This window comes from Kocuria sp. LUK (assembly GCF_021012935.1).
Lineage (GTDB): Bacteria > Actinomycetota > Actinomycetes > Actinomycetales > Micrococcaceae > Kocuria > Kocuria flava.
This window is the reverse complement of record NZ_JAJMZI010000001.1, coordinates 113963-337437: the sequence shown is the minus strand read 5'-3', so window position 1 is coordinate 337437 and position 223475 is coordinate 113963. Positions and strand designations below refer to the sequence as shown.

General features: G+C 74.0%; 211 protein-coding genes, 1 tRNA gene, 3 pseudogenes and 1 riboswitch (2 of these 216 running past the window's edge). Of the genes and pseudogenes, 101 read left to right on the top strand and 114 right to left on the bottom strand.

Annotated features, from left to right (window positions below):
- The 3 genes in view from LQU92_RS01595 to LQU92_RS01585 are tightly spaced (each overlapping or abutting the next) and all read left to right on the top strand, a layout consistent with a single transcriptional unit that may run on beyond the window.
- Positions 1 to 1383: the 3' portion of a circularly permuted type 2 ATP-grasp protein gene (locus tag LQU92_RS01595; RefSeq protein WP_101852387.1), read on the top strand. The gene continues 228 nt to the left of window position 1, outside the view; 1383 of the gene's 1611 nt are visible here — the last part of the coding sequence; its start codon lies beyond the left edge, outside the window; the stop codon is at positions 1381 to 1383.
- On the top strand, positions 1377 to 2306 hold the full coding sequence (locus LQU92_RS01590) for an alpha-E domain-containing protein (RefSeq protein ID WP_101852386.1): 930 nt from the start codon (positions 1377 to 1379) through the stop codon (positions 2304 to 2306). The genes LQU92_RS01595 and LQU92_RS01590 overlap by 7 nt, the downstream gene beginning before the upstream one ends.
- Entirely contained in the window at positions 2303 to 3157 is an 855-nt protein-coding gene (locus LQU92_RS01585; RefSeq protein WP_230660164.1) for a transglutaminase family protein, read from the top strand. Before LQU92_RS01590 ends, LQU92_RS01585 begins: the two co-directional genes overlap by 4 nt.
- A 107-nt stretch (positions 3158 to 3264) precedes the next feature.
- Here LQU92_RS01585 and glgC read toward each other — a convergent pair whose 3' ends face one another.
- Positions 3265 to 4509, bottom strand: a complete 1245-nt coding sequence (gene glgC, locus LQU92_RS01580) for a glucose-1-phosphate adenylyltransferase (protein WP_230660160.1) — start codon at positions 4507 to 4509, stop codon at positions 3265 to 3267.
- A gap of 184 nt (positions 4510 to 4693) precedes the next feature.
- Here glgC and glgA point away from each other — a divergent pair, with 184 nt between their 5' ends.
- The 7 genes from glgA (at position 4694) to LQU92_RS01545 (ending at position 9844) form a co-directional block, all read left to right on the top strand.
- Positions 4694 to 5887 (top strand): glycogen synthase, encoded by a 1194-nt coding sequence (gene glgA / locus LQU92_RS01575; RefSeq protein ID WP_101852384.1) that lies wholly within the window; start codon positions 4694 to 4696, stop codon positions 5885 to 5887.
- A gap of 106 nt (positions 5888 to 5993) precedes the next feature.
- Positions 5994 to 6079 (top strand) — tRNA-Leu (locus tag LQU92_RS01570).
- Positions 6080 to 6547: 468 nt separating this feature from the next.
- The gene (locus LQU92_RS01565) at positions 6548 to 7054 is read left to right on the top strand and encodes a hypothetical protein (RefSeq protein ID WP_230660157.1); all 507 of its coding nucleotides are present in this window, start codon (positions 6548 to 6550) and stop codon (positions 7052 to 7054) included.
- A 247-nt stretch (positions 7055 to 7301) separates the two neighbouring features.
- Positions 7302 to 7532: a hypothetical protein gene (locus tag LQU92_RS01560; RefSeq protein WP_230660155.1), complete on the top strand. Its 231-nt coding sequence runs from the start codon at positions 7302 to 7304 to the stop codon at positions 7530 to 7532.
- 72 nt (positions 7533 to 7604) lie between these two features.
- Entirely contained in the window at positions 7605 to 7826 is a 222-nt protein-coding gene (locus LQU92_RS01555) for a hypothetical protein (protein ID WP_230660153.1), read from the top strand.
- 825 nt (positions 7827 to 8651) lie between these two features.
- Positions 8652 to 9308, top strand: coding sequence for a hypothetical protein (locus tag LQU92_RS01550; protein WP_230660150.1), 657 nt, complete (start codon positions 8652 to 8654; stop codon positions 9306 to 9308).
- 65 nt (positions 9309 to 9373) lie between these two features.
- Entirely contained in the window at positions 9374 to 9844 is a 471-nt protein-coding gene (locus LQU92_RS01545) for an ester cyclase (protein WP_230660147.1), read from the top strand.
- Between the two features lie 480 nt (positions 9845 to 10324).
- Here LQU92_RS01545 and LQU92_RS01540 read toward each other — a convergent pair.
- A pseudogene (locus LQU92_RS01540) lies at positions 10325 to 11129 on the bottom strand (IS5 family transposase).
- A 92-nt stretch (positions 11130 to 11221) separates the two neighbouring features.
- Here LQU92_RS01540 and LQU92_RS01535 point away from each other — a divergent pair.
- Complete coding sequence (locus tag LQU92_RS01535) at positions 11222 to 11389, top strand: hypothetical protein (protein ID WP_230660144.1); 168 nt, start codon at positions 11222 to 11224, stop codon at positions 11387 to 11389.
- A 157-nt stretch (positions 11390 to 11546) separates the two neighbouring features.
- A complete protein-coding gene (locus LQU92_RS01530) occupies positions 11547 to 12020 on the top strand; it encodes a hypothetical protein (protein WP_230660141.1) in 474 nt (157 codons plus the stop codon).
- A gap of 43 nt (positions 12021 to 12063) precedes the next feature.
- On the opposite strand, the gene LQU92_RS01525 is transcribed toward LQU92_RS01530, so the two are convergent.
- The gene (locus LQU92_RS01525) at positions 12064 to 12735 is read right to left on the bottom strand and encodes a hypothetical protein (RefSeq protein ID WP_230660138.1); all 672 of its coding nucleotides are present in this window, start codon (positions 12733 to 12735) and stop codon (positions 12064 to 12066) included.
- A 94-nt stretch (positions 12736 to 12829) separates the two neighbouring features.
- Complete coding sequence (locus LQU92_RS01520; RefSeq protein ID WP_230660135.1) at positions 12830 to 13459, bottom strand: LysE/ArgO family amino acid transporter; 630 nt, start codon at positions 13457 to 13459, stop codon at positions 12830 to 12832.
- Positions 13460 to 13734: 275 nt separating this feature from the next.
- On the opposite strand from LQU92_RS01520, the gene LQU92_RS01515 reads away from it, so the two are divergent.
- Positions 13735 to 14343, top strand: coding sequence for a PadR family transcriptional regulator (locus LQU92_RS01515; protein WP_230660132.1), 609 nt, complete (start codon positions 13735 to 13737; stop codon positions 14341 to 14343).
- Positions 14344 to 14472: 129 nt separating this feature from the next.
- Here the strand turns inward: LQU92_RS01515 and LQU92_RS01510 are convergent, their stop codons facing one another.
- The 3 genes from LQU92_RS01510 to LQU92_RS01500 form a co-directional block, all read right to left on the bottom strand.
- Positions 14473 to 14868, bottom strand: coding sequence for a hypothetical protein (locus LQU92_RS01510; RefSeq protein ID WP_230660129.1), 396 nt, complete (start codon positions 14866 to 14868; stop codon positions 14473 to 14475).
- An 89-nt stretch (positions 14869 to 14957) separates the two neighbouring features.
- The gene (locus LQU92_RS01505; RefSeq protein ID WP_230660126.1) at positions 14958 to 15425 is read right to left on the bottom strand and encodes a hypothetical protein; all 468 of its coding nucleotides are present in this window, start codon (positions 15423 to 15425) and stop codon (positions 14958 to 14960) included.
- A 209-nt stretch (positions 15426 to 15634) separates the two neighbouring features.
- Positions 15635 to 16861 (bottom strand): polysaccharide pyruvyl transferase family protein, encoded by a 1227-nt coding sequence (locus LQU92_RS01500; RefSeq protein ID WP_230660123.1) that lies wholly within the window; start codon positions 16859 to 16861, stop codon positions 15635 to 15637.
- A gap of 459 nt (positions 16862 to 17320) precedes the next feature.
- Here LQU92_RS01500 and LQU92_RS01495 point away from each other — a divergent pair, with 459 nt between their 5' ends.
- Both LQU92_RS01495 and LQU92_RS01490 read left to right on the top strand, forming a co-directional pair.
- On the top strand, positions 17321 to 17551 hold the full coding sequence (locus LQU92_RS01495) for a hypothetical protein (protein WP_230660120.1): 231 nt from the start codon (positions 17321 to 17323) through the stop codon (positions 17549 to 17551).
- A 116-nt stretch (positions 17552 to 17667) separates the two neighbouring features.
- A complete protein-coding gene (locus LQU92_RS01490) occupies positions 17668 to 18273 on the top strand; it encodes a potassium channel family protein (RefSeq protein ID WP_230660117.1) in 606 nt (201 codons plus the stop codon).
- A gap of 165 nt (positions 18274 to 18438) precedes the next feature.
- Here the strand turns inward: LQU92_RS01490 and LQU92_RS01485 are convergent, their stop codons facing one another.
- Positions 18439 to 19236 (bottom strand): DUF4175 domain-containing protein, encoded by a 798-nt coding sequence (locus LQU92_RS01485; protein WP_230660115.1) that lies wholly within the window; start codon positions 19234 to 19236, stop codon positions 18439 to 18441.
- A 187-nt stretch (positions 19237 to 19423) separates the two neighbouring features.
- Here LQU92_RS01485 and LQU92_RS01480 point away from each other — a divergent pair, with 187 nt between their 5' ends.
- From LQU92_RS01480 to LQU92_RS01465, 4 genes are all read left to right on the top strand, one after another.
- A complete protein-coding gene (locus LQU92_RS01480; protein WP_230660112.1) occupies positions 19424 to 19627 on the top strand; it encodes a hypothetical protein in 204 nt (67 codons plus the stop codon).
- 87 nt (positions 19628 to 19714) lie between these two features.
- Positions 19715 to 19966 (top strand): DUF6458 family protein, encoded by a 252-nt coding sequence (locus tag LQU92_RS01475; RefSeq protein WP_230660109.1) that lies wholly within the window; start codon positions 19715 to 19717, stop codon positions 19964 to 19966.
- Positions 19967 to 20346: 380 nt separating this feature from the next.
- Positions 20347 to 20544 carry a hypothetical protein gene (locus tag LQU92_RS01470; protein ID WP_230660106.1) on the top strand — a complete coding sequence of 66 codons (198 nt, stop codon included), beginning with the start codon at positions 20347 to 20349 and terminating at the stop codon, positions 20542 to 20544.
- Positions 20545 to 20721: 177 nt separating this feature from the next.
- Positions 20722 to 22290 (top strand): MFS transporter, encoded by a 1569-nt coding sequence (locus tag LQU92_RS01465; protein WP_230660103.1) that lies wholly within the window; start codon positions 20722 to 20724, stop codon positions 22288 to 22290.
- Between the two features lie 110 nt (positions 22291 to 22400).
- Here LQU92_RS01465 and LQU92_RS01460 read toward each other — a convergent pair whose 3' ends face one another.
- The gene (locus tag LQU92_RS01460; RefSeq protein ID WP_101852365.1) at positions 22401 to 22715 is read right to left on the bottom strand and encodes an EthD family reductase; all 315 of its coding nucleotides are present in this window, start codon (positions 22713 to 22715) and stop codon (positions 22401 to 22403) included.
- A 144-nt stretch (positions 22716 to 22859) separates the two neighbouring features.
- Positions 22860 to 23531 (bottom strand): pentapeptide repeat-containing protein, encoded by a 672-nt coding sequence (locus LQU92_RS01455; protein ID WP_230660099.1) that lies wholly within the window; start codon positions 23529 to 23531, stop codon positions 22860 to 22862.
- Between the two features lie 142 nt (positions 23532 to 23673).
- Here LQU92_RS01455 and LQU92_RS01450 point away from each other — a divergent pair, with 142 nt between their 5' ends.
- Positions 23674 to 23892 carry a hypothetical protein gene (locus LQU92_RS01450; RefSeq protein ID WP_230660096.1) on the top strand — a complete coding sequence of 73 codons (219 nt, stop codon included), beginning with the start codon at positions 23674 to 23676 and terminating at the stop codon, positions 23890 to 23892.
- A gap of 39 nt (positions 23893 to 23931) precedes the next feature.
- Here the strand turns inward: LQU92_RS01450 and LQU92_RS01445 are convergent, their stop codons facing one another.
- The 4 genes from LQU92_RS01445 to LQU92_RS01430 form a co-directional block, all read right to left on the bottom strand.
- A complete protein-coding gene (locus tag LQU92_RS01445) occupies positions 23932 to 24159 on the bottom strand; it encodes a hypothetical protein (RefSeq protein ID WP_230660093.1) in 228 nt (75 codons plus the stop codon).
- Between the two features lie 64 nt (positions 24160 to 24223).
- Positions 24224 to 25054: a hypothetical protein gene (locus LQU92_RS01440; protein WP_230660090.1), complete on the bottom strand. Its 831-nt coding sequence runs from the start codon at positions 25052 to 25054 to the stop codon at positions 24224 to 24226.
- Positions 25055 to 25384: 330 nt separating this feature from the next.
- A complete protein-coding gene (locus LQU92_RS01435; RefSeq protein WP_230660087.1) occupies positions 25385 to 25666 on the bottom strand; it encodes a hypothetical protein in 282 nt (93 codons plus the stop codon).
- Between the two features lie 235 nt (positions 25667 to 25901).
- Entirely contained in the window at positions 25902 to 26321 is a 420-nt protein-coding gene (locus tag LQU92_RS01430) for a hypothetical protein (protein WP_230660084.1), read from the bottom strand.
- A 302-nt stretch (positions 26322 to 26623) separates the two neighbouring features.
- Here LQU92_RS01430 and LQU92_RS01425 point away from each other — a divergent pair, with 302 nt between their 5' ends.
- The 3 genes from LQU92_RS01425 to LQU92_RS01415 all read left to right on the top strand — a co-directional run bounded on the left by LQU92_RS01425 (position 26624) and on the right by LQU92_RS01415 (position 28514).
- The gene (locus LQU92_RS01425) at positions 26624 to 27217 is read left to right on the top strand and encodes a recombinase family protein (RefSeq protein ID WP_230660081.1); all 594 of its coding nucleotides are present in this window, start codon (positions 26624 to 26626) and stop codon (positions 27215 to 27217) included.
- A gap of 238 nt (positions 27218 to 27455) precedes the next feature.
- The gene (locus tag LQU92_RS15180; RefSeq protein WP_230660078.1) at positions 27456 to 28196 is read left to right on the top strand and encodes an abortive infection family protein; all 741 of its coding nucleotides are present in this window, start codon (positions 27456 to 27458) and stop codon (positions 28194 to 28196) included.
- A 126-nt stretch (positions 28197 to 28322) separates the two neighbouring features.
- A complete protein-coding gene (locus LQU92_RS01415) occupies positions 28323 to 28514 on the top strand; it encodes a hypothetical protein (RefSeq protein ID WP_230660076.1) in 192 nt (63 codons plus the stop codon).
- A gap of 111 nt (positions 28515 to 28625) precedes the next feature.
- Here the strand turns inward: LQU92_RS01415 and LQU92_RS01410 are convergent, their stop codons facing one another.
- From LQU92_RS01410 to LQU92_RS01395, 4 genes are all read right to left on the bottom strand, one after another.
- Positions 28626 to 29267, bottom strand: coding sequence for an isoprenylcysteine carboxylmethyltransferase family protein (locus LQU92_RS01410; RefSeq protein WP_230660072.1), 642 nt, complete (start codon positions 29265 to 29267; stop codon positions 28626 to 28628).
- A gap of 85 nt (positions 29268 to 29352) precedes the next feature.
- A complete protein-coding gene (locus LQU92_RS01405) occupies positions 29353 to 30102 on the bottom strand; it encodes a cytochrome c biogenesis CcdA family protein (protein WP_230660069.1) in 750 nt (249 codons plus the stop codon).
- A 201-nt stretch (positions 30103 to 30303) separates the two neighbouring features.
- Positions 30304 to 30693 carry a helix-turn-helix transcriptional regulator gene (locus LQU92_RS01400; protein WP_230660066.1) on the bottom strand — a complete coding sequence of 130 codons (390 nt, stop codon included), beginning with the start codon at positions 30691 to 30693 and terminating at the stop codon, positions 30304 to 30306.
- Positions 30657 to 32132 carry a phenylacetate--CoA ligase family protein gene (locus LQU92_RS01395; RefSeq protein ID WP_230660063.1) on the bottom strand — a complete coding sequence of 492 codons (1476 nt, stop codon included), beginning with the start codon at positions 32130 to 32132 and terminating at the stop codon, positions 30657 to 30659. Before LQU92_RS01395 ends, LQU92_RS01400 begins: the two co-directional genes overlap by 37 nt.
- Before the next feature lie 320 nt (positions 32133 to 32452).
- Between LQU92_RS01395 and lspA the strand changes: the two genes are divergently transcribed.
- The 9 genes from lspA (at position 32453) to LQU92_RS01350 (ending at position 39137) form a co-directional block, all read left to right on the top strand.
- Positions 32453 to 33004, top strand: a complete 552-nt coding sequence (gene lspA, locus LQU92_RS01390; protein ID WP_255666936.1) for a signal peptidase II — start codon at positions 32453 to 32455, stop codon at positions 33002 to 33004.
- An 81-nt stretch (positions 33005 to 33085) separates the two neighbouring features.
- The gene (locus LQU92_RS01385) at positions 33086 to 33778 is read left to right on the top strand and encodes a thioredoxin domain-containing protein (protein ID WP_230660060.1); all 693 of its coding nucleotides are present in this window, start codon (positions 33086 to 33088) and stop codon (positions 33776 to 33778) included.
- Between the two features lie 49 nt (positions 33779 to 33827).
- On the top strand, positions 33828 to 34472 hold the full coding sequence (locus LQU92_RS01380) for a vitamin K epoxide reductase family protein (protein WP_230660057.1): 645 nt from the start codon (positions 33828 to 33830) through the stop codon (positions 34470 to 34472).
- Between the two features lie 150 nt (positions 34473 to 34622).
- Positions 34623 to 34973, top strand: a complete 351-nt coding sequence (locus tag LQU92_RS01375) for a helix-turn-helix transcriptional regulator (RefSeq protein WP_230660054.1) — start codon at positions 34623 to 34625, stop codon at positions 34971 to 34973.
- The gene (locus LQU92_RS01370; protein WP_230660051.1) at positions 34970 to 35623 is read left to right on the top strand and encodes a cation diffusion facilitator family transporter; all 654 of its coding nucleotides are present in this window, start codon (positions 34970 to 34972) and stop codon (positions 35621 to 35623) included. Before LQU92_RS01375 ends, LQU92_RS01370 begins: the two co-directional genes overlap by 4 nt.
- A gap of 239 nt (positions 35624 to 35862) precedes the next feature.
- On the top strand, positions 35863 to 36465 hold the full coding sequence (locus LQU92_RS01365) for a cadmium resistance transporter (RefSeq protein WP_230660049.1): 603 nt from the start codon (positions 35863 to 35865) through the stop codon (positions 36463 to 36465).
- A gap of 176 nt (positions 36466 to 36641) precedes the next feature.
- A complete protein-coding gene (locus LQU92_RS01360; RefSeq protein WP_230660046.1) occupies positions 36642 to 37274 on the top strand; it encodes a class I SAM-dependent methyltransferase in 633 nt (210 codons plus the stop codon).
- Positions 37271 to 37807: a DinB family protein gene (locus LQU92_RS01355; RefSeq protein WP_230660043.1), complete on the top strand. Its 537-nt coding sequence runs from the start codon at positions 37271 to 37273 to the stop codon at positions 37805 to 37807. The genes LQU92_RS01360 and LQU92_RS01355 overlap by 4 nt, the downstream gene beginning before the upstream one ends.
- Positions 37797 to 39137 (top strand): PD-(D/E)XK nuclease family protein, encoded by a 1341-nt coding sequence (locus LQU92_RS01350; protein ID WP_230660040.1) that lies wholly within the window; start codon positions 37797 to 37799, stop codon positions 39135 to 39137. Before LQU92_RS01355 ends, LQU92_RS01350 begins: the two co-directional genes overlap by 11 nt.
- Positions 39138 to 39384: 247 nt before the next feature.
- Here LQU92_RS01350 and pyk read toward each other — a convergent pair whose 3' ends face one another.
- From pyk to LQU92_RS01325, 5 genes are all read right to left on the bottom strand, one after another.
- Positions 39385 to 40875 carry a pyruvate kinase gene (gene pyk, locus LQU92_RS01345; protein WP_230660036.1) on the bottom strand — a complete coding sequence of 497 codons (1491 nt, stop codon included), beginning with the start codon at positions 40873 to 40875 and terminating at the stop codon, positions 39385 to 39387.
- A gap of 231 nt (positions 40876 to 41106) precedes the next feature.
- The gene (locus LQU92_RS01340) at positions 41107 to 42279 is read right to left on the bottom strand and encodes a glycerate kinase (RefSeq protein ID WP_230660033.1); all 1173 of its coding nucleotides are present in this window, start codon (positions 42277 to 42279) and stop codon (positions 41107 to 41109) included.
- Complete coding sequence (gene dctA / locus LQU92_RS01335; RefSeq protein WP_101852348.1) at positions 42276 to 43799, bottom strand: C4-dicarboxylate transporter DctA; 1524 nt, start codon at positions 43797 to 43799, stop codon at positions 42276 to 42278. The genes LQU92_RS01340 and dctA overlap by 4 nt, the downstream gene beginning before the upstream one ends.
- Positions 43800 to 43956: 157 nt before the next feature.
- Positions 43957 to 45054 (bottom strand): tartrate dehydrogenase, encoded by a 1098-nt coding sequence (locus tag LQU92_RS01330; protein ID WP_101852347.1) that lies wholly within the window; start codon positions 45052 to 45054, stop codon positions 43957 to 43959.
- 127 nt (positions 45055 to 45181) lie between these two features.
- Positions 45182 to 46084: a LysR family transcriptional regulator gene (locus LQU92_RS01325; RefSeq protein WP_230660030.1), complete on the bottom strand. Its 903-nt coding sequence runs from the start codon at positions 46082 to 46084 to the stop codon at positions 45182 to 45184.
- Between the two features lie 317 nt (positions 46085 to 46401).
- Between LQU92_RS01325 and LQU92_RS01320 the strand changes: the two genes are divergently transcribed.
- The 5 genes from LQU92_RS01320 to LQU92_RS01300 all read left to right on the top strand — a co-directional run bounded on the left by LQU92_RS01320 (position 46402) and on the right by LQU92_RS01300 (position 51325).
- A complete protein-coding gene (locus tag LQU92_RS01320; protein WP_230660027.1) occupies positions 46402 to 48030 on the top strand; it encodes a DASS family sodium-coupled anion symporter in 1629 nt (542 codons plus the stop codon).
- A 417-nt stretch (positions 48031 to 48447) separates the two neighbouring features.
- The gene (locus LQU92_RS01315) at positions 48448 to 49449 is read left to right on the top strand and encodes an intradiol ring-cleavage dioxygenase (RefSeq protein WP_230660024.1); all 1002 of its coding nucleotides are present in this window, start codon (positions 48448 to 48450) and stop codon (positions 49447 to 49449) included.
- Positions 49450 to 49542: 93 nt separating this feature from the next.
- The gene (locus LQU92_RS01310) at positions 49543 to 49773 is read left to right on the top strand and encodes a twin-arginine translocase TatA/TatE family subunit (RefSeq protein ID WP_230660022.1); all 231 of its coding nucleotides are present in this window, start codon (positions 49543 to 49545) and stop codon (positions 49771 to 49773) included.
- 178 nt (positions 49774 to 49951) lie between these two features.
- The gene (locus tag LQU92_RS01305; protein WP_230660020.1) at positions 49952 to 50389 is read left to right on the top strand and encodes a VOC family protein; all 438 of its coding nucleotides are present in this window, start codon (positions 49952 to 49954) and stop codon (positions 50387 to 50389) included.
- 393 nt (positions 50390 to 50782) lie between these two features.
- Positions 50783 to 51325 (top strand): ferritin, encoded by a 543-nt coding sequence (locus tag LQU92_RS01300; RefSeq protein ID WP_230660017.1) that lies wholly within the window; start codon positions 50783 to 50785, stop codon positions 51323 to 51325.
- Positions 51326 to 51483: 158 nt separating this feature from the next.
- Here the strand turns inward: LQU92_RS01300 and LQU92_RS01295 are convergent, their stop codons facing one another.
- Together LQU92_RS01295 and LQU92_RS01290 are read right to left on the bottom strand one after the other, a co-directional pair.
- Positions 51484 to 52050 carry a dihydrofolate reductase family protein gene (locus tag LQU92_RS01295; protein ID WP_101852337.1) on the bottom strand — a complete coding sequence of 189 codons (567 nt, stop codon included), beginning with the start codon at positions 52048 to 52050 and terminating at the stop codon, positions 51484 to 51486.
- Positions 52051 to 52274: 224 nt separating this feature from the next.
- Positions 52275 to 52517, bottom strand: a complete 243-nt coding sequence (locus LQU92_RS01290; RefSeq protein WP_230660014.1) for a hypothetical protein — start codon at positions 52515 to 52517, stop codon at positions 52275 to 52277.
- Between the two features lie 636 nt (positions 52518 to 53153).
- Positions 53154 to 53266, top strand: a riboswitch (SAM riboswitch).
- A gap of 5 nt (positions 53267 to 53271) precedes the next feature.
- Between LQU92_RS01290 and LQU92_RS01285 the strand changes: the two genes are divergently transcribed.
- The 3 genes from LQU92_RS01285 (at position 53272) to LQU92_RS01275 (ending at position 55857) form a co-directional block, all read left to right on the top strand.
- Positions 53272 to 53709, top strand: coding sequence for a PLP-dependent transferase (locus tag LQU92_RS01285; protein ID WP_230660011.1), 438 nt, complete (start codon positions 53272 to 53274; stop codon positions 53707 to 53709).
- 97 nt (positions 53710 to 53806) lie between these two features.
- Positions 53807 to 54817: a DUF1852 domain-containing protein gene (locus tag LQU92_RS01280; protein ID WP_230660008.1), complete on the top strand. Its 1011-nt coding sequence runs from the start codon at positions 53807 to 53809 to the stop codon at positions 54815 to 54817.
- Positions 54814 to 55857: a methionine synthase gene (locus LQU92_RS01275; protein WP_230660005.1), complete on the top strand. Its 1044-nt coding sequence runs from the start codon at positions 54814 to 54816 to the stop codon at positions 55855 to 55857. The genes LQU92_RS01280 and LQU92_RS01275 overlap by 4 nt, the downstream gene beginning before the upstream one ends.
- Positions 55858 to 56305: 448 nt before the next feature.
- Here LQU92_RS01275 and LQU92_RS01270 read toward each other — a convergent pair.
- From LQU92_RS01270 to LQU92_RS01260, 3 genes and pseudogenes are all read right to left on the bottom strand, one after another.
- Positions 56306 to 56806 (bottom strand): annotated as a pseudogene (locus LQU92_RS01270) (endonuclease/exonuclease/phosphatase family protein); the annotation flags it as partial.
- Complete coding sequence (locus LQU92_RS01265) at positions 56761 to 57348, bottom strand: hypothetical protein (RefSeq protein ID WP_230659999.1); 588 nt, start codon at positions 57346 to 57348, stop codon at positions 56761 to 56763. The gene LQU92_RS01265 and the pseudogene LQU92_RS01270, both read right to left, overlap by 46 nt.
- A gap of 244 nt (positions 57349 to 57592) precedes the next feature.
- Positions 57593 to 59236 (bottom strand): alkaline phosphatase, encoded by a 1644-nt coding sequence (locus tag LQU92_RS01260; RefSeq protein WP_230659996.1) that lies wholly within the window; start codon positions 59234 to 59236, stop codon positions 57593 to 57595.
- Positions 59237 to 59700: 464 nt separating this feature from the next.
- On the opposite strand from LQU92_RS01260, the gene LQU92_RS01255 reads away from it, so the two are divergent.
- On the top strand, positions 59701 to 62283 hold the full coding sequence (locus LQU92_RS01255) for an excinuclease ABC subunit UvrA (RefSeq protein ID WP_230659993.1): 2583 nt from the start codon (positions 59701 to 59703) through the stop codon (positions 62281 to 62283).
- Positions 62284 to 62427: 144 nt separating this feature from the next.
- Here the strand turns inward: LQU92_RS01255 and LQU92_RS15370 are convergent.
- Positions 62428 to 62754, bottom strand: a pseudogene (locus LQU92_RS15370) (STAS/SEC14 domain-containing protein); the annotation flags it as partial.
- A 227-nt stretch (positions 62755 to 62981) separates the two neighbouring features.
- Here LQU92_RS15370 and LQU92_RS01250 point away from each other — a divergent pair.
- Positions 62982 to 63680, top strand: a complete 699-nt coding sequence (locus LQU92_RS01250; protein ID WP_230659990.1) for a D-alanyl-D-alanine carboxypeptidase family protein — start codon at positions 62982 to 62984, stop codon at positions 63678 to 63680.
- Positions 63681 to 63770: 90 nt separating this feature from the next.
- Here the strand turns inward: LQU92_RS01250 and LQU92_RS01245 are convergent, their stop codons facing one another.
- Positions 63771 to 64253, bottom strand: a complete 483-nt coding sequence (locus LQU92_RS01245; RefSeq protein WP_101852332.1) for a hypothetical protein — start codon at positions 64251 to 64253, stop codon at positions 63771 to 63773.
- Positions 64250 to 66712, bottom strand: coding sequence for a molybdopterin oxidoreductase family protein (locus tag LQU92_RS01240; RefSeq protein ID WP_230659987.1), 2463 nt, complete (start codon positions 66710 to 66712; stop codon positions 64250 to 64252). The genes LQU92_RS01245 and LQU92_RS01240 overlap by 4 nt, the downstream gene beginning before the upstream one ends.
- 394 nt (positions 66713 to 67106) lie before the next feature.
- Here LQU92_RS01240 and LQU92_RS01235 point away from each other — a divergent pair, with 394 nt between their 5' ends.
- From LQU92_RS01235 to LQU92_RS01210, 6 genes are all read left to right on the top strand, one after another.
- Complete coding sequence (locus LQU92_RS01235; RefSeq protein ID WP_230659984.1) at positions 67107 to 67586, top strand: transporter substrate-binding domain-containing protein; 480 nt, start codon at positions 67107 to 67109, stop codon at positions 67584 to 67586.
- Entirely contained in the window at positions 67583 to 68578 is a 996-nt protein-coding gene (locus LQU92_RS01230; RefSeq protein ID WP_230659981.1) for a cation diffusion facilitator family transporter, read from the top strand. The genes LQU92_RS01235 and LQU92_RS01230 overlap by 4 nt, the downstream gene beginning before the upstream one ends.
- Before the next feature lie 81 nt (positions 68579 to 68659).
- A complete protein-coding gene (gnd, locus tag LQU92_RS01225; protein WP_230659978.1) occupies positions 68660 to 69598 on the top strand; it encodes a phosphogluconate dehydrogenase (NAD(+)-dependent, decarboxylating) in 939 nt (312 codons plus the stop codon).
- 98 nt (positions 69599 to 69696) lie between these two features.
- A complete protein-coding gene (locus tag LQU92_RS01220) occupies positions 69697 to 71160 on the top strand; it encodes an L-lactate permease (RefSeq protein WP_230659976.1) in 1464 nt (487 codons plus the stop codon).
- 160 nt (positions 71161 to 71320) lie between these two features.
- Positions 71321 to 71857, top strand: a complete 537-nt coding sequence (locus LQU92_RS01215) for an SRPBCC domain-containing protein (protein ID WP_230659973.1) — start codon at positions 71321 to 71323, stop codon at positions 71855 to 71857.
- The gene (locus LQU92_RS01210) at positions 71854 to 73029 is read left to right on the top strand and encodes a glycosyltransferase family 4 protein (protein WP_230659970.1); all 1176 of its coding nucleotides are present in this window, start codon (positions 71854 to 71856) and stop codon (positions 73027 to 73029) included. Before LQU92_RS01215 ends, LQU92_RS01210 begins: the two co-directional genes overlap by 4 nt.
- 67 nt (positions 73030 to 73096) lie before the next feature.
- Here LQU92_RS01210 and LQU92_RS01205 read toward each other — a convergent pair whose 3' ends face one another.
- Together LQU92_RS01205 and LQU92_RS01200 are read right to left on the bottom strand one after the other, a co-directional pair.
- On the bottom strand, positions 73097 to 73735 hold the full coding sequence (locus tag LQU92_RS01205; protein WP_230659967.1) for an alpha/beta hydrolase: 639 nt from the start codon (positions 73733 to 73735) through the stop codon (positions 73097 to 73099).
- Entirely contained in the window at positions 73732 to 74256 is a 525-nt protein-coding gene (locus tag LQU92_RS01200) for a VOC family protein (protein ID WP_230659964.1), read from the bottom strand. The genes LQU92_RS01205 and LQU92_RS01200 overlap by 4 nt, the downstream gene beginning before the upstream one ends.
- 517 nt (positions 74257 to 74773) lie before the next feature.
- Here LQU92_RS01200 and LQU92_RS01195 point away from each other — a divergent pair.
- The gene (locus LQU92_RS01195; RefSeq protein WP_230659961.1) at positions 74774 to 76324 is read left to right on the top strand and encodes an LTA synthase family protein; all 1551 of its coding nucleotides are present in this window, start codon (positions 74774 to 74776) and stop codon (positions 76322 to 76324) included.
- 41 nt (positions 76325 to 76365) lie between these two features.
- Here the strand turns inward: LQU92_RS01195 and LQU92_RS01190 are convergent, their stop codons facing one another.
- The 10 genes from LQU92_RS01190 to LQU92_RS01145 all read right to left on the bottom strand — a co-directional run bounded on the left by LQU92_RS01190 (position 76366) and on the right by LQU92_RS01145 (position 85253).
- Entirely contained in the window at positions 76366 to 76932 is a 567-nt protein-coding gene (locus LQU92_RS01190; RefSeq protein ID WP_230659958.1) for a GNAT family N-acetyltransferase, read from the bottom strand.
- An 80-nt stretch (positions 76933 to 77012) separates the two neighbouring features.
- Positions 77013 to 79451: a S8 family serine peptidase gene (locus LQU92_RS01185; RefSeq protein WP_230659956.1), complete on the bottom strand. Its 2439-nt coding sequence runs from the start codon at positions 79449 to 79451 to the stop codon at positions 77013 to 77015.
- A gap of 238 nt (positions 79452 to 79689) precedes the next feature.
- Positions 79690 to 81885 carry a S8 family serine peptidase gene (locus LQU92_RS01180; protein WP_230659953.1) on the bottom strand — a complete coding sequence of 732 codons (2196 nt, stop codon included), beginning with the start codon at positions 81883 to 81885 and terminating at the stop codon, positions 79690 to 79692.
- Between the two features lie 286 nt (positions 81886 to 82171).
- Positions 82172 to 82492 (bottom strand): hypothetical protein, encoded by a 321-nt coding sequence (locus tag LQU92_RS01175; RefSeq protein ID WP_230659950.1) that lies wholly within the window; start codon positions 82490 to 82492, stop codon positions 82172 to 82174.
- 153 nt (positions 82493 to 82645) lie between these two features.
- Positions 82646 to 82921, bottom strand: a complete 276-nt coding sequence (locus LQU92_RS01170) for a helix-turn-helix transcriptional regulator (RefSeq protein WP_230659947.1) — start codon at positions 82919 to 82921, stop codon at positions 82646 to 82648.
- A gap of 98 nt (positions 82922 to 83019) precedes the next feature.
- A complete protein-coding gene (locus LQU92_RS01165; protein WP_230659943.1) occupies positions 83020 to 83367 on the bottom strand; it encodes a hypothetical protein in 348 nt (115 codons plus the stop codon).
- A gap of 97 nt (positions 83368 to 83464) precedes the next feature.
- A complete protein-coding gene (locus tag LQU92_RS01160) occupies positions 83465 to 83749 on the bottom strand; it encodes a hypothetical protein (RefSeq protein WP_101852308.1) in 285 nt (94 codons plus the stop codon).
- Between the two features lie 323 nt (positions 83750 to 84072).
- Positions 84073 to 84489 (bottom strand): hypothetical protein, encoded by a 417-nt coding sequence (locus LQU92_RS01155; RefSeq protein ID WP_230659940.1) that lies wholly within the window; start codon positions 84487 to 84489, stop codon positions 84073 to 84075.
- 60 nt (positions 84490 to 84549) lie between these two features.
- Positions 84550 to 84963, bottom strand: coding sequence for a hypothetical protein (locus tag LQU92_RS01150; protein WP_230660682.1), 414 nt, complete (start codon positions 84961 to 84963; stop codon positions 84550 to 84552).
- Positions 84964 to 85064: 101 nt separating this feature from the next.
- Positions 85065 to 85253, bottom strand: a complete 189-nt coding sequence (locus tag LQU92_RS01145) for a hypothetical protein (protein ID WP_112255984.1) — start codon at positions 85251 to 85253, stop codon at positions 85065 to 85067.
- 139 nt (positions 85254 to 85392) lie between these two features.
- Between LQU92_RS01145 and LQU92_RS01140 the strand changes: the two genes are divergently transcribed.
- The 3 genes from LQU92_RS01140 to LQU92_RS01130 all read left to right on the top strand — a co-directional run bounded on the left by LQU92_RS01140 (position 85393) and on the right by LQU92_RS01130 (position 86939).
- Positions 85393 to 85818 carry a hypothetical protein gene (locus LQU92_RS01140; RefSeq protein WP_230659937.1) on the top strand — a complete coding sequence of 142 codons (426 nt, stop codon included), beginning with the start codon at positions 85393 to 85395 and terminating at the stop codon, positions 85816 to 85818.
- Between the two features lie 96 nt (positions 85819 to 85914).
- Entirely contained in the window at positions 85915 to 86211 is a 297-nt protein-coding gene (locus LQU92_RS01135; RefSeq protein ID WP_230659934.1) for a hypothetical protein, read from the top strand.
- A 107-nt stretch (positions 86212 to 86318) separates the two neighbouring features.
- Complete coding sequence (locus LQU92_RS01130; RefSeq protein ID WP_230659932.1) at positions 86319 to 86939, top strand: thymidine kinase; 621 nt, start codon at positions 86319 to 86321, stop codon at positions 86937 to 86939.
- On the opposite strand, the gene LQU92_RS01125 is transcribed toward LQU92_RS01130, so the two are convergent.
- Positions 86876 to 87628, bottom strand: a complete 753-nt coding sequence (locus tag LQU92_RS01125; RefSeq protein ID WP_230659930.1) for a hypothetical protein — start codon at positions 87626 to 87628, stop codon at positions 86876 to 86878. The genes LQU92_RS01130 and LQU92_RS01125 overlap by 64 nt on opposite strands.
- A 299-nt stretch (positions 87629 to 87927) precedes the next feature.
- On the opposite strand from LQU92_RS01125, the gene LQU92_RS01120 reads away from it, so the two are divergent.
- On the top strand, positions 87928 to 89145 hold the full coding sequence (locus tag LQU92_RS01120; RefSeq protein WP_101852300.1) for a CynX/NimT family MFS transporter: 1218 nt from the start codon (positions 87928 to 87930) through the stop codon (positions 89143 to 89145).
- Between the two features lie 53 nt (positions 89146 to 89198).
- Here LQU92_RS01120 and LQU92_RS01115 read toward each other — a convergent pair whose 3' ends face one another.
- Positions 89199 to 90554 (bottom strand): hypothetical protein, encoded by a 1356-nt coding sequence (locus LQU92_RS01115; protein WP_230659927.1) that lies wholly within the window; start codon positions 90552 to 90554, stop codon positions 89199 to 89201.
- A 221-nt stretch (positions 90555 to 90775) separates the two neighbouring features.
- Here LQU92_RS01115 and LQU92_RS01110 point away from each other — a divergent pair, with 221 nt between their 5' ends.
- The 4 genes from LQU92_RS01110 to LQU92_RS01095 all read left to right on the top strand — a co-directional run bounded on the left by LQU92_RS01110 (position 90776) and on the right by LQU92_RS01095 (position 94337).
- The gene (locus tag LQU92_RS01110) at positions 90776 to 91405 is read left to right on the top strand and encodes a hypothetical protein (protein ID WP_101852298.1); all 630 of its coding nucleotides are present in this window, start codon (positions 90776 to 90778) and stop codon (positions 91403 to 91405) included.
- Between the two features lie 136 nt (positions 91406 to 91541).
- Positions 91542 to 92240, top strand: a complete 699-nt coding sequence (locus LQU92_RS01105; RefSeq protein ID WP_230659924.1) for a type 1 glutamine amidotransferase domain-containing protein — start codon at positions 91542 to 91544, stop codon at positions 92238 to 92240.
- Positions 92241 to 92323: 83 nt separating this feature from the next.
- Positions 92324 to 93067 (top strand): MBL fold metallo-hydrolase, encoded by a 744-nt coding sequence (locus LQU92_RS01100; RefSeq protein WP_101852297.1) that lies wholly within the window; start codon positions 92324 to 92326, stop codon positions 93065 to 93067.
- 154 nt (positions 93068 to 93221) lie between these two features.
- Positions 93222 to 94337 (top strand): glycosyltransferase family 2 protein, encoded by a 1116-nt coding sequence (locus LQU92_RS01095; protein ID WP_230659921.1) that lies wholly within the window; start codon positions 93222 to 93224, stop codon positions 94335 to 94337.
- A gap of 83 nt (positions 94338 to 94420) precedes the next feature.
- On the opposite strand, the gene LQU92_RS01090 is transcribed toward LQU92_RS01095, so the two are convergent.
- On the bottom strand, positions 94421 to 95302 hold the full coding sequence (locus LQU92_RS01090; RefSeq protein ID WP_230659920.1) for a manganese catalase family protein: 882 nt from the start codon (positions 95300 to 95302) through the stop codon (positions 94421 to 94423).
- Between the two features lie 207 nt (positions 95303 to 95509).
- Here LQU92_RS01090 and LQU92_RS01085 point away from each other — a divergent pair, with 207 nt between their 5' ends.
- Positions 95510 to 96517 (top strand): NAD(P)-dependent alcohol dehydrogenase, encoded by a 1008-nt coding sequence (locus LQU92_RS01085; protein ID WP_058858838.1) that lies wholly within the window; start codon positions 95510 to 95512, stop codon positions 96515 to 96517.
- A gap of 34 nt (positions 96518 to 96551) precedes the next feature.
- On the opposite strand, the gene LQU92_RS01080 is transcribed toward LQU92_RS01085, so the two are convergent.
- Positions 96552 to 97535 carry a CAP domain-containing protein gene (locus LQU92_RS01080; protein WP_230659916.1) on the bottom strand — a complete coding sequence of 328 codons (984 nt, stop codon included), beginning with the start codon at positions 97533 to 97535 and terminating at the stop codon, positions 96552 to 96554.
- 337 nt (positions 97536 to 97872) lie between these two features.
- On the opposite strand from LQU92_RS01080, the gene LQU92_RS01075 reads away from it, so the two are divergent.
- Together LQU92_RS01075 and LQU92_RS01070 are read left to right on the top strand one after the other, a co-directional pair.
- Positions 97873 to 99195, top strand: coding sequence for a M20/M25/M40 family metallo-hydrolase (locus LQU92_RS01075; RefSeq protein ID WP_230659913.1), 1323 nt, complete (start codon positions 97873 to 97875; stop codon positions 99193 to 99195).
- A gap of 20 nt (positions 99196 to 99215) precedes the next feature.
- Positions 99216 to 100394 carry an acyl-CoA dehydrogenase family protein gene (locus LQU92_RS01070; protein ID WP_230659910.1) on the top strand — a complete coding sequence of 393 codons (1179 nt, stop codon included), beginning with the start codon at positions 99216 to 99218 and terminating at the stop codon, positions 100392 to 100394.
- 15 nt (positions 100395 to 100409) lie between these two features.
- On the opposite strand, the gene LQU92_RS01065 is transcribed toward LQU92_RS01070, so the two are convergent.
- Positions 100410 to 100643 (bottom strand): DUF5703 family protein, encoded by a 234-nt coding sequence (locus tag LQU92_RS01065; protein ID WP_058858841.1) that lies wholly within the window; start codon positions 100641 to 100643, stop codon positions 100410 to 100412.
- A 40-nt stretch (positions 100644 to 100683) separates the two neighbouring features.
- On the opposite strand from LQU92_RS01065, the gene LQU92_RS01060 reads away from it, so the two are divergent.
- From LQU92_RS01060 to mshC, 3 genes are all read left to right on the top strand, one after another.
- On the top strand, positions 100684 to 101034 hold the full coding sequence (locus LQU92_RS01060) for a hypothetical protein (protein WP_058858842.1): 351 nt from the start codon (positions 100684 to 100686) through the stop codon (positions 101032 to 101034).
- A 94-nt stretch (positions 101035 to 101128) separates the two neighbouring features.
- A complete protein-coding gene (locus LQU92_RS01055; protein WP_101852294.1) occupies positions 101129 to 101959 on the top strand; it encodes an undecaprenyl-diphosphate phosphatase in 831 nt (276 codons plus the stop codon).
- 86 nt (positions 101960 to 102045) lie between these two features.
- A complete protein-coding gene (gene mshC / locus LQU92_RS01050; RefSeq protein ID WP_230659908.1) occupies positions 102046 to 103308 on the top strand; it encodes a cysteine--1-D-myo-inosityl 2-amino-2-deoxy-alpha-D-glucopyranoside ligase in 1263 nt (420 codons plus the stop codon).
- A gap of 36 nt (positions 103309 to 103344) precedes the next feature.
- Here the strand turns inward: mshC and LQU92_RS01045 are convergent, their stop codons facing one another.
- Positions 103345 to 104241, bottom strand: a complete 897-nt coding sequence (locus tag LQU92_RS01045; RefSeq protein ID WP_101852292.1) for a PAC2 family protein — start codon at positions 104239 to 104241, stop codon at positions 103345 to 103347.
- An 84-nt stretch (positions 104242 to 104325) separates the two neighbouring features.
- Here LQU92_RS01045 and LQU92_RS01040 point away from each other — a divergent pair, with 84 nt between their 5' ends.
- From LQU92_RS01040 to LQU92_RS00965, 16 genes are all read left to right on the top strand, one after another.
- On the top strand, positions 104326 to 105054 hold the full coding sequence (locus LQU92_RS01040) for an HAD family phosphatase (protein WP_101853137.1): 729 nt from the start codon (positions 104326 to 104328) through the stop codon (positions 105052 to 105054).
- Entirely contained in the window at positions 105051 to 106196 is a 1146-nt protein-coding gene (locus tag LQU92_RS15080) for a site-2 protease family protein (protein ID WP_308071565.1), read from the top strand. Before LQU92_RS01040 ends, LQU92_RS15080 begins: the two co-directional genes overlap by 4 nt.
- 93 nt (positions 106197 to 106289) lie before the next feature.
- Positions 106290 to 107459 carry a tRNA (adenine-N1)-methyltransferase gene (locus LQU92_RS01030; RefSeq protein ID WP_230659904.1) on the top strand — a complete coding sequence of 390 codons (1170 nt, stop codon included), beginning with the start codon at positions 106290 to 106292 and terminating at the stop codon, positions 107457 to 107459.
- Positions 107456 to 109189 carry a proteasome ATPase gene (gene arc / locus LQU92_RS01025; RefSeq protein ID WP_374229600.1) on the top strand — a complete coding sequence of 578 codons (1734 nt, stop codon included), beginning with the start codon at positions 107456 to 107458 and terminating at the stop codon, positions 109187 to 109189. Before LQU92_RS01030 ends, arc begins: the two co-directional genes overlap by 4 nt.
- Complete coding sequence (gene dop / locus LQU92_RS01020) at positions 109186 to 110832, top strand: depupylase/deamidase Dop (protein ID WP_230659901.1); 1647 nt, start codon at positions 109186 to 109188, stop codon at positions 110830 to 110832. The genes arc and dop overlap by 4 nt, the downstream gene beginning before the upstream one ends.
- Before the next feature lie 33 nt (positions 110833 to 110865).
- Positions 110866 to 111072 (top strand): ubiquitin-like protein Pup, encoded by a 207-nt coding sequence (locus tag LQU92_RS01015; protein ID WP_058858850.1) that lies wholly within the window; start codon positions 110866 to 110868, stop codon positions 111070 to 111072.
- A 5-nt stretch (positions 111073 to 111077) separates the two neighbouring features.
- Positions 111078 to 112523, top strand: a complete 1446-nt coding sequence (pafA, locus tag LQU92_RS01010; RefSeq protein WP_230659898.1) for a Pup--protein ligase — start codon at positions 111078 to 111080, stop codon at positions 112521 to 112523.
- Between the two features lie 102 nt (positions 112524 to 112625).
- Positions 112626 to 113600: an FKBP-type peptidyl-prolyl cis-trans isomerase gene (locus tag LQU92_RS01005; RefSeq protein ID WP_058858852.1), complete on the top strand. Its 975-nt coding sequence runs from the start codon at positions 112626 to 112628 to the stop codon at positions 113598 to 113600.
- Positions 113601 to 113711: 111 nt separating this feature from the next.
- On the top strand, positions 113712 to 114107 hold the full coding sequence (locus tag LQU92_RS01000; RefSeq protein ID WP_058858853.1) for an FKBP-type peptidyl-prolyl cis-trans isomerase: 396 nt from the start codon (positions 113712 to 113714) through the stop codon (positions 114105 to 114107).
- Positions 114108 to 114118: 11 nt separating this feature from the next.
- On the top strand, positions 114119 to 116185 hold the full coding sequence (locus tag LQU92_RS00995) for a WYL domain-containing protein (protein ID WP_230659895.1): 2067 nt from the start codon (positions 114119 to 114121) through the stop codon (positions 116183 to 116185).
- A 23-nt stretch (positions 116186 to 116208) separates the two neighbouring features.
- On the top strand, positions 116209 to 116571 hold the full coding sequence (locus tag LQU92_RS00990; protein ID WP_058858855.1) for a hypothetical protein: 363 nt from the start codon (positions 116209 to 116211) through the stop codon (positions 116569 to 116571).
- Complete coding sequence (gene tatA / locus LQU92_RS00985; RefSeq protein ID WP_101852286.1) at positions 116564 to 116857, top strand: Sec-independent protein translocase subunit TatA; 294 nt, start codon at positions 116564 to 116566, stop codon at positions 116855 to 116857. The genes LQU92_RS00990 and tatA overlap by 8 nt, the downstream gene beginning before the upstream one ends.
- Before the next feature lie 91 nt (positions 116858 to 116948).
- Positions 116949 to 117842, top strand: coding sequence for a twin-arginine translocase subunit TatC (tatC, locus tag LQU92_RS00980; RefSeq protein WP_230659892.1), 894 nt, complete (start codon positions 116949 to 116951; stop codon positions 117840 to 117842).
- Between the two features lie 238 nt (positions 117843 to 118080).
- A complete protein-coding gene (locus LQU92_RS00975; RefSeq protein ID WP_230659889.1) occupies positions 118081 to 120918 on the top strand; it encodes an RNA helicase in 2838 nt (945 codons plus the stop codon).
- A gap of 43 nt (positions 120919 to 120961) precedes the next feature.
- Positions 120962 to 122656 (top strand): amidohydrolase, encoded by a 1695-nt coding sequence (locus LQU92_RS00970; RefSeq protein WP_230659886.1) that lies wholly within the window; start codon positions 120962 to 120964, stop codon positions 122654 to 122656.
- Positions 122657 to 122840: 184 nt separating this feature from the next.
- On the top strand, positions 122841 to 123581 hold the full coding sequence (locus LQU92_RS00965; RefSeq protein WP_101852284.1) for a polyprenol monophosphomannose synthase: 741 nt from the start codon (positions 122841 to 122843) through the stop codon (positions 123579 to 123581).
- Between the two features lie 102 nt (positions 123582 to 123683).
- On the opposite strand, the gene LQU92_RS00960 is transcribed toward LQU92_RS00965, so the two are convergent.
- From LQU92_RS00960 to LQU92_RS00950, 3 genes are all read right to left on the bottom strand, one after another.
- Positions 123684 to 124019: an RNA polymerase-binding protein RbpA gene (locus LQU92_RS00960; RefSeq protein WP_101852283.1), complete on the bottom strand. Its 336-nt coding sequence runs from the start codon at positions 124017 to 124019 to the stop codon at positions 123684 to 123686.
- 318 nt (positions 124020 to 124337) lie between these two features.
- Positions 124338 to 125519 (bottom strand): SPFH domain-containing protein, encoded by a 1182-nt coding sequence (locus LQU92_RS00955; protein WP_230659883.1) that lies wholly within the window; start codon positions 125517 to 125519, stop codon positions 124338 to 124340.
- 144 nt (positions 125520 to 125663) lie between these two features.
- A complete protein-coding gene (locus LQU92_RS00950) occupies positions 125664 to 126155 on the bottom strand; it encodes an NfeD family protein (protein WP_101852281.1) in 492 nt (163 codons plus the stop codon).
- Between the two features lie 200 nt (positions 126156 to 126355).
- Between LQU92_RS00950 and LQU92_RS00945 the strand changes: the two genes are divergently transcribed.
- Entirely contained in the window at positions 126356 to 126745 is a 390-nt protein-coding gene (locus LQU92_RS00945; RefSeq protein ID WP_058858864.1) for a hypothetical protein, read from the top strand.
- 54 nt (positions 126746 to 126799) lie between these two features.
- Here LQU92_RS00945 and LQU92_RS00940 read toward each other — a convergent pair whose 3' ends face one another.
- The gene (locus tag LQU92_RS00940; RefSeq protein ID WP_230659880.1) at positions 126800 to 128200 is read right to left on the bottom strand and encodes an alanine racemase; all 1401 of its coding nucleotides are present in this window, start codon (positions 128198 to 128200) and stop codon (positions 126800 to 126802) included.
- A 1201-nt stretch (positions 128201 to 129401) separates the two neighbouring features.
- On the opposite strand from LQU92_RS00940, the gene LQU92_RS00935 reads away from it, so the two are divergent.
- A complete protein-coding gene (locus LQU92_RS00935) occupies positions 129402 to 129818 on the top strand; it encodes a DUF3054 domain-containing protein (protein WP_230659877.1) in 417 nt (138 codons plus the stop codon).
- A gap of 62 nt (positions 129819 to 129880) precedes the next feature.
- Positions 129881 to 130159: an Lrp/AsnC family transcriptional regulator gene (locus LQU92_RS00930; protein ID WP_058858870.1), complete on the top strand. Its 279-nt coding sequence runs from the start codon at positions 129881 to 129883 to the stop codon at positions 130157 to 130159.
- A 92-nt stretch (positions 130160 to 130251) separates the two neighbouring features.
- Here the strand turns inward: LQU92_RS00930 and trpD are convergent, their stop codons facing one another.
- On the bottom strand, positions 130252 to 131310 hold the full coding sequence (gene trpD, locus LQU92_RS00925) for an anthranilate phosphoribosyltransferase (protein ID WP_230659874.1): 1059 nt from the start codon (positions 131308 to 131310) through the stop codon (positions 130252 to 130254).
- Positions 131311 to 131542: 232 nt separating this feature from the next.
- Here trpD and LQU92_RS00920 point away from each other — a divergent pair, with 232 nt between their 5' ends.
- From LQU92_RS00920 to LQU92_RS00905, 4 genes are all read left to right on the top strand, one after another.
- Complete coding sequence (locus tag LQU92_RS00920) at positions 131543 to 132181, top strand: heme-copper oxidase subunit III (RefSeq protein WP_230659871.1); 639 nt, start codon at positions 131543 to 131545, stop codon at positions 132179 to 132181.
- Positions 132182 to 132244: 63 nt separating this feature from the next.
- A complete protein-coding gene (locus LQU92_RS00915; protein ID WP_058858872.1) occupies positions 132245 to 133036 on the top strand; it encodes a c-type cytochrome in 792 nt (263 codons plus the stop codon).
- Positions 133037 to 133111: 75 nt separating this feature from the next.
- Complete coding sequence (locus tag LQU92_RS00910; RefSeq protein WP_230659868.1) at positions 133112 to 134209, top strand: ubiquinol-cytochrome c reductase iron-sulfur subunit; 1098 nt, start codon at positions 133112 to 133114, stop codon at positions 134207 to 134209.
- Positions 134209 to 135864, top strand: coding sequence for a ubiquinol-cytochrome c reductase cytochrome b subunit (locus tag LQU92_RS00905; RefSeq protein ID WP_101852274.1), 1656 nt, complete (start codon positions 134209 to 134211; stop codon positions 135862 to 135864). Before LQU92_RS00910 ends, LQU92_RS00905 begins: the two co-directional genes overlap by 1 nt.
- Before the next feature lie 742 nt (positions 135865 to 136606).
- Here the strand turns inward: LQU92_RS00905 and LQU92_RS00900 are convergent.
- From LQU92_RS00900 to LQU92_RS00870, 7 genes are all read right to left on the bottom strand, one after another.
- Complete coding sequence (locus LQU92_RS00900) at positions 136607 to 138175, bottom strand: MDR family MFS transporter (RefSeq protein ID WP_230660643.1); 1569 nt, start codon at positions 138173 to 138175, stop codon at positions 136607 to 136609.
- 71 nt (positions 138176 to 138246) lie between these two features.
- Positions 138247 to 138891, bottom strand: a complete 645-nt coding sequence (locus tag LQU92_RS00895; RefSeq protein ID WP_230659865.1) for a TetR/AcrR family transcriptional regulator — start codon at positions 138889 to 138891, stop codon at positions 138247 to 138249.
- A gap of 156 nt (positions 138892 to 139047) precedes the next feature.
- Positions 139048 to 139452 (bottom strand): cytochrome c oxidase subunit 4, encoded by a 405-nt coding sequence (locus LQU92_RS00890; RefSeq protein ID WP_058858877.1) that lies wholly within the window; start codon positions 139450 to 139452, stop codon positions 139048 to 139050.
- 4 nt (positions 139453 to 139456) lie between these two features.
- Positions 139457 to 141169: a cytochrome c oxidase subunit I gene (gene ctaD / locus LQU92_RS00885; RefSeq protein ID WP_058858878.1), complete on the bottom strand. Its 1713-nt coding sequence runs from the start codon at positions 141167 to 141169 to the stop codon at positions 139457 to 139459.
- A gap of 9 nt (positions 141170 to 141178) precedes the next feature.
- A complete protein-coding gene (coxB, locus tag LQU92_RS00880; RefSeq protein WP_083529405.1) occupies positions 141179 to 141943 on the bottom strand; it encodes a cytochrome c oxidase subunit II in 765 nt (254 codons plus the stop codon).
- A 408-nt stretch (positions 141944 to 142351) separates the two neighbouring features.
- Positions 142352 to 142723, bottom strand: coding sequence for an iron-sulfur cluster assembly accessory protein (locus LQU92_RS00875; protein WP_058858880.1), 372 nt, complete (start codon positions 142721 to 142723; stop codon positions 142352 to 142354).
- An 85-nt stretch (positions 142724 to 142808) separates the two neighbouring features.
- Positions 142809 to 144224, bottom strand: coding sequence for a dipeptidase (locus tag LQU92_RS00870; RefSeq protein ID WP_230659862.1), 1416 nt, complete (start codon positions 144222 to 144224; stop codon positions 142809 to 142811).
- Positions 144225 to 144345: 121 nt separating this feature from the next.
- On the opposite strand from LQU92_RS00870, the gene LQU92_RS00865 reads away from it, so the two are divergent.
- Positions 144346 to 144906 carry a DUF3043 domain-containing protein gene (locus LQU92_RS00865; RefSeq protein WP_230659860.1) on the top strand — a complete coding sequence of 187 codons (561 nt, stop codon included), beginning with the start codon at positions 144346 to 144348 and terminating at the stop codon, positions 144904 to 144906.
- A gap of 80 nt (positions 144907 to 144986) precedes the next feature.
- Here the strand turns inward: LQU92_RS00865 and LQU92_RS00860 are convergent, their stop codons facing one another.
- Entirely contained in the window at positions 144987 to 146057 is a 1071-nt protein-coding gene (locus LQU92_RS00860; RefSeq protein WP_230659857.1) for a quinone-dependent dihydroorotate dehydrogenase, read from the bottom strand.
- A 75-nt stretch (positions 146058 to 146132) separates the two neighbouring features.
- Here LQU92_RS00860 and LQU92_RS00855 point away from each other — a divergent pair, with 75 nt between their 5' ends.
- The gene (locus LQU92_RS00855; RefSeq protein ID WP_230659854.1) at positions 146133 to 147206 is read left to right on the top strand and encodes an alpha/beta hydrolase; all 1074 of its coding nucleotides are present in this window, start codon (positions 146133 to 146135) and stop codon (positions 147204 to 147206) included.
- Here LQU92_RS00855 and LQU92_RS00850 read toward each other — a convergent pair.
- From LQU92_RS00850 to LQU92_RS00815, 8 genes are all read right to left on the bottom strand, one after another.
- Positions 147152 to 147931: an isoprenyl transferase gene (locus LQU92_RS00850; protein WP_101852270.1), complete on the bottom strand. Its 780-nt coding sequence runs from the start codon at positions 147929 to 147931 to the stop codon at positions 147152 to 147154. The genes LQU92_RS00855 and LQU92_RS00850 overlap by 55 nt on opposite strands.
- 3 nt (positions 147932 to 147934) lie before the next feature.
- Complete coding sequence (recO, locus tag LQU92_RS00845; RefSeq protein WP_230659851.1) at positions 147935 to 148687, bottom strand: DNA repair protein RecO; 753 nt, start codon at positions 148685 to 148687, stop codon at positions 147935 to 147937.
- 108 nt (positions 148688 to 148795) lie between these two features.
- Positions 148796 to 150544 (bottom strand): 2-isopropylmalate synthase, encoded by a 1749-nt coding sequence (gene leuA / locus LQU92_RS00840; RefSeq protein ID WP_230659848.1) that lies wholly within the window; start codon positions 150542 to 150544, stop codon positions 148796 to 148798.
- A gap of 166 nt (positions 150545 to 150710) precedes the next feature.
- On the bottom strand, positions 150711 to 152396 hold the full coding sequence (locus tag LQU92_RS00835; protein ID WP_230659845.1) for an LCP family protein: 1686 nt from the start codon (positions 152394 to 152396) through the stop codon (positions 150711 to 150713).
- A 92-nt stretch (positions 152397 to 152488) separates the two neighbouring features.
- On the bottom strand, positions 152489 to 153568 hold the full coding sequence (locus LQU92_RS00830) for a GTPase Era (RefSeq protein WP_101852268.1): 1080 nt from the start codon (positions 153566 to 153568) through the stop codon (positions 152489 to 152491).
- Positions 153561 to 154901 carry a hemolysin family protein gene (locus LQU92_RS00825; protein ID WP_230659842.1) on the bottom strand — a complete coding sequence of 447 codons (1341 nt, stop codon included), beginning with the start codon at positions 154899 to 154901 and terminating at the stop codon, positions 153561 to 153563. The genes LQU92_RS00830 and LQU92_RS00825 overlap by 8 nt, the downstream gene beginning before the upstream one ends.
- An 8-nt stretch (positions 154902 to 154909) precedes the next feature.
- Entirely contained in the window at positions 154910 to 155416 is a 507-nt protein-coding gene (ybeY, locus tag LQU92_RS00820) for an rRNA maturation RNase YbeY (protein ID WP_230659839.1), read from the bottom strand.
- Positions 155416 to 156486, bottom strand: a complete 1071-nt coding sequence (locus LQU92_RS00815; protein ID WP_230659836.1) for a PhoH family protein — start codon at positions 156484 to 156486, stop codon at positions 155416 to 155418. Before LQU92_RS00815 ends, ybeY begins: the two co-directional genes overlap by 1 nt.
- A 326-nt stretch (positions 156487 to 156812) precedes the next feature.
- On the opposite strand from LQU92_RS00815, the gene LQU92_RS00810 reads away from it, so the two are divergent.
- Positions 156813 to 157787 carry a GerMN domain-containing protein gene (locus LQU92_RS00810; RefSeq protein WP_255666934.1) on the top strand — a complete coding sequence of 325 codons (975 nt, stop codon included), beginning with the start codon at positions 156813 to 156815 and terminating at the stop codon, positions 157785 to 157787.
- Positions 157788 to 157810: 23 nt separating this feature from the next.
- Here the strand turns inward: LQU92_RS00810 and LQU92_RS00805 are convergent, their stop codons facing one another.
- The 3 genes from LQU92_RS00805 to hrcA form a co-directional block, all read right to left on the bottom strand.
- Entirely contained in the window at positions 157811 to 158602 is a 792-nt protein-coding gene (locus tag LQU92_RS00805; protein WP_230659833.1) for a 16S rRNA (uracil(1498)-N(3))-methyltransferase, read from the bottom strand.
- Positions 158599 to 159750 carry a molecular chaperone DnaJ gene (gene dnaJ / locus LQU92_RS00800; protein ID WP_230659829.1) on the bottom strand — a complete coding sequence of 384 codons (1152 nt, stop codon included), beginning with the start codon at positions 159748 to 159750 and terminating at the stop codon, positions 158599 to 158601. Before dnaJ ends, LQU92_RS00805 begins: the two co-directional genes overlap by 4 nt.
- Before the next feature lie 79 nt (positions 159751 to 159829).
- A complete protein-coding gene (hrcA, locus tag LQU92_RS00795; RefSeq protein ID WP_230659825.1) occupies positions 159830 to 160843 on the bottom strand; it encodes a heat-inducible transcriptional repressor HrcA in 1014 nt (337 codons plus the stop codon).
- A 210-nt stretch (positions 160844 to 161053) separates the two neighbouring features.
- Here hrcA and LQU92_RS00790 point away from each other — a divergent pair, with 210 nt between their 5' ends.
- A complete protein-coding gene (locus LQU92_RS00790) occupies positions 161054 to 161917 on the top strand; it encodes a DUF3097 domain-containing protein (protein WP_101852260.1) in 864 nt (287 codons plus the stop codon).
- A gap of 142 nt (positions 161918 to 162059) precedes the next feature.
- On the top strand, positions 162060 to 162518 hold the full coding sequence (locus LQU92_RS00785) for a DUF4870 domain-containing protein (protein WP_308071563.1): 459 nt from the start codon (positions 162060 to 162062) through the stop codon (positions 162516 to 162518).
- A gap of 20 nt (positions 162519 to 162538) precedes the next feature.
- Here LQU92_RS00785 and hemW read toward each other — a convergent pair whose 3' ends face one another.
- On the bottom strand, positions 162539 to 163780 hold the full coding sequence (gene hemW / locus LQU92_RS00780) for a radical SAM family heme chaperone HemW (RefSeq protein WP_230659819.1): 1242 nt from the start codon (positions 163778 to 163780) through the stop codon (positions 162539 to 162541).
- Positions 163780 to 165639 (bottom strand): translation elongation factor 4, encoded by a 1860-nt coding sequence (lepA, locus tag LQU92_RS00775; RefSeq protein ID WP_101852257.1) that lies wholly within the window; start codon positions 165637 to 165639, stop codon positions 163780 to 163782. Before lepA ends, hemW begins: the two co-directional genes overlap by 1 nt.
- Positions 165640 to 165855: 216 nt before the next feature.
- Here lepA and LQU92_RS00770 point away from each other — a divergent pair, with 216 nt between their 5' ends.
- From LQU92_RS00770 to rpsT, 3 genes are all read left to right on the top strand, one after another.
- The gene (locus LQU92_RS00770; protein WP_058858899.1) at positions 165856 to 166185 is read left to right on the top strand and encodes a hypothetical protein; all 330 of its coding nucleotides are present in this window, start codon (positions 165856 to 165858) and stop codon (positions 166183 to 166185) included.
- 270 nt (positions 166186 to 166455) lie between these two features.
- Positions 166456 to 167004 carry a type II toxin-antitoxin system PemK/MazF family toxin gene (locus LQU92_RS00765; protein WP_230659815.1) on the top strand — a complete coding sequence of 183 codons (549 nt, stop codon included), beginning with the start codon at positions 166456 to 166458 and terminating at the stop codon, positions 167002 to 167004.
- Positions 167005 to 167282: 278 nt separating this feature from the next.
- Complete coding sequence (gene rpsT / locus LQU92_RS00760) at positions 167283 to 167543, top strand: 30S ribosomal protein S20 (RefSeq protein ID WP_058858901.1); 261 nt, start codon at positions 167283 to 167285, stop codon at positions 167541 to 167543.
- 153 nt (positions 167544 to 167696) lie between these two features.
- On the opposite strand, the gene holA is transcribed toward rpsT, so the two are convergent.
- Positions 167697 to 168698: a DNA polymerase III subunit delta gene (gene holA / locus LQU92_RS00755; protein WP_101853132.1), complete on the bottom strand. Its 1002-nt coding sequence runs from the start codon at positions 168696 to 168698 to the stop codon at positions 167697 to 167699.
- A 121-nt stretch (positions 168699 to 168819) separates the two neighbouring features.
- Between holA and LQU92_RS00750 the strand changes: the two genes are divergently transcribed.
- Positions 168820 to 169500: a potassium channel family protein gene (locus LQU92_RS00750; RefSeq protein ID WP_230659812.1), complete on the top strand. Its 681-nt coding sequence runs from the start codon at positions 168820 to 168822 to the stop codon at positions 169498 to 169500.
- A gap of 23 nt (positions 169501 to 169523) precedes the next feature.
- Here the strand turns inward: LQU92_RS00750 and LQU92_RS00745 are convergent, their stop codons facing one another.
- The 4 genes from LQU92_RS00745 to leuS form a co-directional block, all read right to left on the bottom strand.
- A complete protein-coding gene (locus LQU92_RS00745; RefSeq protein WP_308071561.1) occupies positions 169524 to 172181 on the bottom strand; it encodes a ComEC/Rec2 family competence protein in 2658 nt (885 codons plus the stop codon).
- Entirely contained in the window at positions 172178 to 172978 is an 801-nt protein-coding gene (locus tag LQU92_RS00740) for a ComEA family DNA-binding protein (protein ID WP_230659808.1), read from the bottom strand. Before LQU92_RS00740 ends, LQU92_RS00745 begins: the two co-directional genes overlap by 4 nt.
- Before the next feature lie 195 nt (positions 172979 to 173173).
- Positions 173174 to 174118, bottom strand: coding sequence for a DegV family protein (locus LQU92_RS00735; RefSeq protein WP_230659803.1), 945 nt, complete (start codon positions 174116 to 174118; stop codon positions 173174 to 173176).
- Positions 174119 to 174128: 10 nt separating this feature from the next.
- Entirely contained in the window at positions 174129 to 176621 is a 2493-nt protein-coding gene (leuS, locus tag LQU92_RS00730) for a leucine--tRNA ligase (protein WP_230659800.1), read from the bottom strand.
- Between the two features lie 209 nt (positions 176622 to 176830).
- Between leuS and LQU92_RS00725 the strand changes: the two genes are divergently transcribed.
- The 4 genes from LQU92_RS00725 (at position 176831) to betT (ending at position 182572) form a co-directional block, all read left to right on the top strand.
- Complete coding sequence (locus LQU92_RS00725) at positions 176831 to 177730, top strand: alpha/beta fold hydrolase (RefSeq protein ID WP_230659797.1); 900 nt, start codon at positions 176831 to 176833, stop codon at positions 177728 to 177730.
- Positions 177727 to 178845: a glycosyltransferase gene (locus tag LQU92_RS00720; protein WP_230659794.1), complete on the top strand. Its 1119-nt coding sequence runs from the start codon at positions 177727 to 177729 to the stop codon at positions 178843 to 178845. Before LQU92_RS00725 ends, LQU92_RS00720 begins: the two co-directional genes overlap by 4 nt.
- Before the next feature lie 80 nt (positions 178846 to 178925).
- Positions 178926 to 180197: an FAD-dependent oxidoreductase gene (locus LQU92_RS00715; protein WP_230659791.1), complete on the top strand. Its 1272-nt coding sequence runs from the start codon at positions 178926 to 178928 to the stop codon at positions 180195 to 180197.
- 119 nt (positions 180198 to 180316) lie between these two features.
- Positions 180317 to 182572 (top strand): choline BCCT transporter BetT, encoded by a 2256-nt coding sequence (gene betT, locus LQU92_RS00710; protein ID WP_230659787.1) that lies wholly within the window; start codon positions 180317 to 180319, stop codon positions 182570 to 182572.
- Between the two features lie 27 nt (positions 182573 to 182599).
- On the opposite strand, the gene LQU92_RS00705 is transcribed toward betT, so the two are convergent.
- The 29 genes from LQU92_RS00705 to LQU92_RS00565 form a co-directional block, all read right to left on the bottom strand.
- Positions 182600 to 184081 carry a glutamate--cysteine ligase gene (locus LQU92_RS00705; protein ID WP_230659784.1) on the bottom strand — a complete coding sequence of 494 codons (1482 nt, stop codon included), beginning with the start codon at positions 184079 to 184081 and terminating at the stop codon, positions 182600 to 182602.
- 93 nt (positions 184082 to 184174) lie between these two features.
- Positions 184175 to 186274 carry a primosomal protein N' gene (locus LQU92_RS00700; RefSeq protein ID WP_230659781.1) on the bottom strand — a complete coding sequence of 700 codons (2100 nt, stop codon included), beginning with the start codon at positions 186272 to 186274 and terminating at the stop codon, positions 184175 to 184177.
- 2 nt (positions 186275 to 186276) lie between these two features.
- Positions 186277 to 187482 (bottom strand): methionine adenosyltransferase, encoded by a 1206-nt coding sequence (metK, locus tag LQU92_RS00695; RefSeq protein ID WP_230659778.1) that lies wholly within the window; start codon positions 187480 to 187482, stop codon positions 186277 to 186279.
- Positions 187483 to 187536: 54 nt separating this feature from the next.
- On the bottom strand, positions 187537 to 188766 hold the full coding sequence (coaBC, locus tag LQU92_RS00690) for a bifunctional phosphopantothenoylcysteine decarboxylase/phosphopantothenate--cysteine ligase CoaBC (protein ID WP_230659775.1): 1230 nt from the start codon (positions 188764 to 188766) through the stop codon (positions 187537 to 187539).
- Positions 188767 to 188794: 28 nt separating this feature from the next.
- Positions 188795 to 189322, bottom strand: coding sequence for a DNA-directed RNA polymerase subunit omega (rpoZ, locus tag LQU92_RS00685; protein WP_230659772.1), 528 nt, complete (start codon positions 189320 to 189322; stop codon positions 188795 to 188797).
- 28 nt (positions 189323 to 189350) lie between these two features.
- The gene (gmk, locus tag LQU92_RS00680) at positions 189351 to 189944 is read right to left on the bottom strand and encodes a guanylate kinase (RefSeq protein ID WP_101852245.1); all 594 of its coding nucleotides are present in this window, start codon (positions 189942 to 189944) and stop codon (positions 189351 to 189353) included.
- A 117-nt stretch (positions 189945 to 190061) separates the two neighbouring features.
- Entirely contained in the window at positions 190062 to 190376 is a 315-nt protein-coding gene (mihF, locus tag LQU92_RS00675) for an integration host factor, actinobacterial type (RefSeq protein WP_058858913.1), read from the bottom strand.
- A gap of 143 nt (positions 190377 to 190519) precedes the next feature.
- Positions 190520 to 191422, bottom strand: coding sequence for an orotidine-5'-phosphate decarboxylase (gene pyrF / locus LQU92_RS00670; RefSeq protein WP_308071559.1), 903 nt, complete (start codon positions 191420 to 191422; stop codon positions 190520 to 190522).
- Complete coding sequence (gene carB, locus LQU92_RS00665) at positions 191415 to 194732, bottom strand: carbamoyl-phosphate synthase large subunit (RefSeq protein WP_230659769.1); 3318 nt, start codon at positions 194730 to 194732, stop codon at positions 191415 to 191417. The genes pyrF and carB overlap by 8 nt, the downstream gene beginning before the upstream one ends.
- Position 194733: 1 nt before the next feature.
- Positions 194734 to 195978, bottom strand: coding sequence for a glutamine-hydrolyzing carbamoyl-phosphate synthase small subunit (carA, locus tag LQU92_RS00660; RefSeq protein WP_101852242.1), 1245 nt, complete (start codon positions 195976 to 195978; stop codon positions 194734 to 194736).
- Between the two features lie 49 nt (positions 195979 to 196027).
- A complete protein-coding gene (locus LQU92_RS00655; protein WP_230659767.1) occupies positions 196028 to 196534 on the bottom strand; it encodes an ABC transporter permease in 507 nt (168 codons plus the stop codon).
- Positions 196535 to 196574: 40 nt separating this feature from the next.
- Positions 196575 to 197885 carry a dihydroorotase gene (locus LQU92_RS00650; protein WP_230659764.1) on the bottom strand — a complete coding sequence of 437 codons (1311 nt, stop codon included), beginning with the start codon at positions 197883 to 197885 and terminating at the stop codon, positions 196575 to 196577.
- A 6-nt stretch (positions 197886 to 197891) separates the two neighbouring features.
- Positions 197892 to 198893, bottom strand: coding sequence for an aspartate carbamoyltransferase catalytic subunit (locus LQU92_RS00645; protein ID WP_101852240.1), 1002 nt, complete (start codon positions 198891 to 198893; stop codon positions 197892 to 197894).
- Positions 198890 to 199513 carry a bifunctional pyr operon transcriptional regulator/uracil phosphoribosyltransferase PyrR gene (gene pyrR, locus LQU92_RS00640; protein WP_255666931.1) on the bottom strand — a complete coding sequence of 208 codons (624 nt, stop codon included), beginning with the start codon at positions 199511 to 199513 and terminating at the stop codon, positions 198890 to 198892. Before pyrR ends, LQU92_RS00645 begins: the two co-directional genes overlap by 4 nt.
- A gap of 200 nt (positions 199514 to 199713) precedes the next feature.
- Positions 199714 to 200124: a transcription antitermination factor NusB gene (nusB, locus tag LQU92_RS00635; protein ID WP_101852239.1), complete on the bottom strand. Its 411-nt coding sequence runs from the start codon at positions 200122 to 200124 to the stop codon at positions 199714 to 199716.
- Positions 200121 to 200684 (bottom strand): elongation factor P, encoded by a 564-nt coding sequence (gene efp / locus LQU92_RS00630; protein ID WP_058858921.1) that lies wholly within the window; start codon positions 200682 to 200684, stop codon positions 200121 to 200123. The genes nusB and efp overlap by 4 nt, the downstream gene beginning before the upstream one ends.
- A gap of 115 nt (positions 200685 to 200799) precedes the next feature.
- On the bottom strand, positions 200800 to 201912 hold the full coding sequence (gene aroB / locus LQU92_RS00625) for a 3-dehydroquinate synthase (RefSeq protein WP_230659760.1): 1113 nt from the start codon (positions 201910 to 201912) through the stop codon (positions 200800 to 200802).
- Positions 201909 to 202502 (bottom strand): shikimate kinase, encoded by a 594-nt coding sequence (locus tag LQU92_RS00620; RefSeq protein ID WP_101852237.1) that lies wholly within the window; start codon positions 202500 to 202502, stop codon positions 201909 to 201911. The genes aroB and LQU92_RS00620 overlap by 4 nt, the downstream gene beginning before the upstream one ends.
- Positions 202499 to 203791 carry a chorismate synthase gene (gene aroC, locus LQU92_RS00615; protein ID WP_230659757.1) on the bottom strand — a complete coding sequence of 431 codons (1293 nt, stop codon included), beginning with the start codon at positions 203789 to 203791 and terminating at the stop codon, positions 202499 to 202501. The genes LQU92_RS00620 and aroC overlap by 4 nt, the downstream gene beginning before the upstream one ends.
- Before the next feature lie 56 nt (positions 203792 to 203847).
- Positions 203848 to 204747 carry a shikimate dehydrogenase gene (locus tag LQU92_RS00610; RefSeq protein WP_101852235.1) on the bottom strand — a complete coding sequence of 300 codons (900 nt, stop codon included), beginning with the start codon at positions 204745 to 204747 and terminating at the stop codon, positions 203848 to 203850.
- On the bottom strand, positions 204738 to 205973 hold the full coding sequence (gene mltG / locus LQU92_RS00605; RefSeq protein ID WP_230659754.1) for an endolytic transglycosylase MltG: 1236 nt from the start codon (positions 205971 to 205973) through the stop codon (positions 204738 to 204740). The genes LQU92_RS00610 and mltG overlap by 10 nt, the downstream gene beginning before the upstream one ends.
- Positions 205970 to 206617, bottom strand: a complete 648-nt coding sequence (ruvX, locus tag LQU92_RS00600) for a Holliday junction resolvase RuvX (protein ID WP_230659751.1) — start codon at positions 206615 to 206617, stop codon at positions 205970 to 205972. The genes mltG and ruvX overlap by 4 nt, the downstream gene beginning before the upstream one ends.
- A complete protein-coding gene (gene alaS, locus LQU92_RS00595) occupies positions 206614 to 209310 on the bottom strand; it encodes an alanine--tRNA ligase (RefSeq protein WP_230659747.1) in 2697 nt (898 codons plus the stop codon). Before alaS ends, ruvX begins: the two co-directional genes overlap by 4 nt.
- Positions 209310 to 209672, bottom strand: coding sequence for a hypothetical protein (locus LQU92_RS00590; protein ID WP_230659744.1), 363 nt, complete (start codon positions 209670 to 209672; stop codon positions 209310 to 209312). The genes alaS and LQU92_RS00590 overlap by 1 nt, the downstream gene beginning before the upstream one ends.
- Positions 209669 to 210073 (bottom strand): DUF948 domain-containing protein, encoded by a 405-nt coding sequence (locus LQU92_RS00585; RefSeq protein ID WP_101852230.1) that lies wholly within the window; start codon positions 210071 to 210073, stop codon positions 209669 to 209671. The genes LQU92_RS00590 and LQU92_RS00585 overlap by 4 nt, the downstream gene beginning before the upstream one ends.
- A 175-nt stretch (positions 210074 to 210248) precedes the next feature.
- Positions 210249 to 210881, bottom strand: a complete 633-nt coding sequence (gene rpsD / locus LQU92_RS00580) for a 30S ribosomal protein S4 (protein WP_101852229.1) — start codon at positions 210879 to 210881, stop codon at positions 210249 to 210251.
- 320 nt (positions 210882 to 211201) lie between these two features.
- The gene (gene glpK / locus LQU92_RS00575) at positions 211202 to 212725 is read right to left on the bottom strand and encodes a glycerol kinase GlpK (RefSeq protein ID WP_230659741.1); all 1524 of its coding nucleotides are present in this window, start codon (positions 212723 to 212725) and stop codon (positions 211202 to 211204) included.
- Positions 212726 to 212766: 41 nt separating this feature from the next.
- Positions 212767 to 213474 (bottom strand): MIP/aquaporin family protein, encoded by a 708-nt coding sequence (locus LQU92_RS00570; RefSeq protein ID WP_058859893.1) that lies wholly within the window; start codon positions 213472 to 213474, stop codon positions 212767 to 212769.
- Between the two features lie 184 nt (positions 213475 to 213658).
- Positions 213659 to 215407 (bottom strand): glycerol-3-phosphate dehydrogenase/oxidase, encoded by a 1749-nt coding sequence (locus LQU92_RS00565; RefSeq protein ID WP_230659737.1) that lies wholly within the window; start codon positions 215405 to 215407, stop codon positions 213659 to 213661.
- 119 nt (positions 215408 to 215526) lie between these two features.
- Between LQU92_RS00565 and LQU92_RS00560 the strand changes: the two genes are divergently transcribed.
- Complete coding sequence (locus LQU92_RS00560) at positions 215527 to 216483, top strand: sugar-binding transcriptional regulator (protein WP_083529411.1); 957 nt, start codon at positions 215527 to 215529, stop codon at positions 216481 to 216483.
- Positions 216484 to 216502: 19 nt separating this feature from the next.
- On the opposite strand, the gene LQU92_RS00555 is transcribed toward LQU92_RS00560, so the two are convergent.
- The 4 genes from LQU92_RS00555 to aspS all read right to left on the bottom strand — a co-directional run bounded on the left by LQU92_RS00555 (position 216503) and on the right by aspS (position 221050).
- Positions 216503 to 217924 carry a replication-associated recombination protein A gene (locus LQU92_RS00555; RefSeq protein WP_230659735.1) on the bottom strand — a complete coding sequence of 474 codons (1422 nt, stop codon included), beginning with the start codon at positions 217922 to 217924 and terminating at the stop codon, positions 216503 to 216505.
- A 26-nt stretch (positions 217925 to 217950) separates the two neighbouring features.
- A complete protein-coding gene (gene dtd, locus LQU92_RS00550; protein ID WP_230659732.1) occupies positions 217951 to 218445 on the bottom strand; it encodes a D-aminoacyl-tRNA deacylase in 495 nt (164 codons plus the stop codon).
- 45 nt (positions 218446 to 218490) lie between these two features.
- Positions 218491 to 219135, bottom strand: a complete 645-nt coding sequence (locus tag LQU92_RS00545; protein WP_230659729.1) for a maleylpyruvate isomerase N-terminal domain-containing protein — start codon at positions 219133 to 219135, stop codon at positions 218491 to 218493.
- An 82-nt stretch (positions 219136 to 219217) separates the two neighbouring features.
- Complete coding sequence (gene aspS / locus LQU92_RS00540; protein WP_230659726.1) at positions 219218 to 221050, bottom strand: aspartate--tRNA ligase; 1833 nt, start codon at positions 221048 to 221050, stop codon at positions 219218 to 219220.
- Positions 221051 to 221196: 146 nt separating this feature from the next.
- Here aspS and LQU92_RS00535 point away from each other — a divergent pair, with 146 nt between their 5' ends.
- On the top strand, positions 221197 to 222507 hold the full coding sequence (locus LQU92_RS00535; protein ID WP_230659723.1) for an APC family permease: 1311 nt from the start codon (positions 221197 to 221199) through the stop codon (positions 222505 to 222507).
- Positions 222508 to 222786: 279 nt separating this feature from the next.
- Here the strand turns inward: LQU92_RS00535 and hisS are convergent, their stop codons facing one another.
- Positions 222787 to 223475 carry the 3' portion of a histidine--tRNA ligase gene (gene hisS / locus LQU92_RS00530; RefSeq protein ID WP_230659720.1) on the bottom strand. It continues 670 nt past the right edge of the window, so the window shows 689 of its 1359 coding nt (coding positions 671-1359); its start codon lies beyond the right edge, outside the window; it ends in the stop codon at positions 222787 to 222789.

Here is a 223475-nt window from a genome sequence, read left to right as displayed (position 1 = left end):
GACATCGTTCCCCGGGTGATCCCCGCCGAGGAGTGGGCGGTGATCGAGCGCGGGGTCGTCCAGCGGGTGCGCGCCCTCGAGTGCTTCCTCGACGACGTCCACGGCGACCAGCGCGTCGTGGCCGACGGGATCGTCCCGCGCTCGCTGATCACCTCCTCCGCCCACTTCCACCGTGCGGTCTGGGGCTTCCGGCCCGCCGGCGGGGTGCGCATCCACGTGGCCGGCATCGACGTGATCCGCGACCAGCAGGGCGTGTTCCGGGTCCTCGAGGACAACGTGCGGGTGCCCTCCGGGGTCTCCTACGTCATCGAGAACCGCCGGGCGATGACCAAGGGCCTGCCGGAGGCGTTCATGTCCCGGTCCATCCGCGCCGTCGAGGCCTATCCCCGCCACCTGTACCGGGCGCTGCGCGCCACCGCCCCCGAGGCCGCCGAGGACCCCGTGGTCGTGGTCCTCACCCCCGGGGTGTTCAACTCCGCCTACTTCGAGCACGCCCTGCTCGCGGGCCTGATGGGCGTGGAGCTCGTGGAGGGCCGCGACCTCGTGGTGCGCGGGGACAGGGTCTACATGCGCACCACCGACGGCGAGCAGCGGGTGGACGTGATCTACAAGCGCATCGACGACGAGTTCCTGGACCCGCTGCACTTCCGCCCCGACTCCGTGCTGGGCTGCTCCGGGCTGGTCAACGCCGCCCGCGCCGGCAACGTGACGATCGCCAACGCGGTGGGCAACGGCGTGGCCGACGACAAGCTCACCTACTCCTACGTGCCCGACCTCATCCGCTACTACCTCGACGAGGAGCCGGTGCTGCCCAACGTGGACACCTACCGGCTCGAGGAGCCCGAGGCCCGCGCCTGGGTGCTCGAGCACCTCGAGGAGCTCGTGGTCAAGCCGGTCGACGGCTCCGGCGGCAAGGGCCTGGTCATCGGCTCCACGGCCACGGCCGCGGAGCTGGAGGAGCTGCGGGCGAAGGTGCTGGCCGACCCGCGCGGGTGGATCGCCCAGCCGGTGCTGCAGCTGTCGACCGTGCCCACGTTCGCCGACGGCGGCTTCGGCCCGAGGCACGTGGACCTGCGCCCCTTCGCGGTCAACAGCGGCGACGGGGTCTACGTCCTGCCCGGCGGGCTGACCCGCGTGGCCATGCAGAAGGGCTCGCTGATCGTCAACTCCTCCCAGGGCGGGGGGTCGAAGGACACGTGGGTGCTCGGCCAGCCGCAGACCCAGGACCTCGACCCCGGCCGGGAGCCGCCGGCCGACGTCGACGGCACCGTGCACACCTGGCCGGTCTCCGCGTCCTGGCAGGACGAGGGGGACACCGGGCAGGAGCAGCAACAGCAGCAGCAGGCCCCCGCCGCGGGGCCGGGGAAGGGGGCGCCGTGCTGAGCCGGATCGCGGAGTCGCTGTTCTGGATCGGGCGCTACGTGGAGCGCGCCGACGGCGTGGCCCGCATCCTCGACGTCCACCTGGAGCGGATCACCCAGCTGCCCGCGGCGGAGCAGGAGGCGGAGGTCCGCCGGATCATGGCCGTCATGGGCGTGGCGCCCGAGCACGGGGACTACGGCGTGGACTCGCTCGTCCACGAGCTGGCCTGGAACCGGGACTCGCCCACCTCCATCTCGGGGTCGCTGCACGCGGCCCGCGAGAACGCCCGCCGGGCCCGGGAGACCGTCTCCTCGGCCATGTGGGAGGCCCTGAACTCGACCCACTACGGGCTGGGCGGGCACCGCCGCGACGTCGTGGGCACCTTCCGCGTCTGCCACTGGGCGATCGAGCGGATGGCGACCGTGCGCGGGCAGATCCAGATGACGATGTCCCACGACGAGTCGTGGCTGTTCCTGGGTCTGGGCGCGGCCCTGGAGCGGGCCGACATGACCTCCCGGCTGCTGTGGACCCGCTCCACGACCGCGACCGAGGGCATGTCCTGGGTCTCGATCCTGCACTGCGCCGGGGCCTACGAGGCGTTCCTGCGCACCCGCTACGGGACCTTCAGCGACGAGTCGGCCACCCAGTTCCTGCTCCTGGACCGGCTCTTCCCCCGCTCGATCCTGCACGCGCTGACCACCGCCGAGGAGATCCTCGTGCAGATGGAGCCGGGGCTGCAGCGGGTCGGCTTCAAGGACGACGCCCGGCGGATCGTCGGCGAGGCCCGCACCGCCCTGGAGTTCCACCACGCCGAGGACCTCATGGCGGTGCTGCCCGGGCACCTCAACAACGTGCAGGCCGCCTGCGCCCGCGCCTCGGAGGCGGTGGGCGCGAAGTACTTCTCCCACGCCGTCGAGGACTCATGGTTCGGAGGGATCCTGTGACCCGCCTCACGATCGACCACGTCACCCGCTACGACTACGGGCGCTCCGTCTCGGCGTCCTACAACGAGGCGCGGATGACGCCGGTGACCGACGACGAGCAGGTGGTGCTCGAGGCGGAGCTGACGCTGAGCCCCGGCACGGCCACGGTCAGCCACTACCGCGACTACTGGGGCACCCGGGTGACGGCCTTCGACGTCCAGGGCCGCCACCACCACCTGGAGGTCCGCTCCGCGGCGACCGTCGAGGTGCACCGCCCGCCCCCCGGGCGCGCCCCGGACGGGCTCTCGTGGGAGGAGCTCGCCGTGCCGGAGGTCCTCGACGCGGTCTCCGACCACGTGCCGCAGACCGCGCTCACCCGGCTGGGCCCGGAGCTGGAGGCCGTCGCCGAGCACGTGCGCGCGGGCGCGGCCGACCCGGCGGCGGCGGTCGCGGCCGTCTACGCCCGGATCGCCGGGCACATGCGCTACGCCCCCGGGGTGACCGGGGTGCACACCGACGCCGAGGCCGCCTGGCGCGAGGGCAGGGGGGTCTGCCAGGACCTCGCCCACGTGGCGATCGGGATGCTGCGCCACCTCGGGGTGCCGGCCCGCTACGTCTCCGGCTACCTCCACCCCGACGCCGGGGCCGAGGTGGGGGCCACGGTGCAGGGGGAGTCCCACGCCTGGGTCGAGTCGTGGAACGACGGCTGGTGGGCCTACGACCCGACCAACCACACGGCGCTGACCGACTTCCACGTCACCGTGGCGCGCGGGCGCGACTACACCGACGTGACCCCGCTCAAGGGCATGCTCACCGGCGGCGGCGGGGCCACGGAGCTGGCCGTGACCGTCGCGGTCACGCGCCGGGCCTGACCGGTCCCCTCGCACGCCGACGGCGGGCCGTCCTCCCGGGAGGGGGTGCGGCCCGCCGTCGTCCTCCCGCCCCGGCGGGGCGGGACCGGTGCCGAGGGGTCAGGGGCTCAGCGGTCGAAGCGGTGGTTCTTCGGGGCGACCGTCAGCCCGGAGGGGGTGACGGTCAGCCCGCGGGCCCGGTCCTCCTCGTGGTCCACCCCGACGCGCACGCCCGGGGGCACCACGACGTTCTTGTCGAGGATGCAGCGCTCGACGACGGCGCCCTCGCCGATGCGCACGTTGTCCATGAGCACCGACTGGGCCACGGTGGCGTCGTTCTCGACGTAGACCTTGGGGGAGAGCACCGACTCGCGCACCCGCCCGCCGGTGATGAGCACCCCCGCGGAGAGCATCGAGTCGGTCGCGACCCCGCCCTCGCCGTGCGGGCCGCGCACGAGCTTCGCCGGCGGGGCCTGGATGCCGTAGGTGTAGATCGGCCAGGAGTAGTTGTAGAGGTTGAACACCGGCAGCGGCCGGATCAGGTCCATGTGCGAGTCGTAGTAGGAGTCCAGGGTCCCGACGTCGCGCCAGTACTGGCGGTCCCGCTCCGTGGAGCCGGGCACGTCGTTGTGCGTGAAGTCGTAGACGGCCGCCTCGCCCCGGTCGGCGAACCAGGGCATGATGTCCCCGCCCATGTCGTGGGCCGTGTCCTCGCGGGCCTCGTCGGCGCGCAGGGCCTCCACGAGGGCGTCGGTGTCGAAGACGTAGTTGCCCATCGAGGCGAGGAACGCGTCGGGGTCGTCCGGCAGCGGCGCGGTCGAGGACGGCTTCTCCACGAAGCGGGTGATGCGGGTGACGTCCTCGGGGTCCGTCTCGATGACGCCGAAGGAGGTGACCATCTCCATCGGCTGGCGCACCCCGGCCACGGTCGCCCGCGCCCCGGAGGAGACGTGGAAGTCGACCATCGCCGAGAAGTCCATCCGGTAGACGTGGTCCGCGCCCACCACGACGACGATGTCCGGCTTGGCGTCGTCGATGAGGTTCATCGACTGGTAGATGGCGTTGGCCGAGCCCAGGAACCAGTCCTTGCCGCGACGCTGCTGGGCCGGGACCGTGGTGACGTAGTTGCCCAGCTGGGTGGACAGCCGCCAGGTCTCCGAGACGTGGCGGTCCAGGGAGTGGGACTTGTACTGGGTGAGGACCACGACCTGCAGGTAGCCGGAGTTCACGATGTTCGACAGGGCGAAGTCGATCAGCCGGTAGCTGCCGCCGAACGGGACGGCCGGCTTGGCGCGGTCCTCGGTCAGCGGCATGAGGCGCTTGCCCTCCCCTCCGGCCAGGACGATCGCGAGTACCTTCTTACGGTGGGGCATGGGAACCTCTCTGACGTCGTCGGCAACGGGTCCGGCCGGACCGGTCGGTGCTGGCCTCATTGTGTCTTAAGGGACGCCCGCGCGGGCGAGCGGCGGCACACGGGTTTCGTCGTGGGGCGTCACTCCCGCGCCGCGCCCGCCCGCCCGCCCCTGCGGGCGGGGCCCCTGCAGTACGCTCGGGAGCGTGCGAGTCGATATCTTGTCCAAGGAGTTCCCGCCCGAGATCTACGGCGGCGCCGGAGTCCACGTGTCCGAGCTCTCGCGGGTGCTGGCCCCGCTGGTCGACCTGCGGGTGCGCTGCTTCGGCGCACCCCGCGAGCCCGAGGTCGCCGGCGCGAAGGTGCAGGCCTACCCGGTCCCGGCGGAGCTGTCCGGGGCCAACGCGGCGATCCAGACCCTCGGCGTGGACCTCGCCATGGTCGGGGACGTCGCCGGGGCCGACCTCGTGCACTCCCACACCTGGTACGCCAACATGGCCGGGCACCTCTCCGCGCTGATGCACGGGATTCCGCACGTGCTCTCCGCCCACTCCCTCGAGCCGCTGCGGCCGTGGAAGGCCGAGCAGCTCGGCGGCGGCTACGCCGTCTCCTCGTTCGTGGAGCGCACCGCCTACGAGTCGGCGGCCGCGATCATCGCCGTCTCCGACGGGATGCGCGAGGACATCCTGCGCTCCTACCCGGCGGTGGACCCGGCGCGGGTGCGCACCGTGCACAACGGCATCGACGTCGCCCAGTGGTCCCCGGACCGGGACACCGACGTCCTGGAGTCCTACGGCATCGACCCGCAGCGGCCCTCCGTGGTCTTCGTCGGCCGGGTGACCCGTCAGAAGGGGGTGCCCTTCCTTCTGCGCGCCGCCGCGCGCCTGCCCGAGGACGTCCAGCTCGTGCTGTGCGCCGGGGCCGCCGACACCCCCGAGCTCGGTGCCGAGGTCAACGCCCTGATCGCCGACCTGCAGGCCACCCGGTCCGGGGTGGTGCTCATCGAGAAGATGCTGCCGCGCCGGGAGATCGCCCAGATCCTCTCCCACGCCACGGTCTTCGCCTGCCCCTCGGTCTACGAGCCGCTGGGCATCGTCAACCTCGAGGCGATGGCCTGCGGCACCGCCGTGGTCGCCTCCGCGACCGGCGGGATCCCCGAGGTCGTCGACGACGGCGTCACGGGCCGGCTCGTGCCCCTCGAGCAGGTCCAGGACGGCACGGGCACGCCGCTGGACCCCGAGCGGTTCGTCGCCGACTTCGCCGCCGCCCTCACCGAGGTCGCCGCCGACCCGGCCCGCGCCGCCGCGATGGGCGAGGCCGGGCGCCGCCGGGCCGAGGAGCACTTCGCGTGGGAGTCGATCGCCGAGCGCACCCTGGAGGTCTACCGCTCGGTGCTGTGAGCGTCCCCGCCCGGATGAAACCGCCCGCACGGTGTGGTAGATTATTCCTCGTTGCGTTCAGGACGGACGGCCCCGGAAGGGTCCGGACGAGGTCCTGGATCCACTCGCGCGGGTGGCGGAATAGGCAGACGCGCTAGCTTGAGGTGCTAGTCCTCGTATTAGAGGGTGGGGGTTCAAGTCCCCCCTCGCGCACGATGCGATGTCCCAGGACATCGGAGAACACCCCGGACCCACGGTCCGGGGTGTTTTTCCGTCCCCGGGTGCTGGTCGAGGGATCGTGGCCGGTAGTCGCGGGCTGGGTCGAGGACGACGTTCCGGAGGACGAGTCCGGTGGCCGGGTCGACGGTCAGCTCGTGCCGGCCGTGGAGGAACATCGTGACGGGGGTCCGGGCGTAGGCCCGCCCGATGCCGATGTGGTGCCGCCTCGAGTGCAGGCGCACGCTGACGCGGCCGGTCCTGTCGACGCGGTCGGTGCGGATCCGCCACCCGGTCGGCGCACCGGTGGGCGTGGCCCTGGGCAGGGCGCGGTGGGCGGTGTCGGAGGTGGTCCGGTCCAGGGCGCGGTGGGGGCGGAACGGCCCTCCCCTCATGTGTGCGGACGGACACAGGGCGCGGCCCGTGCCTACGCTGAAGCCCACGGAGCGAGGGCAGGGGGGACGAGTGGAGTCCGAGGAGAACGGTGTCGAGCCTGCCGGTGCGCCGAGGCACCGCTTCAGGTGGCTGTGGTGGGTCGCCGCGTGGTTCCTGTGGACCTTCCTCGGCGACGAGCTCCTCGAGGCGGTGTGGAGCTGGCTGATCGCCGTCGGCGGGTACGGACTGACGAACGCCGTGTCCGGTCTGCTCGCCTTGTCGATCTGCTTCGTGGTCCTCATCCGCACCCGGGTCCGGCACCGGCAGCTGGAGACGCAAGGGGATCCGGAGCCGCTGCCGGCGACCACCGACTACGTCACCACGGCCCTGCCCATGGTGGTGCTGTGCTGGCTGGTCGGGGTGGGGGCCTGGGGGGTGACCGTGCTGCTGGTCGCCCTCGCCGGGTTCGGCTCGGCCTGGGTGCTCGGGCCGATCATCGGCACGGCCTTCATCCTGGGCGCCCGGATGGAGAGCGCCCACGCCCGGACGATGGATGCCCGGCGTGGGATGCCGCCAGCCGCTGCGGCCCGCACGTGAGGGGCCGGCCGGGCGTCATCGCTGATGTCCAGGACGTGCCGGCGGTGGCTGTCTCGGGCGGGGCTCAGAAGATCGTGGGACGGGCCGGGTCGACGTCGTGGACCGGCTGGCAGCGGTGGTTCCCGGGCCTGTGGTTCGTCGCCCTGGCCGTCGTCGGCGTGACCGGCGCCCGTACCCGCGCGCGCTCCGGGCCACGGACATCCGCCGCGGACGACCCCCGGCGCCGCTGAACGGTCGAGGAGACGCCATGCAGGACGAGACCGACCCGGTCCGGTTCACCGTGCAGGGCCAGGAGTTCACCGTCCGGGCCCGGGCCGGCGAGCCGGGGGTCCACGACTACTCCTGGACCGACCACCCCGAGGGCTACGGCTTCACCTCCGCCGGCAACCCCTCCCACCCAGTGAGTCGCGAGGAGATGGAGCGCGACATCATCTCCTTCCTGGCCGAGATCAACCCGGAGACCGGGTTCCTCGACTGACTCGCCGACCACGGCGCCGCCGATGAGATGACGCCGCTCGGCACCGGCTCGTGTCACGATGCGGGCAGCAGCATGACCGTGCAGGAGGGGGGCATCGTGCGTGGCGAGGTGCTCGGGGTCTGCGCCGGTGTGGTGGTGGTAACCCTGGGCATGTGGATCATCTGGATGTTCCGCGGGGTGTTCCCGATCTGGATCCTGTTGCTGGGGCTCGCGTTCCTCATCGGTCGTCCGGTGCTGGACTGGCTGGAGTGGCGGATCCGGACCCACGAGCGAGACCGCCGCGACGAGGAGTAGCGCTCAGTGCCAGCCGGTTCCGGCCTGTCGAACGCCCGGGGTCCGTCATGAAGCGCCGGGGAGTCGTCGTCGTGGGCGGGTGGTCAGGCGTCCTGGGCCTCGAACTCGGCGATCTCGTCCTCGGAGTAGTAGGTGCAGGCGGCCTCGCGCAGATCGAACGTGGCCCGCATCAGCAGGCCGTGGCCCTTGCGGTGCGGGGGACCGGTCGGACGTCATTGCTGATGTGCAAGACCTGCTGGCGGCAGTCGTTGCGGGCGCCCGGGTCAGAACAGCGTGCACGCACAGCGGCACGTCGCACCAGTACAGGGCAGTCTGGTCGGCGATCGCCTCCAGTCCGCCGTGGACGGTGGCCAGGGCGAAACCGTGGGCGGAGACGACCTTCTGGTCGGTACCCGTGGTGAACCGGAAGCGCCCGTACCCGTCGTCGCTGAACGCTCCTCTCCAATGACCAGCATGCCTGCTCGGTCGGGCCCCCGGGCACGTGAGAGCAGAATCTCTCGACGTCGGCCGGTTCACCGCATCCTCCGTTGCGCCACATCGGCTCCGCGGCCGGTTCTGGTGCCGAGTGTGGCAAGACCACCAGGCCGCAGGGTGCAGGCGTTCGCCATGGCACCGACTCGGGCCCGAGTGTGACGGGTCCGCCGGGGGTGACGATAACGATCACGCGGCCAGCCGCCTGCTGTCCGCGTCCTTGACCGGGCGGGCCGGTCACACTGGAGCCCCGGGCGCCGTCCGGTGACGCCCGCGGCACCGCTTCCATCCGCTGCACCCGCCGGAGGTCCGCAGCCCGGCTTTCTCCTCGGCGCCCGACTCCCAGGACTGATCATGGACACGACCCACCGCGTCATCGCCGCGACCGCCTCACTTCTGCTGGCCGTGGTCGCACCGGCCAGCGCCGCCGAGCTCACGCCGCCACCCGAGCCACCGGCCGAGAATGAGTTCCCGCCGGCGAGCACGCACGGGAAGTTCGTGCCGCTGCCCGCGGAGTTCTTCGCGACCGACACCGTTCCGCTGTGCGGCTCGGAGCTCACCATCGCCGCTGATGACGGCGGCACCGGCCAGTACCGCGCCCTGGTGACGGACGAGGGGGACACCGTGGTCGAGTACCGCGGGGATCTCACCGTGGACATCACCCGGGCATCCGACGGGGCGACGCTGGAGGACGTGCTCCTGGACGGGCGGGCGATCGAGACCTACGACGCCGACGGTGTGACCGCCACCTTCGACTACACCGGGCCGTCGATGGTGGTCGCCGTGGACGAGATGGACGTGCAGGCGATGGAGGAGGCCGGGCTGCCGCAGGCGTTCATCTACCTCTCCGGACGCCTCTCGAGCACCATCACCCTGGAGTCGGCACCGGTGCCCGGCCAGCAGCCACCGCCTGCGGTCTCGGTGGAGATCACCGAGAACACCGCGGAGTACGTCTTCGACCTCTGCGACCTGCTCGACCAAGCGACCCCAGAGGCCATCCCCGCCCCGTAGCCGACCACCAGCATCTGGCCTCGCCATCAAGGGCGGGGCCACCCCGACCGGGAGAGGAACCCGTCATGAGCGACACCCACACCAGCAGCAGTGGCACCGGCCCCGTCAGCGCAGCGACCGGAGATCGCCGGCGGCTGGTCGAGCGGGCCATCGCAGCGCTCAACGCCCACGACACCGCGGCGTTCGCCGCGACCTACAGCCCGGATGCTGTCGTCCACACCTCCGCCAATCCGGAGCCGGTGCGCGGGACGGAGGCCATCGCGCAGGACACCGAGCACTGGATCACCGCAATGCCGGACATGGCGATCGAGATCGAAGAACTGGTCGTGGACGGGGCCACCGTGGCGATGCGGCTGCTGTTCACCGGCACCCACACCGGACCTCTCACTTCCTCTGCCGGCGAGGTGCCGCCCACCGGGAGGACGGTGTCGGTCCCCATGGCCGTCTTCAACCGGAACGACGAGAACGGGCTGACCGAGGTGGAACACCGCTACCTGGACCTGGCCGACATGGCCCGGCAGCTCGGACTCGCGTGACCGGAAGAACCAGCGGTCACCCCGTTCTCCGTGCTGGACTACCGGGGTGTCCGTCGGCTCGGCTGGGCGATCGGGCCTTCTGGGCTTCGAGCCCGGCGAGCTCCACCTCGGTCCTCCGGCACCCGTCACAGGAGCGAGTTCTCGGCGCTGATCACGCCGTCGGGGGACTGGGCCCGGATCAGGGTCGAGGTGCAAGCGGTCATCGGTCGTCTCCTCGGTGGTGACGGGTATGGCAGCGAACACCGCATCGGCCGGTGCCCAATCGTGGGGGTAGGTCCGCTGCGTGCAGGGGCCTTGCCGCACGAGGCCGCCTGCCGGCGCCCGAGTGCCGTGCCGGTAGACCGGTCCTGGGCAATTGCGCGGTGGAAGTGCTCGTGGTCCAGAGCGGACTCCCCGGGCGGACCGCCTGGCTCCTGGCAACAAGATCTGTCGATTCTTGTGCTCCGGGTCGATGTCCGCCGAATGGTCTGAGAAGTCATTTCATAGTGCGGTGAGCCGTCGATGGCAGATCAGTCTGCAGGCCAGTTCCAGGAGCCCGAGGTGGAGGTCGGCCCGACGCTCCCACGAGTCCGGAGTCGCTCGCAGGAGAGCAGCCAGGCGAAGCCGCGCTGGACCACCCAGCGGCGCTGGCCCTGCCCGGAGCCGTGAGCGACTCCGCGGCGGGCGATGCGCGGGGTGATCTCGTGGGCGTGCAGCAGTCGCCGGTACTTGCCGTGGCCGTAGCCACGGTCGGTCACCAGTTCCCGGGGTTGTCGCCGGGGTCGGCCGCTGAGTCCGCGGATCGGCGGGTTGGAGCCGACCAGGGGCAGCTCGTGGGCGACGTCGTTGCGGTTGCCGCCAGAGAGGCGGACCTGCAGCGGGATGCCGTTCGCCTCGACAGTCAGGTGGTGCTTGGAGCCGGGCCGGCCGCGATCGACGGGGCCGGGGCCGATGTGGTCCCTCTCTTGAGGGCCCGCACGTGCGAGTTGTCCACCGCGCACCGGTCCAGGTCCAGTGCCCCGGCTGCGTGCAGCTCGGCCAACGGCATCTCGTGCGCCGCCGGCCACACTCCAGCCTCCGTCCAGTCCCTCCTGTGCCGCCAGCACGTCACCCCAGAGACCCGGGACTGATTCTGGGGCAGCTGGTTCCAGCCGAGCCCGGTCTCGGGCACGAACACAATCCCGTTCAGGACGGCCCAGTCGTGGGCCGGCTCGCGCCCGGGGTGCTGGTCGCGCCGAGGTGATCGTACTGGCAGCAGGGGTTCGACTCGCTCCCACAACGAGTCCGGCACGAGATCCCCCATCATGCCCACCAGGGTCGCCGGGGACCCCGTCAGCGTTCAACTGCGACGTGGCACTCATTCTGGAATGATCTCCAAGCCTTCTGACCGGGCTGGGCGTGACGATCACCGAGGAGCTCTTCGAAGCGGCCTGGGAACGCGGGGTGAGGACGGTCATCACCGCCCCGCGCGTCCCGGACGCCGCGCTGACCGACTGGCTGGACGTCACGCACACCGGCCGGCTGGTGGAGCTGACCTTCGTCGAGGCGAGCCGCACGAGCGGCTGAGGGCCGTCACGAAGCGACGGACGGTCACGGTTGCGTCGCTTCTCCCACCCTTTCGTTGCGAGTGCGAACGCCGGGTCGCATGCTGATTGCGTCTGCACAACGCAGGAGGCGGTCGTGAGGACGACAGACCCGCACTACGGCGCCACGGGAGGCTGACATGGGTGGACGAGGACGAGCGGTCTGGGGCGTTGCCGCAGCAGGACTTCTGGTCCTGGCCGGAGGGACGCCCGCGCAGGCGGCGGGGCAGGGAGCGGTCACCGCAGGGAACCAGCCGTACGAGGTGGAGACCTGCTACGACGACATGCTGGGCAACAAGCTGTGCACCACGCTGGAGGGCCGGGCCCTGCAAGTGGTGCTGCCCAACGGCCGGCAACTGAACCGGGACAAGGGCACGCACACCTCCGAGGGGTACACCTGGGACGGGTTGTACTACCGTGAGGCTGGCACCCATCACTCCTTCACGGTCTACGAGCAGTACATCTCGCCGTGGGAGTGGGACGACCAGGTCACCCGGGTGGATGCGACCACCACGCTGAGCTTCGAGAACGGGGACGTTTGCGTCATCAGCCAGACGTTCGTGCAGGTCGACGGGCAGGCGCGCAACGGCAGCTCCGAGGTCGTGTGCAACTGAGCGGGCCGCGGCACCCGGACCGACGGGCGCCGAGACGGGCCGGTCAGCCGGCGGCCAGCTGGTGCGTCCGCGACTCGACCGTGGCGGCGATGGTGTCCGGGGCCGCCGCGGACCGGTCGTGGATCCGCGGGCCGGGAGTGTCCTGGTCGTAGTTGCGGTCGAAGACGATGTGCTGCCACATCGGGGTCGTCCGCCCGGTGCTCTTGTCCTTGTCGTCCACCAGTACGGCCCCGCGCAGCGTGGTGTTGTCGTGGGCGAGCACGAGCTTGTCGTGCCAGTCGTAGCCGTAGTGCTCGGCCACCCAGTGCACCTTGGCGGAGTGGGCCGTCGTGTTGGCGAGCATGGCGGTGGAGGCGGAGAGGACTTCCCCGACCGCGGCATGCAGCTGCTGCACCGCCTCGATGCACCCGTCCTCGGGGCCCAGTAGGCGGTAGAGGTCCGGGTGGTTCGTCGCCGTGGCCACCAGCTCGTCGCGCACCGGGTCCCCGGTCATCATCTCCCGGGCGGCGTGCTCCGGGGCCAGCGGGCTGGCCAGACCGGCCTCGGAGGGCGAGCAACCGGTGAGCGCGAGAGCGGTCAGCGTCGCGGCGGCGACACGGCGAACGGGGCGGATGGAACTCTTCACAGCGCCGTCTGTTCCGGGGTCGCGGACGGGCGCGGGGACGGTGGCGCAGGCGCCTCCGGTGAGGACGGCGTACTCGGTGCTTGCCTTCATGGCGGGGCTCCTTCTCGGAGGAGCTGGGCTCGGCGTGCTCGCCGGGCGGGTGCACCTCATGTGTGCGGAGTCGCACCCTCATCGTTCACCCGGCTCAGAGGGCGGTGAGGAGCACGCTGGTGGCCAGCGCCAGCATCATCAGCGCGGTGGCCCCGTCCAGGACCTGCCAGGTGATCGGGCGGGTGAAAGCCGGCCGCAGCACCCCGATGCCGAACCCCACTGCCAGGAACCACAGCGCGCTGGCGGTGATGGCTCCGGCGCCGAACCACCACTGGTTCCCCGCCCCGCAGGAGGTCGCGGCAGTACCGAGCACCAGCACGGTCTCCAGGAGCACGTGCGGGTTCAGCCAGGTGATCGCGGTGATCGCCAGCGCGGTCCGTCCTGCCCCGCTGAGACATCGACCGGTGGTGGCGGCCAGGGCGGCAGAAGGATGCACGGCCCGGCGGGCCGACAGGCCTGCGTATCCGTAGAGGAACCCGGCGCCACCGACGGCCAGGGCGGTGGGAACCCAGGGGTGGGTGGTGAGGATCTGGCTCATCCCGGTGATCCCGGAGCCGATCAGCAGCGCGTCGGAGACGATGCAGATGCCGACGACGAGTCCGACGTGACGGTGGGCCAGGCCCTGGCGGATGAGGAAGGTGTTCTGCGCTCCCAGGGAGGTCAGCAGCGCGAGGTTGGCCCCGAAGCCGAGCAGCGCCGCGGCGGTGACGGTGGTGGCAGGCATGGCAGGGACCTTCCGCAGGCGCACAGGACGCAGCGACGACCGAGAGGGGAGCCGTCACCTGCGATGTGGGCTGGACCCGCGCAGCACGGGACGGACCCGGGGGGTCCCCGGCCGTGCCGACTGTGGCGACGACTGGTGCGGCGACGGTGGCGCCGGCCGACCTTGACCGGCAGCAGCACCTCCGCCGAGACTTGGCTCGTGCAATACTCCCCTGGGGAGCATGAGGGCTTCATGGTGCTCCCACTAGGAGGAATGGGTCAATGGATGCGCCGAAGATGACGACGACCTCGTACGCGATCCTGGGTCTGCTGGCGATCAAGCCGTGGTCCACCTACGAGCTGGCCCAGCAGGTGCACGTGCGGATGCGCCGGTTCTGGCCCCGGGCCGAGAGCAAGCTCTACGAGGAGCCGAAGAGGCTGCTGGCCCGCGGGCTGGCTGCCGCCGAGAGCGGCCGGGTCGGCAAGCGGAAGCGGACCCTGTACTCGGTCACCACTGCGGGCCGGGCCCAGCTGGGCCGGTGGCTGGCCGAGCCGGGTGGGGCGCCGGTGCTGGAGTTCGAGGCGCTGCTGAAGGTCTTCTTCGCCGAGCACGGCACGAAGGCCGACCTGCTGGCCACTCTCGCCGCCGTGCAGGACTGGGCCGCTCAGCAGCTGGCGGAGGACGCACGGACCGCGGACCGCTACCTCACCGGCGACGGCCCGTTCCCCGCGCGGGGCGCCCATCTGGTGCTGGTGGGGAGGTTCCTGTCCGACTTCGCCGACATGACGGGGCGGTGGGCTCAATGGGCGGCCGAGGAGGTGCGGCAGTGGCCGCCGGACCTCGGGAAGGCAACCGCGAACCAGGAGGCCTTGACCGAGATCGCTCGGCGCAAGCCGCACTGGTGACCGCAGCGCCGCAGCTGCCCGGGGTGGCCTACCGGTCAGCGGCGGCCGGGAGCATCACCGGGTGGGCGTTCAACGGCGCAGGCTCGAGGACGCGGTGGGTGACGGTCGAGGACCTGCGTCCGGCGCGCCTCAGCTGGCGGCGGGGAGCCGTCGGACCATGGCCACGCTGCTGCCGGGGACGATGCCGTACAGGAACGCCCCGACCGTCTCGAAGCCGTGCTCCTGAACAGCCTGGGCGATCTCCACCTGCCCCTCGTCGGCGCCGGTGAAGCCGGTGACGGTGCCCGCGGCGAAGACCGGCCCGGAGCCCGTCTCGGACTCCACGACCTTCCACCGGGTCGGGCCGGTGAACCCGGGTCCGGCGTCCTCGCCCCACTCCACCACCAGCGCGTAGAGCGTGTCGGTGCCCTCCTCCAGCTCCTCGATCGCGCGCCGCACGCTGCTGCGCAGCACATGGATGTCCCCGCCGCACTCCTGCTCCAGGTGCTCGCGCAGGAAGACCAGCAGGGCGTCGTGGTCAGGCATGGGCTCCTCCTTCGGTTCCACCACGGGGTCTATGGCACCCGATGGTAGATCGGCTCCGCACCGAGCAGAACAGGCCCGGCCGGAGAGACTCAGCCGGTGGGGGCGCGGTAGCGCCGTCGCCACAGCGTGAGCCCGGCGACGGCCCCCTGCCCGGCCAGGACGATGAAACCGTGGAGCCCGTCGGTGACCTCGATCTCGGCCACGGCCCCCTCTCGCCGGGCCGACACGAGACGGAGGTCCGGGTCGGTATGGGAGAGGTCCGGCAGGCAGGCGTCGAGGTCGTCGAGGATCTCGACCCACACCTGGTGCCCGTCCGGGGCGTCGGGGTAGGTCTGCGGGTCCGACCCGGCCGGCGGTGCGAGACGACCGGCCGAGAGCAGCTGCGCGGTGCAGGCCCGGTCGGCGTCGTATGGGATCGTCACCGTGGCCCCGGAGGTGCACCGGACCGCGGCCGTGTCCGGGTCCGGGGCGACGACCGCGGTGCGGGGGCGCGACCGGGCCTGCTCCACCGCCGCCGGCTGGTGGAGAAAGGTCCAGGCGACGGGACGGGTGTTCATGGGCACCTCGGATGTGCAGGGCGTTCTGCACGAAGTCCGGGCGCTTGGCCGGGAACCCCTGACAGTACGTCGTCGTCACCCCGACAGGGCGCCTGTCCGACGTGTTCGTGCGGACGTCGACGCCGGTGATCGAGGCGCCCGCCGCAGTTCCGACGGACGCGCACACCCGACCGCGAGCTGTGTGATCCCCCGCGGTCGCCGAGCCGGCCTCAGCGGCGGTGGAACCAGCCGCGGTGCCGGCTCTCCGGTGCGGCCCGGTGCGTGCCGTCGCCGTGGTGCCGGCCGCCGGGATAGAGGGTCCGCGCCTCGGCCAGCTTCTCCTCCCGCAGCGCTGCCGCGATCGCCGGGAACGACACCGCGGCGGACGAGGTGCTCAGCCGGTGCTCGCCCGCGGCGGTGACCGTCCACCCGGTGCCGGCCTCCAGCAGCGACCGGTGCTTGGTCCGGTAGTAGTCGTCGCTGACCTCCAGGGCGGTGCCGGCGGCCCCGCAGGCGGCGGCGAGCAGGTGGAAGTGGAACCGGGTCGTCAGCCACGTCTGCCCGGGGCGCGCCGGGAAGCCCTCGAGCCACACCTGGGTGAACGGCACGAAGTGCTCGGCGGGGATCAGGTCGGCCAGCTGCTCGAAGCCGGTCCGGTCCGCCCCGGGGATGGCCTCCAGGTAGCGCACCGTCCGCCCGGCCAGCGGGCCCTCCAGGGCGGCGCGCACCGCGGCGACCGCGGCCTCGGCGGCGCCGGGGGAGGAGGTGTCGGACTGCAGGCACACCCACACGTCCCTGTCCGGCTCCCCGTCCTGCACCGGGTGCCCGGTGAAGCCGGGGACGGCCTCCAGGCCCAGGAAGGCGTCGTCGGGGCCCTGGGCCACCCCGGCCAGCTCGGCGCTGGGGGCGTCGCGGACGGTCGCGTGGTCGAAGGCCGCCAGCGCTTCGCGCACCGCGGTCCCGTCGGCGGCGGGGAACAGGCCCAGGCCGGTGGCGTACAGCTCGGCGCCGGTGAGCTCCTTGAGCCGGCGCGCCGCGCGCAGCAGCCCGGCGTGGTGGGGCCAGATCGCGTTGATGTAGCCGCCGCCGAGCAGGTGCACGGAGCCCGCCCGGCGCAGGGCCAGCAGCCCGAGGTCGTAGCGCGGGGAGCCGAGGTCGGTGATCACCCGGTCGATGTGGGCGCCGGCGGTCACCGGGTCCATGGCGGTCGTGTCGACGATCAGGCGCCACAGCGTGTCGGTGAACCGCACCCGCGGGTGCAGCGAGCCGACGAGGTGGGCGGCCTGGCCGGGGTTGGTGCAGTCCAGCCACACCTCGGCCTCGGGGTGGACGGCGGCCAGGTGGCGCAGCCAGGCGGCGGCGATGAACTCGTCCCCGAAGTTCGGGTGGCCGGTCGGGGCGACGAGGTAGAGGACCGGGGCGGACGGGGGCTGCTCGTGGTGGGATGTGCGCGGCATCAGCCCAGGCTATCGGCCGGTCGAGCCCGGAGCCGTGGGGATGGTCAGCCGGCCTCGAGCAGGGCGACGTGCACCTGGCTCCTGCGCTCCGCGCACCCGTGCGAGGCGATGTCCGCCCAGAGGCCACCGGTCAGCCCCGTTCCCCACACGTCGTCGGCGCCCGCGGCAACGACGGTGTGGGAGTCGGCACGGCAGTGGCCGTGCGGGGCCGGCGGAGCCCGACGGTCGTCGACGCCGTGGATCCCTTGCCGGACGCCGTGGCGCAGCCGGTCGGTGTGAGTGCGGCCCGGGACGGGAGGACGAGGGCGCGGCGGACAACAGGACCCATGGGCAGGTGCGAAGGCCGACGACGCGGCGCCGTGCCGGTCTGCCCGCACTTGCGAGCCCTCCCGATCGTGCCTGTGTACGGTGACGAACAGGGGCCGCGCCCTCAGCGGCCCACGACGAGAGGAACCCAGGATGTCCCCCCGCACCCTGATCACCCGCGGCCTGGCCGCCACCGCGCTGGCCACCACCATGGCGATCGCCGGGATCGCCCCGGCCTCGGCCTACAGCGCCACCGTGTACTACTTCGCCACGAAAGCTCGTTGCGAGGCGCAGCAGCCGGCCTACAAATCCAGCTGGACCAGCGTCTCCACGTGCCAGCCCAACGGCGGCGGATGGTCGTTCCGGGTGGTGTACTACAGCTGATGTCCGCTCAGGAGACGGTGCGCAGCTGGGTCCAGTCGGTGGTGCAGCGCGGGGAGAGGTCTTCCTGCTGATTGCGCCACGGCGTCGGCGCCGCACGAGCAGAGAGGGACTCGCCGATGAGCGCACCCCGCGTTCCCCCGCGCCCGAAACCGACCACCCGGTTGAGCCGGACGGGGGAGACGCTGCTGACCCACGCCCGCCGCGCCTGGCCGGGGATCCGCCGGGAGGTGCTGCCGGCGCTGCTCGTCTTCTGGGTCAACCTCGTCGCCTGCGGCCTGGTGTTCGCCGCCCTGGAGCCCGACGACGACTGGTTCCTGGGCCTGTACTGGTCGGCGGTCACCGGCTCCACCACCGGCTACGGCGACGTGCTGCCGCAGAGCACGGCCGCGACCGTGCTGACGATCTACGCGATCGCCTCCTCCTGGTTGCTGAACCTCGTCGTGGCCACGCTGCTGATCAAGAACGGCATCCCCGAACCCCACCTGTTCACCGACGCCGAGCAGCGCCACGGCCAGGCCCACGACGCCGTGCAGACCGCCCACGCCCACTACCAGACCGCCATGCTCGAGCGGCTCTGCCGGCAACGGACGGACGCCGATCCGCACACGGACCCGGCCTACCGGCAGCTGCGGGACGCCGAGGAGCGGCTGCACGAGGCCGAGGCGGCTCTGCACGACGAGCAGCACGAGCGCGGTGAGGCCTGGGCGCCCGGCGTGCACTGACCGGCAGGGCGGTTTCCCCTCCTTCCCGTCCTCGGCCTGCGCCGTCGTCCGTGGAGCTCCGCGCCGCCGAGAAAGTGGATCACCTGTCCCGCGTGCCGCAACGCCGGGACGCAGCACGGCCTGTGCGCAGGTGTGCGCCAGGGCGGCGGCGTCGATGCCGGCGGGCTATCTCGGGAGGTCGGTGCCGGCCTGTTCCTGGAGCCTCCCGGTGTGCCGGTGCCAGCGGTTCTCCAGCCGGACCGCATTCTCCAGCCAGCCGCCGGTGGCGGGGAAGGGGATGACCTCCTCGGTGGTCGCGAAGTACCCGAGCTGGGCCTCGGTGCTGAGGTAGGTCTCGCCCTTCCAGGACAGTGCGCGGGCGGTGTAGCCCAGCTCGACGCCGTGCTTGCGCAGCTCGGTGATCCAGGTGTCGACCGCGGGGTCCTGGTGCGAGGAGAAGGGCACGCTGGTGATCTGCCGGCGCCCGTCCTGGTCGAACAGCACGTGCAGGACCGGGGCCGACTCGGTGAGCGCCCCGCCGCCGTTCTGGGCTAGGATGATGCGGCGCACGGTCCGGTAGGAGGCTACGACGGAGGCCACGTCCGCCCAGGGGATGCTCCGGCGGACCGGGGCGTCGGCACCGACGGTGCTCCACTCGGTGGTCTCGATGCCGGCCTCGCGCAGGGTGCAGGTCGAGCGGTGGCGGGCGTGCCAGGCTCCACGCCGCACCAGGCCCACCGTCTTGACCAGGAGTAGGACTCCGGCCGCGACGAAGACCAGTGTGAACAGCAGCCACGGGCTCCGGAACGCGATCATAAGGTACACCGGAACGCCGACGAAGAGTCCGGCGAGAACCGCCAGGAAGAACAGGCCGACCACCGCGGCGCCGCGCCAGAACAGGTTCTCCCGCTGCTCCCCGAGGACGTGGACGACCGGGCTCCCGGTCAGGGAGGTCTCGGGCGCGGGGCGAGGGTCCGGGGTCACGTCGGTGTGCTCGCTCTCGTCACGTGGTGGCTGCGGCCGGGCGGGGTGCTCCGGGGCTCTCGGAGCCTATCGGCAAGCATGTCCGAGGAGCCGGAGACGGCCCGCGCCCGGGCGATGGACGCACGCCGGGGCGGCCCGCCGGCGCGTGGGACGATGCGGTGAGCACGACGGTCGAAGAGGAGGGGGCATGGTGAACCCGAGGACGCAGTGGGCGACGCCGGGACTGGCGGTGGTGCTGACGGCGGTGCTGTGGGGGGCACTGGGCGGCTGGCAGTGGTGGTTCCCGGGGCTGTGGTTCGCGGCCCTCGTCGTCGTCGGCCTGACCGGCACCCGGAACGGATCGCGGGGCAGGCCCCGGGAGCCCTCCGCGGACACTGCTCGGCCGTACTGAACGAGCGAGCAGGCGCCGGGCGGCGTGCCACAATGGAGGAGTTACGAAAGCAAACGACCTGCTCCACCCTCACCCCTGGAGGTCACCGTGAACCGCTCCTTCTCCGCCGGCGCCGCCGTCACCCTCGTCCTCGGCCTGATCCTGCTGTTCGCCGTCTCCGCGCAGAGCCTGTCGCTGGGGAGCTTCTCCATCGACCTGGGCGTCCTGGGGTGGATCCTCACGGTCTCCGGCGCCGTGCTGCTGGTGCTCTCGATGATCCCGCGGCGCACCCGCGCCCAGACCCGCCACGTGGACGCGGCCGGCCACGAGTCGGTCACCGACCGGGAGGCCCAGATCTGAGGCCGGTCGTCCGTGCCGGTTCCGCGCCGCCACCCGTCGTGACGGCCCCCGCGCCCCCGGGTGCGGGGGCCGTCACGGTCTTCCGCGGCTCCCGTGCGCCCGGAGGTCGTTCCCGACGGCCCGAACCGCTCGTGCGGGACCGCCCGGGGACGGTCGGCACCCCGGTCCGCTCCGTCGCGCCGCTCGGGCTCCGCATGCCGGCCGGGTCCGCGGAGCTGCAAGACTGGCGGGCATGACCGCAAGCGCTCTGCCGTACTGGCTGGAGGTCGTCCGCGCCCTGGGCGCCGGGACCGGGCCTACGACGGCACCACGAACCAGGATGCTCCGGCCGCGCCCCGGGCGCGCCGGCTGACCTGGATCGGACGAGGGGAGTGAACCCGATGGCGCAGAAGACCCCGCGGTACAAGGTCGGCCTCGACCACGCCTTCGAGGAGCTGGCCAGCCCGAACCCGGACGGCACCTACAGCGTGCGCATCCCGTCCGAGGGCGACCGCGTGATCGTGGTCCCCACCGAGTCCAGGGCGAAGGTCGTCGCCGAGGCCGAGGCGCTGCGGATCAAGCTCAGCCCGGCCGCCTGAGACCGGTCCTCCGCACGGGCGCACCGTCAGGCACGCCCGGGTCCGTGCCGGCGCCGCTGCCCCGCCGGCCCCGTCCCGCCGCTGCAGGACGGGCTGCGGCCGCCGTGCCCGGGCCGCAGGTCTACCCTGGTCGTGCCCCTGATCAGTGGACTGCCCCGGAAGGACGGTGGTTGCGGCATGGACTCCCCGTGGCCCGGCACGGACGCTGCGGCCGACGCACGCCGGGACGCCGACGAGAGGCCACCGGCGACGACGACCGGTGGCACAGCCGCTCAGCACGTCCCCCCGGGACGGGAGCCGCGGACGGCGGCCGAGCCCGACGCCGACCGGTGGCGGATCCTGGCGGTGCTGCTCGTGGCGATCTTCATGTCGCTGGTGGGGGTGAGCATCGTCAACGTCGGTCTCCCGTCGATCCAGGAGGGGCTGGGGGCCAGCCGGACCCAGATCCAGTGGGTGCTCTCCGGGTACGCGCTGACCTTCGGCGTGGTGCTGGTGGCGGCCGGGCGGGCGGGGGACATCTTCGGCCGCGGCTTCCTGTTCGTGCTCGGGGCCGCCGTCTTCACCCTCGCCTCGCTGGCAGCGGGCTTCGCCTCCGACCCGGCGGTGCTCACCGCCGCCCGGTTCGTCCAGGGCCTGGGCTCGGGACTGCTCAACCCGCAGGGGGTGGGCATGATCCAGCAGTACTTCCGCGGGGCGGAACGGGGCCGGGCCTTCGGGCTGTTCGGCAGCGTGGTGGGCATCTCCGTGGGCGTCGGCCCGCTGCTCGGCGGGCTGCTCATCCACCTGGGCGGTGCCGCCGAGGGGTGGCGCTGGATGTTCTTCGTCAACGTGCCGGTGGGTGTGCTCGCCCTGGCGCTGGCGTTCGCCTGGTTCCCGCGGCCGCTGCTGAGACGCGGGCACGGGCGGACCGCGGGGAAGGTCTTGTCCGAGCTGGACCCCGTCGGCGCCCTCCTGCTGGGGACGGCGGTCCTGGCCCTGCTGCTGCCGTTCATCGAGGCCAGGGCCGCGACCTCGGCCTGGTGGTGGGCGCTGCTGCCCGCCGGGGCGGCACTGCTGTCGGCCTGGCTGCTGTGGGAGCGCCGGTACAGGGCCGCCGGCCGCAGCCCGATGGTCGACCTGGCGATCTTCCGGGTCCGCAGCTTCTCCTACGGCTCGGCCCTCATCGGTCTCTACTTCCTCGGCGTCACCAGTGTGTGGGTGCTGCTCGCCCTCTACATGCAGCAGGGCCTCGGGCACACCGCGCTGGAGAGCGGACTGATCGGCCTGCCCAACGCCCTGGCCAGCGCCCTCGCCGCGAACTGGGCCGGGCGCCACGTGCTGCGCCTCGGCAGGGCGGTCGTGGTGGGCGGGATGCTCAGCGTGCTGCTCGGCCTGGCCCTCAGCGTGCTCGTCATCCAGCTCGAGGGCCGCGGGATCGGCAGCGAGTGGTGGCTGCTGGCCACCCTCGTCCTCGTCGGGCTGGGACAGGGTGCGGTGGTCAGCCCCAACCAGACCCTGTCCCTGGCGGAGGTCCCGCTGGAGTACGCCGGCAGCACCGGGGGGATCATGCAGACCGGTCAGCGCATCGGGACCTCGATCGGCATCGCCGTCGTCACCGCGGTGTCCTTCACCGTCCTGCCCACCGCGGGCTGGGCCCATGCGATCACCGCCGGCTTCGCGATGATCGCCGCCGTCATCCTCTGCGCCCTGGCCGTGGGCGTCGCCGACCTGCGCCACCGGCGCAGGGCCGGCGGCCACCCCGCCTGAGGCGGCTCCCGCGGGGGAACGGGCCCCGTCGTCGTCGGCACACCGGGTGCTGACGACGACGGGTCCCGTCGCCCCCGGGCCCTCGCCCCGTGGGCGCCGCGCATGTCCGGTCAGGCCCGCGCGGGCTCGACCACGGGGTAGTGCAGGGCCACCGCCCCGCCGGTGGCGTAGTTGGGCATGTCCGCCTGCAGGGCCGCCCCGGCGGCCGACGACAGGGCCCTGCCCATGGCCTCGGCGTCGGGGAAGTCGGCCTCGAAGACCGCGAAGTACGGGGAGTCGCCCTCGGCCGCGGCGACGTCGAGGCTGTAGCGCCAGGCCAGCACCTCCGGCAGGTCCTCCACCATGGGCAGGTGGACGGAGGTGTAGTGGTCCGCGAACGCCGCGCGGTCCGTCGGCTCCGGGTAGAACACCATGAGTCTGTGCATCTCGATCCTTCCCGCGGGTCCACCGCGTGCGTGCCGTCCGGCTGCCGCGGCGCCGCTGCGCCACGGGGGCCCCAGTCTAGGGACCCGAGGCGCGCGGACCCCGGAGGACCCGGCCGCCGTGACGGGGCGCTCGCCGGCCGGCGCTCAGGCCTCGACGTCGATGCCCAGGTGCGCGGCGAGCTGCGGAGCGAGCAGCTGCAGCTGGAGGGCGTCGACGGTCGTGCCGCGCAGGTCGCCCGGGCCGGTGATCTCGGGCAGAGCGACCCCGCGCAGGTCGACGTCGGCCAGTGCGGCCCCGGTGACGTCCAGGGCGCCCACCTCCGAGCCGGGGAACGCCATCCGCTCGACGCGGGCCCCGGCGAGGTCGAGCTCCCCGATGACGCAGTCCTCGAACGACACGTCCCGCGCGTCGGCCCCCCGAAGGCTCAGGTAGCCGACCTTGCACCCGCGCACGTGCACGGCGTCCCACGTGCCCTCGACGCACTGCAGCACGCCGAGCCGGGAGCGCTCGAGCAGGCTGTGGCGCAGCGCGGCGTAGGCGGCGGTGACCGTGGGGACGTCGAGGCGCGAGAGCCGGCAGTCGGTGAGCCGGGTGCCCGTCAGCTCGAGCTCGTGGGCGTTCAGCTCGGCGAAGGAGCACGCGCTGAAGCCGACGTCCGTGAGCTCCGTGCCGGTGAGGTCGTCGCCCGTGAACGCCAGGGCCTCGTACGTGGCGAAGGGGCGCAGCGGCGTGCCGGAGCCGGCTCCGAGATCGGGCAGCTCGAGGGCGCGGATCCGTGGGGGAGCGGGGGTGGTGCGGCGGGCCATGCGCTCCACGGTAGTTCCTCCGGGCCGTCCACCGGTCCCCGGGCCGGCCCCGGGACTCCCGCAGAACGGCGGACGGCGTCCCCGGGGTGCCGAGGGGACTCCGTGGCGCATGTCAGGCCGGGCACAGGAACCGGTGGCAGGCTCGGGCACCATGAGCACCCCGCCGACCGGCCGCCACCACGAGAGCACCCCGACCGCGCGCACGGCCTTCCGCGCCCTGACGGCGCTGCTGACCGCCGCGCTCGTCGCCGGCGCCGTGCACTTCGCCGAGCTCGAGCTGCTCACCGCCGCGATGCTCACGGCCGTGGCCGGGATCGCGGTCGACGTGCGGCAGACCGCCCGGCTCGCGCGGGTGCGGGTCCGCCCGTAGCGGACCGGGCGCCGTGGTCGGCGCCCGGGACTCGGGGGTTCAGCGGACGAACGGGCCGTGGGCCGTCATCCAGTCGTCCAGCCACCGCTCCAGTGCGTCGGCGTCCCCCGCCGGGGCGTGGACCAGCAGCGCGTCGGCGGCGCGCCGCTGCACCGTGTCGACGCCGGGCCGGCGGGCGGGCCCGAGCGCCGTGAGATCCACCACGGTGGCCCCGCGCGCGGCGACGGCGGCGTGCGCGCCGACGTCGAAGCCCTCCGGCTCGGCCACGACGACGACGGCGGGGGACCCGCCCGGCGCCGGCAGCGGCGGCCGGCCCGTGCGCAGGTCGGGGCTACCGCGGCAGGTGCCGCTGCAGCCACAGGGTCAGCCACAGCTTCAGGCGCAGCTCGTCCCAGTCGGGGACGTCCACGACCAGGGCGGCGGGGCCGTAGCGGTGCACCGACGCGACGCCGTCCCGGTCGGCGAGCTCGGCGATCAGCTCCTCCACGACCTGCGGGTGGGCCGCGGGGATGTCCTCGCGCAGGCCGACGTCGAAGCAGTCGACCTCGGCCACCACCGTCACCAGCGGCTCCTCGATCGCCGCGGCCTCCGGACCGTGCCCGTGCAGGGCGTCGACGGTGCGGCCGACGTGGACGCGCATCTCGTCCCCGGTCATCGGCGTGCGGCCGTGGGCGGACTGGTAGGCGCTGAACAGCGGGATGCCGGGGAGGAAGATCTGGTGGTGGTCCGAGGCCAGCACGGGATAGTTCAGCAGCGGGTGGTCGGCGATCCGGTGCTCCCCGACCCGCCACCGCGCCTGCGGCGCGAGGTCGGTGATCACCTCGGCGAGGTAGGAGACGAAGCCGTCGACGAGCGCCAGCGACTCCGCCGGCGGGTGCGGGTCGACCAGCCGGCCGTGGCGGGCCCAGCTGGGCCAGGACGACCGCGTCGGGTCCTCCTCCAGTGCGGCCGCCGTCACGCCGAGCTCCGACACCCGGTCGGTGATCCACGCCCACAGCGGGCCCACCGAGTCCGGTGTCCCGTCGAGGACGACGACGTCGTCCGCCGCGGCGGAGACCGTCGCCCGCAGCGCACCGAGCGCGGTGGCCCGCTCGCGGAGGAACGCGTCCAGGGCGTCGGCGGCCTGGGCGGCGGTCATCAGCTCGTACGGCACGTCCCTCATGGCACCGACCCTAACCCCGCCCGCCCCCGTCGTCGGGCGCTCGGCGCGTCGTCGGCACCGGTGCGTTCCGCGGACGGCCCGGTCCCGGCCCTCCCGCGCCGGTGTCGGTGTCCGCAGGAGCCCCGCCACAGTCTTCCCTGAAGGCCGCTCCTCGAGCAGGTCCCCGCGGACCCACGCCCTGAGCACCTCCAGGACCACGCCGACGAGCAGGCCGAGCTCGAGCGAGGAGGCGCGGTGGGTGAAGGCAATCAGCACCGCGCCGGCGCACGCGCCCAGCACCGCGCCGCGCACGATGTGCCGTCCGGCGGGCACCCCGGGGACCACCACGGCTCAGGCCGGGCGGGAGCGGGCGTGCAGCAGGGTCGTGGTGGCCACCACGACGACGGCGGCCAGCGCGATGAAGCCGTGGAGCCCCGGGACGAAGCCGGCGACCGCCACGGCCGCCACCGCGGCCAGGCAGCACCACGAGCCGAGAACGGCACGCCGTCGTCGGCGGACGCCCACGGACTCGCCGACCAGCAGCGGCCACGTGGTGGCGGTGAGCGCGACGAGACAGGCGATGAGGCCGACGGGCACGGCGATCGAGCCGTCGGTGAGGATCGGGTCAGGCACCGCGGGGTGCTCCGTTCTGGAGTCGTCGGTCCGCCGGCCTCGGCGGACCGTGGATTCTCTTTCGCGAACGTACCAGAGCATGTGGCGACGAACTCTCCCACGGCCCCGGTGCCCTGGGCGTGGAGCCTCCTCTCGTGCAGCCACCACGCCACGGCGTCACCGTCCTGAGGTCAGCGGGGCCGGACCCCAGGAGGTCTCGCCCCCGCAGACGGTCGCACGTCCTCCGGGGCGGGGCTCACCGCTCTGCGTCCTGGAGATCGTCGAGCAACCACTCCGCCAGCTGTCCGGGGGGCACCACGACCGTGGCTTCCTGCACCTGCCTGGCCTCTTCAGGACTGAGACCGACCTCGGCGTCGCCGGCCGTCCCGACGATGTGCACGAGGCGCGCAACGGCGTATCCGGTGGCCAGGGTCGCACTCCAGGCCGGGCAGTGGTCGTACCAGGGGTGGTGCGGATCGGCGCTGCACGCCTCCAGCCACCGCGCCGAAGCCAACGGGTACGGAGCGGGCGGCAGAAGGCACCGGTGCAGCACCCACGTGACATCGGCCCACCGGCCGGCAGGAGTGCTGACCATGGGATAGAAGGTCGCGACCCAGTGGGTCGCGGAGTGCGGGAACAATTCCACAGCGAGGATCCTGGGGGCGGAGGCGTCCATGCCGACTTCCTGTTTGCTGACGAACAATCACGTCGCAAGGAGGCGGCGGGGGACTGGGCCCCACAGCGGGCGAGAACACGGCCCGAGGGTGATGGTCAATGGTAGTCCCGGCATCGGGACAAGCAGAACCTCGACGATCAATGTGACTGCGGGGTTCTCGCAAACCATGGGATGCGAGACGTCTCATCGAAATTTTTTGCGGCCGCGAGATCCTGCGGCGAGAAATGTCTCGTAGCTATGTGCTTTATCCTGAGGTCTGGAATCGGTTACTCACCGTAGGTTGCGAGACAGATGGGGTTGACGTGGGCAAGTTGATCGGGTACGCGCGTGTGTCGACACGTCAGCAGGATGCGGACCGTCAAGGGCATGACCTGCTCGCAGCGGGTGTGCGGCGCGATGATCTGTACGTTGACCATGGAGTGTCTGGAGGACGCGCCTCTCGTCCCGCCTTCGATAAGGCCGTTGCGGCACTGGAGGAGGGTGACACGCTGGTGATCACCACGCTGGACCGCTTGGGTCGGTCGACGCAGAACATGCTGGCCTTCGCCGAGGCGCTGCGTGGGAAGGGTGCGGGGTTGCGGGTGTTGAACCTCGGTGGGGGAGACGTGGACACGCACACTCCGATGGGGTCGATGGTCTTCACTGTCATGGCCGCTCTGGCGCAGATGGAGTTGGAAATCAAGCGGGAGAGGATCACCGACTCGGTGGCCAAGCGCCGGGCCGCGGGCAAGGATTTGGGCGGGCGGCGTCCCACTTTCACCGACTCCCAGATCCGCAATGCGGTACGGCTGATCGAGGGCGGGGAGCCGGCTACCCAGGTGGCCCGGGATCTCGGGATGTCGCGGGCCACCCTCTACCGGCGCATCCGCGAGCTGCCGCTGCCGACGACCATCTGAGAATGTCGGTGCCTGTGGACATCGTGATGCGTATGACGCACCTGTGCGGGCTTTTCATCGCACAGGGTAATCGGGCACGACAACCACCCCCGGTTGCCTGAGCTCCTCGTGGGCGCATCCGGGCCCTCATGAGGCTCCCGACGTGCATCGGTACCTTCAGCCAGAGCAATGATTCGCTTTCGGATACTCTCACCTCATGCCGGGAGAAGATGGCCTCAGCAAAGGCGAGGCGATGAAGGTGGCGCATCAGTTCATCGGAGTGTCGGGCGGCTACCTCGGTGACTTCAGCTACCGGACGCATGCGGAGTTTTACCCCGAATTTTGTGACCTCCCGCAGATCGATCCCGACTCCCCGGAATACTCAGGCACCACCCGAGAGCGGTTCATTCAGATACTTTCGTCCCGATCACAGCGGGAGCAGGCAGCGATTCTGCGTGGGTTGCTCGACAGATTCGCCGAGGACGCCGACGAGAACGAGGACCGGGCTCGGATGCGCCTGACCATGACCGAATGGATTTGGAAGCTCGAAAGCACCTCTCCCGTCCGCGTTGACCTCCCGTCCGAGACTCGAGCAGTCGTGATTCGGGCGCTCAACGACGCAGACGCGCTCCTTTCTCAGTTCGGAGCCACAAGCGTGGTTGATCGTGTGCACACCGCTCTTCACGGACATTTGCACGCCATGTGCGAAGCGGCTGGCCTGTCAGTGGCAAAGGACGCAACCCTCGCTGCTCTGCTCAAGTCGCTTCGCACATCGCATCCTGCGCTTGTCCCCAGCGGACCGCGTGCGGCTGACATCACGCGCATGCTACAGGCGATGGGAACGGTGCTGGACGCGTTGAATCCGCTCAGGAACCACGCCAGTGTGGCGCATCCGAATCGTGAGCTACTGGGCGAGCACGAAGCAATGCTGGCGGTGAACGCCGCACGAACCATTTTTGTGTACCTGGAATCCAAGATCAGCATCCAGAATCACTCGTAACGCAGTCGGGCCTGCTGCAGCTTCAAGCGGCTACAAGGCCTGCGGGGTTGCGCATGGGGTTCACCTACGGGCGTCGAGACCGGCACCGTTGCTCAGGATCTCCAGACCGCCGCGCAGGTGGTGGAGATGCTGCTCATCCGCGATCACACTCGGATGAAGCGGGAAGCAGTCACCCCGTATGACAGCACTCACGAACAGCAGTTCCGCCTGTTGCCGGTGTCTCACCCTAAGGACTGGGTTGCGGTCTCCGAGAACTTCAAGGACGGGCGGTCCCTCGACCACTCAGGCGAGTACCAGGAACACGAACCCGACACCTGAACGGGTATGGCCTCAGGAACACCGGTGTCGTGGCACCACCGGGCCCCTTGCTAGGGTCCGCTTCCGCCATGCTTTTGTTGGTGCAGCCCTTGTGTCGTGGCGGTCCCCATCTCAGGACGCCCCCTCGCTATGGGGTGTGCGATGGAGCCGGCCGAGGCCGGGCAGGAACCGGCCGACCCTGGCGGCGTAGGAGGCGTAGTCCTGACGGTGGGTGGCCAGCAGGTAGGGCTCCTCCACGAGGCGGACCTGGAGCTCGACGGCCACCAGCAGGCACAGCCACGCCGTTGCGCTGACCACGGTGGGCACCATGAGCATCAGGCCGGCCAGGGTGGTGAGCATCGCGGTGAAGATCGGGTTGCGGACCACCGCGAAGGCCCCGGTGGTGACCAGCTCGGTGCGTTCGGTGGCGTCCACCCCGATCCGCCAGGAGGAGCCCATGCCGGCCTGGGAGGCCAGCACGCCGAGGAACCCGAGGACGGTGATGACCAGACCGGCCCAGGGAACAGCCTCCGGCAGGCGGGGTGCGGTCACGGTGCCGGTAAGGGCCAGCACGGGCCCGGCCGCACCGAGCACCAGGGCCACGGCGAAGAGGACCCCGCCCCACCACTCGGCCGTCCCGGGTGCTCCGCTCAAGCCCCGGAAGCCGGTGGAGCCGGTGCGGGCCCGGTGGATCCAGGTCCGCACACCGAAGGCGGCCACCAGACCGGTCAGATACAGGCCCAGTGCGAGGGTGGGGGCCATCTCCGTCATCATCGTCGTCCTCCTTGGAGTGGTGGGTCAGCCCGTGCTTGGGCGGCCTACATGGGATTGGGCGCCCATGAGGGGCATCCTGTGGGGCTCAGACGGGGGTGATGAAGGTGCCGGCGAGGCTTTGGAGCTGGTAGATCCACTGCATCCAGATTCCGGTCACCATCAGTAGCCCGACGGCGATGAGCACGCAGCCGCCGGCGAGGTTAAAGGTGCGGATATTGCGGCGGATGTAGGTCAGGGTCGTGGTGACCCAGTTGAGCCCGGCGGCGACCAGGACGAAGGGGATGCCCAGTCCCAGGCAGTAGAGGAAGCCCAGTAGCGCCCCGCGCCAGGCCCCGCCGGTGGTGGTGCTCAGCGCCAGCACGGCGCTGAGTGTCGGGCCCATGCAGGGGGTCCAACCCAGGCCGAAGACCACCCCCAGCAGCGGTGCCCCGGCGATGCCGGTCCGCGGGGCGAAGGAGGGTTTGAGAGTGCGCTGGAAGAGGGAGAACTTGCCCACCATGACCAGTCCCATGAGGATGACCAGCAGGCCCAGGGTGCGGATCATGGGGTCTTGCCAGCGCACCAGCCACCCGCCCAGGGTGCCGAAGGCCGCCCCGTAGAGAGTGAAGACCGCAGCAAAGCCGAGGATGAACAGGCCCACCCCGGCCAGCACCTGTCGGCGATTGTCCGGGCTGGTGGGATTGGTCAGTCCGGAGACGTAGCCGAGGTAGCCCGGCACCAGCGGCAGGATGCACGGGGAGACGAAGGAGACGAACCCGGCGATCATCGCCAGGGGCGCTGCGATGAGCAGGGCCCCGGAGTTCACGGTCTCGGCGAAGTAGCCTCCGATGCTCATGCCCGCCCCTCCCCGCTCCTGCGGGACGACGAGGCATCAGATGCGCCGCCGAGACGTTCGAGGTGGACGCCTGGGGCGGTCAGGCGGACGGCAGGGTAAGACACGGCTGGGAGATTCTCCTGAGATTGGGGCGAGGGCCCACCGGTCTGACCGGCGCCCCAACACCTGGGTTTCACCGCGACGGGCGCAGCGCAGCAGGGTCTATGGCAGGGGGGCGACCGTGGCGGTGTGGTTCTGGCGGTTCTGCTGGGCGGCCGTGCCGTAGGTCGGACACAGGTCCACCGCGTTGCCGGTGGCGGCCAGCAGACCCTCGGCGGCAGCAAGCAGGTCCATCAGCTCGGGACGAGTCAGGGAGTAGTAGATGCTGCGCCCTTGGGTGCGGCCCTGCACGAGCCCGCACTCGCGCAGACAGGCCACGTGGGCGGAGACGGTGGACTGGGCCAGGCCCAGTTCGGCGGTCAGATCCCCGACGCGGACCTCGCCGTGGGCCATCCGCTGCACGATGGCCAGCCGCTTGGGGTCTCCCAGGGAGTGGAACAGGGCCGCGGCCGGGTTCAGGCCGGCATCTGCACAGTCAGACATGATCGCCATACGTCGATCATAGCAACGAGGGGTTCCCCCTCCTGCCGGAGCGGAATCGGTGCTGGTGTCTCTGCGATCAGGACGGCTTCCACGGGATGACCACGCGCAGTTTCCCCCCCGGCGGTCAGGTGCGGGGGCTCGGGGTCGAGGGTAAGACGCACGTGCCCCAAGCCGTGGTCGGTCAGCACGCGGGTGATCTGCTCGTGGGCGGCGTGCCCGGCACTGGCCGGGTCCGTGCCGGGGGCCGGGCGCAGCCGCAGGGTGAGGCTGGTGGGTCCGGTCTGGACGATCTGGGACTGCTGTATCTCGGGGATTCGGTCCAGGACCGAGCTCAGCGTCAGTGGGGTGAGCATGACGGCAGTGCCGTCGGGACGGACGAAGGTGAGCAGCTCGCCGGTACGGCCCTGGACGCGGATGGCCGGCAGTGGGTTGCCGCATGGGCAGGGGTCGGGGCGGACGAGCACACTGTCGCCGAGGTCGTAGCGCAGGATCGGCTGGATACGGTTGGCCAGGTTGGACACCAGCACGGTGTGTGAGGGCTGCCCGTCGGCCACGGGCTGGTAATCGGCGTCGACCGGCTCGAGGAGCACCCAGTCGCTGTTGACGTGCGACCAGTTGTACTGGCAGCTGTAGCTGAGGAACGGGCACTCGGTGGCGGCGTAGCTGTGGCGCACCTTGGCTCCGAAGGCCTGCGCGATCCGGGGGTGCTCCTCCTCGGGCAGCCCCTCGGCTGAGAGCACGACCAGGGCCGGGTGGATATGCAGTCGCCCGGCCTCCTGTTCTGCTGCCAGCAACCGCCCGGTGGAGGCGTAGGGGGCCAGTACGACCGGGTCGAAGGCGTTGAGCTGGGCCACCAGCTGCGGCAGGGGGTCTTGGACCGAGAAGGCGCCGACACGGGAAGCGGTTCGGCCCCGGCGCAGGCTCGCGGCGGCCGCCCCGGAGGCGAAATGCCCGCCGGTGGCGGCCACGATGGCCAGGCGCCCGCCCCGGGTGAGGAGGCGGGCCAGGTCGGCTGCGGTAAGCCAGTCAGTGAGCATCCGCACGGCCATCGCGGAGGTCACCGCCATGGAGTCGCTGTCGACCAGGAACAGCCCGCGGACACCAGTGGTGCCGGAGGTGGTGGCCACGGTGTAGCGGCCGGCCAGTTGGTGGCCGATCAGGGCAGGATCGGCCACGAACGCCTCGACGTCAGCGAGGGTGACGGCCGGGTCGGTCACCCATTCGTCGAAGTGGGCCATCAGCTGGGCCTTGGTGGTGATCGGTAGCAGCTGCGGGTCGGTGATGGTGGCCGGCAGACCTTGGTAGTGGCGGCGGTAGTACGGGGAGCCGGTCCGGGCGTGCACCACCATGTCCGCCAGGCGGCCCCGTTGCCGACGGGCGAGGCCCTCGGCGTCACCTCTTCGGGCCGCGCGGGCATCGAGCAACAGGCGGAGAGTGTGTGGTGGCATGCCGTGTCCTGGGTCTGCGTGGAGGTTCCATGGCCGCGGGCTCGCCCGAAGCCATGGTCTGGGCGGGCGCCGGCCCGGACAGCGAGCCAGAGGCCGTGATCGATTATTGCGCTAATATCGCCTCAAGGCGATGACCGGGGCAGGGCGGGCACCGTCTCTGCTGGGCAGGTCTCGCCTGGGCGCCCGCCCCGCCGCAACACCCTGGCGACGCCGGTGCACTCCCGGGTGCGCCCCAGCTGCGGTGTCTACGATGCCCTGGGCCCCGAGCCTGCCCGATCCACCTCTGCACCCCTGGCCCCACCGATGGAGGAGACCCACTGATGCGCCATACCCGCGGGGGCCCCTCGGGCCCTTCCCTGGCCGGCACACCGGCGGCCTCGAAGCAGCACCGCCCCGGGTCGACCCTCCGCCCTCGGATCGTGTTGATGGTGGGGGCGCTTCTTCTGGCCGGAGCGGATCTGGGAGTGAAGGCCGCCGCTGTGGCCGGGCTGTCGGGGGGAGCGACAGTGGATTTGGGACTGCTCAATCTGCGGCTGTACTACAACCCTGGGGTGGCCTTCAGCCTGGGTGCCGCCTTCCCGTCATGGGTCATCATCGTCGCCACCGGGGTCATCATCGCCGGCTTGACCTGGTATCTGCTGTCCACAGCTGCCACCATGACCCGGCTCGTGCGGTCCGGAGCGGTCCTGATGCTCGGGGGTGCGGCCGGGAACTTCCTCGACCGCCTCGACGGCAACGGGGTGGTGGACTATTTGCACACCAGCTGGTTCCCGACGTTCAACTTGGCCGACGTCTTCGTCACCACCGGGGTGGCCCTGCTGATGGTGGGCACGTTCGTGCACTCGGATCCTCCTCCCACCTCCGAGGAATAGCCCCGGGGCCGCCGACCCCTCCCCGTTCCGCGTCCGCCCCAGCGCCATCGGCGCACTCACCTGCCACCGAAGGGATCCTGCGTGAGCACCCCCACCGATATTCCAGTGACCACCTCGCCGAAGAGGTCCTCGACAAGGTCCAAGCTCGTCGTCTGGGCGATCTTGGCTGCTGTGGTAACAGCCGGGATCATCGCCTTCTTGGTCGCCCGCGGGTCCTCCACCGCCGCCGCCCCGGAAGATGCCGGGCAGGTGGTGCGGGAGAACAGCCGGGTGCTCTCGAAGGCCCCGGATGAGCAGGCGGTGTTGGTGGAGTTCCTGGATTATGAGTGCGAGTCCTGCCGGGCCGCATACCCCTTCATCGAGGACCTGCGGACCGAGTACGCCGACACGGTGACCTTCGTCCACCGCTACTTCCCCCTGCCCGGGCACCGCAACTCCGTCAACGCCGCCGTGGCCGTGGAGGCCGCCGCCCAGCAGGGGCACTACGAGGCGATGTACCAGCGGATGTACGAGACCCAGACCCAGTGGGGGGAATCGGCCGAGGACAAGAGCGCGGTCTTCCGCGGCTTCGCCCAAGACCTCGGGCTGGACATGGCCGCTTTCGATGCCGCGGTGGCCGACCCCGCCACGACCGAACGGATCCAGCTGGATGTGGCCGACGGCCAGGCCCTCGGAGTGCAGGGCACCCCGACGTTCTACCTCGATGGGGAAGTCCTCAACCCGGAGTCCCTGGAGCAGTTCCGCGCCGAGGTCGAGGCCGCCGCCACCGACTGACCCCGCCCACCACGATTACCGCCCGTCCCACTCGACGAGGGAAACCGACATGACCGACCAGCCCACCATTGCTCGCCCCCAGAGCCCCGACCCGGCGGCCGAGCCGCAGGTGCCCGGCTTCGCCCGTCACCGCCCCTTCGCCCTGCTCCTGCTGGCCACCGGGGTCATCGGATGGATCGCCTCGGCGATCCTGGTGCTCGAGCGCCTGGCCCTCTACCGCGACCCCGACCACGTCACCAGCTGCGACATCAACCCCTGGGTGTCCTGCGGGCAGGTCATGGGCACCTGGCAGTCGGAGCTGTTGGGCTTCCCCAACCCGCTGATCGGCATCGTCGCCTTCTCCGTGGTCATCACCACCGCCATGGCGGCCCTGTCCGGGGCGCGGTTCAGCCGCTGGTACTGGGCCGGGCTGCAGATCGGGGTCACACTCGGTGCGGTGTTCGTGATCTGGCTGTGGTCCCAGGCACTGTTCTCCATCTACATCCTGTGCCTGTACTGCATGATCGTGTGGGCTGCGATGATCCCCCTGACCATCCTGCTCACCATCCGCAACCTCGCCCACGGCATCATCCCCTCCCCACCCGGGCTGGTGCGCTTTGCCACCGAGTGGGCCTGGACCCTGGTCGCCATCACCTACGTCGCGGTGGCCGCTTCGGTGTTCTTCCGCTTCTTCACCGCCTTCACCGGCCTCTAACCAGCCACTGAGCGACCTCGGCCCCGGCGCCCCTCAGCGAGGGGCCTGGGGCCGTGACTTGTGCCGATTCAGGGGTGCGGGGCACCGGCAAGCGAGCAACATCACATCGCCATGAGGCGATCAATCGTTGTTAAGCGATAGCATCGGATCATGACGAACAGCAGTTGTGCGACCACGCTGTCTCCGGCCGTGGTCCTGTTCCACTCCCTGTCCGACCCCACCCGACTGACCATCGTGCGTCGTTTTGCCGAAGGCGAGGCCCGGGTACGGGATCTGGTGGAAGAAACCGGCCTGGCCCAGTCCACCGTCTCCGCGCACGTGGGATGCCTGCGCGAGTGCGGGCTGGTGGTCGGGCGCACCGAGGGGCGCCAGACCTTCTACGCCCTGGCCCGCCCGGAGCTGCTGGACCTGCTGTCTGCCGCCGAGACCCTGCTGGCGGCCACCGGCGCCCAGGTCGCCCTCTGCCCCACCTACGGCACCACCACGGAAGAAGACCGATGAGCAACCCCACCACCACTCTGTCTCCCACGGAGACTGAAGCCCTTACTCGCCGCGGGCTGCGCCTGGCCCAGTTCACTGTCGGCTACAACGTCATCGAAGGCATCGTCGCCGTCACCGCCGGCTTGATGGCCGGGCTGGTCTCGGTGGTCGGCTTCGGCATCGACTCGGGCATCGAGTCCATCGCCGCCGTACTGGTGGCCCTGCGCCTCTCTGCCCGACTGCGCCACGGCGAGACCGATGAGCACAAGGAGAAGATCACCCTGCGCCTGGTGGCGGTGACCTTCTTCATCCTCGCCGCCTACGTCACCTACGAAGGCATCCAGTCCCTGATCGAAGGGGAGACCCCGGAGTCCTCCCCGGTGAGCATCATCATCCTGGTGGCCTCCCTGATCATCATGCCGGTCCTGGCCGCGGCCAAGAAGAAGGTGGGCACCGCCCTGGGTGACCAGCTCATCCTGGCTGATGCTGCCGAGACGAAGATCTGTGTGCTGTTGTCGATCTCCACCCTGGCCGGGCTGATCATCTTCGCGCTGACCGGCGCGGCCTGGGTGGATCCGGTGGCCGGGTTCGTCATCGCCGCCTTCGCCCTCATGGAGGGCAAGGAGGCCTGGGAGGGCGAGCTCGTCGAGGACGACGACGATGACGACTGACCGGCACCTCGCCCCGACCGGGACAGTGATCGACGGACACGAACCCGGCGGACGCGATCACCGCGATTGCCCGCTCGAGGACCTCGACACCGCCAGCCACTGATCCCGAGCCAGCCAATCCGGGAGGGGCCTTGCCGCCGGCAGGGCCCCTTCCCCCCTTTTCACCGGCGCCCCCTGAGGCCGCGGTGACCACTTCGCGGCACCACTCGGTGCGCCCCCATCCGAAGGAAAGAGACGCCATGGATTTGCTCGCTCCCGTGCTGCAGGCAATTGGCCTGTTCGCGGCCACCAACATCGACGACATCATCGTGCTGTCCCTGTTCTTCTCCCGCGGGGCCGGGGCCCGCGGCACCACCGCCAAGATCGGCATCGGCCAGTATGTGGGCTTCGGCGGCATCCTGATGGCCTCCGTGCTGGTGACCCTCGGAGCCAGCAGCTTCCTGCCCCCGGAGGCGATCCCCTACTTCGGGCTCATTCCTCTGGTGCTGGGCCTGCACGCGGCGTGGAAGGTCTGGCGCAGCGACGACGACGATGATGACGAGGCGAAGGTCGCCGGCAAACAGGTCAGCATCTGGACCGTCGCGGCAGTGACCTTCGCCAACGGCGGGGACAACATCGGGGTCTACGTGCCCGTGTTCGTCACCGTGGGCCCGGAGGCCATGGTGGCCTACTGCATCGCCTTCCTGGCCATGGTGGCGGTGCTGGTGGCCATCGCCAAGTACGTCGCCACCCGCAAGCCCATCGCCGAGGTCCTGGAGCGGTGGGAACACATTCTGTTCCCCATCGTGCTGATCGGCCTGGGTCTGGTCATCCTCGTCGAGGGCGGCGCTTTCGGCCTGTAGGTCACCCATCGGCGGACCTCAGCCGCGTGGTGGGCCCCTGTGATTCCCTGAACCAGCGTCCGGGCAGGGCGACCGGTGAGGGAGGGTGCGTGGGCTCCCGCTCGGACGGTTCACTGCCGTCGATCGGGGGGCTAGGCTCGGCGGAAACCCCGCAGGGGCCCCGAGAGGTGGAGACCATGCCGAAGATGTCGGCCCTGGAGGCCTCCTTTTGCTGCAGCGCGCCGTGGGGTCTGGTGGCCCGACGGATGATTCCCTGGGCGACCCAGGGGTTCCCCGTCACCGGGGACGTGCTAGAGATCGGCGGGGGCAGCGCCGCCATGGCTGCCGCCCTCGCCCGGTCCCATCCCCGGGTGCGACTCACCACTACCGACGCCGACCCAGTGATGGTCGAGGCCGCCCAGCAACGCCTGGCCGAAGTCCCCTTGGCGCAGGCGCGTCAGGCCGACGCCACCCGGTTGCCCTTCGAGGACGCGTCGTTCGACACGGTCTTGAGTTTCCTGATGCTTCACCACGTCATCGAGTGGGAACGCACGGTAACTGAGGTCGCCCGGGTCCTGCGACCGGGTGGGGCCTTCGTGGGATACGACCTGCTCGCCTCCCGCGCCGCTACCTGGGTGCACCGGGCCGACCGATCCCCTCACCGGCTCATCGAGCCGGGAGCCTTCGAGCCTGCCCTCAGACAAGCAAGCCTGGAGCCGGTGCACCTGCGCGATTCCTTCGGGGGTCGTGTGTTGCGCTTTATCGCCCAGAAGCCGACCAACACGCAGGGCCCTCCCGACAACGACAACGCGTCGAGGAGGACTCGGTGAACAGCGCACCCCTCACCCGCCAGGCGATCCACGAGGAGCTGGACCGGGTCCGGACAGACTTCCACACCTTGGTGACCGCAGCGAGCCCGGAGGATCTGCGCCGCCCCTCGTCCGGCACCCGCTGGACCAACGGCCAACTGCTGTTCCACATGTTCTTCGGCTACCTGGTCGTCCTCCGCCTGCTGCCCCTGGTGCGCCTGATGGGCCGGCTCCCCGATCCGGTCAGCCGCACCTTCGCCCGCCTCCTGGAGGCCGGCACCAGGCCCTTCCACATGATCAACTACCTCAGCGACCGCGGTGCCGCCGGTGTGATCCATGGCCCGCGGCTGCTCCGGTGGTTCGACCGCACCCTGGACACCCTGCAGACCCGACTTCAGGCGGAACCAGAGGACGTGCTGGCCCGGGGAATGCACATGCCCGTCCACTGGGACCCCTACTTCCGCGACTGGATGAGCCTGGCCGAGATCTACCACTACGGCACCCAGCACTACAACCACCACCGCCAGCAACTCAGCCTCAACCGTGCAGCGTGAAGCCGTCAGGTTTCACGGCATCGATGAGGCGTTTGAGGTTCCTGCCCTGGGACAGCATTTACGTGGGGGCGGCCTGGTCTGGCGCTGTCCGCACCGGCCGCTCCGTCTGGTCACCGTTGATGTAGCGTCGCGCTATGACCCCCGATCGACGGACATGAGCGGCTTCGTCACGGCACTCGTGCCCACGCTCTCGCGCAGCCTGGCCGAGAAGTTCAATGTCTTCCGGGTGATGCACCACGGCACCCACGAGAAGCAACTCTCCAACGTCTTCGCCTGGCTGCTGGCAGCCGATGCGACTCACGGACTCGGCGATGCCTTCCAGCGCATCTTCCTCGAAAGGATCAACGCCGGGCTGCCGATCGACAAGCAGCAGCTGCCTTCCACCGGCTACCGCGTGGCCCAGGAAGTCGACACCAGAGGGGACGAGGAAGCCGCGGGCGGTGTGGTCGGCATGGATATCGCCGACATCGTCCTCTCGCGAGAGGATGCCGCCGTCGTCATCGAGAACTACTGGACCGCCGATGGACACGGCCACGACTACCACCGGTACCTCGCCCACGGTGTTGGACCCGGGAGAGCGGCCGCAGTCGTTCTGCTCTGCCACCGCCGGGAGACCCACCGCCAGCGAGATGGATGGGACCAGGCTGTTGTCGTCACCTACGCAGAGGTTCTGGGGGATCTTCAAGCACACGTCGATCGCGATCCGTCGTGGCGCCGGCGGCATCCTGATCAGCGCTTCTTCATCCAGCAGATGATTGACCACTTCGTGGAAGGCCCGGCCGCAGTGAACCTCGACGACCAGATCTCCTTCATCCAGGCCATGTGCGAGACCGGAGAGTCCGCCCGATACGGGTACCGGGATCATGATCGTGCGACCCAGGAGTTCGCCGACCTCGTCGCCGAGCACGCGCGGCGGCAGCTGGAGGACAGCCGCAAGACCCTCACCGCGGTGAAGGCCGGGCTGCGGAGCTTTGCGCAGACGACGCTGACGGAGCAGGTGAACGAGACGGTCCAGAGCGGGCAGGTGGAGAAGGTCGAGGCGAGGCTCGCCGGAAAATGGGAGTGGTGCGTCGCTCTGTACCGCGCTGATGCGCAGCCGACGATCCTCCTCGTGTTCGGGCCCACTGCCGTCGTGGAGAACGAGAGAGCGCCAGAGGTGGTGTCCGACCCTGACTACTCGCGAGTGTTCGTGACGCTTAAAACCGCGGGTCAGCAGAGCCTTAAGCGGATCATGCAGACAGACGTCAGCCTCGGTGAGGTCATCAACGGGCTGTCTCAGGACGATGACCGTCTGCGAGAGGCCGTGCTGGCGGCGGCATCCGGAGGCTGACGGGAACCGGGGTGTTCTCGCCTGAGATGCGGCCCGTTGTCGAGTTGCTCGTGTGAGCAGTCCTGATCCGATCGGCGTGTGTGTCCAACTACTCGCCCAACCCAGAGAAGTTGGCATGTGTCGGAACCGGGACTGCTCGATAAACGGATCTGTGATCGTCTGGTTTACGTAAGGCCCAGTTAGCGGCGGGCCGTGCTCCGGGTGGGGTTCCCTCCGCGGGCATTCCTTTCACGTTTCGTGGTGGGTGTTACCGGATTGGTTCGGCTTCCCGCCACGGTCCCACGCGCTCCCGCTTGCGCTGGCCGCCCAGCAGTTCCCCGGCGTCGGCGACGTCGCCCACCCGGTGGACCTTGACGAGGTTGGTGGTGCCGGCGACCCCGGGGGGCGAGCCGGCGCAGATCACCACGAGGTCGTCCTCTCCGGCCAGGCCCTGCTCCTGCAGGTGCAGGTCCACCTGGCGGGTCATGTCGTCGGTGTGGTCGACCTTCGCGACCTGGATCGGCTGCACGCCCCACAGCAGGGACATCAGCGCGGTCACCAGCGGCTCGGGGGTGAAGGCCAGGATCGGGTGGGCCGGGCGCAGCCGGGAGAGCCGGCGGGCGGAGTCCCCGGACTGGGTGAAGGTGCAGATGTAGCTGACGTCGAGCTGCCGGGCGATGGTGACCGCCGCCCGGGTCACCGCACCGCCGCGGGTGCGCGGCTCGGTGCCCAGCGCCGGGACGCGCTCGAGCGCCTGGGACTCGGTGGCCTCGATGATGCGGGCCATGGTCTCGATGGTCTCGATCGGGTACTTGCCCACCGAGGTCTCCCCGGAGAGCATCACGGCGTCCGCGCCGTCGAGCACCGCGTTGGCGCAGTCGGAGGCCTCGGCGCGGGTGGGGCGCGGGCTGTCGATCATCGACTCGAGCACCTGGGTGGCGACGATCACCGGCTTGGCCCAGCGGCGGGCCAGCTCGATGGCGCGCTTCTGCACGATCGGCACCTGCTCCAGCGGCAGCTCCACGCCGAGGTCGCCGCGGGCGACCATGATGCCGTCGAACGCGTCGATGATCTCGTGCAGGGAGTCCACCGCCTGGGGCTTCTCGATCTTGGCGATCACGGGCAGCCGGCGGCCCTCCTCGTCCATGATCTCGTGCACCCGCACGATGTCCTTGGCGTCGCGCACGAAGGACAGGGCGATCAGGTCCACGCCGCGGCGCAGGGCCCAGCGCAGGTCGTCCTCGTCCTTGTCCGACAGCGCCGGGACGTTCACGGCGACCCCGGGCAGGTTGATGCCCTTGTTGTTGGACACCGGCCCGCCCACGACCACCTCGGCGGTCACGGTGGTGTCCGAGACGGCGGTGGCGCGCAGGGCGACCCGGCCGTCGTCGATGAGCAGCGGGTCGCCGACGTTCACGTCCCCGGGCAGGCCCTTGTGGGTGGTGGAGCACAGCTGCGCGGTGCCCTCGACGTCCTCGACCGTGATGGAGAACTCGTCGCCGGGCAGCAGCTCGTGGGGCCCGTCGGCGAAGCGGCCGAGCCGGATCTTGGGCCCCTGCAGGTCCGCGAGGATCGCCACCGTCTGCCCGAGGTCCGCGGAGGCCCGGCGCAGGTTCTCGTAGGAGGCGTCGTGGACGGAGTGGTCGCCGTGGCTCATGTTGAGCCGGGCCACGTTCATGCCCGACCGGATCGCCTGGGAGAGGTTCTCGTAGGAGGAGATGGCCGGGCCGATCGTGGCCACGATCTTTGCTCGTCGCATAGGGGGACGTCCTGTCGTCGGTTCAAGGGGGGAGGGGGGTCAGGCACTGATGTGGCCGGAGCATCGGCGTGATGCATCCTTGATGCTCCGGTGACGGTGTGCGGTGTTTTGGGGTTGGAGGCATCAGCGTGGGGTGAGGCGATCTCCAGCGCTGGACCCAGGGGCGCTGGAACGCGGCGGTGTCAGGCGGCCTGACACCGTTGGTGTCAGGCCGCCTGGTCGCCGGTGTGTCTAGAGGGCGTCTGCGGTGTGGGTGGTGTGTGAGGCCAGTGTCAGGGCGCGGGCGATGTGCTGGCCGGTCTGACGCAGCAGTGCCGCGGAGAGGCAGGCATCGGTGGCGCTGTCCTGGTCGGTCATGGTGCTGAGTGCGTAGACCTTCTCGATGCCGTGGGCGGGCAGTCGGTCCGTGTCCAGGGCGTTGTGCCCCACGACGGCGATCACCGGCACCGGGTTCGCGCGGCGGGTCACGACCAGAGGCAGCTTGCCCGACAGCGTTTGGGTGTCCAGCTTTCCCTCCCCGGTGATCACCAGGTCGCAGCCGGCAGCGTGGTCGTGGAAGTCGAGCAGGTCCAGGAAGAAGTCGGCTCCGGAGACCATCCTCGCGCCCAGCAGCATCGCGGCCCAGCCGAGGCCGCCGGCGGCGCCGGCCCCGGGAACGCCGGCGGCCTCTTCGGCGGGCCAGCCGGCCTCCCACAGGCGCCGGAGCAGGCACCCCAGCCCGGCCTCCAGCGCCTCGACGTCGTCGGGAGTGGCGCCTTTCTGCGGGCCGTAGACGGCTGCTGCCCCGTGGCGGCCCAGCAGGGGATTCGTGACGTCGTTGGCGGCGATCAACTCCACCCCGTCCAGGGCCACGAGGTCGGTGAGCTCGACCTCGGCGATCTGGCCCAGGGTGGCGCCGGTGGGCACGAAGGCTTGGCCGGCCCGGTCGGTGAAGACCACGCCGAGAGCGGCCAGCATCCCGGCCCCGCCGTCGGTGGTGGCGCTGCCGCCCAGGGCCAGCACGATCTGGGCCGGGCGGTGGGCCAGGACGGCCCGGATGGCTTGACCGAAGCCCACACTGTTGGACTCCTGCGGGGCGAGGCGGCCTGCGGGCAGCATTTGCAGGCCGGCGGTGGTGGCTACCTCCACCACCGCGGTGGTGCCGTCGAAGGCCACCGTGGTGGTGGTCGGCTCGCCGGTGGGGCCGGTGATCGGGATGGTCAGCGCCTGGAATCCCGCACCCAGGGCAGCGGCCACGCTGCCGTCCCCGCCGTCGGCCAGGGGCAGGGTGTGCACCTGGGCCAGTGGGTTCTCCTGGAGCAGGCCGGCGGCCAGGGAATCGGCGACCTGGGCGGCGGTCAACGATCCTTTGAATTTGTCCGGGGCGATCAGGATCCGCGGTGTCGTCAGAGGATTCGTGCTCATCGGGCGCCCTCGTTCACGAGCTCGTCGTCGCGGTGCCGGGTGACCTCATCCGTCTCGGTGGACTCGAGGTCGGTGGCGGGGCCGTCGACCACCCGGTGGAGCGCGGTGGCGGGCACGGCCGGGACGGTGGAGGATTCGATCTCGGCCAGCGGGTCCTCCACGGCCGCGGTGGTGTGGCCCACGGCAGGGGCCTCGGTGGCGGTGGGCTCCTCCAGGGGCTCGACGTCCTCGCCGTTGAAGACCCGGCGGGCGCGGTCCACGTCCAAGCTCTTGTCCCACCAGGCGATGAACAGGGTGGCCACGGCGTTGCCGCAGAAGTTGACCAGCGCCCGGCACTCGGACATGAACTTGTCGATGCCGAAGATCAGCATGATGCCCGCGGCCGGGATGGTGCCCAGGGTGCTTAGGGTGGCGGTGAGGGCGATGAACCCGCCTCCGGCCACCCCGGCGGCTCCCTTGGAGGTGAGGAGCATGACGGCGAGCATGCCCAGCTGCTGGCCGATGGTCAGATCGGTGTTGGTGGCCTGGGCGATGTAGACGGCGGCCAGGGACAGGTAGATTGCCGCCCCGTCCAGGTTGAAGCTGTAGCCGGTGGGCACGACCAGGCCCACGGTCTCCTTCTTGACCCCGGCGTGCTGGAGCTTGCGCATGAGCCCGGGCAGGGCCGGCTCGGCGGTGGAGGTGCCCAGGATCAGCAGCAACTCCTCCTTGAAGTGCTTGAGCATCGTGAACAGGTTCAGCTTCAGGAAGGCCATCACCGAACCCAGGACCACCACGACGAAGACCAGGGAGGTGCCGTAGAAGAGCAGGATCAGCCAGCCGAGGCTGGAGAGGGTCTCCACCCCGTACTTGCCCACGGCGAAGGCCATCGCCCCGAAGGCGCCCAGCGGGGCGGCCTTCATGATGTAGTTCAGGACCTTGAAGATCACCGCGGTCAGGCGCTGGATCCCGTCCAGGACCGGGGCGCCGATAGGGCCTGCGGCGTTGAGGGCGATGCCGAAGATCACGGCCATGAAGATGATCTGCAGGATGTCGCCCTCCACGAAGGGGGCGGCCACACTGCCGGGGATGATGTGGGTGAGGAACTCCCACCACTGCTGGTTCTCGCCCTTGTCGATCAGCTCGGCGGCGGTGCCGGTGGTCTCGATGGCCGACGCGTCGGCGTTGACGCCCTCGCCCAGGCGGAAGATGTTGATGGCGACCAGGCCGGTGAGCATGGCCAGGATGGTGCCGATCTGGAAGTAGCCCAGGGCCTTCAGCCCGGTGACCCCGACCTTCTTCAGGTCCGCCACGCTGGCGATACCGCCGACGATGGTGAGGAAGACGATGGGGCCGATGAGCATCTTCATCGCTTCCACGAACGTGGTGCCGATCGGCTGCATGGCCTCCCCAGTGTCGGGGGCGAGCCAGCCGACGAGGATGCCGAGCACGATCGCCACGAGCACCCAGACGTAGAGCTGGCGGTACCAGGGCTTACGAGCGGCCGTCTGGTAGGTGTCACTGACCATGGTGTGGTCCATGAGTGTTGTCCTCGGTGTCGAGAAGGGAATGCTCCGCGGCGGTGCGCTGAGCCCTCAGGAGAAGAGAGTGGTGGCTGTCCCGAGGCACGGGACAGGCAGGGGCCGGCCGGCACGGTGCCGGCCGGCCCCTGGAAGCGCCTCGAAGCGGCGGTGGGTCTCAGGCGGTGGCCAGGGACTTGGCCAGGGCCTCGACGATCGCCTCGGTGATCTCGTTCGTGTCGGCGGTGCCGCCGATGTCGCGGGTGAGGTGACCGGCGGCGGTGGTGGCCTCGATCGCGGCCTCGACCCGGCGGGCCTCGGCGTGGAGTCCGAAGTGGTCGAGCATCAGGGCCGCGCTGGCAACGGTGCCGATGGGGTTGGAGATTCCCTTCCCGGCGATGTCCGGGGCGGAACCGTGGACGGGCTCGAACATCGACGGGAAGCGCCGCTCCGGGTTGAGGTTCGCGCTGGCGGCTAGGCCGAGGCTGCCGGCCAGGGCGGAGCCGAGGTCGGAGAGGATGTCGGCGTTGAGGTTGGAGGCCACCACGACCGAGAGCTCCTCGGGGTGGAGGATGAACTTGGCGCTCATCGCGTCCACCAGCACCGACTCGGTGGCCACATCGGGATAGTCGGCGGCCACGCGGGCGAAGACCTCGTCCCACAGCACCATGCCGTACTGCTGGGCGTTGGACTTGGTGACGCTGGAGACCTTCTTCACCGTGCGGGTGCGGGCCAGATCGAAGGCAAAGCGGATGATCCGCTCACAGCCCTTCTCGGTGAACAGGGAGGACTGAATCGCGACCTCATTGCCGGGGCCCCGGCCGGAGAGATTGCGCCCGCCCAGCCCGGCGTACTCGCCCTCGCTGTTCTCACGGACCACGACCCAGTCCAGCTCGGTGTCATCGGCCGTGCGCAGCGGGGAGACCACACCAGGGAGGAAGCGCACGGGACGGATGTTGGCCCACTGGTCGAAGTTCTGGGTGATGTTCAGCCGCAGCCCCCACAGGGACACGTGGTCGGGGACGTTCTCCCACCCGACGGCCCCGAAGAGGATCGCGTCGAAGTTCTTCAGTTCCTCCAGACCGTTGGGGTCCATCATCACCCCGTGCTCGGCGTAGTACTCGCTGCCCCAGGGGAACTCGGTCCACTCGAAGGAGAACTTCCCGTTGGACTGCTCGGCGAGGGCGTCGAGGACCTTGCGGCCGGCGGCGACGACCTCCTTGCCCACCCCGTCGGCGGGGATCGAGGCGATCTTGAAAACCTGGTGCTCAGCCATGGTGGTGCTCTCCTTGTCGAGGTCTATCTGATGTTGCCCGCATCACATCGCGGTGTCAGATACCAGTAGAGCGCCCCGGAGCACATAAGGTCCAAGACTCAATTCGCATCCCCTACATAGGGAAGTTCTATGATGCGGAGGAGTGGGCTGCCGTGTGCCGGGCGGCGACCTCCAGGAAGGCTCGGGCGGCCGGCGTCAGGTCTGACGGGCGACTGAGCACGGCCACGTGCAGGACCGTGGTCGGCTCGATTCCCAGTACCCGCAGCCCCGCCTGGCGTGCCAATGGGGTCCAGGACGAGGGCATCACCGCGTGCCCGACGCCAGCCAGCACCATCGGCAGCACCGAAGTGCGGTGGGCGACCTCGGCGGCGATCTGCACCTGCACACCCCCGGCCAGGGCGTCGTCGACGAGCCAGCGCATCAGCGAGCCCCGCTGGGAGGCGACCACCCGGTGGCCGGCCAGGTCCTGCCGGCCGATGGCCTCACCCTCGCCGAAGTCGTCGGCGTTGGGGTTGACGATCAGCACCAGCGGCTGCTGCTCCAGGTGCATCACCTCGACCTCCGCGGAACGGAAGGGCCGGTCCGAGCCCAGGATCCCGATCTCCGCGCTGCCGGTGCGCACCGCCTCGGTCACCTCGTCGGGGGTGAAGGCGGCGGCGACATTGAGGGTCACCGCTGGGTGGGACTGCGCGTAGGCGGCGATCATCGACGTCAGCGGCTCGATGCCCGGGGAAGGCATGGCGATCACGTCTAGGCGGCCGCTGCGCACCCCGCGCAGATCATCGATGGCCGCCCGGGCCGCGTCGAGATCACGGACCACCACCCGGGCCGGACCCACCAACTCCTGACCGGCCTCACTGAGCACCACCCGCCGCCCGATCCGGTGGAACAGCGAAACCCCCAGCTCCCGCTCCAGGCCCTTGATCGTCTGCGACAACGAGGGTTGAGCGATGATCAAATGCTCCGCCGCCCGGGTGAACCCACCGTGGTCCACCACGGCCAAGAAGTACTTCAGCTGCCGAACATCCATCTCTGCCTTCCCTTCTCATGCCCCCCAGGACACCGGGGCCGGTGCCGCCCCGGACGATGACACGGGCCAATCACCGCCATCGTCGCCACCGCAGCTGCGCCCGGTATGCGCATCGACTGCGCTCCACGAGAACCCATCCGGCGGTGATGTCACAGTTCGCAAGCTCCGAGAATCTCACGACCCCTCGGGTGCCGGGTGGGCCCGCCACCCATGAACCTATTGGTTCTTCCTATTGGCGTAGTAGACAACAGGCCTTGGACGTGATGCAAGTCACGGACGCATGGTGAGTCCATCCCATCTATGGAAGGACCTGGACCGTGCAAACCCAGCAACCCGTCTCCGCCGGCCCCACGAGTGCTCCACCCCGCACGGACGTCCGTGCTGCCCTGCTGGGCGGCAAGACCTTCCGCAGCCTCAGCGAGCAGACCCTCTCCCCGCGGGAGGAGAAGTTCGAACGCGCCCGCCAGACCACCGGACTGTTCCTGGCCCCGGCAGTGGCGATCATCTTCGCCCTGCTGCCGCTGAACCTCGATCCCACCCAGCACCTGCTGGCCGCGGTCCTGCTCGGCGTGATCATCCTGTGGATCTGCGAGCCGGTGCCCATCCCCATCGGCGGGCTCATCGGCGTGGCCGCCGTGGTGATCCTCGGCGTCGCCCCGGCCTCCGACGTGCTCCAACCGTTCGGGTCGACCACGATCTTTACCTTCATCGGCGCGTTCATCCTCGCCGCGGCGATGCTCAAGCACGGCATCGCCCAGCGCTTGGCCTTCTTCGTGCTCTCTCTGCCCGGGGTCGGCAAGTCCACCTACCGCATCATCATCGCCTTCGGCGTGATCACCTGCATGCTCTCGGCCTTCGTCTCCAACACGGCCACGGTGGCCATGCTCATGCCCACCGCCCTGGGCATCCTGGCCGTCATCGCCCAGCTCATGCAGGACCGCGGGGTGGTCAAGGCAGACTTCGACCCCCTGCGCCTGCGCGTGGGCGCGGCCCTGCTGCTGATGCTCGCCTACGGAGCCTCCGTGGGCGGGCTGCTCACCCCGGTGGGTTCCCCGCCGAACCTCATCGGCCGCGGCCTGATCGAGGAGGCCACCGGCACCCGGATCTCCTTCGCCCAGTGGATGGCTGTTGCCTTCCCGGTGTGCCTGGCCATGTTCGTGGTCCTGGCGGTCATCATGTTCCTGCTCAACAAGCCCGAGATCCGCCGGATCGAGGGCGTGGAGGAGTACATCCGCGAGCACCGCGCCGCCCAGGGGAGGATGTCCCGAGCCGAGAAGAACACCCTGCTGGCCTTCGGCATCACCGTCACCCTGTGGCTACTGCCGGCCGTCGTCAGCCTCATCAGTGGCACCGAGTCGGCCGCCTACATCTTCCTCGACGACCGCCTCGACGAGGGCATCGTCGCCGTCCTGGGTGCGGCCCTGCTGTTCATCCTTCCCACGAACTGGAAGAAGCGCGAGGCCACCCTCACCTGGTCGGACGCGGCCAAGATCGACTGGGGCACCATCGTCCTGTTCGGCACCGGCATCATCTTCGGCTCCCTGCTGGCCGCCACCGGTCTGGCCGAGACCATCGGCACCGGCGCGGCCGAGAATCTGCCCATCACCAACGTCGTGGCCATCACCATCTTCTCCGCCGTGCTGGCCGTGCTGATCTCCGAGACCACCTCCAACACGGCCTCGGCCGCGGTGATCGTCCCGATCGTCATCCCGCTGTGCCAGGCCATGGGCGTCGACCCCTTCGTCCCGGCCATGGCCGCCACGTTCGCTGCCTCCTTCGGGTTCATGCTGCCGGTCTCTACCCCGCAGAACGCCATCGTCTACGGCACCGGCGCGGTCCCCATCACCCGCATGATCCGCACCGGCCTCTTCTTCGACATCCTCGGCGTGGCCCTGATCGTCGCCATCGTCCCGGTGATGATCGCCGTCGTCGGCATCGGCGGCTGAGGCACCCCAGCAACACCCAAGACCAACGATCTCCACAGCAACACCAGTCGTCGAGGCCCCACCACCTGCGGTGGGGCCTCGACCTATGCCGCGCAAGACCAGATTCACCACCGAAGCGCACCCCAGGGGAGCCTTCGACCGGCCTCGGAGTCACCAGGAACCGATCTGCCCCAGCCCCATACATGGCCGGCCAGTCGCCACCTCCCAGCAAGTCACCGGCGCACCGCGTCATGTATGCCTCTGCCATCGTGCGTTCCCTATGCACCGACGGCCGAGGAAACCTGTCCCTACCCGGCGACAGTCCGGTCTCCGGAGTTTTCCACGACCCGCATAGCACCCGACAAGGCATGGCTCAGCCCCGGCATAGCCTGCCTGCCTACCGTTCTCACCAGTCACCCCCTTACGGACGGAGAACCCATGCACCCGCATGCCCAGCACGAGACGACGCCCCACTACGAAGGCCGCCGCCTGCCCCGCCCGGAGGAGGAGGTGGTGGACCAAGGGCTCGGTTTCGACCTCGGCACGCTGGTGAGCCGGCGGCGGGTGCTGGGGTTCTTCGGGATGGGTGCCGCCACGGTCGGTCTGGCCGCGTGTGGGGCCACCGGCGCCTCCACCGGCTCGAGTGCATCCACCTCGGCCTCGGCCACCGCGACGGCCTCGCCCTCGCCGTCGCCCACCGCCCTGGCGACCCAGGAGATCCCGGACGAGACCGCCGGCCCCTATCCCGGGGACGGCTCCAACGGCCCGGACGTGCTGGAGCAGAGCGGGATCGTGCGCAGCGACCTGCGCTCCAGCTTCGGGGACGCCACCGGGACCGCCGAGGGCGTGCCCATGACCCTGGAGCTGACCATCGCCGACCTCGCCGGCGGCGGGGTGCCCTTCGCCGGGGTGGCCGTCTACGTCTGGCACTGCGACCGGGAGGGCCGCTACTCCCTGTACTCCGAGGGCGTCACCGAGGAGAACTATCTGCGCGGGGTGCAGATCGCCGACGAGGACGGGAAGGTGCGCTTCACCAGCATCTTCCCCGCCTGCTACACCGGGCGGTGGCCGCACATCCACTTCGAGGTCTACCCCGACCAGGCCTCCATCACCGACTCCACCACCGCGATCGCCACCTCCCAGGTCGCGTTGCCGAAGAACGCCTGCGACGCCGTCTACGCCACTTCCGGCTACGAGTCCTCCGTCAGCAATTTGGCCCAGCTCACCCTGGCCACCGACAACGTCTTCGGCGACGACGGCGGGGCCAGCCAGCTCGGGGCGACCACCGGCAACGTCACCGACGGCTATGCCGTCACCCTCACCGCGGGGGTGGACACCACCACCACCCCCACCGGAGGTCAGCTCACCGGAGACGGCGCTCCGGCCGGGGCGCCCCCCGGCGGTGCCGGCGGCACCCCGCCGGCACCGCCGGCCGGCTGAGCACCGGTCCCGGCAGCCGCCCTGGGAGGTTGCCGGGACCCGTGGCCGGGTGGAACCGGTCCGTTCCCATTCCCCGCAGACAAGGAGTTCCCGATGGCCAGACTGCTCGACAACCCTATGAGCATGCTGCTGATCCTGCTGGCGGTCATGCTGCTGTTCGGCGCACCGAAACTACCCGGTATGGCCCGCAGCCTCGGCCAGTCGATGCGCATCCTCAAATCCGAGGTCACGGAACTGAAGGACGACCACCCCGCCCAGACCCAAGAGAGCATCAAGGGGTGCTCTGCACACGAGAACCAAGGGGGCACCAGGCCGCGCAGCTAGCTCGAAGGTACGAGCCGGAACAGGCCCGCGAATCATTCACGCGCTGAATAGGGGCCGAATCCCGGGTTTACATATGGCCCGGTTGGCGGCGGACCGTGCTGGGGTAAAGGGTCCGCTTTCCGGGACTGGATGAAGCGTCGGCCTGGACAGTGAGCCTCGGCTCAGTAGCATGCATCGCATGTCCATCAAGTTCGAGAACGTCGGCATCGCCGTCCGTGATCTCGACGCGGCGATCGCCTTCTTCACCGACCTCGGCCTGACCCTCGTGGGCCGGGACACGGTCAGCGGGCAGTGGGCGGACAGGGCTGTAGGTCTCGACGGCAACCACGTGAACATCGCGATGCTCCGGACGCCCGACGGCGGCGGTCGCCTCGAGCTCTTCGAGTACCTCCACCCCGCAGCGATCGAGACGGAGCCCACCCGACCCAATGCGATCGGCATGCACCGCGTCGCCTTCTCGGTCGACGACCTCGACGTGGCCCTCGAGGTCGCCGCCAGGCACGGCTGCCGCCCGCTGCGCGGCGTGGCGGTCTACGAGGACGCCTACAAGCTCACCTATGTCCGAGGCCCCAGCGGCATCATCGTGATGCTCGCCGAGGACTTGAGAAGACGCTGACGACACGTCGGCGGTCGCGTGACCCTCGACCCACGGGACGCCACCGGCCACAGCCGCCGGCACCCCTGCGGGAGGCGGCCGTCGAGGAGAGTCGACGGATGCCCGCCGTCCTCTTTGCATACGGCCGATTGCCTCGGGTGTCGGGGCGGCACCCTGAGAAGGGCGACTCGGGGGGGTGTGTCCTTGGGCATGCTCACCGCCTGCAGCGGCGTTCTCCGCGCCCAGATGCCATGGTTCATGGCACAGGAGCGAGTGGTACCGCAGGATGAGGCGCCTCGCTAGGGTGGGCCCATGGTCAAGATCTTCAGCACGGGGACCGGGCGGTTGCGGCGCGGAGAGCCGGCGCCCGGTCCTTCCGATGCTCCGTCTTCGTCCCGTCCCGAGGAGAAACCGATGGCCTCCGAAACTTTCAACGAGTTGCTGACCCGGCAGGTGGGCCACGAGTTCGCCGCCTCCCACCAGTACGTTGCGGTGGCGGTGTGGTTCGACAGTCAGGATCTGCCGCAGCTGGCGAGGCACTTCTACCGGCAGTCGCTGGAGGAGCGCAATCACGCGATGATGATCGTCCAGTACATCCTGGACCGGGACCTGCCCCTGTCCATTCCTGGGGTCGGGGAGGTGCGCAACGACTTCACCGATGTTCGTGAGCCCCTCGCCCTGGCACTGTCCCAGGAGCAGGAGGTCACCGAGCAGATCAAGGCCCTGTTCGCAGCCGCCCGGGCCGAAGGTGACGCGCTGGGGGAGCAGTTCATGCTCTGGTTCCTCAAGGAGCAGGTCGAGGAGGTCGCCTCGATGACCACCCTGGTGAACGTGGCCGCCCGTGCGGAGAACCTTTTCGACCTCGAGAACTTCGTGGCTCGCGAGCACATCGGTGACGGTGGCCACCACGGCGGCCGCGACTCGGGGATGCCGGAGGTTGCCGGGGGAGCCGTCTGACCCTGCGGGAAGGTGGTGCGGTGGCCGGAAGGCTGGGGGCGGATCGAGCCGACCCTTCGGCGCCCTGCTCCACACAGAACGGTCAGGGGGCATCAGTCCAGCTCCCATGGCACGCGGTCGTGCGGCAGCCCTGATGCACGCGATGGCCGCCACTGGTGTCAGGCGGTGTGCCGTACCGCGTGGCGCACACAGATCACGCCGTTGTCGAAGCGGCGGTGGTCCAGCAGTTCGAGGTCGAGCCGCAGGCCCCGGGGCAGCGCCGGTCTGCCGCCGCCCACGGTCACGGGGCACAGCAGCAGCACGCATTCGTCGACCAGTCCGTGCCGGAACGCCTCGGCGGCGAGGGTGGCGCCGCCGATGCTCAGGTCGATGCTGGAGGTCTCCTTGAGCTGTCGTACCGCCTCGGGCTGGAACTGCCGCTCGATGCTCGTCCGCGCCGTCGACGTTTCGTCGAGGGTGGAGGAGTAGACGATCTTGTCGGTGTCACGCCAGATCCGCGCGTACTCGCGCACGACGGCCGGTTCGGTGTCCAGCCACTCGTCGCTCTCCCAGACGCGCATCGTCTCGTACATGCGGCGGCCGTAGAGGGAGGTGCCGATGTGCCGCTCGTGCTCGTTCCAGAAGGCATGCACTTGTTCGTCGGGCACGGACCAGTCGAAGGAGCCGGTCTCGTCCTCCAGGTAGCCGTCGAGTGAGGTGTTGGCTGCGTAGATCAGCTTGCCCATGGGTGTCTCCGGTCGGACGGGGACCTCAGGTTGCGCCGTCTGGTGGGCACCGTCAAGAGCGCCCACGGTGAACGGGTCGCTCTTCCGAACGCCGCGGATGCATGACCATCGGCGATTCCTCGCCCCAGCACAACGATCTACGGTCACCGGGTCCGGCAAATCGGAAAGCCGGCAGCACCGGGAACATCTCGCGGTCGCGCTCTTGCCGGCTGATGCCGCCGGCTTCACCACCCCACGGTCGTGTTCGGCCGATGGCGGGTGAACTCCTCCAGGGCGATCTCGTCCCACCGCACTTCATCAGTCAGGTGCGGTTCCGGATCAGCCAGGTAGTGGGCCAGAACGCAGCGCTGGGCGTGTTCCTCCGCGCGGCCGGCATCCCACAGGGCGCGCAGCCGCGGGGTCCCCTCGCCCGGATCCGCACCGAGCACGGTGGTCGAGGCGGCGGTGATGTCGTTCCGGTCGGTCATGGTTCGACCCCAGGACCAGGCCCGGGACGGCGGCTTGTACGGATCGGACGACATCCCGGCGCGGAGCTGGGCGCCTGGCCGGCCACGGCGTGGAAGTCACGGACCACGTGCGGCTGGTCGCTGCAGTGCGCCGCGGCGGCGAGTCCGGCGAGGCTCCTGCCCGAGGCGGGGCGCCACGAGGCGGCAGCCCGGTGCAGACGCAGGATGCGTCGTACCAGCACTGCAGCTGAGCGGGCCGGTGCGGACGAGCTCGGTCACACGCCGCAGGTTGCCACGGTTGAGGAGCGCGGCCGGGGAGAGCCCTCCTGCGGTGCCGGCGGACGAATCCGATGGCTCCGTGCACAGCTCCCGGGGTCCGGTTGACGCCGTTCACCACGCCGTCGATGACGCCACCCCCGGCCGGGCGTCGTCTTCGCCGCGCACGACGCCGTCGACGTCGCCCTGGTCCTCCGCCGGAACATCACCGAGCCCACGATGAGGGCCGGGCGGCCGGCCGTCACAACCTGTCACAAACACGGCCCGACATCGGCCGAGCGCGACCGCCCGGCCCGAAGATTTCGCGACGTGTGGTTTTGTGACAGCCGCCCCACCGTCCGTTGGACTGCAGAGCCGTCCATCGAGTGGGATGAGCGGACCACACCATCCAGAGCGGCCGAGAGATCTGGCTCGACGACGCCGCAGCAACCAGCCAGCCGACCCCGGGACACCGGGACCGGCGGGCACGGTGCTACCGCCAGGACCGATGGAGGATCGCATGACTCACCACGCCACCCAACAGGTCCACGCCGGCCACGAGCCCGAGGCCCCCTGCCGGCCGGTGGCCGTGCCCATCCACCAGACGGCGTCCTACCGATTTCCCGATCACGCCACGGCCGCCTCGATGTTCCGGCTGGAGACCCCCGGGTTCACCCACAGCCGCACGGGCAACCCCACGGTTGCCGTGTTCGAGCACCGGCTGGCGGCCCCGGAGGGCGGCACCGGGGCCATCGGCGCCGCCACGGGACAAACCGCGCGAACGGTCGCCGAGCACCTGGCCCGGCACCCCACCGTCGGGCGCGTCCACCACCCGGCGATCCCCGCGCGCCCCGGAGCAGTCAGCACCGCGTCACCGCCGCGGCCGGAGGAACCGGCGTCCCGGAGGCCCGGACCGACGTCGTCCGGGCAGCGCCGGGGGTGCCAGGAGCATGACTGAGGCGGCCTTCGGGAGGGCAGTGCACGAGCAGCAGGCAGAGACGTTCGGGACGAGTGCGGACCCGGAAGGCAGGCCCCCGGTCCACAGTGAGGAATCGATGCAGCAGACCACCAGGACGAACGACTTCACGTTCGATATCAGCACGACCCGCTTCGACGAGGACTACTGCCCGTCGTCCAGTTCCCGGGGTACGACGAACTTCGCGAACCTGGCCCGCGGCGAGAACCGTCGCCAGAACCTCCGCAACACCCTGACCATGATCAACAATCGCTTCAACGACCTGGCCCACTGGGACAATCCCAGCCGGGATCGCTATGCCGTGGAGATCGAGATCGTCTCCGTGGACGTGCACGTCGCCGACGCCGCGGTGTTCCCCCTGATCGAGGTCCTCGACGTGCAGATCCTCGACACGCTGTCCGGTGTGCGCATCGACGGGATCGTGGGGAACAACTTCTCGTCCTACCTCCGGGACTACGACTTCAGCGTGGTGCTGCCGGAACACCACGCGAAGGTGTCCCGGTCCAGCATCCCCGATGACTTCGGCGCCTTGCACGGGAAGCTCTTCACGCACTTCCTGGACTCCGCTGCCTACCGCGAGCGGTTCGCCCAGCCGCCCGTGATCTGCATCAGCGTCTCGAGCACCAAGACGTATCGTCGGCTCGAGAACCACCATCCGATCCTCGGGGTCGAGTACCGGCAGGACGAATCCTCCTTGACCGATCGATACTTCGAGAAGATGGGACTGCGGGTCCGCTACTTCATGCCCCGCGGCGCGGTGGCACCCCTGGCGTTCTATTTCCGGGGCGATCTCCTCAATGACTACTCCAGCCTGGCACTCATCGGTCTCATCAGCACGATGGAAACGTTCCAGAAGATCTATCGCCCGGAGATCTACAACGCCAATGCGGCGGCCGGCCGCATCTACCGGCCGAGCCTGGGAAGTCGGGACCACTCGGTGACGCAGATCGGCTACGACCGCGAGGAGCGCAGTCAGCTGGCCCTCATGCAGGGGAAGTTCGCGGAGGAGCACTTCGTGAAGCCGCACCGGACCCTCCTGGAGCAGTGGGCCGCGGCCCACTCCGGACGAGAGAAGGAGACGCACCGATGAACACCCTGTTGCCCACCACCGTCGTCGGCAGCCTGCCCAAGCCCTCCTGGCTCGCGGAAAGCGAGACGCTGTGGTCCCCCTGGAAGCTGGACGGCGAGGAACTGCGCGAGGGCAAGCGGGATGCGCTGAGCCTGGCCGTGGACGAGCAGCGCCGGGCGGGCATCGACATCATCAGCGACGGCGAACAGACCCGTCAGCACTTCGTCACCACGTTCATCGAACACCTCAGCGGCGTCGACTTCGAACACCGGAGGACCGTGCGGATCCGTGACCGCTACGACGCGAGCGTCCCGACGGTCGTCGGCGCGGTGGGCCGTGAGCGGTCGGTCTTCCTCGACGACGCGAGGGCCCTCCGTGCGCGGACCAGCCAGCCCATCAAGTGGACGCTCCCCGGTCCCATGACCATGATCGACACCCTCTACGACGAGCACTACAGGAGTCGCGAAGAGCTCGCCTGGGAGTTCGCGAAGATCCTCAACCAGGAGGCCAAGGAGCTGGAGGCGGCGGGCGTCGACATCATCCAGTTCGACGAGCCTGCCTTCAACGTGTTCTTCGACGACCTCAAGGAGTGGGGCGTGGCCGCACTGGAGCGAGCGGCCGAGGGACTGCGCAGCACGACGGCCGTGCACATCTGCTACGGCTACGGCATCAAGGCCAATACCGAGTGGAAGGCGACGCTCGGGTCGGAGTGGCGCCAGTACGAGATGTCGTTCCCGCTGCTCCAGCAGTCGACGATCGACATGGTCTCCCTGGAATGCCACAACTCCCGCGTCCCGGTCGAGCTCATCGAGCTGCTCCGAGGCAAGAAGGTGATGGTCGGGGCCATCGACGTCGCCGGCGGCGCGATCGAGACCCCGGAGGACGTGGCCGGCACCCTCCGGCAGGTGCTCCGCTTCGTCGATGCGGACAAGCTGTATCCGAGCACCAACTGCGGCATGGCGCCACTGGATCGCCAGATTGCGCGGGACAAGATGACCGCTCTCGCCGCGGGAGCGGAGATCATCCGAGCGGAACTCTCCGGAGCGGCGCCCTCGACGTGACGGCCAGGGCGACGACAGTGGTGCCCTGCCCGGCGGGGTCGGCGGCGGCGGTCGAGCGGGCATCTGCCGGGACGCCGGGGCGGGTGGAGGCGGCCATGGGCACACCTCGGCAGACGTCCGGTCGGGGCAGCGCGCCATCGCCTTGGACCTGGCCCGCTATGGGTCCCGGGCTCGTCGGGTGAGGACCGTGCGCTGGAGCGACCCGTCGAAGGGGTGCAATCCTGCACGGATTGCACCCCTTCTGGGCTGTTCTCGATGGTCTCACGCCGGGTCGACACCGCGTGCTGTCACTTCGTGCACCGCGCGGGGGAGCGAGAAGATCCGGTCCGGACGGTCCGACCGGGACCAGGGACGGGAACCGCTCGCCATGTTCACACGTGTCCGTTCAGCCGGTTCACGGTCCGTCGGGCAGTCGACCCGGTGCCGGCGTGGCGACCGGTCCGCACGGTCAGCCGAAGAGCCGCTCCAGGACGTCGTGGGCGCGGTCGCTGCCGCGTTGCCGGACACCCCGGCCGGGCTCGGCCTGGACCGGGTGCTGCGCCGCACTGCCCCGGCCGGGCTTTTGCGCACGGCTGGGGACGGTGTCCTCAGCGGCGTCGAGGCGCAGGCCCCCGATCTCCGGGTTGTGGTCGGAGGCGCGGTAGGGGTCGGCCGTGTAGAGGCCGGTCACGTTGTGGTTGTGCCGGCTGCACTCCAGGCCTGCGGACTCGTGGGCGTTGATCTCCCAGACGTCCGAGCCGGTCACGGTCCCGGCCGCGGCGGGCGAGGCGAGGACGTGGTCCAGGGAGCCGACCATGCCGCCGAAGGCGTAGGAGTGCTCGCCCGCCGGAGCCAGGTTCACGTAGCGGGCCTCGTGCAGGTCTCGCATCAGGTCCTCCTGGTCGTAGGAGTTGAAGTCGCCGGTCAGGACGATCCGGTCGGTGCCCTGGGCAACGGGATCGCGGCGTTGGCGACGTTGCCGTAGTCGGTCGTCGCCCCGTCGTCGAGCAGCACCCCACGAGCCTCGTTCTCGGCGGCCTGCGCGGCCGCCTCGGCGGAGCCGGGGGCGCCGACGGCGGTGGGCTGGACCAGGGGCGTGGCGCCTGCGGCCAGCCCGATCTCCCCGTAGCGGTTGAGGTCGTCGTTGTCGGTGATCACGAACTCACCGGCCGGGTCCAGGAGCATGCCTTCGAGGTCCTCACGCTCGGCCTCCTCGGCGGGCCACCCGACGACGGTGGGCTTGACGGCCTCCGCGGGCTCGTCCAGGACCCGCAGGCCGTCGGCGCGCACGCTGATCCGGGTCCGGCCGTGGTACTCCGCGACCGCGCCGGTGACCTCCACGTACTGTCCCGGCCGGACGGTGCCCGCGGTGTCGGGGGAGTGCACGAAGATCGCCTCGGAGGCGTCATGGGCGCCCGGGTCGGGCTGCCCGCCGGTCCCCGGGGTCTGGACGCAGTAGCCGTCGAGCCCGCCGGTGGCGTAGACGGCGGTGACGACGCCGCGGGTGGTCACCGTATGCCCCACCATCGGGGAGGTGTCCCCGGCGTCACGTTCCGCGCCGCAACGACCGGTCCGTCCCATGACCGGAGGAAGCGCGGCGTGGCAGCAGCCGCCGTCATCGGCTGGTGGGCGTGCATGATGTCCTCCTCCTCGATCCGTCCGCCCGGACCGACCGCAGGCCCACTGGGCGAGCATCAGCCGACCGCTGCCTCGCCCGGGACCTCCACCCGCTGGACGAGCACCGGCCCGCACCGGCTCAGCGGTGGGGGACGAGCTCCTTGGTGAAGACCGTGCCGCCGTGGCCGTCGCGCAGGCTCACGGTCAGCACGTCGTCCTCGTCCAGCTGCACGTGGCCGAAGAACTGGAAGCGGCCGTCGCGGGGGGAGCCGGCGGTGGGGCCGGCCTTGGCGAAGACCTGCTCCGGGCCGAAAGTGCCGTCCAGCTCGTTGGGGCCGAAGGTGCCGGCGTTGATGGGGCCGGCCACGAACTCCCAGAACTCGTCGAAGTCGGTGAACGCCGCCCGCTCGGGCGAGTAGTGGTGCGCCGCACAGTAGTGGACGTCCGCGGTCACCCACACGACGTTGCGCACCCCGGCGTCCTTGAAGGCCTTGAGCACCCGGGCCAGCTCGAGCTCCCGGCCCAGCGGGGCCCCGTCGTCGGCGTTGCTGATCGACTCCTGGGCCTTCCCGTCCGGGACGATCACCCCCAGAGGGAGGTCCGCGGCGATCACTTTCCAGGTGGCCCGCGAAGAGCGCACGCCGTCGATGAGCCACTGCACCTGCTCCTCGCCGAGCAGGGGCGTGGCGTGGGGCTGCAGACCGGCCGTGTTCTTGCCCTTGAAGGTGCGCATGTCGAGGCAGAAGACGTCCAGCTGCGGGCCGCGCTCGATCCGGCGGTGGATCCGCCGGCCCTCGAACCCGGTGGTGCCCGGACGCAGGGCACGTGCTTCGCCGATGGGCTGGTACTCCTGCCAGGCCCGCCGTCCGCGGGCGGCCAGGGTGTTGACGTCGCGCACGGTGTAGCGCTCGTCCTCGAGGATCTCCCCGGGCCACCAGTTGTTGGTGGTCTCGTGGTCGTCCCACTGGGCCACGACGGGTACGTCGGCGTACATCGCCCGCACGTTGGTGTCCATGAGATTGTACCGGTGACGGGCCCGGTACTCCTCCTGGGTCTCGGCGACCTTGGTGACGCCTTCGGTGACCAGGTTGCGCCAGATGCGGCCGTCCGCCTCGACGACCTCCGCCTGGAGGGGGCCGTCGGCGTAGATCGTGTCCCCGGAGTGGATGAAGAAGTCCGGGTCCAGGTCGTGCATCGCCCGGTAGGTGTACATCCCGCCCAGATCCGGGTTGATGCCCCAGCCCTGTCCGGCCGTGTCACCCGTCCACACGAAGGACTGGCTGCGGCGGCCGTGCCCGTGTCCGCCGGAACGGCCCCGTCCGCGGACGCCCGGGGCGGTCCGGAAGGTGCCGTGGTGGACGTCGGAGAGCGCGCCCTCCTCGTCCTCGAAGCGCACCTCCAGGGCGAAGCGCGTGCCGGCGGGCAAATCCGTGGCCCCGATCTTGACGGTGTGGTCGGTCGCCTCGCTCACCCACCCGGAGGTCAGGGTCCGCTCGAAGCCGCCGCGGCCGCGGAGGGGCGCGCCGCCGGCGTCCACGGCCCGCAGGTGCGCCACCATGCGACCGGTGCCGTCCGTCCGCGACCACAGGACCGCCGAGGAAGACGTCACGTCGCCGGTGGCGATACCGCTGGGCAGGTGCAGGCGCCGCCGCACCAGAGCCGGGGACGACGGGCCGGCCGGCATCACAGGGCGGGCGGCGGCGGCCGGGGCCGCGCCGGCCACGGTCAGAGCGGAGGCCGCGAGGGAGCCCTGGAGCAGGCCGCGGCGGGAGAAGGTAGCCATGGCCCGATCCTCCGCCCCCCGGCTGACCCGGAAATGAACATCCGTCGACGACCCGCCGACCGGCCGGTGAGCGATCTGCCGCCGGAGGCCGGTCACGGGATCAGCCGTGTGGTCCCCGTGCCGGATGCCACCGTTCCTCGCATCGACCGCACCGGGGCTGCCGCGCGATCGGGTGCCGTCCTGATCCGGCGTGCCCTCAGGGCGGTCGAGCCCAGGTCCGAGGATGCGGCTGCGCAGCCGGCCTCCGCTCCGGGCCCACGCTCGGCCGTCTTCACGGCCGCGCTGCCGCGGCCGTGGGCTCGCCGGCCGGCGCCCGGAAGTCGAGGCTGTCTTCGCGGGGTCGTGCCGAGGCTGTGGGTGAGCGTGCCAGCGGACAGCGGCCGGTCCCGTGTCCGGGCACCTCGCACCCCGGCCCCGCTCCCGGTGCCGGACCCGGGTTTGCGGGCATCGATAGAGTCGGACCGATGCGACATGAACACGATGTTCTCGATCGAACGGCGTCGACGCTGTCCGCGCCGACCCCCGAGCACTCCACGGACGGTCTTGTCCGGGTCCGTGGCGCCCGGGAGAACAACCTGCACCATGTGGATGTCGATGTGCCGCGCGATGCGATCGTGGCGTTCACCGGTGTCTCCGGCTCCGGCAAGTCGTCCTTGGCCTTCGGCACCATCTACGCCGAGGCCCAGCGTCGGTACCTCGAGTCCGTCGCCCCGTACGCCCGCCGGCTCATCCAGCAGGGACACCATCCCGAGGTGGAGCAGATCACGGGTCTGCCTCCGGCCGTGGCGCTGCAGCAGCGCCGCGGCACGGCCACGGCCCGTTCCACCGTCGGCACCGTCACCACGCTGTCGAACTCGCTGCGCATGCTCTTCTCGCGTGCCGGCACCTATCCGGACGGCGCCGCTCAGCTGGACTCGGATGCTTTCTCCCCGAACACCGCTGCAGGGGCCTGTCCGGAATGCCACGGCTTGGGCACTGCGCACACCGTCAGCGAGACGTCCCTGGTCCCCGATCCGTCGCTCAGCATCCGCGACGGGGCCATTGCCGCCTGGCCGGGCGGCTGGCAGGGCAAGAACCTGCGTGACATCCTCACCCACCTCGGGCACGACATCGACACCCCCTGGCAGGAGCTGCCCCGGAAGGACCGGGACTGGATCCTCTTCACCGAGGAGCAACCGGTGGTGGAGGTCACGCCGCAGCGTGATCGCATCGCCAAGCCGTACAGGGGCCGGTTCTGGAGCGCCCGCAGCCATGTGCTGCACACCCTGGCCGAGTCCAGGAGTGCCACCGTGCGCGGGCGTGTCCTGGGCTTCATGCAGACCGGGCCGTGTCCGCGGTGCGGCGGCAGCGGACTCAGGGCAGAGGCTCTGGCGGTGACCTTCGCCGGAAAGACCATCGCCGAGCTCAACACCATGCCGATGACCGAACTGGCCGAGGTGATCCGCCCCACCGCAGAACTCACAGCAGCCGGAACCGCCTCGCGCACGCAGACCTCGGGTGAGGACAACGAGGTGGCCGTGGCCATTGCCCGAGACCTGCTGGTGCGGATCACCGTGCTGCTGGATCTGGGGCTGGGCTACCTCGCTCTGGGCCGTTCCACTCCCACCTTGTCCCCTGGGGAGATGCAGCGCCTGCGGATCGCCACGCAGCTCCGCTCCGGGCTGTTCGGGGTGATCTACGTGCTCGACGAGCCCTCAGCCGGGCTGCATCCTGCCGATGCCGAGCCGCTGCTCGCGCTGCTGGAGCAGCTCAGGTCCTCCGGCAACTCGGTGTTCGTGGTGGAGCACAACATGGACGTGGTGCGCCGCGCGGACTGGCTGGTGGACGTGGGCCCGGGAGCTGGTGCCGGAGGAGGTGAGGTGCTCTACAGCGGACCGGTGGCCGGCCTCGCGGAGGTCCACGAGTCCGTGACCCGGCCGTTCTTGTTCACGCACGGTTCCGACGGAACGACCGCCTCCGGCGCCCGCCGGAACGCGACGGGCTGGCTGGGGCTGCAGGACATCAGCCGGCACAACCTGCGCGGGCTCGACGCCGACTTCCCGCTGGGGGTGCTGACAGCGGTCACCGGTGTGTCCGGTTCGGGCAAGTCGACCCTGGTCAGTCAGGTGCTCGCCGAGGCGGTCGGCGCCGGGCTGCACCCGGGCGCCGAGGCTGCGGAAGAACCGGACCCGGGGGATCGGGGCGTCGGCGCCGATGACTCCGTCAGGGCCCCGGGCTGGGGATCCGTCTGCGGACTGGAGCAGCTGGACCGGCTGGTGACGGTTGACCAGAAGCCCATCGGCCGCACCCCACGCTCCAACCTGGCGACCTACACGGGGCTCTTCGATGCCGTCCGGAAGACGTTCGCCGCCACGGACGCGGCCCGTGCTCGGGGCTTCGGCGCTGGACGGTTCTCCTTCAACGTGGCCGGAGGTCGCTGCGAGACCTGCGAGGGGGAGGGATTCGTGGCCGTGGAGCTGCTGTTCCTGCCCGGCAGCTACGGGCCCTGCCCCCAGTGCCACGGCGCACGGTACAACCCCGAGACGCTGGAGGTCACCTACCGCGGCCGGAACATCGCCGAGGTCCTGGCCATGACCGTGGACACCGCCGCCGAGTTCCTGGCCGACGTTCCCGCCGCCGCACGCAGCCTCCAGGCCCTGCGGGAGGTGGGTCTCGGCTACCTGGGACTGGGCCAGCCGGCCACCGAGCTCTCCGGCGGAGAGGCCCAGCGCATCAAGCTCGCCACCGAACTGCAGCGCGCTGCGCGAGGCCACACCCTCTACCTGCTGGATGAACCCACCACAGGACTGCACCCCGCCGACGTCCAGCTCCTGATGGCCCAGCTGCACCGGCTCGTCGACGCCGGCAACACGGTGATCGTCGTCGAGCACGCGATGGACGTGGTGGCCGGCGCCGACTGGGTGATCGACCTGGGACCCGCCGGTGGCGACGCCGGGGGCCGGATCATCGCCGCCGGAACACCCGCCGTGGTTGCCGGTTCCGACAGGAGCCGGACAGCGCCGTACCTGGCTGCCGCATGCCAGAAGCGACCTTCCACAGAACGGTGACTCGAGGTCGATCGCCGGCACCTGGACGGTCGTAGCGGCCCCCGGCGCCGAGCACGGTCGAGCTGTTCCCGGCCGCCCGCGGCCGGCCTCCGCTGAGGGGTGGGCTGGCGGCGGCGGGAGCAGCTGCGGCCGGCTGATCCAGGCCCGGGCCGCGGCGCGTTCGTCGAGACGGAGCCGGCGGGTGGGGATGTGCAGGAGCTCGGAGGTCCACTCGGAGGCCTTCGCCTCCCGGTCCACGTCGGTGACCACGGTCAGCCGGGCGAGCTTCTTGACGCAGCCGGCGGACGTCCGGGCCGGCCACGGCGCCGTCGGGGAGACGTCGCCGACATCGAGCTCACCGCGGGTCGCGACCATCCGCACGCTGTCGTGGTCGCGGAGCGCCTCGTCGAGGACCGCGCGCACGTGCAGCATCTCCTCGGCGGTGATCCCTCCGTGGGCGTCGAGCGTGACGATGTCGGTGCCGGGCTGCACCGTGGTCTCCAGCACGGTCTCCTCCTGCTCCGCCGCGGCGCCGACGGCGTGGAAGCAACGGCAGGACCGCGCACGGCAGCGCTCAACGCGAAGACGCGTGCACGGCACGGTTGAGGCAGTGGGGAAGCGACGGACCACTCCTCGTTCACAGTGTCACACAGCACGTCTTGCGGGGGCCGTGCCGTTACGCTGAGGCGGATCTCTCCCGGACACGTGGGGGCGTGAACATGATGAAGACCATCGGTGGAGTTCTCGGCGGTGCGGCAGCACTGAGCCTGGCGACGGGGCTCGTGGCGCCCTCGGCGGCGGTCGCGACAGGAACGACCTACGACATCGACTCGGCCTCCAGTCCGACGGTGGTGGTGAACAAGCACCGCCCACTGGACCCCCGGACCTACGTGCCGAAGCCGCTCAGCCGCATCCAGGCCGAACGGATGCGCTCCGATGCGGCGGCGGCGTACCAGAAGATGGCCCGGGCCGCCAAGGCCGACGGGGTGAACATCGTGGCCGTGAGCGGGTACCGCTCCTACGACACGCAGGCCGGCCTCTACGACAGCTACGTGCGGCAGTACGGCCAGGAGACCGCCGACACCATCGCGGCCCGGCCGGGGCACAGCGAGCACCAGACCGGGCTGGCCATGGACGTCGGCAACGCCTCCGGAGTGTGCGCGCTGCAGGACTGCTTCGCGGACACCCCGGTCGGGGCGTGGGTCGCCGAGCACGCCGGAGAGTACGGGTTCATCATCCGCTACCCCGACGGCGAGGACAATCAGGCCGTCACCGGCTACGCCTACGAGCCCTGGCACATCCGCTACGTCGGTCACGACCTGGTCCGGGACATGCAGGAAGCGGCCCTGGTGGACCCGGAGGTCGACACCATGGAGGAGTTCTTCGGCCTGGAGCCGGCCCCGGACTACCGTCCGTGAGCGGAGTCGACCCGGCGGTGTCCGACGCCGGGGGCGGGGCCCGGCAGGGGGCCCGGTGGGGTGCGTCCGCCGGGTCCGCCCGGGCCGGGCTCAGCTGACGAGGATCTGGGTGGAGGTCTCCTTCAGCTTCGCATTGGCCCAGCGCATCTGGCGCAGGGTCTCGGGGTGGCAGCGCTGGGCGACGTCGAGCAGGTCGTGGTGCTTGATGCCCTGGGCGGCCTGGGCGAGCATCTCCCAGTCGGCCGAGACCCCGGAGGCCATCGTGTAGACCTCGCGCAGGTCGAGGAGCATGAGCAGCTCCGCCTTGCCGCGGCGGCCGATGAGCTCGCTGCTCTTCTCCCGCACCGTCTCCAGCAGACCGGACTCGTCGGCGGGCTCCGGGTCGAGGTCCTGGCCGTAGGTGGTGCCGATCCCGGCGATCGCCCGGACGTGGTGCTGGGACCAGCGGGCGAGGTCGCGGGCCAGGTGGTAGATCTCGTGGTCGACCTTGTGGCGTTCGGAGACGTGCAGCAGCTTCCGCGCCAGGTCGTTCTCGGAGCGGTGCAGCTCGTGCAGGACCAGGCCGATCTTCATCGTTGCCCCTCCGTGGTGGCGTGGACGTCCTCGTCCACCGCGGCCGTGGCGTCTCCGCGGGTGGGCCGGCCGGTGTCGGTCACGGGTGCCGAGGCCGTGGTGGTCGGTGCGGGTGCGGCCCCGGGGCCGGCGCCGAGGCATTCCAGGCGTGCGGCGGCGGTCTTGAAGATCGGCTGCTTGGAGGCGGCGTCCCAGTCGGTGATGGTCAGCTCGTTGGCCGCCCGTCCCGCGGTGTCGGGCTCGTGCCCGCCCGGGGTGTCCCAGTACCCGTAGTGGAAGGGCAGGAACACCACCCCGTCACGGATGCCGGTGAGGCGCGCCTGGGCCTGCACCGAACCCCTGGGGGTGGTGACCCGCACGAGGTCGCCCTCGCTGACGCCCTGGGCGGCGGCCTCGGCGGGGGAGACCTCCACCCACACCTCCGGGGCCGCCTCCTGCAGCTGCGGGGCGCGGGCGGTCTTGGTGCGGGTGTGGAAGTGGTACAGGGTCCGCCCGGTGATCAGCTGCAGCGGGAACTGCTCGCTGGGGACCTCGTGCGGGGGCAGGTACTCGGCGGCCTTGATGACGGCCTTGCCGGAGGGGTTCAGCGCCTTGTACTCGGCCGGCTCGAGCGGGGCGCCCGTGACGAGGTCCCGGCCGTAGCTCTCGCAGTAGGCGGGATCGGACCAGAACGCGCCGTCGACGTAGATGCGCTCGGTGCCGTCGGGGTGCTCCTCGTTGCACGGCCACTGGATCCCGGAGCCCCCGCGCAGCTTCTCGTAGCTCAGGCCCGTGTAGTCGCAGGGGCGGCCGGCGGTGCACTCCTTCCACCCCTCGAACGCCGACTCGGCGTCGTGCCACTTGACCAGCGGGTTCCCGTCCTTGTCGCGCAGGTCCAGCCGGCGGGCGTAGTCGATGAAGATGTCCAGGTCCGGCTTCGCCTCCCCGGGCGGGTCGACGGCCTTCTCGGACAGGTGCACGGTGCGGTCCACGTTGGTGAACGTGCCCGTCTTCTCCCCCCAGGTGGCCGCCGGCAGCACGACGTCGGCCAGCTGGGCGGTCTCGGAGAGGAAGATGTCCTGGACCACCAGGAAGAGCCGGTCCTGATCGAGGATCGAGCGGATCCGGGCCAGCTCCGGCAGGGACACGGCCGGGTTGGTGCCGCTGACCCACAGCAGGCGGATGGAGCCGTCCTCGACGTAGCGCATCATCTGCATCACGTGGGTGGGCGGGGAGTAGTGCGGGATCTGGAACGGGTCGATGTTCCACACCCTCGCCAGGTCCTTCACGTGCTCCTCGTTGGACCAGTTCCGGAAGCCCGGCAGGTCGCCGTCGCCGCCGCACTCCCGGGTGTTCTGGGCCGTGGGCTGACCGTTCATCTGCAGGATCCCGCGCCCGGGGGCCCCCAGCATCCCGCGAATGATGTGGATGTTGTTCACCTGCACGGCCGCGGCGGTGGCCTGGTTGGACTGGTAGAAGCCCTGCAGCACCGTGGACAGCAGCCGTTGCGCACCGCCGATGATCCGCGCGGCCTCCCGGATCTGCTCGGCGGGCACGTCGCAGATCGTGGAGACGGCCTCCGGGGTGTACTCCTGCACCCGTTTCTCCAGCTCGGCGTAACCGACCGCGTGGGCGCTGACGTAGTCGTGGTCGACCCGGTCGTGGGCGATGATCTCGTGCAGCAGCCCGTTCATCAGCGCCACGTTGGTGCCCGGGCGCGGGGCCAGGTGCACGGTCGCGTGCCGGGCGACCGGGGTGGGGCGGGGATCCACGCAGATGATCTGCGGCGGGTCCTCCCCGGCCAGCCGGTCCAGGATCCGGGTCCACAGCACGGTCTGGGTCTCGGCCATGTTGTGCCCGTACAGGGCGATCACGTCGGCGTGGTCGATGTCCGTGTAGGAGCCCGGCTGCCCGTCGCAGGCGAAGGACTCCTTGAGCGCCGCGGCGGCGGTGGCGGTGCACAGCCGGGTGTTGCCGTCCACGTGGTTGGTGCCCAGCCCTCCGTGGGCGATCAGTCCCAGGGTGTAGTACTCCTCGGCGAAGAGCTGGCCGGTGGTGTAGAAGCCGATCGCGCTGGGCCCCTGCTCCGCCATCAGTTCCTGCGTGCGGGCGACGATCCGGTCCATGGCGGTGTCCCAGTCCGTTTCCACCAGCTGCCCGTTCTCGCGGACCAGAGGTGTCGTGAGCCGGTCCGGGGAGGCGTTGGCCTGCCACCCGTAGAGGTCCTTCGGGCCCAGCCGGCCGCGGTTGACGCGGTCCACCGCCCGGCCCCGGACCCCGGCGATCCGCCCGTCCTTGACCGCGATGTCCAGCGCATCGCCGTTGGAGTGCAGGATCGAGGCGGTCTGCACCCACCGGTCCACGTCCTCGGGGCCCAGCCCCTCGGCCAGGTGGGTGTCCACCCGCACCGGCCAGTCCTGCCCGGCGGCGTAGGGGGTGCGGGTGCCCCACGGTTCGGCGATCCGGTCCTTGCTCGTCATCGAGACCCCTCCGGTGTTCCCTCGGCCGGCTGCGGCCTGCGTCGGCACAGTGTCCGCGCCCGGACTGTCCCGCACTCTACGCACGGCACCCACCGACGACAAGGGTGCTGACGAGGGCGGCGGGGGTGGCGCGACCGTCGTCGGCAGTCGCGGGGAAGGCGACCGGGGACCGGCCGCCGGCGACGGAGGACCGGTCCGGTCCTCCGTCGCCGGACGGCTCAGCCCGGCCACGTCCTCTCCCGGCCTCCCGGAGTCTTCCCGCGGTGGTCGCGGCCGGACCGGCGGTGCCGGCCGGATCCATGCGCTCGGGCCGGGCCGTCCGCGGGTCCGGCCGCGCGCACCGCCGGTCCTGCGGAGCGGTGACGGCGGGGCGGAGGAGGGCTATGGTCGGGGCATGAAGAGACTGGTCAGCACACTGCTCATCGGGGCGGGGGCACTCCTTGCGCTGGTCGGGTGCGCAGGACAGTACCCGGCCGACCCGCACGGGACCCTGTCCGAGGTCACGGGCGGGGTGCTGCGGGTGGGGGTCTCGCACAACGAGCCCTTCGTCTCCGTCCGGGGACCCGTCCCGTCCGGGCGCGAGGTGGAGCTGGTGGAGGACTACGCGCGGACCCTCGACGCGGAGATCACCTGGACCGCCGACGGGGAGGAGGAGCTGGTGGACCGGCTCGAGCACGGTCGGCTGGACCTGATGATCGGGGGCCTGACGGACAGGACCCCCTGGAAGCAGAAGGTCGGGCTCACCCGCCCGTACGTCGAGACGACCGACGAGTTCGGGCAGCAGGAGAAGCACGTGATGGCGGTGCGCAAGGGCGAGAACGCGTTCCTGCTCGACCTCGACGAGTTCCTGCAGTCGTCGGGAGGGCAGTCGTGACGGCCGTGCACCACAACATCGACAACGAACCGCTGCCCGAGGAGGTGGCAGGTGGTCTCCGCCGGGCCGTGCGGCTGGAGTGGGCCACCATCGTCTGCCTCGTGCTCATCGTCGGGCTGGTCTATGCCGTGATGGGCAACTCCCAGGCGATGAAGACGGCCTGGATCGAGGACATGCTCTCCTTCGTGCCGCCGATCGCCTTCCTGATCGGGGTGCACATGACCCGCAGGCCGGCCACTGCGGAGCGTCCCTACGGCTATCACCGGGCCATCGGCATCGCCCACGTCGTGGCGGCCACCGCGCTGCTGGTGATGGGCGGCTACCTCGTCGTGGACTCGGCGCTGAAACTGATCACCGTGGACCACCCCACGATCGGCGGCATCCAGCTGTTCGGCACCACGCTCTGGCTGGGCTGGCTGATGATGGCCGCCATGGTGGTCACCGCGATCCCGCCGGTGATCCTGGGGCGGATGAAGCTGAAGCTGGCCCCGCCGCTGCACAACAAGGTCCTCTACGCGGACGCGGACATGAACAAGGCCGACTGGATGACCTCCCTGGCCGCCACCGTGGGGGTCGCGGGCATCGGACTGGGCTGGTGGTGGGCCGACTCGGCCGCCGCGATCGTCATCGCGATCTCCATCCTCAAGGACGGGATCACGAACCTGAAGGCGGCCGTGGCCGGGCTCATCGACGCCCGCCCCACCAGCGTGGACAACAAGGACCCGCACCCGCTGCTGGGGGACATCGACGCCTACCTGCGCGGCCTGGACTGGGTGCACACCGCCGGGGCCCGGGTCCGCGACGAGGGACAGGTCTTCCACGTCGAGGGTTTCGTCGTCCCCCGGGCGGCGGAGCTCCCCACCCCCGACCGCATCCAGGCCGCCCAGCGGGGGCTGTTCGACCTGGACTGGAAGGTCCGCGACGTGACCATCACCCCCGTGCGCAGACTGCCGTCCGTGCTCGAGGCCCACGGCAGCCCCTCGCGGCACTGACGCGCCCGGCCGGTCCGCAGGTCCCGTGGGATCCTCGAGGAACGACCGCACCGCACCACGACCGACGAGCAAGGAGACATCATGCAGATGGGACTGGTAGGCCTGGGGAAGATGGGCGGGAACATGCGCGAGCGCCTGCGCCGGGCCGGGCACACCGTCATCGGCTACGACACCGACCCGCAGCTGTCCGACGCCGACAGCCTGGCGGCGATGGTCGAGCGCATCGACAGTGAGCTGCAGGTGGTGTGGGTGATGGTCCCGGACACCGTCGTCGACCCGGTGATCGAGGAGCTGGCCGGGCTGCTCGGGGAGGGTGACGTCATCATCGACGGCGGCAACTCCCGGTGGGTCCACGACGCCCCGCGGGCGCGGCGGCTGGCCGAGCGGGGCATCGAGTACCTGGACTGCGGCGTCTCCGGTGGTGTCTGGGGCATCACCCAGGGCTACGCCCTGATGGTCGGCGGCAACGGGACGACCGTGGCGAAGGTGCAGCCGATCTTCGACTCGCTCAAGCCCGCCGGCGAGTTCGGATTCGTCCACGCCGGGGAGCACGGCGCCGGCCACTTCGCGAAGATGGTGCACAACGGCATCGAGTACGCGATCATGCAGGCCTACGCCGAGGGCTGGGAGCTGATGGAGGCGGCCGGGCACGTGACCTCCGTGCGGGAGACCTTCAACTCCTGGCGCGAGGGCTCGGTGATCAAGTCGTGGCTGCTGGACCTGGCCGTGAACGCTCTCGACGAGGACGAGCACCTGGAGCGGCTGGCCGGCTACGCCGAGGACTCCGGGGAGGGCCGGTGGACGGTGGAGTCCGCCCTCGACCTGGCGGTGCCCGTCCCGGCCATCGCCAACGCCCTGTTCGCCCGCTTCACCTCCCGCCAGGACGACTCCCCGGCGATGAAGATGATCGCGGCGATGCGCAACCAGTTCGGCGGCCACGCCGTCAAGGACGTCGCCGCCGGCCCCGAGCACCTCGAGGCCGAGCCCGGGAAGGAACCGGCGCACCCGTCCGAGCAGTGAGACCCCGCCACCGCGTCGAGGGGAGCCCCGGCACCGCCGGGGCGTAGCATTCCCCGGGAACGGGAGAATGACAGGACAAACACGGAGGTGGGTCGCCGGTGGACGTGGTCATGGCGGCCCTGCCCATCGTGCTGACCCTGGGCCTGCTGCTCGTGCCCGCGCCGGCGTGGGTGGCCCCCGGCGCCGGACTGCTCGCGGCCGTGACGGTCGGCCTGGCCTGGTTCGGCACCCCCGCCGCCGACGTGGTCGCAGCGTTCGGCGACAGCGCCTGGACGCTGGTCGAGGTGCTGGCGATCATCGCCGGGGGGATCCTGCTCGCCCGCGTCATGGACCGCAGCGGCGCCCAGCGGGGACTGGCCCGGTGGCTCTCGGCCGGCGGCGGGCCCACGGTGGCCTCGGCGCTGCTGATGGCCCACGGCGTCGTGCCGTTCATGGAGACGGTCACCGGCTTCGGGGTCTCGGTGATCATCGGGCTGCCGCTGCTGCTGTCCCTGGGGTTCACGCCGCTGCGGGCCGCCACGCTGTCGCTGATCGCCCTGATGGTGGGGCCGTGGGGCTCGATGGGCCCGGGCACGCTGCTGGGCGCCCAGATCGCCGGGGTCCCCCTGGACGAGCTCGGGGTGGCCTCGGGGGTCCTCAACGTCCTCGCCTTCCTCGGCTCCGGCGCCGTGGCCGCGGTCGTCGCCGGCCGCGGCCTGCCCGCCCCCGAGGCCCGGTTCCGGGCCGCCGTCCACGCCCGCTGGATCGGCGCGGGGCTGGCCTCGGGCGCGGTGCTCTCCGTCCTGGTCCTGGCCGCCAACCTCGCCCTCGGCACGGCCGTGGCCGGCGCGGTGGCGACCCTGGTGATGTCCGCGGGCTGGGCCGCCGTGATCAGCCGGGGCCGGCTGGGCCCCGTCCCGGTCCGCGCGCTGGTGCCGTACGCGGTCCTGCTGGCGGGCACCACCGCCGGGCAGCTCCTCGAGCGGGCGCTGCCGCTGGGCGGGTTCGGTGCGGTGCTGGGCTCCCCGGCCCTGTGGTCGAGCACCGGTGCCCTGGCCGGCGTCGTCGTGCTCGGCCTCGACAGGAGCCACCGGCGGCGGCTCCCCCGGGAGACCCTGCGGATGTGGCTGCAGGTGGCGGTGCCGACGGGCCTGTACCTGGTCCTGGGCACCGCGGTCTCCGGGGGCGGGCTGGCCGAGGCGCTGGCCGCCGCCCTGACGGGGCTGGGGCCGGCCTACCTGTTCCTCGTGCCGCTGCTCGGCGGCCTGGGCGGCTACATCACCGCATCGGGCACCGGGGCCAACGCCATGTTCGGCGGCACCCAGGACGCCGCCGCGCAGGCCCTCGGGATCGACCCCCTGTGGATGATGGCCTCCCAGAACGTGGCCGCCGGGCTGGCCTGCCTGGCCAGCCCGGCGCGCATCGAGCTCGCCTACCGCATGGCCGGCCCGCACCAGCGCCGGGACACCCCCGGGCCCGCCCTCACCCGCGGGGCCCTGGTCGCCAGGACGCTGCCGTTCGTGCTCGTGTGCCTGGTGCTGTGGGGCCTCGGCAACCTGCTCTGGCTGCCGACCGCCGGCTGAGCCCCGCCGCCGGCCACACCGGCAGCGACCGCCGGCGCCGCGCCCTCCTCGTCCCGCGCCGAAGGCGCGAGCCCGCACCGCGGACATCTTGGGACATCGGCCGCCCCGGTCGCCCACAATGGTCCCGTCGGCACCTGCCGGCCCGGAGGAAGGACGCACGATGACACCACCACGGGCCACCGGCCGGCCCGAGATCCGCCGGGACGGGACGTGGATCGTGTTCGTCCGCCACCTCGACGCCCCCGTCGAGCAGGCGTGGGCGGCCGTCACGGACCCCCGGCGCCTGGAGCGCTGGATCGGCACCTGGACCGGGGACCCTGCCTCCGGCAGCGTCGCCTTCCGGATGACCGCCGAGGAGGGCATGCCGGAGGAGGTGCACCGCATCGAGGCCTGCGAGCCCCCGCGGCTGCTGCGCACGCGCGCCCGCGGCGAGGGCCTCGACGGGCAGGACCACGACTGGCGGCTGGAGATCCGGCTGGCCGAGGACGGTGGCGGGACGGCGCTGCACCTCGCCCAGTTCCTGCCGGAGGCGGCGTGGGCGCACAGCATCGGACCCGGCTGGGACTACTACCTGGACCGGCTCGTGGCGGCCGAGACGGGCGGGGACGTCGCGGCCGTCGACTTCGGGCGCGACTACTACCCGGCCCTCGTGCCCGCCTACGAGCAGCGCTTCCCGCTCGCGCCCCGGCAGCCGTGACGGTCTCCGGCGACGACGGGCCCGGCGCGCACCGCCGGTCGCTGTGCCTGTACACCCGCTCCGCCGACCCCTCCGGGATGGGGGCGCACCTGCTGGAGCTGGCCCGCGGGCTGGCCGGCCGCATGGACGTCACGGTGCTGTGCCGCACCGGCGAGCGCGTGCGCTGGCTCCTGGAGGCGGCCTCCGCGTGCGGGGCGCGCGCGGTGGCGCTGCCGGGGCCGCACGACCCGGCCTACCCGGAGGTCATCCGCGCGCACCTCGCCTCGCACCCGGCGGACGTCTTCCACTGCCACGCCGGGTGGGGATGGGAGGACCCGCACGGCCTGCGCCTGGCCGCGGCCGCCGGCGTGCCGGCGGTGGTCATCACCCACCACCTGCCCTACCTGCTGCACCATCCCGGCAAGGCCCAGCGGCTGATCCGCAACACCTCCTGGGCCCACTGGCGGATCGCTGTGTCCGACACGCTCCGGGAGTCCTATCTCGCCCGCGGCGTCGGCCCGGAGCGCTTCGTCACGGTCCCCAACGGCATCGGCCCGCGCCGGCAGGCCCCCGGGAGGGCGGCCGCCCGGGCGGCGCTGCAGCTGCCCGCGCGGGCTCCGGTCGTGCTCTCGACCGGGCGGCTGACCGCGGTCAAGGACCAGCGGTCCCTGGTCGAGGCCGCCGCGCTGCTCGCCCCGGAGCACCCGGACCTGCAGGTGGTGGTCCTGGGGGAGGGCGAGCTGCGGGCGGAGCTGGAGGGCCTCGTGGCCGCGCTGGGCCTGGGCGGCGTCGTGCACCTGCCGGGCCACCGCGCGGACGCGCGGGCGCTGCTGGACGCCGCGGACGTCTTCGCGCTGCCGTCGCGGGCCGAAGGCATGCCGCTGACCGTGCTCGAGGCGATGGAGGCCGGACTGCCGGTCGTCGCCACCCGGGGCACGGGCTCGGAGGAGGCCGTGCTCCACGGCCGGACCGGCCTGCTCGTGCCGCCCGGCGAGCCCGGGGAGCTGGCCGCGGCACTGGGGGCGCTGCTCGACGACGGCTCCGTCCGCGGCCGGTACGGCACCGCCGGGCACCAGCGGTACCTGGAGCACTTCACCGTCGAGGCCATGCTGGCCGGCACGCTGGCCGTCTACGACGCGGCGCTGGCGCCGCGGGGCGCGGGGGCACGGGCGTCCGGCGGGCCGGGCGGCTGAGCCGTTCCGCCCGGGGTGCGGCGGACGCGCCCGGCACGGAGGCCGCCGAGCACGTCCGTGCCGGGACTCAGCCGGAGCTCACCAGCTCCTGGACCCAGTGCCGCAGCTCGGCCACGGTGCGGGGGCCGAGGCCGTGACCGCCGGGATCGCGGCGGCCCCGGACCGCGGCGCCGGAGCCGGTGTGCAGGTAGGACCAGGTGCGCTCCAGCAGCTCCCGGGGGATGACGGTGTCCGCCTCGCCCTGGGCGACGAACACCGGGGTGCCGGTCAGCCGGGCGGGCTCGACGGGGATCCCCGCGTCGAAGGGCAGCGTTCCGTGGAGGATCGCCGCCCCGGCGAAGCGGGCCGGTTCGTTCAGCAGCAGGGCCCCGGCGAAGGCCGCGCCGCCACTGAAGCCGATGAGGACCACCGGACGGCCCGCCGGGGCCGCCTCGTCCAGCCAGGAGCGGAACCAGGCCGTGGTGGCGGCCAGGGACGCGGCCACGGGCCGGCCGATGCCGCGGTTGGCGAACCAGGCGAAGCCCCCGCCCTCGGGGATCGGGGCGCGCACGGCGGCGTAGGCGGGCCCGGTGGGCAGGTGGTCGGCCACGCCGAGGATCTCGCGCTCGTGCGAGCCGCGCCCGTGCAGCAGCACCACCAGGGGGGCGCCCGGGTCGGTGCTGCCGGCCGTGGCCACCACGGGGTCGGGGAGGGTGGCGGCGCTCATGCCCGCTCCGCCGGTGCGCTGTCCTGCACGAGGGTCCCGGCGGTGCGGGTGCCCGACCAGCGGTGCAGCTCGGCCGCCAGGTCGAGGGCCTCGACCGGGGCCTCGTGCTCCCAGCGGCCCCAGTCCTGCCGGGGCAGCATCCACATGATCTCGAACTCGTGGCCGTCGGGGTCCGCGCCGTAGACGCTCTTGGTGGCGCCGTGGCTGGACTCCCCGGCGTAGGCCCCGGCCGTCAGGAGGAGCTCCCGGGCGGCGGCGAGCTCCTCGACGGTGTCGACCTGCCAGGCGAGGTGGTAGAGCCCGATGCCCCCGCGGGCACGGGGCGGGGCGTCGGAGCCGACCCCGAAGAGGCCGAGGTCGTGGTGGTTTCCCGAGCGCGGCAGGCGCAGGAACGCCGCGTGGGCACGGGGTTCGCGGGCGACGACGGTCATGCCGAAGACCTCGGTGTAGAAGTCCAGGGCGCGGTCGAGGTCGGCGACGAAGAGCACGGCGTGGTTGAGCCGGACCGGGTCGATGGGCATGGGTCCTCCAAAGGGTCGGGGTGGGCAGCGGGGCGCGGCGCCGCCGGGCGGACCGCCGGCAACGGGGCCGCCCCGCCCGGCGCGGGCGGGTCAGGGAACGAGGTCGAAGCCGGCCGTCCAGGAGATCCTCCCGGCGGCGGCCGCGGCGAGGACGGCACGGCCCGTGGAGCCGGTGGCGAGGACGCCGATGCGGACCGTGGACCTGCTCCGCGCTGCGGGGACCGACTGCTTGACGCTACAAGTACAACGTACCGAGAGGTGTTTGAAGCGTCAAGTACTTTTCCGGGGGGTGCGCCGTGGATGAGCACGGCGGCCCAGGAGGTGCGGGTGCTCGCACGCGGTGCCGTGCCGTCCCGGCGGGAGGGGACGTTCGCGCCCGGTCCGGGGCGCCTGTCCGGCGGGTGAACCGCGGGTGAACGGGTAATGTATCGGTACGCGGTTCCCACGGGCCCGAGAGCGGGTCGGCCGTCGAGGATGTCCGGTGCATGCGCGCGCATCCGGAACGCGAGGTGTTGCCATGTCCGACCGAGTCCTGCCCGTGCTGCGGCGGGTCGGCGTCGTCGTCGGCCGCCTCGGGGTCCTCGTGCTGATCTGGGCGGGACTGGCCCTGCTCGTCGCCGCCGCCGGGATCCGGTACTTCTGGGGCGAGATCTCGGTGGGGCAGATGATGCTCAACCTCGTCTCCGTCGAGCTCGACGGCGGGGGCGGGCCCATCGTGTGGATGGGCATCCTGGGGGTCGGCGTCGTGCCCCTGCTCCTGACCGTCGGGATCGGGCTGTGGCTGCGCGCCCGGCGCCGCGGGCGGACCCGCCCCGGCGGGGACGGGCGTGCGCACGGCCGGCGCCGGATCGCCCGTGTCGTCCCCACCGCCCTGGTGGCCGCGGTCGTCCTGGGCGGCACCACGGCCTTCGCCACCACCGTGGGCGTGGGGGACTACCTGCGGGCCGGCAACTCCTCCTACCTCCTCGGCGACTACTACGTCGAGCCGGTCGTCACCGGCGACGCCGGGCGGCGCAACCTCGTGCTGATCTACCTCGAGTCCGGGGAGGCCACCCTCGCCGACGACGAGCTCTTCGAGAAGGACGCGTTCGTCCCGCTCAAGGAGGCCACCCGGGCCGAGGACGGCTGGCAGAGCGTGGAGGGCCTCCAGCAGTACAGCGGCGGGGGCTGGACCATGGCCGGCATCGCCTCCACCCAGTGCGGCGTGCCCCTGAAGGGCATCGGCTCCGCCGCGGGCAGCGGCGCCCTCAACTCGCTCGGCGGCAGCGTCGACACCTACCTGGGCGGGATCACCTGCCTGGGGGACGTCCTGGGGGAGCACGGCTACACCAACGTCTTCATGGGCGGGGCCAACGCCTCCTTCGCCGCGAAGGACGCGTTCCTGCGCACCCACGGCTACGACGAGGTCAAGGACCTCGCCGACTGGCGCGCCGCCGGTGAGCCGGAGAAGAACTTCCGCCCGGACTGGGGGCTCAGCGACGGCCGGCTCATGGCCCACGCCGAGGAGGAGGTCGACGCGCTGCACGCCGAGTCCCGGCGCACCGGCCGGCCGTTCAGCCTCACCGTGCTGACCCTCGACACCCACGAGCCGGTCCACGTCTACGACTACTGCGACGTGGACACGGACAGCGAGGTCACCTCCGTCTTCGAGTGCTCCATGGCCCAGGTCGCCGGGTTCGTGGAGCACCTGGAGCAGCAGGGCTACCTCGAGGACACCGCCGTGGTGATCATGGGCGACCACCTCAAGCACATGAGCGCCGGCGACGCCTTCCACGAGCAGCTCGACGACCACGAGGACCGGACCGTCTTCAACCGGATCCGGGTCCCGGGCGAGGACGGCGCGCTGCGCCCGCGCGTGGACCAGCTGAGCATGTACCCCACGCTCCTGGAGGCCGCCGGCCTGAGCCTGCAGGACGGCGCGGCCGGGCTCGGCATCTCGGCCCGGGCCGGGCAGGTCCCGCCGGGCTCGGCCCAGGCCCTGGAGCCGGGCGCCTACGAGGAGCTGCTGGCCTCGCGCTCGCCGCTGTTCTACGCCCGGGCCTGGGCCGGCGAGGACGCCGCCGGGTAGCACCGCCGCGCCCGCACGCTGTGGCCGGCGGGACGCCGCGCTCAGTCCGCGCGCCGGCCGCCGGGGCGGGGCGGGGTCACCTGCAGCGGCTGCAGCACGTGCTCGGGGTGGGCGACCAGCGGCCGACCCAGCACCAGGGCGTTCGAGAGCCCGTGCGCCAGCCGGTGCTGCAGCGGGACGAACCCGGCCCCGCCGTAGAAGGCCAGCAGCTCCTCGGCGCCCTGCCGCGGGGTCGCCGGTTCCGGGCGCAGCACGGCCCAGGTGCTGCCGGCGGCGCGGGCGGCGTCCAGGAACCGCTCCAGCAGGTCCACCCCGATGCCGCGGCCGCGGTGGGCGCGGGCGACGACGAGGGTGTCGAGGTAGCTGCAGCGCCACTGCGGGTCCGGCTCCGGCTCCACCACGAAGCTCTGCCACGTCGCGGAGGCGTGGTTGCCGTGGCACAGCCCGACGACCTCTCCGCCGACCGTGGCCACGGTGGTGGTCCCCAGCCACGCGGTGAAGCGCTCGCGGGTCAGCTCCCGCCCGGGCACGACCTGGGCGAGGAGCGCGGCGGCGGCGGCGTGGTCGCCCGCCCGTGCGGGGCGGATCCCGTGGCCGGCGCTGCTCATGCCCCGATCGTAGCGGCGACAACGGCCGCGGCCCCGCCCCCGCGGTGCGGGAACGGGGCCGCGGCCGTCGCCGATAGGGCTCAGCGGTAGTCGATGCGCACCCCGCGCCCCGAGGCCCAGCTGATCTTCCCGCCCTGGAAGTTCTGGACGGTGGTGGTCCCGGAGCGGTACTCCTCGGAGGTGGGGTAGCCCAGGCGCCCGGCCGGGCCGCCGAGGTCGGCGTAGGCGACGCCGATCGCCCCGAAGGTGGCGCGGGTGCCGGCGCCGGGGGCCCAGTAGACGTTGCCGCGCTGGAAGCCCTGGACCACGCCGCCGTTGACGGAGGGGGTCTCGTCGGTGGCCGGGTAGCCGAGCTTGCCGGTCACCCCGCCCAGGGAGGTGAAGCGGGCGCCGACGGCGCCCAGCAGCGGGTGGGCGGCGGTGGCGGCGGACCAGACGATCTGCCCGCCCTGGAAGGGCTGGACCGCACCGCCGTGGCCGTCGGGCCCCTCGGCGGCCGTCGGGTAGCCGAGCTTGCCCGTGGTGGCCCCGGCGCGGTCGTAGGCGGCGTCGATCGCGTTGCGCACGGCGATCGAGCCGGTGCCCGCCGACCACACGATCCGGCCGCGCTGGAAGAGCTGGTAGGCCCCGCCCTTCCCGTCGGAGCGCTCGTCGGAGGTCGGGTAGCCCAGGGCGCCCTTCTCGGAGCCGGCGCGGGTGTAGGCGGAGTTGATGCCGTTGACCACGGCGTAGCCGCCGGTGGACGGGCCCCAGATCACCTTGCCGCGCTGGAAGAGCTGGTAGGCCCCGCCGATGCCGTTGGAGCGCTCCGGGGAGGTGGGGAAGCCGAGGGCGCCGGTGGCGCGGCCGGTGCGGTGGAAGGCGGAGCGCACGCCGCCGGCGACCATCTGCGTGCCCGAGGCCGAGGACCAGTACACGGTGCCCTTCTGGAACTCCTGGTACACCCCGGCGCCGTGCCGGACCTCGTGCGAGGTCGGGGTGCCGAGGGCGCTCCGGTGGCTGCGGTAGAAGGTGTCGATCGCGCCCTTGGTGGTGTAGGCCGGCGTGCTCGGCGTCGGGGTGGCCGGGGCGATCGTCGAGCCGGGGGTGATCCACAGGGCGTCGTGGGAGTTGAGCGTCTTGGCCCCGGAGAGCTGGGTGCGCGGGTCGCCGGAGTCGAGGATCTTCGCCTTGTACTGTTCGGCGCTGAGCGTCGGGTTCTTCTGCTTGAGCAGCGCCACGGTGCCGGCCACGTGCGGGGCGGCCATGGAGGTGCCGTAGTCGAACTTCGTCGACGGCGCCACGGGGCCGCGGGTGCCGGTGTTGGCGGAGGAGAGGATGTGGTGGCCCGGGGCGTAGATGTCCACGGCCCACCCGTGGTTGGAGTAGGGGGCCTTGTAGTGGTCCGAACCGGTGGCCCCGACGGTGATGACGTTGTAGCAGTTGCCCGGGGCCCAGTCGATCGCCGGCTCGTTCCAGTTGCCCGCGGCCACGACCACGGGGATGTTGCGGGACCAGGCCGTGTTGATGGCGCTCTGCAGCAGCGGCGGGCAGCCGCCGGGCATCGACAGGGACATGTTGATCACGTCGGCGCGCTTGCCGGGGGCGCGGGCGGCCCCGACGGTGTCCCCGGCCAGCCAGCGCACGGCGTCGGCCATGTCGGAGACGTAGCCGGTGCCGCAGGCGCCCAGGGCGCGGGCGTTGAGGATCGTGGCGTCGGGGGCGACGCCCACGGTGCCGTAGGCGTCGCGCCTGGCGGCGGCCGAGCCGGCCACGTGGGTGCCGTGCCAGATGGAGTTCGACGCCGGGGACCCGCTGTAGCACTGCCCCGCGGTGGACCAGGTGCCGGGGTCGCGGGCGTCGGCGTCGCGGCCGTTGCCGTCGTTGGACAGGGCGGTGGAGGAGACGAAGTCGTAGCCGCCGATGATCTGGGAGTCCAGGTCGGGGTGGGCGGCGATCCCGGTGTCGACGACGCCGATCGTGGCGCCCTTGCCGGTGGCGGTGTCCCAGGCCTCGAAGGCCCGCAGGTTGGTCAGCGCCCACAGGGACGGCACCCCGGGGTCGTGGGCGGCGGCCGCGGTGGTCGCGAGCCGGTCCTCCTCCTCGTCGTCCATCCCGGGGATCTCGGCGACGGCGACCATCCGGTCGGGCTCGGCCCAGGCCACGGCCGGGTCCTCGGCGAGCTCGGCGGCGAGCTTCTCGACGTCGGCCACGGGGGCGTCCTCGGCGAGCTCGAGGACCTCGGCGCCGTCGGTGGTGGTGCGCACCGGCGTGGTCTCCTCGGCCTCGTCGAGACCGCTCTCGGCGGCGGCCTCGTGCAGCAGCCGCTGCTTGGCGGCGTCGTCGACGGGGGTCTCGTACTTCACGACGATGCGGTCGGTGGCCTCGGGCAGGTCGGTGGTGCGGGCCGAGCCGGCGCCGGAGGAGGCGGCCGCGGCGGCCTCGGCCCCGGGGGAGGTCTCGGTGGCGAGCGCAGGTGGTGTGGTGGTCAGCAGGACGGTGGCCGCGGTGAGCGCGGACAGGAAGGCGGTAGGACGCACGGATCAGGCTCCTGGCAAGGGGGGTGGGGGGAGCCGTGGAACGCCCAGGTGTCCCACGGCCGGCGGAACGAGCACAGGTGCGCGGTGCGCCGGGGGCGACCGCACCAGGGGGAAGGAGCCCGCTGTCCACGCCGGACAATAGCATTCGCAAATAGCGGGGCGGCAAGGCGGCACGCCGACTGTTACGCCGTGGTACGGACGAGGGCCCGTCCGGTCGGTCCGCGGGGCCGGGGTCCGGTCAGGACAGGCGCACGCGGGTGCCGGCGCCGGGGGTCCAGGTGATCGTGCCGCCCTCGAAGGCCTGGACGGTGCCGCCGGCTGCGCGCTGCTCGCCGGTAACGGGCCGGCCCAGGACGCCGTGCTCGCCGCCGAGCCGGGCGTGGCGGGCGGCGATCGCCCCCTGCACGGGGTGGGCCCCGGTGGCCGCGGACCACAGGATCCGGCCGTGCTCGAAGCGCTGGGCGACCCCGCCGGCGCCGTCGGGCCGCTCGCCGGTGCGGGGGTAGCCGAGCGCGCCGTGCTCGTCGCCGAGCTCCGCGTAGCGGGCGGCGACCGCCCCGCGCAGGACCTGGGCGCCGGTGGCGGGCGACCAGAGGAGCTTGCCGCGCTGGAAGACCTGGTAGGCCCCGCCGAGGCCGTTGGGGCGCTCGGCGCCCACGGGATAGCCCAGGACCCCGGCCTGGTGGCCGGTGCGGGCCCAGGCGGCCCCGATCGCCCCGCGCAGGATCCGGGCGCCGGTCGGGGGCGACCACACGACCCGCCCGTGCTGGAAGGACTGGACGACCCCGCCGGTCCCGTCGGCACGCTCCTCGGTGGTCGGGAAGCCGAGGGCGGCCGGGCCGCCGGCCGCGCCCCGGTGGGCGGCCCGGACGGCGCCGCGGGTCGTGCGCGCCCCCGTGGCCGGGGACCAGTGGACGGTGCCGCGCTCGAACTCCTGGCGGGCGCCGCCGGGTACGGGCGCCTCCTCGCCCAGCGGCTGGCCCAGGGCCGGGCGCGCCGAGAGCCAGTAGCGCCCGATCGCGCCGGCCACGGGGAAGTCGGGCTCCGCGGCCGGGGCCAGCCCGAGGGCGGCGGCGGCGTCGGCGACCGGCACGGACCCGGCGGCGGTGGCCCTCAGCCGGGCCTCGAGCTGGGCCGGGGTCGCGGCCGGGTCCTGCTGCTCGAGCAGCGCCACGAGGCCCGCCACGTGCGGGGCGGCCTGGGAGGTGCCGGAGAGCTCGCCGTAGGACTCGCCGGCCGGGGCGGTCCGGCCGGCGTCGAGCGTGGAGCGGATCGCCGTGCCGGGGGCCCAGACGTCGACCGTGGGCCCGTGGTTGCTGAACCAGGCCGGCTCGTGCCGCTGGTCGACCGCGCCCACGGCGATCACGCCCCGGCAGTTCGCCGGCATGGAGGCGGAGGCGTCCAGGCCGTCGTTGCCCGCGGCGACCACCACGGGCACGCCGCGGCCCACGGCCTCGTCCACGGCCGACTGCAGCACCGGGTCGCAGGTGCTCAGCGCCCCCAGGGAGATGCTGATGACGTCGGCCGCCCGTGGCGGGGCCGGGGCGCCGGCCACCGGCCCCCCGGCCAGCCAGCGGATGGCGTCGGCGACGTCGGAGGTGTAGCCGAGGTCGCAGGCCCCGATCGCCCGGGCGACCAGCAGCCGCGCGCCGGGGGCGACCCCCGCGATGCCCCGGCCGTTGCCGGTCACGGCCGCCGCGACCCCGGCCACGTGGGTGCCGTGCCAGCTCGAGCCCGCGGCCGCGTTGCCGGCCCCGGTGGCCGGGTCGACCCAGCACTGACCGGCGGCGGCGTGGCTGCCCGGGTCGGCCCAGCGGCCGTCGCGGGGGTCGCCGTCGTTGGCCAGCGACAGCGAGGAGACGAAGTCGTAGCCGCCGATCGCCTTCGGGCTCACGTCGCTGTGGGCGGCCAGCCCCGAGTCCACCACGCCGATGACCGTCCCGGCGCCCGTCGCGGCGTCCCAGGCCCGCGGCAGTCCCAGGGCCCCGGCGGCCCACTGGGCGCCCGGGTCGAGGTCGTCGGGCCGCCACTGGCCGGCGAGCAGCCGGTCCGGGGCGGCGCTCTCGACCGCCGGTGAGCCGGTGAGCTCGGCGGCCAGCTCCGCGACCTCGCCGACCGGCACCGCCTCCGGCAGCTCGAGGACCTGCGCCGCGTCCCCGGCCACGACCGCGGCCGAGGCGGCCCCGGCGAGCCCCGTCGCGACCGCGGCCTCGCCCAGCGCCCGGCGCCGCTCGGCGGCGGAGGCCTCCGGGGTGAACCGCACGACCAGGCGGTCGGTGACCTGCGGCGCGGCGCTCGCCGGCCGCGGCGCCGCCGACCCGGCGGAGGACGTGGACCCGGCGGGCGGGGCGGGGTCCGTGGCCGCGGCCGGGGCCGCGGGGGCGAGCAGCAGGGACAGGCAGGTCAGCAGCGGGAGCAGGCGGTGGGTGCGCACGGGCGGTCTTCCTTCGGATCATCGGCCTCGCCCCGGGGCCGGCGCCGGTGGCAGCGGCGGGCGCACCCCCTGTGCGCCGCCGGACTGTGATCATGCACGATCATCGGCTTCGGGGTGCCATCGGCGCGGTGCCCGCCGGTCGCGCGGGGTCCCGGCGGCGGGCCCACCTGCGGCGACGCCCGCGGACCCGGGACCGGGCCGGGCGGCCGCATCCCGCCGTCGTCCCGGGGGCGGGGGACGCCGGACCGGTCGCGGGCCCGGGCGTCCGCTCCGCGGGCGGTGCGGGTCAGCCCGCCCGCGGAGCGCCGTCCACGGGCGGGCCGCTCCGGCGCAGGCGCACGAGGGTCGGGACCGCCGGCACCGCGAGCCCGGTCAGCAGGATCAGCCCGAACAGGCCCAGGGCCCAGACGGTGAGCAGCAGCGGGGCGGCGGCGAGCAGGCTGAGGACCGCCAGCACGACGGCGGCGGTCCGCCGGGCCTCGGTCACGGCGTCGCGGCGCAGCACGGGCAGGACCACGACCAGCTGGACGACGATCAGCGCCGGGTAGCCCAGCAGCGGCAGGGCGAGGATCAGGGCTTCGAGGGCGAGGACGCTGTCGTCGGCCACGGGATCCTCCGTCCGGTGCGGCGGGGGCGCCGGAGGGCGCCGCGAACAGGTGTTCTCCGCCGTGAACCTACCCGTGGGTCCCCGCTCCGGGGGTGTGGCGAGCGCGTCCGGCGGACGGCAGTGCGCGCTGCGGCGCCGTGCCGGGCCGGGGGCTCAGCCCGTCCAGGCGGGCCACAGGCTGCGCTCGAGCCGGACCTCGAGGCGCGCGATCGTGTAGCCGTCGGGCCAGACGTGGCCGTCGAGGATGCGCGAGAGGGTGGTGTGGTCGACCCCGGTCGCCGCGGCGGCCTCGCGCAGCGTGGTGCCGGCCAGGGCCCGCCGGAGGTTGAGCACGAACAGCCGTGCCCGCTCGGAGACGGGGTCACGGCAGATCTCCTGCGGCCACGAGGAGGTCGCCGCCCGCGGTTCCGGTCTCGCCCTGCTGGTCATGGCGGGCAGTGTAGGGACGCAGGCTGAGCATGTGCTTGGTCCGGGCGTCCCGGTCCGCGTGCGGGACGGCATCGCCCCGGACCGTTCCGGGGCGGGGCTCAGGCGGTGGCCTGCTCGTCCCCGGCCGCCCAGCGTGCCGCGGCGGTGTTGAGCTCCTGGACCTGGCGCTCGACCAGGCGCACGGGGCGGGCCCCGCGGGAGACGAGGCGGTAGCCGGCGATCCCCGACAGCGTGCGGGTCGGGCCCTCGGCCATGACGGCCTCCACGGTCAGCGGCAGCACCTGGGTGCCCGGCCGGGCCGCGGCGCCCAGGGCGTCGCGCAGCTCGCGGGCGGCGGACGCCGTGGGCACGACGGTGGTGGAGACCACGCCCGCGCGCGGGCGCCCGTCGGGGGCCGGGAGCATGGGGACGACGACGAACGCCGGTGCGGCCTGCGGTGATGTCACGGGCGCAGACGATAGACGCTCGGGCGGCGGACCGGAAGTCCCTGTCCGCCGAGCGCATCCCGGTGCGCGGGCGGGGCGGGTCGCGGCCCGGTCGTGCTCAGCCGGCCTCGGGGGTCTCCACGGCGATCACCTCGCCGGGGGCCGGGGTCGTGGGCGGGCCGCCGGTGAGCCCGCCGAACACCTGCGCGGTCGCGGCCACCGCGGTGCGCGCCGTCGCGGAGGCGGTGGACGGGGAGACGGTGACGACCCCGGCGAGCAGCACGAGCACGCCCAGGGCGGTGTAGGACCGGCGGCGGTGCCCGGCGACGATCAGCAGCCCGGCGGCGGCGAGGATGCTCCCGGCCACGGCCAGCAGCACGGGGGCCAGCTGCTCGGGGGTCACCGGGCACCGCCGGGGCGGACGGGGGTGCGGGGGAGCGCAGCGTGCACGAGGACCTCCGGGGGAAGAAGCGAAGCATGCGGTGCGGCGGCCGGGGGAGCCGCCTGCGCTCATTATGGCCGGGCGGCGGGGCGCCGGCGGTGCGGCGCGCGCGGTGCCCCACCGGGATCGCGCCGCGCAGCCGTGCCACCGGGTGGCGCGGTGTCCGGGCGGGGGGGGGAGGAGCCCGCGGCGCCCTCCGGGGGCCCGACCGCGGGGAGTGGTCACCCGGCCGTGGCGGGCACCGCCGGCGCGGGCGCCCCGGCGGGTGCGGCGCCGCGTCCCGGTCAGGCCCGGACCCCGGGCACCGACCACGCCCCGGGGCGGGCCGGGTGGTCGGTGTGCTCGAGCAGCTCGAGGTCGCGCGCCGGCAGCAGCGCGCCCGGGGCGTGGCCGTCGGCCTCGCAGCGCACGAGGACGACCAGCCCGAGCGCGGCGGGCTCGTAGACGGCGGCCAGCACCGTCTCCCCGGCGCGCAGGGCCAGTCCGGGCCGGTCGCAGCGCAGCCGGTAGCGGGCCAGCGGGGTCGCCGGGACGGCCGGCTGCGCCCGCGGGGCGGGGGCCGCGTCGCGGCCCGGCGGGCGGCCGGGCTCCGCGGCCCCAGGCCGGGGCGCGGCGGGGCCGCCGGCGGGGCGGAGCACGGGCGGAGGGGCGGGGGAGACGGGGGCGTCCGCGGTGTGGGGCGCGTCACAGTGCCGGGGCATGGCCCGAGCCTGACAGCCGTTCCTGGACGCCGCCCGGACCCGGGCTGGGCGTTCGGCGCCTCAGCGGGAGGTCGAGGTGATCTCCCCGCCGAGATCCTCCCGGATCTCCTCGAGGCGGGCCCGGTCCTGGGAGGCGGCGACCCAGTTGCCCTGGACCAGGTAGTGGATGCCGTCGATCCCCTCCAGCCCCTCGGTCATCTGCTGCTCCATCCGCTCGCTGTCGGCCACCCCGAGCAGCAGGTCCTGGTCGCAGGCCAGCACGGTGCTGTCCGTGCCCCCGCCGGTGTCGCGCACGACCTGCTCGCCGGGACAGCGCGCCCCGGCCTCGACGACGGCCCGGCGCAGCGCCCCGGCGTCGTCGAAGCGCACGCCCCCGGCGGGGATCATGCTCTCGACCGCCGGGGTGGACGGACCGCAGCCGGTCAGGGCCAGGGCGGTGAGGCTCAGCAGGGCGGTGGTGGTCGTGCGGCGCATGGGCGCTCCTGTCGTTCGGGGAGGAGGGGGTGCACGGCCCGGGGGCGGTCCCCGTCCCCGGGCGCCGCACGGACCCGGGCAGGGGGGCGGGACGCCCCGGGTCAGGCGCCGCCGGGACCGCGGTCCGGCTCCCGGCCGGGCGGGTCCTGGCGGCGGGTGCGCCGGGTGCGCACCCAGACGGTCAGGACCGCCCCGACCACGGCGAGGGCGACGAGCACGAGCAGGGCCACGGCGGCCGGGGAGCCCGGCTCCACGGGCTGCGCGGCGGTCAGGACAGCGGTGGGGCTCATGCACGGCAACCTAGCAGCGGGCGCCACCCCGGCACGAGTCCCGGGCGGCTCCGGGAGCGCGTCCCCGGGCGCGGACGACGACGCCCGTCCCGGCACGCCTGCGCCGGGACGGGCGCGCGGGCGCATAGGATCCGTGCCGATGAGCTCCGCGACCCCCCGTTCCCGCACCGCCGACGCCGGGACCGCCCTGCACGCCGCCGAGGAGGCCCTGCGCCGGGCCCGGCGCACCTACGCGCGCCGGCTGCTGGGCCTGGTCGCCGACGCCCTGGTCGAGCGCCACCCCGAGGCCGTGCGCCTGGACGTGCGCACGGTCGTGGACGGGCGCGAGCACGTCGCCGACGCCCTGCGCGACGCCCGGGGCGAGTACGTGTGGGGCGACCCCGGCCGCGTCGTCGTCGTGCGCGAGACCGCCGACGACGCCCTCGGAGGCCCCGTGACCGTCGCCGTCCACGACGCCCGCGATCTGGTGCTGCGGGCGCTCGAGGTCCACGACGGGCCGCTGGAGGAGCTGCTGCGCCACGACCCCGCCGACGGGACCCACTGGATGCCGCTGCGCCGCGGCTGAGCCCGGCGCCGCGGTCCGGGCCGGGCACGGGGCGGGCCCGCGATGTGGGCCGAAGGGCTCACGCGCCCGGCCCCCGCGACGGGACCATACTGGCCCATGGACACCGCCGCGCACCTCGGCACCGCGCTCGCCGGCGGGGCGCCCGCCCACGCCGCCGCGCTCCTGCACCTGCTCCTCCCGGCGCTGCTGACCGTGCTGGGGCTCCTGGCGGCGGCCGCCGCCGGCCTGGTGCTGCGGGCGCTGCTGCGCCGGGCCCGGCCCGGCGCAGCAGCGCCGGGGGCACCGGTGCTCGAGCTGGGGCTGGTCGTCGCCGCGGCCGAGGACGAGCTCGACGCCGACCCCTGGCCGCTGTACTGCCCGCCGCCCGCGCGCCCCCGGCACCGGCCCGCGTAGGATGCTCCGGGCGGAGCCCACCGGTCGGTGGCCCGCCCCCTGCCGCCCCGGAGGAAGGAGCCCCTCATGACCGCGTCCGCTGCCGGCCGCCCCCACGCGGTGCGCTGATGGCCAAGCTCTACTTCCGCCACGGGGCGATGAACTCGGGCAAGTCCACGGTCCTCATCCAGGCCGCCCACAACTACGAGGAGCGCGACCAGCGGGTGCTCGTGGCCAAGCCCGCCGTCGACGCCAAGGGCGCGGGGACCGTCGTCTCCCGGCTCGGGGAGTCCCGGCCCGTGGACCTGCTGCTGGCCCCGCAGGACGGGGTCCGCACCCGGTTCCGGGACGCGGCCCGGGCCCGGGGCCCGATGCACTGCCTGCTCGTGGACGAGGCCCAGTTCCTGGCCCCGGCCCAGGTCGACGACCTGCTGCGCATCGCGGTGCTCGACGACGTCCCCGTGCTCGCCTACGGGCTGCGCACCGACTTCCGGACCCGGCCGTTCCCGGGCGCGGCCCGGCTGCTGGCCGTGGCGCACACGGTCGAGGAGCTGCGCACGATCTGCCGCTGCGGGTCCAAGGCGATGTTCAACGCGCGCACGGCCGGGGGCGAGTTCGTCTTCGAGGGCGAGCAGGTGGCCATCGACGGCGTCGACGCCGGCTACGAGTCGCTGTGCGCCCGCTGCTACCTCGAGCGCTCCGGCGGGCGGCTGGGCGAGGACGCGGCGCCCGCGTCCCCGGCCGGCTGAGCCCGCCGGGCCCCGCGCAGCGCGGCCAGTGCCGACCAGGCCGCGCCCGCGGCCAGCAGCGCCGAGGCCAGGTGCGCCGTCCACGGGGTGCGCGCGGCGGTCTCCGCCCCGGCCCACGGGTCGCCGGGGACGTAGAGGACCGTGCCGGGCGGCACGGGCGCACGCCCGGGGATGAAGACGGGCTCGCCGGCGGCCGGCGCCGCGAGGACGGGCGCGGAGTGCTGCGGGGACGTCCGCCCGGCCGCGGGGGCGGGTTCCTGCCCGGTGGGCGGGGCGGGGGTCGCCGCGGCCCGGGCGGCCGCGGCGTCCTCCGGGTTCTCCCGCCGCTGCTCCGGCGCGCCGGCGGCCGCGGGCGGTGGGCTCGTGCCCCGGTGCCCGGTGCCGGCCGCGGGCTGCGGGTCGGCGGCGGCGGGGTCCCGGGGCTCGGCGGGGGCCTGCGGGTGCTCGGGGGCGGCGGTGGACCCGTCCCCGGGGACCGGCTCGTCCTCCGGCAGCGGCTCCGGGACGGGTGCGGGGTCCTCGTCCGTCCCCGGGGAGGGGGCGGGCTCCGGGGCGGGGGCCTCGCCCGTCGGTGCGGTCGCGGGGCCGGCGGTCTCGGCGGCCGGGGCGGGGGAGGGGGCGAGCAGGAGCAGGCCGGCCAGCGCCAGGGCGGCGGCGGGAGGCGGGGCGGTCAGCGGGCGAGCGGGCATGGCGGACTTTCTGCGCGACGCGGGGGGAGAGTCGGAGAAGACGGGGGCGGCCGCACCGGCGGCCACCGACGATCCTACGCAGGGCCGCGCCCGTCCGGGCGCGGCCGGGACACCGACCTGCCCGGATGACCTCGTGTGACCTGACCGGCCGGGCCCCGTCCCGAGGACGCCTCTCCGGGCCCGGGTGCGGGGCGCGGGCCACCGCCGGCCGCGGGATGGGCGAGGATGGACGGCGGGCCGGTGCCCGGCCCGCCGGCCGGACCGGGCACCGGCCCGCCCGCCTCCCGGAAGGTCCCCGCATGCCCGACGTCCCGCCCCCCGCTCCGCGCCCCCGGCGCCCGGTCCCGCGCGCCGGGCTGCTGCTGGTGTGCATCGGCCTGGTCGCCCTCGTGCTGCGCACCCCCATCGTCGCCGTGGCGCCGGTGCTGGGGCAGCTGCGGGACGAGCTCGGGATCACGGCCGCGCAGGCCGGGCTGCTGACGACCGTCCCCGTGCTGTGCTTCGCCGTGGCCTCCCCGCTGGCCTCCCTGGCGATCCGACGCCTGGGCGTGGAGTTCGCGATCACCGCCACGCTCGTGGGCGTGCTCGCCGGCGTGCTCGTGCGCTCCGCGGGCGGGGTGGGCGCGGCGCTGGCCGGGACCGTGGTGATCGGCCTGGCGATCACCGTCGGCAACATCGCCGTGCCGCTGCTCATCCGCCGCGACTTCCCGCCGCACCGGCACAGCGCGGCCACCGGGCTCTACACCGCGGCGCTGAACATCGGCTCGACGCTCGCGGCCGTGCTCACCGCGCCGCTGGCCGAGGCCGCCGGGTGGCGGCTCGCCCTGGCGGCCTCGGCCTCGGCCGTGCTCGCCGGGGTCGTGGTGTGGTGGCTGACCGCCGGGCGCCGGGCCGTCGTGCCGGGGGCCGTGTCCCGGCCGGCGCCGGCGGGACGGGCACCGGCCGGCGGGCGGTGGGCCGCGGCCGGGCTCGCGGCGGGCTTCTCCGGGCAGGCCTTCGCCTACTACGGGGTCACGGCGTGGCTGCCCTCGCTGCTGGGGGACACCGTGGGGATGACGGTGGTCGGGGCCGGGGCGGCGTCGTCGTTCTTCCAGGTCTTCGCGATCGCGGGCGGGCTCGGGGTACCCCTGGCCGCCCGCCGGTTCAGCACGGCCCGGGTGGCGGCCGCGATCGGGGTGCTGTGGCTGAGCCTGCCGGTCGGGCTGCTGCTGGCCCCGGCCCAGTGGTGGGCCTGGACGGCCCTGGGCGGGGTCGCCCAGGGCGGGGGGATCACCGTGATCTTCGTGGCGATCATGCAGCTGGCCCGGGACAACGCCTCGGCCGGGCGCATCTCCGCGGTCGTCCAGAGCGTCGGCTACGGCTTCGGGGCGCTGGCCCCGACCGTGGTGGGCGCCGTCCAGGCCCGCACCGGGTCCTGGACGGCGGCCCTGCTCGTCGTGCTGGCGGCCACGGCCGCCTACCTGCTGGGCACGACCCTGTCGGTGCGCGCGATCGCCCGCCGCGGGCGGGACCGCTGAGCGGCAGGGCCCCGGCCGCGGGTGCGGCCGGGGCCCTGCGGGCGGGGACGGGCTCAGCGGCGCACGACGGTGGTGCCGCCGCCGGCGCGCCACTCGATGCGCCCGCCGGTGAACTGCTGGGCGACCCCGCCGGCCGTGGCGTACTCGTCGGTGGTGGGGTAGCCCAGGCCGCGCTCGGCGCCCAGGCCGGCCCAGGCCCGGCCGATCGCCCCGAACTCCTTCACGGCGCGGGCCCCGGTGCCGGCGGACCACAGGATGCGGGTGCGCCGGCCGGCGGCGTCGAAGACCTGGGAGGCCCCGCCGGCCGCGCGCTGCTCGTCGCCGGCCGGGACGCCGAAGGCCTCCGCGTAGCCGCCGTGGCCGAAGCGCTGGCCGATGGCCCCGCCGTAGTCCACCACGCGGGCCCCTGTGCTGCGCGACCAGTAGATCGCCTTGTCGCGGCCGTCGGTGCCCGTGAAGCGCTGGTAGACGGACCCGTGCGCGGAGGCGTGCTCGGCGCTGACCGGGCGCGCCCAGGAGGTTCCGCCCAGCGCCCGCCACCGGGCGCCGATGGCCCCGGCCACCGGCCACCCGTCCACGGCGTCCTCGGTGCTCGGCGCCACGGTGCCCGGGGCCGTGCCGCGGTAGAGGCGGTCGAGGTCGTCGCCCACGAGGTCGGGCAGGTCGTAGTTGGTGTGGTGCAGCCCGGGCAGCACGACCCGGTCGGCCCGGGCGAAGCCCGCGGCCCGGTAGGCCGCGGCGCCCTTGCCGGCGGCCTCGAACGCCGACCAGTTCGCCGGCTGGGTGGCCCCGTAGCCGTCCTCGGAGCCGACGTACCAGGTGGGATCGGTGGCCCTCAGGGCCGCGTCGGGGGCCGACTCGAGACCGCCCCAGTAGACGCCGCCGCCGCCGATGAGGGTCGCCCCGCCGCCGCGGATCCAGCCGGCCCGGTCCGAGAGCGCCTCGGTGGCGATGAACTCGGCCCCGCCGGAGTAGCCGGCCAGGTGCACCCGGGTCGCGTCGGCGCGCTGGTCGGCCATGACCTCGGCGGCGAGGGCGCGGAACCAGTCGCCGACGGCCTCGCTGTTGGCGGTCCACGACCGGTTCGCCGGCGCCACGGGCACCACGAGCACCATGTTGCGCGCCGCCGCGCGGGCGGCCATGGTGCGCAGCATCGTGGTGGTCGGCCGCTGGGCGTAGTACTGGCCGTCGCCGTCGAAGTAGAAGACGACGCCGACGGGCTTCGAGCGGTCGACCCCTGCGTCGTAGACGTGGTACGGGGAGGTGATCCCGGCGGCGGAGAAGGAGGTGTTGGCCGAGTCGGCGGCGGCCGGGGCGGTGGTGCCCACGGCCAGGGTGGCGGCCAGCGCCCCGGCGACCAGGGCGGAGCGCAGGGCGCGCGAGGGCAGGGCGGAGGACAGCAGTGTCATGGGGACCTCTGGGGGGAAAGAGGGCAGGGGGGACGTCGGCCGGACAGCCCGTCCGGCGACGCGCCCACTGTATTGCATTAGCAAACTCCGGCGCCGGATGTGACGGTCCCGTGACCTGCGGCGTGTTCCGCCGCCGCCCCGGGCCCGTGCGCCGGGGCCCGTGCGCCGGGGCCCGCGGGATCCTAGGCTGGGGGCACCGGCCGCCGGAGGGAGGAGTCGCCGTGGGGAACGCGCAGCACCGGGAGGACCCGCCCGCACCACCCGGGCGGCCGCGGCTGCCCGGGCTGATCGGGCTGCACGGGCGCAAGCAGGCCGGCAAGGACACCGCCGGGGCGCGGCTGGTCGACGCCCACGGCTACACCCGGGTCGCCTTCGCCGACCCCCTGCGCCAGTTCCTCGAGCGCCTGGACCCCCTCGTGGGCTGCCGCGACGGCGCCGGGCTGCGCCTGTCCGAGGTGCTCGCCGCCGCGCAGGGGCGGTGGGACCGGCTCAAGGACGAGGCCCACGACCCCGTGCACCGGGAGATCCGGGTGCTGCTCCAGCGCCTGGGCAGCGAGGCCGGCAAGACGGTCCTCGGCGAGACCGTCTGGGCCGACACGGGCCTGGCCGCCGCCCGCCGCGCCGGCGGGCCCGTGGTCTTCACCGACGTCCGCTTCGACGTCGAGGCCGAGGCCATCGTGGCCGCCGGTGGCCGGGTGGTGCACATCGTGCGCCCCGGCGCCGGTGGACCGGCCGACCCCCACCCCTCGGAGGCCGGGATCGACCCCCGGTGGATCGCGGCCACCGTGGTCAACGACGGCACCGTCGAGCAGCTGCACGCGCGCATCGACGCCCTCGTCGCCGGGGGCTGAGCCCGCCGCCCCGGAATATCCCGCCCGCGTCCCTGGTTGCGGCGGACACGAACGGGCCCGCCCGGTCCCACCGCCGGACGGGCCCCGCCGCGGCGACCGCCGCGGCGGTCCCGACCTCCCCGTAAGGAGCACCCCCGTGGCACGCGTGCTGATGATCGTCTCCGCCGCCGACTCCCTGACCATGCGCGACGGCACCGAGCACCCGACCGGCTTCTGGGCCGAGGAGCTCGTCGTCGCCCACCGCGTCCTGCGCGAGGCCGGCCACGACGTCGACGTCGCCACCCCCGGCGGGCGGCGCCCGACCGTCGACCGCGCCTCCCTCGAGCCCGACGCGGCCGGGGGAGCGGAGCGCGCCCAGCAGTTCCGGGACTACCTCGCCGGGATCGACACCGAGCTCTCCGCGCCGCTGGTGCTCTCCGAGCTCGACGCCGCCGACTACGACGCCCTCGTGCTCCCCGGCGGCCACGGCCCCATGGCCGACCTCGCCCACGACCCCTCCCTCGGCCGGCTGCTCGCCGCCGCCGACCGCGCCGGCACCCTCATCGCCCCCTTCTGCCACGGCCCCGCGGGCCTGCTGGCCGCCCAGGACGACGGCGCCTTCCTCTTCGCCACCCGCCGGATGACCGTGTTCAGCAACGAGGAGGAGCTCGGCGGCGGCACCGGGGAGAACACCCCCTGGTTCGTCGAGACCGTCCTGCGCGAGAAGGGCGCCGTGGTCGAGACCGGCCCCGCCTGGGCCCCGCACGTGATCCGCGACGCCAACCTCGTCACCGGCCAGAACCCCCAGTCCAGCCAGGCTGTGGCCGAGGTCGTCGCCGAGGCCCTCGCCGGGTAGCCCCGCGGCCCCGCCCGCCCGGCCCCGGCCGGGCGGGCGGGTAGGCTCGGCCCCACGCACCGGAGCCGACCACGAGGAGCACCATGTTCACCCGAGCAGTCGCCGACGGCGTCCACCGCCTCACCCGCGCCCACGTCAACTGCTACCTGGTCGAGGACGACGACGGCCTGACGCTGGTCGACGCCGGGCTGCCCAGCATGTGGCCCCTGCTCCAGGACGCCCTGGACGAGCTCGGCCGCACCCCCGCCGACGTGAAGGCCCTGCTGCTCACCCACGCCCACTTCGACCACGTCGGCTTCGCCCGCCGCGCCGAGGACGAGTGGGACCTGCCCGTCCACGGCCACCCCGCCGACGCCCGCCTGGCCGCCCACCCCTACCGCTACCGGCCCGAGCGCAACCGCTTCCTCTACCCCCTGACCCACCCGCGGTCCCTGCCCCTGCTCGCCCGCATGGCCGGGGCCGGGGCCCTCACCGTCAGGGGAGTGCGCCGGCTGCGGCCCCTCGACACCGGCGGGCCGGTGCCCGTGCCCGGAGGCCCCGTCGTCGTGCACACCCCCGGCCACACCGACGGCCACGTCGTCCTCGACCTGCCCGGGCGCTCCACCGTGCTCAGCGGCGACGCCCTCGTCACCCTCGACCCCTACACCGGCCGCCGCGGCCCCCAGATCGTCGCCTCGGCCGCCACCAAGGACACCGCCACCGCGCTCGCCTCCCTCGACGCCGTGGCCGCCACCGGCGCCGGGACCGTGCTGCCGGGCCACGGCGAGCGCTGGACCCAGGGGGCCGAGGCGGCCGCCCGCCACGCCCGGGCCGTCGGCGCGCACTGAGCCGGCGGTCCTCCGGCCGCTGCCGGGCCGCCGCCGGGCGCACCGGGGGTGCGCGCCCCGGCCTGCGGCGCCGCGGCCGGGCCCGGGCGCGGGGTAGACCCGGGGAGGGACCGGGCACCCGGCCCCGTCGCCCCGCCGCCGGAGGAGCCGCCCCGTGGACCAGCCCGTCACCGCGCCGGCGGACCCCGGCCGCCCGGCCCCGCCCCGCACCGCCGCGGTCCGTCGACCGGACCCGGCGGCGCCCGGGATGCTGCGCGGGGTGCGGTACGTGCTGCCCCTGCGGTGGTCGCAGGACGCGGGGCTGGCGGAGCTGGCCGCCTACCTGGAGCAGGTCGTGCAGTGGCTGCCGGTCACGGTGGTCGACGGCTCCGCCCCGGAGCGGCGGGCCGCCCACCGCCGGGCGTTCCCGGCGGCGGTCGAGCACGTGGTGCCCGACCCGTGGCCGGGGCGCAACGGGAAGGTCGCCGGGGTGATGACCGGGATCCGCCGGGCGCGCGAGGAGCGGATCGTGCTCGCCGACGACGACGTGCGCCACACCCGGGCGAGCCTGGAGCGGATCGCGGCCCTGCTGGAGGAGGCGGAGGCCGTGCGACCGCAGAACTACTACCTCGAGCTGCCCTGGCAGGCCCGCTGGGACACCGGGCGCACGCTGCTCGCCCGCGCCCTCGGCGGGGACCACCCGGGCACCCTGGGGGTGCGCCGCTCGGTGCTGCTGGGCGCCGGGGGCTACGACGGCGACGTCCTGTTCGAGAACCTCGAGCTGATCCGCACCGTGCGCGCCGCCGGCGGGCGGGAGCGGGTGGCCCTGGACGTGCTGGTGGGCCGGGTCCCCCCGGACGTAGCCCACTTCCGCGGCCAGCGGGTGCGCCAGGCCTACGACGACCTCGCCCAGCCGGCCCGGCTGCTCGCGGAGCTGTCCCTGCTGCCCGTGCTGTGCTGGGCGGCGCGGCGGCCGGTGCGCCTGGCGGTGGGGGCGGGGACCGTGTGCGCCCTGGCCGAGGCCGGCCGGCGGCGGGCCGGGGGACGGGCCGTCTATCCGGCCACGTCCGCGGCGTGGGCGCCGCTGTGGGTGCTGGAGCGCTCCGTGTGCGTGTGGGCGGCCGTGCTCGCCCGCTGCCGCGGCGGGGTGCCCTACGCCGGTGCCCGCCTGCGCACCGCCGGGCACTCCACGGCCCGGCTGCGGCGGCGGCTGCGGGCGGGCGCCGGTCCCGCCGGCCCCGAGCAGGGGAGCCCTGGGACCGGCGGCGCCGGGACCGGAAGCCCTGGGTAGGGGAGTCCTGGGCACGGAGGTCGTGGGCACGGGGGCAGGCCCCCGCCGGGGGCGGGGGCCTGCGGTGAAGCACACCGTGCGCGCTACTCCTTCCTGAGCTTGTCCTGGATCGCCCCGGCGGCCTTCTCCTTGAGGTTGGACTGCTCGGTGGTGCCGTAGAACCGGGCGTCCGGGTGGGTGGGCGGGGGCATCGGCACCCCGGCCATGGGCCGGTCCCGGTAGCCGAACTCGCCCTTGCCGTCCGGGCTCGGCCCGGAGGCCCAGGAGCCCTCGGCGGCGGCGGCACCGTCGGAGAAGTTGTAGTAGTCGTAGGAGAAGTCGGTGGCCTCCTTGGCCTGCGGGAAGTTGGAGGGCACCGGCATCCGCTCCAGCCCGTCCTCCTGCAGCTCGCGCACCGCGGCCATCCACTGGTTCTGGTGCATGGTGTCGCGGGCCAGCAGGAAGGACAGCATGTCCCGGATGCCCTTGTCGTCGGTCATGTGGTAGAGCCTCGCGACCTGGGTGCGGCCCTGCATCTCGGCGTTGACGTTGGCGGTCATGTCCGCCAGCAGGTTCCCGGAGGCGGTGACGTAGGACCCGGACCAGGGGTTGCCCATCGAGTCCACCGGCCGGGCCCCCGCCCCGGCGACGATCGCGTGCTGGAGGTCGGTGCCGCCGATCACGGCCGCGACCGCCGGATCTCCCTGGACGGCGTCCTCGGTGATGCCCAGCGGGGCCTTCTCCAGCAGCTGGGCGACCATGGTCGCCAGCATCTCGATGTGGCCGAACTCCTCGGCGGCGGTGCCGAAGAGCAGGTCCCGGTACTTGCCGGGGATGTGGGCGTTCCAGGCCTGGAAGCTGTACTGCATCGCCACGGTGATCTCCCCGTACTGCCCGCCGATCACCTCCTGGAGCTTGCGGGCGTAGACCGCGTCGGGGGCCTCCGGGGTGGCCCGGTACTGCAGGGTCTGACTGTGCGTGAACATGCGTCTCCTCCGTGTCGTCGCCGTGGGGCCCTGCCGCACCGGGCGCGGGCCCGGTCCGGCGCAGGTGAGGCCACCCTAACCGCGACCCGGGGGAATGGGAAGTGTGCTGACGGATCGTGGCGCTGCGGCTACACTGGGCACGGCGGAGCACCCGGGGCCCCCGGCGCCCGGCCGCCGGTCCCGACCCCCACCCCTCCAGGAGCACCCGTGCAGCAGCTCGCCCTCGCCGCCCCCGGCGGCCTCGACCGCCTCGCCCTCCAGGACGCCCCCGACCCCGGCGCCCCCGGTCCCGGGCAGGTGCGGGTGCGCGTGCGGGCGAGCTCCCTGAACTACCACGACTACGTGGTCGTCACGGGGGCGAGCCCGGCCGCCGACGGGCGGATCCCGCTGGCCGACGGCGCCGGCGTCGTCGAGGCCGTCGGGGAGGGGGTCGAGGAGTTCGCGGTGGGCGAGACCGTGGTCTCCTGCTTCTTCCCGCACTGGCAGGACGGCCCGCCGGTGGACGGCGACTTCCGCCGCGTGCCCGGCGACGGCCTCGACGGCTACGCCCGCGAGGTGGTCGTGCGTCCCGCCACGTGGTTCACCCGCGCCCCCGCCGGGTGGAGCGCCGCCGAGGCCGCGACCATCACCACGGCCGGGCTCACCGCCTGGCGCGCGCTCGTGGTGGACGGCGGGCTGCGGGCCGGGGACGTGGTGCTGACCCTGGGCACCGGCGGGGTCTCGGTCTACGCCGCGCAGCTGGCCAAGCGGCTGGGGGCCACCGTCATCGCGACCTCGTCCTCGGACGCCAAGCTCGAGCGGATCCGGGCCCTCGGGGCGGACCACACGATCAACTACCGGGAGGACCCCTCGTGGGGGCGCACCGTCCTGGAGCTGACCGGCGGGCGCGGGGCCGACCACGTCGTGGAGGTCGGCGGGCCGGGCACGCTGCCCCAGTCGGTGCGCGCGGTGCGCATCGGCGGGCACATCGCCCTCATCGGGGTGCTCACCGGCGCCGCCGGGGAGGTGCCCACGGCCCTGCTGATGGCCAAGCAGGCCCGCCTGCAGGGGCTGATCGTGGGCAGCCGCCGGCACCAGGCCGACTTCGTGCGCGCCCTCGAGACGACGGGGCTGCGCCCGGTGCTGGACCGCAGCTTCGGGCTGGCGGAGACCGCCGAGGCCTTCCGCCACCAGGAGTCCGGGGCGCACTTCGGCAAGATCGTCGTCGAGCTGTGAGCGCCCGGGCCCCGGCGGGGCCCGGGCGGAGGGCTCAGCGGGTCGCCCAGGTGGCCCCGGTGGCCGGGGACCAGTGCAGGACGTGGCCGGAGGCGAAGCGCTGCTGGACCTCCGCGCCCACCCGCACCTCGTCGGTGACGGGGTAGCCGTAGCCGTGCTCGCGCCCGGCGGCGATCCAGGCCTGGCCGATCGCCCCGTGGTTGGCCACCGCGTGCGAGCCCAGGCCGGGGGCCCAGTAGACGGTCGTGATGCGGCCCGCGAGCGCGAACTCCTGGTAGCACCCGCCGCCGGCCAGGCCGCAGCGCTCCGGGGTGATCGGCTCGCCCAGCGCGGTGCGCCCGCCGAGGCGGGCCCAGTGCTCGCCGATCGCCCCGCCCACGGCGTGCCCGCCGGAGGTCGGGGCCAGGGCGGCGGGGGCCGCCCCGACGCGGTCGGCGGCGTCGGCCGGGGCCCCGCCGCGGGCGTACTCGTAGAGGTTGACGGTGGCCAGCACCTGCCAGGGCTTGCCGGTGCTCTCGAGGCGGCCGTCGGCGTAGGTCAGCCCGATGCCGATGACCTGGTGGCGGGGGTCCTTGATGGCCTTGTCGTGGGCGGCGGAGGTGGTCCACCACTTCACGAGCGCGCGCACGTCGCGGTGGTGCTCGAGGGCGATGACCTCGTTGGCCTTCGTGTAGGGGCCGGTGCGCGGGTCGGTGAGGAAGGCCGTGCCGTGGGAGAACTGCTCGGCGGCGACCTGGCGGTCGGACTCCTGCTGGACGATCCGCGACAGGGTCGCGGAGTAGCGCACCGGCGGGGCGCCGTGGGCGGCCCGGTACCGGTTGATCTCCTCGAGCATCACCTGCGCGTCGGCCTGGCGCTGGGCGGGGCCGACCTCGACGATGTCCCGGGCCGCGGCCTGGGCGGGCGGGGCGGCGGCGAGGGAGGCGGTCGCGAGGCCCGCGAGGCCGAGGCCGGTGGAGAGGGCAAGGGCCGTGAGCCGGCCGGGACGGCGCGCGGGAGCGCAGCGGTGCTTCGCCATGGGTGTTCTGCTTCCTGGTCTGTCGGCACGCGCGGACGGAGGGGGGAACCGCGCGCCGGGGGGCTTGCGCCGGCCGGGTGGCCGGCGGGACAGAGGAGGGCCGGGGAAGGGGCCCGCTGGGCTGGGGAAGACGCCCTGGGTGCTGGTGCAATCAGATGCTGACACACATAGTTGCCGAATCGTGACATGACCAGGGCGGACGCGTGTCGCGCCGGCGGGGCGATAGGCTGGCAGGGCCCGTCCGGGCCCGCACCGCCGCCTCCGTCCGGGCGCCCGCGCCTGCGCCCGCGCCGCACCGCCGCCGCACCGTCCGCCCGCCCGCCCCAGGAAGGACCCCATGACCGACCACCGCAGCGCCGCCGCCTCCACGCCCGAGGGCGAGACCGTGGAGATCTGCCGCAACCTCATCCGGATCGACACCTCGAACTTCGGCAGCGGCGACGCCCGCGGGGAGCGCCGCGCCGCGGAGTACGTGGCCGGGCTGATCGAGGAGGTCGGGGTCCCCACCACGCTGCTGGAGTCCGCCCCGGGCCGGGCCAACGTCTTCGCCCGGATCGAGGGCACCGACCCCTCGGCCGACGCCCTGCTCGTGCACGGGCACCTCGACGTGGTCCCGGCCATCGCCGCGGACTGGTCGGTGGACCCCTTCGGCGGGGAGCTCAGGGACGGGATGATCTGGGGCCGCGGCGCCGTGGACATGAAGGACATGGACGCGATGATGATCTCCGTGCTGCGCCACATGGTGCGCACCGGCGAGCGCCCCCGGCGCGACATCGTCTTCGGCTTCTTCGCCGACGAGGAGGCCGGGATGGTCTACGGCTCCCACTGGATCGCCGAGCACCACCGGCACCTCTTCGACGGGGTCACCGACGCCATCAGCGAGGTCGGCGGGTACTCGGCGACCATCGGCGGGCAGCGGGCCTACCTGCTGCAGACCGCGGAGAAGGGCCTGATGTGGCTGCGGCTGCACGCCCGCGGCACCGCCGGGCACGGCTCCCAGCTCAACGACGACAACCCCGTCACCCGCCTCTCCCGGGCGCTGGCCGACATCGGCTCCTACCGGTGGCCGATCGAGCTGACCAAGACCACCCGGGCGTTCCTCGACGGGGTCACCGAGCTCACCGGCGTGGAGTTCGACCCCCAGGACCCGCAGCGGCTGCTGCGCGAGCTCGGCTCGGTGGCCCGCTTCGTCGGGGCGACCCTGCAGACCACCGCCAACCCGACGATGCTCGAGGCCGGGTACAAGGTCAACGTGGTCCCCGGCTCCGCCGAGGCCGGCCTCGACGTGCGCTACCTGCCCGAGCAGCGCGAGGTCGTGCTGGCCAAGCTGCAGGAGCTCGCGGGGGAGGGCGTGGAGTTCTCCTTCGAGTCCGACGACATCGCCCTGGAGGTGCCCTTCTCCGGGACGGTGGTCGACGCGATGGTCGACGCCCTGCACGCCGAGGACCCCGGGGCGGTCGTGCTGCCCTACATGCTCTCCGGCGGCACCGACAACAAGTCCCTGGACCCGCTGGGGATCACCGGCTACGGGTTCGTCCCGCTGCGCCTGCCCGACGAGCTGGACTTCCCGGCCATGTTCCACGGGGTCGACGAGCGGGTGCCCACCGACTCCCTCGAGTTCGGCTCCCGGGTCCTGCACCGGCTGCTCGCCTCGTACTGACCACCCGACGGAGGAGACCCGTGCCCGACGACGACGCCCTGCTGGACCGGCTGCTGCCCGAGCAGCTGCTCACCACGCTGCGCGGCCGGGCCGCCGGCTACGACCGCGAGAACCGCTTCTTCACCGAGGACCTGGCCGACCTCGTGGCCACCGGCTACCCGCTGCTGCTCGTCCCCCGCGAGCACGGCGGGGCCGGGGCCGACCTCCGGCAGGCCGTGGCCGCCCAGCGGCGCCTGGCCGCCGCCGCCCCGGCCACCGCCCTGGGGATCAACATGCACCACGTGGTCATGGGGATGGCCCGCACCCTGCACCAGCGCGGGGACCGGCGCGCCGAGCACCTGTTCGCCCAGGCCGCCGCCGGCGAGCTGTTCGCCTTCGGCATCTCCGAGGCCGGCAACGACGCGGTGCTCTTCGACGCCGCCACCGAGGCCGTGACCGACGGGGACGGCTACCGGCTCAGCGGCACGAAGATCTTCACCTCCCTCTCCCCGGCCTGGACCCGGCTGCTCGTCCACGCCCGCGAGACCGCCGCCGAGCGCAACCCCCTGGTCTTCGGGCTGCTCGAGCGCGACGCGGAGGGCATCGAGGTCCGCCAGGACTGGGACACCCTGGGCATGCGCGCCTCCCAGTCGTGCACCACCGTGCTGGAGGGCGCCCCGCTGCGCCCCGAGCACGTGCTCACCCGCACCCCCGCGGCCCCCAACGCCGACCCCGTGGTGTGGGGGATCTTCGGGTGCTTCGAGCTGCTGCTGGCCGCCGTCTACACCGGCCTCGCCGACCGGGCGATCGAGGTCGCGGCCGGGATCGCCGCCACCCGGCGCTCGCGGTCGGCGCAGGCCCCGTACGCGCAGGACCCGGACATCCGGTGGCAGCTGGCCGAGGCGGTGATCGTGCGCGACGGGATCGAGCTGCAGCTGGACCGGCTCGCCGCCGACGTCGACGCCCTGGGCACCCCGGCGGAGCCCGCCCACGGGGCGCGGTGGTTCCTGCTGTTCTCCGGGCTCAAGCACCGGGCGACCGAGGCGGCGCGCCGGGTCGTGGACCTGGCCGTGCGCTCCTCCGGGGGCGGGCAGTACTTCCGCGGCTCGGAGCTCGAGCGGCTCTACCGCGACGTGCTGGCCGGGATCTACCACCCCTCCGACAGCGAGTCGGTGCACGCGGCGACCGCGCGGGCCCTGCTGGGCCCGGCCGCGGGCTGAGCCCCGTCCGGGGCCTCAGGCCGTGCGGCGCACCCGCATCACGCGCCGGCGCAGCCAGTACTTGCGGGCCCCGCCGTAGAGCTGCACCGAGCGGGTCAGCTCCCACTTGCCGTACTCGGCGTGCTCGCTCAGCCGGGCCCGGGCCTCGCCCACCCGCTCGTGCGGGGCGACGGTGAGCAGGAGGTACTCGTAGCGCTGGTCGGCGTCCGGGACCGGGGGCGCCTGCGCGGTGCGGACTTGTTCTCTCATCGGTCCCCATTCTGCACGGAATGGCGCTAACGTCTACCTCATGAGCAACGACCCTCGTGCCGCGCTGCAGACCCTCGTGAGTGCCTTCGAAGAACACCTCGCCGCCGCCGCCAACCGCCGCGGCGACGACGACCCGGCCGTGGACGGCGCCTACCTGGCCATCGCCGACGCCTTCGACGCCTACGAGGAGGCCCTCTACGAGGCCTACGACGAGGTCACGCCCCTGACGGTCTTCGCCGAGGAGGAGGACGACGACCTCGACGACGAGGACGACGACGAGGACCCGGACGAGGAGCTGCTGGAGGACAACGAGATGCTCGACGACGACCTCGTCGACGAGGAGGACTACGAGGACCTCGGGGAGGACGGCGCCGCCCGCGCCCGCCGCTGAGGGCCCCCGCCTCCCGCCGGTCCCCGTCCCGGCCCCGCACCGGGGCGTGTCCGCGGGGCCCGGACGGCGGTGCCCGGTGCCGTAGGGTGGCCGGGTGAACTGGATCGAAAGCATCATCCTGGGCCTCGTGCAGGGCCTGACGGAGTTCCTCCCGGTCTCCTCCTCGGCGCACCTGCGCATCGTGGGGGAGTTTCTGCCCAACAGCGCCGACCCGGGCGCGGCCTTCACCGCGATCACCCAGCTGGGCACCGAGACCGCGGTGGTGATCTACTTCTGGCGCGACATCGTGCGGATCCTGCGGCAGTGGGGCCTGTCGCTGGCCGGACGGGTGCCCCGCTCGGACCCCGACGCCCGGATGGGCTGGCTGATCATCCTGGGCTCGCTGCCCATCGGCGTGCTCGGGCTGCTGTTCGAGGACTGGATCGACACCGAGTTCCGGTCGCTGTGGATCACCGCCACGATGCTCGTGGTCTTCGGCGTGTTCCTGGCGGTGGCCGACCGCGTCGGGCGCCAGCACCGCCACCTCGACGACCTCACCGTCCGCCACGGCGTGCTCTACGGGCTGGCCCAGGCCCTCGCGCTGATCCCCGGGGTCTCCCGCTCGGGCGGGACGATCACCGCCGGGCTGCTGATGGGATACACCCGCGAGGCGGCCGCCCGCTACGCCTTCCTGCTGGCCATCCCGGCGGTCTTCGCCTCCGGGCTCTACAAGCTGGCCACCACGGTCGGGGAACCGCAGGCGGGCCCCTACGGCACCGCCGAGACGCTGCTGGCCACCGGGGTGGCCTTCGCGGTCGCCTACGTGATCATCGGCTGGTTCATGCACTACATCTCCAACCGCAGCTACACCCTGTTCGTGTGGTACCGCATCGCGGTGGGCCTGGTCCTGTTCGTGCTGCTGGGCCTGGGCCTGATCAGCGCCTGACCGGGGGACGAGGGCCGGGCGGTCTCCGGTAGGTTGGGGGAGGCCGTGCGCGGCCCCGTCCCCGAACCCCTTCCCACGAGGTGAGCATGAGAGCCTGGTCCGCCCGTCCCGTCCCCGACCTGCCCGGCGAGGCACCCCTGCCGGTCGTGCAGGACACCCGGCTGCGGCGGGCCGTCGCGCTGCCGCGCCAGGAGCGGGCGAGCCTGTACGTGTGCGGGATCACCCCCTACGACGCCACGCACATGGGTCACGCGGCCACCTACGTGGCCTTCGACCTGCTGCACCGGGCCTGGCTCGACGCCGGCACCCCGGTCGACTACGTCCAGAACGTCACCGACGTCGACGACCCCCTGCTCGAGCGCGCCGCCGCGACCGGGGCGGACTGGCGGGAGCTGGCCGCCGAGCAGACGGAGCTGTTCCGCACGGACATGGCCGCCCTCAACGTCCTGCCGCCCCAGCACTACGTGGGGGCCACCGAGTCCGTGGCGTGGATCGTGCCGGCCGTCGAGCAGCTGCTCGAGCGCGGGACGGCCTACCGGGTCCCCGGCACCGGCGGGGAGCCCGACGGCGACGTCTACTTCGACGTGGAGGCCGCCGGCGGGCAGGCGTGGACGCTGGGGGAGATCTCCGGGCTGGACGCCGAGCAGATGCTGCCGCTGTTCGCCGAGCGCGGCGGGGACCCCGAGCGGCCGGGCAAGCGCCACCGGCTGGACCCGCTGCTGTGGCGGGCCGCCCGGGACGGGGAGCCCTCCTGGGACGGCGGCGGGCTCGGGCCGGGCCGGCCCGGCTGGCACATCGAGTGCTCCCTGATCGCCCTGCACCACCTGCCCGCCCCCTTCACCGTCCAGGGCGGGGGCTCCGACCTCGTCTTCCCCCACCACGAGATGGGCGCGGGGCACTGCTCGGCCCTGACCGGCCGGCCCATGGCCGAGCACTTCCTGCACACCGGCATGGTCGGGCTCGAGGGCGAGAAGATGTCGAAGTCGCGCGGGAACCTGGTGCTCGTCTCCCGGCTGCGCGCCGAGGGCGTGGAGCCGGCGGCGATCCGCACCGCGATCCTCGCCCACCGCTACCGCAAGGACTGGTCCTGGACCGCCCTGGGCCTGGCCACCGCCGTCGCCCGCCTCGACACCTGGCGCCGCGCCCTGGGCGTGGCCCCGGCCGGGTCCGCGGCCCCGCTGCTGGAGCGGGTGCGCGCCGCCCTGGCCGAGGACCTCGACGCCCCGGCGGCGCTGGCGGCCCTGGACGACTGGGCCGCGGCCGCCCTCACCGGCACCGCCCGGGCCTCGGCCGAGGACGCCGAGCTGGTGCGCGCGCTCGTGGAGGCCCGGCTGGGCATCGTGCTCTGAGACCCGCGCCGGGCCCGGCGGGGATCCCCGCCGGGCTCAGCGCTCGTCGCGGCGGCGGCGCAGGTAGCGCTCGAACTCCCGGGCGATGGCGTCGCCGGTGGCCTCGGGCAGGTCGGTGGTGTCCTTGGCCTCCTCGAGCTGCTGGACGTAGGCGGCGATCTCCGGGTCGTCGGCGGCCAGCTCGTTGACCCCGCGCTCCCACGCCTCGGCGTCCTCGGCGATCGTCTCCAGCGGCAGGGTCAGGCTCAGCAGCTCCTCGAGCTCGCGCAGCAGCGCCAGCTCCGCCTTGGGCGAGGGCGACTGCGCGACGTAGTGGGGCACCGCGGCCCACAGGCTCAGCGTGGGGAACCCGCCCAGGGAGGCCATGTGGGAGAGCACCCCCACGATCCCGGTCGGGCCCTCGTACGGGGAGGAGTCGATGTGCAGCTCCTCCTGCAGCTCCTCCGTGTCGGAGGTCTTCGAGACCGGGATCGGGCGGGTGTGCGGGACGTCGGCCAGCAGCGCCCCGACCATCACCACGAAGTCCACGTCCAGCAGCGTCGCCTGCTCCAGCAGCTCCGCGGTGAACGCCCGCCACCGGTAGGACGGCTCCCACCCGTGCAGCAGCACCAGGTCCAGGTTCGTGCCCGGCACGCTGGCCGTGGACAGGCGGGTGGTGGGCCAGACGATCTTCACCTCGCCGGTGGCCGCCCGCCGCACGATCGGACGGGAGAACTGGTAGTCGTAGTAGTCGTCGGAGGAGACCTCGAAGACGTCCCGGGCCCCGAGGTGCTCGGCGAGGAACTTCACCGCGTCGGTGGCCGCGTCCCCGGCGTCGTTCCAGCCCTCGAACGCGGCGACCAGCACGGTCACGCGCTCCGGGTCGTCGCCCTCGCGGACGACGCCGAAGGGCCCGGCCTGCGGGGCGGGGGGCGTCTCGTCGAATTCGCTCACGCCCCCACCCTACGCTCAGCGCCCCCCACGACAAGAGGCCCGGTCGGGGCCGGTGCCCGTGTTGCGAGAACTACGATGGGCCCCATGCCCCACCCCGCCGCACCACCCCTGACGCCCCCCGGCACGCACCCGTTCGCGCCGCCCTCGGCCGTGCTCTTCGACATGGACGGCACGCTCGTGGACACCGAGCCCTCCTGGTTCGCCGCCGAGGCCCAGCTCGTGGCCGACCACGGCGGGACCTGGACCGAGACCGACTCCCTGCGCCTGGTCGGGTGGGGCCTGGAGGACGCCGCCGCCGAGCTGCGCCGGGCCGGGGTGCGGCTGGGGGTGCGCGCGATCGTCGACGAGCTGCTGACCCGCGTCGTGGCCGCCACCCGCGCCCGGACCGTCCACCGCGCCGGCGCCCGCGAGCTCGTCGAGGCCCTGCGCGCCCGGGGCGTGCCCCTGGCCCTGGTCACCAGCAGCGAGGCGCCCCTGGCCGAGGTCGTCATCGCCTCCCTCGGCGGCCCCGGCGTCTTCGACGTCGTCGTCACCGGGGACCTGGGCCACCCCGCCAAGCCCGCCCCCGACCCCTACCTGCGCGCCGCCGCCGCCCTGGCCCGCCACCCCGCCGGGCCCCCGGACCCCGCCCGCATGCTCGCCGTCGAGGACTCCCGCACCGGCATCCGCTCGGCCACCGCCGCCGGGCTGTGCACGCTCGCCGTCCCCCACCTCGTGCCCGTCGACGACGCCGGGGCCCACCACGTGCTGCCCACCCTCGCCGGGGTCGGCCCCGAGGACCTCGGCCGGCTCGTGGCCGGGGCCCGCCCGTGAGCGGGCCCGCCCCCGCCGCCCCCCGGTCCCCGGGCATCCCCCTGGGGCGCATCGGCGGGGTCGCCGTCACCCTGTCCTGGTCCTGGTTCGTCATCGCCGCCGTGACCGTGCTGCTCTACACCCCCGTGCTGCTGCGCGCCTACCCCGGGATGGGCGCCCTCGCCTACGCCGCCGCCCTGGGCTTCGCCGTCACCCTGGCCCTGTCCGTGCTCCTGCACGAGCTCGCCCACGCCTGGACCGGCCGCGCCTTCGGCTGGCCCACCGGCCGGATCGTGCTCACCCTCCTCGGCGGGCACACCCACTTCGGGGAGGTGCGCACCACGCCCCTGGCCTCCGCCGTGGTCTCCCTCGCCGGCCCCGCCGTCAACCTCGCCCTCGCCGCCGCCGGCTGGGCGCTGCTGCGCGCCGCCGACCCCGGCCCCGGCCTCGGCTGGGTCCTGCTCGACCTCACCACCTGGGCCAACCTCATCGTCGGGTTCTTCAACGTCCTGCCCGGCCTGCCCCTGGACGGCGGGCGCGTGGTCGAGGCCCTCGTGTGGGCCGCCACCGGCCGCGAGTCCCGCGGCACCGCCGTGGCCGCCTGGACCGGGCGCGCCCTGGCCGCCGGGCTGCTCGTGTGGGTCGCCGCCACCGGCGCCTGGCGCCACGCCCCCACCCTCGTCGTCACGGTCCTCGTGGCCGTGTTCATGTGGCAGGGCGCCACCGCCTCCCTGCGCCAGGCCGCCGTGCTCTCCCGCCTGCACGGGCTCACCGCCGGGTCCCTGGCCCGCACGGCGCTCGCGGTGGACGCCCGGGCCTCCCTGGCCGAGACCGACCGGCGGGTCCTGGACTGGCTGGAGGGGCGCGCCCCGGGCACGGCCGTGCCGCAGGTCGTGGCGGTCGACCCCGACCGGGGGGTCGTGGGGGTCCTCGCCGCCGCGGCGGCCGACGCCGTGCCGGGGCCGCGGCGGGGGGAGACCCCGCTGACGGCGGTCGTGCACGGGGTCGACGCCGACGCCGTGCTCGCCGCGGAGCTGGGGGAGGAGGCGCTGCTGCGCGCCGTCGCCGCCCGGCCCCACCCGCGGTGGGTGGTCACCGCCGCGGACGGGGCGGTCGTGGGGGTGCTCGAGACCGCGGCCCTCGAACGGCGCCTGACCGGCTGAGCGGCGGGCGGTGACACAATGGGGGCGGGGACCGCGGGGCCGCGCTCCCGTCCCCGTCCGCCCGTGAGCACCACCGCCCCTGGAAGTGAGCCGATGACCCCTCCCGCCGACCCGACCGCGACCGAGACCGCCGCGCCCTCCGCCCCGACCGGGGCCGAGCTGCGGCGGGGGCCCTTCCGCCCCGGCGAGCGCGTGCAGCTGACCGACGAGCGGGGCCGGATGAACACGATCACCCTCGCCGAGGGCGGGGAGTTCCACTCCCACCGCGGCGTGCTGGCCCACCGGGAGCTGATCGGGCACCCGGAGGGGACCGTGGTGGAGAACTCCGCCGGGTTCCGCTACCAGGCGCTGCGCCCGCTGCTGAAGGACTTCGTGCTCTCGATGCCGCGCGGAGCCGCGGTCGTCTACCCGAAGGACGCCGGGCAGATCGTGACCATGGCCGACATCTTCCCCGGCGCCCGGGTCGTGGAGGCCGGGGTGGGCTCCGGGGCGCTGTCGATCTCGCTGCTGCGGGCCGTGGGCGACCAGGGGCGGCTGCACTCCTTCGAGCGGCGCGAGGAGTTCGCCGAGATCGCCCGCGGCAACGTCGAGACCATGTTCGGGGGCCCGCACCCGGCCTGGCGGATCACCCTGGGGGACCTCGCCGAGGAGCTCGGCGCCCACGAGGCCCCCGGCTCGGTGGACCGGGTCGTGCTGGACATGCTCGCCCCCTGGGAGTGCCTCGACGCCGTGGCACAGGCACTGACCCCCGGCGGGGTCGTGATCTGCTACGTGGCCACCGTCACCCAGCTCTCCCGCACCGCCGAGGCGCTGCGCGCCGACGGGCGCTTCACCGAGCCCGACGCCTCCGAGACCATGGTGCGCGGCTGGCACGTGGAGGGCCTGGCCGTGCGCCCGGACCACCGGATGGTCGCCCACACCGGGTTCCTGCTCACCGCCCGGCGCCTGGCCGACGGCGCCGAGCGGCTGGCCCCGAAGCGGCGGGCCTCCAAGTCGGAGTTCTCCCAGGAGGACCTCGACGCCTGGACCCCGGTCGCGCTGGGGGAGCGGGAGGCCTCCGACAAGAAGCTGCGCCGGGCCGCCCGCGACGCCCGCTCCCTGGCCGAGCGCGCCGCCGGGCCCGCCGGCCGGGACCCGGAGGACGGGGCCCCGACCGGAGCGACCCCGGGCGCCGCGGCCACGGCGCCCGGGCGGCCGGAGGTCCCCGCGCCCCACGGCGCTCGCGCGCAGGAGCCCGCGGAGGAGCAGGAGGACCGGCCGTGACCGAGAGCCCCCGCCCGGCCCCCGCCCACCCCGAGGCCGCCGAGGAGACCCGGCGGGCGCTGACCAACGCCCAGCGGCAGGTCAACATCCTGCGCGACCAGAAGCGGGCCCTGGACAAGCAGCTGGCCACCGCCGGGACGCAGAACCAGAAGCTCGCCCGCCTGCTCGACGCCACCCGCGCCGAGATCCAGCGGCTCAAGCGCGCCCTGGAGAACGACCTCGTGCCGCCGCTGAGCCAGGGCACGGTCCTGGCCGCCAACCCCGGGCGCCGGCCCGTGGGCCAGGACACCGGCTCCGGGCCGGCCGTCACCGACCCCACCCTCGACGTCCTCGTCGCCGGGCGCCGGATGCGCGTGGCCGTGAGCCCGCTGGTGGCCCTCACCGCGTGCGAGCCCGGCCGCCAGGTGCTGCTGGACCAGAACTACGTCGTCGGCGCCGTGCTCGACTACGAGCAGACCGGGGAGATCGCCACCGTCAAGGAGATCGTCGACCACGACCGCGTGCTCACCGTCGGGCGCTCCGACGAGGAACGGGTGCTGCTGCTGTCCGGGCGGCTGCGCCGGCAGCGCCCCGAGATCGGCGACGCCGTGACCATCGACCACCGCACCGGCTTCGCCCTCGAGCCCGTCGAGCGCACCGACGTCGAGCAGCTCGTGCTCGAGGAGGTCCCGGCCGTCTCCTACGACGACATCGGCGGGCTCGGCCCCCAGATCGAGCAGATCCGCGACGCCGTCGAGCTGCCCTTCGTCCACCCCGACCTCTACCGCGAGCACGGACTGACCCCGCCCAAGGGCATCCTCCTCTACGGCCCGCCCGGCAACGGCAAGACCCTCATCGCCAAGGCCGTCGCCCGCTCCCTCGCCGAGCGCGCCGCCGACCGCGCCGGGCGCGAGCGGGCCCTGGGCTACTTCCTCAACATCAAGGGCCCCGAGCTGCTGGACAAGTACGTCGGGGAAACCGAGCGCCAGATCCGCGCGATCTTCCTGCGCGCCCGCGAGCAGGCCGCCCGCGGCATCCCCGTCGTCGTGTTCTTCGACGAGATGGACTCCCTCTTCCGCGTGCGCGGCTCCGGGCTGTCCTCCGACGTCGAGACCACCATCGTCCCCCAGCTGCTCACCGAGATCGACGGCGTGGAACGGCTCGACAACGTCATCGTCATCGGCGCCACCAACCGCGAGGACATGATCGACCCCGCCGTGCTGCGCCCCGGGCGCCTGGACGTGAAGATCCGCATCGACCGCCCCGACGCCGCCGGCGCCCGCGAGATCCTGCGCCTGTACGTCACCGAGGACCTGCCCCTGGCCGAGCACGAGGTCACCGCCGCCGGCTCCCGCCCCGGCGCCGTCACCGCCCTCGTCGACGCCGCCGTCGAACGCATGTACGAACGCAGCCCCGAGACGCAGTTCCTCCACCTGAGCTACCGCGACGGCACCGAGGAGACCCTCCACTTCCGCGACTTCACCTCCGGGGCCGTGATCCGCAACGTCGTCGACCGCGCCAAGAAGCAGGCCATCAAGGACCTGCTCACCACCGGCCGCCGCGGCCTGACCCGCGAGCACCTCGTGCGCGCCGTCGACGAGGAGTTCCACGAGCAGCAGGACCTGCCCAACACCGCCAACCCCGAGGACTGGGCCCGCATCTCCGGCCGCCGCGGCGACACCATCACCGACCTGCGCGTGGTCCTCCACCGCGACCCCCACCCCGCCGGCCCCCGGGAGGAGACCCCGTGAGCGTCCACCGCGTCATGGGCGCCGAGACCGAGTACGGCGTCCTCGCCCCCGCCCACCCCACCGCCAACCCCGCCGTGCTCTCCACCCAGGTCGTCACCGCCTACGCCGCCCTCGTCCGCCGCCGCCTCGGCGCCACCGGCACCACCACCGGCTGGGACTACCACGGCGAGCAGCCCCTCACCGACGCCCGCGGCCACACCCTCGCCCGCGAGCACGCCCGCCCCGACCAGCTCACCGACACGGCCCCCGTGCTCACCGCCGAGGAGATCGCCGCCGAGGCCCTCACCGAGACCGGCCTGTGGGCCGAGGACACCGCCCACCGGCCCGTCACCAACACCGTCCTGCCCAACGGCGCCCGCCTCTACGTCGACCACTCCCACCCCGAGTACTCCTCCCCGGAGGTCACCACCCCCCGCGACGCCCTGCGCTGGGACGCCGCCGGCGACCGCATCGCCCTCGAGGCCGTGCGCGCCCTCGCCGCCTCCGCCGAGGACACCGGCCTGCCCGCCGTGAACCTCTACAAGAACAACACCGACAACAAGTCCGTCTCCTACGGCGCCCACGAGAACTACCTCGTGCCCCGCTCCGTGCCCTTCCCCGACCTCGCCGCCGGCCTCCTGCCCTTCTTCGCCTCCCGCCAGGTCCTCTGCGGCGCCGGCCGCGTCGGCCTCGGCCCCCGCGGCGAGCGCCCCGGCTTCCAGATCTCCCAGCGCGCCGACTTCTTCGAGCGCGAGATCGGCCTCGAGACCACCGTCCACCGCCCCCTCGTCAACACCCGCGACGAACCCCACGCCGACCCCGGCCACCACCGCCGCCTGCACGTGATCATCGGCGACGCCAACCTCGCCCACACCTCCACCCTCCTGAAGTTCGGCACCACCGCCCTCGTGCTCGGGCTCATCGAGGCCGGCGCCGCCCCCGACGCCGCGCTCGCCGACCCCGTCGCCGCCCTGCGCACCATCAGCCACGACCCCCACCTGCGCGCCACCGTGCCCCTGCGCGACGGCCGCGAGCTCACCGGCGTGCAGCTGCAGCGGCTCTACCTCGACGCCGCCCGCGCCCACGAGCACGCCGGCGGCACCCCCGACGAGGACACCCGCGAGGTCCTCGACCTGTGGGCGGAGGTCCTCGACGCCCTCGAGACCGACCCCCTCTCCCTCGCCGACCGCCTCGACTGGGTCGCCAAGCACGCCCTGCTCCTGGGCTACCGCCGCCGCGACGGCCTCGCCTGGGACGACCCCCGCATGACCCTCGTCGACCTCCAGTACCACGACGTCCGCCCCGAGAAGAGCCTCCACCACCGCCTCGTCGCCGCCGGACGGATGCGCACCCTCCTCGACGACCACCGGATCGCCGAGGCCGCCGACCGGCCCCCCGAGGACACCCGCGCCTGGTTCCGCGGCCGCCTCGTCGCCCGCTTCCCCGACGCCGTGGCCGCCGCCAACTGGGACTCGGTCTCCCTCACCCTGCCCACCGCCCCCGGCACCGCCCCGCGCGGGGCCCGCATCACCATGCCCGAGCCCCTCGCCCTCACCCGGCCCGAGACCGACGCCCTGCTCGGGGCCGCCACCGGCGCCGAGGACCTCGTCGCAGCCCTCGCCGCGGCCCACCCCGCCCTCGTGCGCACCGGCGCCCTCGGCTGAGACCACCCCACCGCACCCACCAGGAGGACCCCCATGGCCCAGGAACGCATCTTCGGCACCGGCGAGCGCCGCCGCGAGGACACCGACCTGCCCGACCCCGCCCCGGCACCCACCGCCCCCACCGCACAGACCACCCCCACCACCGGCACCACCGACGACCTCCTCGCCGAGATCGACGGCGTCCTCGAGACCAACGCCGAGGAGTTCGTCAAGGGCTTCGTGCAGAAGGGCGGCCAGTAGCCCCCATGGACCGCAGGATCTACGGCATCGAGACCGAGTTCGGCCTCGCCCACAGCGCCCCCGGCGCCCGCCCCCTGCCCCCCGAGGAGGCCGCCCGCCGCCTCTTCGCCCCCGTCGTCGCCTGGGGCCGGTCCTCCAACGTGTTCCTGCCCAACGGCGGCCGCCTCTACCTCGACGTCGGCTCCCACCCCGAGTACGCCACCGCCGAGTGCGCCACCCTCGAGGACCTCGTCGCCCAGGACAAGGCCGGCGAGCTGATCCTCGACGACCTCCGCCGCCGCGCCGAGCACGCCCTCGCCGTGGAAGGAGTGCCCGGCAGCCTCTACCTGTTCAAGAACAACGTCGACTCCCGCGGCAACTCCTTCGGCTCCCACGAGAACTACCTCATCGCCCGCCGCACCGGCTTCCCCCGCCTGCTCGCCGTGCTCATCCCCTTCCTCGTCACCCGCCAGCTGCTCGTCGGCGCCGGAAAGCTCCACCCCACCGGCCCCGAGGAGTTCGGCACCACCGCCCTCGGCACCCCCGGCACCCCCAGCTACTCCTTCTCCCAGCGCGCCGACCACATCTGGGAGGCCTCCTCCTCCGCCACCACCCGCTCCCGCCCCCTCATCAACACCCGCGACGAACCCCACGCCGACCCCCAGCACCACCGCCGCCTGCACGTGATCGTCGGGGACTCCACCATGTCCCAGACCACCACCGCCCTGCGCATCGGCACCACCGACCTCGTCCTGCGCATGATCGAGGCCGGGCGCATCATGCCCGACCGCACCCTCGCCGACCCCGTCCGCGCCCTGCGCGAGATCTCCCACGACCTCACCGGCACCACCCGCGTCGCGCTCGCCGACGGCAGCCGCCGCTCGGCCCTGGACCTGCAGCGCGAGCACCTCGAGGCCGCCCGCGACTTCGTGGACCGGGAGGGCGCCCACCACGACCGCGTCCCGTGGGTGCTCGACCTGTGGGAGCGCGGCCTCGAGGCCGTCGCCCGCCGGGACGCCTCCGGGGTGGACACCGAGCTGGACTGGGCGATCAAGCGCCGGCTGCTCGACGACTACGCCGCCCGCCACGGCCTCGACGAGGCCTCCCCGCGGCTGGCGCAGCTCGACCTCGCCTACCACGACACCGCCCCGGGGCGGGGGCTGTTCGACCTGCTCGAGCGCCGCGGCCTCGCCGCCCGCTTCGTGCCGGCCGAGCGCGTCGAGGCGGCCACCCGCACGCCCCCGCCCACCCGGGCGGCCGTGCGCGGGCGCTTCGTCGAGGCCGTGGTGGCCTCGGGCCACCACTACACGGTCGACTGGGTGCACCTGAAGGTCAACGACCGCGCCCAGCGCACCGTCGTGTGCCAGGACCCCTTCGCGGCCGTCAGCGCCGAGGCCGACGCCCTCATCGACTCCCTGCGCCCCGCCGGGGCGGGCCCGGACGCGCCCCACGGGGACGCCCCCGTGCTCTGAGCGCCCGCCCCGTCCAGGCGGCGTCCAGCGCCCTGCACTAGGCTGGGCGCGGCCGGCGACGGCCCGTGCCGCCCCACCCGTTCCCTCCGGAGGAAGAAACCTGTGCGAAAGACCCTGACCACCACCGGTGCCGCCCTGTCCCTTGCGCTCGTGCTGGCGGGCTGCTCCGGTCCCGGCGTCGACTCCGTCGAGCTCGAGGGCGACCCGGCCGAGGGCACCGCGCCCTCCGTGTCCTTCGAGACGCCGATGAACGTCGAGGAGGCCGGGGCCAAGGTCCTGCGCGAGGGCGAGGGGGAGGAGCTCGGCGAGGGCGACACCATCCTGCTGCAGGCGGCCCTGTTCAAGGGCTCGGACGGCTCCTCGATCGGTGAGACCTACTCCCAGGGCGCCGGCCAGGTGCTGCGGGTGGAGGAGGGGCTCAAGGAGTCCATCCCCGAGATGTACGACGCCCTGGTGGACGCCCGGGAGGGCGCGATCATCGCCTACTCCTCCCCGCAGACGGCCGGGGCCGCCGGCGACGAGTCCACCTCCGTGGAGGTCTACGAGGTCGTCAAGAAGATCCCCGCCGGCGTCGAGGGCGAGATGGAGGACGTCCCGAAGGGCCTGCCGGAGGTCACCGAGAACGAGGAGGGCGTCCCGCAGATCGCGAAGCCCGAGGGCAAGGCCCCCGGCAAGCTCGTCTCGGAGTACCTCATCGAGGGCGACGGCGAGGAGGTCGCCGAGGGCGACACGGTCGTGGCGAACTACGTCGGCGTCGCCTGGTCCGACGGCAAGACCTTCGACTCCTCCTACGAGAACGGCACCCCGGCCGCCTTCGCCCTGGACAACGTCATCGAGGGCTGGCAGAAGGGCCTGGTCGGGAAGAAGACCGGCTCCCGCGTGGTCCTGTCCGTCCCGGTCGACCAGGCCTACGGCACGAAGAAGGAGCTGGGGAAGGACTCGACCTACCCGGCCGGCTCGCTGCTGTTCGTCGTCGACGTCCTCGCCGCCGTGGACACCCCGGAGGCCCCCGCCGCCGAGCCCACCGGCGAGCCCTCCGCCGCCCCGTCCGGGAAGGCCGGCGGGTCCGGGGAGTAGCCTCCCGTCCGCTATCGTGGCCCGGTGGGGCTCCGGCCCCGCCGCGGGGCCGGAGCCCCGCGTCCTCCCACCGGCGGCCGCCCGGCCGCCCCGACCCCTCCAGGAGCAGCCATGTCCTTCGGAGAGCGCAAGCTCGACCGCACCAAGCCGGAGATCGACTTCCCCGAGGGGGAGGCCCCCACCGAGCTGGTGATCACCGACCTGATCGAGGGCACCGGCGCCGAGGCGACCGCGGGCAAGCAGATCTCCTGCCACTACGTCGGGGTGACCTTCTCCGGCGGCGAGGAGTTCGACGCCTCCTGGAACCGCGGCCAGCCCCTGGACTTCACTGTGGGCATCGGCCAGGTCATCCAGGGCTGGGACCAGGGCCTGCTGGGGATGCGGGTCGGCGGGCGCCGCCGCCTCGAGATCCCCGCCGCGATGGCCTACGGCTCCCGGGGCGCCGGCGGGGTCATCGGCCCCGACGAGGCGCTGATCTTCGTGGTGGACCTCCTCGACGTCCGCTGAGGACCCCCCGGATGGCAGCCCGATCGACGGAGCGGCTTCTCAACCTGCTCATCGCCCTGGTCTCCCGCGAGCGCGGGTACACGCGCGCCGAGCTGCGGGAGGCCGTTCCGTCGTACGCGGAGTCCGCCTCGGAGGAGGCGTTCGAGCGGATGTTCGAGCGCGACAAGGCCGAGCTGCGCGACCTGGGCTACCCCATCGAGGAGGTCGCCGACGACCCCCTCTTCCCGGACGACACCCACGGGCACCGGTACCGGATCCCGCGCGGGTCCTTCACGCTGCCGCCGCTGCGCTTCACCGCCGAGGAGTCGGCGGTGCTCGCCCTGGCCGCCAACGCCTGGACGGACGCCTCCCTGGGGGAGCTCGCCCGCCGGGCGCTGCGCAAGCTCGAGCCCGCGATCGACGGCCTGCCCGACGACGACGCCCCGCCGCTGCTGCAGCCCACGCTCACCGCCCACGAGCCGTCCTTCGAGCCGCTGCTCTCGGCGGTGGTCCGCCACCGTGAGGTCCGCTTCGACTACCTCGCCCGCTCCACCGACACCCTGACCACGCGCCGGGTGCGCCCGTGGGGGATCGGCTCCCGCTACGGCAACTGGTACGTGGTGGGCTGGGACCTCGACCGGCAGGACTCGCGGACCTTCCGGCTGTCGCGGATCGTCTCCGACGTGACGGTGACGCGGCGGCAGTTCGACCCGCCGGCGGACTTCTCCATGAACGAGGCGCTGTCCGCGATGGTCTCCCACGCCCCCGCGCGCACCGTCGCGGTCCTGGCCCGCCCCGGCCACGCCCTGATGCTGCGGCGCATGGCCTCGAGCTGCGAGGCCGGCGCCGGCCCCGGGGGCGCCGACGTGCTGCACATCCCCTTCGCCGAGACCGAGATCCTCGCCGAGGAGATCGCCGCGGCCGGTCCCGGCGTCGTCGTGCCCGCCGAGGGGGACGGCACCGCCCCGACCCTGCAGGCCGAGGTGCGCGCGGCCGTGGTGCGCCGCCTGCGGGCGGCCGCCGCCGCGCACGCGCGCTTCCGCGGGGTCGAGGTCGACTGGACGGTGCGCTCCCGCAAGGCCACCCGCAACAAGCTCTCGACGGCCGACCACCTCTCCCGGCTGCTGGAGATCGTCCGGTGGGTCTACGCCCACCAGGGCGCCGAGCTGGAGGAGACCGCCCGCCGCTTCGGGATCACCGACCAGGAGCTGATCGCCGACCTCAACACCCTGTTCGTGTGCGGCAAGCCCGGGCACATGCCCGACCAGCTCATCGACGCCTCCTGGGACGACGGCCACGTCTACCTCTCCAACGCCGACGAGCTCTCCGACCCCGTGCGGCTGACGCAGCCGGAGGCCTCGGCGCTGCTGGTGGGGCTGCAGACCCTGCGCACCGTCCCCGGCGGGGACTCCGAGGCGGTGGCCTCGGCCATCGCCAAGGTCGCCGGCGCGGCCGGGGACGCCACCGGGCTGGCCAACGCGGTCGGCGCCCGGCCCACGACCGACGCCCCCGCCGCGGCCCTGGCCGACGTCATGGCCACCGTGCGCCGGGCCGTGGAGCAGGGGCGGCGGCTGCGGATCCGCTACGTGGTGCCCTCCCGCGACGAGCTCACCGAGCGGGTCGTCGACCCCGTGCAGGTGTTCTCCTCCAACACCCACTGGTACGTGCGCGCCTGGTGCCTGGAGGCCGAGGGGATGCGCAGCTTCCGCCTGGACCGGATCTCCTCGGTCGAGGACGCCGGGCCGGCGGGGGAGCGCCCGGCCGCGGCCCGGGAGGCCGCCGGGGCGCTGCCCCCGGCCCCGGGCACCCCGGACACCGTCGAGGTGGTGCTGATCACCGACCGGCGCAGCCGGTGGATCGCCGACCAGTACCACGCCGTGCGCACCGCCGTGGTCCGCCCCCCGGACGCCCCGCGCACGGGCCCGGCCGGGGAGCACGAGGCGGCGCTCGTGGGGTTCCAGACCGCCGAGGCCGTCTGTTCACTGGTCACCCGCTACGGCGGGCAGCTGGCCGTCGCCGGGCCGAAGGCCGTGGCCGAGCAGGTCGAACTCTGGGTGAACTCTGCGCTGACGGGCTACGACGGGGCCGGGGCCGGGTGAGCACCGCGCCTATACTGGGGGTCATGCTCTGGTGGTCCTGGGTCCTGCTGTGGACGGTGCTCGTCCTGGCCGGTGCCGTGGTCCTGGGGCTGCTGCTCTGGCGGGTCGTGCGCCGCGGCCTCGCCGTGCTGCACGAGGCGGAGTCCGCGGCCGAGGACCTCGGCGGCCGCTGGGACGCCGCCGCCGTGGCGCGCCCCGTGCGCCCGCGGCCCGAACCGGCCGTCCTCACACCCGTGGGGCAGGCCCTGGCCGACTACCGCCTCGGCCGCGACCGACGATCGACCGCCCGTCTGCAGCGCCGCATCGAGCGCAAGGACCGCGCGGGCCGGCCCCAGCGGATCAGCGACCTCCGCCGGGCCGAACGGAAAGGAATCCTCCATGGGTAGATTGTTCGACAGCCCGGTGATGCTGCTCATCATCCTGCTGGTCGTCCTGCTGCTCTTCGGCGCCCCCAAGCTCCCGGGCATGGCCCGCAGCCTCGGCCAGTCGATGCGCATCTTCAAGTCCGAGGTGAAGGAGATGAAGAAGGACGACGAGCCCGCGGGCCGGACCACCGTGGTCGAGGGCGAGACCCGCGACCCGGCCGACCCGCGCCCGGCCGACCCGCGCCCGGCCGCCGACCCGCGCCCGCCGCGGGACACGGACGAGCGCCCCGGCAGCTCCCCGGCCTGAGCGCCGGCCACGGCTCCGCCTTCCCCGCCCGGCGGGGGAGGCGGAGCCGCGCGCGCCCCGTCCCCGCCCGCACCCGTCGCCCCGAGGTCCCATGCCACCGCACAGCCCCCGCGCCCCCAAGAAGCCCCGCTCCCGGCGCCGGTCCAACCCGGAGGCGCAGATGGCCCTGGCGGAGCACCTGCGGGAGCTGCGCAACCGCACGATCAAGGCCGCCGTGGCCACGGTCCTGGGCATGGTCGGCGGCTTCCTGCTCTACGAGCCGTTCATGGCCTACATCACCGAGCCGCTGCAGCGGCTCACGGAGGCCGAGGGCCGCGAGGCCACCATCAACTACTCGGCCGTGGGCTCGCCCTTCAGCCTCATGGTCGAGGTCTCCTTCGTCCTGGGCCTCGTGCTGGCCAGCCCGGTGTGGCTCTACCAGCTCTGGGCGTTCGTCACCCCCGCGCTGCACCGGCGCGAGCGCCGCTACGCGATCGGGTTCCTGCTCGCCGCCGTGCCGCTGTTCCTCGCCGGGGCCGGGACCGCGGTCCTGACCCTGCCCGCGGCGGTCTACGCGCTGACGGCCTTCACCCCCGCGGGCGGGCTGAACCTGGTCGACGCCCTGTCCTACCTGCGCTTCTTCCTCCAGCTCATCCTCACCTTCGGCGTCGCCTTCGTGCTGCCGGTGTTCCTGGTGGGGCTGAACATGCTGGGGGTGCTCTCCGGGCGCACGATCCTGCGCAGCTGGCGGGTCGTGGTGGTGCTCGTCATGCTCGTCTCGGCCATGGCCGCCCCGGGCCCGGACCCCATGACGATGTTCTACCTCGCCGTGCCCCTGCTCGCGCTGTTCTTCGTCGCCGTCGTCCTGTGCCTGCTGCTGGACCGGCGGCGGGCGCGTCGGGAGGCCCGCCGCGCGGCCACGACCGGGGCCGGCGCCGACGCCGCGACCACCGCCGAGGACCTCGACCGGCTCGGCCGCGACCCCGAGGAGCACCCCGGCACCTGACCGGCCCGGGCCCGCCGCCCGGCACGGCCCGGGGCCCGACCCGGCGCCCTCCCCGGGAGCCGCCCCGCCCCCGGGAGCCGCCCCGCCCCCGGGAACGGACCCGCCCCCCCTCGGGCGCGGCCCGCGGTGCCGTTCCCGGACCGGGCCCGCCGCCCGGCCCGTGCGGGGCCGCTCGGCCCCTCGCGAACGGGGCGGCCCGCGGGCCCGGCGGGCGCCCGCCCGGCGATAGGCTGGGACCATGTCCTCCCACGCCGACCGTTACCTCGCCGCCAAGCAGCGCGCCGCCCACGCGAGGACGGAGCTGGCGGCGTTCCAGCAGCGCCTGGACTTCGCGATGGACGACTTCCAGCTCGAGGCCTGTCGCAGCCTCGAGGACGGCCGCGGGGTGCTCGTGGCCGCCCCCACCGGCGCCGGCAAGACGGTGGTGGGGGAGTTCGCCGTGCACCTGGCCCTGGCGAGGGGGCAGAAGGCCTTCTACACGACCCCCATCAAGGCGCTGAGCAACCAGAAGTTCCACGAGTTCGCCCGCGCCTTCGGCGCCGGGCGCGTGGGCCTGCTCACCGGCGACACCTCCGTGAACTCCGAGGCCGACGTCGTGGTGATGACCACCGAGGTCCTGCGGAACATGCTCTACGCCGACTCCCCGACGCTGCTGAACCTCGGGTTCGTGGTCATGGACGAGGTCCACTACCTCGCCGACCGCTTCCGCGGCGCCGTGTGGGAGGAGGTCATCCTGCACCTGCCCGAGTCCGTGCAGCTGGTCTCCCTCTCGGCGACCGTCTCCAACGCCGAGGAGTTCGGGGCGTGGCTGGACACCGTGCGCGGGGACACCGACGTCGTCGTCTCCGAGCACCGCCCCGTGCCCCTGTGGCAGCACGTGCAGGTCGGCAGCCGGCTGCTGGACCTGTTCGTGGACGACACCACGGTCGAGGAGGCCGCCGAGCGCCTCGGCCCCGGCCGCGACGAGCCCGAGGTCAATCCCGAGCTGCTGCAGCTGGCGCGCGCCGAGCACCCGCGCGGGGGCCGCCGCGGCGGCCGTGGGCCCGGCGGGCGCTCCCGCGACCGCAACGCCCGCCGCAACGGCGGCGAGGGCTTCCGCCCCTCGCCCGAGACCCGTCGGGTCTCCCGCCCGCAGCTGATCCGCCGCCTCGACGCGGAGGGGCTGCTGCCGTGCATCACCTTCATCTTCTCCCGCGCCGGCTGCGACGCCGCCGTGGAACAGTGCCTGGCCGCGGACGTCCGCCTGACCACCGACCGGGAGCAGCAGACCATCCGCGCCCGCGTCGCCGAGGCCGCCGCGACCCTGGAGACCGCCGACCTCAACGTCCTCGGCTTCCACGAGTGGCGCGACGGGCTGCTGCGCGGCGTCGCCGCCCACCACGCCGGGATGCTGCCGGCGTTCAAGGAGCTCGTCGAGCAGCTGTTCGCCGACGGGCTCGTCAAGGCCGTCTTCGCCACCGAGACCCTCGCCCTGGGCATCAACATGCCCGCCCGCTCCGTCGTGCTCGAGAAGCTCGACAAGTTCAACGGCGAGGCCCGCGTGGACATCACGCCGGGGGAGTACACCCAGCTCACCGGCCGCGCCGGACGGCGCGGGATCGACGTCGAGGGCCACGCGGTGGTGCTCTGGCAGCCCGGCACGGACCCCCGCGCCGTGGCCGGGCTCGCCTCCAAGCGCACCTACCCGCTGAACTCCAGCTTCCGGCCGACCTACAACATGTCGGTCAACCTCGTCGCCCAGTTCGGGGCCGAGCGCTCCCGCAGCATCCTCGAGGCCTCCTTCGCCCAGTTCCAGGCCGACCGCTCCGTGGTCGGGCTCGCCCGCCGGGTCCGCTCCCAGGAGGAGTCGCTCAAGGGCTACGAGGAGGCCATGACCTGCCACCTCGGGGACTTCGGCGAGTACTTCGGGCTGCGCCGGGAGCTCAAGGACGCCGAGAAGGCCGCGGAGAGGACCGACTCCCGCCGGCGCCGCTCCGACGCCGTGGCCTCCCTGCACGACCTGCTGCCCGGCGACGTCATCGACATCCCGCGCGGGCGCAACGCCGGCTACGCCGTGGTCCTGTCCACCGACACCCACCGCGACGACCCCAGGCCCTCGATCCTCACGATCGACCACCAGGTGCGCCGGGTCGGGGCCCAGGACCTCGACGGCCCGCTCGAGCCGGTCTCGCGCATCCGCGTGCCCAAGCACTTCACCGGCAAGACCCCCAAGGAGCGCCGCGACCTCGCCTCCTCCGTGCGCGCCGCCCTGCGCGAGCACCGCCCCCCGCGCCCCGGCGCCGCCCGCCCGCACGCCGCCCAGTTCGACCGCGGCACCTCTTCGGCCGAGCGCCGCATCACCGAGCTGCGCCGGGCGCTGCGCGCCCACCCCTGCCACGGCTGCTCCGACCGCGAGCAGCACGCCCGCTGGGCCGAGCGCTGGTGGACCCTGCGCCGGGAGACCGACGGGCTGGCCCGCCAGATCGCCGGCCGCACCAACACGATCGCCAAGACCTTCGACCGGGTCTCGCAGGTCCTCACGTCCTTCGGCTACCTCGAGACCCGCCCCGACGGCGAGGTGCGGCCCACCCGGGCCGGGGAGCAGCTGCGCCGGATCTACGGCGACCGCGACCTGCTGCTGGCGCTGAGCCTGCGCGACGGCTTCCTCGACGGTCTCGACCCCGCCGCCACCGCCGCGGTCGTGACCCTGCTGGCGTACCAGGCCAAGCGCGAGGAGCAGGGCTTCCAGCCCGTGCTGGCCTCCGCGGCCATGGACCGCTCCGCCCGCACGGTCGTGCGCAACTGGTCGCTGCTCACCGACCGGGAGACCGAGCACCAGCTGCGCCCCACCGCCGAGCCGGACTTCGGCCTCGTCGAGCCCATGCACCGCTGGGCCCGGGGCGCGTCCCTGGCCACGGCGCTGGCCGGCACCGAGCTGGCCGCCGGCGACTTCGTGCGCTGGGCCAAGCAGGTGGTCGACGTGCTCGACCAGCTCGCCACCATCGACCTGCTCGACGAGTCCGTGCGCACCCGGTGCCGCCGCGCCATCGACCTGGTCCGCCGCGGCGTCGTGGCCCACTCGGCCTTCGACGACTGAGCCCCGTCCCGTCCCACCCCGCCCCGCCCCGAAGAGGAGACCCGTGCGTCCCGACCTGCCCGCCCCGCCCGCCCGGCCCGTGCTCTACCGCAACGGCTCGGTCTACAGCCCGGCCGACCCGTTCGCCTCCGCGGTGCTCGTCGACGGCGCCCGGATCGCCTGGGTCGGCTCGGAGGAGGCGGCCTCCTCGATCCAGGATCCCGGGATGGACGTCGTCGACCTCGACGGCGCGCTGCTGGCCCCCGCCTTCGTCGACTCCCACGTCCACGTCACCGAGACGGCCCTGGCCCTGTCCACCCTCGACCTCTCGGGCGCCGGCGGTCTGCAGGAGCTGCTCGACGCGGTCGCCGCCGCGGCCGGGACCGGCACGGGCGTGCTCCTGGGCTCCGGCTGGGACGAGTCGGGCTGGCCCGAGCGCCGGGCCCCGCGCGCCGAGGAGCTCGAGCGCGCCGCCGGCGGGCGCGAGGTCTACCTCACCCGCGTGGACGTGCACTCCGGGGTCGTCTCCACCGGCCTGGCCCACCGGCTGGGCCTGCCCGGCACCGCCGGCTGGCACGAGGACGGCCGCGTCGAGGACTCCGCCCACGACCGGGTCCGCGCCGCCGTCCTGGACCTCGACGACGCCCGGCGCACCGAGCTGCACCGGCTCGCCCTGCGCCACGCCGCTTCCCGCGGGTACGCGGCCCTCGCCGAGAACAGCGCCCCGCAGGTCGCCCCGCTCCAGGACCTCGTGCGCCTGGTCGCCCTGGCCAACCACGGCGTCGGCGCCGAGGAGCCCCTGCCCCGGGTCCTGCCCTACCTCGGGGAGCTCGTGGCCGACGCCGAGGGCGCCCGGGCCGTGACCGGGCGCTTCGACGAGGCCCTCGCACAGCTGCTCGGGCGCCCCGTGCGCCGGGGCGAGTCGCTGATCGGCCTCGCCGGGGACCTGTGCGTCGACGGCGCCCTCGGCTCGCGCACCGCGGCCCTGCGCGAGCCCTACGCCGACGCCCCGGGCAGCACGGGCCGGACCTACCTCGACGCCGGGCAGATCGGCGCGCACCTGGCCGCCACGACCGAGGCCGGCCTGCAGGGCGGCTTCCACGTCATCGGCGACGCCGCCATGGACGCGGTCCTCGACGGGCTCGACCGCGCCGCCGAGCGCGTGGGGGAGCGGGCCCTGCGCGCCGCGGGGCACCGCCTCGAGCACGCCGAGATGGTCGACGACGAGGGCATCGAGCGGCTGGCCCGCGCGTCCGTGACCGTCTCCGTCCAGCCCGGCTTCGACGCCGCCTGGGGCGGACCCGGCGGGCTCTACGAGCAGCGCCTCGGTCCCGGCCGCGCCGCCGGGATGAACCCGCTGGCCGCCTTCCACCGGGCCGGGGTGCCCGTGACCCTGGGCAGCGACGCCCCCGTGGTGGGCCTGTCCCCGTGGGAGAGCGTCCGGGCCTGCCTCACCCACCACGACCCGGAGCAGCGGATCTCCGCGCGCGCGGCGTTCCTGGCCTCCACCCGCGGGGCCTGGCGGGCCGCCCGCACCCCCGACCCCATGCAGGGCCAGCTCGCCCCCGGCACCCCGGCGACCTTCGCCGTGTGGGACGTCGAGGCGCTCGTGGTGCAGCAGGCCGAGGGCACCGGCGCCGCGTGGAGCACCGACCCCCGGGCGCGCACGCCGCTGCTGCCGGCCCTGGACACGGACCGCCTGCCCGAGTGCCGGCGCACCGTCCTCGACGGCGTGGAGCTCTACCGCGCCGACGACTGAAGGGCCCCCGCCGTGCCCGCGGCGTTCTTGGCCGCGGGCACGGCGCAGGATAGGCTGGGCAACTGCTGCCGGGTGGGCCCGCTCGTCCGTAGAAAACAGGTTCGTGTCCCCTCAGGGCGGACCTGGTCCGAAGGCGAGAGGGCCTGCCCTGTGGTCTGTCCGAACCCCGAAAGGACCCCGCCCGGTGCGCGTACTGACCGTCATCCCCACCTACAACGAGCGCGAGTCGCTGCCGACCGTGATGCGCCGGCTGCGCCAGGCCGTGCCCGAGGGCCACGTGCTCGTGGTGGACGACAACAGCCCCGACGGGACCGGCCGGCTGGCCGACGAGATCGCCGCCGCCGACGCCAACGTCCACGTGCTGCACCGCGCGGGCAAGGAGGGCCTGGGGGCCGCCTACATCGCCGGTTTCCGCTGGGGCCTGGAGCGCGACTACGACGTCCTGGTCGAGATGGACGCCGACTGCTCCCACCAGCCCGAGCAGCTGCCCCTGCTCCTGGACGCCGTCGAGCGCGGCGCCGACCTCGCCATCGGCTCGCGCTACGTCCCCGGCGGACGCACCGTGAACTGGCCGCTGCAGCGCCAGCTGCTCTCGCGCGGCGGCAACCTCTACGCCCGCACGCTGCTGGGCTCGCGGATCAACGACATCACCGCCGGGTACCGGGCCTTCCGCCGGGAGACCCTGGAGCGGATCGGCCTGGACTCCGTGGACTCCAAGGGCTACTGCTTCCAGATCGACCTCGGCTGGCGCACCGAGCGCGCCGGGCTCACCGTCGTCGAGGTGCCGATCACCTTCGTGGAGCGCGCCGAGGGCGTGTCCAAGATGAGCCCGGACGTCACCCGGGAGGCCGTGGTCCGGGTCGCCCAGTGGGGCCTGGGCGCCCGGGCGCGCACGCTCGCGCGGAAGCTGGGCCGGGCGGGCTGAACCGGCCGCCCGCCCGGGTCGTGCCGGGACCCGGGCGCCACGTGCAGGAGGCCCCCACCCGTTGCGGGTGGGGGCCTCCTGCACGTGCACGGGGCGGTGCGCTCAGAGCGCGTGCTTCTCCCGGTAGTACTCGATGCGCTGCTGCAGGATCTCCTCCAGCTCGTCCACGCTGCGCCGCTCGAGGAGCATGTCCCAGTGCGTGCGCTGGTGCTTCTCGTTCGGGTTCTCGGGCTTCTCGCCGTTGACGATGACGGCTTCCTTGCCGCTCTTGGAGACCCACACGGGCGGGATCTCGGCCTCCGCGGCGAACGTCACCACGACCTTCTCGCCGTCGGCGGTGCGGTACTCCACGCGCTGGCGCGGCGCCGGCTCGACGCCGGCCTCGGTCTCCATGGACTGGGAGCCCAGGCGCATTCCCCTGAGGCTGCGGTCGCTCATGCTGGTGGTTCCTCCATTGGCTGGTCGGTGGTCTTCGGGCGTCCGGCGCGCCGCGGGGCGTGCCCTGCGCCGGCGCTCCGGCGGCCGGCGCGCGGCCGGGGTCCGGACAGTGCAACGCGGGAGCAGGCGCGGATGTTCCCCGGGCGCCCCGGTCGGTGCCGGTCGGGGCCCGACCGGGGCGCCCGGCCGCAGGCCGGACCGGTGCCGATCCGCCGCGCGGCTCCGGTCCGGCGGTCCGGAGCCGCGCGACCGGACCCCGGCACGCGGCTCCGCACGCCGCGCCGGGGTCCAGCCGTGCCCGTCCAGCCGTGCTGGGTCCTACCGTCCGGGACCGGTCTGCCGGACACCCGGTGCCCCGGCGCCCGGCACGCCGTTCCCGGGCTCCTCTTCGGCCGCCGGGCGCCCGGGCCCGGGGTCCTCGAGCACCACGGGGGCGTCGGGGTCGATGCTCGAGGGGCCGGGGACCGTGAAGGCGTCCGGGTCGACCGTGGTGCGCTCGAGGTCGGGGCGCAGGTCCTCGTCGGTGACCCGGACCTCGACGGGCTCCACGATCGGCTCGTCCGCCGGGACGTCCTCGGGCTCGGGCTCCCCGGCGGGGCCGTCCTCGTCGGGCCCGCCGGCGTCCGCATCGGGGCGGGAGAGGAACTCCCCGACCCCGCGCAGGGCGTCGCCCAGTTCCGCAGGGATCATCCACACCTTGTTGGCGCTGCCCTCGGCGACCTTCGGCAGCGTCTGGATGTACTGGTAGGCCAGCAGCTTCTGCGTGGGCCGGGCCCGGTGGATCGAGTCGAAGACCTTGCGGATGGCCTGCGCCTCGCCGTCGGCGCGCAGGATCGCGGCCTTCGCGTCGCCCTCCGCGGAGAGGATCGCCGCCTGCCGCTCGCCCTCGGCCGTGAGGATGCTCGCCTGCTTGTCGCCCTCCGCCGTGAGGATCGCCGCGCGGCGGTCCCGCTCGGCGCGCATCTGCTTCTCCATGGAGTCCTGGATGGAGGGCGGGGGAGTGATCTCCTTGATGTCCACGCGCGAGACGCGGATGCCCCACCGGCCCGTCGTCGAGTCCAGCACCCCGCGCAGCTCGGCGTTGATCTGGTCGCGGGAGGTCAGGGCCTCCTCGAGGTTCAGCCCGCCCACGACGTTGCGCAGCGTCGCCGAGGTCAGCTGGTCCACGGCCTGGATGTAGTCGACGATCTCGTAGGTCGCCGCCCGCGGGTCGGTGACCTGGAAGTAGACGACCGTGTCGATCCCGACCACGAGGTTGTCCTCGGTGATCACGGACTGGGCCGGGAAGGACTGCACCTGCTCGCGCAGGTCGATCAGCGGCAGGAGGCGGTCGACGAAGGGCACGAGGAAGTGCAGGCCGGGGGTGAGCGTGGTGCGGTACTTGCCCAGGCGCTCGACCACGCCGGCGCGGGCCTGGGGGATGATCCGCACCGAGCGGACCAGCACGATCACCGCCAGGACGACCAGCAGGGCGAGCAGGACGATCACGGCGAGGTCCACGGGAACTCCTTCTCGGCGGTGGGCCGGGGTCGGCGGTGGTGCGGGCCGGCGGCCGGGTGGGCCCCGGGTCCGGGTGCGGCGGTGCCGGTGCGGACCGGGCGCCGGAGGTGCGGGTGGTCGGGTCGGGACGAGGTAGGCGGGACGTCAGTAGGACGGGCGCGGGGCGGGGCGGCCGTCGGCGGCCGCGGCGGGGTACGGGGCGACGAGGGCGGTGGCGCCCTCGATGTCGTGGACCCAGGCGTCGGAGCCGGCCGGCAGCGGCTCACCGGTCACCGAGCGGGCGCTCCAGCTCTCGCCCTCGAGCCGGACCAGGCCGCCGCGGTCGGTCACGGCCTCGAGGACCTGACAGGGCAGCCCGATCAGGCGCTCGGTGTTGGAGGCGGTGTCCGGGGTGGAGCGGTTGAGCCGGCGCAGCGCGACCGGTCGCACGAGGAAGATCAGCAGCACCGAGGTCACCGCGAAGGCCACGACCTGGAGCACGAAGCTGTCCGCGACCCAGCTGAGACCGAAGGCCAGCAGGGCGGCCGTGGCCATCATGAGGAATAGGAAGTCCAGGGTCAGCAGCTCGACCGCCGCCAGGACGACCACGGCGATCAGCCAGAACAGCCAGGCGTTCTCCGCCAGCCACTCCCACATGCCGATCCCGCCCTCCAGCTCGTCCGGACCCGTCCTCCCATTGTGCCGCAGACCACCGACAGGGTCCCGCAGCGGCGCGGCGTCCCCGGAATAGCGGCTGTCGTGCCCGCGTTGAGATCTCTACTGTGGGGTCACCGTCCACCGGGCGCGGCCGGTGCCCGCACCGCTCGACGTCCGGCCGGAACGGAAGGAGGCACCGGATGCGACCCCTGACCTCGGTGGCGGTCTCCGCCGCGGGCGCCTGGCTCGCGGGCAGCGCGACCGCCGTGCTCGGGCTGTCCGTGCTCCGGTCGCGGCTGCCCTCCGTCATGACCCGCTGGCTCGCCGCCGAGCCCGACGTCGAGCGGGCCGTGGTGCTGCTCGGCACGGGGGAGTGCGGCCCCGGTGACCGGCGGGCCGAGCGGCTGCGCGCGCGCCTGGAGGCCCACTACGGCCGGCCCGTGGTCTACGTGGACCTCACCGTCCGGCCCGGGACCTCGGCGCGCCAGGCCGCTCGCACGCGCGAGCTGGCCCGCAGCTTCCACGCCGACCACGTGCTCGACCACGACGTCGAGGGCCGGGACGCGCCCCGGGCGGCCGCGGACTGCTGAATCCGCGCCACGCGGGAGCGCCGCCGCGCACCGGCGACCCGGGACCGGTCGCGCTCAGCCGTTCGTGGTCGTCACGGGCACCGGCGCCGTGGCGTCGAGCAGGTGGAAGGCCTCCGCGCTGAAGTCGATCTGCACCTCGTCGCCGGCGGCCGCCTCCGGCACCTCGGACAGGTCGAGGGTCACGACCGTGCCGTGGTCGAGCAGCACCGGGACCTGCTTGCCGCCGACCGTGTACGTCAGCTCGTTCTCCCGGGACGGGATGTGGTTGACGATCCCGACCCTCTGCGGGGCGGTGGTCGGCTCGGTGCAGCCGTAGTCGATGCACCAGCCCTCGGGCAGCGTCTTGACCTGGGTGAGCTCCGTGGTCCACGAGTAGAGCCGGGTCTCGGGCGGGCTGCTGGCGAAGAACATCCCGCCCACGCGCAGCAGGTCGTAGTACAGCGGCTCGATCTCCTCGGCGAGTACGTCGCTGGCGCCCGCGTGGATCAGGGCGTTCTCGCCCAGCCCGGCGTCGCGGATGGAGGCCACCGCCTCGTCGAAGCGGTTCTTCTGGGCGACGGTGGTGTTCGCGGTGTCGTTGCGCTCGATGGCGGCACCGTCCTCGGCCGTGATGGTCGAGAAGTGGGTCGCGATGCCCGCGAGCTCGAGGTGCTCGGCGTCCTCGACCGCCCGGGCCAGCGGCAGCGCCTCCTCGGGCACGACGCCCTCGCGCCCCATGCCCGTGTCGACCCACACGTGGGTCCGCAGCGTCCCGCCGGTGGTCGCGAGCACCTGCTCCGCGGCCTCGACCCAGGCGGGGTCCGTGGCCGGCACCTCGACGTCGTAGTGCACCAGCAGCGGGATGTCCTCGACCTCCGCGGCGTAGAGCACGGCGATCTTCGCCTCGACCCCGGCCTCGCGCAGGCTGATGGCGTCCTCGAGCTTCGGGACGAAGACGTAGTCGACGTCGGCGGCCTCCTCGATGACCTTGCCGAAGACCCCGACGGGCTCGCCGTTCTTCAGCACGGCGCCCAGCTGCAGGCCCATGGGGTAGTCGGCGCGGATCGCCTCGGCGTTGCTGCGGACCGTCTCGGTGTCCACCCGCAGCAGGGGCACGTCCTGGGTGCCCGGCGTGGTGTAGGTGTAGGAGGTCTTCTCGCCGACCTCGGCGCCCCCGGCGGAGAAGGAGACCTCCACCGTCCCGGGGCTCTGGTGGGCGGGGGCCGTGCAGGCGTGCCGGGACGAGCGCTCGTCCCACGTGCACTCCACCTCGGCCTCGCCGAACCGCGCCGTGACCGGGTCCTTCGTGTCCCCGCCGGTGTCCGCCAGGACGAGGTTGCCGCCGCTCAGACCACCGTGCGAGGGGGCCAGGGCCACGGAGCCCGACGCGGTGGCCGGGGGTGCGTCCGCGGCCGCCCCGCCGTCCTGGCCGCACCCGGACAGGACCAGCACGGACAGCCCCAGCACCGGCGTCACCAGCCGGCGGCCTCCTCGTCCCGACGTGCTGCTCCTGAACTGTGCTCCCACGGTGTTCCCCCCTGGACGTTCCTTTGCCGGTGCACACCACCGGCGGCCACAGCGAGCGTAGGACGCACCGACGGCCCGGGACCGCCCGGGAGGCCGAGGACCCCCACAAGTGGCCACAGCCAACGGCGGGGGAGCGCGCAACATCGGTTCACAGGCCCCGCCACGGCGTCCGTGCCGGGGGTGGAACGACCGCGCCGTCCCCGCGGGGCCGGACCCGGGGCCGGGAGGAAGGTCAAGCAACGACGACGCTCCGGGGCGCTCCCGGTCCGCCCGGGAGCACGTGCTCCCGGGCCGGCCCCGGTGGAGGAGCGCCCCCGGCCGTGCGGAACCGCCCGGGGCGGCCGGTGTGGCTGCGCACCGGTGCGACGGAGCAGCCGTGCCGCGGCGCACCTGCGTGGAAGCGTGCCCATGTGCCGGAGCGCGACCGGCACGGCGCGGCGTCGACGGCCGGGGACTCGGGGGGGGGGCCCGCCGTGCCGGTCGCCGGCACGGGCCCGCACGCGCCGGCGTGCACCGGCGGCGGCCGGGCTCCGCGCCGGTGCGCTGCCTCCCGGCGACGGGAACCGGCGCCGGACGGACCCGACCGCGGTACGGAGCGCCCCGGTGCGCGCGAGCACGCCACCGGGTGGCGACGGGCGGGCTCGGCGCACGGACCGCGGCCCGGTGATCCGTTGCCGGCCCGTCCGGCCGGCGGGCCGACGCCCGGGGCCGTCGTGCAGTCGTCCGCGGCGCACGGCACGGGGCGGACGGCTGCGGGCAGCGCGGGACGCGGCTTCCGAGGGCCGCTCCGGCCTCCTCTCCACAACGCCGATAATCTACATTATGTAAAGTCGAGCCGGCGACGAGGTCCCCCGGGCGGCGCCCGCGCCCGTTTTGTACCAGGCCCCGCCTCCACCGGTGAACGCGCTGTCGGGTGACGCCGCCGCCACCCTCGCCCGCTCCGGGTCGGCCCGCAGGATCTCCCGGTGGCGGAACCCGACCGCCAACGTGCCCGCAGCACCCGAGGGTCCGTCGCCACGGACTTCTCCTGCACGTCGCACCGGATTCGACTCCCGCAGGATGCTTGAGACTTTTTCTTCAACCCTCGACCGAGAGTTGACGGTTGGCGCTGATCCGTCGTCGTCGCGTGCCGCGCGGCTAGACTGCCAGCATGCACACGCCCCTCGACGACTTCCCGCGTGCGGCGCCGGCCGCATCCCGGCCTCGCACCCCGGCCTGGCCCGTGGCGGCCGTCCTCGACGTCGCCGTCGTGCTGCTCTTCGCGGCCCTCGGCCGCCGCGCCCACGCCCTCGACCCGCTGGGCGTGCTCGAGACCGCCTGGCCGTTCCTCGCCGGCCTCGCCCTGGGCTGGGTCGCGTGGCGGCTCCCCCGGGCCCCCTTCGCGCCGTGGCCGCAGGGCGTGGCCCTGTGGGCGACGACCGTCGCGGCCGGGATGGTCCTGCGAGCGCTGACCGGTCAGGGCACCGCGCCCAGCTTCGTCCTCGTCACCCTCGGCGTGCTCGGGACGCTCCTGCTGGGCACCCGTCTCGCGGTCCGGCTGCTCACCCGCGTCCGCCGGGGCGGCTGACCGCCCCCCCTCCCTCCTCCGCCGGTGCCCCGGCGGCCCGCCCCGACCCGAAAGAGGTGCCCATGCTCACCGCCATCGTCCTCGTCAAGACCACCGCAGACCGGATCCCGGAGGTCGCCGAGGAGATCTCGGACATCCCCGGCATCAGCGAGGTCTACTCCGTGACCGGCGAGTGGGACCTCATCGCGATCGTGCGCGTGCACGAGCACGAGGACCTCGCGGACGTCATCGCCGACCGGCTCTCGAAGGTCGAGGGCGTGGTGGGGACCAACACGAACATCGCCTTCCGCACCTACAGCCGTCACGACCTCGACGCCGCGTTCTCGCTCGGCATCGAGTGAGTACCCGACCGCCCCGCAGGGGCGGACGGCACGGGACCCCGGACCACTGTGGTCCGGGGTCCCGTGCCGTCCGCGCCGGGCAGCGCGCGGGGTCAGGAGCGGCTGTGGGCGATCCAGCGGTCCAGCACGGCCCGGGCGGCCCCGGAGTCGACGGACTCCTCGGCCCGGCGCACGGCCGCCGCCATCCGCTCCTGCAGGGAGCCCTCCGCGGCGGGATCCAGCGCCACGAGCCCGGCCGCGGCGTTGAGCAGCACGGCGTCGCGCACGTGGCCGTGCTCCCCCGCGAGCACGCGCTCGACGACGCGGGCGTTGTAGGCGGCGTCCTGGCCGCGCAGGTCCTCGAGGGTGGCCCGCGGCATGCCGAGGTCGAGCGGGTCGAGCCGGTGCTCGGCGACCGTGCCGTCGCGCACCTCCCAGACCTCCGAGGGTCCCGTGACCGTCAGCTCGTCCAGGCCGTCGCCGCCGCGGAAGACCAGGGCCCGGTCGCCGCGGGCGGCGAAGACGCCGGCGATCAGCGGGGCCAGGGCGCGGTCGGCCACCCCGATCGCGGAGGCCTCGACGCGTGCGGGGTTCGTGAGGGGCCCGAGGAAGTTGAAGGCCGTGGCCACGCGCAGCTGCTTGCGGGCCGCGGCCGCGAAGCGCATGGACGGGTGGAAGGTCTGCGCGAACAGGAAGGTGATGCCCACGTCCTGCGCCGCGGACTCGACCTTCGCGACGGGCAGGTCGAGACGGACCCCCAGCGCCTCCAGCACATCGGCGGAGCCGGACTTCGACGAGGACGCGCGGTTGCCGTGCTTGACCACCTTCGCACCCGCGCCCGCGCACACGAGCGCCGACATCGTGGAGATGTTCACGCTCGAGTGCCGGTCGCCGCCGGTGCCGACGATGTCCAGCGCCGGACCGGGGATGTCCACCGGGCGGGCGTGCTCGACCATGGCGTCGGCCAGGCCCGTCAGCTCCTCGACCGTCTCCCCCTTGGCCCGCAGCGCCACCAGGAACCCGGCGATCACCGCGTCGGGAACCTCCCCCGACATGATCGTGTCCATGGCCCAGTGGGCCTGCTCGCGCGTGAGGTCCGTGCCCGAGATCAGCGCGGTGATCAGATCGGGCCACTCGAAGTGCGGTGCCGTGGGAGGAGTCGTCGTGTTCACGCCCCGATCGTATCCTCCGGCCGCCGGCTCCCCCGCCGGGCCCGTGCCCGCCGGCGCCCGTCCGGATGTCGCCGTTCTCACACCCCGGGCCCCGTCCCGCACGGGCTCCGGCGCCCGCCCGCGGACCTGCGCGGACCCCTCGGCGGCGCCCTCCGTCCGGGCCGGTGACACGCGAACCGCCCGATCCCGGCCGTGGTTGGTCCACCGGGAGTTTTGTCGACATAATGTCTCTGTGACGACTGCAACCCATACCCCAGCCAAGCCGGTAGGCGGGTCGATCAACCGACCCAACCTCACCTCCGTGGGCACCATCGTGTGGCTCGCCTCGGAGCTGATGTTCTTCGCCGGCCTCTTCGCCATGTACTTCACCCTCCGCTCCACCTCCCCGGAGCTGTGGGCGACCGAGTCCGCCAAGCTCAACGTGCCGCTGGCGCTCGCCAACACGATCGTGCTGGTCCTCAGCTCGGTGACCTGCCAGTTCGGCGTCTTCGCCGCGGAGCGGCTCCAGCCGCGCCGCAGCGGCGGGCTGTTCCAGATCACCAGGTGGGGCATGATCGAGTGGTTCGCGCTGACCTTCATCATGGGCGCGATCTTCGTGGCGGTGCAGGCCTTCGAGTACGCCGAGCTGGTCTCCCACGGCATCAGCATCCCGGCCCACGCCTACGGCTCCGCGTTCTACATCACGACGGGTTTCCACGCCCTGCACGTGACCGCGGGCCTCATCGCGTTCCTGTTCATCATGGGGCGCGCCTTCATCGCCAAGCGCTTCGGCCACTTCGAGGCCACCTCGGCGATCGTGGTCTCCTACTACTGGCACTTCGTGGACGTCGTCTGGATCGTCCTCTTCCTGGTGGTCTACTTCCTGCGCTAGACCCCACGTCCCGGGGACGCACCGAAACAACCAACGCAGCACCGAGTAAAAGGAACGTTTGACGTGAAGGCACTCTCGCAACAGCGGCGCCACCCCCTCGCAGTCCTCGCACTGATGGTCCTGGCCCTGCTCCTCAGCGGTGGGCTGTACGCAGTCGCCACCACCACCAATGAGGCCAAGGCCCAGACCCAGACCTACACCGCGCAGGACATCGAGGAGGGCGAGAAGCTCTTCATCGCGAACTGCTCCACCTGCCACGGGCTCGAGGGCACCGGCACTCCCTCCGGTCCCTCGCTCGTGGGCGTGGGCGCCGCCGCCGTCGACTTCCAGGTGGGCACCGGCCGCATGCCCATGCAGGCCAACGGCCCGCAGGCCGAGAAGAAGCCCGTGCAGTTCTCCGAGGAGGAGATCCAGCAGATGGCGGGCTACGTCGCGACCCTCGGCCCCGGCCCCGCCCTCCCGGAGGAGCAGTACCTCGACGTCGCCGAGGGCAACGCCGCCAACGGCGCCAAGGTGTTCCTCGCCAACTGCGCCATGTGCCACAACGCCGCCGGCGCCGGCGGCGCCCTGACCCGCGGCAAGTACGCCCCGTCCCTGATGGACGTCTCCGAGAAGCACATCTACGAGGCCATGCAGACGGGGCCGCAGAACATGCCCGTGTTCAACGACGCCAACATCACTCCCGAGGAGAAGCGGGACGTCATCACGTACCTGAAGACCCTCGAGCAGAGCCCGCAGGTCGGCGGCTTCGGCCTCGGCTCGCTGGGCCCCGTGTCCGAGGGCCTGTTCGTCTGGACCGTCGGCCTCGTCGTCATCATCGGTTTCACCGTCTGGCTCACCTCGCGTTCGGCCTGACGCCGGGCACCGACCTCGTTGTCGGACCCCGAAGCTACGATCACCTGCACCAAGAGAAGAAGAATGAGGGACCACATGGGAAGCCACAGTGACGGCACTCCCCACCAGTCGGGAACCGTTGCCACCACGGGCACCACGGAGATGGAGCGTTTTCCCGATCCCGGGCTGCCCCCGCACCGCCCCCGTCTGACCGACATCGACGAGAGGGCGGCCAAGCGTGCCGAGCGGCAGGTCGTCCTGCTGTTCCTGATCTCCGTCCTGGGCTCCGTCCTGTTCTTCGTCGGCTACTTCGGCATCCAGATCGACGGCGCCCCCAAGTACGACGTCACGGACCCCTCCGGCTCCCGCGCCCTCCAGGTGCAGAACCTGCTGCTGGGCCTGGGCATCGCCCTGGGCATGTTCGGCATCGGCATCGGCGTCGTCCACTGGGCCCGCACCCTCATGCCGGACCACGAGCTCGTCGAGAGCCGGCACGCGGTGCGCACCGAGGAGCAGCGCGCCGACGCGCAGGAGATCCTCACCACCATCTACGACGAGTCCGGGATCAAGCGCCGCCCGCTGCTGCGCAACACCCTGATCGGCGCCGCCGTGGTCGCCCCGCTGCCCTTCATCGGACTGCTCAAGGACCTCGGCCCCACCGACCTCGACGTCCTCAAGCACACGCTGTGGGACGAGGGCGTCCGGCTCGTGCGCGACCCCTCCGGCACCCCCATCAAGGCCTCGGACGTCACCCTCGGCTCCACCTTCCACGTCGTGCCCGAGAACCTCGCCCAGATCGGCCACAACGAGGGCTACCTGGACGAGAAGGCGAAGGCCGTGGTCCTGCTCATGCGCCTCGACCCGGACTCGGTCAACGTCTCCCCCGAGCGCCAGGACTGGAACGTCGACGGCATCTTCGCCTACTCGAAGGTGTGCACCCACGTCGGCTGCCCGGTGGCGCTCTACGAGCAGCAGACCCACCACCTGCTGTGCCCCTGCCACCAGTCCACGTTCGACCTCACCAACGAGTGCGAGGTCATCTTCGGGCCGGCGGCACGTCCCCTCCCGCAGCTGCCGATCACCGTGGACGCCGAGGGCTACCTCGTCGCCCGCAGCGACTTCACGGAGCCCGTCGGCCCCACCTACTCGCAGCGCGGTACCCATGTCGAAGAAATGCAGGGTGAGGCAAACTGATGTCCACGACCACCGATTACGAGTACAAGCCGCGCACCGGCACCGGTCGGATCGCGAACTTCGTCGACACGCGTGTGGGCATGTCGCCGATCGTCAAGGAGTTCGGGCGCAAGATCTTCCCGGACCACTGGTCCTTCATGTTCGGCGAGGTGGCCCTGTACACCTTCGTCATCCTGCTGCTCTCCGGCACGTTCCTCGCCCTGTGGTTCGACCCCTCGATGGCGGCCCTGGAGTACGAGGGCTCGTACGTGCCCATGCAGGGCGTCGAGATGTCGGCGGCCTACGCCTCCGCGCTCGACATCTCCTTCGACATCCGCGGCGGGCTCTTCCTGCGCCAGCTGCACCACTGGTCCGCCCTGGTCTTCGCCATGGCCGTGTCCGTGCACATGCTCCGCGTGTTCTTCACCGGCGCGTTCCGCCGCCCGCGCGAGCTGAACTGGGTCGTGGGCGTGGGCCTCTTCCTGCTCGCCATCGTCGCCGGCTTCTCCGGCTACTCCCTCCCCGACGACGTGCTCTCCGGCAACGGCCTGCGCATCGCCGACGCGATCCTGAAGGCCATCCCGCTCGTGGGCGCCTACCTGTCGATGTTCCTGTTCGGCGGCGAGTTCCCCGGCCACGACATCATCGGGCGCCTGTACATCATCCACGTGCTGCTCATCCCGGCCGTGATCCTGATGCTGATCGTGATCCACCTGTTCATGGTCGTCGTGCACAAGCACACCCAGTTCCCCGGCCCCGGCCGCACCGAGGACAACGTCGTCGGCTTCCCGGTCGGGCCCGTCTACGCCGCCAAGGCCGGCGGGTTCTTCTTCGTGGTCTTCGGGATCATGGCCCTGATGGCCGGCACGACCACCATCAACGCCATCTGGAACTACGGTCCCTACGATCCCTCCCCCGTGCAGGCCGGTTCGCAGCCCGACTGGTACATGGGCTTCACCGACGGCGCCGTCCGCCTGATGCCCGGCACCTGGCCGTGGAACTGGGAGTGGCAGCTGCTGGGGATGTCCATCCCCATGAACGTGCTCCTGCCGATGGTCCCGCTGGGCCTGCTGTTCGCCGCCCTCGCCCTGTGGCCGTGGATCGAGCGGTGGGTGACGAAGGACAACAAGGAGCACCACATCCTCGACCGCCCGCGCAACGCCCCGTTCCGCACCGCGGTCGGTGTGGCCGGCGTGCTGTTCTACGTGGTCCACCTCGTCGCCGCCTCCGGTGACCTCATCGCGACCCACTTCCGGGTCTCGCTCAACGACGTCATCTACTGGCTGCGCGCGGCGTACTTCCTCGCCCCGATCCTCGGGTTCGTCATCACCCGGCGCATCTGCCTGGCCCTGCAGCGCAAGGACCGCGAGATCGTGCTGCACGGCCGCGAGACGGGCCGGGTCCAGCAGCTGCCGCACGGCGAGTTCATCGAGGTGCACGAGCCGCTGGACGAGTACAAGCGCTACCGCCTGGTGGACTACCAGGACCGGCAGGTCATCCCGGCCCAGCCCAACGGCAAGGGCAAGATCACCGGCGCCGAGAAGCTCCGCGGCCGCATGAGCCGCTGGTTCTTCGAGGACCGGGTGGCGCCGGTGACCCCCGCCGAGCTCGAGGCGGCCCACCACCACCACGAGGCCGTCACGGCCGGCTCCCCGGACAAGGAGCTCGTCCGCTGACGGTCCCCGCCCGGACCGACGAGGCCCCGCACGGAAGGTTCCGTGCGGGGCCTCGTCGTGTGCGCCCCGCAGGCCCGTGCCGCAGCAGCCCGCCACGGGGCGCACGGGGCGACCTCCGGCGCCGAGAGCGGCGGAGGTCGCCGGACGCGTCGGTCCCGTGGTCCGGGGCGCACCGACGGACCAGCAGAGCCCACGGAACGGACGGCCTGCCAGTCCCCCCGCCGCGACCACGGTGGTTCTCGACCGGTGCGGCGCCCGCTGTGGCGCCCGGCCCGATCACCGGGAGCCCGGCACGGGTCCTCGCGGCCGGGCTCGGTCCCGTCGTCTCCCCGTCGCACCGTGCGTGCTCACCGCCGGTGCCGACGACGGTCGGGCGGCACGGACCGCGGCGAGAGCGCACGCCGCGGTCGCCGACCGGTGCCCGCCCGTTGTCGGCCGTCCGGACCGCACCGCCGGCACCCCGGGCATCGCCGGTGCCGCCGGTGCGGTCCGGCGCAGCAGCCGGGACTGTCGCGCCGGTGACCGCGGCACGCCTGCGCTGCTCCCCCGCGTCCGGGGCCGACGGACCGGGCGGCTCACCGGCGGCAAGCGTCCGGCGGGCGCACCGGCGGCGCTCCCGGGACACCGCGGTGGTGCTGCCCCGACGGGGGCGGAGCGGTCCGCGCGGCACGGCCGGGATGCGCAGGCCGCAGGGCCCCGCCCGCACGACGTGCGCGGGCGGGGCCCTGCGGAAGGGACTCGATCAGCGGTCGGCGGTGCTGCGGACCGGATCCCCCGGCGGGACGGGGGCGTCGCGGCCCGCCCCCTCATCGACGGCGGGCGGGGGCACGAGGACCTCTCCCTCGCCGACCGCCTCGCCCTCGACGACCCGCTCGAGCGACGTGGCGAGATCCTTCTCCCGCACGAAGCACAGCAGCAGCGCGGCCACCAGGGCCAGCGGCACGATCCACAGGAAGATCGGGGTCAGGGCGTCGTTGTAGGAGCTGACGATCGGGGCCCGCACGGCCTCCGGCAGGCCGGCGACCACGGCCGGGGTCAGCGAGTTCGTGCTCGCCGCCGTCCCGCCCTGCGCGGGCAGCCGCTGCGCCAGGAGGTCCGTGAGCCGGCCCGCGAAGACGCTGCCCACGACCGCGGAGCCGAGAGTGGCCCCGATCTGGCGGAAGTAGTTGTTGGCCGCGGTGGCGGTGCCGACCTGGCGCAGGGGGAAGGTGTTCTGCACGATGAGCACGAGGATCTGCATGGACAGCCCCAGGCCCAGCCCCAGCACCGCGATGAACACGCACAGGTGCCACAGCGCGTCCCCGGCCGTGAGGGTGGACAGCAGCGCCAGCCCGGCGGCGACCACGAGGCTGCCCGCGATCGGCATCCACTTGTAGCGCCCGGTGCGGCTGACGAGCTGGCCCGACAGCGTCGAGGCGACCAGCAGCGCGCCCATCATGGGGATCATCAGCAGCCCCGACGCGGTGGCGTCCACGCCGTGGACCATCTGCAGGTACGTGGGCATGTACCCGATGGCCCCGAACATCGCGACGCCGATGAGCAGGCCGGCCACGGTCGTGAGGTTGAAGTTCGCCTCGCCGAACAGGTGCATCGGGATGATGGGCTCGGCCGTGCGCCGCTCCACGGCCACGAACGCGGTGCCCGCCGCCACCGTGCCGGCGACCAGTGCGAGGATCACGGGATCGGTCCACTCGTACCGGCTGCCGCCCCAGGTGGCGAAGAGCACGAGGCACGTGGTGGCCACGGCGAGCAGGGCCATGCCGGCGACGTCGAGGCGTGGCCGCCCCCCGTGCCGGGGCAGGTGCAGGAACAGGACGGCGCCCGCGAGGGCCAGCAGCCCGAGCGGGATGTTGATCCAGAACGCCCAGCGCCACCCGGGTCCCTCGGTGAAGAAGCCGCCGAGCAGCGGGCCGGCCACCGAGGCCAGGGCGAACACGCCGCCCATCACGCCCATGTACTTCCCGCGCTCCCGGGCCGGGACGACGTCGGCGATGGTCGCCTGGGCGAGGATCATCAGGCCGCCGCCGCCCAGCCCCTGGAAGACGCGGGCGACGATTAGCACGTCGATCGTGCCCGCGAGGGCGCCCACGACGGAGCCGGCCATGAACAGCAGGATCGCCGTGACGAGCAGCGGCTTGCGGCCCATCAGGTCACCGAGCTTGCCGTAGACGGGCATCGTGATGGTCGAGGCCAGGATGTAGGCGGTGATCACCCACACCATCTCGTCCACGCCGTCGAGCTCCCCCACGATGGTGGGCAGCGCGGTGCTGAGCACCGTCTGGTTCAGGGCCGCCAGCAGCATCGAGAGCATCAGGCCGACGAACAGCAGCCCGAGGTGCTGCGTCCGCTCCGCGGGCTCCGCCCGGTGGGCCGGGGTGCGGCTCACGGGAGGACCCTCCGGACGTGCCGGAACAGGGCGAGGGACGCCTCGAGGGCCTCGGCGGTCAGGCCGGCCTCGGCGGCGTGGGCGGGCGAGGACAGCGCGAAGCGCAGGGGGACGCCGGCGAGCAGCACGACCATCCGCGCCAGCTCGTCCGTCCCTGCCGCATCCGCGCCGGCCTCCTCGGCGGATCCGGCCGCCCAGTGCGGGTCGGCGGCGAGCCTGTCCGCCAGCGCGCGGCGCACGAGCTCCTCGGCCTCCTCCGCGTGCTCCCGGCGGCGCTGGCCCAGCTGCGGGTACTGCTGGACCAGCCGGCGGCGGCGGGCGCGGTTCCCGCCCGCGTAGGCGGTGCGGGCGACGGCCAGCAGCAGCCGGGTCACCTGCTCCAGGAGCTCGTGCCCGGGGTCGAGGTCGTCCAGCAGGGCCGGGTCCAGCACGGGTGCGCGCATCCCGAGGACCGCGTCGTCCTTGGACGGGAAGTAGTTGAAGAACGTGCGCGGGGAGATCCCGGCGCGCTCGGCGACGGCCTCGACCGTGGTGCGCTCCAGGCCCCGGTCGAGGGCCAGGGACGCCGCCGCCTCGTGGATGGCCGTCCAGGTCTCGGCCTTCTTGCGCTCGCGCAGGGAGGCCGGTGGGATCGATGTCATGTCCCTCAGTTTTGCACTACTGCACTTTGTGCACAACTGCACGGAACCTGCAGGTGAGGACGGAGCGGGCTGGTGCGGGCCGGCACGGGCCGGACACGCCGGAGGCCCCGGACACCATGTGGTGTCCGGGGCCTCCGGTGCGGGTGGGTGCGTGGGTCAGTGCGCGTGGTCCCCGCGGGAGTACTCGAAGATCAGCCCGACGAGGGCCACCGCCACGAGGGGCAGCGCCAGCATCATGATCCACCAGCCCATGGCCAGGGCGATCACGCCGAGGGCGGCGCCGGCACCGAGGGCGATGGGCCACCAGCTCCACGGGGAGAAGTGGCCGTACTCACCGGCGGACTCGACGATCTCGCCGTCGAGCTTGTCCTCGGGCAGGATGCCGCCGGTGCTGCGCTCGGTGAGCCACAGGTAGACCGCGAGCATGAAGGACATCGCGGAGGTGGCCAGCAGGGCCGGGAAGCCGACGAGCTCCTGGAACTGCGTGAGGAAGCCGTAGACGACCGCCACGATCAGGGTGAAGACGCCGAGCAGGACGAACAGTTTGATGGACAGCTTCATGTGCTCAGCCCTTCCGCGTGGCCATGGCGGCGTCGTCGACCGGGGACTGCTGCGGGGACTCCGCGGCCAGCTCCGGGTGGTGCAGGTCCAGCGCCGGGCGCTCGGAGCGGATCCGGGGCAGCGAGGTGAAGTTGTGCCGCGGGGGCGGGCAGGACGTCGCCCACTCGAGCGAGCCGCCGAAGCCCCACGGGTCGTCGACCTCGACCTTCTTGCCGTTGCGGTGGGTGGTCCACACGTTGTAGAAGAACGGGATCATGGACACGCCGAGCAGCATGGACCCGACCGTGGAGATCTGGTTCATCCAGGTGAACCCGTCCTCGGGCAGGTAGTCCGCGTAGCGGCGGGGCATGCCGTCCACGCCCAGCCAGTGCTGGATGAGGAAGGTCATGTGGAAGCCGAGGAACAGCAGCCAGAAGTGGATCTTGCCGATCCGCTCGTTGAGCATGTAGCCGGTCCACTTCGGCCACCAGAAGTAGAACCCGGCGAACATGCCGAACACCACGGTGCCGAAGACCACGTAGTGGAAGTGGGCGACCACGAAGTAGGAGTCCGAGACGTGGAAGTCCAGCGGCGGGGTCGCCAGGATCACGCCGGTGAGACCGCCGAACAGGAAGGTGAACAGGAAGCCGAGCACCCACAGCATGGGGGTCTCGAAGGTGATCGAGCCCTGCCACATGGTGCCGATCCAGTTGAAGAACTTCACGCCGGTGGGCACCGCGATCATCATCGTCATGAACGCGAAGAAGGACAGCATCACCGCGCCGGTGACGTACATGTGGTGCGCCCACACGGTCACCGACAGGGCGGCGATGGCGATGGTCGCGAAGACCAGGCCCTTGTAGCCGAACAGCGGCTTGCGGGAGAACACCGGGATGATCTCGGAGACGATGCCGAAGAACGGCAGCGCCAGCACGTAGACCTCGGGGTGGCCGAAGAACCAGAACAGGTGCTGCCACAGCACCGCTCCCCCGTTGGCCGGGTCGAAGATGTGCCCGCCGAGGGTGCGGTCCATGCCCAGGGCGAACAGGGCCGCCGCCAGGGGCGGGAAGACCATGACGATCAGCAGCGAGGTGATCAGGGCGTTCCAGGTGAACAGGCCCATGCGCCACACGGTCATGCCGGGGGCGCGCATCGCGATGATCGTCGTGATGAAGTTGACCGCGCCCATGATCGTGCCGAAGCCCTGCAGGGCCAGGCCGAACACCCACAGGTTGCCGCCGGCGCCCGGGGAGAAGGACGAGTTGGACAGCGGGGTGTAGGCGAACCAGCCGAAGGACGCCGCGCCCTGCGGGGTGATGAACCCGGCGAGGGCCACCAGGGAGCCGAAGAGGAAGAACCAGAAGGCCAGGGCGTTCAGCCGCGGGAAGGCGACGTCGGGGGCGCCGATCTGCAGCGGGACGATGACGTTGGCGAAGCCGGCGAACAGCGGGGTGCCGAACATCAGCAGCATCAGCGTGCCGTGCATGGTGAACAGCTGGTTGTACTGCTCCTTCGTCTCCAGGACCTGCATGCCCGGCTCGAAGAGCTCGGCACGGATCAGCAGCGCCATGACACCGGCGATGCAGAAGAACGTGAAGGAGGAGATCAGGTACATGTACCCGATGGTCTTGTGGTCCGTGGACGTGATCCAGTTGACGATCAGACGTCCCTTGGAGCGAGGCACGACGCGCGGAGCGACCGCGGCGGCCTCGTCCCGTGAATACTCGAGTGTCGACACCGGAACTCCTTAGTTGAACGCAGTTTCTGAGTGCTGGTCTTCCGCGCCCGGGTAGGAGTCGCGGCTGTACTCCTCGCCCAGCGCACCGGTCTGGCCGGCGTCGCGCAGGGACTGGATGTGCGCGTCGTACTCCGCCTGGTCGACCACGGCGACGTTGAACAGCATCTCGGAGTGGTACTCGCCGCAGAACTCGGCGCACTTGCCGTAGAACTCTCCCTCACGGCCCGTGGTGATGCTGATGTAGTTGGTCCGGCCGGGGAACATGTCGGCCTTCTCGAGGAACGCGGGGACCCAGAACGAGTGGATGACGTCGCGGGAGGTCACCTGCAGCTCGACCTCGCTGTTCGAGGGCAGGTAGAGGGTCGGCACCCGGTCCGGGACGCCCTCCTCGCCGTCGAGGTGGCCCTGGATGCCGGTGTCCCAGACGTCGTCGCTGAGGTAGTTGAAGTCCCACGCCCACTGCTTGCCGTAGACCTGGACGACGGTGTCCGGGTCGTCGTGGCGCTCGGTGATCTCCGACTGGGTGCGCTCCGTGAAGAAGAACAGGGAGACGATCATGGCGATCGGCACGATGGTGTAGAAGACCTCGAGGGGCGCGTGGTAGGCGACCTGACGGGGGTAGCCGGCCTCGTTCTTCCGGCGCCGGTAGGCGATCATGCACCACAGCATCAGCGCCCAGGTCAGCAGGCCCACGGCCAGTGCCGCGATCCAGGACCCGACCCACAGGTCGAGGATCAGATCAGCGTTGTCGGTCGTGCCCCGCTCGGTGGGCATCCACCCGAGCTTCGCCTCCTCCGCGCATCCGGTCAGCGCGGTCGCTGCCAGGACTGCTACCGCCGACGCCTTCGCCGTGCGGCGAAAGCGGCTGTCGGTTCGTGTGTGCGAACTCACAGACGGCCCTTCCTCTTCTATCTCGTGCTCGTCGCCTGCGCGCCGTGGACCCCGGACCCCGAGGACGTCGGACACGGTCAGCCGGATTGTTTCCCTCCGAGCTTACCCCCAGTCGACGACATCTGCTGACACTGTGTCAGTGTCGGCGGGGCCGCCCGCGGGCGGCCGCGGACGGGCTCCCGCGGGCACGGCGGAGGCCCGCCGTCCGATCGGACGGCGGGCCTCGTGGGAGCGCTCCGCAGGGGTGCCGGACCCCGGCGGCTCAGGGCTCGGCCGGCGGCGGCGCGGGGCTCAGTGGAAGGAGTCGCCGCAGGCGCAGGAGCCGCCCGCGTTGGGGTTGTCGATCGAGAAGCCCTGCTTGGAGATGGAGTCCTCGAAGTCGATGGTGGAGCCCTCGAGGTAGGGCACGCTCATCTTGTCCACGATGACCTCGACGCCCCCGAAGTCGCGCACGGCGTCCCCGTCGAGGATGCGCTCGTCGAAGTAGAGCTGGTAGATCAGCCCGGAGCAGCCGCCGGGCTGCACGGCCACGCGCAGGCGCAGGTCGGTGCGGCCCTCCTGCTCGAGCAGGGCGCGGACCTTCTCGGAGGCCACCTCGGTCAGCTGGACGCCGTGGGCCGGGAGGCCGTCCACTGCGGCGCCGTTGTCGGTCGTGACGCTCATGATGCTCACTTTCTGTGGATGGGTGCCGCGCGGCCCGGGACCGGCGACGGGTCTACCACGGGGCACAACGGCCCCGCGGCGCGGATCATTCCCGCCCGGCGGGGCCGTGGGCCGCGTCGAGGGCGAGCAGCAGCAGCGCCTCGGCGACGACGGCCCGCTCGAACTCCCCCAGGTGCAGGGACTCGTCGGCGCCGTGGGCCCGGGAGTCGGGGTCCTCGACGCCGGTGATGAGGATGTCGGCGCCGGGGTAGACCTCGGTGAGGTCGGCCGTGAAGGGGATGGACCCGCCCACGCCCGTCTCCACGGGCGGGCGGCCCCAGGCCTGCCCCAGGGCCCACTGCATGGCCCGGGCGGCCGGGGAGGACATGTCGGTGCGGAAGGGCTGGCCGGTCTCCTCGATCCGCACGTCCACGCGGGCGCCGAAGGGGGCGTGCTCGAGCAGGTGCCGGCGCAGCGCCTCCGCGGCGGCCGCGGGGTCCTGGCCCGGGGCGATCCGCAGGCTCAGCCGGGCCCGGGCCGAGGGCGCGATGGTGTTCGAGGCGACGTCCACGGGGGTGACGTCCATGCCCGTGACCGACAGCGCCGGCCGGGTCCACAGCCGGGAGGCCACCGACCCCCGCCCGGCCAGCCGCACCCCGTCGAGCACGGCGGCGTCGGCGCGGAACCGGTCCTCGTCGTAGACGAGGTCGGTGCTGTCCTCGGCGTGCAGCCCCTCGACGGCGACGGCGCCGTCGTCGTCGTGCAGGGTCGCGACCAGCCGGGAGAGCAGGGTCGGGGCGTCGAGCAGCGGCCCGCCGTACATCCCCGAGTGCACGGCGTGGGCCAGCACGGAGACCTCCACCACGGCCCCGACCACGCCCCGCAGGCTCGTGGTGAGGGCGGGCACCCCGACCTCCCAGTTGGCGGAGTCGGCGATGACGATCACGTCCGCGGCCAGCCGGTCGCGGTAGGCCTCGAGGAACGCCCGGAACGAGGGCGAACCGGCCTCCTCCTCCCCCTCGACGAACACGGTCACGCCGAGGCCGGCGTCCTCCCCCGCGACGGCGTCGAGCACGCGCAGGGCGGCCACGTGGGCCATGACACCGGCCTTGTCGTCGGCCGCCCCGCGGCCGTAGAGACGCCCGTCGCGCTCTTCGGCCGTGAACGGGTCGGAGTGCCACAGCTCCCGCCGGCCGGGGGGCTGGACGTCGTGGTGGGCGTAGAGCAGCACCGTCGGGCGTCCGGGGGCCGCGCGGCGGCGGGCGACCACGGCCGGCCGGCCCGGCCCCCCGGCGTGGGGCACGCGGAGGATCTCGACCTCGTCCAGCCCGGCCTCCCCGAGCAGCGCGGCCACCGCGCGGGCGCTGCGTTCGAGCTGCTCGGGGTCGAAGCTCTCCCACGCGATGCCGGGGATCGCCACGAGCTCGCGCAGCTGCTCGACGGTGCGCGGCATGCCGGCGCGCACGGCCTCGCGAACGGCTTCGACGGGCAGGGACGGGGGCGGGGTCCAGGACTCGGTCATGCCGAACACCCTACGTCCGCCCCGCCCCGTGCCGCCGCCGGGCCGGCCGGAGGGGCCGGTCGGCTATCCTTGACGGGTGTTTGGACGCAAGAAGGACGCAGACCGTGCGGGCTCCACGTCGGTGACGGCGCAGCCGCCCGCCGACGAGGCCGTGCCCGCCCCCCGGCAGACCCCCGGCAAGGGCCGGCCCACCCCGAGCCGGCGCGAGCGGGAGGCCGCCCGGCGGCGCCCGCTGGTGCCGGAGGACCGCAAGGCCGCCAAGGCCCAGTCCCGGGACGCCGCCCGCGAGCAGCGGCTGCGCGCGCAGGCGGGCCTGGCCGCGGGCGACGAGCGGTTCCTGGGCCCGCGCGACCGCGGCCCGCAGCGCCGCTTCGCGCGCGACTGGATCGACTCCCGCTTCAACCTCGGCGAGTACCTGCTCGTCGTCGCGGTCGTGGCCCTGTTCGTCCTGTTCTTCCCGAACCAGAACGTCGCCGCCTACGGCGTCTACGTCATCTGGGCCCTGATGGTCCTGGGCATCGTCGACGCCGTCGTCACGACCGGACGGATGAAGAAGGCCATGCGGGCGAGGTTCGGCGACGTGGAGCCCGGCGTGCGCTGGTACGCGGCGATGCGCGCGTTCTCGATGCGCCGCCTGCGCCTGCCCCGCCCCCAGGTGAAGCGGGGCGAGCGGCCCGCCTGAGCCGGCCGCCGCTGCCCCGGACGGCGCACCGCCCTCGGACCTCGTGCGAGGTCCGGGGGCGGTGCCCGTCCGGGGGTGGTTCAGCGCCGGGCGCGGGCCAGGCCCCGGTTGATCCGGTGCGCCCAGAACGGGCCCTCGTAGAGGAAGGCGGTGTAGCCCTGGACGAGGGTCGCGCCCGCGTCCAGGCGCTCGCGGACGTCCTGCGCGGTGGTCACCCCGCCGACCGAGACGAGCGTGAGCCGGTCCCCCGCCCGCTCCCGCAGCAGCCGCAGCACCTCGAGGGAGCGCCGGCGCAGCGGCGCCCCGGAGAGCCCGCCGGCCCCGCAGGCCTCGACCTCGGCGGGTTCCGAGACGAGGCCCTCGCGGGCGATCGTGGTGTTGGTGGCCACCACGCCGTCGAGGCCGAGGTCCAGGGCGAGGTCGGCGACCGCGAGGACGTCCTCGTCGGTGAGGTCGGGGGCGATCTTCACGAGCAGCGGCACGTGCCGCCCGGCGGCGCCGTCCGCGGCCTCGCCGACGGCGCGCAGCAGCGGGCGCAGGCTCTCGATCTCCTGCAGCTGCCGCAGCCCGGGGGTGTTCGGGGAGGAGACGTTGACGACGAGGTAGTCCGCCAGCGGGGCGAGGACCCGGGTCGAGCGCAGGTAGTCCTCGACGGCCTCCTCGAGCGGGACGAGCTTGGTCTTGCCGATGTTCACCCCGACGACGGGCCGGGCCCGGCCGGGGTGCTCACGCTCGAGACGGCGGCGGGCCGCGGCGAGCCGGGGGGCGACCGCCTCGGCGCCGTCGTTGTTGAAGCCCATCCGGTTGACGACCGCCCGGTCCCGCACGAGGCGGAACAGCCGGGGGCGCGGGTTGCCGGGCTGTGCCTGCGCGGTGACGGTGCCGATCTCCACGTGCCCGAAGCCGAGGTCGGCCAGCGCCCCGATGCCCTCCGCGCCCTTGTCGAAGCCGGCGGCCAGGCCGAACGGCGAGGGGAAGCGCAGGCCCATGGCCCGCACCTCGGCGCCGGGGTCGGGGCGGGTGCGGGCGCGCAGGACCGCGCCGAGGGGCGTGGCCCCGGCCGCCCGGATCCCGGCGAAGCCGATCCGGTGGGCCCGCTCCGCGTCCATCCGGGAGAAGACGGCCTGGAAGAACATAGGGTAGAAGCGCATGGGCCCAGTCTTCCACAGGGCCCGCGCGGCTCCCGCGGGCCGGCAGCGGCGGGGCCCCCGGCGGAACGAGGACCGATGAGCACAGCGGCGGACGGCTGGGAGCCCGACGTGCTCGGGCCCGGGTTCACGGCCCGGACGGTGGCCCTGGCGGCGGGCTCGGCCCCGCACACGACGGCCACGGTCGTGCGCCACCGCCCGGAGGACCGGGCGCCCGCGGCGCGCCCCCACGGTGCGGTGCTGTACCTGCACGGGTGGTCCGACTACTTCTTCAACGCCGAGCTGGCCCGCGCCGTGGCGGCGGCGGGCTGGTCGTTCTACGCGCTGGACCTGCACGGGTACGGGCGCAACCTCACCGACGAGGTGCTGCGCGTGCCGGAGGGCCCGCCCGGGCACACGACCGACCTGCGCGACTACGACGACGACGTGGCGGCGGCCCTGGAGGTCCTCGCCGAGGACGGGGCCCCCGGCCCGGGCGGGAAGCTCGTGCTGATGGGACACTCCACGGGCGGGCTGACCGCGGCCCTGTGGGCCGCCCACCACCCCGGCCGCCTCGACGGGCTGGCCCTCAACGCCCCGTGGCTGGGGCCCCACGGGGCCGACGTGGTGGGCCGGCTGCTGCGCCGTCTGCTGGGTCCCCTCGCCCGCCGCCGCCCCGAGCGGGAGCTGCGGCTGCGGCTGCGCAGCCACTACTACCGGGTGATCAGCCACCACGCCGAGGGCGAGTGGCCGATCGACCCGCGCTGGCGCCCGGAGACGAGCTTCGCGCTCACCCCGGGCTGGCTGAACGCTGTCCTTCAGGCTCAGCTCGAGGTCGCGGAGGGGCTGGACCTTCAGGTTCCCGTCCTGCTCCAGGTCTCGGCGCGCTCCTGGATCCGCCCCTGGTGGTCGGAGCGGATGCGCTCGGCGGACACCGTGCTCGACGTCCGGCAGATCCGCCGGCACGCCCGGGACCTCGGCCCGCACGTGGTGGTGCGCAGCTACGAGGGGGCGGTGCACGACGTCCACCTGTCGCGGGAGCCGGTGCGCCGCGCGGCGCAGCGCGACCTCGTGACCTGGCTGGAGGAAGTGGCCGGGGCGGGCGGGCGCCCCGGGACTCAGCGGGCGACCCGGTCCACCGCCCCGCCGTACCGGCGGTCGCGGCGGGCGTAGACCTCCACCGCCTCCCACAGGGTGCGGCGGTCGACGTCGGGCCACAGCACGTCCTGGAAGACGAGCTCGGCGTAGGCCGACTGCCACAGCAGGAAGTTGGAGATCCGCTGCTCCCCCGAGGAGCGCAGGAACAGGTCGACGTCCGGCAGGTCCGGCTCGTCGAGGTAGCGCTGGACCGTCTCCTCCGTGATCCTCCGCGGGTCCAGCCGGCCCGCGCGGGCGTCGGCGGCCATCGCGGCCGCGGCATCGGCGATCTCCGCCCGTCCGCCGTAGTTGACGCACATGGTGAGGGTGACGGCGTCGTTGCCGGCGGTCGCGCGCTCGGCCTCCTCGAGCCGGTTGATCACGGAGCGCCACAGCCGGGGCCGGCGCCCGGCCCAGCGGATGCGCACGCCCCACTCCTGGAAGGTCTCCAGGCGCCGCTCCATGACGTCGGCGGTGTAGTTCATGAGGAACGTGACCTCGTCGAGGGAGCGCTTCCAGTTCTCGGTGGAGAAGGCGTAGGCGCTCACGTACGGGATGCCCATCTCGATGGCACCGGCCACGACCTCGACGAGCGCGGCCTCCCCCGCCTTGTGGCCCTCGTTGCGCGGCAGCCCGCGCTGGTTGGCCCACCGTCCGTTGCCGTCCATGACCACCGCCACGTGCCGCGGCACGAACTGCGGCGGCACGGGCGGGGCGGTCGCTCCGCTGGGGTGCGGGGGCGGGGCGGCAAAGCCGGGCATGGGTCAGCTCCGTTCCACGAGGTTCAGGGCCTTCACGGCCCTCTCCAGGTGCCACTGTACGTAGGCGGCGACGATCCCGGCGGCGGCCCGCCCGGTGCGCGGCTCGGCGGCGTCGATGCGCTCCCAGTCCCCGGTCAGCAGCGCGGCGAGGTGGGCGAGCACGGCCGGGTCCGGGGCCGCCGAGCCGGGCGGGCGGCAGGCCGGGCACACGACCCCGCCCAGCGGTGCGGAGAAGGCCTCGTGCGGACCGGGGGCGCCGCAGCGGGCACAGTCGGTGAAGCTCGGCGCCCAGCCGGCGGTCGAGACCGCGCGCAGCAGGTAGGAGTCGAGGACCGCGCCGGGCTCGTGCAGGCCGCGGGCGAGGGCGGAGAGGGCGCCGGTGAGCAGCCGGTACTGCTGGGCGGCGGACTCGTCGTCGCTCTCCGTGAGCTTCTCGGCGGCCTCGGCCATGGCGGCCGCGGCGGTGTACTTGGCGTAGTCGGCGGCGATCGCGGAGGCGTAGCCGCGCTTGCCCAGGGCCTGGGAGACGATGTCGAGGTTGCGCCCGGAGACCAGCTGCAGCTCGGCGACGTTGAACGGCTCCAGGCGCGAGCCGAAGCGGGAGGTGGTGCGGCGCACGCCCTTGGCCACGGCACGGACCTGGCCGTGGTCGCGGGTCAGCAGCACGACGATCCGGTCGGCCTCCCCCAGGGTGTAGGTGCGCAGGACCACGGCGTCGTCCCGATAGCTGCGCGATGCGAAGGTCGTCCTGGCCACCGGGCCATTCTCCCACGGGCCGCCGACACCGCGGGCGCGGCCACGGCGCCGGGGACGGCCGCGGGCGCGGTCCCCGCGGAGGGGACCGCGCCCGCGGGCGTGCTCGGCTCAGGCCCGGGCGTCGCGCACCGCGCGGTTGACCGCGGAGACGACGGCCTTCAGGGACGCGCGGGTGGTGTTGGCGTCGATCCCGACGCCCCACAGGACCCGGTCCCCCACCGCGGCCTCGACGTAGCTGGCCGCCTGGGCGTCGCCGCCGGCGGAGAGGGCGTGCTCGCTGTAGTCGAGCACGCGCACGTCCACGCCCTCGGCGGCGAAGACGCCCAGCAGCGCCTCGATCGGTCCGTTGCCGTGGCCGGTGCGGTGGTGGGCGACGCCGTCGACGTCGAGGCCGACCTCGAGCGTCGTCTCCCCGCCCTCCTCGGAGGTCGCGGTGCTCAGGCTGGTGATCCGGTAGCGGCCCCAGCGCTGCGGACCGCCCTCCTGCGGGGCGGGCAGGTACTCGTCGGTGAACACCCGCCACAGGTCGGCCCCGGAGATCTCCCCGCCGGCGGTGTCGGTGTGCTCCTGGACCGCGCGGGAGAACTCGATCTGCGCCCGGCGGGGCAGGTCGAGCCCGTGCTCGTGCTTGAGCAGGTAGGCGACCCCGCCCTTGCCGGACTGGGAGTTCACCCGGATGACCGCCTCGTAGGTCCGGCCCAGGTCCTTCGGGTCGATCGGCAGGTAGGGCACGGCCCACGGCAGGTCGTCGACCCCGCAGCCCCGGGCCGCGGCGTCGCGCTCCATGGCCTCGAAGCCCTTCTTGATGGCGTCCTGGTGGGAGCCCGAGAACGCGGTGAACACGAGGTCCCCGCCGTACGGGGAGCGCTCGGGCACGGGCAGCTGGTTGCAGTACTCGACGGTGCGGCGGATCTCGTCGATGTCCGAGAAGTCGATCTGGGGGTCCACGCCCTGGGTGAGCAGGTTCAGGCCCAGGGTGACGAGGTCCACGTTGCCGGTGCGCTCGCCGTTGCCGAACAGGCAGCCCTCGATCCGGTCGGCGCCGGCGAGGTAGCCCAGCTCCGCGGCGGCCACGCCGGTGCCGCGGTCGTTGTGCGGGTGCAGGGACAGGATCGTGGCCTCGCGGTTGTAGAGGTTGCGGCTCATCCACTCGATCGAGTCGGCGTAGACGTTGGGCGTGGTCATCTCCACGGTCGCGGGCAGGTTGAGGATCATCTCGCGGCCCGGGCCGATCTCGAAGGTCTCGGCGACGGCGTTGGCGATGCGCGCGGCGAACTCCAGCTCGGTGCCCGTGTAGGACTCCGGCGAGTACTGGTAGGTGACCTGGGTGCCGCGCAGCTGCTCCTCGTGCTTGAGGCACAGGCGGGCGCCGGTCAGGGCGATGTCGACGATCCCGTCCATGTCCTGGCCGAAGACCACGCGCCGCTGCAGCGTGGAGGTCGAGTTGTACAGGTGCACGATGGCCCGGTCGGCACCCTCGATCGCCTCGTAGGTGCGCTCGATGAGGTGCTCGCGGGACTGGGTGAGGACCTGGATCGTGACGTCGTCGGGGATCCGGTCCTCCTCGATCAGCCGGCGCACGAAGTCGAAGTCCGTCTGGGAGGCGGAGGGGAAGCCGACCTCGATCTCCTTGTAGCCCATCCGCACCAGCAGCTCGAACATCTTCAGCTTGCGGTCGGAGTTCATGGGGTCGATCAGCGCCTGGTTGCCGTCGCGCAGGTCGACGGCGCACCAGCGGGGGGCCTCGGTGAGCACCCGGTCGGGCCACGTGCGGTCGGGCAGGTGCACCTGGAACTGCTCGTGGTACGGGACGTACTTGTGGGCCGGCATGCCGGAGGGCTGCTGCAGGTTCTGCATGGGGACGGTCCTGTTCTGCTGGGAGGTCGTGGGTGGCCGGGCGTCAGCGACTCCGCAACGGGAGGCCGGCCGGTCGACGACGGTTCAGGCCCCGTTGCGGCAGCTAAGGAGGAGCGTCCGTGTCCGCATGTGTCCAACGTATCACGCGGCCCGGGCGCGTCCCCGGTCACCAGTCGCCGGCGGCCTGCTGGCAGGTGACCTGGTCGGCGGTCTGGCCCTGCAGGTCGTCGGGCAGCACGGAGCCCGTCTCCAGGCGCTCCCCCTCGGTGAAGTTGCCGCCCACGGAGACCTGCACCCCGTCGATCGTGGTGGTGGGCACGAGCTGGGCGGAGGGCACGCCGAGCTGCTCGGCGACCTCGGCGGCGGGCCCGTACCAGCCGGGCCCGAAGAAGACCTGGGTGGTGGGCAGCGGGGCCGTCACGGCACCGATCGGCTCGGGCGCCCAGCCCTCGTCCTCGAGCAGCTCGGCGACCTCGCGGTCGCGGTCCTCCACGCCGGAGGCGTCGGCCACGGTCAGGGGCACGGCGGCGCGGTCCACGGACGGGGTCTGCTCCGGGGTGCCGGCCCCGGTCGGCGACGACGACGGCGTGGCCGCCGGGTCGGGGGCGTCCGTGAGCGAGCGGTCCTCGCGCAGGCGCTCGAAGAGGTCGCCGGCGGCCTCCTCGTCGAGCTGCAGGCGGTTGGGGTCGAGCGCGTAGGGCTCGGTCGGCACGGTCACGAAGGCGGTGCCGGCGAGGTCGAAGCCGCGCAGCGCGGTGGCGAGCCCGACCATCGTCGGCACGGAGCCGAGGTCGTCGTCGACGTGGAGGTTGCGGGTGGCGACGTCGGCGATCGTGTAGAGGCGGGGCAGGTCGGTGAGGGTCCCCTCCTCGCGGACCTTGCGGGCCAGCGAGGCGAGGAAGGACTGCTGGGAGCGGATGCGGCTCCGGTCCCCGCCGTCGCCGAAGGCGGCGCGGCTGCGGAGGAAGGCCAGGGCCTGCTCGCCCTCGACCGCGGAGACGCCCGCGGGCAGGTCGAGGCCGGACTTGGGGTCCTCGACCGCCTCGTTGACGCACACCTCGACCCCGCCGACGGCGGTGGAGAGCTCCTTGACGGCCTGGAAGTCGGCGAGCATGAAGTGGTCGATGCTCAGCCCCGTGAGCTCGTTGAGCGTCGCGACCGTGCAGCCGGGGCCTCCGTTGGCGATGGCGGAGTTCAGCATCGCGTCCTCCTCCGCGGGGTGGGTGCGGCCGGACTCCGGGTCGGTGCACTGCGGGAGGTCGACGACGAGGTCGCGGGGGAAGGAGACCACGGTGACGTCCTGCCGGTCCTCGGGGACGTGGACGAGCATCATCACGTCGGTGAGCCCGGCCCCGGAGCTGTCCTCGTCGTCGCCGTAGGCGTCGTTGCCCTGCCCCTCGCGGGTGTCGGTGCCCATGACGAGGATGTCCAGCGGCCCGTTCTCGACCTTCTCGCCGCCGCCGAGGTCCAGCGGGGAGGTGCTCAGGTTCGACTGCAGCCGCCACACGGCCGCCGCGCCGGCGCCCAGGAGCACGAGCAGCACCGCGAGCAGGCCCAGCACGACCCAGCGGCTGCGGTGCCGGGGCCGCCGCGCGGCGCCGGCCGGTGCGCTCCCGGCGCCGGGCCCCTCCCGGTCCGGGCGCGCCGCCGCGGGCGCCCCGGCGTCGCCGGCGGCCGCGGGGGACGCGTCGTCGTGCCGTGCGGAGCCGTGCGGCGCCGTGCCGGGGCCGGGCGCTGCGGGCCCGGACGGCCCGGCGCCGGAGCCGTCCGGGGCGGAGCTGTCGGCCTCGGGGGTCCGGGCGTCGGGGGTCCGGGCGTCGCGGTTCTCGGGTCCGGGCGGGGGCGTGGACACGGGGGTGTTCTCCTGGGGGGCGGGACCGGCGGGGTGCGGTGGCGGGGGGCCGCCCCGGCGGGTGGCGGGAGGGGGTCTGCGGTGCGGGCGGGTCAGAACCCGAGGCGGGAGAGCAGCTTGGGGTCGCGCTGCCACTCCTTGGCGACCTTCACGTGCAGGTCGAGGTGGATGCGGGTGCCGAGCAGGGCCTCGATGGCGGCGCGGGAGCGGGTGCCGATCTCGCGCAGGCGGGCTCCGCCCCTGCCGATGACGATGGCCTTCTGCGACTGCCGCTCGACGTAGACGTTGACGCGCACGTCGAGCAGCGGGCGGTCCGCGGGCCGGCCCTCGCGGGGCACCATCTCCTCCACGACGACCGCCAGCGAGTGGGGCAGCTCGTCCCGCACGCCCTCCAGGGCCGCCTCGCGGACGAGCTCGGCGACCATCGTCAGCTCCGGCTCGTCGGTGAGCTCCCCGTCGGGGTACAGGGGCGGGGACTCGGGCATCCGCGCGACGAGCAGCCGCGCGAGGGCCTCGACCTGGAAGCCGTCCACGGCGGAGACGGGGATGACCTCGGCCCAGCCCGGCTCGCCGGGCGCGGGGCGGGGGGCCGCTGCCGCGCCGGCGCGGTGGCGGGGCTTGCGGGCGGCCCGCTCGGCGCGCTCGGCCCGGGCCGCCTGCTCCTCGGCCATGACGGAGCGGCCGAGCTCGGTGACGGCGAGCAGCTGCTCGGTCAGCTCGGCGCGGGAGACGGTGTCGGTCTTGGTGACGATCGCGACCACGGGCTTGTTCCCGGACGCGGCGAGCTGCTGGGCGATGTAGCGGTCGCCGGGGCCGATCTTCTCGTTGGCCGGCACGCAGAAGCCGATGACGTCGACCTCGGCGAGGGTGTCGGCGACGAGGTCGTTGAGCCGCTGCCCGAGCAGGGTCCGGGGCCGGTGCAGCCCCGGGGTGTCGACGAGCACGAGCTGGCCCTCGGGGCGGTGGACGATCCCGCGGATGGTGTGCCGCGTCGTCTGCGGCCGGTTGGAGGTGATGGCCACCTTCTGGCCCACGAGGGCGTTGGTGAGGGTGGACTTCCCGGCGTTGGGCCGGCCCACGAGCACGGCGAAGCCGGCGCGGAACGGGACGGCGGGATCGGGTCCCGGGCCGGCGGGCTCGCCGCCGGGTGCGGGGCGGTCGGGCTCAGACATGGTGGTCCTCCTGCTGGGACGGCGGGGCGGCGGACGCCGTGGCGGCGGGGTCCACGGCGGTGGAGCCGGGCGGGACCCAGTCGGGGTCGCGGCGGACCTCGAGCTGGCCCACGCGGTTGCGCCGGCCCTCGAGGGTGACGGCCTCGAGGACGATGCCCTCGACGGTGGCGCGGGAGCCCACGATGGGCACCCGGCCGATGGACTTCGCGAGCAGGCCGCCGGCGGTGTCGACCTCGTCGTCGTCGAGGTCGACCTCGAAGAGGTCGCCGAGGTCCTCGACGCCGAGGGCGGCCGAGATGCGGTAGCGGCCCCCGCCCAGGGCGACGACCTCGGGCTTCTCGCGGTCGTACTCGTCGACGATCTCCCCGAGCAGCTCCTCGATGAGGTCCTCGAGGGTCACGAGCCCGGCGGTGCCGCCGTACTCGTCGACGACGACGGCGACGTGGATCGACTCCCGCTGCATCTCGCGCAGCAGCTCGTTGACCTTCTTGGACTCCGGGACGTAGCGCACCTCGCGGGCGAGACGGGACAGTCCCGTGGCCGCGAGACGGGTGCTGCCGCGGTGGACGGCCTCGGCGAGGTCCTTCTGGTAGAGCACGCCCAGGACGTCGTCGGCGCTCTCGCCCACCACGGGGATGCGGGAGTAGCCGGAGCGGAAGAAGAGGTTCAGGGCGTCCTCGACGGTCTCGTCGTCGTCGACGGCGACCATGTCGGTGCGCGGGACCATCACGGCGCGCACGGCGGTGTCGTCGAGGTCGAAGACGGAGTGGAGCAGCTCGGCCTCGTCGTCCTCGATGAGGTCCTGGTCGGTCGAGCGGTCGACGAACTCGAGCAGCTCCTCCTCGGTGAGGTGGCCCGGCGTCGCCCGTCCGGGGTCCCGGGCGACGGCGGAGCCCAGCCGCACGAGCAGCCCCGGCACGGGCCCGAGCACGGTGCGCAGCACCCGCACGAGGCCCGCGGTCAGCCGCACGGTCCCCACCGGGTTGGCGCGGCCGATCTGGCGGGGCGAGACGCCCGTGAGCACGAAGCCGACCGCGGCCATGACCACGGTCGCGAGCAGCGCGGCCAGCCAGACGTGCTCGAGGGCGTCGAGCAGGGCCAGGGCGACCGCCACGGCCGAGGCGGTCTCGAACCACACCCGCCAGAACCGCAGGGCGTGCAGGTGCGCGGCGGGGCTCGCGAGGACCTTCGCCGCGGCGGAGCGGGGGGCGTCGCGCTCGACGGCCTCGGCCGCGGAGCGGGGCAGGTAGGTCAGGCCCGTCTCGGCCGCGGTCAGCACGAAGGCGGTGCACAGGAAGCCGATCGCCGCGGCGATCAGGACGGCGCTGGTCACGTCGGTGCCTACTCCATGGTCTCGACCGGCGCGGGCCGGCCGAGGAAGTCGGTGAGCAGCTCCCGCTGGAGCTCGAACATGGTGCGGCGCTCCTCCGGCTCGGCGTGGTCGTGGCCCAGGAGGTGGAGGATCCCGTGCACGGTCAGCAGGCACAGCTCGTCGGCCACGGGGTGGCCGGCGGCCTCGGCCTGGCGCAGGGCGACGGTGGGGCACAGGACGATGTCCCCGAGCGTTCCCTCGGCCGGGACCTCGGCGGTGCCGGGGCGCAGCTCGTCCATGGGGAAGGACATGACGTCGGTGGGGCCGGGCAGGTCCATCCACTCGACGTGCAGCCGCGCCATCTCGTCCTCGTCCACCACGGCCACGGACAGCTCCGCGTCGGGGTGCACGTGCAGGCGCTCGAGGGCGAACGCCGCCAGCCGGCCCAGCAGGCCGGTGTCCACGGCCGCCCAGGCCGGGCGGTCCTGCGGGGGGACCTCGTCGGGGCTCAGGCGGACGTCGAACTCGACGGCCATCAGGCGCTCTCCCCGTCCTCGGCCGGGCGCTCGCCGCCGGGGGGCGCGCCCCTGCGCCGGCGCCGTTCGTCGCGGCGCCGGTTGACGGTGTCGAAGGCGTCGTAGGCGCTGACGATCCGGCTCACCAGCTCGTGGCGCACGACGTCCTCGGAGGTCATCTCCGTGAAGGCGACGTCGTCGACCCCGCCCAGCACGTGCTGGACCTGGCGCAGGCCCGAGGAGGTACCCCCGGGCAGGTCGACCTGGGTGACGTCGCCGGTGACGACCATCTTCGAGCCGAAGCCGAGCCGGGTGAGGAACATCTTCATCTGCTCGGGCGTCGTGTTCTGCGCCTCGTCGAGCACGATGAAGGCGTCGTTGAGGGTGCGCCCGCGCATGTAGGCCAGCGGGGCGACCTCGATGGTGCCGCTCTCCATGAGCCGCGGGATGGAGTCGGGGTCCATCATGTCGTGCAGCGCGTCGTAGAGCGGGCGCAGGTACGGGTCGATCTTCTCGCTCAGGGTGCCGGGCAGAAAGCCCAGCCGCTCCCCCGCCTCGACGGCCGGGCGGGTGAGGATGATCCGGTTGACCTCCTTGGCCTGCAGCGCCTGGACGGCCTTGGCCATCGCCAGGTACGTCTTGCCCGTGCCGGCCGGGCCGATGCCGAACACCACCGTGTGCTCGTCGATCGCGTCGACGTAGGCCTTCTGCCGCAGGGTCTTGGGCCGGATCTTGCGGCCGCGGCTGGAGAGGATGTTCTGGGTCAGGGCACCGCTGGGACGGGCGGAGAGGTCCCGGCCGATGATCTCCAGCAGCTGGCCGATGACCTGCGGGGTGATCGCGGTCTCCCGCCCGGCCAGGACCTTCAGCTCCTCGAACAGCGTCGTGACGATCCGCACGGCGGGATCGGGGCCCTCGAGCCCGAGCTCGAGGCCGCGGGGGCGGGTGGCCAGCCCCGGGAAGGCCGTCTCGACCTGGCGCAGCGTGTCGTCGCCCGGCCCCAGGCAGCGGACCATCGTCTCGCGGTCCGGGAAGGGGATGACGGCGCGGTTCGTCAGGGGGTGCGTGGTGCCGGGCAGCGTCTCAGTCATGGGTCCGGCCGGGGCGGCCGTGCGCTCGCTTCCTCGTGGTCGTCGTGGACGGTCGGGTCCCGGGCGGGCGGCGCGGCGTGCGGGGCCCGTGCCGGGAGGTGCCTCAAGGGTACCGCGCCGGCCGGCGGGTGCGGGTGCGCCGCCGCCCGGATTGCGATTCGGTATCGGTCCGGGCCTCCGGGGCCATCCGGGCGGGGTCGGCCGGTGCGGGCGTGCTTGGATGGTCGGGCCCTCCGGACAGGGGGGCCGGGGCGGGCGCCCGGACCCGTGCCGCCCGCCGTCCCCCTCCCGTCCCGGTCCCGACCCCCGAGGTGCGCTCCCCCGCCATGCCCGCTCCCCAGTCCCGCCCCCGACGTCCCCGCCGCGTCCCCGCCGCGCCCGTGCGCCGGGTGCGCGCGGCAGCCGCGCTGCTGGGCGCCGGCACGGTCCTGCTGACGGGGTGCGCGGCGCCGGGCCCGGGGGCCCCGGCCGGCACGGCGGCGCCGGGGACCGTCGGCCGCAGCGCCGCGACGCCTGCTCCGTCGGCCGCGACGACGGCCCGGGACGGCGCGGACACGGTCGCCACCCGCCGGCTGCCGGTCTACTGGGTGGGCGGGCCCGAGGGCCGGGAGCGGCTCTACCGCGAGCTGCGCGAGGCCCCGGTCGGCGTCCCCCGGGGCGGGGCGGACCCCATCGCGGCGGCCGCCCAGCTGATGGCCTCGGAGCGGCCCCGGGACCCGGACTACCGCAGCCTGTGGGGTGACGTCGAGCGGATCGGCACGTCGACCTCGCCCGACGGGACGATCACGGTGGACCTGCCCGCCGCGGCCGTGTCCGCGGAGCTGGAGCCGGACCGGGCCGAGCTGGCGGTCCAGCAGCTCGTGCACACGGTCACGGCGGCGGCCGCGACCTCCGGGCTGCTGCCGGCGAGCTCGCGCCCCGAGGTCGTGCTCCTGGTCGAGGGCCGGGCCGGCCGGGAGCTCTTCGGCGCCGTGCGCCCGGCGGGCCCGGTGGTCCCGGACGAGGACCTGGAGGCGCCGCTGTGGCTCGCCGGCCCCGAGGAGGACGCGCGCTCCGGCGGGGGCCTCGTCCTGTCGGGCCGGATCCGCTCCGGGGTCGAGGAGGGCCGCTGGACGGTCTCCGACCGGGAGGGGCGGCAGGTGGCCGGCGGCCGGATCGAGCCGGCCCCCGCCCGGGCCGGAGCGGCCCCGTTCCGGGCGGAGGTGCCGCTGGCGCCGGGGCGCTACACGGTCTCGGTCCGCGGGCGTGCCGGCGACGGGTCCGTGCGCGACGACAAGGCCGTGGAGGTCACCGCCTCCTGAGGTGCCGGCGGGCCGCGGTGCGCTCAGGCGTCCCCGCTCGCCCACCGGCCGAGCAGGGCGGCGAGCACGGCCAGGGCCGCCGGGCCGGCGGTGGAGCTGCGCAGCACCTCCCGGCCCAGCCGCACGGGCAGCGCCCCCGCCGCGCCCAGGCGCTCCAGCTCGGCCGGGGCGATGCCGCCCTCCGGGCCGACGACGAGCAGGACCTCCTCGGCCCCGGCGAGGGCCTCGTCCCGCGCCCCGGGGGCCGGGGCGAGCAGGTCCACGAGGGGACGCTCGGCGTCCTCGTGCAGGACGAGGGCGAGCGTGCCGGGGCGGGCCGCCCGCCCGGCGAGGTCCTCGGTGCTCGCCAGGGGCGCCACCTCCGGCCAGGCCGCGCGGCGGGACTGCTTCGCCGCCGCGGCGACCGTGTGCACCCACTTCTCGCGGCTCTTCGCCGCACGCTCCTTGCGCCAGCGCACGATCGAGCGCTCGGCCTGCCAGGGCACGACGGCGTCGGCCCCGAGCTCGGTGGCCGTCTCCACGGCCAGCAGATCGCGCTCGCCCTTGGCGAGGGCCTGGGCCAGGACGAGCCGCGGCGTGCGCACGGGCTCGGCGGCCACGGCGTCCACGCGCACCGTCATCCGCTCCCGCTCGGCGCCGGTCACCGTGCCCGCGGCCCGCAGCCCGTGCCCGTCCACGAGCTCGAGCCCGTCCCCGGCGCCGAGGCGGCGCACGGTCAGGGCGTGGCGGGCCTCCGGGCCCGTGACCACGACCTCGGCGCCGGGGGCGGCGGCCCCGAGCGTGCCGGGGTCGGCGCGGAAGACGGGGCGGCTCACAGGTCGGTGAACCGGTCCCGCAGGCGGGAGAAGAACCCGCCGGAGCCGGCCGGGGAGTTCAGCGTGGTGCCGGTGGACTGCTCCTCGCCGCGCAGCCGGGCGAGCTGCTCGAGGAGCTCGCGCTGCTCGTCGTCGAGCCCGGAGGGGGTCTCGACCTCGAGGTGGACGTGCAGGTCGCCGCGGCCCCCGCCGCGCAGGCGGGTGGCGCCGAGGTCGTGGAGGGTGACGGTGTGCCCCGTCTGCGTGCCGGGCTCCACCGAGAGCGCGCGCTCGCCGTCGAAGGTCTCCAGCGTCAGCGTGGTCCCCAGCGCCGCAGAGGTCATGGGCAGGCGCACGCGGGCGTGCAGGTCGTCGCCCTGCCGCTCGAAGGTGGGGTCGGGGTCGACCTTGAGCTCGACGTAGAGGTCGCCGTTGGGGCCCCCGGCGGTGCCGGCCTCGCCCTGGCCCGAGAGCCGGATCCGGTTGCCGGTGGAGACCCCGGCCGGGATCTTGACGGTCAGCGGGCGGCGGTCGCGCACGCGGCCCTCGCCGTAGCACTCGTGGCAGGGGTGCTTGATGACGGTGCCGAAGCCCTGGCAGGTGGCGCACGGGGCGGCGGTGACGACGGTGCCGAGGATGGACTGGACCTGGCGCTGGACCTGCCCGGAGCCGTGGCAGACCTCGCAGGTCTCGGGCTGGGTGCCCTCCTGGCAGCACGTGCCGTTGCACGTGGGGCACACCACCGCCGTGTCGACCGTGATCTTCTTCTCGGTGCCGAAGACGGCGTCGCGCAGGGACACGCGCACGTTGATCAGCGCGTCCTGTCCCTGGCGGGTGCGGGAGGCCGGGCCGCGGCGGCCCGCCCCGGCGCCGCCGGCGCCCTGGAAGAAGGTGTCGAAGATGTCCTGGAAGCCGAAGCCGGTGCCGGGGAAGCCCCCGCCGAAGCCGGTGTCGGTGCCGTTCTCGTTGCCGGTGGCGTCGTAGACGCGCCGCTTCTCGGGGTCGGAGAGGACGTCGTGGGCGTGGGAGACGCGCTTGAACTCCTCGGCGGCCTCGGTGCCGGGGTTCACGTCCGGGTGCAGCCGGCGGGCCTTCTTCCGGTAGGCCTTCTTGATCTCCTCCGGGCTGGCGTCGCGGGACACGCCCAGGGTTTCGTAGTGATCGCTCACCGTGGTCCGTTCTGTCGGGTCGATCGGGATGCTGGTCGGGTGCTGCGCGGGGGCCGGCGGGGGCCGGGGCCCGCGGGGGTCAGCCCCCGAGGATACGGGAGAGGTAGCGGGCCACCGCACGCACGGCGGCCATGGTGGACGGGTAGTCCATGCGCATGGGCCCCACCACGCCCACCTTGGACTGGGCCTGCGGGCCGTAGCCGGTGGCCACCACGGCGGCCTCGGCCAGCGGGTCCACGGCGCTGGGGGCGCCGATGCGCACCGCGACCCCGCGGGCGTCCTGCTCCATCTCGGAGAGCAGCCGGAGCATGACCACCTGCTCCTCGAGGGCCTCCAGGACCGGCCCGATGCTCAGGTGGAAGTCCCCGGTGGCGCGGGCGAGGTTCGCGGTCCCGGCCATGGCCATGCGGTGCTCGGTCGAGCCCGCGGCGAGCGCGGAGACGGTCTCGGCGACGGCGGCGAGGGCGGGGCGCAGGGCGGGGGGTGCGGTGGCGGCGGCGAGCTCGAGGGCGTCGTGGACCTCGGTGAGGGTGCGGCCGGTGGTGGCGGCGAGGACGCGGGCGCGCAGCTCGAGGAGGGTGTCCTCGTCGAGGGGTGCGGGGACGGCGGCGACGCGCTGGACGACGCGGCCGTTGGTGGGGATGAGGACGACGAGGACCTGGCCGGCGCCGAGGTCGACGAGCTCGACGTGGCGGACGGTGACGCCGGAGGCGTGGGGGTACTGGACGACGGCGACCTGGTGGGTGAGCTGGGCGAGCAGGCGCACGGTGCGCTCCATGACGTCGTCGATGTCGGCGGCGTCGTCGAGGAGGCTCTGGATGGCGCGGCGTTCGGGGCCGGAGAGGGGCTTGACGGCGGCGATGCGGTCGACGAAGGTGCGGTAGCCCTTGTCGGTGGGGATGCGCCCGGAGCTGGTGTGGGGGGCGGCGATGAGGCCCTCCTCCTCGAGGGCGGCCATGTCGTTGCGGACGGTGGCGGAGGAGACGCCGAGCCGGTGGCGCTCGACGAGGGCCTTGGAGCCGACGGGTTCGCGGTAGCGGACGTAGTCCTCGACGATGGCCTGCAGGACCTGCAGGCGTCTGGGCTGGTTCACGTCGCGCTCCTTCCCCGGTCCCGGTCCGGCGCCCGTCGGTGGCGGTGGGTGGTCCCGGCGCGGGGCCGGGTCTGGCACTCGGGCGCGCACAGTGCCAGTTTCCCCAGTGTAGCCCCCGGGCGGGGGGCGGGGGCACGGGGTGTGGCCTGGTACGCTTCCGGCCGGTCCGCGGCCCCGTTGCCCGTGCGCGGGCCGGGAAGGGATGGACGGATGAGCACCTATGGATGGGGGCCGCGCTCCCTCGACGACGACGCCCTCGCGCGGCGGCGGCCGGTCTCGGCGGAGGTGCCGGTGGAGCCGGGGCTGCTGCTGGAGGACGTGGGCACGGGGTGGGTCGGTGCCGTGGTGTCCCTGGAGACCATCGGGGGGATGCGGGTGATGGGGCTGGAGGACCGCCGGGGGCGGGTGAAGGCGTTCCCGCTGGGTCCGGGGTTCCTCCTGGAGGGCGAGCCCGTCGTCGTCGTGGAGCCGCGCCGGGCGGCGGGGCCGCGGCGGCCGGCGCGCACCCGGTCGGGGTCGGTGGCGGTGGAGGGCCTGCGGGCCTCGACGGCGAAGGCCTCGCGGGTGTGGGTGGAGGGCTACCACGACGCGGAGCTCGTGGCGAAGGTGTGGGGCCACGACCTGGCGGTGGAGGGGATCGTGGTGGAGCCGCTGCACGGGGTGGACGACCTGCCGGCGGCGGTGCGGGAGTTCGGGCCGGGTCCGGGGCGGCGGCTGGGGGTGCTGGTGGACCACCTGGTGGCGGGGTCGAAGGAGTCGCGGATCGCGGCGGAGACGATGCGGGTGCCGGGGGCGGCGGGCAACGTGCTGGTGCTGGGCCACCCGTACGTGGACATCTGGCAGGCGGTGCGGCCGCGGGTGCTGGGCTTCGAGGCGTGGCCGGAGGTGCCGCGGGGCACGGACTGGAAGACGGGCACGGCGGCGGCGCTGGGGTGGCCGCACCGGGAGCCCGGGGACCTGGGGCGGGTGTGGCAGCACATCCTCTCGCGGGTGGAGACCTACGCGGACCTGGAGCCGGCGCTGCTGGGGCGGGTGGAGGAGCTCATCGACTTCCTGACGGCCCCGGGGGCCTGAGCGGGCTCGCGGCGCGCCACGTCACATTCGCACACCTGTGGTGCGGGGCACGGCGCGGCGGCGGGGGCGGCCGCTAGCATGGGGGCACCACCTGTCGACCGACCGTGCCCGCGGTCCTGCCGCTGAAGGACGCCCGTTGCCCGTGCAGACCTCTCCCCGACCGAGCCGCGAGAACGACCGGCCCCCCTTCGAGGGGCTCTCCGCCGTGGCCCAGCCGCTGACCGTCGCCGAGGACCGCCAGTGGGCGACGCTCGCGCACTTCGGGGGCGTGGCCGGCTTCCTGCCCTCGCTGCTGATCCACCGGGCCTTCCGGGGCCGGGGCCGGTTCACGGAGCAGGAGTCGCTGGAGGCGATGAACTTCACGCTGCTGCCCTCCCTGGTGGTGGTGGCCGGCGCGCTGCTGGCCCCCGTGCCGTTCGTGGGGTGGCTCTTCGCCCTGGCCGCCGCGGCGGCCTGGCTGCTGCTGGCGGTCGGGTCGCTGGCGGGCGGGATCCAGGTCAACCGCGGGGAGCCCTACGTCTACCGCTACAACACCCGTCTCTACGACCGGCTCGCGGAGCGGCTGGCGGAGCGCTCCCGGGAGCGGGCCGCCCGCCGCTAGCACAGCCTCCCCCGGCGGGCTCAGCCCAGCAGGCGCCGGACCACGGCGTCGCCGAGCAGGCGCCCGCGCAGGGTGAGCACGACCCGCCCGCCCAGCGCCGCGGCCGGGTCGACGAGCCCGTCGGCGATCAGCCCGGCGACGGCGGCCCGGCCGGGGGCCTCGAGGGCGGCCACGGGCAGCCCGTCGCGGATGCGGGCCTCGAGCATCACCCGCTCCAGCCGGCGGGTCGGGGCGTCGAGGACCTCGCGCCCGGCCGCGGGCGAGTGCCCGGCCCGCACCCGGTTCGTGTAGGGCACCGGGTGCTTGAGGTTCCACCAGCGGGTGCCGCCCACGTGGGAGTGGGCGCCGGGGCCGATGCCCCACCAGTCCTGGTTGTGCCAGTAGGCGAGGTTGTGGCGGCTGCGGTGGGCCGTGCCGCCGGGGCCCGCGGGCCGGGCCCAGTTGCTGACCTCGTACCACTCGTAGCCGGCCTCGGCCAGGAGGCGGTCGGCGAGCTCGTACTTGTCGGCCTGGTCGTCCTCGTCGACCGGGGGGACCTCGCCCCGGCGCATGCGGGCGGCCAGCCGGGTGCCGTCCTCGATGATGAGGGCGTAGGCCGAGACGTGGTCGGGCTCGTAGGACAGCGCCGTGCGCACGGAGTGCTCCCAGTCGGCCAGGGACTCCCCGGGGGTGCCGTGGATGAGGTCCACGCTCACGGCCAGTCCGGCCTCGCGCGCCCAGGCCACCGCCCGGGGGACGTTGTCGGGGTCGTGGGTGCGGTCCAGCACCGCGAGCACGTGCGGGACCGCCGACTGCATGCCGAAGGACACCCGGGTCACCCCGGCCGCGGCCAGCACGGCGAGGGACTGCGGGGTCACGGAGTCGGGGTTGGCCTCGGTGGTGACCTCGGCCCCCTCGGCGAGCCCGAAGCTCGCCCGGGCCTGGTCCAGCACCGCGGCGAGGTCCTCGGCGGGCAGCAGCGTCGGGGTGCCGCCGCCCAGGAACACGCTGTGCAGGGGCCGCACCGCGACCCCGGAGTCCTCCAGCACGCGGCGGGCCCAGCGCACCTCCGCCGCGGCGTCGGCCGCGTAGGCGTCCTGGGAGACCCCGGGGCCCAGCTCGACGGCGGTGTAGGTGTTGAAGTCGCAGTACCCGCAGCGCACGGCGCAGAAGGGCACGTGGACGTAGAGGCTCAGGGTGCGCTGCGCGGAGGCCTCCGCGGCGGAGGCCGGCAGCCGCCCGTCGAGCGGGGCCGGCAGGCCCTCGGGCTGGGCGGGGGCCACTACTTCTTCTTGTCCTTCTTCTCCCCGGCCTCGTCGGAGGACAGCGCCGCGACGAAGGCCTCCTGGGGGACCTCGACCCGGCCGACCATCTTCATCCGCTTCTTGCCCTCCTTCTGCTTCTCCAGCAGCTTGCGCTTGCGGGAGATGTCGCCGCCGTAGCACTTGGAGAGCACGTCCTTGCGGATCGCCCGGATGTTCTCGCGGGCGATCACGCGGGAGCCGATGGCGGCCTGGATGGGGACCTCGAACTGCTGGCGCGGGATCAGCTCGCGCAGCTTGCCGGTCATCATCACCCCGTAGGAGTAGGCCTTGTCCCGGTGGGTGATCGCGCTGAACGCGTCCACGGGCTCGCCCTGGAGCAGGATGTCGACCTTCACGAGGTCGGCGGCCTCCTCCCCCTCGGCCTTCCAGTCCAGGGAGGCGTAGCCCTTCGTGCGGGACTTGAGCTGGTCGAAGAAGTCGAAGACGATCTCGGCCAGCGGCAGCCGGTAGCGCAGCTCGACCCGGTCCTCGGAGAGGTAGTCCATGCCCTTGAGCTGTCCGCGCTTGGACTGGCACAGCTCCATGATCGCCCCGATGAACTCGGAGGGGGCCAGCACGGTCGCCGAGACCATCGGCTCGCGGATCTCCCCGACCCGCCCGGTGGGGAACTCGGAGGGGTTGGTCACGACCGTCTCCGTGCCGTCCTCCAGGGTCACGTTGTAGCTCACCGACGGGGCGGTGGAGATCAGGTCCAGGTCGAACTCCCGCTCCAGGCGCTCGCGCACGATCTCGAGGTGGAGCAGGCCCAGGAACCCGCAGCGGAAGCCGAAGCCCAGGGCCGCGGAGGACTCGGGCTCGTAGACCAGCGCGGCGTCGTTGAGCTGGAGCTTGTCCAGGGCGTCGCGCAGCACCGGGTAGTCGGAGCCGTCGATCGGGAACAGCCCCGAGAACACCATCGGCTTGGGGTCCTCGTAGCCGCCCAGGGACTCGGCGGCCGGCTTCTGGGCGCTGGTGACCGTGTCGCCCACCCGCGACTGGCGCACGTCCTTCACCCCGGTGATCAGGTAGCCGACCTCGCCCACGCCCAGGCCCGCGGTGGGCTTGGGCTCCGGGGAGATCACCCCGATCTCGAGCAGCTCGTGCTGGGCGCCGGTGGACATCATCCGGATCCGCTCGCGCGGGGTGAGCCGGCCGTCGACGACGCGCACGTAGGTGACCACGCCGCGGTAGGTGTCGTAGACCGAGTCGAAGATCATCGACCGGGAGGGGGCCTCGGGGTCCCCGACCGGGCCCGGGACCTCCTGGACGATGCGGTCCAGCAGCGCCTCCACGCCCTGGCCCGTCTTGCCGGAGACCCGCAGCACGTCCGCGGGGTCCACGCCGATGAGGTTGCCCAGCTCCTCGGCGTACTTCTCCGGCTGGGCCGCGGGCAGGTCGATCTTGTTGAGCACCGGGATGACCGTGAGGTCGTTCTCCATGGCCAGGTACAGGTTGGCCAGGGTCTGGGCCTCGATGCCCTGGGCGGCGTCGACCAGCAGCAGCGCGCCCTCGCACGCGGCCAGCGACCGGGAGACCTCGTAGGTGAAGTCGACGTGGCCGGGGGTGTCGATCATGTTCAGCGCGTAGTCGGCCCCGGCCACGTTCCACGGCATGCGCACCGCCTGGGACTTGATGGTGATCCCGCGCTCGCGCTCGATGTCCATCCGGTCCAGGTACTGGGCCTTCATCTCCCGCGGGGTGACCACCCCGGTGGCCTGCAGCATCCGGTCCGCGAGCGTGGACTTGCCGTGGTCGATGTGGGCGATGATGCAGAAGTTGCGGATGACGGCGGGGTCCGTGGAGGCGGGAACCGGGGCGTTGACGGCCAGCGGAGACACGGGCGGTCCTTTCTCCGGCGGGCGCGGCCCTGCCGGGGATCTCCTGGGAACGGTCGGCAACGGGGACCGTGCCGGGGACTCAGCTGTCCAGTTTCCCACGTTTGGACCGGGCGGGCCATCCGGCCCCGCCCCGGGCCCCCGGGGCGGTCCTTCTGCGGCGGGCGCGGCGCCGGTAGAGTGGGGTGCATCACGGTCGGCGAGCACAGGGGTGGAGCCATGGCCGAGCACGAGGCCCCGCGGGACGCGGCGGAGGACCCGCGCCACGGACACCGGGAGGAGCGCGACCGCACCGGCCGCACCGACGCCCCCGGGTCCGGGTACGGGATCCTGGACCGGATCAACAACGTGGTGCTGAAGGTCTACGGGCCCGCGGCACGCCGGCCGTCGGCCGAGCACGGCGCGGACGAGTCCGCCGTGGTGCGCCACTGGTACGAGCAGATGCAGGAGCACTTCGTCGTCGAGCGCGACGAGCGCGGCAACGAGTACCTCTACCACCGCGACGACGTCCCGGAGGAGCCCCCGCCCGGGGCCTCCCACAACTGGTGAGCCGCCGCCCGGGCACCCGCGTCCCCGGGGACGCGGGTGCCCGTGCCGCGGCGCTCCCCCGCCGCCGCGCCCGGGGCGGCCCGTCGTCGCCGCACCGCGCGCCGTCAGGGCCGGCCCGCGGTGCGGATCCGGACGCGGTCGGGGCCCGGGTGCCGTCGGGGCCCGGGTGCCGTCGGGGCCCGGGTGCCGTCGGGGCCCGGGTGCCGTCGGGGTCCGGGTGCCGTCGGGGCCCGGCGTGCGGTGGGCGCGCCCGTGGCTACAGTGGCGGACATGAAGCTGAACCTGCGCACGCTGGGCCGGCTGGCGGTCCGCGCCCTCGACGTCTACCGCAGCACCCGGCAGGCCCCGGGCCCCGCCACCGGTCGCACCGCGCCCCGCCGGGCCCCCGGACGGCCGGGCCGGCGCGCGCCCGAGGGACTCTCCCGCCCCTACCCCGGGGACTGGACCGGCCCCGTGCGGCCGGTCTACCGGCCCCACTGCGACGGCCAGCCCGACCCGGGCGAGGTCGTGTGGACCTGGGTGCCGTTCGAGGAGGACCCCTCCCGGGGCAAGGACCGGCCGGTGCTCGTCGTCGACCGCGCCGGGGAGCACCTGCTGTGCCTGATGCTCACCTCCCGGGACCGCACCGACCACCTCCGGCAGGACCCCGACTACGTCGACGTCGGCACCGGCGCCTGGGACCCGCGGGGACGGCCCTCCGAGGTCAGGCTCGACCGGGTCGTGCAGGTGCTGCCCGCCGACGTCCGCCGGGAGGGCGCCGTGCTGCCCGAGGACCGCTTCGACCGCGTGGCCGCCGCCCTGCACCGCCGCCGCGCCTGAGCCCGTCCCGCCGGGACGCCCGCCCCGGGGCGCCCACGGCTCCCGTGGGCCCGGGCGGCCCCGGGCGCGCGGCGGACCCGGGCCCACGGCGGGCCGGGACGCGGCCGCGGACGGACGCGGAGGGGTCCTGTCTGCTAGACTGTCCTGCTGTGTGTCCGCGCTGGTCGTCGGGCACTGCAGCACGGCCGCCACAAGGGTGTCCCCACTCCCGTTCTCAGTTCGGGCCGGGCTGTTTGCCCTCACTGACCGTATCGACGCATCCATCGAGGAGTTCATCCGTGGCCAACATCAAGTCCCAGAAGAAGCGCATTCTCACCAACGAGAAGTCCCGCCTGCGCAACAACGCCTACAAGTCCGAGCTGAAGACCCTGGTCCGCCGGGTCGACGAGGCCGTGGCCTCCGCCGACAAGGAGACCGCCCAGGACGCCCTGCGCACCGTCTCCCGCAAGCTCGACAAGGCCGTGAGCAAGGGCGTGCTGCACAAGAACAACGCGGCCAACAAGAAGTCCGGTCTCGCCAAGCGCGTCGGCGCGCTCTGAGCGGCTGAGCGCCCCCGCCGCACCGGCGGGCCGCCCGCAGGCCCCGTCCCCGCCCGGGACGGGGCCTGCGTCGTGTCCGGGTGCGGGCAGGTGCCGGTCCGACCCGCCGTGGCGGCCGGCCGGGGCTCGGTGCCTGCCGGCCGGAGCGGCGACTCAGTGCCGGCCGGAGAGCGCGATCGTGGTGATCGCCCGCTCGACGGCGTAGGCGGGATCGCGCCCCTCCCCCTTGACCTGGGCGTCGGCCTCCGCCAGCGCCCCGAGCATCCGCACCAGGTCGGCCTCGGCGAAGCGCCGCCCCTCCTCCTGGGCGCGCTCCACCTGCCACGGGGCGGCCCCCACGCGCTGGGCGAGCCGGGCCGATCCCCCGCTGGTGCCGTGGACCTGCGCGATCGTGCGCAGCTTCGCGGCCAGCGCCCCGACCATGGGCACCGGGTCCACCCCGGTGTCCAGCGCCTGGCGCCACAGCTTCAGCGCCGCCTCGGTGCGCCCGGCCAGGGCGGCGTCGGCGACCTTGAACGCCGTGGCCTCGACCCGGCCCCCGTAGTACTTCTCGACGTCGTCGAAGGTGATCGTCGCCGGGCCGTCCGAGAGCAGCTGCGCGCAGGCCGCGGCGAGCTCGGCCGTGCTGCTGCCCACGGCCGCGGCCAGGGCGCGGGCGGCGTCCGGGTCGATCCGGCGCCGGTGGGAGCGGAACTCGCTGAGCACGAACTCGCTCTTGTCCCGGTCGTTCTTCAGCGGCCGGCACTCCACGACCTGCGCGCCGGCGGCCTTGAGGGCGTCCAGCAGCTTCTTGCCGCGGTTGCCGCCGGAGTGCTCCCACACGACCACGACGTCCGGGTCGGGGGCGGCCGCGTAGGCGAGCCCGTCCGCGAGCAGGTCGTCGTTCATCGCGGCGAGACCGGTGACGTGGATGAGCTTCGCGTCGTCGAACAGGGACGGGCTCGCGAGCGCCGCGAGTTGACCGGGGGCGTAGGCGGAGGCGTCGACGACGCTCTGCTCGACGGGGCCTCGCTGCTCCTTGAGCAGGGTGCGCACGCGGTCGCGGGCGCGGGCGGCGAGGTAGTCCTCGGGCCCGGTGAGCAGGACGAGCGGGGCGGGCTCGACGTCGCGCCACGTGGGTCCGGTGGCCGGGGCGGGACGGCGTGCGGGGGTCATGGCCGCGTCCTCCTTCTGGGGCGGCGCGGGGCCGCGGGCGCTGGGTGGGTCGGGGTCCAGCTTCTCACGGCGGGAGGACATGTGCTGGTCCGTGCGCGGGGGCGGGAGGCATCATCGGGGCATGGACGGCAGGGGGCGGCCGGGGGCCGCGGGCGCGCGGGGTGCGGGGTGGCGGGTGCCGGGGTGGGCGCGCACGGCGGGGGCGGTGCTGTTCCTGGTGGCGTGGGCGTGGCCGATCCTGGACCCGGGCGCGGGGGTGGAGCCGGTGTGCCGGGCGGTGCTGGCCGGGGTCTGGGGCCTGTTCGCGGTGGACTACGGGGTGCGGCTGGCGCGGTCGGGCGACCGGCGGCGGTTCGTGGCCGGGCACGTGCTGGACCTGGCGGTGGTGGTCTTTCCGCTGCTGCGCCAGTTCCAGGTGCTGCGCCTGGTGGGGCTGGGGCTGGTGGTGGGCCGGCGGGCGGCGGCGGACCTGCGGGGGCGGGTGGCCGTGCAGCTGGTGGGCGGGGCGGCGCTGCTGGAGCTGGTGGGGGCGCTGGCGGTGCTCGACGTCGAGCGCGGGGCGGCGGGGGCCGGCATCGTCGACCTGGGTGACGCCCTGTGGTGGGCGGCGAGCACGATGAGCACGGTCGGCTACGGGGAGGTCTACCCGGTGACGGGGGCGGGGCGTGCGGTGGGGGTGGTGGTGATGTTCGGGGGCCTGGGCGTGCTGGGTCTGGTGACGGCGCTGCTGGCGTCGTGGCTGGTCGAGGTGGTGCTCGACCGGCGCGAGGCCGCCGCCGACGGCGAGGACGGCGACCGGTAGGGGTGCCCGGAGCGGGTGGTGCCCTACCCGTCCGCGGGCACGGCGCGCAGGCGGGGGCCCTCCCGCAGGATCCACACGGGCCCGTGCCGGTCGGTGCGCACCAGGGGCACGCCGAGGCGCTCGAGGTGGCCGAGCACGGCGGGGTGCGGGTGGCCGTAGGGGTTGTCCGCCCCCACGGAGGCCACGGCCAGGCGCGGGCGGGAGGCGTCGATGATCGCGGTGCCCCCGTTGCGGGCCCCGTGGTGGGAGAGCTTCAGGACGTCGACGTCGACGGCCCCCGGGGCGCGGCGCAGCAGGGCGCGGGCGCCCTCCTCCTGCAGGTCCCCGGCGAGCAGCCACGAGGAGCCGGTGCCGCCGGGGCCCGTGAGCTCGGCGCGCAGGACGAGGGAGGCGTTGTTCTCCTGGGCGGAGTCCGGCGCCGTCCCGGCCCCGGGGCGCCGCGGCGGGTCGGGGGCGAGGACGGTCAGGCGCAGCGGGCCCAGGTCCCGGACCGTGCCGGGGGCGGGGGTGGCCGCCGGGACCGCGGGCAGGGCCGCGGCGAGCTCCGGCGGCGGGACGGCGGCCGCGGTGGAGTACCACACGGCGGTCACCGCGGGTCCCCGGGCCAGGGCGGGCAGCCCGCCGGTGTGGTCGGCGTGGGCGTGGCTGAGGACCACGAGGTCGAGGCGGTCGATCCCCGCCCGGCGCAGGCAGCGCTCCAGTGCCCGCGGGTCGGGGCCGGTGTCGACGAGCACGGCCCGGGCCGGGCCGGTGCGCAGCAGCAGGGCGTCGCCCTGCCCGACGTCGCACACCAGCGCCTCCCACGCGGGCGGGGGGCGCCGCTCGAGCTGGTCCGCGCGCAGGGCGGCCGCGGCGACCAGGGCCACGAGCAGCGCGGCCGCGGCGGCGCGCCGGCGGCGGGTGCGGTCCCGGGCCCGCCAGTGCTCCTCGGGGCGGGACGGCGGGGCCGGTCCCCCGCGCAGCCGCCCGGCGGTCGGGCGCGGGCGGCGCCTGCGGAGGTCCAGGGCGTGCACCGCGAGCAGCACCGCCGCGCTGAGCCCGGCCATCAGCACGGCCCCGCCCGCCCCGGTGGGCCACGGCGCGAGGGCGCCCGGGGCGGCGGCGAGGCCGCGGGCGGTGCCGGCGACGAGGCGGGCGGCGAGCCCGCCGGCGGTCAGGGGCACGTGCGCCGCGGTCTCCCCCGCCCCCTCGGGCAGGGCCAGCAGCGCCAGCCCGAGCAGCCCGCAGACGGTGACCAGGGGGACCACCGGGGCGCTCAGGACGTTGGCCGGCAGGGCGTAGACCGGCACGGCCGGCTGCAGGAGCACCAGCACGGGCGCGCACCACAGCTGCGCGACGGCCGGGACGGCCACGGCGGTGCCGAGCAGCTCCGGCACCCGGGTCCCGAGCAAGCGCGTCAGCGGGCGGGCGGAGACCACGATCCCCGCGGTCGCGAGCACGGAGAGCACGAACCCGTACTCGGCGGCCAGTCCCGGGCGCACCACGAGCAGGACGGTCACGGCCGCGCCGAGGGTGGCCAGCGACACGGCCGGGCGGCCGGTGAGCAGCGCCAGGGCGGCCAGCCCGCCCATGGTGGCCGCCCGCAGGACGGAGGGGTCGGGGCCCACGAGGACGACGAAGCAGCCCACCGCGCCCAGCCCGGCCAGCAGGCAGGTCCGGCGCCCGGCGCCCAGGGCCAGCGCGCCTCGGCCGGCGAGGACGGCCACGAGGGCGCAGTTGGCCCCGGAGACGGCGGTGAGGTGGGTCAGGCCGGTGTCGCGCATGGCCTGCTCGAGGGCGGGATCGAGCCCGGCGCGCTCGCCGAAGGTCATGCCCGGCAGCAGCCCGGCGGCGTCGGGACCCAGCCGGTCGGTGCGCTCGGTGAAGCGGGCGCGCAGCCGCTCGCGCGCTCCGGGCTCCGGGCCGGGCACCACGGTCGGGGCCGCCGCGGCGCGCAGCACCGGGGCGGTGCCCGCGGTCCCGGGGCGGGCGGCCAGCACCGCCGTGAGCCGCTGCCCGGGCCGCAGGTCCGCCCAGGCGGGGCCCTGCGCGAAGACGGTCGCGGTCGTGCCGGCACGGGCCCGGCGGGCGTCGTGGACGACCTCCTCGAGGGCGAGCTCGACGACGACCCCGCTGCGCTCCTCCCCCGCGTCCCACGGGGCGCGCCCGGCCGGCTCCCCGTCGGACGGAGCGGCACCCGGACCGGCCGGCGCGGTGCCCGGCGCCGCCGGCGCGGCGGTCCACGGCCGCGGGGCCTCGAGCACCCGGGCGGTCACGGCCAGCGTCCCGCCCTCCGCCAGGGCGTCCCCGAGGGGCCCGCCGGTGGTGGCCCGGCCGTCGGCGACGGCGCCGAGCAGCACCGCCGCGGCCGCGAGCGCGGCCAGGGCCAGCGCGGACCAGGCGGGCCCCGTCCGGGTGGCGGGGCGGGGCGGGACGGTGCGGGGGGTGCCCCGCAGCCGGGCGAGGGCGCGGGCGGCCAGGGGCGGTGCGGCCGCGGAGACGGCGGCGAGCAGGGCGAGGCAGGCGGCGGCGCCGGCGGCCGCGGGGAGCGGTCCGGGCCCGGTCGTGGCGAGCAGGGCGGTGACCCAGGAGGTGAGGGCCGCGGGCAGCAGGCGCAGGTCCCAGGTGCGGCCCGGGGCGCGGGCGTCGCGGTGCTCCTGGTGCTCGAGCGCGCGGGCCCACCGGCGGGCCGGTCCGCTCACACGGTCACCAGCGGGGTGAGGGCGGCCATGAGGGCGGGGCCGATGCCCTCGACGGCGTCGAGGTCGGCGACGGCGCCGAAGCCGCCGTGGGCGTCGCGGAAGGCGACGATGCGCTCGGCCAGGACGGGCCCGACCCGCGGCAGCTGCTCGAGCTCGGCGGCCGTGGCGGTGTTGAGGTCCAGGGGCGCGGGCGCGGTGTCCTCCTCCGCGCCGGCGGGTGCGGCCGGGCCGGGGGCACCGGGGGCCGGGGCGGGCGGGTCCCCGGGGCCGGGCACGAGCACCTGCTGGCCGTCGGTGACGGGGGCGGCGAGGTTGATCCCGGCGGTGCGCGCCTGCGCGGTGAGCCCGCCGGCGGACTCGACGGCGTCCACGACGCGCGCCCCGGGGGCCAGGCGCACCACCCCGGGGCGGTGGACCTGCCCGGTCACGTGCACGAGCAGGGCCCCGTTCCCGGCCGTGGGGCCGGGGGACGGGGTGGACGGGCCCGGAGCGGGGGCGGGGGCGCTGCCCCGCGACGGCGGCGGGGACGCCGGGCCGGTCGCGGGTGCGGTGACGGGTGCGGCCGGCAGCTCCGCCAGCACGTCCCCGCCCTCCGGTGCGGAGGGCCCGAGCACGGTCCAGGCCAGGGCGGCGAGCCCGCCGGCGGCCAGCAGCAGCAGGGAGCGGGGCACCCGGGTCCGGGCGGCGGTCTCCCAGCGGTGGGCGGGCCCGGGCGGGGCCTGGGACGGGTCGTCGGCCGGGTGCTCGGCCGGCTCCCCGGGCGGGTCCCCCGGGGCCGGGGAGGAGGGTGTGCGCATGGGCCCACTCCACCGTCCCCGGCACGGCGCCGGCAGGTGCGGGCCCCGCCCTGGGGACGGGCGGGCGGGGCCGGACCCCGTGGGGAGCGGCGGTGCCCGGTCCCCACGGGCGCACGGTGCGGCGGGTCCCGGTCCTCGGAGGGCGCGGTGCGCGCAGGAGCACGGCCTCCCGAAGGGTCCCGGCCGTGCGGGGGCTCAGTCCCCGCCCGGTGCGGTCCCCGGGGGCACCGGGTGCAGCACGGGGCGGGCGGAGGGGCCCTCGACCACGGCGGCGCGCGCGCCCAGGCCCACGTGGGCGGCGAGCACCGGCGGCAGGGGGCACACGAGCAGCCGCGCGTCCGGGCGGTGGGCCTCCACGAGCTGCTCGCCCAGCTCGCGGGCGCCGTCCTCGTCGCCCAGGTGGTGGAGCACCAGCACGGGGTCCTCGTGCTCGGCGGTGGCCAGGGCCTCCCCCACCAGGGCCGCGAACCGGGCGCGGGCCCGCGCGGCGGTGCGCGGCTTCTCCACCGCCACCAGCCGCCCCCCGTCGATCGACAGCAGCGGCCGGATCGGGAGCACCTGGCTGAGCACGGCCGCCGAGGGCGCCAGCCGCCCGCCCCGGCGCAGGGGCTCCAGGGAGGGCACCCACAGCAGCAGGGTGTTGTCGCGGCTGCCCTCCCGGGCGGCCGCGGCGACCTCCTCCAGCCCCGCCCCGGCGCCGGCGGCGGTCCAGGCCCGCTGCACCCCGAAGCCCTGGGCCATCGCGGCGGTGCGGGAGTCCACGACCGTCACGGGCACGTCCACGGCCCGGCGGCCGATCCGGGCGGAGCCGGTGGTCCCGGACAGCTCCGCCGACAGGTGCACGGAGACGATGCCCTCGTAGCCGGCGGCCTCCAGGCGCCGGTAGACCCGCCGGAACTGCCCCGGGGACGGCCGCGAGGTCGTCACGGGCCGTCCCTCCGCGAGCGCCAGCAGCAGCGCGCGCGGCACCTCGTCGTCGCCGGCCCCGGGGGCGCGCTCCGGGGCGGGGAAGATCTGCCCGCCGATCATCACGGGCATCCCGACCACGGCCAGCCCGCCGGTGCCGGCGGCGGCCGCCGCCCAGGCCGGGGGCAGGGCGGCGGCGTCGTCGGTGACGACCGCGATCCGGCGCGCGCTCACGGGGGCGGGCTCAGACGACGATGTTGACGAGCTTGGGGGCGCGCACGATCACCTTGCGGATCTCGGCGCCGTCCAGCTGCCGGCGCACGACCTCGGAGGCCAGGGCCAGCTCGCGCAGCTCGTCCTCGCCGATGCCGGCCGGGACCTCGAGCCGGTCGCGGACCTTGCCGCGGACCTGGACCACGGCGGTGACGGTGTCCTCGACGAGCAGCGCGGGGTCGACCTGCGGCCAGCCGGCGACGACGACGGAGCCCTCGTGGCCCAGGGCGTGCCACATGTCCTCGGCGGTGTAGGGGGCGACCAGCGACAGCAGCACCGCCACGGCCTCCACGCCCTCGCGCACGGCCGGGTCGGCGGGGCCGCACCCGGAGTCGACGGCCTTGCGCAGGACGTTGACGAGCTCCATGGTCTTGGCGACGACCACGTTGAACTTCCCGGCGTCCAGCAGGTGGGCGGCGTCGTCGACGGCGCGGTGGGCGGCCCGGCGCACGGTGGCGTCCCCGCCGGCGGGGTCGGTGCCGGGGGCGGAGGCGACGTCCTGGGCCAGGCGCCAGGCGCGGGCCAGGAACTTCTGCGCCCCGGACGGGGAGACGTCGGCCCAGTCCACGTCGTCCTCCGGCGGGGAGGCGAAGACCATGGTCAGGCGCACGGCGTCGACGCCGTACGCGTCGAGCTGCTCGCCGAGGTCCACGCCGTTGCCCAGCGACTTCGACATCGCCCGCCCGCCGTTGAGCACCTGGCCCTGGTTCAGCAGCGCCTTGAACGGCTCGGTGAAGTCCACCAGGCCCATGTCGTGGAGGACCTTGGTGAAGAACCGGGAGTAGAGCAGGTGCAGGATCGCGTGCTCGACCCCGCCCACGTACTGGTCCACGGGCAGCCACCGGCGGGTCTGCTCGGGGTCGAACGCGGCGGTCTCGTCGTTCGGGGAGGCGAAGCGCAGGTAGTACCAGGAGGAGTCCACGAAGGTGTCCATGGTGTCGGTGTCCCGCCGGGCGGGGCCCCCGCAGGCGGGGCAGGCGACGTTGACCCAGGACTCGGCCGCCGCGAGCGGGGACCGGCCCTTGGGCGCGAGCTGCTCCCCCCGCAGGTCCTCGGGCAGGCGCACGGGCAGCTGGTCCTCCGGCACGGGCACCTCGCCGCAGTCCGGGCAGTGCACGATCGGGATGGGCGCGCCCCAGAAGCGCTGGCGGGAGAGCAGCCAGTCGCGCAGCCGGTAGTTGACCTGCCGCTGCCCGGTGCCGGCGGCCTCCACGAGGCCGATCGCGGTCTCGATCGCCTCGGCCTTGCCCAGCCCGTCCAGGGCCCCGGAGTTGATCAGGGTGCCCTCGCCGGTGGTGGCGACCCCGGTCACGGCCGGGTCCTCCTCCCCGGTGTCCAGGACCGCGCGCACGGGCAGGCCGAAGGTGCGGGCGAAGTCGAGGTCGCGCTGGTCGTGGGCGGGCACGGCCATGATCGCCCCGGTGCCGTAGTCGGCCAGGACGTAGTCGGCGGCCCACACCGGCAGCTTCTCCCCGGTGAGGGGGTTGACGGCGTGGCGGCCCAGGAACACCCCGGTCTTGACCCGGTCGGTGGCCTGGCGCTCGATGTCCGACAGCGCCTTGACCTGCTCGCGGTAGGCGGCCAGCTCCGCGGCGTGCTCGGGGGCCACCAGCTCCTCGGCGAGGTCGGCGTCGGCGGCCACGACGAAGAACGTGGCGCCGTGGAGGGTGTCGGGGCGGGTGGTGAACACGGTCACGTCCCGGTCGCCGCCGTCGGCCCCGGCGCCCTCGACCGCGAAGTGCACGTGGGCGCCCTCGGAGCGCCCGATCCAGTTGCGCTGCATCGCCAGGACCCGCTCGGGCCAGTGCCCCTCCAGCTGGGCCATGTCCTCGAGCAGCCGGTCGGCGTAGTCGGTGATCTTGAAGTACCACTGGTTCAGGGCCTTCTTCGTCACCGGCGTCCCGCACCGCTCGCAGGCCCCGTCGACGACCTGCTCGTTGGCCAGCACCGTCTGGTCCTGGGGGCACCAGTTGACCGGGGAGTTCTTCCGGTAGGCCAGGCCGCGGTCGAAGAACTGCAGGAACAGCCACTGGGTCCACCGGTAGTACTCGGGGTCGGAGGTGTGGATCTCCCGGGACCAGTCGGCGCTGATCGCGTAGCGCTGGAACGAGGCCTTCTGCGTCTCGATGTTCGCGTAGGTCCACTCGGCGGGGTGGGCGTCGCGCTTGATCGCGGCGTTCTCGGCCGGCAGCCCGAAGGAGTCCCACCCGATCGGGTGCAGCACGTCGTAGCCGCGCTGGCGCCAGTAGCGGGCGACGACGTCGCCCATCGCGAAGGCCTCCGCGTGGCCCATGTGCAGGTCCCCGGAGGGGTAGGGGAACATGTCCAGCACGTAGCGGCGCTCGCGGGAGCCGTCGTCGAGCGGCTCGAAGACCCGCTGCTCGGCCCAGAACGCGGGCCACCGCTGCTCGATGGCCCGGAAGTCGTAGCCGGTGGTCTCGGTCGGGTGCGGGTGTTCGGTCACGGTCCTCGCCTTCGCGCTCGGGGGACCGGCCCGGCCCGGGTCGCGGGCCGCCCGGTCGCGTGGGCGGCGCCCGGGCCGGACGGGACGGCCCGGGCGCGCGCCGACGGTGTCAACGGTGGTGGAATCCGTCCCATCCTAGCCCAGCGCCCCGCCCGCGGTCCCCGGCCCGGGGCCCGCGGGCGGGGCGGGCAGCCGCTACCATCGGGGGCGTGCCGACCTCCGCCCCGCCCACCGCCCGGGCCCGCGAGCTCGTCCTCGACGGGCGCCGCGTGCGCTACTGGTGCCACGGCCCCGACGACGACGCCCTGCCCCCGCTGCTGCTCGTGCACGGCTTCCGCGGGGACCACCACGGCCTGGAGCTGCTCGCCCGCCGGCTGGGCCCGCGCCGGCGGGTCGTGGTCCCCGATCTGCCCGGCTTCGGCCGCAGCGAGCCCCTGCCCCGCCGCCCGCACGACGTCCCCGCCTACACCGCCTTCCTGCACCGCTTCCTGGCCGCCCTGCCCGGGGGCCGGCCGGCGGCCGCGGTGCTCGGGCACTCCTTCGGGTCCGTGCTCGCCGCCCACCTGGCCGCCGAGCACCCGGCGGACCTGGAGCGGCTCGTGCTGGTCAACCCCATCTGCGAGCCCGCCCTGGAGGGCCCCCGGGCGGTGCTGAGCCGCCTGACGGCCGCCTACTACCGGCTGGGCCGGGCCCTGCCCGAGCCGCTCGGCCGGGCCCTGCTGTCCGGGCGGGCGGTCACCGACGCGATGAGCGCGCTGATGACCGTCTCCCCCGACCCCGCGGTGCGCCGCTGGGTGCGCGAGCAGCACCGCACCCACTTCTCCTCCTTCGCCGACCGCGACGTCGTCCTCGAGGCCTACACGGCCTCCACGACCGGCACGGTCGCCCAGGTCGCCGAGCGCCTCACCGTGCCCGTGCTGCTGGTGGCCGGGGCCGAGGACGAACTGGGCTCCGTGGCCGCCCAGCGGCGGATGGCCGCCCGGATCCCGCGGGCGCGGCTGACGGTGCTCGCCGACGTGGGGCACCTGATCCACTACGAGGCCCCGGAGGTCACCGCCGCCCTGGTCCGGGACTTCCTGGGCCCGGCCGGGGCCGGGGGGCGCCCGTGAGGCTGCTGCTCGACGCCCGCTACACCCGCCCCGAGGGCCACGACGGGATCAGCCGCTACGGGGCGAGCCTGATCGGCGCCGTCGCGGCCCTGGCGGCGACGGACCCGGGGCTCGACCCGGCCGTGCTCGTCAGCGACCGGCGCCAGCTGGCCGCGCTGCCGGAGCTGCCGCACGTGCTGGGCCCCTCGCCCGTCTCGGCCGCCGAGGCCGCCACCGGCCTGCTGCTGCGCCGGGTGCGGCCCGACGTCGTGTTCTCCCCGATGCAGACCATGGGCTCGGCCGGGCGCCGGCACGGGCTGGTGCTGACCCTGCACGATCTCATCTACTACGACCACCCCGAGCCCCCCGCCGACCTGCCCCCGGCGGTGCGGGTCCTGTGGCGGGCCTACCACCGGGCGTGGTGGCCCCAGCGGCTGCTGCTGGACCGCGCCGACGCGGTCGTGACCGTCTCGCACACCACCCGGGAGCTGATCGCCGCCCACCGGCTGACCCGCCGGCCCGTGCACGTGGTGCCCAACGCCCCCCAGCCCGGCAGCGTGGTCGACGACGCCACCGCCCTGGCCCGCCTGCCCCGCCGGGAGCCCGTGCTGCTCTACATGGGCTCGTTCCTGCCCTACAAGAACGTCGAGACCCTGCTGCGCGCCGCCGCCCGGCTGCCCGATCACGAGCTGCACCTGCTCTCCCGCGTCTCCCCCGCCCGGCGGGCCGAGCTCGAGGCGCGCACCCCGCCCGGGGCCCGGGTCGTGTTCCACGACGGGGTGGGCGAGGACGAGTACCGGGACCTGCTCGCCCGGGCGGCCGCGCTGCTGACCGCCTCCCGCGCCGAGGGCTACGGCCTGCCCGTGGTCGAGGCCCTGGCCGCGGGCACCCCCGTGGTGTGCAGCGACCTGCCCATCTTCCGCGAGGTCGCCGGGGACGGGGCCGCCTTCGCCCGGGCCGACGACGACGCCGGGTTCGCCGCCGCCGTGCACGCCCTACAGGACCCCGCCCGGGCCCGCGCCCAGGTGCTGGCGGGCCTGGCCCGCGCCCGGGCCTACTCCTGGGAGGGATCGGCCCGGCGGCTGCTGGACGTCGCCCGCGGGGTCCACGCCCGCCGCACGGCCCCCCGCCCGTGACCCGGGGCCGGGCCCGGCGCTAGCCTGGTCGCACCCCGCCCGCGCACCCGCCGCGGCGGGTGCGCCCGGGAGGAGGACCCGTGCACGTCGTGGTCTGCGGCGCCGGCATCGCCGGCCTGACCCTCGCCCTGCAGCTGCACCGGCAGGGCACGGACGTCACCGTCGTCGAGGCCGCCCCCGGCCCCCGCACCGAGGGCTGGATGCTCGACTTCTTCGGCCCCGGCCACGCCGCCGCCGCCCGGATGGGGCTGCTGCCCCGGCTGCAGGAGCTCAGCCGGCCCGTGGAGGAGCTCGTCTGGGCCGGCGCCCGCGGGCGCCCGCGCGCCCGCGTCCCCTGGGCGCGCTTCGCCGCCGCCCTCGACGGGCAGCTGCTGAGCCTGCTGCGCCCCGACCTCGAGCGCGCCCTGCGCGAGCAGGTGGCCGGGCGGGTCACGGTCCGCCACGGCCGGCGGGTCGTGGGCTTCGCCGACGGCCCCGGCCCGCTGCGGGTGCACCTGGACGACGGCACCGCCCTGGAGGCCGACCTGCTCGTGGGCGCCGACGGGCTGCGCTCCCGGGTGCGCACGGCCGCCTTCGGCCCGGTCCCGCTGCGGCTGCTCGGGATGCACACCGCGGCCTTCGCCGTCGAGGACGCCGCCCTGCACGCCGCCCTCGGCCGGCGGCTGTGGCTGACCGACACGCTCGACCGGATGCTGGGCCTCTACGCCCTCGAGGGGGCGCGGGTCGCCGTGTTCACCGTCCACCGCACCCCCGCCCCCGCGCCGCCGGCCGACGCCCGTGCGCAGCTGCGGGCGGTCTTCGCCGGGCTGGGCGGGCTCGTGCCCGCGGTCCTCGCGCGCTGCCCGCCGCCGGAGCGGATCTACTGCGACGTCGTCGCCCAGGTGGAGCCCCCGCGGTGGAGCACCGGGCGGGTCGTGCTCGCCGGCGACGCCTGCCACGCCGTGTCCCTCGTGGCCGGCCAGGGTGCGTCCCTGGCGGTGGCCGGCGCCGCCGAGCTCGCCCGGCAGCTGGGCACGGCCCCCGACCTGCCCACGGCCCTCGCCGGCTACGAGCGCACCTGGCGGCCCGTGGCCGCCGCGCGCCAGCGGGCGGGCAGGGACGGGCTCGAGTGGTTCCTGCCCTCCCGCCGCACCACCCTGTGGGCCCGGCGGGCCGGGCTGCGCCTGCTCGCGGTGCCCGGCGCGGAGCGGCTGCTGCTGCGGGGGCTGCTGGGCGGACCCGACCCGCCGGGCGGGGCCCTCCCCGGAGGCCGGCGGACCGGACCTGACCGCGGCCGGGGCCGCGGGGCGGAGCCGGCGCTCGAGGCACCGGTGGGCAGGCTCCCCCGGGGCCGCGGCCGGCACACGGCGTAGACTGGGCCGGTTGGTCGCGCCCCGGCACCCCCGGCAGCGGCAGCCCTTCCCCTCATGATCCGGGCCAGCACGGCGCCGGCGCGCGGCCCGGCCCCTGTCCCCGAGCGAAGGACCCCTGCGTGAGCACGGAAGACGACGACCAGCGCCCCCACGGCGAGACCTCCCCGGCCCTGGTGGCCCGCGAGCGCTTCGGCGCGGCGGTCCGCCGCCGCCCGCGCGTGCCGGACGACGAGCTCCCGCCGATCTCCAGCACCGAGCTGAGCAAGGGTCCGGCCGAGCTGGCCGAGGACCGGGGTCCCCGGGTCAACTGGCGGGTGTTCGTCGCCTCCTCCCTGATCATCCTCGCGTTCTCGCTGTGGGCCATGGCGGCCCCGGCGTCGGCGGCGGCCACCATGCAGTCCGTGGTCTCCTGGATCGCCACCAACCTCGGCTGGTTCTACGTCCTGACCGTGACGCTGGTGATCCTCTTCGTGCTGTGGGTGGCGCTGTCCAAGGAGGGCGGCGTCCGGCTGGGCCCGGACCACTCCCGCCCGCAGTACAAGCTGTTCACGTGGGTCTCGATGCTCTTCGCCGCCGGGGTGGGCATCGACATGCTCTTCTACTCCGTGACCGGGCCCATTTCCCAGTACGCCGCCCCGCCCACCGGGCAGCCCCGCTCGGCGGAGGCCGCGCAGGACGCCGTGGTGTGGACGATGTTCCACTACGGGATCGCGGGGTGGTCCATGTACGCCCTGCTGGGCATGGCCATGGGCTACTTCGCCTACCGGTGGGGCATGCCGCTGTCGATCCGCGCGGCCCTCTACCCCCTGCTGGGCAAGCGGGTGCGCGGGCTCACCGGGGACCTCATCGACGTCTTCGCCCTGGTCGGCACGGTCTTCGGCGTGGCGACGTCGATGGGCATCGGCGTGGTGCTGCTCAACGTCGGCTTCGCCTGGCTCTTCGGGCTCCCGGAGGGGCTGGCCCTGCAGATCGCGCTCGTGGCCGTGGCCGTCGTGATGACCGTGGCCGCCTGCACCTCCGGGGTCGACCGGGGCATCCGGCTGGTCTCGGAGCTCAACCTGTGGAGCGCCGCGGCGATGCTGCTCTACATCCTGCTCACCGGGCAGACCGCTTTCCTGCTCAACGCCATGGTCGAGAACATCGGGCGGTTCGTCTTCACGCTGCCCGAGCGCACCTTCCGCACCTTCGCCTACACCGAGGGCGGGGCCGACTGGATGGCCGGGTGGACCCTGTTCTTCTGGGCGTTCTGGCTGGCCTGGGGCCCGTTCGTGGGACTGTTCCTGGCCCGCATCTCCCGCGGCCGCACCCTGCGCGAGTTCGTGGTCGCGGCGATCACCGCGCCCGTGCTGTGCGACTTCTTCGTCGTCACCGTCTTCGGCAACTCCGCGATGCACGAGGTCCTCGGCGGCAACGAAGAGTTCGCTCGGCTGGCCGTGGACAGCCCGGAGCAGGGCTGGTACGCGCTGCTGGAGATGTTCCCCGGGGCGGCGTTCCTGATCGGCCTGGCGACCCTCTCCGGGCTTCTGTTCTACCTCACCAGCGCCAACTCAGGGGCGATGGTGATGTCCAACTTCTCCTCGTTCATCCCCGACCCCGCCCAGGACGGCGCCAAATGGCTGCGCGTGTTCTGGGCGCTGCTCACGGCCGTGCTCACCGTCGCCATGCTCGTGGCCGGCGGGGTGACGACCATGGAGTACGCGACGCTGATCTTCGCCCTGCCGGTGACGGTCATCGCCTACCTGGTGATGGCCTCGTTCTCGAAGGTGCTGCGGATGGAGCGCGCCGAGCGCGAGGGCCGGGTCCTGCGCCGGCGCTTCGACGCTGCCCACGGCGGGCAGGTGCCGGAGAAGACCTGGCGCCAGCGCCTGGCCCGGCTGCGCTCCTACCCCTCGCAGCGGGCCGTGGCCCAGTTCGCGGAGCGGGTCGTCGCCCCGGCTCTGGGCGAGGTCGCCGCCGAGTTCGAGGCGCTGGGACACCGGGCGCAGCTGCGCACCACGCCCAACCCCGGGACGGGCGTCGACGAGCACGCCCTGGTGGTGAACATGGACGACCACCGGGACTTCCACTACCAGGTGGCCGCGGTCCGCGCGCCCGTGCCGATGCTCGGCGCCCGGCCGATGTCGCGGGAGACCGACGTCTACTACCGGCTCGAGGTGTTCACCCAGACCGGCAGCGAGGGCTACGACCTCATGGGCCTGACCCGCCAGCAGGTCATCAACGACGTCCTGGACCGCTACGAAGCGCACCTGTCCTTCCTGCGGTACTCCACCGAGCACGCCTACGCCTCCGTGCTCACCCCCGCCCGGCCCCCCGCCACGGGCGCGGGGCCCGCGGTGCCGGAGCGGGCCGAGGACGTGGAGCCCCTCGAGCCGTGAGCCGGCCGCGCCCGGCCGGCGCCCCCGTCAGGGCACCGGCCAGGTGTGCACCGGGGCGTTGCCGTCCATGTGCCCGGCGTAGGCGGCGAGCATCCGGCGCAGAGCGGTGGGCCGGTCGGCGCCGTGGCGCTCGAAGTGCGCCACGGCCCGGGTCTGCCACACGGCCCCGTTGACCCCGGACACGCACCGGCCCTCGATGATCCCCAGGTAGCGCTCGACCACCTCCGGGGCGACCCCCCAGTCCCGCAGCCCCTCGCGGGCCAGGGGCAGCAGGTGGCGCAGCACGAGCTCGTCGGCGCCGACCTCACCGAAGCCGGGCCAGTAGAGCCGGGCGTCGAGGCCGTCCCGGGCCGCCCGGTCGAAGTTCTCGGCGCAGGCCGCGAAGCTCATCCGCGTCCACACGGGCCGCTCCTGGCGGGCGAGCACCCGCCCGGCCCCGTAGTAGAACGCGGCGTTGGCCAGCACGTCGGCGATCGTCGGGCCCGCCGGCAGCACCCGGTTCTCCACCCGCAGGTGCGGGCGCCCGGCCACGACGTCGTAGACGGGGCGGTTCCACCGGTAGACGGTGCCGTTGTGCAGTCGCAGCTCGGACAGCTCCGGGGCCAAGCCCGCCCGCAGCACCGCCGCGGGCTCCTCGTCGGAGCACTCGGCCAGCAGCGCGGGGAAGTAGCGCACGTTCTCCTCGAACAGGTCGAAGATCGAGGTGATCCACCGCTCCCCGAAGAACACCCGCGGGCGCACCCCCTGGTTGCGCAGCTCCACCGGGCGGGTGTCCGTGGCCTGGGTGAACAGCGCGATGCGGGTCTCGGCGTGCAGCCGCCGCCCGAAGAAGTACGGGCTGTTGGCGCCCAGGGCCAGCTGCGGGGCGGCCAGCGCCTGCGCGGCGTTCCAGTGCGCGGCGAACTCGCCCGGGGCGACCTGCAGGTGCAGCTGCACGGAGGTGCACGCCGACTCCGGGGCGATGGAGTCGCTCCACGTCGAGACCCGCTCCCCCGTGGGCCCCTCGATCTCCAGGCGGATGTCCTCGCCGCGGGCCACGAAGATCGAGTCGTTGAGCGCGGTGTAGCGGTTGTTGTCGCTGATCCACGGCCGCCGGTAGTGCTCCGGGCGCAGGGTGGGCAGGATCCCGATGGCCACGATCCGGGCCCCCGTGCGCCGGGCCTTCGCGTCGGCGGCGTTGAGCGAGGCCCGCAGGTCCTCCTCCAGCTCCAGGGCCGCCCGCCCGGGCAGGGGCCGCGGGGCCACGTTGAGCTCGATGTTGTACTGCGCGAGCTCCGTCTGGTACTCCGGGTCGGCGATCTCCGCCAGGACCTCGGCGTTGCGGAACGCCGGTTCGAGGTCCTCGTCCACCAGGTTCAGCTCGATCTCCAGGCCCGTCAGGGGCCGGTCGAACTCGAACGCGGTCCCGCCCAGCATCCGCTCGAACACGTCCAGGTCCTCCCGGACCTTCTCCCGGTAGCGCCGGCGCTGCTCGCGCGTGTAGCTGCGGGAGCCGACCTCGTCGCCCACGACCGCCTCCGATCCCCGGGCGCGCCCGCGCCCCGTGGACACCAACCAACCACACCGGGGCCCGCGCGCCAACACCCGCCCCGGCGGGGCGCCTCAGAGCAGGTCGGTGACGTCGCAGCGCACCTGCACCGGGGGGTGCTTGCGCAGCGCGGAGGCCTTCGCGCGCGCCGCCCGCAGCCGGCGGGTGACCTCCGCGGCGGGCCCGTAGCCGAAGAACAGCAGCGCCCGGTGCGGGGCGTCCTCCCCCGGCGGGGCGTCCTCCAGCGGTGTGGGTCCCACCACGCGCACGGTGCCCGGCAGCTCGAGGTCGGCCAGGAACGCCGCGACCGCGGCCGCCGGGCCGGTCACCGCCGCCGAGCGCACCGCCGGGGGCAGGCCCAGGGCGTGGCGCTCGGCCAGCTCCCGCTCCGCGTGCCCGGACGGGTCCCAGCGCACGAGCGCCCCGACCACGCCCTCGTGCCCGGCGGTGACGACGACGACGCCGCCGTCGCGGGCCCGGCGCACCAGGGCCGCCGCGTTGTACCACCGGCGCAGCACCTGCTCCGCGGCCCGCAGCGCCGGGCGCATCAGCATCCGGTCCCCGTCCAGCAGCAGCGCGGCCGCGTAGCCGCCCTCGGCCACCGGCTCCGCCCCGGGGGTGGCGACCACCAGGGCCGGCGCCGAGCCCACCGCCGCGCGCACCGTCTCCCCCGAGGAGGCGATCACGGGGACCTTCGGGAAGGCCCGGCCCAGCTCCTCCGCGGTGCGCAGCGCCCCGGCCGCGACCAGCCGCATCCGGGTCCCCCCGCAGGCCGCGCACGCCCACCGGTGGGCCGAGCGCCCGCACCACCCGCAGCGCGGGACCCCGCGGGCGGAGGGCACCCCGAGCGGGCCCTCGCAGGCGGTGCACCGGGCGGGCTCCCGGCAGCGCTCGCAGGCCAGGTGCGGGGCGTAGCCGGCGCGGGCGACCTGCACGAGCACCGGGCCGTGCTCGAGGGCGGCCCGGGCGGCGCGGAAGGCGGCCTCGGGCAGCCGGGCCCGGGCCGCGAGCGGGTCGCGGGCGCTGTGCCAGGAGTCGGCGGTGGCCACGACCCGGGGCATGAAGGCGCGCAGCACGTCCCGCCGCGGGGCCACCCGCCGGGCCCAGCCGGTGGCCACGAGCCGCTGCGCCTCGGGGCTGACGGCGTGGCCGGCCAGCAGCGCGGCGCAGCCCGTGGCCCCGGCGCGCAGCAGCAGCACGTCGCGCACGTGCTGGTAGGGGGCCCGCTGCTCGACGAGGTTCTCGTCGCCGTCGTCCCAGCAGCACACCAGCCCCAGCTCGTCCACGGGCGCGTAGGCGGCCGAGCGCGTGCCCAGCACCACGCGCACCTGCCCGGTGGCCGCGGCCAGGAACGCCCGGTAGCGGGGGGTGGGCCCGTCCTCGGCCTGCAGCCGCACGAGGTGCTCGGCGCCGATCTCGTCGGCCACGGCGTGCTCGAGACGGGCCAGGGCCTTCTGGTCCGGGACCACCGCCACCGCCCCGCGCCCGGCGCGCCAGGCCGCCCCGACCGCGGCGGCGAGCACGTCCGTCCAGTCGTGGGCCGGGTGGGCGGGCAGCACCTCGGCCACGGCGCGCGGGGAGCCGCCGGCGGCGAGCTCGGCCAGGAAGGCGGGCCCGCCCTCGTAGTCGGCCCACGCGGCGTCGTGGGAGGGGCCGGGGGCCTGCGGGGACAGCCCGGTGGAGCGCTCGGGGGCCTCGGCCAGGCGCTGCTCGACCTCCTTCTCCACGCGCGCCACGCGGGGCGGCACGGCCAGGCGCACGACGTCGGCCGCGCTGCCGGCGCTGCGGGCCGCGACGTCCTCGGCGAGGCGGGCCACGGCCGGGGCCAGGACGGGCAGCGGGGACAGGACCCGGCGCAGCGGCTGCAGCCGCCCGCGCACCTCGGTCGCCGCGGTGCGCTCGAGCACGAAGCCGGTGAGCTCCTGGCCGCCGAAGCCGACCTTCACCCGGGCGCCGGGCACCGCGGTCGCGGCCATCTCGGCGGGCACGGCGTAGTCGAAGGCCCGGTCCAGGTGCGGGACGTGGGTGTCCAGCAGCACCCGGGCCACGGGGTCGCGCTCGGCGGTGCGCGGGGCGCCCACGCCCTCGGCCCCGGGCCGGGCCGGCGGGAAGCCCGCGAGGAGGGACAGCTGCCGCGGGGCCTGCGCGGCGGCCGGGTGCTCCTCGCCGGGCACGCTCAGGCCCCGGCGGCCGACCGCAGCTCCTCCACGCGGTCGGTGCGCTCCCAGGTGAACCCCGCCTCGGCGCGGCCGAAGTGGCCGTGGGCGGCCGTGCGGGCGTAGATCGGGCGCTTGAGGTCGAGGTCCTCGATGATCGCCAGCGGCCGCAGGTCGAAGACCTCGCGCACGGCCCGCTCGATGCGCACCGGGTCCACGTGGGCGGTGCCGAAGGTCTCGACGTAGAGGCCCACGGGCGCGGCGCGCCCGATGGCGTAGGCGACCTGGATCTCGGCGCGGTCGGCCAGGCCGGCGGCCACGACGTTCTTGGCCACCCAGCGCATCGCGTAGGCGGCGGAGCGGTCGACCTTGGAGGGGTCCTTGCCGGAGAAGGCGCCGCCGCCGTGGCGGGCCATCCCGCCGTAGGTGTCGACGATGATCTTGCGCCCGGTCAGCCCGGCGTCGCCCACGGGACCCCCGCGCACGAAGTTGCCGGCGGGGTTGGTGATGATCTCGGTGGCCGACAGGTCCAGGCCGGTCTCGGCCAGGACGGGGTCGATCACGGAGGCGCGCAGGTCCGAGGCGAGCTGGTCCAGGTCGTAGCCCTCGGCGTGCTGGGCGGAGACGACCACGGTGTCCACGCTCACGGGCCGGTCGCCGTCGTAGCCGAGGGTGACCTGGGTCTTGCCGTCGGGGCGCAGCCCGGGCAGCACGGCGGTCTTGCGCACGCGGGTGAGCTGCTCGGAGAGGCGGTGGGCGATCCAGATGGGGGCGGGCATGTACGCCTGCGTCTCGTTGGAGGCGTAGCCGAACATGATGCCCTGGTCCCCGGCGCCCTGGGCGTCGCGGGGGTCGGCGGCGCGTCCCTCGCGCACCTCGAGGGACCGGAAGACGCCCTCGTAGATCTCCGGGGACTGCTCGCCCACGCTGATGGACACCCCGCAGAACTCGCCGTCGAAGCCGTGCACCGAGGAGTTGTAGCCGATGTCGAGCAGCGTCTTGCGCACCACGGAGGGGATCTCCACGTAGCCGCGGGTCTTGACCTCCCCGGCGACGTGCACCAGCCCGGTGGTCACCATCGTCTCGACGGCCACCGAGGACTCCGGGTCCTGGCGCAGCAGCTCGTCCAGGATGGAGTCGCTGATCTGGTCGCAGATCTTGTCGGGGTGGCCCTCCGTGACGGACTCGGAGGTGAACAGTCTCAGGTGCTGGGTCGTCTCGCTCACGGGAGTCCACACTACCCGCCGCCCCGGACGGCACAGCGCCCGCGCGGGTCCGGCTCAGCCGGCGGGGACGGCGGTGAGCTCCCGCGCGATGCGGTCCACGAGGCCGCGGGCGACCTCGTCCTTCGTGCCCTCGAGGACCTGCTCGCCGCCGCCGCGGGCGGAGAGCACGGTCAGGGCGGTGGTGTCCTGACCGAAGACGAGGTTCTCCCCGACCTGGTTGACGGCGAGCAGGTCGCAGCCCTTGCGGGCAAGCTTCTGCCGGCCGAACTCCACCGGCGTGGTCCCCGCCTCCCCGGTCTCGGCGGCGAAGCCGACGACGAGCTGGCGGCGCCGGGCGGTGTTGCGCAGGTCCACGAGCTCCCGCAGGATGTCGGGGTTGCGCACGAGCTCCAGCACCGGGGCGGAGCCGTCCTCGGTCTTCTTCATCTTGGCCTCGGCGACCCGGGCCGGGCGGTAGTCGGCCACGGCCGCGGCCATGACCACGACGTCGGCGCGGGCGGCGGCGCGCACGCAGGCGCGCCGCAGCTGCTCGGCGCTGCCGGCGTGGACGAGCTCGACCCCGGCGGGCGGGGCGACCTCGAGGTGGGCGGCGGCCAGCACGACCTCCGCCCCGGCGTCGCGGGCGGCGGCGGCGACCGCCACGCCCTGGCGCCCGGAGGAGCGGTTGCCCAGGAAGCGCACGGGGTCCAGCGGCTCGCGGGTGCCCCCGGCGCTGACGAGCACCCGCAGCCCGGCCAGGGGGCCCTCCCCGCCGCCGGCCCGGGCGGCCAGGCGCAGGGCGGCGTCGTGGATCACCTCGGGCTCGGGCAGCCGCCCCGGGCCCGAGTCGGGGCCGGTGAGCCGGCCCACGGCGGGCTCGAGCACGGTGTGCCCGTGGGCGCGCAGGGTCGCCACGTTGGCCTGGACGGCCGGGTTGAGCCACATCTCGGTGTGCATGGCCGGGGCGAACAGCACCGGGGCGCGGGTGGCCAGCAGCGTCGTGGTCAGCAGGTCGTCGGCGTGGCCGTGGGCGGCGCGCGCGAGCAGGTCGGCGGTGGCGGGGGCGACGACGACGAGATCCGCGGTCTGGCCCTGGTGGACGTGGTTGACCTCGTCCACGCGGTCGAAGACGTCGGTGCTCACCGGCACCCCGGACAGCGCCTCCCACGTCGGGGCGCCGACGAAGCGCAGCGCGGCGGCGGTGGGCACCGGCACGACCTCGTGGCCGGCCTCCGTGAACAGCCGCAGCAGCAGCGCGGCCTTGTAGGCGGCGATGCCCCCGCCGATGCCGAGGACGACCTTCACGCCGCGCGCCCCGCCCGGGACCGGGGGCTCACTGGTCCCGGAGGTCCCCGGGCTCCCGGCCCGGCTCCTGCGGGGCGGCGTCGGCGGCGTCACCGGCGCCGTCGGCGGGGTTCTCCGTGCCGTCGCCGGGCAGGTCGCCCAGCGGCTCGGGGGCGCCCGCGGAGAAGTCCACGCTCGCGCCGTCGGAGAACGCGGCCCCGGCGGAGAAGTCCTCGTCCTCGGTGCGGGCGAAGAAGTCCGCGCCGAAGACGTCGGCGGCGACGTCCTGCTCGCTCACGAGCTGACCGTTCTCGGCGAAGCCGGCGTGCTCGACCGGGCGGGCGTCGATCAGGCCCTCGTCGATCTCGCGGAAGGCGATGGACAGCGGCTTCTCGTTGAGCTGGGTGTCCACCAGCGGGCCGACGTACTCGAAGAGCCCCTCGTGCAGCTGGGAGTAGTAGGCATTGATCTGCCGGGCCCGGCGGGCGCCGAAGATCACGAGCCCGTACTTGGAGTCGGACTTCTTCAGCAGGGCGTCGATCGGCGGGTTGATGATGCCTTCGGTGTGGGATGACAAGCGTTCGCTCCAGACGGGTGGACGGGGTTCAGGATGCCTGCTCGGGGTCGGCCCCCATGAGCTGCACCAGTTCGGCGGCGGCGCGCTCGACCCGGTCGTTGACGACGGTGTGGTCGAACTCGGGCTCGGCCGCGAGCTCCAGTTTAGCGGTTTCCAGCCGGCGCCGCTGTTCCTCGGGGGTCTCGGTGCCCCGGCCCACGAGCCGGGCGACCATCTCGTCCCAGCTGGGCGGGGCCAGGAAGACGAAGGTGGCCTCCGGCATGGTCTCGCGGATCTGCCGGGCCCCCTGCAGGTCGATCTCCAGCAGGACGCTGCGCCCGGCGTCCAGCGCGCGCTCCACGGTGGGCCGCAGCGTGCCGTAGCGGTGGGAGTTGTGCACCACCGCCCACTCCAGCATCCGCCCCTCGCGCACCATCTCGTCGAACTGCTCGTCGGTGACGAAGTAGTAGTGCACGCCCTCGACCTCCCCGGGGCGGGGGGCGCGGGTGGTCGCGGAGACCGACAGCCACACCTGCGGGTAGTGGTCGCGCACGTAGGTCGACACGGTGCCCTTGCCGACCGCCGTGGGGCCGGCGAGCACGGTGACGGACGGGCGCGCGGGGCGGGGCGCGGCAGGGCTCACGGGTTCTCCTCCTGGACGTGGGGTTCCCCCCAAATCTAGCCCACGCCGCGGCCGCCCCGTCCGGTCCGGGCCCGCCCCCGCTCCCGCCGGGCCCCGAGGCGGGGCGGGCGCGGGTGCTCAGCGGTCGAAGTGCTCCACGAGCGCCCGGCGCTGGTGCACGCCCAGCCCCCGCAGGCGCCGGGTGCGCGCGATGCCGATCTCGTCCATGATCGCCGCGGAGCGGACCTGCCCGATCCCGGGCACGGACTCCAGCAGGTCCGAGACCTTCAGCCGGCTCACGGCCTCGTCCCGGTCCGCCCGCTCCAGGATCTGCGCCACCGTGAGCGTGCGCTCGCGCAGGCCCTTCTTGACCTCCGCGCGCACGGTGCGCGCCCTCGTGGCCTTCTCGCGCGCGGCGGCCCGCTCCTCGTCGGTCAACGGACGCAGTGCCATGTGGTTCCTCCTCGTCGGCACGGACGGCAGCCCCGTCCCGTCGGAGGACGGACCGCCCGTTTGCAATCGAAACTACATGAGGAACGATGCATTTGGAACCATCCGAACCGCGTCGTGACCTGCGGTGCCGTCCGCCCCGGGGCTCAGCCGAGGGCCTCCGCGAGCTCCCCGGCCGAGCGCCGCACGGCCTCGCGCAGCGCCGGCACGGACGGGCCCTCGCGCAGGATGGCCCGGCTGGAGGTCGCGAGCACCTGCCCGCGGGCGCCGCCGAAGACGGCCGGCAGGTCCTGGGCGCGGGCGCCCTGCGCCCCGTAGCCGGGCGCCAGCAGGGGCCCGCGCACGGCGCGCAGGTCGAGGCCCAGCTCCTCGAGCGCGGGGCCGACGGTGGCCCCGACGACCAGCCCGCACGGGCCCAGCCCCGCGCGACCGGCCGGGCCCCCGGACGGGCCCGTCGCGTCCTCGCCCAGGCGGGCGGCGTTCTCGGCGGCGGCCGCCTCGACCACCCCCCGGGCGACCGAGCCGGGGGCGCCCGCGTGCTGGACGGCCCGGCCCTCCGGGTTGGAGGTGAGGGCCAGCACGAACGTCCCGCGCCCGGTGCGCGCGGCCAGCTCGAGGGCCGGGCGCAGCGAGCCGAAGCCCAGGTAGGGGCTCAGCGTCACGGCGTCGGCCGCGAGGGGGGAGCCCTCCCCCAGCCAGGCGGCCGCGTAGGCCTCCATGGTGGAGCCGATGTCCCCGCGCTTGGCGTCGGCCACCGTCAGCAGCCCGGCGGAGCGGGCCAGCGCCAGCAGCTCCTCGAGGGCGGCGATCCCGGCCGAGCCGTGGGCCTCGTAGAGGGCCACCTGCGGCTTGAGGGCCGCGGCGTGGCCGGCGGCCGCCTCGAGCACCGCGGCGCCGAAGCGCCGCAGCCCCTCGGCGTCGCGCGGCAGGCCCCACGCCTCGAGCAGGCCCGGGTGCGGGTCCACGCCCACGCACAGCGGGCCGTGGGCGTCCATGGCCGCCCCGAGCCGCGCGCCGAAGGGCGCGCGGGCGGGGGCGGGCTCAGGCACCGACGACCTCGGCCGGGCGGGCGGTGAGCTCCGCCAGGCGCTGCTCGTGCTCCTGCAGGGAGGTGACGTCCCACGAGTAGGCGCGCAGGGCGGTGACCGCCTGCAGGGCCGCGCCGAGCACGGAGACCGTGGTCATCATGGGCACGCCCACGCTGGTGGCCGCGGCGCGGATCTCGTAGCCGTCGTGGCGGGCGGCGCCGCCGGCGGGGGTGTTGAAGATCAGGTCGATCTCCCCGTCGGTGATCATGTCCACGATGGTGCGCTCCCCCGGGGCGGCCTCGCGGATCTTGCGCACCACGGTCGAGTCGATGCCGTTGCGCCGCAGCACGGCCGCGGTCCCGGCCGTGGCGAGGACCTCGAAGCCGAGGTCGCGGAACATGCGCACGTAGACGATCGAGGCGCGCTTGTCCTTGTTGGCGACCGAGACGAAGATCCGCCCGCCGGTGGGCAGGGACACGTTCGCGGCGGCCTGGGCCTTCGCGAAGGCGGTGTCGAAGTACTTGTCCAGGCCCATGACCTCGCCGGTGGAGCGCATCTCGGGCCCGAGCAGGGAGTCCACCACGGCGCCCTCGGCGGTGCGGAAGCGGGCGAAGGGCAGCACGGCCTCCTTCACGGCCACCGGCGCGGAGGCCGGCAGCGTCGAGCCGTCGGCGCGCAGGGGCAGGCGCCCCTCCTCGCGCAGCCGGGCGATCGTGGTGCCGGTGCCGATCAGCGCCGCGGCCTTGGCCAGCTGCACCCCCGTGGCCTTGGAGACGAAGGGCACGGTGCGGGAGGCGCGCGGGTTGGCCTCGATGACGTGGAGCAGGTCGGAGGCGACGGCGAACTGGATGTTGATCAGCCCGCGCACCCCGACCCCGCGGGCGATGGCCAGGGTCGCCTCGCGCACGCGCTCGACGACGTCGGGGCCCAGGGAGATCGACGGCAGCGTGCACGCGGAGTCCCCGGAGTGGATCCCGGCCTCCTCCAGGTGCTCCATGATCCCGCCCACGTAGAGCTCGTGGCCGTCGTAGAGGGCGTCGACGTCGATCTCGATCGCGTCCTCGAGGAACTTGTCGATCAGCGCCGGGCGCGACGGGGAGACCTCGGTGGCGTTCTCGAGGTAGCGGGCCAGGGCCGCCTCGTCGTAGACGATCTCCATCCCGCGCCCGCCCAGCACGTAGGAGGGGCGCACGAGCACCGGGTAGCCGATCTCGTCGGCGATGCGCTTGGCCTCGGCGAACGTGGAGGCGGTGCCGTTCTTGGGCTGGCGCAGCCCGGCCTCCCCGAGCACCCGGGCGAACTCGCCGCGGTCCTCGGCGAGGTCGATCGCCTCGGGGGTGGTGCCGAGCACGGGCACGCCGGCGGCCTTGAGCTGGGCGGCGAGCTTGAGCGGGGTCTGCCCGCCCAGCTGCACGAAGACCCCGAGCAGTCCGCCGGAGCGGCGCTCGGCCTCGACGACCTCCATCACGTCCTCGAAGGTGAGGGGCTCGAAGTACAGCCGGGTGGAGATGTCGTAGTCGGTGGAGACGGTCTCGGGGTTGCAGTTGACCATGACGGTCTCGTAGCCGGCCTCACGCAGCACGAGGGAGGCGTGCACGCAGGAGTAGTCGAACTCGATGCCCTGCCCGATCCGGTTCGGCCCGGAGCCGAGGATCATGATCGAGGGCTGCTCGTGGGGCCGGATCTCCGACTCCTCGTCGTAGGAGGAGTAGTGGTAGGGGGTGAAGGCCTCGAACTCGGCGGCGCAGGTGTCCACGGTCTTGAACACCGGGCGGATGCCCAGGGCGTGGCGCACGCCGCGGACCACGGCCGGGTCGAGGTGGACGAGGGCCCCGATCTGCTCGTCGGAGAAGCCGTGGCGCTTGGCCAGGCGCAGGGTGCGGGCCGAGAGGTCGGTGTCGGCGGCCACGGCCCCGGCGACCTCGTTGAGCAGCACGAGCTGGTCGAGGAACCAGGGGTCGATGCCGGTGGCCTCGTAGAGCCGCTCCACGGACGCGCCGGCCAGCAGGGCCTGCTGGACCTGCTGGATCCGCTCGGTCGTGGGCGTGCGGGCGGCCTCCACCAGCCGGTCCAGGCCGGCGTCGTCGAGGGCGGGGGGCACGAACGAGAAGGAGGAGCCCTTCTGCTCGAGGGAGCGCATGGCCTTCTGCAGGGCCTCGGTGAAGTTGCGCCCGATGGCCATGGCCTCGCCCACGGACTTCATGGTGGTCGTCAGCGTGGGGTCCGCCGCCGGGAACTTCTCGAACGCGAAGCGCGGGACCTTCACGACGACGTAGTCCAGCGTCGGCTCGAAGGAGGCCGGGGTCTTGCGGGTGATGTCGTTGGGGATCTCGTCGAGGGTGTAGCCCAGCGACAGCTTCGTGGCGATCTTGGCGATCGGGAAGCCGGTGGCCTTGGAGGCCAGCGCCGAGGAACGGGAGACCCGCGGGTTCATCTCGATGACGACGACGCGGCCGGTGTCCGGCTCGATCGCGAACTGGATGTTGCACCCGCCGGTGTCGACGCCGACCTCGCGGATCACGGCGATCGCGATGTCGCGCAGCTTCTGGTACTCGCGGTCGGTGAGCGTCATGGCCGGGGCCACCGTGATGGAGTCGCCGGTGTGCACGCCCACGGGGTCGAAGTTCTCGATGGAGCACACGACCACGACGTTGTCGTTGCGGTCGCGCATCATCTCCAGCTCGTACTCCTTCCAGCCGAGGATGGACTCCTCCAGGAGCACCTCCGAGGTGGGGCTGTACTGGATGCCGGCGCCGGCGATGCGGTGCAGGTCGGCCTCGTCGTAGGCCATGCCCGAGCCGAGCCCACCCATGGTGAAGGACGGGCGCACGACCATCGGGTAGCCCAGCTCCTCGGCCGCGGCCAGGGCCTCGTCCATCGAGTGGACGATCACCGACCGGGCCGACTCCGCGCCGCAGCGCTCCACGACGCCCTTGAACTTCTCCCGGTCCTCGCCGAGGTTGATCGCCTCGACGTTGGCGCCGATCAGCTCCACCCCGTACTTCTCGAGCACCCCGTTGGCGTCGAGGGCGATCGCCGTGTTCAGCGCCGTCTGCCCGCCCAGGGTCGGCAGCACCGCGTCGGGGCGCTCCTTGGCGATGATCTTCTCGACCACCTCGGGGGTGATGGGCTCGACGTAGGTGGCGTCGGCGAACTCGGGGTCGGTCATGATCGTGGCCGGGTTGGAGTTGACGAGGACCACGCGGATCCCCTCCTCCTTGAGCACCCGCAGGGCCTGCGTGCCGGAGTAGTCGAACTCGGCGGCCTGGCCGATGACGATCGGCCCGGAGCCGATGACGAGAACGCTTGCGATGTCTGTCCTGCGCGGCATGTCAGTGCTGCCCTTCCTGTGCGGCCCCGGCGCCCTGCGCGTCCTGCGCGCCGCGGGGGTCGGCGTTGTCGATGGTGGGGTCGGCGCGGCCGTCCCGGTGGCTGTCCATGAGCTCGACGAAGCGGTCGAAGAGGTAGGAGGCGTCGTGCGGGCCCGCGGCGGCCTCGGGGTGGTACTGCACGGAGAACGCGGGCAGGTCCAGGCAGTTGAGGCCCTCGACGACGTCGTCGTTGAGGCACACGTGGCTGACCTCGACGCGGCCGAACTCCTCCAGCGGCGCCGTCACGGGGCCCTCGAGGGGGGCGTCGACGGCGAAGCCGTGGTTGTGCGCGGTGATCTCCACGCGACCGGTCCGGCGGTCGAGCACGGGCTGGTTGATGCCCCGGTGGCCGAAGACGAGCTTGTAGGTGCCGAAGCCCAGGGCCCGGCCCAGCAGCTGGTTGCCGAAGCAGATCCCGAAGAACGGGGTGCCCGAGCGCAGCACGGCGCGCAGCGTCTCGATCTGGCGCTCGGCCGTGGCCGGGTCGCCGGGGCCGTTGGAGAAGAACACCCCGGAGGGGCGGCGGGCGGCGATCTGCTCCCAGCCGGCGGTGGCGGGCACCACGTGCACGCGCACCCCCCGCTCGGCGAAGCGGTGCGGGGTCATGGACTTCAGGCCCAGGTCCACGGCCACGAGCTCGTGGCGGACCTCCCCCTCCCACCCGTGCTCGGCGGGCTCGACGACGTAGGGCTCGGGGACCGTGACGGTCTCGGCCAGGGCCCGGCCCTCCATCCGCTCGGCGGCGGTCACGGCCGCGACCAGCTCGGCGTCCGGGCGGCGGGCGGCGTCCCCGGAGAAGATCCCGCCGCGCATGGCCCCGCGGTCGCGCAGGTGGCGGGTGATCGCCCGGGTGTCGACGTCCTGGATGCCGACGACGCCCTGCGCGGCCAGCTGCTCGTCGAGGGTGCCCTCGGCGCGCCAGTTCGAGGGGCGGCGGGCGGGGTCGCGCACCACGTAGCCGGCGACCCAGATGCGGCGGGACTCGGCGTCGGCGGCGTTGACGCCGGTGTTGCCGATGTGCGGGGCGGTCTGCACGACCAGCTGGCCCGCGTAGGAGGGGTCGGTGATGGTCTCCTGGTAGCCGGTCATGCCGGTGGAGAACACGGCCTCGCCCAGGGCGGTGCCGAGCGCGCCGTAGGCCCGGCCGCGGAAGACGCGGCCGTCCTCCAGCACGAGCACGGCGGGTTCTGTGGTGGTGGAGCTCACGGTGTCCTCACGTTCGTTCGTGGTTCGGGTCGGGCAGGTGCGGGGGCGCTCAGGCCGGCAGGCCGGGGGCGAGGGCGTCGAGGGCGGCCAGCAGCCGGCGGCGGTCGGCGGCGCGGCGGGTGCGGAAGCCGGTGTCCACGGGGGTGCCGCCGAGGTCCCAGGTGAGCACGACGAGCCCGTCGCGCTCGACGAACTTCCCGGCCATCCCGGAGGCCGTGCCGGTCCCGAGCACGGCGGCGGCGGGCACGAACAGCGGCGCCTCGCCGTCGCGGGTGCAGAGCACGCCGTCGTCGTGGACGGCCACGGCGGCGCGGGCGCGCAGGCCCAGCCCGTGGGCGGCGACCCGCTCGAGCGGGGCGCCCTGCAGGGTGGTGCTCACGTACATGCCCTCCACGGCCAGCCGCGGGGTCCGCTCCGCGAGACCGGCCGGCGGGGCGGGCGGGGCGGGCAGGCCGGCCTGGCGGCGCAGCCGCCCGGCCCATCCCCTGCGGATCAGGACGAACAGGGCGGTGACGACGAGCAGCGTCAGCAGCACGGCGGTCGTTTCGGGACCCATGCGGGCAGCCTCCGGGCGGTGGTGAGGGGCGGACGGGGGGTCAGGCGGCGGGAACGGGGGTGTTGAGCCGGCCGTCCAGGACGGTGGGGTGGCCGCGGTAGAAGGTCGCCCGGACGGCGCCGGGCAGCTCCGTGCCGCGGTAGGGGCTGTTGCGGCCCTTGGAGGCGTGGCGGGCGGGGTCCACGGTCGTGCGGGCGGCGGGGTCCCACAGCACGAGGTGGGCGGGCTCGCCCTCGGCCAGCGGCCGGCCCTGGCCGGCGAGGCGGCCGATCCGGGCCGGGGTCTCGGAGGTGATGCGGGCGACCCCGCGCCAGTCGAGCAGGCCGGTGTCCACGAGGGTGTGCTGGACGACCGACAGGGCGGTCTCCAGTCCGGTCATGCCGTTGGCCGCGCAGGACCACTCGCACTCCTTGTCCTCGGCGGGGTGCGGGGCGTGGTCGGTGCCGATGACGTCGATGGTGCCGTCGGCGACGGCCTCGCGCAGGGCCCGGACGTCCTCGTCGGTGCGCAGCGGCGGGTTGACCTTGTAGACCGGGTCGAAGGTGCGCACGCGCTCGTCGGTGAGCAGCAGGTGGTGGGGGGTGGCCTCGGCGGTCACGTCGATGCCGCGCTGCTTGGCCCAGCGCACGATGTCCACCGAGCCCCTGGTGGAGAGGTGGCAGATGTGCACCCGGGAGCCGACGTGCTGGGCGAGCAGGACGTCGCGGGCGATGATCGCCTCCTCGGCCACGGCCGGCCAGCCGGTGAGCCCGAGCTCGGCGGAGACCGCGCCCTCGTTCATCTGGGCGCCCTCGGTCAGCCGCGGCTCCTGGGCGTGCTGGGCGACGACGCCGTCGAAGCCCTTGACGTACTCCAGCGCCCGGCGCATCAGCACCGGGTCGTGCACGCACATGCCGTCGTCGGAGAAGACCCGCACGCCGGCCCGGGAGTGGGCCATGGCGAGGATCTCGGCCAGCCGCTCGCCCCGCAGGCCCACGGTCACGGCCCCCACGGGGCGGACGTCGACCCACCCGGCGGCGCGGCCCAGCTCGTGGACCTGCTCCACGACGCCGGCGGTGTCGGCGACGGGGTCGGAGTTGGCCATGGCGAACACGGCGGTGTAGCCGCCCAGGGCCGCGGCCCGGGTGCCGGTCTCCACGGTCTCGGCGTCCTCGCGGCCGGGCTCGCGCAGGTGGGTGTGGATGTCCACGAGCCCGGGCATGGCGACCAGCCCGGCGGCGTCGACGACGACGGCGTCGCCGGCCTCGGCGGAGAGGTCGGGGCCGATGCGCTCGATGCGGCCCCCGGCCAGGAGGAGGTCGGCGGTCTGCTCGCCGAGCAGGGCGGCGCCCTGGATGAGGTACGAGGTCACGGGATGTCAGCGCTCCTGGGCGTGTGCGGGGTCGGTGGGGGTGTCGAGGTCGTCGCCGGAGAGCAGCAGGTAGAGCACCGACATGCGCACGGAGACGCCGTTGCGGACCTGGTCCAGGACGGTGGAGCGCGGGGAGTCCGCGGCGGCCGAGGAGATCTCCAGGCCCCGGTTCATCGGGCCCGGGTGCATGATCGCCGTGGGCGCCCCGGCGGCGTCGAGGGCCGCGAGGCGCTCCGGGGTCAGGCCCCACTCGCGGGCGTACTCCTGCGGGGTGGGGAAGAACGCGGCGTGCATCCGCTCCCGCTGCACCCGCAGCATCATCACGGCGTCGGGGGCCGGGTCCAGCGCCTGGTCCAGGGAGTAGACGACCTCGCACGGCCACTGACCCACGCCCACGGGCAGGAGGGTGGGCGGGGCCACGAAGGTCACGCGGGCGCCGAGGGTCGTCAGCAGCCACAGGTTCGAGCGGGCGACCCGGGAGTGCAGGACGTCGCCGACGACGGCCACGTGCAGGCCCTCGAGGTCGAGGCCGCGGGTGCTCTCCCGCCCCTCGGTGCGGGCCCGGTGCTGGCGCAGGGTCATGGCGTCGAGCAGCGCCTGGGTCGGGTGCTCGTGGGTGCCGTCCCCGGCGTTGACCACGGCGGCGTCGATCCAGCCGGACTCGGCCAGCTGCTGCGGGGAGCCGGAGGCGGAGTGGCGGATCACCACGGCGTCGGCGCTCATCGCGGCCAGCGTCTGCGCGGTGTCCTTCAGGGACTCGCCCTTGGAGACCGAGGAGCCCTTGGCCGAGAAGTTCAGCACGTCCGCCGAGAGCCGCTTGGCGGCCGTCTCGAAGGAGATGCGGGTGCGGGTGGAGTCCTCGAGGAAGAGGTTCACGACCGTGCGCCCGCGCAGGGCCGGCAGCTTCTTGACGGCGCGCTGGCCCACGGCGGCCATCTGGTCGGCGGTGTCCAGCACGGTGAGCGCGGCGTCGTAGGACAGGTCCTTGGTGGAGAGCAGGTGCCTCATGCGCCGGCCGCCTGGGCGGGGGCCTCGATGACCACGCAGTCGGCGTGCTCGGCCGGGCGGGGCTCGGGGTCGGTCTCCCTCAGGCGCACCCGCACCTTCTCCTGGGAGGAGGTGGGCAGGTTCTTGCCCACGTGGTCGGCGCGGATCGGCAGCTCCCGGTGCCCGCGGTCCACGAGCACGGCCAGGCGCACGACGCGGGGGCGGCCGAGGTCGACGAGGGCGTCGAGGGCCGCGCGCACGGTCCGGCCCGAGTACAGGACGTCGTCGACGAGCACGACGGTGCGCCCGTCGAGGCCGGCCACGGGGATGCGCGTGGGCTGCGGGGTGCGGGCGGGGTTGCGGCGCAGGTCGTCGCGGAACATGGTGACGTCGAGCTGGCCGAGGCCGGTGGCCGGGTCGAAGCCCGGGTCGGTGGCGGCGATGCGCTCGGCGATCCGGCGGGCCAGCGGGTAGCCGCGGCGCGGGATGCCGAGCAGGACGAGGTCCTCGCTGCCCTTGTTCGCCTCGAGGATCTCGTGGGCGATGCGCGTGAGCGCACGGTCGATGTCGGCCGCCGAGAGGATGACGCGCGTGCTCACGGGCCCCGCGGGGGTGCCCGGCACGGAGGTGTCGCCGGTCAAGGGTGCCGCCTCCTTCCCCGCCTCACAGGACGGACTTAAAGGTTGCTTGCTCGGCTCAAGGTAGCACAGCGGCCCCGCCGCGCCCGGCGGGCCGTGACCTGGGTCTCCTCCCCCGGCCCGGTCCCGGCCGTCCCGGGCGGGCGGGACGGCCGGGGCCCCGGGGACCGCGCGGTCCCCGGGGCCCCGGCGCGGTGCGCGGCTCAGCCGAGCAGGGTGGGCTTCATCTGCTGCAGCCGGCCGAGCAGGCCGTTGACGAAGCGCGGGGACTCGTCCCCGCACAGTTCCCGGGCCAGGGACACGGCCTCGGCCACGGCCACCCCGTCCGGGACCTCCTCGTTGTAGAGCAGCTCCCACGCGCCCACGCGCAGCACGTTGCGGTCCACGGCGGGCATCCGCTCGAGGGTCCAGCCCTGCGAGTACGTCTCGAGGTACTCGTCGATCTCGCCCCGGCGCATCAGCACCCCGTGCACCAGCTGCTCGGCGTAGGGCGAGACCAGCGCGTCGCTGTGCAGGCGGCGGCGCTCCATGACCTCGCGCGCGTCCTGGCCGCGCTGCTCGGCCTCGAACAGGATCTCGACGGCGCGCCGGCGCGCCTTCCCCCGGGCGCTCACTCGTTGACGCGGCCGAGGTAGTCGCCCGTGCGGGTGTCGACCTTGACCTTCGTGCCCTGCTCGAGGAAGAGCGGGACCTGGATCTGGTAGCCGGTCTCCACGGTGGCCGGCTTGGTGCCGCCCGTGGAGCGGTCCCCCTGCAGGCCGGGCTCGGTGTAGGTGATCTCCAGCACCACGGACGGCGGCAGCTCGACGTACAGCGGGGAGCCCTCGTGCAGGGCGACCGTCACGTTCTGGTTCTCGAGCATGAAGTGGGCGGCGTCGCCGACGACCTCGCCGGGGACGGTGATCTGGTCGTAGGTCTTGTTGTCCATGAAGACGTAGTCGGCGCCGTCCTGGTACAGGTACTGGTACTCGCTGCGGTCCACGGTGGCGGTCTCGACCTTGGCACCGGCGTTGAAGGTCTTGTCGACCACCTTGCCGGAGGTGATGTTGCGCATCTTGGTGCGCACGAAGGCGCCGCCCTTGCCCGGCTTGACGTGCTGGAACTCGATGATGTTCCACAGCTGGCCCTCGAGCTTGAGCACGGTGCCGTTCTTGATGTCGTTGGTGGTAGCCACAGGTTCTCTCTCTGTCGGTTGCGGGGGTCGTCGGGGCGCGAGGTCGTCGTCGCCGCGCGGAGCGGCGGGCGCGGCCGGGTCGTGCGGGCCCCGCCCTCCCGGACCGCGGACCATTCTAGCGGGGCGCGCCCTCGGCGATCTCCTGGTAGGTCGCGAAGAGGATCGCCGGGTCGGGGACCTCCAGGATCCGGGGGCGGGCCACGGCGTCGAGGACCACGAAGCGCAGGAGGTTCCCGCGGGTCTTCTTGTCCCGCTTCATCACCTCGAGCAGCCGGGGCCACTGGTCCCAGCGGTAGGTCGTGGGCAGCCCCAGGGAGCCCAGGACGGTGCGGTGGCGCTCGACGACGTCGTCGGCGAGGGTGCCGGCGGTGCGGGCGAGCTCGGCGGCGAAGACCATCCCGACGGACACGGCCGCGCCGTGGCGCCACTGGTAGCGCTCGTTGTGCTCGATGGCGTGCCCGAGGGTGTGGCCGTAGTTGAGCATTTCGCGGCGGCCGGACTCGCGCAGGTCGGCGGAGACGATCTCGGCCTTGACCCGCACGCCGCGCTCCACGAGCTCGCGCACGAGCCCGGACTGCGAGTCGCGCACGGCCTGCGGGTCCCCCTCGATCAGCTCGAGGATCCGCTCGTCGGCGATGAAGCCGCACTTGACGACCTCGGCCATGCCGGTGAGCAGCTCGTGCTCGGGCAGGGTCCGCAGGGTGTCGAGGTCGCACAGCACGCCGGCGGGCGGGTGGAAGGACCCCACGAGGTTCTTGCCCTCGGCGGTGTTGATCCCGGTCTTCCCGCCCACGGCGGCGTCGACCATCCCGAGCAGGGTCGTGGGCACGTGCACCACGCGCACGCCCCGCAGCCAGGTGGCGGCCACGAAGCCCGCGACGTCGGAGACCGCGCCCCCGCCCACGGAGACCACGGCGTCGGAGCGGGTGAAGTCGTTCTGCCCCAGCACCTGCCAGCAGAACGCGGCGACCTGGACGTGCTTGCCCTCCTCGGCGTCGGGGATCTCCGCGGTGAAGGCCTGGTAGCCGCGTCCGCGCAGCTCCTCCATCACCACGTCGCCCGTGCTGCGCAGGGCCCGCGGGTGGACCACTAGCACCCGCTGGACGCGCTCGCCCAGCAGCCGGGGCAGCTGCCCGAGCAGGCCGTGGCCGACCAGCACCTCGTAGTCCTCGCCGGGGCGCTCGCCCGTGACGGGGATGGTCGTGACCGTGCCGGTGGGCTCGCTCATGAGGGGACCTCCTGGGTCGTGTCGGGGGTGGTGCGCAGACGGGTGATCCGCTCGTGCAGCTCGGCGGCGATCTCGGCGACGGGGCGGTCGCCGGTGCCGTCGAGGACGATGTCGGCGAGCTCCTCGTAGCAGCCGCGGCGGGCCTCGTAGAGCTCCCGCCACCGCTGCTCGGGGTCCGGGCGCAGCATGGGGCGGCTGCGGCTGCCGCGGATGCGCGGCAGCACGGTGGCGGCGTCGACCTCGAGGTAGGCCACGAGCTCGTGGCGCAGCGCCTCGCGCACGGACGGGGTCATGGGCGCGCCGCCGCCCACGGAGAAGATCGCATCGGCGTGGTCGGGGTCGCGCAGCACCTCGGCGATGGTGTCGGCCTCGAGGTCGCGGAAGTACTTCTCGCCGTGCCGGGCGAAGATCTCGGCGATCACGCCGTGGCGCGAGACGATCAGCTGGTCGGCGTCGACGAAGTCGTAGCCGTAGAACTTGGCCATGTGCAGGGCGAGGAAGGACTTCCCGGCGGCCATGGGGCCGATGAGCACCACGGGTCGCTGCGGGACGGCGCCCGTGCCGGCGGGGGCGGGGAACTGCGCGTTCACGGCCGCTCCCCCGGCTGCTCCGCGGGGGCCACGAGGGGGTCGCCCATGTGGTCGCCCGCCGCGGGCACGTCCTCGCCGGCGTCCTCGGCGAGCTCCCCGGAGGAGGCCAGCAGGGCGGGCACGGCCGCGAGGTAGGCGTCCTTGTTGCGCACGATCTCGGCCAGGGAGTCCCCGCCGAACTTCTCGGTGACCGCCTCGGCGAGCACGAGCGCGACCATGGCCTCGGCCACGACGCCGGCCGCGGGCACGGCGCACACGTCGGAGCGCTGGTGGTGGGCGCGGGCGGGCTCACCGGTGGCGACGTCGACGGTGCGCAGCGCCTTCGGGACGGTGGCGATGGGCTTCATGGCCGCGCGCACGCGCAGGACGTCGCCGATCGACATCCCGCCCTCGATCCCCCCGGCGCGGTTGCTCGTGCGGTGGACCGCCCCGTCGGTCCCGCGCACGATCTCGTCGTGGGCGGCGGAGCCGGGGCGGGCGGCGGTGCGGAACCCGTCGCCGACCTCGACGCCCTTGATCGCCTGGATCCCCATGAGGGCGGCGGCCAGGCGGGAGTCCAGCCGGCGGTCCCAGTGCACGTAGGAGCCCAGCCCCGGGGGCAGGCCGTAGGCGAGGACTTCGACGACGCCGCCGAGGGTCTCCCCCGCCTTGTGGGCCTCGTCGACGGCGGCGACCATCGCCTCGGAGGTCGCCGGGTCGGCGCAGCGCAGCGGGTCGGCGTCGAGCGCGGCGACCTCGCCGGGCAGCGGCAGGCGGGCGTCCTCGGGCACGGCGACGCCGCCCACGGCCGTGGTGTGCGAGACCAGGTGCACGCCCAGGGCCTCGAGCAGCTTCGCGGCCACGGTGCCCAGGGCCACGCGCGTGGCGGTCTCGCGGGCGCTGGCGCGCTCGAGCACCGGGCGGGACTCGGCGAAGCCGTACTTCTGCATCCCGGTCAGGTCGGCGTGGCCGGGGCGGGGCCGGGTCAGGGGGGCGTTGCGGGCGCGGCCCTCGAGCACGGCGGGCTCGACCGGGTCGGCGGACATCACCTCGCGCCACTTCGGCCACTCGGTGTTGGCGATCTCGATCGCGACCGGCCCGCCCTGCGTCACGCCGTGGCGCACGCCGCCGAGCAGGCGCACCTCGTCCTGCTCGAACTTCATCCGGGCCCCGCGGCCGTAGCCGAGGCGGCGGCGGGCCAGCGCGTCGCGCACGTCCTGGCTCGTGAGGCCCACCCCCGCCGGGACGCCCTCGATGATGCCGACGAGCGCCTCGCCGTGGGACTCGCCGGCCGTGAGCCAACGCAACATAACAACTCTTTCCGTTCGGGGTCTTCGGCGGGCGGCCCGGCGGGCCCCTCCTGCCGTCAGGTGCGGTTCCGGGGCACGGCCGGGGCGACGCGGATGGGCCGTCCCACCGCCGTGCACATCGCAGCGATCACGTCCTGCTCGCGGGGCAGGGGCTCGCCGAGGCTGCGGCCGGTGAACAGGCGGACCTGGTCGACCGCCTGGAAGATCAGCATATCGAGTCCGGGCGCGACCGCTCCCCCGGCCGCCGACCAGGCCCGGGCGATCGCCGAGGGCCACGGGTCGTAGGCCGCGTCGAGCAGCACCCCGGTCGTCGTGGGCGCGGCCCGCCCGAGGGCGGCGGCCAGCTCGTCGGCCCCGTGCGGGGGCAGGGTGCACACGACGACGTCGTAGCCGGCGAGGGCCGTCGCCGCCTCCTCCCACGGGCGCAGCCGCACGGGCAGCCCGAGCGCGCGCCCGGCCGCGGCGGTGCCCCCGGCGCGGGCGGAGGAGCGGACGAAGACGTCGGCGGACCGGGCCCCGAGCTCCCTGGCGGCGGCCACGGCGGCCGTGGCGGTGCCGCCGCCGCCGAGGACGGCGACGGCGGGCACGGCCGGGACGTGCCCGGCGGCGCGCACGGCCCCGACGATCCCGGCGACGTCCGTGTTGTGCCCCAGGACCGTCCCGTCGGGGCGCAGGACGAGGGTGTTGACCACCCCGACGGCGGCGGCCAGCTCCGTCAGCTCGTCGGCGCAGGCGGCCGCGGCCGCCTTCAGGGGCATCGTCACCGACAGCCCGCGCCAGGCGGGGTCGCCGCGGCGGGCGGCGACCCAGCCGGGCAGCTCCTCCTCGGCCAGCTCCTGCCGGTCGTAGGCGATCTCCTCGCCGAGCACCGCGTAGGCGGCCCGGTGCAGGTCGGGCGAGCGGGAGTGGCCGACCGGCCGGCCGACCACGGCCGCGCGGCCGGGGCTCAGGCGCACCGGCCCTCGTTCTCGCTGCACCACTGGTTGTACTCCTCGACGTTGCGCAGGTGCTCCGCGTAGGTGTCGGCGAACTTCGTCTCCCCCGTGTCGAGGTCGACGGTGACCCAGAAGTAGTAGTCCGTCTCGACGGGGTCGGCGGCGGCCTTGATGGCGGCGTCGCCCGGGGAGCCGATGGGGCCCACGGGCAGGCCCGGGTTGGCGAAGGTGTTGTACTCGTTGTCCGCGTCCCGGCGCTCCTCCTCGGAGAAGTCGTAGCCCTTCCGGCCCAGGCCGTAGGTGACGGAGGCGTCGGACTGGATGAACCCGGAGGTCTCGCCCTCGGGGTTCTCCAGGCGGTTCTCGATGGCCCCGGCGACGACGTCGTAGTGCTCCGGCTGGACCTCGAACTCGATGATCGAGCCGATGGTGAGCACCTCGAAGATCCGCTCCTCCTCGGTGATGCCGTTGGCGTCGAGGGTCTCGCGGGTGCGGTCGACCATCGTCCGCAGGGCCTCCTCGGCGGTGACGTCCAGCGGGAAGCGGTACTCCCCCGGGTGCAGCCAGCCCTCGAGGGTCGGGAAGCGCTCGGGGATCCCGAAGGTCTCGGTGTCCTCGGCGTAGGCCTCGAACTCCTCGACGGGGATGCCGGTGGACTCGCTGAGGATGGGGAAGACGTCGCTCATGCGCAGGGTCTGGGCCACGGCGGCGTAGTGGACGGCCTCGCCCTCCTCCATCAGGGCGGTGACGACGGCCTCGGAGCTCATCTCGGTGCGCAGCTCGTACTCGCCGGGCTGGATGAACTCCTGGGCGTGGTCCTCGGAGTAGGTCTCCACGAAGGTCTGGGCGTCGGCGACGATGCCCTGCTGCTCGAGGGAGGCGGCGATCTGCCCGGTGGTGGCGCCCTCGGGGACGGAGAAGGTCACGGGGTCCTTGCCGTCGCCGCGGTAGTCGCGGACCTCGAACCAGCCGAAGGTCGAGGCGAGCACGGAGACGGTGATCAGGGCCGCCAGCGAGAACAGGGCGATCGCGGTGGTCAGCGACACCCGGCCGCGCCGCTGCCGGCGGCGGACCTGCTCGGGGGTCAGCTCCTCGTGCTCGAAGGCCCCGCGCAGCCCGGAGGGCGCCGCGTCGTGCCCGGCGGGGGCGTCCAGCAGGCTGCCCAGCCGGGCGGACCCGCCGTCGGCGGCCTCCCGGGGCGCCTCGGGGCGGCGGGGGGACGCCTGGTCGTACGGGTCGTCGCTCACGAATGCTCTCCGTCCGGATCGGTGGTCGTCAACGGGGCCCCCGGGTCCGGGGAGGGCGCCGCGGCGGCGCCGGGCGGCCGGTGCCCGCGCGGCCCCGGGGCGGGGGCGGCGGGGCCCTCCCCATTATGGGGGACACCCCCGGGCCCGGTCCCGGAGGCGGACCCGGCCGCGGGCGTGCCGGGCTCCGTGCCGGTGGCCCGGGCCCGGTCGAGGGCGCTCTGGAGGATGGTCGCGGCCGCGACCTGGTCGACCTTGTCCATGTGCTCGCGCCGGGAGACCCCGGCCTCCAGCAGCGCCCGGTGGGCGTCGACGGTGGTCAGCCGCTCGTCGACCAGGCGCACGGGCACGGGGCGGCCCTTGGCCTGCAGCCGCCGCACGAGCGCGGCCGCCCAGTCGCGGGCCATCGCGGTGGAGGCGTTCTCGCCGCCGTCGAGGCTGCGGGGCAGCCCGACGTAGACGGCCACCGCACCGTGCTCCTGGACGAGCCCGGCGAGCAGCTTCACGTCGAAGCCCTTCCGCAGGTCCCGCTGCAGGGTCGTCAGCGGGGTCGCGAGGATCCCGTCGGGGTCGGACAGGGCGACCCCGACGCGGACGGCGCCGACGTCGACGCCCATCCGCCGTCCGCGCACCGGGGCGCCGTTCACGCGGGGGCGCCGCCCGTCGCGCGGGCGACCTCGGCGAGGACGGCCTCGAGGGCGGGCCCGGTCTGCGCCGGGTCCTGGCCGCCGCCCTGGGCGACGTCGTCCTTCCCGCCGCCGCCGCCGCCGAGGACCTTCGCGGCGGTGCGCACGAGCTGCCCGGCCTTCACGCCGGCCGCGCGGGCGGTCTCGGTCGTGGCCACCAGCACGAGCGGGCGGCCCTTGGCCGTGCCGGTGACGGCGACGACGAACGGCTCGGCGGTCATCCGGCCGCGCAGGTCCAGGGCGAGGGCGCGCAGGTCGTCGGGCCCGGAGACCTCGCCCAGGTCGTGGGCGAGGGCCTTGACGGGCCCGACCTGCCGGACGCCGTCGAGCAGGGACCCGGCCCGGGCCTGGAGCTTCTCCCGGCGCAGGACGGCCAGCTCCTTCTCGGCGGCCTTGAGCTTCTCGAGGGTGCCGGCCAGGCGCTCCGGCAGCTCGGCGGAGGACTGGACCTTGAGCATGTCGGTGAGCTGGTTGACGAGGGTGCGCTCGGCGGCGAGGTGGCGGAAGGAGTCCAGGCCCACGAGGGCCTCGACGCGCCGGTTGCCCGAGCCCACGGACTGCTCGGTGAGCAGGGTCAGGGAGCCGATCTGGGCGGTGCCGGCCACGTGGGTGCCGCCGCACAACTCCCGGGACCAGGCGCCGTTCATCTCCACGACGCGCACGCGGTCGCCGTACTTCTCCCCGAACAGGCTCGTGGCGCCCATGGCCTTGGCCTCGGCCAGCGGCATCTCCTGGGTCAGGACCGCGTGGTTGGCGTGGATCGCCGCGTTCGAGGCCTCCTCGATCTCGCGCCGCTGCTCCTCGCTCAGCCCGGCGCCCCAGGCGAAGTCGAAGCGCAGGTAGCCCTCCTTGTTGAAGGACCCGCGCTGGACGGCCTCGGGGCCGAGGATCTCGTGCAGGGCGGCGTGGACGACGTGCGTGCCGGAGTGGGCCATCTCCCCGGCGCGGCGGCGGCCGGTGTCGACCTGGGCGAGGACCTCGGTGCCGGCCACGGCCTCGCCCTCGCGGACCACGGCGTGGTGGACGGACAGGCCCTTGACGGGCTGCTGCACGTCGGTGACCTCGAGCACGAACCCGTCGCCGCGGATCGTGCCGGTGTCGGCGGCCTGGCCGCCGGCCTCGGCGTAGAAGGGGGTCTCGTCGAGGACGACCTCGACGCGCTCCCCGGCGGAGGCCGCCGGGACGCTCGTGCCGTCGCGCAGCAGCGCCCGCAGGACGGTGCCGGTGCGCAGCTCGTCGTAGCCGGTGAACACGGAGCCGCGCTCCTCGAGCAGGCGGCGGAACACGGAGAGGTCGGCGTGGGCGCCCTTCTTGGCGCGGGCGTCCTCCTGGGCGCGGCGGCGCTGCTCGTCCATGAGCCCGCGGAAGGCCGGCTCGTCGACGGCCACGCCGGCCTCGGCGGCCATCTCGAGGGTCAGGTCGATGGGGAAGCCGTAGGTGTCGTGCAGGGCGAACGCCTCCGCCCCGGAGACGGCGCCCCCGGTCCGGCGTGCGGCGGTGACGGCCTCCTCGAGTCGGGTGGTGCCGGACTCGACGGTCTTCAGGAACGCCCGCTCCTCGGCGTAGGCGATCCGGGAGATCCGCTCGAAGTCCTCGGCGACGTAGGGGTAGACGCCCTTCATGGCGTCGCGGGAGGCGGGCAGCAGCACGGGCAGGCACGGCTCGGTGACGCCCAGCAGGCGCATCGCGCGCACGGCCCGGCGCAGCAGCCGGCGCAGGATGTAGCCGCGGCCCTCGTTGGAGGGGCTCACGCCGTCGGCGATGAGCATCAGGGAGGAGCGGACGTGGTCGGCGACCACGCGCATGCGCACGTCGTCCTCGTAGCCCTCCTCGCCGGCGCGCTCGGTGCCGCGGTAGGTGCGCCCGGACAGCTCGGCGGCCCGGTCGAGCACGGGGCGGACCTGGTCGGTCTCGTAGAAGTTCTCGACGCCCTGCAGCAGCATCGCCAGGCGCTCGACGCCGAGGCCGGTGTCGATGTTCTGCTCCGGCAGGTCCCCGAGGATCTCGTAGTCCTTGCCGGTGCCCTCCCCGCGCTGGTACTGCATGAACACGAGGTTCCAGATCTCGATGTACCGGTCGTCGTCGACGGCCGGCCCGCCCTCCTTGCCGTAGCGGGGGCCGCGGTCGTAGAAGATCTCGGAGTCGGGACCGGCGGGACCGGGCTGGCCGGTGTCCCAGTAGTTCTCGTCGCGGCCCATGCGCTGGATCCGCTCCGCGGGCACGCCGACGGTGTCGCGCCACAGGGCGTAGGACTCCTCGTCGCCCTCGTAGACGGTCACCCACAGCCGGTCGGGGTCGAGGCCGAAGCCGCCCCGGTCCTGGGGGGTGGTCAGCAGCTCCCAGGCCATGGGGATGGCCTTCTCCTTGAAGTAGTCGCCGAAGGAGAAGTTGCCGGCCATCTGGAAGAACGTGCCGTGGCGGGCGGTCTTGCCGACCTCGTCGATGTCGAGGGTGCGGATGCACTTCTGGATCGAGGTGGCCCGGCGGTAGGGCGGGGTCTCCTGGCCGAGGAAGTACGGGATGAAGGGCACCATGCCGGCGATGGTGAACATCGAGCCGGGCTGGGTGGAGATCAGCGAGGCGGAGGGCACCACGGTGTGGCCCTGGCCCTCGAAGTAGTCGAGCCAGCGCTTCGTGATTTCGTGAGAGAGCATTACCGGTGCTTTCCTTGGCGGTCGGTCGAGGGGTCGGTGGGGGCGCCGCGGTCGGGGGCGCCGAGCGCGCCGGCGGCCCCGAGCGGTCCGGGGCCGGCGCCGGGCAGCGACGACGGGCGGCTGCCGGGCGCCGGCGCGCCGAGGGAGGCGCGCAGCTCGGCCTCGCGCTCGGCCATGCCGGTGCGGACCTCGGCGGCGAAGCGGTAGAGGCGGGAGCGCCAGTCGCCGGCGCGCGCCGGGCGGGGCGCCGGGGCGCCGGGGCGCACGGCGAGGTCCTGGCCGGGGGTGCGGGCGAGGCGGGTGGCGGCGGCGCCGAGCAGGCCGCCGGCGGCGACGAGGGCGAGCTTGCCCCACAGGCTCACGGGGTCCCCTCCCCCGTCGGGCCGGACGCGGAGCCGTAGGGATCGGCGCGGTGCTCGGCCTCGCCGGCGAAGGCGCGGCGCACGCCGTGGGAGAAGGCCGCGACCTTGATCAGCGGCTGGCCCACGGTCGAGGCGACCAGGGAGGACAGCGCGGAGACGTTCGCGGAGGCGTCGGAGACGTTGGTCGTGATGCCGTCGACCTTCTCCAGCTGGGAGTTGGTGGTCGACACGGTCCGGGTGACCTCGTCGATCAGCGGGACGGTCTCGTTGTTGAGGGCGCGGATGGTCAGGCGCAGCTCGTCGAAGACCTTCCCGAGCTTGAGGATCGGCACGGCGAGCAGGGCGACGAGGACGGCGAAGACCCCGGCCGCGAGCAGTCCTGCGATTTCTCCACCGGTCATGGGGCGGGGCGCTCCTTGCTGGTCGGGGGCGGTGCGGTCCGCCGCGGACCCCGGGAGGGGGGCGGACCCGGGGATCCACTCTACCGAAGGCAGGAGCCCGCGGCGCGGGCGCCGCGGGCTCCTGCCCCGGTGGGGCCCCGTTCCCGGCGGACCGGGAGCGGGGGCCCGGACGGCCTCAGGCCATGCGGGCGTAGTACTCCACCACGAGCTGCTCCTCGCAGGTCACGGGGACCTCGGCGCGCTGGGGCTTGCGCACCAGCTTCGCCTGCAGCTTCTCGATCTGCACGTCCAGGTAGGCCGGGGTGTCCGGCAGCACGGCCTGGTGGGCGCCGGCGGCGGCGACCTGGAAGGGCACCATCTTCTCCGACTTGGGGTGCACGTGGATCAGCTGGCCCTCCTTCACGCGGAACGAGGGGCGGTCCACCCGCTGGCCGTCCACCAGGATGTGGCGGTGCACGACCATCTGGCGGGCCTGGGCCATGGTCCGGGCGAAGCCGGAGCGCAGGACCAGGGCGTCGAGGCGGGACTCCAGCAGGGCGACCAGGTTCTCACCGGTCTGGCCCTCCAGGCGCTTGGCCTCGACGTAGGCGATGTGCATCTGCTTCTCGCGGATGTTGTACTGCGCGCGCAGGCGCTGCTTCTCGCGCAGGCGCACGGCGTAGTCCGAGTCGGCCTTGCGGCGGGCACGGCCGTGCTCACCGGGGCCGTAGGGACGGCGCTCGAAGTACTTCTCGGCCTTGGGGGTCAGCGCGATGCCGAGGGCGCGGGACTTGCGCACCTGGCGGCGCGCACGCGTGTTGTTGGCCACGTCTACCTTTCACTGCTGCGGTGCCCGCCCGGGTCGCGGGTCGGGCGTGTTCTGGTCGGTCCGGCCTCCGTGGACGGGATCGGTCCCGCCGGAGAGGTGAGGATCAGCCGCAATCCTCCGGTCCTACAAGCGCCGTGGCCGCGCGCCGGGCACCGCTGGTTGGGACGGTGCCGGGGGCGTGCGGGGGCACGGGCCTTGCCGGCCGACGACCCAGTATAGCGTGCCCGCGACCGCGCCGTCGGCCCCGGGGTGCCGGCGGCGCGCACGACCGCGCCGGCGGCCCGTGGCGGGGCCGCCGGCGCGGTCGCGGGGCGGTGTCCTCAGTCGACGTCCTCGTCGACCCAGCCGAAGGACTTGGTGACGGCCTTCTGCCAGTTGCGGAACAGCCGTCCCCGCTCCTGCTCGTCGCCCGCGGGCTCCCACCGCTTGTCCTCGGCCCAGTTGCGGGCGACCTCGTCGGTGTCGTACCAGAAGCCCACGGCGATGCCGGCGGCGTAGGCGGCGCCGAGGGCGGTGGTCTCCGTGACCTCGGGGCGGATGACGGGCACCCCGAGCTGGTCGGCCTGGAACTGCATCAGCAGCTCGTTGGCGGTCATCCCGCCGTCGACCTTCAGCTCGGTGATGTCCACCCCGGCGTCGGCGTTCATCGCCTCGACCACCTCGCGGGACTGGTAGGCGGTGGCCTCGAGGGCGGCCCGGGCGATGTGCGCCTTGGTGACGTAGCGGGTCAGGCCCACGAGGGCGCCGCGGGCGTCGGAGCGCCAGTGCGGGGCGAACAGCCCGGAGAAGGCCGGCACGAAGTAGGCCCCGCCGTTGTCGTCCACGGACGCGGCGAGGGGCTCCACCTCGGGCGCGGAGGAGATGATGCCGAGGTTGTCGCGCAGCCACTGCACGAGCGATCCGGTCACCGCGATGGATCCCTCCAGGGCGTAGACGGCCGGCTGCTCGCCGAGCTTGTAGCACACCGTGCTCAGCAGCCCGTTCTGCGAGTGGACCACCTCGGTGCCCACGTTCATGAGCACGAAGCTGCCGGTGCCGTAGGTGTTCTTGCCCATGCCCTTCTCGAAGCAGGCCTGGCCGAACATCGCCGCCTGCTGGTCGCCGAGGATCCCGGCGATCGGGACCTCCGGCAGGAACCCGCGGGTGCGGCCCTTGCCGTAGACCTCCGAGGAGGAGCGGATCTCGGGGAGCATGGAGACGGGGATGCCCATGTCGGCGCAGATCTCCTCGTTCCAGTCGAGGCTCTCGAGGTTCATCAGCATCGTGCGGGAGGCGTTGGTGACGTCGGTGACGTGGACGCCGCCGTCGGTGCCCCCGGTCATGTTCCACAACAGCCAGGAGTCCGTGGTGCCCATCAGCAGGTCCCCGCGCTCGGCGCGCTCCCGGGCGCCGTCGACGTTGTCGAGGATCCACTTGACCTTCGGGCCCGAGAAGTAGCTGGCCAGCGGCAGGCCCACCCGGTCCTTGTACCGGTCGGGGCCGGCGTCCCCGGCGAGCTCCTCGACGATCTTCTGGGTGCGGGTGTCCTGCCACACGATGGCGTTGTACACCGGCTCGCCGGTGGTGCGGTCCCACACGACGGTGGTCTCGCGCTGGTTGGTGATGCCCACGGCGGCGATGTCGCGGGCGTTGATCTCCGCCGAGGCCTCGGCGTCGGCCACGACCTTGCGCACGTTGCGCCAGATCTCGAGCGGGTCGTGCTCGACCCAGCCGGCGCGGGGGAAGATCTGCTGGTGCTCCAGCTGCCCGACGCTGACGATGCGGCCCTGCTTGTCGAAGATGATGGCGCGGGAGCTGGTGGTGCCCTGGTCGATGGCCATCACGTACTGCGGGTCGGTGCTCATGGGGTCTCCTCGTGTCGCGGTGGTGTGCGGTCGGCGCCGGGTCAGGCCGGCGGGTTGGCGTAGAGCTGGTAGAAGCCGCCGGCGAGCAGGGCGCCGAGGATCGGGCCCAGCACCGGCACCCAGGCGTAGCCCCAGTCGCTGGCGCCCTTGCCGCGGATGGGCAGCAGGGCGTGGGCGATGCGGGGGCCGAGGTCGCGGGCGGGGTTGATGGCGTAGCCGGTGGGCCCGCCGAGGCTGGCGCCGATGCCGACCACGAGCAGCGCCACGGCCAGCGGCCCGAGCTCGGAGGGGGTGTTGCCGAAGAGCAGGATCACGGCGACGAGCACGAACGTGCCGATGATCTCGGTGACGAGGTTCCAGCCGTAGGAGCGCACCGCGGGCCCGGTGGAGAACACGGCGAGCTTGGTCTCCCCGAGGACCTCCTCCTCGATGTCCTCGTCGAAGTGCTTCTTGTAGGCCAGGAACGCCAGGACGGCGCCGAGGACGCCGCCGAGCAGCTCGCCGGCGAAGTAGACGAGGGTGCTCACGGGGGTGATGGCCACGCCGGGGGCGTACTCCTGGGCGCCGCTGGCCCACAGGCCCACGGTCACCGCCGGGTTGATGTGGGCCCCGGACTGGTAGGCGACGTACACGCCGGCGAACACGGCCAGGCCCCAGCCGAAGTTGATCATCAGGAACCCGCCGCCGAGGCCCTTGGTGCGGGGCAGCACGGCGTTGGCGACGACGCCGCAGCCGAGCAGCAGCAGCATCGCGGTGCCGGCGACCTCGGACCAGAAGACGGTGGAGAGCGGGATGTCGGCGGGTGGCACCACGGTGGGTGCCAGGACGGTGGACAAGGTCAGCAGCACTGCGGACTCCTCGGTCGGTGCGGACGGGGCGCGGTGTCCCCTCGGTCGGTGGCGGGGCGGTGGGTCCCGTCCCGCCGGGGAAGCATCAGCCGGCGTCCCGCCGGACGAGCTCGAGCACGTCCGGGGCGGCGGCCCGGGCAGCGGCGGCCGCGGCGTCGTCGGGGGCGGCGGCGGCCGCGTCCTCCGCCGCGCAGCGCAGCCGGTAGGCCTCGACCTCGGCGGCGCGCCGGTCCGCGTCCCAGCCCAGGGCCCCGGCGGCGAGCTCGGCGATCTCCTCGAGGGCGTCCAGGCCGTGCCGCGGCCGCTCCCAGGTGAGGCGGGTGCGGGTGTCGAAGACGTCCTCGAGGTGCAGGGCGCCCTCGTGGGTGCAGGCGTGGACGATCTCGGCGCGCAGGTAGGGGGCCGCGCCGCCGAGCGGGCGGCCGAGGTCGGGGCGCTGCTCGACGAGCTCGAGGATCTCCTCGACGGCCGAGCCGTAGCGGCGCAGCAGGTGCAGCACCTGCTCCTCGTCCCAGCCGTGGGCGCTCCCGAGGGTGCCGGCGCGGCGGCGCAGGGCGAGGTAGCCGTCGGCGCCGAGCAGGGCGGTGCGGTCGGTGACCGACGGCAGCTCCTTCGCCCGCTCGGCCCCGAGGGCGAGGTCGACGGCGTCCTCGGCCATCACCCGGTAGGTGGTCAGCTTGCCGCCGGCGATGGTGATCAGCCCCGGGACGACCTCGGTGACGGTGTGCTCCCGGGAGATCTTCGTGGACTGGGCCGGCTCGCCCCCGCCCTTGGTCCCCGGCTGCAGCAGCGGGCGCAGCCCGGCGTAGACGCCGATGACGTCCCCGCGCCCCAGGGGCTCGTCGAGGACCACGTTGGCGTGCTCGAGCACGTAGTCGATGTCCGCGGAGGTGGCCACCGGGTTCTCGAGCTCCTGCTCGTAGGGGGTGTCGGTCGTGCCGATGAGCCAGTACCGCTCCCACGGGATGATGAACAGCACGGACTTCTCGGTCTGCAGGATCAGCCCGGTGTCGCTGCGGATCCGCTCGCGCGGCACCACGATGTGGATGCCCTTGGAGGCGAGCACCTTCAGCCCGCCCTCGGCCCGGGCGCGGTCCTGGATCCGCTCGGTCCACACCCCGGTCGCCGCGATCACGGTGCGGGCGCGCACGGTGCGCTCCTGGCCGGTCTCGAGGTCGCGCACGACCGCGCCGGTGACCCGCCCCCCGGCGTCGCGCGGGAAGTCCACGGCCCGGGCCCGGCTGGCCGCGAGCGCGCCGTGGCGCACGGCGGTGCGCACGATGGTGAGCACGAGGCGGGCGTCGTCGACGCGGGCGTCCCAGTACTGGACGGCGCCGACCATGGAGCCGGGTTTGACGTCGGGGAAGACGCGGGCGACGCCGGCGGCGGTGAGGTGGCGCTGGTAGGGCAGGGTGGCGACCTTGGCGCCGAGGTGGGCGAGGGCGTCGTAGAGGCCGATGCCGGCGGCGACGTAGGGCCGCTCCCACCAGCGGTGGGTCAGGGGGTAGAGGAAGGGGACGGGCTTGACCAGGTGCGGGGCGAGGAAGTCCAGGAGCAGCTCGCGCTCGCGCAGGGCCTCGGCGACGAGCTTGAAGTCGAGCTGCTGGAGGTAGCGCAGGCCGCCGTGGACGAGCTTGGAGGACCACTGGGAGGTGCCGCCGGCCCAGTCCTGGGCCTCGACGATGCCGGTGCGCAGGCCGCGGGTGGCGGCGTCGAGGGCGATGCCGGCGCCGGTGATGCCGCCGCCGACGACGAGGACGTCGAGCTCGGGTCCTCCGCTCATCGCGTCGAGCGCGCGGGCGCGGTCGGTGGCGGAGAGGGTGGGGTGGGCCATGGGAGGGTGCTCCTGGGTCTCGGCCGGGCGGGCCCGGACTGTGCGGTTGCTCACACTCTGACCGTCGGCGCACCTATGCTCAATCAGGATGAACGAACGTGCAGGAAAGGAGGGGCGCCGTGCACGATGCTGCCGATCTGCACCACGCCGCGGAGCTGTACTACGTGCAGGGGATGACGATGGAGGCGGTCGCGGACCGGTTCGGGGTCTCGCGTCCGACGGTCTCGCGGATGCTGCAGGCGGCCCGGGACCGCGGGATCGTGCGGATCAGCCTCTCGGCCCCCCCGGACGCGGGACAGGACCTGGCGCGGCGGCTGCGGGAGGCGTTCGGGGTCGTGGTGCACGTGGCGGGCACGCCGCGGGCGGCCACGGAGCCCCAGCGGCTGGACTCGGTCGCGCGGGCGGCGGCGGCGCTGCTGGCGGACTGGTTCGGGGACGGGATGACGCTGGCGGTGGCCTGGGGCACGACGGCCTCGGCGGTCGCCGCGCAGCTGCACCCGAAGGCGACGCGCAACGCGCTGGTGGTGCAGATGAACGGGGCGGTCAGCGCCCGCTCCCCGGAGACGGTGCAGTCACCGGCGCTGCTGTCGCAGATGGCCACGGCGTTCGGGGCCTCGCTGCTGCCCTTCCCCGCCCCGGCGTTCTTCGACGACGAGCGCACGCGCACGCTGATGTGGCGGGAGTCGACGGTGCGGCGGGTGCTGGAGGTGCGCAACGGGGCGGACCTGGCGGTCTTCAGCGTCGGCGCGTTCCGGGGGCCGATGATCTCGCAGGTCTACAGCGGCGGGTACCTGGCCGAGGACGCGGTCCGGGAGCTGGTGGCCCACCGGGTGGTCGGGGACGTGTGCACGGTGTTCCTGCGCGAGGACGGCACCTACGCGGACATCGGCCTCAACCGCCGGGCCACGGGTCCCACGCCCCTGGAGCTGCGGCGGATCCCGCGGCGGCTGTGCGTGGTCGCCGGGGACCACAAGGTGCCCGGGGTGCTGGGGGCGCTGCGGGCCGGGGTGGTGACGGACCTGGTGATCGACGAGCGGACCGCGGAGGCGGTGGTGCGCCGGCTCTTCGGCCGCTGAGCCCGCCGCGGCCCGGGGCTCAGCCCTGCCCGCGGACGATGCCGCGCAGGATCTGCAGCCGCTCGGCGATCTGGCGCTCGCGGCCGCGGTCGGCGGGCCGGTAGTAGTCGGTGCCGACGAGCTCGTCGGGCGGGTACTGCTGGGTCGCCACCCCGGTGGGCTCGTCGTGGGTGTAGACGTAGCCGCGGCCGTGGCCGAGCTGGCCGGCGCCCGGGTAGTGGGCGTCGCGCAGGTGCGGGGGCACCGGCCCGGCCCGGCCGGCGCGGACGTCGGCGATCGCGGCGTCGATCGCGGTGTAGGCGGCGTTGGACTTCGGGGCGGTGGCGAGGTGGGCGACCGCCTGGGCCAGCGGGATCCGGCCCTCGGGCATGCCGATGAGCTGGACCGCCTGGGCGGCGGCGACGGCGGCCTGCAGGGCGGTGGGGTCGGCGGTGCCGATGTCCTCGGCGGCGGAGATGATCAGCCGCCGGGCGATGAACCGGGGGTCCTCCCCCGCCTCGATCATCCGGGCGAGGTAGTGCATCGCGGCGTCGACGTCGGAGCCGCGGATGGACTTGATGAACGCGCTGACCACGTCGTAGTGCTGGTCGCCGTTGCGGTCGTAGCGCACCGCGGCCCGGTCGAGGGCCTCCTCGGCGTGCTCGCGGGTGATCAGCGGCGGCGCACCGGGCCCCTCGTCCGGCGCGGGCTCCTGCGCGGTGCCGTGCTCGGACAGGGCGACCCCCGCGGCGGCCTCGAGCGAGGTCAGGGCCTTGCGGGCGTCCCCGCCGCACAGGTCCAGCAGGTGCTCGCGGGCCTCCGGGGACAGCCGCACGGCCCCGGCCAGGCCGCGGGGGTCGGCGACGGCGCGGTCGAGCAGCCCGGCGATGTCGGCCCGCTCCAGCGGCTGCAGGCTCAGCAGCAGGGAGCGCGAGAGCAGCGGGGAGACCACGGAGAAGGACGGGTTCTCGGTGGTGGCCGCGACGAGCACGACCCACCGGTTCTCCACGCCGGGCAGCAGGGCGTCCTGCTGGGCCTTGGTGAAGCGGTGGATCTCGTCGAGGAACAGCACGGTGGTGCGCCCGTGCAGGTCGCGGTCGGTGAGGGCCTCGTCCATCACCTTCCGCACGTCCTTGACCCCGGCGGTGATCGCCGAGAGCTCGACGAACGTCCGGGAGACCCCGCGGGCGATCACGTGGGCGAGCGTGGTCTTGCCCGTGCCCGGGGGCCCCCACAGGATGATCGACGACGGCCCGGCCGGGCCCCGGTCCTCCCCCGCCAGCACGCGCAGCGGCGAGCCGGGCCGGAGCAGGTGCTGCTGGCCCACGACCTCGTCGAGGGTGCGCGGGCGCATGCGCACCGCCAGCGGCGCGCGCGAGCGCCGGGACCGCCCGGGCGCGGGCCGGTCCGCGGCGGGGTCGTCGCCGGGGTCGTCGAGGTCGTCGAAGAGGGAGCCGCTCACCCGTCCAGGCTAGCCCCCGCCCCGGGCTACGCCGGGCCCGTCCGTCCCGCACCGTCCCCGGGGGGCGGGGAGGACCGGCGCGGGCGGGCGAGCTCGGCGCTGTCCAGCAGCACGGTGACGGGCCCGTCGTTGACGAGCTCGAGCTGCATGTGCGCGCCGAAGCGGCCGGTCTCCACCCGGGCGCCGAGCTCCCGCAGCGCGGCCGTGTAGGCCTCGAACAGCGGCTCCGAGACGGGTCCGGGGGCCGCCGCCGACCACGAGGGGCGCCGCCCCTTCCGGGCGTCGCCGTAGAGGGTGAACTGGCTGACGGCGAGCACGGGGGCGCCGGTCTCGGCGCACGATCGCTCCCCCTCGAGCAGCCGCAGGTTCCAGGTCCGCTCGGCCAGCTTCGCGGCGACGGCGGCGTCGTCGTCGTGGGTCACGCCCACGAGGGCCACCAGGCCCGGCTGCGCGAGGGCGCCCACGACCTCGCCCCCGACGCTGACGGCGGCACGGGTCACTCGCTGCAGGACGATGCGCATGCCCCCAGTCCACCACACGCCCGCCCCGGCCGCGCGCCGCGCCGATCAGCCGAGCAGCGACCAGCCGGGGGGCAGGGCGCGGCGGCCGGTGAGGGCCTGCAGCAGCTCCGGGACCCGGCCGCGCTCGGCGGCGATCTCGGCGAGGGTCAGGGCGGTGTCGGCGAGCACGTGGTCGGGCGGGGTGCGGTCGAGCCCGCAGGCGGCGGCGACGTCGAGCCCGTGCACGGCCAGCTCGAAGGTGCGCGTGGGCAGGTAGGTGCTCAGCCGGGCCCCGCCGAAGGGCGTGCGGATCAGCGGGTCCTGCTCGAGGGGCACGCGCGCCAGGGCCTCGCGGGCGGCCTCGAGGGCGGCCCGCACGGCCGCGGCCGGCTCGGGCCCGAGCTCCCGGCCGGCGGCCGTGCCGCGGGCGGCGACCTCCTGCGGGTCGGCCGAGGCCGCGAGCGCGTAGTAGTGCCCGGTGCCCGTGCACTCCTCCGCGGCGGCCGGACGGTCCAGGTAGGCCGTGAGCGTGCTCAGCGCCCGGCCGGCGTGGCCGAGCAGGGCGCGCAGGTCCCACGAGCCCAGGGCGGGGCGCTCCCACAGGGAGTCCTCGGCGGCCTCGTCGAGCTCCTCGACCTCGTCGGCGAGGCGGGCCAGGAACACCCCGGCCTCGAGGAAGGCGGCGCGGGCGGCGGCGGGGTCACGGGTCACGGCGGGCTCCTCGCGGTGGGCACGGGAACGGGCCGGGACCCGCCCGTCGGGGCGGGTCCCGGCCCGTGCGGTGACCGAGAGCCTACTGCGCGGCGGCCGGGGCCGGGGCCGTGTTGCCCTCGGTTGCGTCCCGGTCCGCGGCGGTCCTCTCCCCGCGCGGGGCGGGCTTCGCGTCCACGCCGGCCTCCTTGCGCTGCTGGGCCGTGATGGGGGCCGGGGCGGCGGTGAGCGGGTCGTAGCCGTTGCCGGTCTTGGGGAAGGCGATGACCTCGCGGATCGAGTCGGCCCCGGCCAGCAGGGCGACGACGCGGTCCCAGCCGAAGGCGATGCCGCCGTGCGGGGGCGCGCCGTACTTGAAGCCCTCGAGCAGGAACCCGAACTTCTCGTCGGCCTCGGCCGCGCCGAGGCCCATGACCTCGAACACGCGCCGCTGGACGTCCTGACGGTGGATGCGGATGGAGCCGCCGCCGATCTCGTGGCCGTTGCACACGATGTCGTAGGCGTAGGCCAGGGCGGAGCCGGGGTCCCGGTCGAAGGTGTCGAGGAACTCGGGCTTCGGGGCGGTGAAGGCGTGGTGGACGGCGGTCCAGGCGCCGGCGCCCACGGCGACGTCCCCGGACTCGACGGCCTCGGCCGCCGGCTCGAACAGCGGGGCGTCGACGACCCACACGAACGCCCAGGCGTCCTCGTCGATCAGCCCGGTGCGGTGGCCGATCTCCACGCGGGCGGCGCCGAGCAGGGCCCGGGAGGACTTCCGCTCGCCGGCGGCGAAGAAGATGCAGTCCCCGGGGTTCGCGCCGGTGGCCGCGGCCAGGCCCTCGCGCTCGGCCTCGGTGATGTTCTTGGCCACCGGCCCGGTGAGGGTCCCGTCCTCGCCCACGAGCACGTAGGCCAGGCCCTTGGCGCCGCGCTGCTTGGCCCACTCCTGCCAGGCGTCGAGGGTGCGCCGCGGCTGGGAGGCCCCGCCGGGCATCACGACGGCGCCCACGTAGGGGGCCTTGAACACCCGGAAGGTCGTGTCCCGGAAGTAGTCGGTGAGCTCGGTCAGCTCGAGCCCGAAGCGCAGGTCCGGCTTGTCGGAGCCGTACCTGGCCATGGCCTCGGCGTAGGTGATCCGCCGGATCGGGGTGGGGATCTCCACGCCGATCAGCCGCCACAGGGCGGCGACGATGCGCTCGCCCAGGGCGATGACGTCGTCCTGCTCCACGAAGGAGGCCTCGATGTCGAGCTGGGTGAACTCGGGCTGGCGGTCGGCGCGGAAGTCCTCGTCCCGGTAGCAGCGGGCGATCTGGAAGTAGCGCTCCACGCCGCCGACCTGCAGCAGCTGCTTGAACAGCTGCGGGGACTGGGGCAGCGCGTACCACGAGCCCGGGGCCAGGCGGGCCGGGACGAGGAAGTCGCGGGCGCCCTCCGGGGTGGAGCGGGTCAGGGTCGGGGTCTCGACCTCGAGGAAGTCCTCGGCGTGCAGCAGCTCCCGCGCCACGCGGTTGGCCTCCGAGCGCAGGCGCAGGGCCCGGGAAGGGCCGGGCCGGCGCAGGTCGAGGTAGCGGTGGCGCAGGCGGGCGTCCTCGCCGACCTCGACGTGCTCGTCGATCTGGAACGGCAGCGGCGCGGCGGTGTTGAGCACCGTCACGGTCTCCGCGATGACCTCGACCTCGCCGGTGGCCAGCGCCGGGTTCTCGTTGCCCCCGGGCCGGCGCTCCACGGAGCCGGTGACCTGCAGGACGTACTCGTTGCGCAGGTGGTGGAAGTCCGCCTCGTCGCGCACCACGATCTGCGCGACCCCGGAGGCGTCGCGCAGATCGAGGAACGCGACGCCGCCGTGGTCGCGGCGGCGGCCGACCCAGCCGGCCAGCGTGACGGTCTCGCCGATGTGCTCGGCGCGCAGGTCGCCGAGGTTGTGTGTGCGCAGCACTGGAAAACCCTTCGTTGTGCAGGATCCGACGGGGCGGCGGAGAGAACCGCGCGTTTCCCCGGGGTTTGCCCGGTGCCCCTAGTCTCGTTCGGGAACGAGTCTACAGCCCGGCCCTTCCGGGCCGGCACGCCCCGGAAGGACCCCGCATGCCCGCCGCTCCCCCGCCCCCCGCGCTCGCACGCCGCCTCGGCACCGTCGACGCCGCCCTGATCGGCGTGGGCTCGATGGTCGGCGCCGGGGTGTTCGTCGTCTTCGCCCCCGCCGCCGCGGCGGCCGGGCCGTGGCTGCCGGGCGCCCTGCTGCTGGCCGCGCTCGTGGCGTGGTGCAACGCGACCTCCACCGCCCAGCTCGCCGCCCGCTACCCCGCCTCCGGGGGGACCTACCTCTACGCCGGGCACCGGCTCGGCGCGTGGCCGGCGTTCGTGGCCGGCTGGGGGTTCGTGACCGGCAAGACCGCCTCGGCGGCGGCCATGGCCCTGACCTTCGGCCTCTACGCGGCCGAGCTCACGGGAGCCGACGACGCCGGGGCGCGGCTGCTCGCCGTCGCCGCGATCACCGGGCTGACCGCCGTGAACCTGGGCGGGGTGAGCCGCACCGCCCGGCTCACGCGCCTGCTCGTGCTGCCCGTGCTCGCCGTGCTGCTGGCCCTCGCGGTGCTGCTGCTGACCGGGCAGCCCCCCGCCGCCGTCCCCCCGGGTGCGGGGGCGGCGGCTTCCCCGTGGGGCGTGCTGCCGGCGGCGGGCCTGCTCTTCTTCGCCTTCGCCGGCTACGCCCGGGTGGCCACCCTCGGGGAGGAGGTCCGCGACCCGGCGCGGACGATCCCCCGCGCGGTGCTCGGCGCGCTCGCGGCGACCCTGCTGCTCTACGGCCTGCTCGCCCTGGGGCTGCTGCGCTTCCTCGGCACCGAGCGGCTCGCGGGCTCCCCGGCCCCGCTGCTCGCGGCGGTGCGCGCCGCCGGCTGGCCGGAGGGGGCGGAGGCGGCCGGGGCCGCCGTGGTCACCGCCGCCGCGGCCCTCGCCACCCTGGGGGCGCTGCTGGCGCTGGTGGCGGGGATCTCCCGCACGGCCCTGGCCATGGCCCGGCAGCGGGACCTGCCCGCCGGCCTCGCCGCGGTCTCGCAGCGGCACCGGGTGCCCTGGGCGGCCGAGCTGGCGGTGGCCGCCGTCGTCGTCGTCCTCGTGCTCGTCGGGGACGTGCGCACGGTGATCGGCTTCTCCAGCTTCGGCGTGCTCGTCTACTACGCCCTGGCCAACCTCTCCGCGCTCACCCTGGCGGAGCGCCCCGGCTGGGCGCCGCGGGCGGTCAACGCCGTCGGCCTGGCGGGCTGCCTGCTGCTGGCGTTCACGCTGCCGTGGGCGTCGGTGCTCACGATGCTCGCCGTCTTCGCCGTGGGCCTGGCCGGCCGCGGGCTCGTGCTGGCCCGCCGCCGCGCCCGCGCGCGCGCCGACGGCCGCTGACCGCCACCCCTGCGCCCGCACCCGCCCCCACAGCGCCGCCGAGCCCCCACCCCACCTGCACCCACGGCGCCGAGCCCCCTCGAGAGCGTCGTTTCCCCCTGTGCGCGCATGGGGAAACGACGCTCTCGAGGGGGCTCGGCGGAATGAGCGGGGGCGCGGTGGGGACTCGGCGCGACGGTCCGGCGGCCCCGAGGGGCCTCGGCACCCGGTGGGGTCGTGGCACGGCGCTGCTGCGCCCGCCCCGGACGGCCCCGGCGCCGGGCCGTCCCGCTCGCCGGGTCAGGCCCCGGGGGTCACCGCGCGCACGACCGGGCGCAGGTCCTCGGCCGGCGGGGTCCAGGAGGCGGGGTCGGCGCCGACCTGCTCGCCCGAGCGGATGTCCTTGACCTCGTGCACCGGCGCCCCGTCCTCGCCGCGGGCCGTGAACCACACGAAGGGGATGCCGCGGCGCTCGGCGTAGCGGATCTGCTTGCCGAACTTGGCGGCGTTCGCCGAGACCTCGCAGGCGATGCCGCGCCCGCGCAGCTGCGCGGCGACGTCCTGGGCCTCGGACCACGAGTCCTCGTCGGCGAGGGAGACCAGCACGGCCGTGGGCACCTTCCGGGAGGGGGCCGCCATGCCCTGGGACAGGATCCGGGAGACGAGACGGGTCACGCCGATCGACAGGCCCACCCCGGGGTAGGTCTTCTTCCCGGTCGAGGCGAGGGACTCGTAGCGGCCGCCGGAGCAGATCGAGCCGAGCTGCTCGTGGCCCACGAGCACCGTCTCGTAGACGGTGCCGGTGTAGTAGTCGAGACCCCGGGCGATCGACAGGTCGGCGACCACCGTGCCGGGGGCGCGGCGGGCCGCCTCGCCCACGACCTCGGCGAGCTCGGCCAGGCCCTCCTCGAGCAGCCGGGTGTTCACCCCGAGGGCGCGCACCTGCTCGACGAACGAGGTGTCCTCGGTGCGGATCGAGGCCAGCTGGA

What these genes read in the sequence shown, in the direction of transcription:
- LQU92_RS01260 (WP_230659996.1), bottom strand. Translation starts at nt 59,236, where the DNA reads ATGGCTACCTTCTCCCGCCGCGGCCTGCTCCAGGGCTCCCTCGCGGCC.
- LQU92_RS00740 (WP_230659808.1), bottom strand. Translation starts at nt 172,978, where the DNA reads ATGCGCACACCCTCCTCCCCGGCCCCGGGGGACCCGCCCGGGGAGCCG.
- LQU92_RS01000 (WP_058858853.1), top strand. Translation starts at nt 113,712, where the DNA reads ATGTCCTTCGGAGAGCGCAAGCTCGACCGCACCAAGCCGGAGATCGAC.
- LQU92_RS00875 (WP_058858880.1), bottom strand. Translation starts at nt 142,723, where the DNA reads ATGAGCGTCACGACCGACAACGGCGCCGCAGTGGACGGCCTCCCGGCC.
- LQU92_RS01340 (WP_230660033.1), bottom strand. Translation starts at nt 42,279, where the DNA reads ATGAGCACGAATCCTCTGACGACACCGCGGATCCTGATCGCCCCGGAC.
- LQU92_RS01145 (WP_112255984.1), bottom strand. Translation starts at nt 85,253, where the DNA reads ATGAGCCCCACCGCTGTCCTGACCGCCGCGCAGCCCGTGGAGCCGGGC.
- holA (WP_101853132.1), bottom strand. Translation starts at nt 168,698, where the DNA reads ATGACCCCCGCACGCCGTCCCGCCCCGGCCACCGGACCCACGTGGCGC.
- LQU92_RS00815 (WP_230659836.1), bottom strand. Translation starts at nt 156,486, where the DNA reads ATGACTGAGACGCTGCCCGGCACCACGCACCCCCTGACGAACCGCGCC.
- LQU92_RS01365 (WP_230660049.1), top strand. Translation starts at nt 35,863, where the DNA reads ATGGATTTGCTCGCTCCCGTGCTGCAGGCAATTGGCCTGTTCGCGGCC.
- LQU92_RS01555 (WP_230660153.1), top strand. Translation starts at nt 7,605, where the DNA reads ATGACCGTGCAGGAGGGGGGCATCGTGCGTGGCGAGGTGCTCGGGGTC.
- LQU92_RS01315 (WP_230660024.1), top strand. Translation starts at nt 48,448, where the DNA reads ATGCACCCGCATGCCCAGCACGAGACGACGCCCCACTACGAAGGCCGC.
- LQU92_RS01550 (WP_230660150.1), top strand. Translation starts at nt 8,652, where the DNA reads ATGGACACGACCCACCGCGTCATCGCCGCGACCGCCTCACTTCTGCTG.
- LQU92_RS00645 (WP_101852240.1), bottom strand. Translation starts at nt 198,893, where the DNA reads ATGAGGCACCTGCTCTCCACCAAGGACCTGTCCTACGACGCCGCGCTC.
- LQU92_RS00890 (WP_058858877.1), bottom strand. Translation starts at nt 139,452, where the DNA reads ATGAAGCTGTCCATCAAACTGTTCGTCCTGCTCGGCGTCTTCACCCTG.
- LQU92_RS00960 (WP_101852283.1), bottom strand. Translation starts at nt 124,019, where the DNA reads ATGAGCGACCGCAGCCTCAGGGGAATGCGCCTGGGCTCCCAGTCCATG.
- LQU92_RS01190 (WP_230659958.1), bottom strand. Translation starts at nt 76,932, where the DNA reads ATGAGCAGCGCCGGCCACGGGATCCGCCCCGCACGGGCGGGCGACCAC.
- LQU92_RS01250 (WP_230659990.1), top strand. Translation starts at nt 62,982, where the DNA reads ATGATGAAGACCATCGGTGGAGTTCTCGGCGGTGCGGCAGCACTGAGC.
- LQU92_RS00655 (WP_230659767.1), bottom strand. Translation starts at nt 196,534, where the DNA reads ATGGGTCCCGAAACGACCGCCGTGCTGCTGACGCTGCTCGTCGTCACC.
- LQU92_RS01100 (WP_101852297.1), top strand. Translation starts at nt 92,324, where the DNA reads ATGTTCACCCGAGCAGTCGCCGACGGCGTCCACCGCCTCACCCGCGCC.
- LQU92_RS01200 (WP_230659964.1), bottom strand. Translation starts at nt 74,256, where the DNA reads ATGCCCATCGACCCGGTCCGGCTCAACCACGCCGTGCTCTTCGTCGCC.
- LQU92_RS01080 (WP_230659916.1), bottom strand. Translation starts at nt 97,535, where the DNA reads ATGGCGAAGCACCGCTGCGCTCCCGCGCGCCGTCCCGGCCGGCTCACG.
- LQU92_RS01460 (WP_101852365.1), bottom strand. Translation starts at nt 22,715, where the DNA reads ATGCACAGACTCATGGTGTTCTACCCGGAGCCGACGGACCGCGCGGCG.
- LQU92_RS01040 (WP_101853137.1), top strand. Translation starts at nt 104,326, where the DNA reads ATGCCCCACCCCGCCGCACCACCCCTGACGCCCCCCGGCACGCACCCG.
- LQU92_RS00765 (WP_230659815.1), top strand. Translation starts at nt 166,456, where the DNA reads ATGAAGCTGAACCTGCGCACGCTGGGCCGGCTGGCGGTCCGCGCCCTC.
- dtd (WP_230659732.1), bottom strand. Translation starts at nt 218,445, where the DNA reads ATGCGCATCGTCCTGCAGCGAGTGACCCGTGCCGCCGTCAGCGTCGGG.
- LQU92_RS00895 (WP_230659865.1), bottom strand. Translation starts at nt 138,891, where the DNA reads ATGACATCGATCCCACCGGCCTCCCTGCGCGAGCGCAAGAAGGCCGAG.
- LQU92_RS01480 (WP_230660112.1), top strand. Translation starts at nt 19,424, where the DNA reads ATGGTGAACCCGAGGACGCAGTGGGCGACGCCGGGACTGGCGGTGGTG.
- LQU92_RS01030 (WP_230659904.1), top strand. Translation starts at nt 106,290, where the DNA reads ATGACCCCTCCCGCCGACCCGACCGCGACCGAGACCGCCGCGCCCTCC.
- LQU92_RS01560 (WP_230660155.1), top strand. Translation starts at nt 7,302, where the DNA reads ATGCAGGACGAGACCGACCCGGTCCGGTTCACCGTGCAGGGCCAGGAG.
- LQU92_RS01375 (WP_230660054.1), top strand. Translation starts at nt 34,623, where the DNA reads ATGACGAACAGCAGTTGTGCGACCACGCTGTCTCCGGCCGTGGTCCTG.
- LQU92_RS01500 (WP_230660123.1), bottom strand. Translation starts at nt 16,861, where the DNA reads ATGCCGCGCACATCCCACCACGAGCAGCCCCCGTCCGCCCCGGTCCTC.
- LQU92_RS01135 (WP_230659934.1), top strand. Translation starts at nt 85,915, where the DNA reads ATGGACACCGCCGCGCACCTCGGCACCGCGCTCGCCGGCGGGGCGCCC.
- LQU92_RS00830 (WP_101852268.1), bottom strand. Translation starts at nt 153,568, where the DNA reads ATGTCTGAGCCCGACCGCCCCGCACCCGGCGGCGAGCCCGCCGGCCCG.
- LQU92_RS01400 (WP_230660066.1), bottom strand. Translation starts at nt 30,693, where the DNA reads ATGGCGATCATGTCTGACTGTGCAGATGCCGGCCTGAACCCGGCCGCG.
- LQU92_RS01525 (WP_230660138.1), bottom strand. Translation starts at nt 12,735, where the DNA reads ATGAAGGCAAGCACCGAGTACGCCGTCCTCACCGGAGGCGCCTGCGCC.
- LQU92_RS00855 (WP_230659854.1), top strand. Translation starts at nt 146,133, where the DNA reads ATGAGCACAGCGGCGGACGGCTGGGAGCCCGACGTGCTCGGGCCCGGG.
- LQU92_RS01140 (WP_230659937.1), top strand. Translation starts at nt 85,393, where the DNA reads ATGAGCTCCGCGACCCCCCGTTCCCGCACCGCCGACGCCGGGACCGCC.
- LQU92_RS00585 (WP_101852230.1), bottom strand. Translation starts at nt 210,073, where the DNA reads ATGACCGGTGGAGAAATCGCAGGACTGCTCGCGGCCGGGGTCTTCGCC.
- lspA (WP_255666936.1), top strand. Translation starts at nt 32,453, where the DNA reads ATGCGCCATACCCGCGGGGGCCCCTCGGGCCCTTCCCTGGCCGGCACA.
- LQU92_RS00945 (WP_058858864.1), top strand. Translation starts at nt 126,356, where the DNA reads ATGCGACCCCTGACCTCGGTGGCGGTCTCCGCCGCGGGCGCCTGGCTC.
- LQU92_RS01245 (WP_101852332.1), bottom strand. Translation starts at nt 64,253, where the DNA reads ATGAAGATCGGCCTGGTCCTGCACGAGCTGCACCGCTCCGAGAACGAC.
- pyk (WP_230660036.1), bottom strand. Translation starts at nt 40,875, where the DNA reads ATGCGACGAGCAAAGATCGTGGCCACGATCGGCCCGGCCATCTCCTCC.
- LQU92_RS01530 (WP_230660141.1), top strand. Translation starts at nt 11,547, where the DNA reads ATGGGTGGACGAGGACGAGCGGTCTGGGGCGTTGCCGCAGCAGGACTT.
- LQU92_RS01280 (WP_230660008.1), top strand. Translation starts at nt 53,807, where the DNA reads ATGCAGCAGACCACCAGGACGAACGACTTCACGTTCGATATCAGCACG.
- LQU92_RS01130 (WP_230659932.1), top strand. Translation starts at nt 86,319, where the DNA reads ATGGCCAAGCTCTACTTCCGCCACGGGGCGATGAACTCGGGCAAGTCC.
- LQU92_RS01410 (WP_230660072.1), bottom strand. Translation starts at nt 29,267, where the DNA reads ATGATGACGGAGATGGCCCCCACCCTCGCACTGGGCCTGTATCTGACC.
- LQU92_RS01520 (WP_230660135.1), bottom strand. Translation starts at nt 13,459, where the DNA reads ATGCCTGCCACCACCGTCACCGCCGCGGCGCTGCTCGGCTTCGGGGCC.
- LQU92_RS01305 (WP_230660020.1), top strand. Translation starts at nt 49,952, where the DNA reads ATGTCCATCAAGTTCGAGAACGTCGGCATCGCCGTCCGTGATCTCGAC.
- LQU92_RS01360 (WP_230660046.1), top strand. Translation starts at nt 36,642, where the DNA reads ATGCCGAAGATGTCGGCCCTGGAGGCCTCCTTTTGCTGCAGCGCGCCG.
- LQU92_RS01405 (WP_230660069.1), bottom strand. Translation starts at nt 30,102, where the DNA reads ATGAGCATCGGAGGCTACTTCGCCGAGACCGTGAACTCCGGGGCCCTG.
- LQU92_RS01090 (WP_230659920.1), bottom strand. Translation starts at nt 95,302, where the DNA reads ATGTTCACGCACAGTCAGACCCTGCAGTACCGGGCCACCCCGGAGGCC.
- LQU92_RS01295 (WP_101852337.1), bottom strand. Translation starts at nt 52,050, where the DNA reads ATGGGCAAGCTGATCTACGCAGCCAACACCTCACTCGACGGCTACCTG.
- ybeY (WP_230659839.1), bottom strand. Translation starts at nt 155,416, where the DNA reads ATGGCCGTCGAGTTCGACGTCCGCCTGAGCCCCGACGAGGTCCCCCCG.
- LQU92_RS01310 (WP_230660022.1), top strand. Translation starts at nt 49,543, where the DNA reads ATGGCCAGACTGCTCGACAACCCTATGAGCATGCTGCTGATCCTGCTG.
- LQU92_RS01290 (WP_230660014.1), bottom strand. Translation starts at nt 52,517, where the DNA reads ATGACCGACCGGAACGACATCACCGCCGCCTCGACCACCGTGCTCGGT.
- dctA (WP_101852348.1), bottom strand. Translation starts at nt 43,799, where the DNA reads ATGGACCACACCATGGTCAGTGACACCTACCAGACGGCCGCTCGTAAG.
- pafA (WP_230659898.1), top strand. Translation starts at nt 111,078, where the DNA reads ATGGACCGCAGGATCTACGGCATCGAGACCGAGTTCGGCCTCGCCCAC.
- LQU92_RS00975 (WP_230659889.1), top strand. Translation starts at nt 118,081, where the DNA reads ATGTCCTCCCACGCCGACCGTTACCTCGCCGCCAAGCAGCGCGCCGCC.
- LQU92_RS01510 (WP_230660129.1), bottom strand. Translation starts at nt 14,868, where the DNA reads ATGCCTGACCACGACGCCCTGCTGGTCTTCCTGCGCGAGCACCTGGAG.
- LQU92_RS00910 (WP_230659868.1), top strand. Translation starts at nt 133,112, where the DNA reads ATGGGAAGCCACAGTGACGGCACTCCCCACCAGTCGGGAACCGTTGCC.
- LQU92_RS01205 (WP_230659967.1), bottom strand. Translation starts at nt 73,735, where the DNA reads ATGAGCGCCGCCACCCTCCCCGACCCCGTGGTGGCCACGGCCGGCAGC.
- LQU92_RS01415 (WP_230660076.1), top strand. Translation starts at nt 28,323, where the DNA reads ATGCTGCTCATCCGCGATCACACTCGGATGAAGCGGGAAGCAGTCACC.
- LQU92_RS01285 (WP_230660011.1), top strand. Translation starts at nt 53,272, where the DNA reads ATGACTCACCACGCCACCCAACAGGTCCACGCCGGCCACGAGCCCGAG.
- LQU92_RS01170 (WP_230659947.1), bottom strand. Translation starts at nt 82,921, where the DNA reads ATGACCAGCAGGGCGAGACCGGAACCGCGGGCGGCGACCTCCTCGTGG.
- LQU92_RS00900 (WP_230660643.1), bottom strand. Translation starts at nt 138,175, where the DNA reads ATGCTCTCGATGCTGCTGGCGGCCCTGAACCAGACGGTGCTCAGCACC.
- LQU92_RS00810 (WP_255666934.1), top strand. Translation starts at nt 156,813, where the DNA reads ATGCCCGCTCCCCAGTCCCGCCCCCGACGTCCCCGCCGCGTCCCCGCC.
- LQU92_RS00565 (WP_230659737.1), bottom strand. Translation starts at nt 215,407, where the DNA reads ATGGCCCACCCCACCCTCTCCGCCACCGACCGCGCCCGCGCGCTCGAC.
- LQU92_RS01150 (WP_230660682.1), bottom strand. Translation starts at nt 84,963, where the DNA reads ATGCGCCGCACGACCACCACCGCCCTGCTGAGCCTCACCGCCCTGGCC.
- LQU92_RS01515 (WP_230660132.1), top strand. Translation starts at nt 13,735, where the DNA reads ATGACGACGACCTCGTACGCGATCCTGGGTCTGCTGGCGATCAAGCCG.
- LQU92_RS01235 (WP_230659984.1), top strand. Translation starts at nt 67,107, where the DNA reads ATGAAGAGACTGGTCAGCACACTGCTCATCGGGGCGGGGGCACTCCTT.
- LQU92_RS00870 (WP_230659862.1), bottom strand. Translation starts at nt 144,224, where the DNA reads ATGACCGAGTCCTGGACCCCGCCCCCGTCCCTGCCCGTCGAAGCCGTT.
- LQU92_RS01115 (WP_230659927.1), bottom strand. Translation starts at nt 90,554, where the DNA reads ATGACACTGCTGTCCTCCGCCCTGCCCTCGCGCGCCCTGCGCTCCGCC.
- carB (WP_230659769.1), bottom strand. Translation starts at nt 194,732, where the DNA reads ATGCCGCGCAGGACAGACATCGCAAGCGTTCTCGTCATCGGCTCCGGG.
- LQU92_RS01325 (WP_230660030.1), bottom strand. Translation starts at nt 46,084, where the DNA reads ATGGATGTTCGGCAGCTGAAGTACTTCTTGGCCGTGGTGGACCACGGT.
- LQU92_RS01075 (WP_230659913.1), top strand. Translation starts at nt 97,873, where the DNA reads ATGACCGACCACCGCAGCGCCGCCGCCTCCACGCCCGAGGGCGAGACC.
- LQU92_RS00990 (WP_058858855.1), top strand. Translation starts at nt 116,209, where the DNA reads ATGCTCTGGTGGTCCTGGGTCCTGCTGTGGACGGTGCTCGTCCTGGCC.
- LQU92_RS00535 (WP_230659723.1), top strand. Translation starts at nt 221,197, where the DNA reads ATGCCCGCCGCTCCCCCGCCCCCCGCGCTCGCACGCCGCCTCGGCACC.
- LQU92_RS01495 (WP_230660120.1), top strand. Translation starts at nt 17,321, where the DNA reads ATGTCCCCCCGCACCCTGATCACCCGCGGCCTGGCCGCCACCGCGCTG.
- LQU92_RS01015 (WP_058858850.1), top strand. Translation starts at nt 110,866, where the DNA reads ATGGCCCAGGAACGCATCTTCGGCACCGGCGAGCGCCGCCGCGAGGAC.
- LQU92_RS00850 (WP_101852270.1), bottom strand. Translation starts at nt 147,931, where the DNA reads ATGCCCGGCTTTGCCGCCCCGCCCCCGCACCCCAGCGGAGCGACCGCC.
- LQU92_RS01215 (WP_230659973.1), top strand. Translation starts at nt 71,321, where the DNA reads ATGACACCACCACGGGCCACCGGCCGGCCCGAGATCCGCCGGGACGGG.
- LQU92_RS01120 (WP_101852300.1), top strand. Translation starts at nt 87,928, where the DNA reads ATGCCCGACGTCCCGCCCCCCGCTCCGCGCCCCCGGCGCCCGGTCCCG.
- LQU92_RS00995 (WP_230659895.1), top strand. Translation starts at nt 114,119, where the DNA reads ATGGCAGCCCGATCGACGGAGCGGCTTCTCAACCTGCTCATCGCCCTG.
- glgC (WP_230660160.1), bottom strand. Translation starts at nt 4,509, where the DNA reads ATGCCCCACCGTAAGAAGGTACTCGCGATCGTCCTGGCCGGAGGGGAG.
- LQU92_RS00790 (WP_101852260.1), top strand. Translation starts at nt 161,054, where the DNA reads ATGAGCACCTATGGATGGGGGCCGCGCTCCCTCGACGACGACGCCCTC.
- LQU92_RS01255 (WP_230659993.1), top strand. Translation starts at nt 59,701, where the DNA reads ATGCGACATGAACACGATGTTCTCGATCGAACGGCGTCGACGCTGTCC.
- leuA (WP_230659848.1), bottom strand. Translation starts at nt 150,544, where the DNA reads ATGCAGAACCTGCAGCAGCCCTCCGGCATGCCGGCCCACAAGTACGTC.
- LQU92_RS01490 (WP_230660117.1), top strand. Translation starts at nt 17,668, where the DNA reads ATGAGCGCACCCCGCGTTCCCCCGCGCCCGAAACCGACCACCCGGTTG.
- LQU92_RS01430 (WP_230660084.1), bottom strand. Translation starts at nt 26,321, where the DNA reads ATGGACGCCTCCGCCCCCAGGATCCTCGCTGTGGAATTGTTCCCGCAC.
- LQU92_RS01125 (WP_230659930.1), bottom strand. Translation starts at nt 87,628, where the DNA reads ATGCCCGCTCGCCCGCTGACCGCCCCGCCTCCCGCCGCCGCCCTGGCG.
- LQU92_RS01065 (WP_058858841.1), bottom strand. Translation starts at nt 100,643, where the DNA reads ATGAGAGAACAAGTCCGCACCGCGCAGGCGCCCCCGGTCCCGGACGCC.
- LQU92_RS00570 (WP_058859893.1), bottom strand. Translation starts at nt 213,474, where the DNA reads ATGCTGCTGCTGCTCGGCTGCGGCGTCGTCGCCAACGCCGTGCTGCCC.
- aroC (WP_230659757.1), bottom strand. Translation starts at nt 203,791, where the DNA reads ATGTTGCGTTGGCTCACGGCCGGCGAGTCCCACGGCGAGGCGCTCGTC.
- LQU92_RS01450 (WP_230660096.1), top strand. Translation starts at nt 23,674, where the DNA reads ATGAGCACCCCGCCGACCGGCCGCCACCACGAGAGCACCCCGACCGCG.
- LQU92_RS01275 (WP_230660005.1), top strand. Translation starts at nt 54,814, where the DNA reads ATGAACACCCTGTTGCCCACCACCGTCGTCGGCAGCCTGCCCAAGCCC.
- LQU92_RS00935 (WP_230659877.1), top strand. Translation starts at nt 129,402, where the DNA reads ATGCACACGCCCCTCGACGACTTCCCGCGTGCGGCGCCGGCCGCATCC.
- tatA (WP_101852286.1), top strand. Translation starts at nt 116,564, where the DNA reads ATGGGTAGATTGTTCGACAGCCCGGTGATGCTGCTCATCATCCTGCTG.
- LQU92_RS00750 (WP_230659812.1), top strand. Translation starts at nt 168,820, where the DNA reads ATGGACGGCAGGGGGCGGCCGGGGGCCGCGGGCGCGCGGGGTGCGGGG.
- LQU92_RS00950 (WP_101852281.1), bottom strand. Translation starts at nt 126,155, where the DNA reads ATGTGGGAGTGGCTGGCGGAGAACGCCTGGCTGTTCTGGCTGATCGCC.
- LQU92_RS01505 (WP_230660126.1), bottom strand. Translation starts at nt 15,425, where the DNA reads ATGAACACCCGTCCCGTCGCCTGGACCTTTCTCCACCAGCCGGCGGCG.
- LQU92_RS01370 (WP_230660051.1), top strand. Translation starts at nt 34,970, where the DNA reads ATGAGCAACCCCACCACCACTCTGTCTCCCACGGAGACTGAAGCCCTT.
- LQU92_RS00860 (WP_230659857.1), bottom strand. Translation starts at nt 146,057, where the DNA reads ATGCGCTTCTACCCTATGTTCTTCCAGGCCGTCTTCTCCCGGATGGAC.
- LQU92_RS01155 (WP_230659940.1), bottom strand. Translation starts at nt 84,489, where the DNA reads ATGCCCCGGCACTGTGACGCGCCCCACACCGCGGACGCCCCCGTCTCC.
- alaS (WP_230659747.1), bottom strand. Translation starts at nt 209,310, where the DNA reads ATGCTCTCTCACGAAATCACGAAGCGCTGGCTCGACTACTTCGAGGGC.
- LQU92_RS00930 (WP_058858870.1), top strand. Translation starts at nt 129,881, where the DNA reads ATGCTCACCGCCATCGTCCTCGTCAAGACCACCGCAGACCGGATCCCG.
- LQU92_RS00770 (WP_058858899.1), top strand. Translation starts at nt 165,856, where the DNA reads ATGGCCGAGCACGAGGCCCCGCGGGACGCGGCGGAGGACCCGCGCCAC.
- LQU92_RS01195 (WP_230659961.1), top strand. Translation starts at nt 74,774, where the DNA reads ATGTCCGACCGAGTCCTGCCCGTGCTGCGGCGGGTCGGCGTCGTCGTC.
- LQU92_RS01240 (WP_230659987.1), bottom strand. Translation starts at nt 66,712, where the DNA reads ATGACGAGCAAGGACCGGATCGCCGAACCGTGGGGCACCCGCACCCCC.
- glpK (WP_230659741.1), bottom strand. Translation starts at nt 212,725, where the DNA reads ATGAGCACCGACCCGCAGTACGTGATGGCCATCGACCAGGGCACCACC.
- coxB (WP_083529405.1), bottom strand. Translation starts at nt 141,943, where the DNA reads ATGCCCACCGAGCGGGGCACGACCGACAACGCTGATCTGATCCTCGAC.
- LQU92_RS01465 (WP_230660103.1), top strand. Translation starts at nt 20,722, where the DNA reads ATGGACTCCCCGTGGCCCGGCACGGACGCTGCGGCCGACGCACGCCGG.
- LQU92_RS01395 (WP_230660063.1), bottom strand. Translation starts at nt 32,132, where the DNA reads ATGCCACCACACACTCTCCGCCTGTTGCTCGATGCCCGCGCGGCCCGA.
- LQU92_RS01545 (WP_230660147.1), top strand. Translation starts at nt 9,374, where the DNA reads ATGAGCGACACCCACACCAGCAGCAGTGGCACCGGCCCCGTCAGCGCA.
- LQU92_RS01060 (WP_058858842.1), top strand. Translation starts at nt 100,684, where the DNA reads ATGAGCAACGACCCTCGTGCCGCGCTGCAGACCCTCGTGAGTGCCTTC.
- mihF (WP_058858913.1), bottom strand. Translation starts at nt 190,376, where the DNA reads ATGGCACTGCGTCCGTTGACCGACGAGGAGCGGGCCGCCGCGCGCGAG.
- LQU92_RS01380 (WP_230660057.1), top strand. Translation starts at nt 33,828, where the DNA reads ATGACCGACCAGCCCACCATTGCTCGCCCCCAGAGCCCCGACCCGGCG.
- LQU92_RS00905 (WP_101852274.1), top strand. Translation starts at nt 134,209, where the DNA reads ATGTCCACGACCACCGATTACGAGTACAAGCCGCGCACCGGCACCGGT.
- LQU92_RS01330 (WP_101852347.1), bottom strand. Translation starts at nt 45,054, where the DNA reads ATGGCTGAGCACCAGGTTTTCAAGATCGCCTCGATCCCCGCCGACGGG.
- tatC (WP_230659892.1), top strand. Translation starts at nt 116,949, where the DNA reads ATGCCACCGCACAGCCCCCGCGCCCCCAAGAAGCCCCGCTCCCGGCGC.
- LQU92_RS01470 (WP_230660106.1), top strand. Translation starts at nt 20,347, where the DNA reads ATGGCGCAGAAGACCCCGCGGTACAAGGTCGGCCTCGACCACGCCTTC.
- aroB (WP_230659760.1), bottom strand. Translation starts at nt 201,912, where the DNA reads ATGAGCGAGCCCACCGGCACGGTCACGACCATCCCCGTCACGGGCGAG.
- LQU92_RS01300 (WP_230660017.1), top strand. Translation starts at nt 50,783, where the DNA reads ATGGCCTCCGAAACTTTCAACGAGTTGCTGACCCGGCAGGTGGGCCAC.
- mshC (WP_230659908.1), top strand. Translation starts at nt 102,046, where the DNA reads ATGAGAGCCTGGTCCGCCCGTCCCGTCCCCGACCTGCCCGGCGAGGCA.
- LQU92_RS01440 (WP_230660090.1), bottom strand. Translation starts at nt 25,054, where the DNA reads ATGAGGGACGTGCCGTACGAGCTGATGACCGCCGCCCAGGCCGCCGAC.
- gnd (WP_230659978.1), top strand. Translation starts at nt 68,660, where the DNA reads ATGCAGATGGGACTGGTAGGCCTGGGGAAGATGGGCGGGAACATGCGC.